This is a genomic window from Pantoea rodasii, from assembly GCF_002095465.1.
GTDB classification, from domain to species: Bacteria; Pseudomonadota; Gammaproteobacteria; order Enterobacterales; family Enterobacteriaceae; genus Pantoea; species Pantoea rodasii.
The window spans coordinates 1-230,686 of sequence record NZ_MLFP01000004.1 but is presented as its reverse complement, the minus strand read 5'-3'; the positions used below and the strand labels follow the sequence as shown (position 1 = coordinate 230,686).

General features: G+C 54.9%; 176 protein-coding genes, 1 tRNA gene, 26 pseudogenes and 1 riboswitch (1 of these 204 cut by a window edge). Of the genes and pseudogenes, 83 read left to right on the top strand and 120 right to left on the bottom strand.

The features are described 5' to 3' along the window. A protein-coding gene (locus HA45_RS07530) for a sulfite reductase subunit alpha (protein WP_100704397.1) crosses the window boundary here: on the top strand, positions 1–575 show its 3' portion. The gene continues 1,180 nt to the left of window position 1, outside the view; only the last 575 of its 1,755 coding nucleotides appear in the window; its start codon lies beyond the left edge, outside the window; the stop codon is at positions 573–575. Between the two features lie 54 nt (positions 576–629). Here the strand turns inward: HA45_RS07530 and sspB are convergent, their stop codons facing one another. The 5 genes and pseudogenes from sspB to zapE form a co-directional block, all read right to left on the bottom strand. Next, positions 630–1,112: a ClpXP protease specificity-enhancing factor gene (gene sspB, locus HA45_RS07525; RefSeq protein WP_100704396.1), complete on the bottom strand. Its 483-nt coding sequence runs from the start codon at positions 1,110–1,112 to the stop codon at positions 630–632. Between the two features lie 3 nt (positions 1,113–1,115). Continuing rightward, the gene (gene sspA / locus HA45_RS07520) at positions 1,116–1,757 is read right to left on the bottom strand and encodes a stringent starvation protein SspA (RefSeq protein WP_100704395.1); all 642 of its coding nucleotides are present in this window, start codon (positions 1,755–1,757) and stop codon (positions 1,116–1,118) included. Between the two features lie 326 nt (positions 1,758–2,083). Next, the gene (gene rpsI, locus HA45_RS07515; RefSeq protein ID WP_034826648.1) at positions 2,084–2,476 is read right to left on the bottom strand and encodes a 30S ribosomal protein S9; all 393 of its coding nucleotides are present in this window, start codon (positions 2,474–2,476) and stop codon (positions 2,084–2,086) included. A 15-nt stretch (positions 2,477–2,491) separates the two neighbouring features. Further along, entirely contained in the window at positions 2,492–2,920 is a 429-nt protein-coding gene (gene rplM, locus HA45_RS07510; protein WP_034826650.1) for a 50S ribosomal protein L13, read from the bottom strand. Between the two features lie 240 nt (positions 2,921–3,160). Then, positions 3,161–4,287: pseudogene (gene zapE, locus HA45_RS07505) on the bottom strand (cell division protein ZapE). Between the two features lie 184 nt (positions 4,288–4,471). Here zapE and zapG point away from each other — a divergent pair. The 3 genes from zapG to degS all read left to right on the top strand — a co-directional run bounded on the left by zapG (position 4,472) and on the right by degS (position 7,528). After that, on the top strand, positions 4,472–4,876 hold the full coding sequence (zapG, locus tag HA45_RS07500) for a Z-ring associated protein ZapG (RefSeq protein ID WP_034826655.1): 405 nt from the start codon (positions 4,472–4,474) through the stop codon (positions 4,874–4,876). A gap of 112 nt (positions 4,877–4,988) precedes the next feature. Then, positions 4,989–6,359, top strand: coding sequence for a serine endoprotease DegQ (gene degQ / locus HA45_RS07495; RefSeq protein ID WP_100704393.1), 1,371 nt, complete (start codon positions 4,989–4,991; stop codon positions 6,357–6,359). An 86-nt stretch (positions 6,360–6,445) separates the two neighbouring features. Beyond that, positions 6,446–7,528 (top strand): outer membrane-stress sensor serine endopeptidase DegS, encoded by a 1,083-nt coding sequence (gene degS, locus HA45_RS07490; protein ID WP_100704392.1) that lies wholly within the window; start codon positions 6,446–6,448, stop codon positions 7,526–7,528. Between the two features lie 61 nt (positions 7,529–7,589). Here the strand turns inward: degS and epmA are convergent, their stop codons facing one another. From epmA to efp, 3 genes are all read right to left on the bottom strand, one after another. Further along, positions 7,590–8,567, bottom strand: a complete 978-nt coding sequence (gene epmA, locus HA45_RS07485) for an elongation factor P--(R)-beta-lysine ligase (protein WP_100704391.1) — start codon at positions 8,565–8,567, stop codon at positions 7,590–7,592. Positions 8,568–8,725: 158 nt separating this feature from the next. Then, positions 8,726–8,860, bottom strand: coding sequence for an entericidin A/B family lipoprotein (locus HA45_RS07480; protein ID WP_038649531.1), 135 nt, complete (start codon positions 8,858–8,860; stop codon positions 8,726–8,728). Between the two features lie 131 nt (positions 8,861–8,991). Continuing rightward, the gene (gene efp / locus HA45_RS07475; RefSeq protein WP_008104410.1) at positions 8,992–9,558 is read right to left on the bottom strand and encodes an elongation factor P; all 567 of its coding nucleotides are present in this window, start codon (positions 9,556–9,558) and stop codon (positions 8,992–8,994) included. 41 nt (positions 9,559–9,599) lie between these two features. Here efp and epmB point away from each other — a divergent pair, with 41 nt between their 5' ends. After that, entirely contained in the window at positions 9,600–10,628 is a 1,029-nt protein-coding gene (gene epmB / locus HA45_RS07470; protein ID WP_100704390.1) for an EF-P beta-lysylation protein EpmB, read from the top strand. Between the two features lie 43 nt (positions 10,629–10,671). Here epmB and HA45_RS07465 read toward each other — a convergent pair whose 3' ends face one another. From HA45_RS07465 to HA45_RS07450, 4 genes and pseudogenes are all read right to left on the bottom strand, one after another. After that, positions 10,672–11,019 carry a DUF4156 domain-containing protein gene (locus tag HA45_RS07465; RefSeq protein ID WP_100704389.1) on the bottom strand — a complete coding sequence of 116 codons (348 nt, stop codon included), beginning with the start codon at positions 11,017–11,019 and terminating at the stop codon, positions 10,672–10,674. Between the two features lie 323 nt (positions 11,020–11,342). Further along, positions 11,343–12,995 (bottom strand): chaperonin GroEL, encoded by a 1,653-nt coding sequence (gene groL, locus HA45_RS07460; protein WP_100704388.1) that lies wholly within the window; start codon positions 12,993–12,995, stop codon positions 11,343–11,345. Between the two features lie 45 nt (positions 12,996–13,040). Continuing rightward, positions 13,041–13,333: pseudogene (locus tag HA45_RS07455) on the bottom strand (co-chaperone GroES). A 194-nt stretch (positions 13,334–13,527) separates the two neighbouring features. After that, positions 13,528–13,979 (bottom strand): annotated as a pseudogene (locus HA45_RS07450) (FxsA family protein). 375 nt (positions 13,980–14,354) lie between these two features. Here HA45_RS07450 and aspA point away from each other — a divergent pair. The 9 genes and pseudogenes from aspA to HA45_RS07400 all read left to right on the top strand — a co-directional run bounded on the left by aspA (position 14,355) and on the right by HA45_RS07400 (position 24,632). Beyond that, positions 14,355–15,790 (top strand): annotated as a pseudogene (gene aspA / locus HA45_RS07445) (aspartate ammonia-lyase). Positions 15,791–15,907: 117 nt separating this feature from the next. After that, entirely contained in the window at positions 15,908–17,209 is a 1,302-nt protein-coding gene (locus HA45_RS07440) for an anaerobic C4-dicarboxylate transporter (RefSeq protein ID WP_100704384.1), read from the top strand. Between the two features lie 83 nt (positions 17,210–17,292). After that, a pseudogene (locus tag HA45_RS07435) lies at positions 17,293–18,991 on the top strand (protein-disulfide reductase DsbD). 66 nt (positions 18,992–19,057) lie between these two features. Beyond that, on the top strand, positions 19,058–19,636 hold the full coding sequence (gene dicD / locus HA45_RS07430; RefSeq protein WP_100704382.1) for a division control transcriptional repressor DicD: 579 nt from the start codon (positions 19,058–19,060) through the stop codon (positions 19,634–19,636). A gap of 280 nt (positions 19,637–19,916) precedes the next feature. Next, a tRNA-Phe gene (locus HA45_RS07425) sits at positions 19,917–19,992 on the top strand. A 256-nt stretch (positions 19,993–20,248) separates the two neighbouring features. Then, positions 20,249–20,578 (top strand): helix-turn-helix domain-containing protein, encoded by a 330-nt coding sequence (locus HA45_RS07420; protein ID WP_100704381.1) that lies wholly within the window; start codon positions 20,249–20,251, stop codon positions 20,576–20,578. Beyond that, positions 20,572–21,888 (top strand): type II toxin-antitoxin system HipA family toxin, encoded by a 1,317-nt coding sequence (locus HA45_RS07415; protein WP_100704380.1) that lies wholly within the window; start codon positions 20,572–20,574, stop codon positions 21,886–21,888. Before HA45_RS07420 ends, HA45_RS07415 begins: the two co-directional genes overlap by 7 nt. Positions 21,889–22,411: 523 nt before the next feature. Then, positions 22,412–23,923: a sialate:H+ symport family MFS transporter gene (locus HA45_RS07405; RefSeq protein ID WP_100704379.1), complete on the top strand. Its 1,512-nt coding sequence runs from the start codon at positions 22,412–22,414 to the stop codon at positions 23,921–23,923. 13 nt (positions 23,924–23,936) lie between these two features. Beyond that, a complete protein-coding gene (locus HA45_RS07400; protein ID WP_100704378.1) occupies positions 23,937–24,632 on the top strand; it encodes an RraA family protein in 696 nt (231 codons plus the stop codon). A gap of 35 nt (positions 24,633–24,667) precedes the next feature. Here the strand turns inward: HA45_RS07400 and HA45_RS07395 are convergent, their stop codons facing one another. After that, positions 24,668–25,588 (bottom strand): DMT family transporter, encoded by a 921-nt coding sequence (locus HA45_RS07395; protein ID WP_100704377.1) that lies wholly within the window; start codon positions 25,586–25,588, stop codon positions 24,668–24,670. 259 nt (positions 25,589–25,847) lie between these two features. Here HA45_RS07395 and HA45_RS07390 point away from each other — a divergent pair. The 4 genes and pseudogenes from HA45_RS07390 to HA45_RS07375 all read left to right on the top strand — a co-directional run bounded on the left by HA45_RS07390 (position 25,848) and on the right by HA45_RS07375 (position 29,172). Further along, positions 25,848–26,686: pseudogene (locus HA45_RS07390) on the top strand (transporter substrate-binding domain-containing protein). A gap of 9 nt (positions 26,687–26,695) precedes the next feature. Next, the gene (gene pxpB, locus HA45_RS07385; RefSeq protein ID WP_100704375.1) at positions 26,696–27,397 is read left to right on the top strand and encodes a 5-oxoprolinase subunit PxpB; all 702 of its coding nucleotides are present in this window, start codon (positions 26,696–26,698) and stop codon (positions 27,395–27,397) included. Further along, positions 27,394–28,380 carry a 5-oxoprolinase subunit C family protein gene (locus HA45_RS07380; protein WP_100704374.1) on the top strand — a complete coding sequence of 329 codons (987 nt, stop codon included), beginning with the start codon at positions 27,394–27,396 and terminating at the stop codon, positions 28,378–28,380. The genes pxpB and HA45_RS07380 overlap by 4 nt, the downstream gene beginning before the upstream one ends. 21 nt (positions 28,381–28,401) lie before the next feature. Further along, on the top strand, positions 28,402–29,172 hold the full coding sequence (locus tag HA45_RS07375) for a 5-oxoprolinase subunit PxpA (protein WP_100704373.1): 771 nt from the start codon (positions 28,402–28,404) through the stop codon (positions 29,170–29,172). Positions 29,173–29,235: 63 nt separating this feature from the next. On the opposite strand, the gene HA45_RS07370 is transcribed toward HA45_RS07375, so the two are convergent. Further along, positions 29,236–30,438, bottom strand: a complete 1,203-nt coding sequence (locus tag HA45_RS07370; protein WP_100704372.1) for a pyridoxal phosphate-dependent aminotransferase — start codon at positions 30,436–30,438, stop codon at positions 29,236–29,238. Between the two features lie 455 nt (positions 30,439–30,893). On the opposite strand from HA45_RS07370, the gene nac reads away from it, so the two are divergent. The 6 genes and pseudogenes from nac to HA45_RS07340 all read left to right on the top strand — a co-directional run bounded on the left by nac (position 30,894) and on the right by HA45_RS07340 (position 35,450). Then, the gene (gene nac, locus HA45_RS07365; protein ID WP_034826712.1) at positions 30,894–31,817 is read left to right on the top strand and encodes a nitrogen assimilation transcriptional regulator NAC; all 924 of its coding nucleotides are present in this window, start codon (positions 30,894–30,896) and stop codon (positions 31,815–31,817) included. A 164-nt stretch (positions 31,818–31,981) separates the two neighbouring features. Continuing rightward, positions 31,982–32,341, top strand: a complete 360-nt coding sequence (locus HA45_RS07360) for an acetyl-CoA carboxylase biotin carboxyl carrier protein (RefSeq protein ID WP_128598908.1) — start codon at positions 31,982–31,984, stop codon at positions 32,339–32,341. Positions 32,342–32,472: 131 nt separating this feature from the next. Further along, positions 32,473–33,225 (top strand): SDR family oxidoreductase, encoded by a 753-nt coding sequence (locus HA45_RS07355; protein ID WP_100704370.1) that lies wholly within the window; start codon positions 32,473–32,475, stop codon positions 33,223–33,225. Positions 33,226–33,247: 22 nt separating this feature from the next. Next, positions 33,248–33,942 (top strand): annotated as a pseudogene (locus tag HA45_RS07350) (amino acid ABC transporter permease). Positions 33,943–33,947: 5 nt separating this feature from the next. Further along, entirely contained in the window at positions 33,948–34,703 is a 756-nt protein-coding gene (locus HA45_RS07345; RefSeq protein ID WP_100704368.1) for an amino acid ABC transporter permease, read from the top strand. Between the two features lie 9 nt (positions 34,704–34,712). After that, the gene (locus HA45_RS07340; RefSeq protein ID WP_100704367.1) at positions 34,713–35,450 is read left to right on the top strand and encodes an amino acid ABC transporter ATP-binding protein; all 738 of its coding nucleotides are present in this window, start codon (positions 34,713–34,715) and stop codon (positions 35,448–35,450) included. Between the two features lie 49 nt (positions 35,451–35,499). Here HA45_RS07340 and HA45_RS07335 read toward each other — a convergent pair whose 3' ends face one another. From HA45_RS07335 to HA45_RS07325, 3 genes are all read right to left on the bottom strand, one after another. Beyond that, complete coding sequence (locus tag HA45_RS07335) at positions 35,500–36,669, bottom strand: Gfo/Idh/MocA family protein (protein WP_100704366.1); 1,170 nt, start codon at positions 36,667–36,669, stop codon at positions 35,500–35,502. A 10-nt stretch (positions 36,670–36,679) separates the two neighbouring features. Next, complete coding sequence (locus HA45_RS07330; RefSeq protein ID WP_100704365.1) at positions 36,680–37,603, bottom strand: TIM barrel protein; 924 nt, start codon at positions 37,601–37,603, stop codon at positions 36,680–36,682. Between the two features lie 261 nt (positions 37,604–37,864). Further along, positions 37,865–38,890, bottom strand: a complete 1,026-nt coding sequence (locus HA45_RS07325) for a LacI family DNA-binding transcriptional regulator (protein ID WP_100704364.1) — start codon at positions 38,888–38,890, stop codon at positions 37,865–37,867. Between the two features lie 332 nt (positions 38,891–39,222). Between HA45_RS07325 and HA45_RS07320 the strand changes: the two genes are divergently transcribed. Together HA45_RS07320 and HA45_RS07315 are read left to right on the top strand one after the other, a co-directional pair. Next, positions 39,223–40,260, top strand: coding sequence for a Gfo/Idh/MocA family protein (locus tag HA45_RS07320; RefSeq protein ID WP_100704363.1), 1,038 nt, complete (start codon positions 39,223–39,225; stop codon positions 40,258–40,260). Positions 40,261–40,276: 16 nt separating this feature from the next. Further along, entirely contained in the window at positions 40,277–41,158 is an 882-nt protein-coding gene (locus tag HA45_RS07315; protein ID WP_100704681.1) for a sugar phosphate isomerase/epimerase family protein, read from the top strand. Between the two features lie 34 nt (positions 41,159–41,192). On the opposite strand, the gene HA45_RS07310 is transcribed toward HA45_RS07315, so the two are convergent. Continuing rightward, a complete protein-coding gene (locus HA45_RS07310; protein ID WP_100704362.1) occupies positions 41,193–42,203 on the bottom strand; it encodes a Gfo/Idh/MocA family oxidoreductase in 1,011 nt (336 codons plus the stop codon). Between the two features lie 100 nt (positions 42,204–42,303). Between HA45_RS07310 and HA45_RS07305 the strand changes: the two are divergent. From HA45_RS07305 to HA45_RS07295, 3 genes and pseudogenes are all read left to right on the top strand, one after another. Beyond that, positions 42,304–43,322, top strand: a pseudogene (locus HA45_RS07305) (LacI family DNA-binding transcriptional regulator). Between the two features lie 101 nt (positions 43,323–43,423). Then, positions 43,424–44,305, top strand: a complete 882-nt coding sequence (yghU, locus tag HA45_RS07300) for a glutathione-dependent disulfide-bond oxidoreductase (RefSeq protein WP_100704360.1) — start codon at positions 43,424–43,426, stop codon at positions 44,303–44,305. Further along, a complete protein-coding gene (locus tag HA45_RS07295; protein ID WP_045831881.1) occupies positions 44,305–44,595 on the top strand; it encodes a DUF1330 domain-containing protein in 291 nt (96 codons plus the stop codon). Before yghU ends, HA45_RS07295 begins: the two co-directional genes overlap by 1 nt. Before the next feature lie 71 nt (positions 44,596–44,666). On the opposite strand, the gene HA45_RS07290 is transcribed toward HA45_RS07295, so the two are convergent. After that, positions 44,667–46,118, bottom strand: a complete 1,452-nt coding sequence (locus tag HA45_RS07290) for a methyl-accepting chemotaxis protein (RefSeq protein ID WP_100704359.1) — start codon at positions 46,116–46,118, stop codon at positions 44,667–44,669. Between the two features lie 306 nt (positions 46,119–46,424). Between HA45_RS07290 and HA45_RS28040 the strand changes: the two genes are divergently transcribed. Together HA45_RS28040 and HA45_RS28035 are read left to right on the top strand one after the other, a co-directional pair. After that, entirely contained in the window at positions 46,425–46,826 is a 402-nt protein-coding gene (locus tag HA45_RS28040; protein ID WP_244563419.1) for a glycosyltransferase family 2 protein, read from the top strand. Beyond that, positions 46,781–47,350 carry a hypothetical protein gene (locus HA45_RS28035; protein WP_244563418.1) on the top strand — a complete coding sequence of 190 codons (570 nt, stop codon included), beginning with the start codon at positions 46,781–46,783 and terminating at the stop codon, positions 47,348–47,350. Before HA45_RS28040 ends, HA45_RS28035 begins: the two co-directional genes overlap by 46 nt. 14 nt (positions 47,351–47,364) lie before the next feature. Here HA45_RS28035 and HA45_RS07280 read toward each other — a convergent pair whose 3' ends face one another. From HA45_RS07280 to HA45_RS07265, 4 genes are all read right to left on the bottom strand, one after another. Then, entirely contained in the window at positions 47,365–48,600 is a 1,236-nt protein-coding gene (locus HA45_RS07280; RefSeq protein WP_157811660.1) for an O-antigen ligase family protein, read from the bottom strand. Positions 48,601–48,988: 388 nt separating this feature from the next. After that, positions 48,989–49,903, bottom strand: coding sequence for a substrate-binding domain-containing protein (locus HA45_RS07275; protein ID WP_100704356.1), 915 nt, complete (start codon positions 49,901–49,903; stop codon positions 48,989–48,991). Between the two features lie 73 nt (positions 49,904–49,976). Continuing rightward, positions 49,977–50,756, bottom strand: a complete 780-nt coding sequence (locus HA45_RS07270; protein WP_100704355.1) for a TIM barrel protein — start codon at positions 50,754–50,756, stop codon at positions 49,977–49,979. Further along, positions 50,756–51,775, bottom strand: a complete 1,020-nt coding sequence (locus HA45_RS07265) for a Gfo/Idh/MocA family oxidoreductase (protein WP_100704354.1) — start codon at positions 51,773–51,775, stop codon at positions 50,756–50,758. Before HA45_RS07265 ends, HA45_RS07270 begins: the two co-directional genes overlap by 1 nt. Before the next feature lie 195 nt (positions 51,776–51,970). Between HA45_RS07265 and HA45_RS07260 the strand changes: the two genes are divergently transcribed. Then, a complete protein-coding gene (locus HA45_RS07260) occupies positions 51,971–53,929 on the top strand; it encodes a sigma-54-dependent Fis family transcriptional regulator (protein WP_100704353.1) in 1,959 nt (652 codons plus the stop codon). A gap of 192 nt (positions 53,930–54,121) precedes the next feature. Here the strand turns inward: HA45_RS07260 and HA45_RS07255 are convergent, their stop codons facing one another. The 4 genes from HA45_RS07255 to HA45_RS07240 form a co-directional block, all read right to left on the bottom strand. Then, positions 54,122–54,799: an SDR family NAD(P)-dependent oxidoreductase gene (locus HA45_RS07255; protein WP_100704352.1), complete on the bottom strand. Its 678-nt coding sequence runs from the start codon at positions 54,797–54,799 to the stop codon at positions 54,122–54,124. A gap of 2 nt (positions 54,800–54,801) precedes the next feature. Next, positions 54,802–55,983: a sialidase family protein gene (locus HA45_RS07250; RefSeq protein WP_100704351.1), complete on the bottom strand. Its 1,182-nt coding sequence runs from the start codon at positions 55,981–55,983 to the stop codon at positions 54,802–54,804. A 1-nt stretch (position 55,984) separates the two neighbouring features. Beyond that, entirely contained in the window at positions 55,985–57,406 is a 1,422-nt protein-coding gene (locus HA45_RS07245) for a sodium:solute symporter family protein (protein ID WP_100704350.1), read from the bottom strand. A gap of 252 nt (positions 57,407–57,658) precedes the next feature. Further along, positions 57,659–58,564, bottom strand: coding sequence for a LysR family transcriptional regulator (locus HA45_RS07240; protein ID WP_100704349.1), 906 nt, complete (start codon positions 58,562–58,564; stop codon positions 57,659–57,661). Between the two features lie 84 nt (positions 58,565–58,648). Here HA45_RS07240 and HA45_RS07235 point away from each other — a divergent pair, with 84 nt between their 5' ends. Continuing rightward, complete coding sequence (locus tag HA45_RS07235) at positions 58,649–59,719, top strand: tartrate dehydrogenase (RefSeq protein WP_100704348.1); 1,071 nt, start codon at positions 58,649–58,651, stop codon at positions 59,717–59,719. 89 nt (positions 59,720–59,808) lie between these two features. On the opposite strand, the gene HA45_RS07230 is transcribed toward HA45_RS07235, so the two are convergent. The 3 genes and pseudogenes from HA45_RS07230 to HA45_RS07220 all read right to left on the bottom strand — a co-directional run bounded on the left by HA45_RS07230 (position 59,809) and on the right by HA45_RS07220 (position 62,894). Then, entirely contained in the window at positions 59,809–60,624 is an 816-nt protein-coding gene (locus HA45_RS07230; protein WP_100704347.1) for a carbohydrate ABC transporter permease, read from the bottom strand. Positions 60,625–60,712: 88 nt separating this feature from the next. Further along, a pseudogene (locus HA45_RS29315) lies at positions 60,713–61,153 on the bottom strand (carbohydrate ABC transporter permease); the annotation flags it as partial. Positions 61,154–61,553: 400 nt separating this feature from the next. Then, complete coding sequence (locus tag HA45_RS07220) at positions 61,554–62,894, bottom strand: extracellular solute-binding protein (protein WP_100704680.1); 1,341 nt, start codon at positions 62,892–62,894, stop codon at positions 61,554–61,556. A gap of 531 nt (positions 62,895–63,425) precedes the next feature. Here HA45_RS07220 and HA45_RS07215 point away from each other — a divergent pair. Beyond that, on the top strand, positions 63,426–64,025 hold the full coding sequence (locus tag HA45_RS07215; protein ID WP_100704345.1) for a GNAT family N-acetyltransferase: 600 nt from the start codon (positions 63,426–63,428) through the stop codon (positions 64,023–64,025). 13 nt (positions 64,026–64,038) lie between these two features. Further along, the gene (locus HA45_RS07210) at positions 64,039–65,124 is read left to right on the top strand and encodes an ABC transporter ATP-binding protein (RefSeq protein ID WP_100704344.1); all 1,086 of its coding nucleotides are present in this window, start codon (positions 64,039–64,041) and stop codon (positions 65,122–65,124) included. Positions 65,125–65,189: 65 nt separating this feature from the next. Here HA45_RS07210 and HA45_RS07205 read toward each other — a convergent pair. Next, positions 65,190–66,309, bottom strand: a pseudogene (locus HA45_RS07205) (ROK family protein). A gap of 28 nt (positions 66,310–66,337) precedes the next feature. Further along, positions 66,338–67,212, bottom strand: a pseudogene (locus HA45_RS07200) (glucosamine kinase nucleotide-binding domain-containing protein). A gap of 267 nt (positions 67,213–67,479) precedes the next feature. Between HA45_RS07200 and HA45_RS07195 the strand changes: the two are divergent. Then, the gene (locus HA45_RS07195; RefSeq protein WP_100704341.1) at positions 67,480–68,640 is read left to right on the top strand and encodes a Gfo/Idh/MocA family protein; all 1,161 of its coding nucleotides are present in this window, start codon (positions 67,480–67,482) and stop codon (positions 68,638–68,640) included. Between the two features lie 214 nt (positions 68,641–68,854). Here the strand turns inward: HA45_RS07195 and HA45_RS07190 are convergent. Next, positions 68,855–70,092, bottom strand: a pseudogene (locus HA45_RS07190) (MFS transporter). Between the two features lie 419 nt (positions 70,093–70,511). Between HA45_RS07190 and HA45_RS07185 the strand changes: the two are divergent. Both HA45_RS07185 and HA45_RS07180 read left to right on the top strand, forming a co-directional pair. Further along, on the top strand, positions 70,512–71,111 hold the full coding sequence (locus HA45_RS07185; protein ID WP_100704339.1) for a hypothetical protein: 600 nt from the start codon (positions 70,512–70,514) through the stop codon (positions 71,109–71,111). Positions 71,112–71,394: 283 nt separating this feature from the next. After that, complete coding sequence (locus tag HA45_RS07180; protein WP_100704679.1) at positions 71,395–73,785, top strand: glucose/quinate/shikimate family membrane-bound PQQ-dependent dehydrogenase; 2,391 nt, start codon at positions 71,395–71,397, stop codon at positions 73,783–73,785. Between the two features lie 129 nt (positions 73,786–73,914). On the opposite strand, the gene HA45_RS07175 is transcribed toward HA45_RS07180, so the two are convergent. The 3 genes from HA45_RS07175 to HA45_RS07165 form a co-directional block, all read right to left on the bottom strand. Further along, positions 73,915–75,126, bottom strand: a complete 1,212-nt coding sequence (locus HA45_RS07175; RefSeq protein WP_100704338.1) for an MFS transporter — start codon at positions 75,124–75,126, stop codon at positions 73,915–73,917. A 110-nt stretch (positions 75,127–75,236) separates the two neighbouring features. After that, positions 75,237–76,127 carry a LysR family transcriptional regulator gene (locus HA45_RS07170; RefSeq protein ID WP_100704337.1) on the bottom strand — a complete coding sequence of 297 codons (891 nt, stop codon included), beginning with the start codon at positions 76,125–76,127 and terminating at the stop codon, positions 75,237–75,239. Between the two features lie 180 nt (positions 76,128–76,307). Beyond that, positions 76,308–76,676, bottom strand: a complete 369-nt coding sequence (locus HA45_RS07165; protein ID WP_034826803.1) for a helix-turn-helix domain-containing protein — start codon at positions 76,674–76,676, stop codon at positions 76,308–76,310. A gap of 165 nt (positions 76,677–76,841) precedes the next feature. Between HA45_RS07165 and HA45_RS07160 the strand changes: the two genes are divergently transcribed. The 3 genes and pseudogenes from HA45_RS07160 (at position 76,842) to HA45_RS07150 (ending at position 80,247) form a co-directional block, all read left to right on the top strand. After that, positions 76,842–77,501 (top strand): response regulator, encoded by a 660-nt coding sequence (locus HA45_RS07160; RefSeq protein ID WP_100704336.1) that lies wholly within the window; start codon positions 76,842–76,844, stop codon positions 77,499–77,501. Continuing rightward, positions 77,498–78,855, top strand: a pseudogene (locus HA45_RS07155) (sensor histidine kinase). Before HA45_RS07160 ends, HA45_RS07155 begins: the two are co-directional and overlap by 4 nt. Before the next feature lie 525 nt (positions 78,856–79,380). Next, a complete protein-coding gene (locus tag HA45_RS07150; RefSeq protein ID WP_100704334.1) occupies positions 79,381–80,247 on the top strand; it encodes a nucleoside-specific channel-forming protein Tsx in 867 nt (288 codons plus the stop codon). A gap of 103 nt (positions 80,248–80,350) precedes the next feature. Here HA45_RS07150 and yjdN read toward each other — a convergent pair whose 3' ends face one another. Together yjdN and HA45_RS07140 are read right to left on the bottom strand one after the other, a co-directional pair. Then, a complete protein-coding gene (gene yjdN, locus HA45_RS07145; protein WP_100704333.1) occupies positions 80,351–80,782 on the bottom strand; it encodes a VOC family metalloprotein YjdN in 432 nt (143 codons plus the stop codon). 108 nt (positions 80,783–80,890) lie between these two features. After that, the gene (locus tag HA45_RS07140; protein ID WP_038643576.1) at positions 80,891–81,793 is read right to left on the bottom strand and encodes a LysR family transcriptional regulator; all 903 of its coding nucleotides are present in this window, start codon (positions 81,791–81,793) and stop codon (positions 80,891–80,893) included. Positions 81,794–81,907: 114 nt separating this feature from the next. Between HA45_RS07140 and HA45_RS07135 the strand changes: the two genes are divergently transcribed. The 4 genes from HA45_RS07135 (at position 81,908) to HA45_RS07120 (ending at position 88,066) form a co-directional block, all read left to right on the top strand. Further along, positions 81,908–83,221, top strand: a complete 1,314-nt coding sequence (locus HA45_RS07135) for a M20 family metallo-hydrolase (RefSeq protein WP_100704332.1) — start codon at positions 81,908–81,910, stop codon at positions 83,219–83,221. Next, positions 83,218–84,657, top strand: a complete 1,440-nt coding sequence (locus tag HA45_RS07130; protein ID WP_100704331.1) for a M20 family metallopeptidase — start codon at positions 83,218–83,220, stop codon at positions 84,655–84,657. Before HA45_RS07135 ends, HA45_RS07130 begins: the two co-directional genes overlap by 4 nt. Before the next feature lie 289 nt (positions 84,658–84,946). After that, positions 84,947–86,467 carry a p-aminobenzoyl-glutamate transporter gene (abgT, locus tag HA45_RS07125; RefSeq protein ID WP_100704330.1) on the top strand — a complete coding sequence of 507 codons (1,521 nt, stop codon included), beginning with the start codon at positions 84,947–84,949 and terminating at the stop codon, positions 86,465–86,467. Between the two features lie 189 nt (positions 86,468–86,656). Further along, positions 86,657–88,066, top strand: coding sequence for an MFS transporter (locus tag HA45_RS07120; protein ID WP_100704329.1), 1,410 nt, complete (start codon positions 86,657–86,659; stop codon positions 88,064–88,066). A gap of 37 nt (positions 88,067–88,103) precedes the next feature. Here the strand turns inward: HA45_RS07120 and HA45_RS07115 are convergent, their stop codons facing one another. The 5 genes from HA45_RS07115 to HA45_RS07095 all read right to left on the bottom strand — a co-directional run bounded on the left by HA45_RS07115 (position 88,104) and on the right by HA45_RS07095 (position 93,825). Beyond that, positions 88,104–88,589 (bottom strand): PIN domain-containing protein, encoded by a 486-nt coding sequence (locus HA45_RS07115; RefSeq protein ID WP_100704328.1) that lies wholly within the window; start codon positions 88,587–88,589, stop codon positions 88,104–88,106. Beyond that, entirely contained in the window at positions 88,570–89,637 is a 1,068-nt protein-coding gene (locus HA45_RS07110; RefSeq protein WP_100704327.1) for an XRE family transcriptional regulator, read from the bottom strand. Before HA45_RS07110 ends, HA45_RS07115 begins: the two co-directional genes overlap by 20 nt. Positions 89,638–89,972: 335 nt before the next feature. Further along, positions 89,973–91,292 (bottom strand): c-type cytochrome, encoded by a 1,320-nt coding sequence (locus HA45_RS07105; protein ID WP_100704326.1) that lies wholly within the window; start codon positions 91,290–91,292, stop codon positions 89,973–89,975. Between the two features lie 11 nt (positions 91,293–91,303). Further along, entirely contained in the window at positions 91,304–93,088 is a 1,785-nt protein-coding gene (locus tag HA45_RS07100) for a GMC family oxidoreductase (RefSeq protein ID WP_100704325.1), read from the bottom strand. Between the two features lie 2 nt (positions 93,089–93,090). After that, positions 93,091–93,825: a gluconate 2-dehydrogenase subunit 3 family protein gene (locus HA45_RS07095; protein ID WP_100704324.1), complete on the bottom strand. Its 735-nt coding sequence runs from the start codon at positions 93,823–93,825 to the stop codon at positions 93,091–93,093. Between the two features lie 295 nt (positions 93,826–94,120). On the opposite strand from HA45_RS07095, the gene sbmA reads away from it, so the two are divergent. Further along, positions 94,121–95,356 (top strand): peptide antibiotic transporter SbmA, encoded by a 1,236-nt coding sequence (gene sbmA / locus HA45_RS07090; RefSeq protein ID WP_100704323.1) that lies wholly within the window; start codon positions 94,121–94,123, stop codon positions 95,354–95,356. 103 nt (positions 95,357–95,459) lie between these two features. On the opposite strand, the gene HA45_RS07085 is transcribed toward sbmA, so the two are convergent. From HA45_RS07085 to HA45_RS07065, 4 genes and pseudogenes are all read right to left on the bottom strand, one after another. After that, on the bottom strand, positions 95,460–97,100 hold the full coding sequence (locus HA45_RS07085) for a dihydroxyacetone kinase subunit DhaK (protein WP_100704322.1): 1,641 nt from the start codon (positions 97,098–97,100) through the stop codon (positions 95,460–95,462). Between the two features lie 122 nt (positions 97,101–97,222). Further along, on the bottom strand, positions 97,223–98,272 hold the full coding sequence (yncE, locus tag HA45_RS07080) for a 7-bladed beta-propeller protein YncE (protein WP_100704321.1): 1,050 nt from the start codon (positions 98,270–98,272) through the stop codon (positions 97,223–97,225). A gap of 215 nt (positions 98,273–98,487) precedes the next feature. Continuing rightward, positions 98,488–98,697, bottom strand: coding sequence for a YdgH/BhsA/McbA family protein (locus HA45_RS07075; protein ID WP_097118972.1), 210 nt, complete (start codon positions 98,695–98,697; stop codon positions 98,488–98,490). A 525-nt stretch (positions 98,698–99,222) separates the two neighbouring features. Then, positions 99,223–100,337, bottom strand: a pseudogene (locus HA45_RS07065) (MFS transporter). A gap of 175 nt (positions 100,338–100,512) precedes the next feature. Between HA45_RS07065 and HA45_RS07060 the strand changes: the two are divergent. Further along, on the top strand, positions 100,513–101,463 hold the full coding sequence (locus tag HA45_RS07060; RefSeq protein WP_100704319.1) for an AraC family transcriptional regulator: 951 nt from the start codon (positions 100,513–100,515) through the stop codon (positions 101,461–101,463). On the opposite strand, the gene HA45_RS07055 is transcribed toward HA45_RS07060, so the two are convergent. From HA45_RS07055 to gltP, 6 genes and pseudogenes are all read right to left on the bottom strand, one after another. Continuing rightward, the gene (locus tag HA45_RS07055) at positions 101,460–103,004 is read right to left on the bottom strand and encodes a methyl-accepting chemotaxis protein (protein ID WP_100704318.1); all 1,545 of its coding nucleotides are present in this window, start codon (positions 103,002–103,004) and stop codon (positions 101,460–101,462) included. The genes HA45_RS07060 and HA45_RS07055 overlap by 4 nt on opposite strands. Positions 103,005–103,202: 198 nt before the next feature. Then, positions 103,203–103,751 carry an autotransporter outer membrane beta-barrel domain-containing protein gene (locus tag HA45_RS28025; protein WP_244563417.1) on the bottom strand — a complete coding sequence of 183 codons (549 nt, stop codon included), beginning with the start codon at positions 103,749–103,751 and terminating at the stop codon, positions 103,203–103,205. Beyond that, the gene (locus HA45_RS07050) at positions 103,685–109,285 is read right to left on the bottom strand and encodes an autotransporter outer membrane beta-barrel domain-containing protein (RefSeq protein ID WP_244563416.1); all 5,601 of its coding nucleotides are present in this window, start codon (positions 109,283–109,285) and stop codon (positions 103,685–103,687) included. The genes HA45_RS28025 and HA45_RS07050 overlap by 67 nt, the downstream gene beginning before the upstream one ends. A 525-nt stretch (positions 109,286–109,810) precedes the next feature. Then, the gene (gene murP / locus HA45_RS07045; protein WP_100704316.1) at positions 109,811–111,250 is read right to left on the bottom strand and encodes a PTS N-acetylmuramic acid transporter subunit IIBC; all 1,440 of its coding nucleotides are present in this window, start codon (positions 111,248–111,250) and stop codon (positions 109,811–109,813) included. Beyond that, positions 111,250–112,160, bottom strand: a pseudogene (gene murQ, locus HA45_RS07040) (N-acetylmuramic acid 6-phosphate etherase). Before murQ ends, murP begins: the two are co-directional and overlap by 1 nt. Positions 112,161–112,343: 183 nt before the next feature. Next, on the bottom strand, positions 112,344–113,645 hold the full coding sequence (gene gltP / locus HA45_RS07035) for a glutamate/aspartate:proton symporter GltP (protein WP_100704314.1): 1,302 nt from the start codon (positions 113,643–113,645) through the stop codon (positions 112,344–112,346). A 581-nt stretch (positions 113,646–114,226) separates the two neighbouring features. Between gltP and acs the strand changes: the two genes are divergently transcribed. The 3 genes from acs to HA45_RS07020 all read left to right on the top strand — a co-directional run bounded on the left by acs (position 114,227) and on the right by HA45_RS07020 (position 118,458). Then, complete coding sequence (acs, locus tag HA45_RS07030; RefSeq protein WP_100704313.1) at positions 114,227–116,182, top strand: acetate--CoA ligase; 1,956 nt, start codon at positions 114,227–114,229, stop codon at positions 116,180–116,182. A gap of 297 nt (positions 116,183–116,479) precedes the next feature. Next, entirely contained in the window at positions 116,480–116,809 is a 330-nt protein-coding gene (locus HA45_RS07025; protein ID WP_100704312.1) for a DUF485 domain-containing protein, read from the top strand. Beyond that, positions 116,806–118,458 (top strand): cation acetate symporter, encoded by a 1,653-nt coding sequence (locus tag HA45_RS07020; RefSeq protein WP_100704311.1) that lies wholly within the window; start codon positions 116,806–116,808, stop codon positions 118,456–118,458. Before HA45_RS07025 ends, HA45_RS07020 begins: the two co-directional genes overlap by 4 nt. Before the next feature lie 82 nt (positions 118,459–118,540). Here the strand turns inward: HA45_RS07020 and HA45_RS07015 are convergent, their stop codons facing one another. From HA45_RS07015 to HA45_RS07005, 3 genes are all read right to left on the bottom strand, one after another. Further along, positions 118,541–119,086, bottom strand: a complete 546-nt coding sequence (locus HA45_RS07015; RefSeq protein WP_100704310.1) for a YfaZ family outer membrane protein — start codon at positions 119,084–119,086, stop codon at positions 118,541–118,543. 119 nt (positions 119,087–119,205) lie between these two features. Further along, entirely contained in the window at positions 119,206–119,901 is a 696-nt protein-coding gene (locus HA45_RS07010; RefSeq protein WP_100704309.1) for an LrgB family protein, read from the bottom strand. Further along, positions 119,894–120,319 (bottom strand): CidA/LrgA family protein, encoded by a 426-nt coding sequence (locus HA45_RS07005; RefSeq protein WP_100704308.1) that lies wholly within the window; start codon positions 120,317–120,319, stop codon positions 119,894–119,896. The genes HA45_RS07010 and HA45_RS07005 overlap by 8 nt, the downstream gene beginning before the upstream one ends. A gap of 105 nt (positions 120,320–120,424) precedes the next feature. Here HA45_RS07005 and HA45_RS07000 point away from each other — a divergent pair, with 105 nt between their 5' ends. Further along, the gene (locus HA45_RS07000) at positions 120,425–121,327 is read left to right on the top strand and encodes a LysR family transcriptional regulator (protein WP_100704307.1); all 903 of its coding nucleotides are present in this window, start codon (positions 120,425–120,427) and stop codon (positions 121,325–121,327) included. Between the two features lie 289 nt (positions 121,328–121,616). Here HA45_RS07000 and HA45_RS06995 read toward each other — a convergent pair whose 3' ends face one another. From HA45_RS06995 to soxR, 4 genes are all read right to left on the bottom strand, one after another. Then, entirely contained in the window at positions 121,617–123,266 is a 1,650-nt protein-coding gene (locus HA45_RS06995; RefSeq protein WP_100704305.1) for a Na+/H+ antiporter, read from the bottom strand. 139 nt (positions 123,267–123,405) lie between these two features. Next, complete coding sequence (locus HA45_RS06990) at positions 123,406–124,755, bottom strand: NCS2 family permease (RefSeq protein ID WP_100704304.1); 1,350 nt, start codon at positions 124,753–124,755, stop codon at positions 123,406–123,408. 545 nt (positions 124,756–125,300) lie between these two features. After that, entirely contained in the window at positions 125,301–125,963 is a 663-nt protein-coding gene (locus tag HA45_RS06985; protein ID WP_100704303.1) for a glutathione S-transferase family protein, read from the bottom strand. Positions 125,964–126,007: 44 nt separating this feature from the next. Next, positions 126,008–126,484 carry a redox-sensitive transcriptional activator SoxR gene (gene soxR / locus HA45_RS06980; protein ID WP_034826898.1) on the bottom strand — a complete coding sequence of 159 codons (477 nt, stop codon included), beginning with the start codon at positions 126,482–126,484 and terminating at the stop codon, positions 126,008–126,010. A 97-nt stretch (positions 126,485–126,581) separates the two neighbouring features. On the opposite strand from soxR, the gene soxS reads away from it, so the two are divergent. Together soxS and HA45_RS06970 are read left to right on the top strand one after the other, a co-directional pair. Further along, on the top strand, positions 126,582–127,010 hold the full coding sequence (gene soxS, locus HA45_RS06975) for a superoxide response transcriptional regulator SoxS (protein WP_100704302.1): 429 nt from the start codon (positions 126,582–126,584) through the stop codon (positions 127,008–127,010). A 251-nt stretch (positions 127,011–127,261) separates the two neighbouring features. After that, entirely contained in the window at positions 127,262–127,543 is a 282-nt protein-coding gene (locus HA45_RS06970; protein WP_100704301.1) for a YjcB family protein, read from the top strand. A gap of 55 nt (positions 127,544–127,598) precedes the next feature. On the opposite strand, the gene HA45_RS06965 is transcribed toward HA45_RS06970, so the two are convergent. Both HA45_RS06965 and HA45_RS06960 read right to left on the bottom strand, forming a co-directional pair. Then, the gene (locus HA45_RS06965) at positions 127,599–128,549 is read right to left on the bottom strand and encodes an ATP-grasp fold amidoligase family protein (protein WP_100704300.1); all 951 of its coding nucleotides are present in this window, start codon (positions 128,547–128,549) and stop codon (positions 127,599–127,601) included. An 8-nt stretch (positions 128,550–128,557) separates the two neighbouring features. After that, positions 128,558–129,814: an oligosaccharide flippase family protein gene (locus tag HA45_RS06960; protein ID WP_100704299.1), complete on the bottom strand. Its 1,257-nt coding sequence runs from the start codon at positions 129,812–129,814 to the stop codon at positions 128,558–128,560. A gap of 527 nt (positions 129,815–130,341) precedes the next feature. On the opposite strand from HA45_RS06960, the gene HA45_RS06955 reads away from it, so the two are divergent. Continuing rightward, a complete protein-coding gene (locus tag HA45_RS06955; RefSeq protein ID WP_100704298.1) occupies positions 130,342–130,737 on the top strand; it encodes a transposase in 396 nt (131 codons plus the stop codon). 899 nt (positions 130,738–131,636) lie between these two features. Here the strand turns inward: HA45_RS06955 and HA45_RS06950 are convergent. Both HA45_RS06950 and HA45_RS06945 read right to left on the bottom strand, forming a co-directional pair. Further along, a complete protein-coding gene (locus HA45_RS06950) occupies positions 131,637–132,590 on the bottom strand; it encodes a DMT family transporter (RefSeq protein WP_100704297.1) in 954 nt (317 codons plus the stop codon). Between the two features lie 72 nt (positions 132,591–132,662). Then, positions 132,663–133,493: an AraC family transcriptional regulator gene (locus tag HA45_RS06945; RefSeq protein ID WP_100704296.1), complete on the bottom strand. Its 831-nt coding sequence runs from the start codon at positions 133,491–133,493 to the stop codon at positions 132,663–132,665. Between the two features lie 125 nt (positions 133,494–133,618). On the opposite strand from HA45_RS06945, the gene HA45_RS06940 reads away from it, so the two are divergent. Continuing rightward, the gene (locus tag HA45_RS06940) at positions 133,619–134,146 is read left to right on the top strand and encodes an isochorismatase family protein (protein ID WP_100704295.1); all 528 of its coding nucleotides are present in this window, start codon (positions 133,619–133,621) and stop codon (positions 134,144–134,146) included. 53 nt (positions 134,147–134,199) lie between these two features. Here HA45_RS06940 and HA45_RS06935 read toward each other — a convergent pair. From HA45_RS06935 to ssb1, 3 genes and pseudogenes are all read right to left on the bottom strand, one after another. Beyond that, a pseudogene (locus HA45_RS06935) lies at positions 134,200–135,426 on the bottom strand (DNA-processing protein DprA). Further along, positions 135,426–137,522 carry a RecQ family ATP-dependent DNA helicase gene (locus tag HA45_RS06930; RefSeq protein ID WP_100704293.1) on the bottom strand — a complete coding sequence of 699 codons (2,097 nt, stop codon included), beginning with the start codon at positions 137,520–137,522 and terminating at the stop codon, positions 135,426–135,428. The pseudogene HA45_RS06935 and the gene HA45_RS06930 overlap by 1 nt, the downstream one beginning before the upstream one ends. A gap of 113 nt (positions 137,523–137,635) precedes the next feature. Then, the gene (gene ssb1, locus HA45_RS06925; RefSeq protein ID WP_100704292.1) at positions 137,636–138,193 is read right to left on the bottom strand and encodes a single-stranded DNA-binding protein SSB1; all 558 of its coding nucleotides are present in this window, start codon (positions 138,191–138,193) and stop codon (positions 137,636–137,638) included. 221 nt (positions 138,194–138,414) lie between these two features. Between ssb1 and uvrA the strand changes: the two are divergent. Together uvrA and HA45_RS06915 are read left to right on the top strand one after the other, a co-directional pair. Further along, positions 138,415–141,244, top strand: a pseudogene (uvrA, locus tag HA45_RS06920) (excinuclease ABC subunit UvrA). Between the two features lie 288 nt (positions 141,245–141,532). Next, positions 141,533–142,597: an NAD(P)-dependent alcohol dehydrogenase gene (locus HA45_RS06915; protein ID WP_100704290.1), complete on the top strand. Its 1,065-nt coding sequence runs from the start codon at positions 141,533–141,535 to the stop codon at positions 142,595–142,597. Here the strand turns inward: HA45_RS06915 and HA45_RS06910 are convergent, their stop codons facing one another. The 5 genes and pseudogenes from HA45_RS06910 to dnaB all read right to left on the bottom strand — a co-directional run bounded on the left by HA45_RS06910 (position 142,598) and on the right by dnaB (position 147,257). After that, entirely contained in the window at positions 142,598–142,954 is a 357-nt protein-coding gene (locus HA45_RS06910) for an MmcQ/YjbR family DNA-binding protein (protein ID WP_100704289.1), read from the bottom strand. It lies immediately after the preceding gene. Between the two features lie 191 nt (positions 142,955–143,145). Then, positions 143,146–144,339, bottom strand: coding sequence for an amino acid aminotransferase (locus HA45_RS06905; RefSeq protein ID WP_100704678.1), 1,194 nt, complete (start codon positions 144,337–144,339; stop codon positions 143,146–143,148). Between the two features lie 48 nt (positions 144,340–144,387). After that, positions 144,388–145,001: pseudogene (locus tag HA45_RS06900) on the bottom strand (YitT family protein). Between the two features lie 229 nt (positions 145,002–145,230). Further along, positions 145,231–145,722: an Lrp/AsnC family transcriptional regulator gene (locus tag HA45_RS06895; RefSeq protein WP_100704287.1), complete on the bottom strand. Its 492-nt coding sequence runs from the start codon at positions 145,720–145,722 to the stop codon at positions 145,231–145,233. Positions 145,723–145,850: 128 nt separating this feature from the next. Beyond that, entirely contained in the window at positions 145,851–147,257 is a 1,407-nt protein-coding gene (gene dnaB, locus HA45_RS06890; RefSeq protein WP_100704286.1) for a replicative DNA helicase, read from the bottom strand. 73 nt (positions 147,258–147,330) lie between these two features. Between dnaB and HA45_RS06885 the strand changes: the two genes are divergently transcribed. After that, positions 147,331–148,314: a quinone oxidoreductase gene (locus tag HA45_RS06885; RefSeq protein ID WP_100704285.1), complete on the top strand. Its 984-nt coding sequence runs from the start codon at positions 147,331–147,333 to the stop codon at positions 148,312–148,314. Between the two features lie 183 nt (positions 148,315–148,497). Here the strand turns inward: HA45_RS06885 and pspG are convergent, their stop codons facing one another. The 3 genes from pspG to HA45_RS06870 all read right to left on the bottom strand — a co-directional run bounded on the left by pspG (position 148,498) and on the right by HA45_RS06870 (position 151,433). Further along, positions 148,498–148,764: an envelope stress response protein PspG gene (gene pspG, locus HA45_RS06880; protein WP_100704284.1), complete on the bottom strand. Its 267-nt coding sequence runs from the start codon at positions 148,762–148,764 to the stop codon at positions 148,498–148,500. 327 nt (positions 148,765–149,091) lie between these two features. Next, positions 149,092–150,087, bottom strand: coding sequence for a tRNA dihydrouridine(20/20a) synthase DusA (gene dusA, locus HA45_RS06875; protein WP_100704677.1), 996 nt, complete (start codon positions 150,085–150,087; stop codon positions 149,092–149,094). Between the two features lie 95 nt (positions 150,088–150,182). Continuing rightward, positions 150,183–151,433: a conjugal transfer protein TraF gene (locus HA45_RS06870; RefSeq protein WP_100704283.1), complete on the bottom strand. Its 1,251-nt coding sequence runs from the start codon at positions 151,431–151,433 to the stop codon at positions 150,183–150,185. A 452-nt stretch (positions 151,434–151,885) separates the two neighbouring features. Here HA45_RS06870 and zur point away from each other — a divergent pair. Beyond that, positions 151,886–152,406 (top strand): annotated as a pseudogene (gene zur / locus HA45_RS06865) (zinc uptake transcriptional repressor Zur). A 67-nt stretch (positions 152,407–152,473) separates the two neighbouring features. Here the strand turns inward: zur and HA45_RS06860 are convergent. From HA45_RS06860 to HA45_RS06845, 4 genes are all read right to left on the bottom strand, one after another. Beyond that, complete coding sequence (locus HA45_RS06860; protein ID WP_100704281.1) at positions 152,474–152,686, bottom strand: CsbD family protein; 213 nt, start codon at positions 152,684–152,686, stop codon at positions 152,474–152,476. 163 nt (positions 152,687–152,849) lie between these two features. Continuing rightward, a complete protein-coding gene (gene dinF, locus HA45_RS06855; RefSeq protein ID WP_100704280.1) occupies positions 152,850–154,172 on the bottom strand; it encodes an MATE family efflux transporter DinF in 1,323 nt (440 codons plus the stop codon). 129 nt (positions 154,173–154,301) lie between these two features. After that, the gene (gene lexA, locus HA45_RS06850) at positions 154,302–154,916 is read right to left on the bottom strand and encodes a transcriptional repressor LexA (RefSeq protein WP_100704279.1); all 615 of its coding nucleotides are present in this window, start codon (positions 154,914–154,916) and stop codon (positions 154,302–154,304) included. 105 nt (positions 154,917–155,021) lie between these two features. Continuing rightward, complete coding sequence (locus HA45_RS06845; RefSeq protein ID WP_100704278.1) at positions 155,022–155,390, bottom strand: diacylglycerol kinase; 369 nt, start codon at positions 155,388–155,390, stop codon at positions 155,022–155,024. 127 nt (positions 155,391–155,517) lie between these two features. Between HA45_RS06845 and plsB the strand changes: the two are divergent. Further along, positions 155,518–157,940 (top strand): annotated as a pseudogene (plsB, locus tag HA45_RS06840) (glycerol-3-phosphate 1-O-acyltransferase PlsB). A gap of 65 nt (positions 157,941–158,005) precedes the next feature. On the opposite strand, the gene ubiA reads toward plsB, so the two are convergent. The 4 genes from ubiA to HA45_RS06820 form a co-directional block, all read right to left on the bottom strand. Next, positions 158,006–158,872 (bottom strand): 4-hydroxybenzoate octaprenyltransferase, encoded by an 867-nt coding sequence (gene ubiA, locus HA45_RS06835; protein ID WP_205960992.1) that lies wholly within the window; start codon positions 158,870–158,872, stop codon positions 158,006–158,008. Positions 158,873–158,896: 24 nt separating this feature from the next. Next, entirely contained in the window at positions 158,897–159,415 is a 519-nt protein-coding gene (gene ubiC / locus HA45_RS06830) for a chorismate lyase (RefSeq protein ID WP_100704275.1), read from the bottom strand. Between the two features lie 88 nt (positions 159,416–159,503). After that, positions 159,504–159,914 (bottom strand): phosphate-starvation-inducible protein PsiE, encoded by a 411-nt coding sequence (gene psiE, locus HA45_RS06825; protein ID WP_100704274.1) that lies wholly within the window; start codon positions 159,912–159,914, stop codon positions 159,504–159,506. 69 nt (positions 159,915–159,983) lie between these two features. After that, positions 159,984–160,682, bottom strand: a complete 699-nt coding sequence (locus HA45_RS06820) for a UTRA domain-containing protein (RefSeq protein WP_100704273.1) — start codon at positions 160,680–160,682, stop codon at positions 159,984–159,986. Between the two features lie 224 nt (positions 160,683–160,906). Between HA45_RS06820 and HA45_RS06815 the strand changes: the two genes are divergently transcribed. The 6 genes from HA45_RS06815 to HA45_RS06790 all read left to right on the top strand — a co-directional run bounded on the left by HA45_RS06815 (position 160,907) and on the right by HA45_RS06790 (position 167,340). After that, the gene (locus HA45_RS06815; protein ID WP_100704272.1) at positions 160,907–161,968 is read left to right on the top strand and encodes an ABC transporter substrate-binding protein; all 1,062 of its coding nucleotides are present in this window, start codon (positions 160,907–160,909) and stop codon (positions 161,966–161,968) included. A gap of 124 nt (positions 161,969–162,092) precedes the next feature. Continuing rightward, complete coding sequence (locus tag HA45_RS06810; RefSeq protein ID WP_100704271.1) at positions 162,093–162,902, top strand: alkaline phosphatase family protein; 810 nt, start codon at positions 162,093–162,095, stop codon at positions 162,900–162,902. Then, positions 162,902–163,750 carry an ABC transporter permease gene (locus tag HA45_RS06805; protein WP_100704270.1) on the top strand — a complete coding sequence of 283 codons (849 nt, stop codon included), beginning with the start codon at positions 162,902–162,904 and terminating at the stop codon, positions 163,748–163,750. Before HA45_RS06810 ends, HA45_RS06805 begins: the two co-directional genes overlap by 1 nt. A 3-nt stretch (positions 163,751–163,753) precedes the next feature. Next, positions 163,754–164,539, top strand: coding sequence for an ABC transporter permease (locus HA45_RS06800; protein WP_100704269.1), 786 nt, complete (start codon positions 163,754–163,756; stop codon positions 164,537–164,539). Positions 164,540–164,541: 2 nt separating this feature from the next. Next, complete coding sequence (locus HA45_RS06795; protein ID WP_100704268.1) at positions 164,542–165,534, top strand: ABC transporter ATP-binding protein; 993 nt, start codon at positions 164,542–164,544, stop codon at positions 165,532–165,534. A gap of 180 nt (positions 165,535–165,714) precedes the next feature. Continuing rightward, the gene (locus HA45_RS06790) at positions 165,715–167,340 is read left to right on the top strand and encodes a Na/Pi cotransporter family protein (protein WP_100704267.1); all 1,626 of its coding nucleotides are present in this window, start codon (positions 165,715–165,717) and stop codon (positions 167,338–167,340) included. Between the two features lie 61 nt (positions 167,341–167,401). Here HA45_RS06790 and gntU read toward each other — a convergent pair whose 3' ends face one another. The 4 genes from gntU to HA45_RS06770 all read right to left on the bottom strand — a co-directional run bounded on the left by gntU (position 167,402) and on the right by HA45_RS06770 (position 171,259). Continuing rightward, complete coding sequence (gene gntU, locus HA45_RS06785) at positions 167,402–168,742, bottom strand: gluconate transporter (protein WP_100704266.1); 1,341 nt, start codon at positions 168,740–168,742, stop codon at positions 167,402–167,404. A 2-nt stretch (positions 168,743–168,744) separates the two neighbouring features. Continuing rightward, positions 168,745–169,281: a gluconokinase gene (gene gntK / locus HA45_RS06780; protein ID WP_100704265.1), complete on the bottom strand. Its 537-nt coding sequence runs from the start codon at positions 169,279–169,281 to the stop codon at positions 168,745–168,747. Between the two features lie 140 nt (positions 169,282–169,421). Further along, positions 169,422–170,417, bottom strand: coding sequence for a gluconate operon transcriptional repressor GntR (gntR, locus tag HA45_RS06775; protein ID WP_100704264.1), 996 nt, complete (start codon positions 170,415–170,417; stop codon positions 169,422–169,424). 146 nt (positions 170,418–170,563) lie between these two features. After that, on the bottom strand, positions 170,564–171,259 hold the full coding sequence (locus HA45_RS06770) for a pirin family protein (protein ID WP_100704263.1): 696 nt from the start codon (positions 171,257–171,259) through the stop codon (positions 170,564–170,566). A gap of 363 nt (positions 171,260–171,622) precedes the next feature. On the opposite strand from HA45_RS06770, the gene HA45_RS06765 reads away from it, so the two are divergent. Further along, on the top strand, positions 171,623–172,114 hold the full coding sequence (locus tag HA45_RS06765; protein ID WP_100704262.1) for a GNAT family N-acetyltransferase: 492 nt from the start codon (positions 171,623–171,625) through the stop codon (positions 172,112–172,114). 298 nt (positions 172,115–172,412) lie between these two features. Here HA45_RS06765 and ggt read toward each other — a convergent pair whose 3' ends face one another. Then, complete coding sequence (gene ggt, locus HA45_RS06755) at positions 172,413–174,164, bottom strand: gamma-glutamyltransferase (protein WP_100704261.1); 1,752 nt, start codon at positions 174,162–174,164, stop codon at positions 172,413–172,415. A 202-nt stretch (positions 174,165–174,366) separates the two neighbouring features. Here ggt and HA45_RS06750 point away from each other — a divergent pair, with 202 nt between their 5' ends. Beyond that, positions 174,367–174,642, top strand: coding sequence for a DUF2756 domain-containing protein (locus tag HA45_RS06750; protein WP_100704260.1), 276 nt, complete (start codon positions 174,367–174,369; stop codon positions 174,640–174,642). Here HA45_RS06750 and ugpQ read toward each other — a convergent pair. The 10 genes and pseudogenes from ugpQ to HA45_RS06700 all read right to left on the bottom strand — a co-directional run bounded on the left by ugpQ (position 174,639) and on the right by HA45_RS06700 (position 184,906). Next, positions 174,639–175,382: a glycerophosphodiester phosphodiesterase gene (gene ugpQ / locus HA45_RS06745; RefSeq protein ID WP_100704259.1), complete on the bottom strand. Its 744-nt coding sequence runs from the start codon at positions 175,380–175,382 to the stop codon at positions 174,639–174,641. The two genes, HA45_RS06750 and ugpQ, sit on opposite strands and share 4 nt — an antisense overlap. Then, the gene (locus HA45_RS06740; protein WP_100704258.1) at positions 175,379–176,452 is read right to left on the bottom strand and encodes a sn-glycerol-3-phosphate import ATP-binding protein UgpC; all 1,074 of its coding nucleotides are present in this window, start codon (positions 176,450–176,452) and stop codon (positions 175,379–175,381) included. The genes ugpQ and HA45_RS06740 overlap by 4 nt, the downstream gene beginning before the upstream one ends. Next, complete coding sequence (gene ugpE, locus HA45_RS06735) at positions 176,453–177,298, bottom strand: sn-glycerol-3-phosphate ABC transporter permease UgpE (RefSeq protein WP_100704257.1); 846 nt, start codon at positions 177,296–177,298, stop codon at positions 176,453–176,455. Continuing rightward, positions 177,295–178,182: a sn-glycerol-3-phosphate ABC transporter permease UgpA gene (ugpA, locus tag HA45_RS06730; RefSeq protein ID WP_100704256.1), complete on the bottom strand. Its 888-nt coding sequence runs from the start codon at positions 178,180–178,182 to the stop codon at positions 177,295–177,297. The genes ugpE and ugpA overlap by 4 nt, the downstream gene beginning before the upstream one ends. A 61-nt stretch (positions 178,183–178,243) precedes the next feature. Continuing rightward, on the bottom strand, positions 178,244–179,560 hold the full coding sequence (ugpB, locus tag HA45_RS06725) for a sn-glycerol-3-phosphate ABC transporter substrate-binding protein UgpB (protein WP_100704255.1): 1,317 nt from the start codon (positions 179,558–179,560) through the stop codon (positions 178,244–178,246). 422 nt (positions 179,561–179,982) lie between these two features. Then, positions 179,983–180,696: a high-affinity branched-chain amino acid ABC transporter ATP-binding protein LivF gene (gene livF, locus HA45_RS06720; protein ID WP_100704253.1), complete on the bottom strand. Its 714-nt coding sequence runs from the start codon at positions 180,694–180,696 to the stop codon at positions 179,983–179,985. Between the two features lies 1 nt (position 180,697). Continuing rightward, positions 180,698–181,465 (bottom strand): high-affinity branched-chain amino acid ABC transporter ATP-binding protein LivG, encoded by a 768-nt coding sequence (gene livG / locus HA45_RS06715; protein ID WP_038643684.1) that lies wholly within the window; start codon positions 181,463–181,465, stop codon positions 180,698–180,700. Further along, positions 181,462–182,732, bottom strand: a pseudogene (locus HA45_RS06710) (high-affinity branched-chain amino acid ABC transporter permease LivM). The gene livG and the pseudogene HA45_RS06710 overlap by 4 nt, the downstream one beginning before the upstream one ends. Further along, positions 182,729–183,655 carry a high-affinity branched-chain amino acid ABC transporter permease LivH gene (livH, locus tag HA45_RS06705; protein ID WP_100704251.1) on the bottom strand — a complete coding sequence of 309 codons (927 nt, stop codon included), beginning with the start codon at positions 183,653–183,655 and terminating at the stop codon, positions 182,729–182,731. Before livH ends, HA45_RS06710 begins: the two are co-directional and overlap by 4 nt. Before the next feature lie 123 nt (positions 183,656–183,778). Then, entirely contained in the window at positions 183,779–184,906 is a 1,128-nt protein-coding gene (locus HA45_RS06700; RefSeq protein WP_100704250.1) for a branched-chain amino acid ABC transporter substrate-binding protein, read from the bottom strand. 404 nt (positions 184,907–185,310) lie between these two features. On the opposite strand from HA45_RS06700, the pseudogene panM reads away from it, so the two are divergent. Continuing rightward, positions 185,311–185,738, top strand: a pseudogene (panM, locus tag HA45_RS06695) (aspartate 1-decarboxylase autocleavage activator PanM). 154 nt (positions 185,739–185,892) lie between these two features. Here the strand turns inward: panM and rpoH are convergent. From rpoH to ftsY, 4 genes are all read right to left on the bottom strand, one after another. After that, a complete protein-coding gene (gene rpoH / locus HA45_RS06685) occupies positions 185,893–186,750 on the bottom strand; it encodes an RNA polymerase sigma factor RpoH (protein WP_100704248.1) in 858 nt (285 codons plus the stop codon). A 240-nt stretch (positions 186,751–186,990) separates the two neighbouring features. After that, positions 186,991–187,977, bottom strand: coding sequence for a permease-like cell division protein FtsX (ftsX, locus tag HA45_RS06680; RefSeq protein WP_100704247.1), 987 nt, complete (start codon positions 187,975–187,977; stop codon positions 186,991–186,993). After that, the gene (gene ftsE, locus HA45_RS06675) at positions 187,967–188,635 is read right to left on the bottom strand and encodes a cell division ATP-binding protein FtsE (RefSeq protein ID WP_100704246.1); all 669 of its coding nucleotides are present in this window, start codon (positions 188,633–188,635) and stop codon (positions 187,967–187,969) included. Before ftsE ends, ftsX begins: the two co-directional genes overlap by 11 nt. Before the next feature lie 5 nt (positions 188,636–188,640). Continuing rightward, positions 188,641–190,344 carry a signal recognition particle-docking protein FtsY gene (ftsY, locus tag HA45_RS06670; protein ID WP_100704245.1) on the bottom strand — a complete coding sequence of 568 codons (1,704 nt, stop codon included), beginning with the start codon at positions 190,342–190,344 and terminating at the stop codon, positions 188,641–188,643. Positions 190,345–190,574: 230 nt separating this feature from the next. Here ftsY and rsmD point away from each other — a divergent pair, with 230 nt between their 5' ends. Further along, the gene (rsmD, locus tag HA45_RS06665) at positions 190,575–191,174 is read left to right on the top strand and encodes a 16S rRNA (guanine(966)-N(2))-methyltransferase (RefSeq protein ID WP_100704244.1); all 600 of its coding nucleotides are present in this window, start codon (positions 190,575–190,577) and stop codon (positions 191,172–191,174) included. Continuing rightward, entirely contained in the window at positions 191,164–191,433 is a 270-nt protein-coding gene (locus HA45_RS06660) for a DUF1145 family protein (protein ID WP_100704243.1), read from the top strand. Before rsmD ends, HA45_RS06660 begins: the two co-directional genes overlap by 11 nt. Before the next feature lie 27 nt (positions 191,434–191,460). On the opposite strand, the gene HA45_RS06655 is transcribed toward HA45_RS06660, so the two are convergent. Beyond that, positions 191,461–191,817: a DUF2500 domain-containing protein gene (locus HA45_RS06655; RefSeq protein WP_100704242.1), complete on the bottom strand. Its 357-nt coding sequence runs from the start codon at positions 191,815–191,817 to the stop codon at positions 191,461–191,463. Positions 191,818–191,977: 160 nt separating this feature from the next. Between HA45_RS06655 and HA45_RS06650 the strand changes: the two genes are divergently transcribed. Together HA45_RS06650 and HA45_RS06645 are read left to right on the top strand one after the other, a co-directional pair. Further along, on the top strand, positions 191,978–192,607 hold the full coding sequence (locus HA45_RS06650; RefSeq protein ID WP_100704241.1) for a lysoplasmalogenase: 630 nt from the start codon (positions 191,978–191,980) through the stop codon (positions 192,605–192,607). Between the two features lie 93 nt (positions 192,608–192,700). Then, positions 192,701–194,976, top strand: a pseudogene (locus HA45_RS06645) (zinc/cadmium/mercury/lead-transporting ATPase). On the opposite strand, the gene tusA reads toward HA45_RS06645, so the two are convergent. After that, positions 194,939–195,220, bottom strand: a complete 282-nt coding sequence (gene tusA / locus HA45_RS06640; protein ID WP_128598907.1) for a sulfurtransferase TusA — start codon at positions 195,218–195,220, stop codon at positions 194,939–194,941. The pseudogene HA45_RS06645 and the gene tusA overlap by 38 nt on opposite strands. Positions 195,221–195,670: 450 nt before the next feature. On the opposite strand from tusA, the gene HA45_RS06635 reads away from it, so the two are divergent. Together HA45_RS06635 and HA45_RS06630 are read left to right on the top strand one after the other, a co-directional pair. Beyond that, a complete protein-coding gene (locus HA45_RS06635) occupies positions 195,671–196,336 on the top strand; it encodes a 7-cyano-7-deazaguanine/7-aminomethyl-7-deazaguanine transporter (protein WP_100704237.1) in 666 nt (221 codons plus the stop codon). A 125-nt stretch (positions 196,337–196,461) separates the two neighbouring features. Continuing rightward, positions 196,462–197,019 carry a DcrB family lipoprotein gene (locus HA45_RS06630; protein ID WP_100704236.1) on the top strand — a complete coding sequence of 186 codons (558 nt, stop codon included), beginning with the start codon at positions 196,462–196,464 and terminating at the stop codon, positions 197,017–197,019. Positions 197,020–197,405: 386 nt separating this feature from the next. On the opposite strand, the gene glgP is transcribed toward HA45_RS06630, so the two are convergent. From glgP to asd, 6 genes are all read right to left on the bottom strand, one after another. Next, positions 197,406–199,853 carry a glycogen phosphorylase gene (glgP, locus tag HA45_RS06625; protein ID WP_100704235.1) on the bottom strand — a complete coding sequence of 816 codons (2,448 nt, stop codon included), beginning with the start codon at positions 199,851–199,853 and terminating at the stop codon, positions 197,406–197,408. 21 nt (positions 199,854–199,874) lie between these two features. Further along, the gene (gene glgA / locus HA45_RS06620; RefSeq protein ID WP_100704234.1) at positions 199,875–201,308 is read right to left on the bottom strand and encodes a glycogen synthase GlgA; all 1,434 of its coding nucleotides are present in this window, start codon (positions 201,306–201,308) and stop codon (positions 199,875–199,877) included. A 73-nt stretch (positions 201,309–201,381) separates the two neighbouring features. Next, on the bottom strand, positions 201,382–202,665 hold the full coding sequence (gene glgC / locus HA45_RS06615) for a glucose-1-phosphate adenylyltransferase (RefSeq protein WP_100704233.1): 1,284 nt from the start codon (positions 202,663–202,665) through the stop codon (positions 201,382–201,384). A gap of 10 nt (positions 202,666–202,675) precedes the next feature. After that, positions 202,676–204,655 carry a glycogen debranching protein GlgX gene (glgX, locus tag HA45_RS06610; RefSeq protein ID WP_100704232.1) on the bottom strand — a complete coding sequence of 660 codons (1,980 nt, stop codon included), beginning with the start codon at positions 204,653–204,655 and terminating at the stop codon, positions 202,676–202,678. After that, on the bottom strand, positions 204,655–206,841 hold the full coding sequence (gene glgB / locus HA45_RS06605; RefSeq protein WP_100704231.1) for a 1,4-alpha-glucan branching enzyme: 2,187 nt from the start codon (positions 206,839–206,841) through the stop codon (positions 204,655–204,657). The genes glgX and glgB overlap by 1 nt, the downstream gene beginning before the upstream one ends. 359 nt (positions 206,842–207,200) lie before the next feature. After that, the gene (gene asd / locus HA45_RS06600; protein ID WP_100704230.1) at positions 207,201–208,310 is read right to left on the bottom strand and encodes an aspartate-semialdehyde dehydrogenase; all 1,110 of its coding nucleotides are present in this window, start codon (positions 208,308–208,310) and stop codon (positions 207,201–207,203) included. Positions 208,311–208,517: 207 nt separating this feature from the next. On the opposite strand from asd, the gene HA45_RS06595 reads away from it, so the two are divergent. Then, positions 208,518–209,111, top strand: coding sequence for a YhgN family NAAT transporter (locus HA45_RS06595; protein WP_100704229.1), 594 nt, complete (start codon positions 208,518–208,520; stop codon positions 209,109–209,111). 15 nt (positions 209,112–209,126) lie between these two features. Continuing rightward, entirely contained in the window at positions 209,127–209,450 is a 324-nt protein-coding gene (locus HA45_RS06590) for a DUF805 domain-containing protein (protein WP_100704228.1), read from the top strand. Between the two features lie 35 nt (positions 209,451–209,485). On the opposite strand, the gene panS is transcribed toward HA45_RS06590, so the two are convergent. From panS to HA45_RS28635, 4 genes are all read right to left on the bottom strand, one after another. After that, positions 209,486–210,409, bottom strand: coding sequence for a ketopantoate/pantoate/pantothenate transporter PanS (gene panS, locus HA45_RS06585; protein ID WP_100704227.1), 924 nt, complete (start codon positions 210,407–210,409; stop codon positions 209,486–209,488). Positions 210,410–210,590: 181 nt separating this feature from the next. Next, positions 210,591–211,283 carry an aquaporin Z gene (aqpZ, locus tag HA45_RS06580; RefSeq protein ID WP_100704226.1) on the bottom strand — a complete coding sequence of 231 codons (693 nt, stop codon included), beginning with the start codon at positions 211,281–211,283 and terminating at the stop codon, positions 210,591–210,593. A 266-nt stretch (positions 211,284–211,549) separates the two neighbouring features. Next, complete coding sequence (gene lysC / locus HA45_RS06575) at positions 211,550–212,905, bottom strand: lysine-sensitive aspartokinase 3 (protein ID WP_100704225.1); 1,356 nt, start codon at positions 212,903–212,905, stop codon at positions 211,550–211,552. Positions 212,906–213,015: 110 nt separating this feature from the next. Next, a riboswitch (Lysine riboswitch) is annotated at positions 213,016–213,210 on the bottom strand. A gap of 122 nt (positions 213,211–213,332) precedes the next feature. Further along, a complete protein-coding gene (locus HA45_RS28635) occupies positions 213,333–213,461 on the bottom strand; it encodes a hypothetical protein (RefSeq protein ID WP_280174503.1) in 129 nt (42 codons plus the stop codon). A gap of 144 nt (positions 213,462–213,605) precedes the next feature. Here HA45_RS28635 and pgi point away from each other — a divergent pair. The 5 genes and pseudogenes from pgi to HA45_RS06550 all read left to right on the top strand — a co-directional run bounded on the left by pgi (position 213,606) and on the right by HA45_RS06550 (position 219,561). Then, positions 213,606–215,251, top strand: a pseudogene (gene pgi / locus HA45_RS06570) (glucose-6-phosphate isomerase). A 521-nt stretch (positions 215,252–215,772) separates the two neighbouring features. After that, the gene (gene yjbE, locus HA45_RS06565) at positions 215,773–216,021 is read left to right on the top strand and encodes an exopolysaccharide production protein YjbE (RefSeq protein WP_034827112.1); all 249 of its coding nucleotides are present in this window, start codon (positions 215,773–215,775) and stop codon (positions 216,019–216,021) included. A 77-nt stretch (positions 216,022–216,098) separates the two neighbouring features. Further along, complete coding sequence (locus HA45_RS06560; protein ID WP_100704223.1) at positions 216,099–216,746, top strand: YjbF family lipoprotein; 648 nt, start codon at positions 216,099–216,101, stop codon at positions 216,744–216,746. After that, positions 216,743–217,471, top strand: a complete 729-nt coding sequence (locus HA45_RS06555; RefSeq protein WP_100704222.1) for a capsule biosynthesis GfcC family protein — start codon at positions 216,743–216,745, stop codon at positions 217,469–217,471. Before HA45_RS06560 ends, HA45_RS06555 begins: the two co-directional genes overlap by 4 nt. Continuing rightward, complete coding sequence (locus HA45_RS06550; protein WP_100704221.1) at positions 217,471–219,561, top strand: YjbH domain-containing protein; 2,091 nt, start codon at positions 217,471–217,473, stop codon at positions 219,559–219,561. The genes HA45_RS06555 and HA45_RS06550 overlap by 1 nt, the downstream gene beginning before the upstream one ends. Before the next feature lie 80 nt (positions 219,562–219,641). Here the strand turns inward: HA45_RS06550 and metH are convergent. After that, positions 219,642–223,306: pseudogene (metH, locus tag HA45_RS06545) on the bottom strand (methionine synthase). Between the two features lie 216 nt (positions 223,307–223,522). Between metH and iclR the strand changes: the two are divergent. Next, complete coding sequence (gene iclR, locus HA45_RS06540; protein WP_100704220.1) at positions 223,523–224,353, top strand: glyoxylate bypass operon transcriptional repressor IclR; 831 nt, start codon at positions 223,523–223,525, stop codon at positions 224,351–224,353. On the opposite strand, the pseudogene HA45_RS28960 reads toward iclR, so the two are convergent. The 5 genes and pseudogenes from HA45_RS28960 to metA all read right to left on the bottom strand — a co-directional run bounded on the left by HA45_RS28960 (position 224,350) and on the right by metA (position 230,335). Further along, positions 224,350–225,116: pseudogene (locus tag HA45_RS28960) on the bottom strand (isocitrate dehydrogenase kinase/phosphatase-domain containing protein). The gene iclR and the pseudogene HA45_RS28960 sit on opposite strands and share 4 nt — an antisense overlap. Positions 225,117–225,118: 2 nt before the next feature. Further along, entirely contained in the window at positions 225,119–226,081 is a 963-nt protein-coding gene (locus tag HA45_RS28955; protein WP_366557325.1) for an isocitrate dehydrogenase kinase/phosphatase AceK regulatory subunit, read from the bottom strand. A gap of 134 nt (positions 226,082–226,215) precedes the next feature. Beyond that, positions 226,216–227,517, bottom strand: coding sequence for an isocitrate lyase (gene aceA / locus HA45_RS06530; RefSeq protein ID WP_100704218.1), 1,302 nt, complete (start codon positions 227,515–227,517; stop codon positions 226,216–226,218). Positions 227,518–227,533: 16 nt separating this feature from the next. Then, complete coding sequence (aceB, locus tag HA45_RS06525) at positions 227,534–229,132, bottom strand: malate synthase A (protein ID WP_100704217.1); 1,599 nt, start codon at positions 229,130–229,132, stop codon at positions 227,534–227,536. Positions 229,133–229,405: 273 nt separating this feature from the next. Continuing rightward, entirely contained in the window at positions 229,406–230,335 is a 930-nt protein-coding gene (gene metA, locus HA45_RS06520) for a homoserine O-acetyltransferase MetA (protein ID WP_100704216.1), read from the bottom strand. Positions 230,336–230,686 lie beyond the last annotated feature (351 nt).

Here is a 230,686-nt window from a genome sequence, read left to right as displayed (position 1 = left end):
GCTACCACAGCGGTGGCCGTGAGCGTAAAGGCGTGTGTTCAACCTATCTGGCCGAACGCGTGCGTCGCGGCGAGAAACCAGCGATCTTTATTTCGCCGAACAAAGCGTTCCGCGTGCCCGCTAACAACAACGCGCCACTGATCATGGTCGGCCCTGGCACGGGTATTGCCCCGTTCCGCGCCTTCCTGCAGGAGCGCCAGTCAGCCGGTGCTGAAGGTAAAAACTGGTTGTTCTTTGGTGACCAACATCAGGAACACGACTACATCTACGAAGATGAGTTAAACGGCTGGCAGCAAAGCGGTTTACTGACGCAACTCGATCTGGCGTTCTCACGCGATCAGGAAGAGAAAATCTACGTGCAAAATCGCATGCTGGAGAAAGGCGCTGAGCTGTACGCCTGGCTGCAGGACGGCGCGTACTTCTACGTGTGTGGTGATGCTTCGCGCATGGCGAAAGATGTGGATGCCGCGTTGTATGAAGTGGTGCGTCAGTTTGGCGGCCTCTCCAGCGAACGTGCGGCGGCTTACATCGACCAGCTGAAGAAAGATAAACGCTACCTGCGTGACGTCTACTAAGCATTGCAGACATAAAAAAACGGGCCAATTGGCCCGTTTTTTATTTCACGCGATTTACTTCACTACGCGCAATGAAGGACGTCCACCACGCGGTGGCGGTTCATCATCAGGCGAATGATCGTTATCAGCCGCATCGTCGGGACGATCGCCATCAATCACAGACATCATCGTCTCTTCCTGGCCTTCCTGCTCGTTAGTCTCCAGCTCGTAAGCCGGTTCCGGTTCGAACATCGTGCCTGCGCCATTTTCACGTGCGTAGATGGCGAGAACAGCGGCCATTGGCACAGAAACCTGGCGTGGAACACCACCGAAGCGTGCATTGAAGCTCACTTCGTCATTGGCGAGGTCGAGGTTACCCACGGCGCGTGGCGCGATGTTCAAAACGATCTGGCCATCACGCGCATACTCCAGCGGCACCTGCACACCAGGCAGATTGATGTCGACCACCAGATGCGGCGTCAGCTGGTTGTCGAGCAACCAGTCATAAAACGCACGCAGCAGATACGGACGACGAGCCGTTAGTTGCGACATTTCCATACATTAGCCCCGGGCTTGCAGGCGCATTTCACGTTCCGCTTCCGTTAATGAAGCAAGGAATGAGTCACGTTCAAATACGCGTGTCATGTAGCCTTTCAGCTCTTTAGAACCCGCGCCAAGCAATTCCACGCCCATCTGCGGCAGACGCCACAGCAGCGGTGCCAGATAGCAATCTACCAGGCTGAACTCTTCGCTCATAAAGAACGGCGTACGTGCGAACAGTGGCGCAATCGCCAGCAGCTCTTCACGCAGTTGTTTGCGCGCGGCATCAGCTTCAGCGTTAGTACCGTTTTCGATAGCGCGCATCAAGGTGTACCAATCCTGCTCGATGCGATGCATCATCAGGCGGCTTTCACCACGGGCAACCGGGTAAACAGGCATCAGCGGTGGATGCGGGAAACGCTCATCAAGGTATTCCATGATGATGCGGGATTCATACAACGTCAGTTCACGGTCGACCAGCGTTGGTACAGTGCGATACGGGTTGAGGTCAATCAGATCCTGCGGCAGGTTATCCGTTTCAACCTGCTCGATCTCCACGCTGACGCCTTTTTCAGCCAGCACGATACGTACCTGATGGCTAAAGATGTCAGTCGGACCGGAAAACAGCGTCATTACCGAACGTTTGTTGGCAGCGACAGCCATGAAAACCTCCAAGTTTGTTCACAAAAAGATACTGCGAATAGCCAACCACGCGGCGACTCACCTGCTCATCAGATTCGCACACAGCCAGCATTAGCGCGGCGATCCCGTCGTCCCGACAGGAATAACGCGCACAACGCTCCGGCTTGCGGGCGCAAAGTGTCAGTGAGTTTACCAGATTTTAAGCAGCTTGTGGGGCGGGGATGATGATTTGCGGGCAAAATGCGGGTAAAGCTCGCGTTTTTAGCGTTAAAAATCGTGAATGCCGGCAATAAAAAACCCGCCGAAGCGGGTTTTTGAGCAAATTGTGTCTGCCGAAGCAGCAACAATTAACGCTTAGAGAACTGCGGACGACGACGTGCTTTACGCAGGCCGACTTTCTTACGTTCAACTTCACGCGCATCACGGGTAACGAAGCCCGCTTTACGCAGTTCAGGACGCAGAGACTCGTCGTATTCCATCAGAGCGCGTGTGATACCGTGACGGATCGCACCAGCCTGACCAGAAATACCACCACCTTTAACGGTGATGTACAGGTCAAATTTACCAACCATATCAACCAGCTCCAGCGGCTGACGCACGACCATGCGTGCAGTCTCGCGACCGAAGTATTGCTCCAGTGAGCGCTGGTTAATTACGATGTTACCGCTGCCCGGCTTGATGAAGACGCGAGCGGCAGAGCTTTTGCGGCGACCAGTGCCGTAGTTTTGAGTTTCAGCCATTGCCTATAATCCCGATTAAATGTCAAGAACTTGCGGTTGCTGCGCCGCGTGAGTGTGCTCGTTGCCTGCGTAAACCTTCAGTTTACGGTACATAGCACGACCCAGTGGGCCTTTCGGCAGCATGCCTTTAACCGCGATTTCAATCACACGCTCAGGACGGCGCTCGATCATCTCTGCAAAGGTCGCTTGCTTGATACCACCGATGTGGCCAGTGTGGTGATAATAAATCTTGTCAGTACGCTTGTTGCCGGTTACAGCAACTTTCTCTGCGTTCAGAACGATGATGTAATCACCGGTATCAACGTGCGGAGTGTATTCCGCTTTGTGCTTACCACGCAGACGGCGCGCCAGTTCAGTCGCGAGGCGACCCAAAGTTTTGCCAGTTGCGTCAACAACATACCAGTCACGTTGTACGGTTTCTGGTTTAGCTGTAAAAGTTTTCATTGAAAAGCTTACCCAAAATAAAAAGTTACACGTTGGTGAAATCCCAAACGCTAAGTAAACGATTGAGGCTCACACGACCATTTTGCCCAGCAAGCCACCCCTTCAAGTGAGTTACCGGATCACATCGAGTTCTTGGGAAAGAAAACCGATGCTGTAACGTGGGGTCGCAAGATTATAGAGAAGTCGAACTCAAAGATCGAACCTTTTTGCATCGAAATCCTGCGTTTTTTGCCCACGCCATCAGGGCAGATGCGGCAAACGCAAATACTCTTCGCTTTGCATTTCCTGCAAACGCGACAAGCAACGCTGATACTCGAACTTCAGGCGCGTGCCCTGATAAATTTCAAACAGTGACGTTTCTGCCGCGACCACCAGTTTAACGTGACGTTCGTAGAACTCATCCACCAACGCCAGGAAACGGCGCGCCTGGTCTTCGGTCTTATAAATCATCACCGGCACATCGTACAGCAACACGCTGTGAAAGCGGCGCGATAATTCAATATAGTCATGCTGCTGCGCCCTGTCCCGCACAGCGCGAGGAAATCAATCGCTAACACCCCTTCGTTCACGCCCAGCGTTGGCATCTGACGATGGTTAATCTCCAGCACTGGCGCATCCTCACGCGGCTTACCCGATAAAGCGCGGAACATCCGCTCCATCTCAGCATGCGTGGCATCGTTAAGCGGGAAATTCCACAGATGCGCGGAGGTCAACGTACGCAGGCGATAATCAATGCCCGCATCCACGTTCATCACATCACAATGGCGCTTAATCTGCTCAATGGCGGGCAGGAAACGCGGGCGCTGCAGGCCATTGCGATACAGATCGTCAGGCGGAATGTTCGATGTCGCGACCAATGCAATTCCGCGATCAAACAGGGCTTCCATTAACGTGCCCAACAGCATGGCATCGGTAATATCGGAAACAAAAAATTCGTCGAAACAGAGAATGTCGGTTTCTGCCTTAAAGCGATCGGCCACAATCAGCAGCGGATCGCTCTGCCCTTGCAACTGTGTCAGCTCTTCGTGAACCCGCAGCATAAAACGGTGGAAATGCAGACGAAGTTTGCGGTCGCCAGGAATAGACTGAAAAAACAAATCCATTACCCAGGTTTTTCCACGCCCTACACCGCCCCACATATAGAGGCCACGTACCGGCGCTTCGCTGCTGCTTTTCTCTTTAGACATCAGCTTAGATAAGCGGCCAAAGAGCCCTTTAGCGGCGGGCTCTGATGAGGGCTTACGGGCGATCAATCCCTGCTGGATAGCATCTAAACGGGTAATGGCTTCGCGTTGTACATCATCCGGGCGAAACTCGCCCTGCGACAGCGCCTGCTCATAGCGGGCAAGCGGAGATGAGGTTTGCATGGTTCTCTCTGAATCCCTGAAAAAGTCCGATTCACGGGTCGGTTGGCGAAAATTAGGCCGCTCTACAGTAAGCGATGCAGCCCGAGAGTTCCACTTCCATAAGATTATTGGGTATAGTGGCTGCTAATGAAGTTGAAATAGAAGCAATGCCCTACGAAGCAACGGAAATTACACGGGAGTCATTATGACCTGGGAATACGGGCTGATTGGTTTAGTGATTGGCATTATTGTCGGCGCAGTCGTCATGCGTTTTGGCAACAAGAAGCTGCGTGAGCAGCGTAGCATGCAGTATGAGCTGGAAAAATCGAAGGCTGAGCTGGCAGATTATCGCGAAGAGCTCACCAACCACTTTGCGCGCAGCGCAGAATTGCTGGACAACATGGCGCATGATTATCGCCAGCTGTATCAGCATATGGCAAAAGGGTCGAATGACCTGCTGCCAAATCTGCCTGGCGAAAAGAATCCGTTTGCTTATCAACTGACGGAAGCCGAAGCGGATAACGATCAGGCACCGGTGCAAATGCCGCGTGATTACTCTGATGGCGCATCCGGTTTGCTGCGTGGCAGCGATCGCACACCGCGTAAATAATCCTTTTGGGGCACAGCTAAGCTGTGCCCTTTTTGTTTTCCGAACACTTACGTCAAACGGCTGTCACACTTTTTATCCCCCTCCTTTTTTTCGCAGCGAGAGCGTTGTAGCAATGAAAAAACAAGCACGAGTGTTAAGCGCATTAGCCTTGAGCATTGGGATGAGTCTGGCGGCAACGCCTGCCGCTATGGCGACTCTGCCCGCACAGGTTCAGGGACAAGCATTGCCGAGCCTGGCACCGATGCTGGAAAAAGTACTGCCCGCGGTGGTCAGCGTGCATGTTGAAGGCACTGACAGCGGTCAACAGGCGCAGGAAATTCCTGAGCCGCTGAAACGCTTCTTCGGTCAGGCGCCGGGGCAATCCCAGCCGCAGCCTTTTGAGGGGCTCGGTTCCGGTGTAATCATTGACGCCGCGAAAGGCTATATCCTCACTAACAATCACGTGGTCAACGGCGCGGATAAAATCAGCGTCCAGCTCAGCGATGGCAATGAATATGACGCCAAGCTGATTGGTCACGATGAGCAAACCGATATCGCGCTGATTCAGGTTGAAGGTGCTAAAAATCTGACGCAGGTGAAAATCGCCGATTCTGACTCACTTAAAGTGGGTGATTTTGCCGTGGCTATCGGTAACCCCTTTGGTTTGGGGCAAACCGCCACCTCCGGCATTATTTCGGCGCTGGGTCGCAGTGGTTTGAACCTTGAAGGGCTGGAAAACTTCATTCAGACCGATGCCGCGATTAACCGCGGTAACTCCGGCGGTGCGCTGGTGAATCTGAATGGCGAACTGATTGGTATCAACACCGCAATTCTGGCCTCCAGCGGCGGCAACATCGGTATCGGCTTTGCCATCCCCAGCAATATGGCGATGAACCTCGCTCAGCAATTGATTCAGTCCGGTGAAGTGAAACGCGGTCAGTTGGGTATCAAAGGCACAGAGATGACACCTGACATCGCCAAAGCCTTTAACGTAGATGCGCAGCGCGGCGCCTTTGTTTCTGAGGTCTTACCAAATTCCGCTGCACAAAAAGCCGGCATCAAAGCGGGCGATATCATCACCACCATTAATGACAAAGCCATTACCAGCTTTGCAGAACTGCGCGTGAAAGTGGGTACCACACCGCCAGGACAGCAGGTGAAGATTGGTCTGCTGCGTGAAGGCAAACCGGTGAACGTGACCGTAACGCTGGAACAGAGCGCACAAAGCACCGCCAGCGCCCAACTGATGTCACCGGCGTTACAAGGTGCCACCTTAAGCGATGGCGCCACCAAAACCGGTGATAAAGGCGTGAAGGTCGATGCCATCGATAAAGGCACGCCGGCTGAGCAGGCAGGCTTGCAGAAAGATGATGTGATTGTCGGTGTAAACCGCGATCGCGTCAGTTCACTGGCGGAAATGCGTAAAGCGCTGGAAGGTAAACCACCGATCCTGGCGCTCAACGTGGTGCGCGGTGAAGAGAGCATTTATCTGCTAATGAGATAATCCTCGCAACAGGCGGACAAGCAGGTGTTTGTCCGCCTTACTCATGTTATTCTGCCCTGCGATCCCACCTTTCCTGAAATAACACCATGTTTCTTAAACTTTTGCGTTCTATGGTGATGGGCCTGATCGTCGCGGGCTTACTGCTTGTTGCGATACCTGCGCTGCGTATGGGCAGCAACGTCACCTTTGATCATGATAACAGCGATGATGAATCACCCGTGAGCTTCAATCAGGGTGTGCGTCGTGCTGTGCCTGCGGTGGTCAATGTTTATAACCGCAGCGCGCACGGCAACAACAATCGCGGCATCACCACGCTGGGCTCCGGCGTGATCATGAACGTGAAAGGCTACATCCTCACCAATAAGCATGTCATCAATAACGCCGATCAGATCATTGTGGCGTTGCAGGATGGCCGCTTCTTTGAAGCCAACTTAGTGGGCTCGGATGCGATGACGGACCTGGCGGTACTGAAGATCAGCGCCACTAACCTGCCAGTGATTCCGATTAACGCTAAGCGCATCGCCCATATTGGCGATGTGGTGATGGCGATTGGCAATCCTTATAACCTTGGTCAGACCGTGACGCAGGGCATCATCAGCGCCACCGGACGCGTCGGTTTAAGCTCATCCGGACGCCAAAACTTCCTGCAGACCGACGCCTCGATCAACCAGGGCAACTCGGGCGGTGCGCTAATTAACTCGCTGGGCGAACTGATGGGCATCAATACCCTGACGTTTGACAAAAGCAATGATGGCGAAACGCCGGAAGGCATTGGTTTTGCAATTCCCACCGCGTTGGCAACCAAAATCATGGATAAGCTAATTCGTGATGGTCGGGTGATTCGCGGCTATATCGGCATCACCGGACGCGAACTGCCGCCGCTGCACGGCCAGGGCAGCAGTCTGGATCGCGCACAGGGCATTATCGTCAGTGAAGTGACGCCCGGCGGGCCAGCCGATCGCGCCGGCATTCAGGCCAATGATGTGCTACTGCAGGTGAACGGCAAAACAGCGCTTTCCGCGCAGGAAACCATGGATCAGGTGGCGGAGATTCGCCCAGGATCGGTGATTCAGGTGCAGGTGCTGCGTAACGAACAGAAGATGATGCTGCCGGTGACCATCCAGGAGTTTCCAGAAGCCCCCGCCGCTCCGACCACCACACAACCCTAATCGCTGAATGAGTCACGGAGCGATAAATCACGCCGTGACTGTTGGATATCGACGGCAGGAATTAGCTGCGATCGACCGGGAAGGCAATCACTTCGCTTAATGCATTGGCTTTCAACGCCAGCATAATCAAACGATCCACACCCAGCGCCACGCCTGAAGAAGCAGGCATGCCATGCGCCAGTGCGTCCAGCAGGTTGGTATCAATCGGATGCTGCGGCAAACCACGCGCGGCACGGCGGCGGTTATCCTGCTCAAAGCGCTGGCGCTGCTCGCGGCTATCGGTTAATTCACGGAAGCCATTCGCCAGTTCCACACCTTTGTAATACACCTCGAAGCGCTCCGCGACACGATGATCTTCAGTGCTGATCTCGGCTAATGACGCCTGGCTGGCCGGGAAGTGATAAACAAAGCACGGCTTGTCATTACCAATTTTCGGCTCAACGCCCAGCATGAACAGCAGCTGAAGGAGCGTATCGCGGTCGTCTTCACGATTCGCCAGTTCACCCTCGCCCAGTTTGGTTGCGGCTTCACGCAGCTGCGTTTTATCCGCAGACAGAGGATCGAGTTCCAGATGGCGAATAAATGCCTGCTGATACGACAGGGATTCGGCGTTATCGCACTCCAGCACCTGCTGCATCAAGTCATCGACCTCGTTCATCAGGCGATACATATCGTAGTGCGGGCGATACCACTCCAGCATGGTGAACTCTGGATTGTGATGACGACCGGCTTCCTCATTGCGGAAGCAACGCCCCATCTGATAGATCGGGCCACTGCCTGCCGCCAGCAGACGCTTCATGTGGTATTCGGGGCTGGTCATCAGCCACAGGTCACGCCCTTCAGCGGCACCGGGGCCGACAAAGCGCGTCTGGAACGGCACCAGATGGATGTCTGTGATGGTCGCCTGGCTCATCGCCGGGGTATCCACCTCCAGCACGCCGCGATCGGCAAAGAAACGACGTATTTCCGCTAAAATAGCGGCGCGTTTCAACAAATTGGCAATGGGTGCGCTCGGCTGCCAGCTTGCCGTTTCGCTCATGTTGGTGACTCCGTATACAGATAAGGGGGAGAAGTCTACCCGTATTGGCTACGGCAAACAACGGCGTTACGGGATCGAGACTCGACCAGGAGAAATGCAGGGAAGGAAATGGAGGCAGAAAAAATCCGGTACGAAACGCCGTTTCGCACCGGCTTTCATTACTGTGCGCTGCGCTGAATTGCTTTACCGCCCGCCTGAACATCTTCGCCTACCCCACGCGTGGTGTTACAGGCTGTCAGAACGGAAGAAAGCACCAGTACCGATAAAATCGCGACAATACTTTTCTTTAACATAGCCATATCCTTGTTGGTTGCAGTAAAACTACAGCCCTTAAAGCATAGACCTGTTACGCAACGCTGGCGGCTAAGCCGAAGATAAAAGACGAGAAAAAAAGGCGCATCGATTGATGCGCCTGATTTGGCAATTATTTTACGCGAGAAACGTATTCGCCAGAGCGGGTGTCAACTTTTACCACTTCGCCAATCTGCACGAACAGTGGAACTTTGATCACTGCACCAGTAGACAGCGTCGCTGGCTTGCCGCCGGTACCGGCAGTATCACCTTTCAGGCCTGGGTCAGTTTCGATGACTTCGGCTTCGATGAAGTTCGGTGGCTGAACCGCGATTGCTTTATCGTTCCACAGGGTCACGATACAATCCGCATTGTCCTGCAGCCATTTGGTCACATCGTCCAGCACTTTAGATTCGATCTGATACTGCTCGAAAGACTCTGGGTGCATGAAGTAGAAGAAGTCGCCATCGTTGTAAGAGTACTGCAGCGTCATATCACGAACGTCTGCGCCTTCGGCAGAGTCGGTAGATTTGAAGGTCTTCTCAACGCGAGAACCCGTCAGCAGACGACGCATTTTTACGCGCGCAAACGCCTGGCCTTTACCCGGCTTGACGAACTCACTGGCTTCGATGGCATATGGCTCGCCTTCGAACATGATTTTAAGACCGGGACGGAAATCGTTGCTAAGATAAGTCGCCATAAAGGCCCTCTGTAAATATTGAACTGGTAATAGCCAAAAAAATGGCAAACATTGTAACCCTAAATCCCCCCATCAGAGAAGATTGGTTGCAGCAACTTGCTGATGTTGTCACCGATCCTACTGAATTACTGCAACTTTTAGCTCTTGAACAGCATGCGGATCTGACCGCAGGCAACGATGCGCGCAAGCTTTTTGCCCTGCGCGTGCCGCGTGCCTTCATTCAGCGCATGGTAATGGGTGATGCAAAGGACCCACTTTTGCTGCAAGTGTTAACCAGCCGTCAGGAGTTTGTTGATGCGCCAGGTTACAGCACCGACCCGCTGGATGAACAAAGCAGTGTGGTGCCCGGTTTACTGCACAAGTATAGAAACCGCGCGCTGCTGTTGGTGAAAGGCGGCTGTGCCGTCAACTGCCGCTACTGCTTCCGTCGCCATTTTCCCTATCAGGATAATCAGGGCAACAAGCGTAACTGGCAGGCCGCGATCGATTACATCGCTGAGCACCCGGAGCTGGATGAGATCATCTTCTCGGGTGGCGATCCGCTGATGGCCAAAGACCATGAGCTGGCGTGGCTGGTGAGCGCGCTGGAGAAAATCCCGCATCTGAAGCGTCTGCGTATTCATAGCCGTTTGCCGGTGGTGATACCCGCACGCATTACGGAAGGACTCTGCCAGATTCTGGCCGAAACGCGCCTGCAAGTGCTGATGGTAAGCCATATCAACCATGCGCAAGAGATCGACGACGAACTGCGCTACGGCATGCAGATGCTGAAACGTGCAGGCGTCACTTTACTCAATCAGAGCGTGCTACTGCGCGGCGTGAACGATGACGCCAGGGTTTTGGCTAGCCTGAGTAATACGCTGTTCGATGCCGGCATTTTGCCTTACTACCTGCACGTGCTGGATAAAGTGCAGGGTGCCGCGCATTTCTATGTTTCTGACAGTGAAGCGCGTGCGCTGATGCGCCAATTGCTGGCCATGGTTTCGGGTTATATGGTACCGAAACTGGCGCGTGAAATCGGGGGTGAGCCCAGTAAAACACCGCTGGATTTGCAGCTACGTCAGGAATAAAAAAAGCCGCATCAGCGGCTTTTTTTACAACTCTTTTTTGCCATTACGGGCACTTATACACCTGACCAGACATTTTGCTGTCCAGCGGGGCGAAAGCAGACAACAGGTTCTGCGTTGGGCTGGTTGCACCGTAAATCACGTTGCCGCCCATTTCAGCAGCACGGTTACGCAGGTCATTCGCTGCACCACGCAGTGAGCTACCTTCACCGCCTGATCCGCTCAACCAGTTGCTTTGTGAGCCGGTGACATTGCCCAGCAGCTGACATTGGCTGCCTGGCTGTTGGTCAACGAAAGTGACACGTTGTCCGCCGGAACTCAGTTGATTGGAGCTGCTGCAGCCCGCCAGCAGTACAGTCCCTACCGCCAGTCCGAGCAAGAGGTTAATCCGCATTGTAATCCCCATTTATTATCATCAGTGTCGGGTGGCAGCGTAGCAGAAAAGCGCACATTTTTTCTGAACGTTCATTGCCTTATACCCTAAATAGTTCAAGGTGCAGAAAAGCGGCAAGGGCATGAATCCCCGGGAGCTTACTCCAGTGAGTGACTGGGGTGAATGCACGCAGCCAACGCATCTGCAATTTGAAATATGACGGGTATAAACCCGCAGAGCCGAAGTATTGCGCTCATACTTATACCTTGTTCGCCGCCAAAAGAAAAACCCTCGACCGTTCCCGATCGAGGGTTTTTCAGATGACTAAAGCAGTCAGGGGCAAATTACATCATGCCGCCCATTCCGCCCATTCCACCCATACCGCCAGCGCCGCCTAAATCAGGAGCGTCGCCTTTTGGCAGGTCAGTCACCATCGCTTCGGTGGTGATCATCAGACCCGCAACAGAAGAGGCGTACTGCAGCGCAGAACGGGTCACTTTAGTTGGGTCGAGGATACCGAAGTCGATCATGTTGCCGTATTCTTCAGTCTGCGCGTTGTAACCGTAGTTACCGTCGCCTGCTTTCACGTTGTTGGTCACAACAGAAGGCTCTTCACCGGCGTTAGCTACGATCTGACGCAGTGGCGCTTCCATTGCACGCAGTGCAACTTTGATACCCACGTTCTGGTCTTCGTTCTGACCTTTCAGGCCTGAAGCAGCGATTTTGGCCGCTACGCGAACCAGCGCCACACCACCACCTGCAACCACGCCTTCTTCAACTGCAGCACGGGTCGCGTGCAGAGCATCTTCAACGCGGGCTTTCTTCTCTTTCATTTCAACTTCAGTTGCTGCGCCCACTTTCAGAACGGCAACGCCGCCTGCCAGTTTCGCTACGCGCTCCTGCAGTTTTTCTTTGTCGTAATCAGAGGTCGCTTCTTCGATCTGCTGACGGATCTGCGTTACGCGGCCCTGGATTGCGCCCTGATCGCCCACGCCATCGATGATGGTAGAGGTATCTTTGTTGATCACAACGCGCTTAGCCTGACCCAGATCTTCCAGGGTGGCTTTTTCCAGGTCCAGACCGATCTCTTCAGAGATAACGGTACCGCCGGTCAGGATAGCGATATCCTGCAGCATGGCTTTACGACGGTCGCCGAAGCCAGGTGCTTTAACAGCAGCGACTTTCACGATGCCGCGCATGGTGTTAACCACCAGAGTCGCCAGCGCTTCGCCTTCAACATCTTCAGCGATGATCAGCAGTGGTTTACCGGCTTTAGCAACCGCTTCCAGTACTGGCAGCAGTTCGCGGATGTTAGAGATTTTCTTATCGGCTAACAGGATGAACGGTGCATCCAGTTCGATAGCGCCAGTCTCTGGCTTGTTGATGAAGTACGGGGACAGGTAGCCACGGTCAAACTGCATACCTTCAACCACGTCCAGCTCGTCTTGCAGGCCGGTGCCTTCTTCAACGGTGATAACGCCTTCTTTGCCTACTTTCTCCATCGCGTCAGCGATCAGAGCACCCACGGTTTCGTCGGAGTTAGCAGAGATGGTACCTACCTGAGCAATCGCTTTGGTATCCTGGCACGGAACAGACAGCGTTTTCAGCTCTTCAACTGCAGCGATAACCGCTTTGTCGATGCCGCGCTTCAGATCCATCGGGTTCATACCCGCCGCCACAGCTTTCAAACCTTCAGTGATGATAGCTTGAGCCAGAACGGTTGCAGTGGTGGTGCCGTCGCCTGCAGCGTCGTTCGCTTTAGAGGCCACTTCTTTCACCATCTGTGCGCCCATGTTTTCGAACTTATCTTCCAGCTCGATTTCACGCGCAACAGAAACGCCATCTTTAGTGATGGTCGGTGCACCAAAAGATTTATCCAGCACCACGTTACGGCCTTTCGGGCCCAGGGTAACTTTTACTGCATCTGCCAGGATGTTAACGCCACGCAGCATTTTTACGCGTGCGTCATTACCGAATTTTACGTCTTTAGCTGCCATTTCAAATATCCCTTAAATTCGTTTCGTTCAGTGAAATACGCGTAATTACGCTTCGACAACCGCCAGGATGTCGCTTTCAGAGATGATCAGCACTTCTTCGTTATCGATTTTTCAGTTTTGGCACCGTAGCCTTCGCTGAAGATAACCAGATCGCCAACTTTCACGTCCAGTGGCTTAACATCGCCGTTTTCCAGGATGCGGCCTTTGCCAACAGCCAGAACTTCACCGCGGGTTGATTTGCCAGCTGCAGAGCCGGTCAGAACGATACCGCCAGCAGATTTAGCTTCAACTTCTTTACGCTTGACGATAACGCGATCGTGCAACGGACGAATTTTCATTTGGTAGCTCTCCTTTGAGAAGTCCAATCATTCAGTTTTTTGGGTTGAACCGGACTGCATGGCTTCCGGCCTCGTGGAGAGAGAGATAGGGTCAATAAATGGGCTTTCAAGGGGCAGAAAATAAAAAATTTTCGTTTGTGTAACAGTTGGCGAAAAAGACAGCAAAAAGGGCGACTATTGCCGCCCTTCTCTGATTAACGATCTTTATCGTGGCCGATTTTATCCTGATCTTTACGCTCGTATTCGCCATCCATCGTAAAGCCGCTATCAGGACCGGCACCCGGCCCGCGCCACACGCGCAAGTGGGGCATCAGTTTCAATGTCAAATGCTTCTGCACCGGGGGCAGCAGCAGCAATAAGCCGAGGAAATCGGTAAAGAAGCCAGGCAACAGCAGTAAGAAGCCCGAAATGATCAGCGATACGCTTTTGGTCATCTCAGCGGCTGGGCTTTCATTACGCGCCAGCTTTTCCTGCATCAAGCGGAAATTCTTCATACCCTGGTTCTTCACCAGCGACACACCAATGCAGGAGGTGAAGATCACCAGCAGCATGGTCAGCAGCACGCCGAGCGCGTGTGCCACCTGAATGAAAATTGAGATCTCAATCCAGGCCAGAACAAAAAAATCACCAACGGTATCCAGCGCACCGATATCTCCTGTGAGTAGGGCTGCCTCGCTTCTTGCCAGGCAGCAGAAAGGGATGGTCTGCAAGACCGTATTGATAGAGATGGGCATCTCAACCCGCGATTTCAACCGATCCTGCCAAATTTTTCCCACTGACTTAAAATTGCGAACTACATCACATATCGTTATTACCGCTGGGCCAGTAAATGCCCGTAAAGTGATCTGTGCACAAACAATTCTGTAACAACAGAATATGATCGTGCCCGCCAGCCCGAAGATGGATAATATGTCGGTGCGGGTATTCCACGACAACATAATCGCTTCACCTGCACAGTGATTGCCGCCCGACCATCCCGGTCGCCCGGCACTAACACCGCAGAAATAATAAGAAGGTAATCATGGCGAACAACATTCGTATCGAAGAAGACCTGTTAGGCATGCGCGAAGTTCCGGCAGACGCTTACTACGGTGTTCATACTCTGCGTGCGATTGAAAACTTCTACATTAGTAACAATAAAATCAGTGACATACCGGAATTCGTTCGCGGTATGGTGATGGTGAAAAAGCAGCCGCGCTCGCGAATAAAGAGCTGCAAACAATCCCTCGCAACATCGCAAACACCATTATTCAGGCCTGTGATGAAGTGCTGAATAACGGTAAATGCATGGATCAGTTCCCGGTTGACGTCTATCAGGGCGGCGCGGGCACCTCGGTCAACATGAACACCAATGAAGTGCTGGCGAACATCGGTCTTGAGCTGATGGGCCACCAGAAAGGGGAATATCAGTTCCTCAACCCCAACGATCATGTGAATAAGTGTCAGTCTACCAACGATGCTTATCCCACCGGTTTCCGTATCGCCGTTTACGCGTCCATCCTGAAACTGCTCGACGGCATTAGCCAACTGAGCGAAGGCTTCCAGCGTAAAGCGGTCGAGTTCGAAAACATTCTGAAGATGGGCCGCACCCAGCTGCAGGATGCGGTACCGATGACGCTGGGCCAGGAGTTCCATGCATTTAACGTATTGCTGAATGAAGAAACCCGCAGCATTCTGCGTACCGCAGAGTTACTGCTGGAAGTAAACCTCGGCGCCACGGCCATCGGGACTCGCCTCAACACGCCAGATGGCTATCAGCAGCTGGCGGTTCAGCGTCTGGCGGAAGTCAGTAATCTGCCAGTGGTACCGGCTGAAGACCTGATTGAAGCGACCTCGGACTGCGGTGCATACGTCATGGTGCACTCCGCGCTGAAGCGTCTGGCGGTCAAGCTGTCGAAGATCTGTAACGACCTGCGCCTGCTCTCTTCAGGTCCGCGTTCGGGCCTGAACGAAATCAACCTGCCAGAACTGCAGGCGGGCTCATCGATCATGCCAGCCAAAGTGAACCCGGTGGTGCCAGAAGTGGTGAACCAGGTGTGCTTCAAGGTTATCGGCAACGACATCACCGTGACCATGGCGTCAGAAGCGGGCCAGCTGCAGCTCAACGTGATGGAACCGGTGATTGGCCAGGCGCTGTTCGAATCGATCAGCATCCTGACCAACGCCTGTTTCAACCTGCTGGAAAAATGCGTTAACGGCATCACGGCTAATAAAGCGGTGTGCGAAGCTTACGTGTTCAACTCCATCGGTATCGTCACTTATCTGAACCCGTACATCGGCCACCATAATGGCGATATCGTCGGCAAGATTTGTGCGGAAACCGGCAAGAGCGTCCGTGAAGTGGTGCTGGAGCGCGGTCTGCTAACCGAAGCGGAACTGGATGACATCTTCTCCATCCAGAACCTGATGCATCCGACCTACAAAGCCAAACGCTACACCGACGAAAACGAACAGTAATCCGTTCCGGATCAAGTCGCAAAAAAGCACGCTTGTATACAATACGGCGTGCTTTTTTCTTATTGGCGGCTACAACTTTAAGGGTCTGGATTTCCTCCCGGCTCAGGAGCGGAACGAATGGTAGTAGTGGAATTATTGATTGTCCTGCTGGCAATCTGGCTGGGTGCACGTTTAGGCGGCATCGGCATTGGATTTGCCGGCGGTTTAGGTGTGCTGGTGTTGACGCTGTTCTGCGGCATGAAACCGGGCGCGATTCCCTTCGATGTGATCGAAATTATCATGGCAGTGATTGCCGCGATTGCCGCGATGCAGATTGCAGGCGGACTCGATTACATGGTGGGACTGGCCGAGCGTCTGCTGCGCCGTCATCCGCGCTACGTCACCTTTCTCGCTCCTTTAGTCACCTATGTCATGACGCTGCTGGCGGGTACCGGCCATACGGCCTTTTCTACCTTGCCGGTCATCGCTGAAGTCGCCAAAGAACAAGGCGTGCGCCCTTCACGTCCGCTATCCATCGCGGTGGTGGCCTCCCAAATTGCCATTACCGCGTCGCCACTTTCAGCCGCCGTGGTGTTCTTTGCCTCGATCCTGGAGCCACGCGGCGTCAGTTATCTGGCCCTGCTCGCGGTCTCGATCCCTGCGACGATGGCCGCCATCTTCTGTGCTGCCATTTTTACCAGCTTCCTCGGCAAAGAACTTAAAGATGATGAGGTATACCAGGCTCGCCTGGCCAAAGGCGAAGTCACGCTGCGTGGGGAACATGTCTATGAGATTAAACCCGGCGCCAAACGCGCGGTCGGGCTATTCCTGATCGGTATAGCCGCCGTGGTGCTGTATGCCACCGCGATCAGCGATAGCGTTGGGCTGATTAGCAATCCGGTCCTGCCGCGCAACGAAGCGATTGTGGTGTTTATGCTCACCGTCGCCACCTTGATTTGTTTGACCTGCAAAGTCGATACCGGCGAAATCCTCAGCGCCAGCACCTTCAAATCTGGCATGAGTGCCTGCATCTGCGTGATGGGTGTGGCATGGCTGGGCGATACTTTTGTCAAAGCCCATTTGTCGGACATCCAGACCGTGGCGGGGGGAATGTTGCAGAGTTACCCGTGGATGCTGGCCTTGGTGTTGTTCTTCGCCGCCACCCTGCTCTACTCACAGGCCGCGACCACTAAAGCGTTAATGCCCGCCGCGCTGATGCTGGGCGTGTCGCCGCTGGCGGCGGTAGCTTCGTTTGCCGCGGTGTCAGCTCTGTTTGTACTGCCGACCTATCCCACCTTATTAGCCGCAGTCGAAATGGATGACACCGGTTCGACCCGAATCGGCAAGTTTGTGTTTAATCACTCCTTTATCATTCCCGGCGTGTTGGCGATTGCCTTCTCCGTGGCGTTTGGCTTCCTGTTTGGCAGCCTGATTCTGTAGCGCCGTTACATCCTGAAAACCTCGTGGCGAGGCGGCCGTGCTATCATCGCGGCTCATTCGCCACCGGAGCTGATTACATCCTCATGGCTGCACGACTTTCTCGCCTGATGGGCCTTTGCCTGGCGCTGCTGTTTTGCGTTTCAGCGCACGCTAATATCTTCTCACCGAACAACAACAGCCGCTTTGTGCCGGTGGATCAGGCGTTTGGCTTTGATTTCAACCAGCAGGGCAACCAACTCACACTGAGCTGGAAGGTGAAAGACGGCTACTACCTGTATCGTCAGCAGATTCATGTGACGCCGCAGAAAGCGCAGATGGCACCCCTGGCCCTGCCGCCAGGACAGCCGCATGAGGATGAGTTCTACGGCAAGAGCGAAATATATCCCCAAGATTTACAGGTGCCGATCACTCTGCATCAAGCTGAGTCAGGTGCCACGCTCACCGTGACCTATCAAGCTGTGCCGCCGCTGGATTCTGCTATCCGCCCGAGACCCGTTCGGTGCCGCTCAACCCGGTTGCCGCCAATCACGATGCTCCCGCCGTTAATGCGCAGCCTGCGCAACAGCGCACGCCACTGCCGTTTTCACCGCTGTGGGCGCTGCTGATTGGCATCGGCGTTGCCTTCACGCCGTGCGTATTGCCGATGTATCCGCTGATCTCCAGCATCATTCTCGGTGGTCAGCGCCGCTACTCTGCTGGTCGCCTGTTCGCGCTGGCGATGGTGTATGTGCAAGGGATGGCACTGACTTACACCGTGCTCGGCATGGTGGTGGCCGCCGCGGGCTTGCGCTTCCAGGCGGCGCTGCAACATCCTTACGTATTGATTGGCCTGTCAGCGCTGTTCATCGCGCTGGCGCTATCGATGTTTGGACTGTTCTCACTGCAACTGCCTACCAGCCTGCAAACGCGCCTAACGCTGTGGAGTAATCGCCAGCAAGGTGGTTCGCTGCCGGGTGTATTTATGATGGGCGCACTGGCGGGATTGATCTGCTCGCCCTGCACCACCGCGCCGCTCAGTGCCATCCTGCTGTATATCGCGCAAAGCGGTAACCTGTGGGCTGGTGCAGGCACGCTGTGGCTCTATGCCTTCGGGATGGGCCTGCCGCTGATTGCCGTGACGATGTTTGGTAATAAGCTGCTGCCAAAAAGCGGACCGTGGATGCAGAGCGTTAAAGAAGGCTTCGGCTTTGTGATTCTGGCACTACCGGTGTTCTTACTGGAACGAGTACTCGGCGATGTCTGGGGCTTGCGCCTGTGGAGCCTGCTCGGCGTCGCGTTCTTTGCCTGGGCATTCAGCCTCAGCTTGCGCGCTAATGGCAAGTGGCGCATTTTACAAATCATCATGCTCGCAGCAGCGCTGGTGGCCGCTCGTCCGCTGCAGGATTGGGCCTTTGGCAGCAGCGCTAGCGTACAATCTGTGGCACATCTGCCGTTCAAAACGGTGGCCAGCAGCGAGCAGTTGGATAGCGCACTTCAGCAGGCACAAGGTCGCATCACCATGGTCGATCTTTACGCCGACTGGTGCGTCGCCTGCAAAGAGTTCGAGAAGTACACCTTCAGCGATGAAGGCGTACGTGCCGATTTAAGCCAGATCCAGTTACTGCAAGCTAACGTCACCGCAAATAATGCACAGGACAACGCTTTGTTGCAGCATTTGCAGGTGTTGGGATTACCCACCATTCTGTTTTTGATGCGCAGGGAAAAGAAATCCCCGGCTCACGCGTCACCGGCTTCCTGAATGCCGCCGACTTCCGCACGCATTTGCACAATCTGTCGCGTTAAACGACACTGGTTCCAGGACACTGCCCGTTCGTGCGCGAGCGGGCCCGCACTCCAGAGGAGAGTCACTTGCAACGTGAACAGATTCTTGAGCATGCGCTGAATGTGCTTGAGCAAAGCGGCCTGGCCGCCACCACATCACTGCATCAATTGGCCGGAGAGACCGGACTTGATGCAGAACATTTAGAGCGTTTTTGGCCCGACCGTGACGCGTTGTTGTATGACGCGCTGCGCTACCACGGTCAGCAGATTGACAGCTGGCGCCGCCAGATACAGCTCAATGAACATCTCACTGCCCAACAAAAATTGCTGGCGCGCTATGACGTGTTATCCGAACACGTGAGCAAAGGCCGTTTTCCCGGCTGCCTGTTTATCGCCGCCTGCAGCTTCTATCCACAGCCGGATCAACCGGTGCATCAGATAGCTGAGCAACAAAAACGCAGCTCATGGCAGTTCACCCATGAGATTCTGGTGGATTTGGCCCTGGATAATCCGACGATGGTGGCCGACCAGATGGAGCTGATTCTTGAAGGTTGTCTGAGTAAGTTGCTGGTGAAGCGTAACGTGCAGGATGTCGCCACCGCCCGCCGTCTGGCAGAAGATGTGTTGAGTATTGCGCTGTGCCGGCAGAATGGGGCACTGGCCTAAACTGTCGCGGGCGACCCTTAGGCCCGCGCATCACGCAGGTCATGCAGGTCATGCAGGTCATGCAGGTCATGCAGGTCATGCAGGTCATGCAGGTCATGCAGGTCATGCAGGTCATGCAGGTCATGCAGGTCACTCAATACTGAATACCGCTTAACCGCCAGCGTGCATGTTGAGATTTTGCACGGCCTGCCTGAAAAGCAAGCAATCAGTCACGATTGCTACGCTTTTTTGACGAAAGCCGTTGACGGCTGAAAGCCATTAAGGTTTAATGCGCCCCGTTGCCCGGATAGCTCAGTCGGTAGAGCAGGGGATTGAAAATCCCCGTGTCCGTGGTTCGATTCCGCGTCCGGGCACCAACATTCTGAAAACCCAGCTTATGGCTGGGTTTTTGCTTTTCTGCGTTTGTCGTTTCCTGCCTTGCTACCTAATTAACACCTCTTCTCCTTTTATGTCCCACATTGAGGACTTAAATTGCCTTTAAGCGGTATAAAGTCCAATAAATGGGACACTATAAGGCATCCGTTTTTTATGGCATTAACTCTATAAAGTCCTATAATTTGAACATTAAACGCTTACCTGGCGATAAAGTGCCTTAATCAGGACCTTAAACAGATGACTATTCGTTCCGCATCGGCTTTGGCAGAAGAAATCGGCCTGCGACTTAAGCAAGCCCGTCTTAACCGTGACTTAACGCAGACGGAGGTTGCTGAGCGTGCAGGTGTTGCACGTAAGTCTGTGCTCAATGCTGAAAAAGGAAAAGTGCCGTTCGATGTCTTTATCGCCATCATGGTAGCGTTGGATCTCACCGAAAAGCTGGAGCTGTTTCTGCCGCGTCAGGAAATATCCCCGATTCAACTAGCAAAGTTGCAGGGTAAACAAAGGCGTAGAGCTTCAGGGCAACGTAAGGACAAACCGCTCATGGAGGAGAAATCAGAATGGTAATGGAAGTTATCAATGTTACCTATGCACAACAAGAAGTGGGTGCGGTGAGTTTTGATTCAGAAAAAGGATCGGGGGCGTTTGAATATGCACCCAACTTTATTAAACAAGGAATAGAACTTTCCCCACTCAAAATGCCGCTGGCAACACAAATCTACAGTTTCCCTGAACTTGCGTTTACAACCTTTAAAGGGCTACCCGGTTTAATTGCCGACTCGTTGCCCGATGATTTTGGTAACGCAGTACTCAATGCCTGGGTCGCGGGCCAGGGTAAACTTCCTGCCGACATTACGCCATTGCAACGACTGCAATACACAGGCAAGCGCGGTATGGGTGCGTTGGAATACACGCCGGCGACAAAACTTCGCAGTCTCAATGCCTCAAACCCGATTGAAATAGCATCCCTTGTCGTCATTGCACAGGAAATCCTTGATGCCCGAGGAGCCTTCTCAACAACACTTCATCGAGACGGAGATGAAGATCGTGAAGCCATGCTTTCGCTGCTATCAGTAGGCATGAGTGCGGGTGGAGCAAGACCTAAGGCGGTTCTCGCATTTAATGAAGATTTCACCCAAGTGCGCTCTGGCCAGGCCACAATTCCGGATGATTACACACACTATCTGATGAAATTTGATGGCGTGAGTGAACATAATCGCAACCAGGAAACCTTTGGTGATCCATTGGGATTCGGGGCCATGGAGTACGTTTATTATCAAATGGCAACAGCCTGTGGTATCGAGATGATGCCTTCGCAATTATTGTCGGAAGGTCATCGCCGCCATTTCATTACTCAGCGCTTTGACCGTATTGGAAATCAGAAGATCCATGTACAGACCCTGAATGGACTGGCGCATGTCGATTATAAAAAGCCTGGCTCATTTTCTTATGCAGAGCTGTTCAGCGTAGCGCGAGAACTCAAGCTTCGCGTGCGTGATGCAGAACAGCTAATAAAAAGGATGGTCTTCAATATTGTGGCACGCAACCATGACGATCATGCCAAGAACTTTGCTTTCATGCTGAAGGACAACAAATGGCAATTGGCTCCAGCTTACGATCTGGCCTACAGCTATAAACCCGGAAGTAAGTGGGTTAACAGCCATTGGATGACATTGAATGGTAAACGCGAGGATTTCACCCGCAATGACTTCTACGCTTTAGAGAAAATAAGCCCACTATTCAGCAAGCGTAATCTGGATCGGATCATTGAAGAAACAGTCGAAGCGGTGGCGCAGTGGTCACTTCTCGCTCGTGATCAGGAAGTGCCCAATTCATTGATTGCCGAGGTCAGTAACAACCTACGTTTATCACTCTGAGTCCTGGCTATTTCAGCTTAATTGTCTAATAGCATTGTCCCGGGTTTGATAACACATGAGCAGTACTCATGAGCTCATGCCAATTGCCCCTACAGCCATCAATGGCCTTCCCCGTTATGCTTGCCGCATCAGTCATTCCTCAAGGCGGAAAGTACAATGAAAGAGATTATGGTGGTTATTGGCGCGGGTGCGATTGGACAAGCCATCGCGCGTCGCGTGAGTCAGGGCAAAACCGTACTTCACTTTCCCTGAAGGTGGATAAAATCCTGTTGGAATTAAAAAACAACTCTCCAGTCATATTATAAATATATGCCACCATAACAAAACCCAATAAAATTAATTATCAGTGAGTTAAAAACCCGCCTAATAATATTTCGTGATCCTCACTTCGTTAGCCGTAACACAAACTCCGTAACACGTTTATTTCCCGTATTCTTGCTCAAACAGAACAATAACCTCTGATCACAGACTGTATTTTTCAGTCTGGATCCCCCTACGCTGTAAATAGCATCCGGAGTTTGTCATGGCTGAAGAGACAATGGCTTTGCCCTGGTATAAGCGGCTTAATCGCCAGCAATGGAAAGCCTTTTGGGCCGCCTGGATGGGCTATATGCTGGACGGATTTGACTTTGTTATTATCACATTAGTGCTTACCGAAATAATGGCGGAATTTAAGGTCAGCACCGCTGAAGCAGCCGCATTAATTTCGGCAGCCTTTATCCTCCGTTGGTTTGGCGGTTTAGCACTCGGCGCCATGGGCGATAAATACGGACGTAAAAGCGCCATGATCACCAGCATTATATTATTTGCCGGTGGGACCTTTGCCTGTGGCATCGCACCGAATTATACGTGGATGTTTATGGCGCGTATTTTGGTCGGAATTGGCATGGCGGGTGAATATGGCACCAGCTCGGCTTATGCTATCGAAACCTGGCCAAAAGACATGCGTAATAAAGCCAGTGCTTTCCTTAACTCGGGCTTTTCCTCAGGCGCCATTTTATCGGTGTTAGCTTATAGCTGGATCGTGCCGCTGTGGGGCTGGCGTGCGCTGTTTTATCTCGGCATCATCCCGGTGTTCTTTGCGTTGTGGCTGCGCCGCGCGATTCCAGAAGCGGAAGAGTGGGCTGCCGCAAAAGCCAGAGCCACAAAACCCACCGTCACCATGGTGGATACCCTATTTCGAGGCCCCAATCGTCTACGCAACACGCTAAACATTTTGCTGGGATTGCTGGCAGCAGCGGCGCTTTACTTCTGCTTCGATCATCAAAGCTCGGGCCTCGTTACTGCCGTATTAGCCGTGATGACCGCCGGCATATTTATCAGTTTTCTGGTGCAAAGCGGGGGCGATCGTTGGCCGACTAGCCTGATGCTAACCGTGACCATCGTGTGCGTATTTTTGTATGGCTGGCCAATCCACGCCCTGCTACCTACCTACTTAAAAACCGATCTGCACTACTCGCCCGAAGTGGTCGCACTGGTGTTTTCTTTCAGCCGCTTTGGCATGGGGCTCGGATGTTGCGTGGCGGGTATTGCTGCCGACCGCATCGGCACACGCAAAACCTATGTCCTCAGCCTGCTGGTCGCCCAGGTGCTGATCATCCCGGTATTTATGCTCAACGGATCGAACGTCTGGCTACTGTGCCTGCTGATCTTCCTGCAACAGCTGTTTAGCCAGGGCGTTGGTGGCCTGCTGGCGAAAATGATCAGTGGTTATTTCGATACCGAGCAGCGCGCTGCCAACCTCAGTTTTATCTACAACATCGGTTCACTCGGCGGTGCGTTGGCTCCGGTATTAGGCGCGCTGATTGCTCAGCACGCCTCACTGGGCGGCGCGTTGGGCGGGCTCTCTTTTGGTCTGACGTTCGTGGTGATGCTGCTGATTGGCTTTGATATGCCTTCACGCGTGCAGCGCTGGCTAAAACCGCAGGCGTTGCGCCATTACGACACCGTGGATGGCACGCCCCTTTCCGGTGCCTTCACTCGGGAAGAACGCGAGAACCCCTCTCTTACCCCTATAAACCCAGGTAAATCCTGACAGGAGAAATAAAATGACCGCAGGAAATCGTATTTATCTACGTCGCCCATCCGATGCCGAGCCATTGCTGGAAGCGTTCCGCCGTTTACCCGCAGCGGTAGTGGCGGACTGCATGAGCCGTTTACCGGCGCTGTCAGCGGAAATCAGCCTGAAAACCGCGCCTAAAGCCCCCATCATGTGCGGCCTGGCGGTCACCGTGAAGGCACGATCCGGCGATAATCTGATGCTGCACAAAGCGTTGGATATGGCCGGGCCCAACGATGTCATCATCCTGTCGAACGAGGGCGATCGCAGCCAGTCACTGATGGGCGAAGTGATGGCAACTTACGCTAAACAGCGCGGTATGGAAGGCATTGTGCTGGATGGCCCGGTGCGGGACATCGATGGCTTATCACGCATGGATTTCCCGATTTATGCCGCCGGACACACGCCAGGCGGCCCGTTCAAAGATGGCCCTGGCGAAATCAACGTGCCGATTGCCTGTGGCAAAATCCACGTCTCACCGGGCGATATCGTGCTGGGCGATGCCGATGGCGTAATTGTGATTCCGCGCCAGGATGCCGCGCGGATTCTCGAAGCTGCGCAGGCCTATTTAATTGTGGATGAGCATAATTTCGAGCTGGCAAAAACCGGTTCACTGGAGCGCGGATGGCTGGCAGAAACGCTGCGCAATAAGCAGGTCGAAATCATCGATGACGTTTACCGTTAATGTGATGCCGTAAGGTGTGGCCTTTATGCCGCACCTTACGGCGTGCTGCTCGCCATCGCTAATTTGCGCTGGCGATTCTCTCGCCACACCGCAAATATCCCGGCCAGTGCCACAATCGATGCGCCAAATAGCGTTGTCGATCCCGGCAAGCTATGCAGGAACAGATAGCCAATCAGCATTGACCATACCAGCGTGGTGTAATCAAAGGGGGCGAGCAACGAAGCATCGGCATAACGCAGGCTCAGCGTGACCAAAATTTGCGCCAAACCGCCAAATAATCCACATCCCACCAGCAGCAGCCATTGCAGTCCGTCCGGCTTTACCCAGCCAAACAGGGCGCTGGCCAGGCCAATTAGCGTGGTCATCACCGAAAAATAGAACACAATCGCGCCCGGCTTTTCGATGCCGTTGAGGAAGCGGATCTGCACATTCGAGGTCGCCGTACAGAGTGCGGCAGCCAAGGCAAAGGCCACGCCCAGACTGGCCGTGGCACTGCCGGCACCTCCTGCGAGCACACCGCCGCTGGCCGCGAGACTGGAAGAGAGCATAATCAAAATACCCGACAGCCCAACAACAACCGCTACCCAGCGCGATACGCGAACGCGTTCCTTAAGCAGCATCGCTGCCATAATCACGGTGAACAACGGTGCGGCATAACTGAGTGCGGTCGCATCTGCCAGCGAGATATATACCAGAGCCAGATAGTTAAAATACATGCCACCGGTGCCGGAAAATCCGCGGATGAAATGACCAAACAGATTACGTGTCTTGAGGTTTTCCAGTATGTTGCCCTGGATTTTCAGCCAGATTAACAGCGGAAACAGCGCGATAAAGCTGCGGAAAAAAATCACTTCACCCGTGGGGATGGCACCGTTAAGGCCTTTGACACAGGCCAGCATCAGCGTGGCGCACAGTGCGGCCATTATCTTCAGTAATACGCCTAATCGGGGATTCATGCTTTGACTCTTCTCTCTCTACCACGTGCAATCGGCAGGATTGCCGAGAGGACAACGCGTTTCACACTAGGGAGAAAAATGTGCGCTGGATAACACTTTTTCGCTCTGCCTGAATAGAAATAACTTATTGCCGGGGGTCATATCATTTCGCTATCGCATAACACGCTTTCCCTCTTTTTCGACGTAAAACAAAGCCGATATAGTCCAGAAAAGCGATATTTTGCGCTCTGAGGCAGTATCCACCACTGAGGGAATGCACATGACCATGAAAAGACTTACCACCATTGGGTTGGCACTGCTGCCGTTGCTGGCTGTTTCAGCGGCGCAGGCAGACATGATGGCGAACATCAAATCCAGCGGTGAGCTGAAGTGCGCAGTCTATTCTGACGTGCCGCCCTTCTCTTCGCCGGATCCAAAGACGCGTCAGTTGGTGGGCATGGATATTGATCTGTGCACCTCACTGGCGAAGCAGATGAACGTCAAACTCACGCTGGTCCCGACCTCTGTAGAAGCCCGTATTGCGGTGATTGCCACCGGTCGCGCCGATGTGCTGATCGCTAACCTCGCCTACACCAAACGCGCGGCAACCAGATCCAGTTCAGCGATCCATACTACGTGGCGAAAGAGATGCTGGTGGTCAAAGCCCCGCTGGCGGATAAGTCACTGGACTTCTTCAAAGGCAAACGCATCAGCGCCACCAAGGGCACCACCTCTGAGCAATCGATCCACATCAAAGGTGGCAAAGCGGTGACCTTCCAGGATACGGCATCCGCCTTCCTGGCACTGGAGCAGAACAAATCTGTGGGCTTCGTGACCAACACCATGACCGGTATTAAAACCATCGCGCAGGCGAAAAAAGACGGCATTGAGCTGGCGATGGTGAAAGAGCCGATGGCGCTGGAGCCGATTGGTATTGGCATGAAGAAAGATGAGCCGGCACTGCTGGCCAGCGTTAACAGTGGCCTGAAAGCGATGGACGATGACGGCACTATCGACAAAATCTGGGATACCTGGATTGGGCCGAAAACTGAATACAAAATGGTGCGTGAAGAGCGCGTACAACCGCTCTCCAGCCTGAAATTTGAACCACTGGAATAGTGATCGGTGATGTCGCATTCTGATATCCAGCCCGCCAGCGCACCCGCGCTGGCTTGTTCCTCCACGATTACCCTTTCCACCATCGGTGCTCGCGCATGGCTGGTGGAAGCGCCGGGTGGATTCGATCTTTCTGCTCAGCGCCGCATCTGGTCCCTGGCGCGTCTGCTGCAGGCAGATGAAGCGGTAGAAGCGCTGATCCCTGGCGTCACCAATTTGCTGGTGCTGTTTCGCCATATCCCGCGTGATGACACGGCGGTGCGCGCCAGCCTGCACGCAGCCTGGGATCAGGCGCAGTCGATCAGCCCACAAGGCAAACTGATTGAGATCCCAGTGCATTACGGAGGTGAACACGCGACCGATCTGGATGCGGTATGCCGCCATACCGGATTCAGTGCGCGCGATGTAGTGCGCCGCCATCATCAGAATGAATACACGGTATTTGCACTGGGCAGCGCGCCAGGCTTCGGCTATCTGCACGGACTGGATCCGCAGCTGGCGACACCGCGCAAAAAAGTCCCGTCTCTCAGCATGTTGAAAGGCACCGTCACCATTGGTGGGGCACAAGCCGGTGTTTCAGCGCTGACCGGCCCCAACGGCTGGAACGCCATCGGTTTTGCCGAGCTGGAAGTGTTTGATCCTCTGGCGGAATCGCCTGCACTGATGGCTCCTGGCGATCGTATTCGTTTTCTGCCGCAGAGGATTGAACTGTGATCGAAATTGAACAGAGCGGTGCCCTAAATACGGTTCAGGATCTGGGGCGTTTCAACTTCCGCCATATGGGCGTCTCGGTGAGTGGTGTAATGGATCCGCTGGCACTGCGCGCCGGAAATCTGCTGCTCGGCAATGAAGAAAATGCCGCCGCCATTGAAGTGCAGCTGTTCCCGTTTCGCGTACGATTTTTGCAGGACAGCAGCATCGCCGTAACAGGCGCTGACTGCCGTGCCACCCTAGACGGTGCGCCGTTACCGCCCTGGTGGGGCTGCGGCGTGCGTGCCGGACAGGTGCTGGAATTGCGTTACCCGCGCAGCGGTGCTCGTGGCTACCTGTGTATCGCCGGCGGTGTTGATGTGCCGCTGGTGCTGGGTTCGCGCAGCACGGCGCTGCGCGGCGGTTTTGGTGGTCTGGAAGGCCGTCCGCTGCAGCGTGGCGACCGCCTGGCGCTGGGTGAAACGCACGCTTCACCGCTGCCCACCAGCGGTATCGGCATTGAGCCGCCCGACAGCGCCCTGCGCGCCCATTTTCCGCGCAACAGTGCGGGCGAAATCCAGCTGCGCGCCATTCCATCGGGCGAATATCCCTTGTTCGCTGCCGATGCCGGTCGCTTCTGGCAGCAGTCATGGCAGGTGTCCAATCAAAGCAATCGCACCGGCTATCGACTGGCGGGCGATCCGATTTTCCCGTCACAAACCATTGAGATGCGATCTTACGGACTGATCCCTGGCATTGTGCAAGTGCCACCCGGCGGCGAGCCGATCATTCAGCTCAGTGATGCCAACACTGCTGGCGGTTATCCCAAGATCGCTGGCGTGATCGAGCAGGATCTGTGGCGTTTAGGACAAGTGTTACCGGGCCAATCGATCCAGCTGATCCAGAGTGATACGCGTGAGGCCATTGCCATCGAGCAAGAGGTCGCAGGCTGGCTGAGCCGCTTACGGGTGAGCTGCCCACCGCTGCGTAAAGCATTAACCGCATAATTTTCCAAAGGAACCCAAACCATGAAGATTGATGTGAACTCCGATATGGGCGAAGGCTTTGGCGTTTATCAGCTGTGTGATGACGCCGCGCTGATGAAAGTGGTCTCCTCAGCCAATATCGCCTGCGGATTCCACGCCGGCGATCCCGCGATCATGACCAACATGGTGCGGCTGGCGAAAGAGAATGGTGTCGGCATTGGTGCGCATCCGGGCTTGCCCGATCGTCAGGGCTTTGGTCGTCGCGAGCTGCCGTTCAGTGCCGAGGAGATTTGCCAGCAGGTCGCTTATCAACTCGGGGCGCTGACAGCGATTGCTCAGGCAGAAGGCACGAAAGTGTCTCACTTCAGTTTCCACGCCGCGATGGGCAATATTGTTAATCGCGACGAGGCATTAGCGCAGCAGGTCATGGCGTTGGTGGCCCGTATCAATGCGGATCTGATTGTGTTCGCACAACCCGATACCCTCATTGAGCGAGCGGCACAGGCAGCGGGCCTGAAAACTCTGACGCTGTTCCTCGCCGACCGCGCCTACGATGCGCAGGGCCGTTTAGTCCCGCGCGGCATTGCTGGTTCAGTGATCAAAGAGGAAGCAGCGTTGCGGGCGCGCGTACGACAGTTTCTGCAGCATGGCACTGTCACCACCTTTGAAGGGGAAGTGATAGCCGTGCGCGCGCGTTCGATTCTGGTGCACAGCGACACGCCGGGTTCACTGGCGCTCGCCAGCATCGTACGCAGTGAAATCGAAGCCAGCGGCCATCAGGTGGCATCGGCGGCAGAAGTGCTTGCTCAGTAACGTTTTTAAATCGCCCAAATAAAAATGGCTGCCCATCGGCAGCCATTTTTTTTCGCCTTCCGTTTAACGACAGCCAGCGCAGAATGCCGCGATACGATCGCAGCCGGTCTGCAAGCGTTCCATGCTGGTGGCGTAAGACAAGCGGAAGTAAGGGCTCATGCCATACGCAGCGCCCTGCACTGTTACCACATGCTGCTCTTCAATCAATGCCAGCACAAAGTCAGCATCGTTGCTGATGAAGCGGCCACCGGCGCTGGTTTTGCCAATCAGCCCTTCAATATTCACGAACAGATAAAACGCGCCCTCTGGCTTATGGCAGCGTAGGCCATCAATCGAAGTCAGGCGCTCCAGCACGTAATCACGGCGTTCACGGTAAATGCGCGCGCGCTCTTGCAACAAATCCTGTGGGCCTTCCAGCACCGCCACCGCTGCCGCCTGCGTCAAGGTACACACACCACCGCTGTTCTGCGTGTTCACATTGCTCATGGCTTTAATTAATGGCGCAGGACCCCCGCAAAAGCCCAGACGCCAGCCTGTCATCGAATAGGCTTTCGACACGCCGTTCACCGTCAGCACGCGGTCATACAAGCGTGGCTCAACCTGCGCCAGCGTATAAAAACGCACATCGTCATAGATCAGATGTTCATAGATATCATCCGTCATGATCCACACCTGCGGATGGCGCAGCAGCACGTCGCCCAACGCCTGCAGCTCGGCTTTGCTGGCAACCGAACCAGTTGGGTTGCTCGGATAGTTCAGCAGCAACCACTTAGTCTTATCGGTGAACGCCGCATCCAGATCCGCTGGCAGCGGTTTAAAGCCGTTCTCTTGCGCACACGGCAGCGGCACGGGCACCCCGCCTGCGAATTTCACGATATCGGCATAGCTGATCCACGATGGCGTAGGGATCACCACTTCGTCGCCCGGATTGATGGTCGCCATGATGGCATTAAAGATGATCTGTTTCGCGCCGCCCGCCGTGAGAATCTGGCTGACGTCATAATCCAGCTGGTTATCGCGTTTAAATTTCAGCTGAATAGCTTTGCGCAGGGCAGGCGTACCGTCGGTGGGTGGATAGCGCGTGTCGCCCTCACGTGCAGCGGCATATGCGGCTTCAATCGCATGTTGCGGCGTAGGGAAATCCGGTTCGCCGGTAGAAAGTGCTACCACATCAACGCCCTGGGCCGCGAGATCGCGTGCTTTTTGGGTCATGGCAACGGAGGCGGAAACGGTCACATTCTTTAATCGATCGGCTATCTCGGGCATGGTCAATCCTGGGTTCGGGGGAGTCAGTTTCCCCTGAGCATAGGATTAGGGCCGAAGCCACGGATAATAGTGCTTTGTTGTGGTGATATAACACAAAGCGATGACTGGACCGACTGCACACTTTTGCCATAAAGGCGGGAAATTGGCACGGAATTGCGCGACAGGTCACGCCCGCACGCCTGACGAAATGTTAATAAAGTGTTACCTTCTTTCCCGAGTTATATCCCGAACCCACGATTTTCCTTGCCCGTCATTGGCAATGCTGATGGGTCAACTGCACTCATTCGGTGCAGCGCTGCAATTTTCAACACCCGCCAAGCCGGCGGCTCACTAGCTCAGCACCTGCCTCAGGAGGCCCGGTAGCCGTACCCTCCTGTCTGAGTTCAATAACGAAAGCTTATCCTGGCATCAACTTTGCTTGAGGAGGATATGCGTTCTGTTTGAGGGAAGTGTCCATGAATCTTCGTCGCCTGAAGTACTTTGTTAAAATTGTTGACGTCGGTAGCCTGACGCAAGCTGCCGATATCCTGCATATCGCCCAACCCGCACTGAGCCAACAGCTGGCCACGCTGGAAGGTGAAGTGAATCAACAGCTGTTGATTCGCACCAAACGCGGCGTCACGCCCACCGAAGCCGGGAAAACACTCTATTCCCATGCACAGTCCATTTTGCGCCAGTGCGAACAGGCGCAAAGTGCGATTGATCTGGTTGGCGCAGCGCTAAGCGGTAGCGTCTCTGTCGGGCTGGCTCCCGGCACAGCAGCGCAAAACCTGGCGCTCCCGCTGATGATGGAAGTGCAGCAGCAGCATCCTGGCATCGTGCTCTATTTCAACGAGAACTTCGGCACCACGCTGAGCGAGCTGATCATGAACGGGCGTATGGACATGGCGGTGATCTACGATCATCGCACCATCCATGGCCTGCGCTTCATGCCGCTGATGAAAGAAGATCTGTGCTTCGTTTGCCCGTTCAGCCTGGCCAAACCGGTCAAAGAGATCCCGCTGTCGCAGGTTGCGCAATATGATCTGTTCCTGCCCCGCATCTACAACATCATGCGTAAAGTGCTGGATGACGCCTTCGTGCAGAACAATCTGCAGTACCGTGTGAAGTGCGAGATCGAATCACAAACCACCCTGAACGCGGCACTGAGTGCCGGTCTGGGCACCACCATCATGCCGGAATCCGCCGCACGCGCGATGCTGAAAAATGGGGATACCTGGATGGCGAAGATCATCGAGCCGGATGTGCAGGCCTCGCTGTCATTCTGCATGTCGGATCATCTGCCGCTGTCCCAGCCTGCCGAAGCGGTGAAATCCATTCTCTTGTCCCTGATGTCGCGTCGCAACGTGGAGAACCATCCGCTGACTCTGGTGGGATAAGACCCGCTTATCACCGCAAAGCGAAACCCTCTTACTGCCCGTCTCACGAACGCGCTAGATTAATCTGGTCTGTTGCCCGCTCCGGCGGGCGTGCTTCGCTTTGACGGGAATCCCATGGAAAAACCGCGATACCGCTGCCGACGCTGCGCGCGTTGGCGCGCAAAATGCAACGTTCTGGTCTCAAAAGCCTGGCGTTAGAGGGCAAACAGTGGTCGGTTCGTCTGACGTTTGCGCCTGTGCCCGCTTTACCCGTCATGCCGACGGAGGAAACCCCGCCCATCACACAGGTTATCGGCGCGCCGCTGCCCGGTACGCTGCTACGCCGTCATCCGCACAGCCAACAGGATTTTGTTCAGCCCGGCCAGCAGGTCGCACCTCAGGATCTGCTGGCATTGGTGCAGGTTGGTCCGCTGTATGTACCGGTGCTCAGTCCCATCAAAGGTCGCGTACAGCAACTGCGTGTTGAGGCAGACTCAGCGGTTGAATACGACGAAGAAATCCTGACTATTCAGATGGATAAATAATTAGCAATCCGGTTATAAGGGGCTCTTATCGCCTCACAGTTTTTATGTCTTATGCCCTTGCGGCATAACTGCATAAAGTCAAAAAAGACCCATTACGCCGGGGACACACCTGGCGAGACGAGGAAACACAAATGCCATTTTCAGATTACAAAACCGCGCTGGTGACCGGCGCATCGGCTGGCATGGGCGAAGCGATTGTTGAGCGCCTGTGCAAAGAAGGGATCACCGTGCACGCGGTGGCGCGCCGTAAAGAGCAATTGGCGGCGCTGGCCGACCGCACTGGCTGTATTCCGCACGCGGTCGATGTCAGTGATGTCGCGGCACTCACTGCGCTGTGCAAAGACCTGGAAATCGACATTCTGATTAACAACGCGGGCGTTTCACATCCTGGTTCGATTCTTGATGCCGACGAAAACGTGGTGGAAACCCAGGTCGATGTCAATCTGCGTGCCGTGCTCCACCTGTGCCGCTTGCTGGTGCCGGGCATGATGGCGCGCGATCGTGGCCACGTGTTCAACATCACCTCAATTGCCGCCATTTACAACTTCAATGGCAACTCGGTGTATCACGCCACCAAAGCCGGTGTGCACGCCCTGTCGCGCCAACTGCGCGTGGACTGCTATGGCAAACGTGTGCGCATCACCGAAATCTGCCCAGGCCGCGTCGCCACCGACATCTTCGGTAACGTTTCAGGCGATCACGATGATGCGCGTCGCCGCTTTATCGATGGCTTCGAACTGCCAGAGGCCAAAGATATTGCCGACTGCGTGGCTTTCGCGCTGTCTGCCCCGGTCGCCGTCAACATCGGCAACATCGAAATTACCCCGACGCTGCAAGTGCCGGGCGGTCTTTCCACAATGCGACCGGGCGACCGCACCGCGTAATACCGTACGATGAGGTAACTGTATGGCACTTGATTTCAGCAGTGTGATAACCGGCCACTACGGCCAGATGATCGTTGACGGAACGGTGGTCACCCTTGAACTGGCGTTGGGTGCCTGGCTGCTGGCGATGGTTCTCGCCCTGCTATTGGTGGTGGTCCGCCTGACGGAGAATCGTATTGCCGTTGGGCTGGTTAAGGCGTATGTCTCCTATCACCGCAATGTGCCAACGTTGATTCAGTTGATGATGTGGTATTTCGCCATTCCCACGCTGCTGCCGGAATCGGTGCAGATGATGATCGTTGATTACAACGCCGAGTTTTATTCTCTCTTATCGCCCTTGGGCTGTGCCAGGCCGCCTATTTCTCTGAAGATATCCGCAGCGGCCTGCGCGCCATTCCGGATGGACAGAATGAGGCCGCCCGCGCGCTCGGCATGAGTTATGTGCGCGCCATGCGCTCGGTGATTTTGCCGCAGGGCGTGCGTAACGCGCTGCCGTCGGTGGTCAATCACACCGTGCTGCTGTTTAAAAACACCAGCCTGGCGATGGTCATCGGCGTGGCGGACCTCACCTATGTGACACGTGATATCGAAAACCAAACCTTCCGCACCTTCGAATCCTACTTAGTGGCCACCGTGGGTTACCTGTTCTTCTCCCTGCTGCTGATGGGCTTGGGCGCGCTGCTGGCCCGCCGCTTCCAGCGCGTTTACGCGAGGTAATGGCGATGTTTGAGATCTTCACCATTTTGCATGACAACGGCATGCTGCTGTTAATGGGCCAGTACCCCAACGGGCCGCTGGGTGGCGTACTCTGTACGTTAATGATTTCCGTATTAGCGGTGGTGCTGGCCTTCCCCATCGGGGTGATGCTGGGACTGGCGCGCCTGTCACCGTGGCGCTGGCTGAGCTGGCCCGCCACCTGCTGGGTTTATCTGCTGCGCGGCATTCCACTGATGATGGTGGTGTTCTGGACCTATTTCTGCGTCCCGCTGCTGATTGGCCACAACATCAGCGGCTTTGCCACCATGCTGTGTACGCTGGTGATTTACGAAAGCGCCTATATTGCCGAAATCGTGCGTGGCGGCATTCAGGCACTGCCCCACGGCCAGTATGAAGCGTCTCGTGCGTTAGGCATGAGCCACATGAAAACCCTGCGTGTCGTGATTCTGCCGCAGGCGCTGTTCAACACCCTGCCAAGCCTGGTGAGCCAGCTGGTATCGATCATTAAAGACAGTACGCTCGGCTACGTGATTAACGTGCCGGAGCTGACCTTTGCCGCCAATCAGGTGAGCAACCAGCTGTTGACCAAACCGTTTCAGGTGTTCGCCATTGTGGCGATGAGCTACTACATCATCTGCTTCAGCCTCACCTGGCTCGCTAACAAACTTGAAGCGCACATTGCGCAGAAACGTCGCCAACCGCCGCAGGCTAATCCCAGCGTAGCGCCCGCGGTGATGCTGACTAAAACCTCTTCGCAATAAGGAACCACTATGAGCCCGATGATCATGTTTAACCAGGTCAACAAATGGTACGGCGCGTATCAGGCGCTGACCGACCTGAGCGCCGAAATCAATACCGGCGAAGTGGTGGTGGTGTGCGGTCCTTCTGGATCGGGAAAATCCACGCTGATTCGTACCGTCAACCGTCTGGAACCGATTGATAACGGCCAGATCGTGTTTGATGGCACCGATATTCACGGCAGCAGCACGCGGCTCAATCAACTACGTACCCGCATTGGATTTGTGTTCCAGAGCTTCAACCTGTTCCCGCACGTGTCGGTAGCAGAAAACATCATGATGTCACCGATGAAAGTGCTGGGTGTTAAACGATCTGAGGCGCGCAAACAAGCGGGTGAACTGCTGGAACGCGTTGGCTTGTCGCATAAAGCCGATGCCTATCCGGCACAGCTGTCAGGCGGCCAGCAACAGCGCGTGGCGATTGCTCGTGCGCTGGCGATGAAGCCGCCGGTGATGCTGTTTGATGAACCGACGTCCGCGCTCGATCCCGAAATGGTCGGTGAAGTATTGTCGGTGATGCGCAGCCTGGCGCAGGAGGGCATGACCATGATGTGCGTGACGCACGAAATGAATTTTGCTCGCGAAGTGGCGGATACCATCTGGTTTATGGATCAGGGACAGATTCTCGAAAAATCCACCCCAGAGAAGTTCTTCACTCAGCCCCAGCACCCACGTGCCCAGCGCTTCCTGAGTGATTTGCGCTCGCATTAATGCATCCCGGTCGGCAGTGCTGCCGACCGGGATATTCACTTCATATTAATCAGCAATCCACCCACACCGCACCGGCATCCGCTGACTGCACGCACTGCTCAACCCAGCGCACGCCCATTAAACCGGCATGTACATCCGGATACCAGAAGTCAGCCAGGAACGCTTCATCACCGCGGTCGGTGGCATCCATTGCCAGCGCAAAACGGCGATAGAGATTCGACCAGGCTTCAAACAGCCCTTCCGGATGACCACCACCGATGCGGTCGTCGGCCAGGGCGTTTTTATGCAGATAGCCCATACCACGATCCAGAATCTGCAGCGGCTCGCCCTGCACTTCATAACGTAACTGGTTCGGCTGCTCGTCCCACCACTCCAGACTTGCTTTCTCACCAATCACGCGCACTTTCTGGCCGTGCATCGAGCCACAGTTCACCGCCGAGGCCCACATGGTGCCGACCGCACCGTTGTCGTACTCCATCATCACAAAGGCGTTATCTTCCAGTGGCGCACGGGTTTTCACGAAGCTCTGCCGGCTACACAGCAGACGTTTCACCTGCAGTTTCGGCACCATAGTTTCGGCGATAAACAGCGGATGAGTCGCCAGATCCCCCAGCACATAGCTGGGGCCGACAAAGCGTGGATCGACGCGCCACTTGGTGCTCTCGTTCTGCAACTCAACTGCTTCGTTATGGAAGCCGTGCGCGAACTGCATATTGATAATGCGGATCTCGCCGAGCAGCCCTTCCGCAATCATCTCGCGCGCCTGATGGATCAGCTGGTGTCCGGCATAACCGTAGGTCACGCCAATGATCTTCTTCTTCTCGGCGCAGAGTTTTTCCAGTTCGTCCGCTTCTTCCGTGGTGAAGCACAGTGGCTTTTCACACACCACATGCAGACCGGCATTGAGCGCCGCACGGCAGATGGTGAAATGGGTATTGTTCGGCGTGGCGATGGAAACGGCTTCGATGCCGTCTGCACGCGCCGCTTCCGCCGCAAACATCGTTTCGTAATCGGGATAGCAGCGATCCGCGTCGACGCCCAGCGATACGCCAAACGCACGGCCGCGTTCGGCGTTAAGATCAAATGCACCCGCCTGCAACACGAAATTGCCATCCCGCAGTGCCGATGAACGATGGATATAGCCAATCTGGCTGGTGCCACCGCCGCCGACCATACCCCAGCGCAGTGAACGATCCAGAGCTTTGATGCCGTTAATCATGATGTTCTCCTTAGAATCCGACTGATTGCAGGTAGTGAAGGCTGGCGGTGACGTCGCGCAGGCTGGTGTCGGCATGACGCGGATCGCGCTCCTGCTCGATAGTGATCCAGCCCTGATAGTTTCGCTCCGCGAGGAACGCCCGCACCGCCGGATAATCAATCGCTCCTTTGCCAATCGGGCACATCACCCCTTCGGCGCAGGCGGCAAAGAAATCGACGCCGCGCGCAATCACATCGCGCCAGACCGCATCATTCACATCTTTAAAGTGCAGATAATCGATGCGATTCCAGTAACGGCTCAGGTAAGGGATCGGATCCATGCCGGAGTAATAGAGATGCCCGGTGTCGAGGCACAAACCGGCCACCTCGTGCGGAATGTCCTGCACCAGCTGCTCCAGCTCGTCGGCGAACTCAATGCAGCCGCCCGCATGCGGATGGATCACCGCACGCACGCCATATTCATCGCGAGCAATCTGGCTCAGGGTGATGATGTGCTGCATCATGCGCTGCCACTCTTCGCCGGACAAACGCGGCGCTTTGTCTGACTGACCGGCAAATTTCGCACGCTCAGGATTACCGAAATCAATAATCACCAGGTAAGGCGCGGGCAGATTTTCCGCGTGGGTTTTCTCTGCGGTAGGGACCTGCGACAGGTTGCGACAGATGTTGTGTGCCAGCTCAACCATCGCCGGGAAATTGGCTTCGCTGACCAGATCGTCAAAGATCGTGCCTGCCACCAGCGAAAGCTGATGGGCTTCCAGCTGGTGACGCAGTTCAGCGGCATCGGTCGGCAGATAGGTCCATGGGCCCAGCTCAATACTTTGGTATCCGGCCTCAGCGGCTTCGCGGAGGACTTTTTGCCACGGTGGCAGGAAGGGATTTTTCGGATCGTCCACGCCCCAGCTACAGGGTGCGTTAGCAATATGAATTGTCATGATCGTTCCTTGCGGTAAGAGATAGCGCAAGTATCAAATAAATATTTCACCTTCAGCAATCATGAAACTTTCATTTTTTGATAGCGATCATATTATTTATCATCACAAAAATGATAGATTAACTATCAAATTCATAGCTGGCGCGACTTCCAGACGAAGGAGGCTGGCCACCACGGCACAACACATTGTTCCTCCCTCAGCTCATTGGCATTCCCATTTGCGTGGATTGTTGCGCTGCTGGCGATGAGTCTTGTTTAGAGGCTAAAGATTCTCACGCGTGATGATCTCAAACGGCAGCGTAACCTGGGAAAAATGCGTTCCCGGCTCGACATGCTGCTGAACGGTGCGGACGAGCTGCCGTGCCATATCCTCAATTTCATGGCGAATCATCACGGTAATCGTGCCGTCAATCAGTGCCAGCTCGCCCTCTTTCACCGGACCGTGACAGATTAACGCCACCTTGCGCTGCGGCTGCTGGCGCAACGCCTGAATAACGCCTTCAACACCGCCGCAGGGCGCATAGATCAACGCCAGATCGGCATGTTCTTCCAGCAACTGACGGGTAGCGTGATAGCCGCCATCGATCGACTCATGTGTTTTTAACGGTTCCAGCACGCGTCGGCTACTGTCCTGTTCGCGCAGGTAGGAGCGGAAGCTGATTTCGCAGCTCTCCTGACAGGTAAAACGATGGTCGCCCACCAGCACGCCCACCGATCCCGGCTGATGCAGCAGATGCGAGGCCACCCAACCGGCCGTGCGCCCGGCCTTTTGATTATCCAGCCCGAAATAGCCTGCATGTCCACAGGGCGAGAAGTTGGAGAACAGTGTATACACCCGAACGCCCTGGCGCGAGATGTTCTCAATCGCGTGGCGGATTAACGGATGATCCAGCGCGACTAAGCCAATCACATCCACCTGTTCTGCAAGGGTATACAGCGAGGCGACTACGGCCTCGACATCATCAATATCATGCCAGTAAAACTGCGGCTCAGTGCCTGAAGGATGTAACGGCTGCGTCTGCTGGCGCAGCGCATCAGTCAGCGCATGATAGAACGAGTAAGATTGGGAGAGCAGCACAAACCCCATGCGCAGCGTGACGCGTGCGGACTGGATTGAACCGTTGATCGGCGCTACCGGCCCGAGCTGATATCCTAAACGTTGGGCGGCTTCCAGCACCTTCTGTTCGGTGGCAGCACGCACCGGTGCGCGACGGTTTAGCACACGGTCCACCGTCGCAACGCCCACGCCTGCGGCGCGAGCGATGGCATTGAGGGTGATTTTGCTCATCATCACATTCCATTTTGATAGTTAGTTATCAAAAATAATGCCTTATTTTGCTGACCAGTGCGAATGTGACGTGACTCCAATCTGCATTTCCTCTCATGATTTGATAGTTAACCTTTCAGACTTATGATCGTCCTCGCAAAAATGAAATGGATCATTTCATTTAGATTCCATACCGAATAAATGTTTGATATCTAATTGCCTGACCCTGGCAAATTGAGCTGATGGATTTCCATCAGCAAAGAGGTAGAGGGTGTAGGTGCGCCTTTCTATAGTGAAAGCGATCTGCCTTATCGGCTCCCAGCGATGTTGTACCCCATAAAAACGGAGATGATATGTTCCCTACATCCTTACCAGCACCTCGCCGTCACCCTGAAAATCAAATTCCCGCGCTGCGCTGGGGCATTGTTGGCCCCGGCTGGATCGCCGACCATTTTGCCAACGCGCTGCGTCACCATACTCAGCAGCAACTGGTGGCCGTGTCGTCACGCAGCCTCGAAAAAGCGCAGGCCTTTGCCAGCAAATGGGATATTCCGCACGCCGTCGAAGGCATTGACGCACTGCTGAGCCGGAATGACATCGATGTGGTGTATATCGCCACGCCACACAATCACCACTTCCCGGATGGTCTGCGCGCGCTGCAAGCCGGCAAACATGTGCTGATTGAGAAGCCGCTAGCGCTTAATGCACTACAGGCGTTGCAGTTACAGCAGGAAGCACACAAACAACAACGCTTGTGCGTAGAGGCAATGTGGTGCGATTTCGCGCCGAAATACGATGTGATCCGCCAGTTGCTGGCTGATGGTGCGCTGGGCGATATTCACACCTTGATCGCCGATCATGGAGAACACTTCACACAGGATCACCGCATTTTCAATCTCGATCTGGCGGGCGGACCAATGCTGGATCTCGGCAGCTATTTGATCGGCTTTAGCGTGCTGGTCGGCGGCGCACCCGACAGCATTGTGGCGAAAGGCCAGCCTGCACCGGGCGGCGTCAATGGCCAAACGTCGATGTTGCTGACCCATGGCAATGGCATGCACTCGGTGCTCAACACCACGCTGTTCAGCAACACACCCGGCACCGCCGTGATTGCCGGTCGCGATGCCACGATCTACATCGACGGCCAGTTCTATGCGCCAGGCAATTTCCGCCTCACCTCCAGCGATGGCCGCCACACGCTGCGCTGGGAAGAACCGAAAAATCGCTATATTCAGCTCTGTCATGAAATCGAACATACCGCCTGGTGTATCCATCAGGGGCTGCTTGATTCGCCTGTCCGTCCGCTGGCCACCTCACTGGCCACGCTGCACGCCATGGATGAAGTCAGGAAGCAGATCGGTGTGGTGTTTAATGAAGAGCGCACCGCTTAACGATCAGGAGAACAACATGAAAATCGCTTTTGATGTGGATGTCATCAGAGAGATGGGCATCACGCGCATGGTGCATCAGGTGGCCGAATGGGGTTACAAGTACATCGAACAGTCGCCCCATCCGCAGATCAATCCATTCTATAAACATCCAAAAGCCAGTCGCGAAATCATGCGCGAGTATAAAAACGCGCTAAATGCGACTGGCGTGGAAATCTCGTCGTTTATCACCGTTTATCGCTGGTCTGGCCCGGACGAATTGCGTCGTCAGGCGGCGGTGAAAAACTGGAAACGCATGATTGAAATCGCCGTTGAGATGGGTGTGCAGGTGATCAACACCGAGCTATCCGGCAACCCGAACGAGCCGGAAATCTGCGAAGAGATGTTCTATCGCTCGATGGAAGAGTTATTGCCGATTTTCGAACGAGAAGGCATCCGCGTCGAAATTCAGGCACATCCATGGGATTTCTGCGAACAAAGCAACGAAACGGCGGATATCGTGAAATCGTTCCGCAGCGACAACGTTAAATACATCTACAGCGCGCCACACACCTTCTACTACGACAAAGGCGTGGGCGATGTGAAAAACATGCTGCATTACGCGGGCGACGATCTGTCGCATATGCTGATTGCCGATACCATGAACCACACTAAGCACTGCCGCTATATCGTTAACCCACCGGGCGTTGATGCGACCATTCATCAGCACGTGGCAGTGGGTGAAGGCGAGGTGAACTTTGATGCGCTGTTTGAAGCGCTGCGCGAAATGGATTTCGCCAACCGCACCTACAAAGTTGGCGGTGAGTCGATTATCTCGGCGGCGCTGTTTGGTTATCCGGAAAAGATGAAGTATCAGGCGGTAGAAACGCGGGAATTGATAGAGCGTGAACTACTGAAGTAAAGCTGAGGCGCGGCCAGTGTGCCGCGCCCTGTTATTAAATTGCCACCCACTCCACTTCCACAAATTCACCGCGTGTCAGTGATTGCTGTGCCGCCTCGGCAATCGCCTGCGCGCGCAGACCGTCGATCAATCCTGGCAGCCCATCGATTTTCTCTCCGCCGATATGACGCACAAACGCATCCAGATGGGTGTAGTAAGTCTCTTTCACCCGGCTAAACCAGTCGGCATACAAACCGGGTTGGGTAATACCGTTGCCCTGATACAGCGTGGCGCCGCGCGCTGACTGGCTCTCTGAAGCCAGCATCCCTTTACTGCCCATCACGCTGATGCGTTCGTCGTAGCCGTAAGCCGTGCGGCGAGTGTTATCCAGTTGTGCCAGTGCGCCTTGCTGCATGCGCATGATCAGCACCGAAGTATCGACATCAAAATCACGGATCTCCGGCATTGCCAGCGCCGCGCCCAGCGCACCGACAGTGCTGACTTCATCTTCTGTCAGCCAGCGCAGCAAATCGAAAAAGTGGATCGCCTGATCGCGCATCTGACCGCCAGAAGCTTGCAGATAGCTGATTGGCGGCAGTTCTGACGCGCGGCACACCATCTGAATCAGTTCAGTGCGGCCAATCAGCCCTTGTTGCAGCTGTGATTTAAGTTGCTGATGGCTCTGGTCAAAACGGCGGTTGAAGCCAACGGTAACGGGAACCTGCACCGGGGAAATCTTCTCCACCACCTCACGCGCACGCTGCAACGACAGATCAATCGGTTTCTCGCAGTACACCGCTTTGCCCGCCAGCACCGCTTGCTCCAGCAGTTCAGCGTGGGTTGGCGTGGCGCTGGCGATCAGCACCGCGTCGATGGCATCACTGTTCAATGCCTGCTGCACGCTGGCTGCCCGCGCGCCATAGCGCTGCGCTACCGCTTCGGCACGTGACGCATCAATGTCGCACACCAGCGCCAGATCCACGCCAGGATGCGCCGCCAGGTTCGCGGCGTGCACCTGGCCGATAAATCCACTACCAATCAAGGCAAAACGTTGCGGGGTCCGCATTTTAACGCTCCTTTTGTTCACATTTTGGAAGAGCCAATGTTGTCAAAATAGCGCTTTCTGGCAGGCTAGCTGAACGCGGTTTTTGATGGAATTACCTCAGATGAAAGCACTGACGCTAGCGGAGCTGGCTAAGCAAGTCGGGGTCGGCGTGGCCACGGTCGATCGGGTATTAAACGATCGCGGTGGTGTGTCCCCGGCAATGACCAAAAAATCCTGCAGGCGGCGCGGGATGCGGGTTTAAAGCGCATCCTGCCAGAAGAACATCGCCACAGCTGGCAGATTGAAGTGCTGCTCAGCGGCAACGGTTCGTTCTTCTTCCAGCAGCTGGCACAGGATTTTGCCCGTCTTGCTGATGAACTGGGCTATCGCCGTCTGCGCCTGCATCGCACGCTGATCCCGGAAAACGCACCCGAGAAGCTGGCCGCGCACATTGCCACCAGCAGTAAAAAGATGGATGCGCTGATCGTTTTCGCCCACGAAAATCCGCTGATTTATGATGCTTTAGCAGCGTGTCAGGCGCGCGGCGTGCCGGTGATCACCATGGTCACCGATCTGCCCGATGCGGCGCGCTTGTGCCATGTTGGCATTGATCAGTATAAAGCTGGACGCACCGCCGGGTTGATGCTCGGCAGCATGATCAATGCACCGGGCGATGTGGTGCTGGTGAGTGGCCGCGCCGACTATTCGGCCCATCGTCAGCGTATTGACGGTTTTCAGGCGGTGCTGGCGGAGCGTTTTCCGCAGCTAAGGTTGCGGGAAATTCTTGCCGGGCAGGATGAACGCGATCGTATCAGTCGTCTGCTGGAGAAGACTCTGGCCGGATCGCAAAATATCGTCGGACTCTACAACACCGGCCTCGGCAATACGCAAATCCACGAAGCGCTGGCGCGCCATCGACTCGGCGGCAAAGTGGTGTATATGACGCATGAACTCTATGCCACCACGCGCCAGCTTTTTGAGAAGCGCGTGCTGACGTTAACACTCGATCAAAATACCCTGCGTCACGCCCAGCTGGCGCTGACGCTGCTGCTAAAACACCTCGAAGACGGTGAACAACCCGATACCTATCAGTCCGGCAAAGTGGACTTTATGCTGTTTACGCAAGAAAACTTCACATAATCACGCTTTGCATCTCACCGCCAGCGCGGTTAAATCGCCTTCATCTGTCGCTGCTACACTCAGTAGCAGCAAAAACGCAATCACAACAAGGCGAAATCACTATGTCGGAAAATCAGTATCAGCCCGCGAAAGTCTGGACCTGGGACCCGGAAGCCAAAGGTAACGGCGCGAAAACCAACCGTCCGTTCGCCGGGCCGACGCATGATAAAACCCTGCCGGTCGGCAAACACCCGCTGCAGCTCTATTCGCTCGGCACCCCGAACGGCCAGAAGGTCACCATCCTGTTGGAAGAATTGCTGGCGGTTGGCGCTAAAGAGGCCGAATACGATGCCTGGCTGATTCGCATCGGTGATGGCGATCAGTTCTCCAGCGGCTTCGTTGACGTGAACCCGAACTCTAAAATCCCTGCACTCAGCGATCACTCGGTCACACCACCGCTGCGCGTGTTCGAATCAGGCAACATCCTGCTGTATCTGGCTGAGAAGTTTGGTCACTTCATTCCTGCCGATGTGGCCGGTCGTACTGAAACCCTGAACTGGCTGTTCTGGCTGCAGGGTTCTGCGCCTTATCTGGGCGGCGGCTACGGTCACTTCTATTTCTACGCGCCAGAAAAAATCGAATACGCCGTCAACCGCTTCACGCTGGAAGCCAAGCGTCAGCTGGATGTGCTGGATCGTCAGCTCGCGAATAACCGTTTCCTCGCCGGTGAGGAATACACCATCGCCGATATCGCCACCTGGCCGTGGTACGGCAACCTGGTGCTGAACAATATTTACGGCGGCGGCGAGTTCCTTGATGTGCAGTCCTATAAGAACGTGGTGCGCTGGGCCAAAGAAATCGCTGAACGTCCAGCGGTGATCCGGGGTCGCAAAGTGAATAAGGCGTTTGGTGCCGAGCCGCAGGATCAACTGCTGGAGCGCCACGATGCTTCTGATTTCGATACCAACACTGAAGACAAACGTCAGGCGCGAGGAGAACAGTAATGGCCGCTTATGTGGTGATGATTAAAGACGAAACGCTGGATAAAGATGAACTGGCGACTTACGCGCAGAAAGCCGGTGAGGCACGCGGCGATCATCAGATCACGCCGCTGGCGTTTTATGGCGATCTTGAAGTACTGGAAGGCCGCGATGCGGAAGGCGTAGTGGTGCTGGAGTTTGCGGATATTGATGCAGCAAAAGCCTGGTATCACAGCCCGGCGTATCAGGAAGCAAAAGCCCATCGGGTCAAAGGCGCGAACTATCGCGTGCTGCTGGTCAAGGGTGTGGCTTAACCTGCCAAAGGGGCGCACTTCGGTGCGCCCTATCAGTCAAAGCAGTGGTGATTTGCGCGTCTCACCAAGTTTCAATCCAATCTGAATAATGCAATCGCCTGCTGCAACTGGTTCGCCTGTTGTTGCTGCTGATGCGCCACCTGCAAGGTTTCGGCCACGTGCTGAACGTTGTGATGCACGCTGTGATCGATGCTGTTGATGCTCTGCTGAATCTGCTCGATGCTCAAATTCTGCTGCTCACTCATTTCAGACAGCTCGGTGACCAGCTGTGACAACCCGCTGATGCTGCTATGAATCGCACGCATGGTCTGTGCCGCATCCTCAATCTGCACCGTACCCTGCTCGGTACTCAAGGTGCTGGCATCCATCAGTTGGCGAATTTCGCGGGCGGCATTCTCGCAGCGCATCGCCAGATTGCGCACTTCGCTCGCCACCACGGCAAAACCGCGCCCCTGACTTCCGGCACGTGCCGCTTCTACCGAAGCGTTCAGTGACAAAATATTGGTCTGGAAAGCGATACCGTCGATCAATTCTAAAATCACTTTCACCCGCTGTGACTCTTCGCTGATTTTGGACATTGAGCCAATCGCCGACTGGATATTTTCCTCTCCGCGCGTGGCCACCGCCCGCGTATCCCGCGCTAACTCGCTTGCGCTCTGCGCTTTGTCACGCGTTAAGCTGGCGGCGATGCTGATTTCCGTCATCGCACTGGCCGCCACTTCCAGCGCCTGCGCCTGTTCATCGGTGCGGGTCGACAGTGCGGCGTTGCGTTGCAAAATACTTTCTGACTCCGTCAGCAAGGCGCTCACGCCGAGGCTCACCTGATGGAGCGTGCCATGCATGGTGCCTAATGTGGTGCTGAAAGTGCGTGCGAACGGCGTTTCACTCTGCTGCGTATCTGCGTTCAGCGTCAGATATCCGGCCTGTTGGTTGATTTGTGATGCCAGCTCCGCCACTTCACTCGCGGAACGAGCATCGGCGGCCATCTGACGCGCAATCACCAGCAAGATAGCGGTTTGCGCCACCACAAATAGGGCATGAAACAGCACCATATCCCAGCCCGGATGATGGAATACCACCACACCCAACAGGTCGTTTTCTTGCAGATAATTAAACAAGACGTGATGCGTGGCCGCTGCTACCGCGCCCATAAGCAGCGGGCGGATGTCGCGCCACGCCAGCAGCACCGACATCAGCACAAACACTGAGAAGTGGTATTCGGTTTCACCGCCGCCGAGTTGAATCAGTAATCCCGCCCAGCCAATCAACAGCGCAGAGAGCACTAGCCTTGAAGTCAGGGTGCCGCGCATCATCGTGCCAAAGAAGGTCGACAGCAGCGCCAACGCCAGGCCGGCAATCAGCGCCACTGGCGTGCAGTCATTCATCCACCCCACGCCGAGCGCAATCAGCCATAAGCCCCAGTTGAGCATGACGGCAAGGCTATCTGCGCGCTGAGCGATACGTCGCAGCGAAACCATCTCTACCGGCACAGCGTCCGGGCCTGACAAGGGCGTTGCGATCATGAAATTTTCCACACAGAGGTTGATCAAAGCGCCCCATCACTGCAGGGCAAAGCGCACGGACTGAATGGATAATTTATCGACAGCAGCTGGAGAAAATTTAGTTTTGTTAATAGGTTAAGTCAGTAAATGTGATCGATTTCGCTTTCGATACAAAAAAATCCTGCCGTTGGGCTTAATGAGAGGTCATCGTTCGTATTATTCTGACTTTCTGCAATATTTGAGCTGCTACGCGAATTCTCTCACTCCTTATAGTGGACCTATAGTAATATTAAACGTGATGTCTCTTATAAAAGATCGCGGATAATTATGGCTTCTCCTTACGTTATTAGTGTCTTGCTCACAGCGTATAATTGTGAAAAATTTCTTCCAGACACGTTAGGGAGCTTAAAGAATGCCTGCATCGGGGTGCAGGATTCAGTTGAGATCATTCTTGTCAATGATGCGTCCTCTGATAAAACCAGTGAAATCCTTCACGACTTTGCCAGCAAACACCCACATGCACGTGCATTTGATGTGTCCTTGAGAAATATTGGCAAGGTTAGAAATTTTGCAGTGAGTCAGTGCCGCGGACAGTATGTCACTATGCTAGATGGTGATGATCTTCTGTTAAAAAATTCGTTATCAGATATTGTTGACTGCCTAAAAAAGAGCAGCCAGATGCCTTGCTCGCTGCACTCAATGAAGTTTATGAGAATAAAAAACATATAAATAAATGGCATGGTCTGACGACTACGTCATTAACTCAGCATCAAACCATTGAGAAGTTTCTTATTCACCGTGATTTGCAGGCTCATTTTATCGGGCAATTTATTAAGAGAGAAATTCTGGAACATAATCATTTTCCAGATTTTTCTTGCTATGAAGATGCTTACCTCTTCCCCTCCGTCCTGAATGCAAGCCATCACATTCTCTACGCGAGTCAGAGCCCGTATCTTTATTTTAAGAGAGCGCAAAGCTTATCGAGCGATTTGGATGCCGAAAAAGTATCCATGCTTATCTTTGCAACACAAAGAATGGATGAGATTTTTCAGGATCAATATCGAAATCTTCTTTCCTGTCATTGGATCAATATCGTGCACAAATATTATCCAATCATTAAAAATGAAAATGAAAAAGAGATAGTTAAAACCGCAATTAGTAAGATACCGGTTATCTCTTTTCTTGCTGATTCCAAGGTCAGAACCAGCATTAAGAGAAAATATTTTAAAATGAAACTGAAAGGAACTATATAGTAGGCACGATACTCTTATCGCTTCTGGTCTTTACTGTACGATTCGTCACTCTCGATCAATGAAAGTAAAACCACTAAAACACTAAACATTGCAATGAATTCAACGGACGTGAGCAATACATCTGTCATACCGTATAGTAGAATTGCAATACTGGCTATTGCTAGCGGAGTCAGCTTACGACCATTTTTAATTTCTAAAATAATAAATGTATAAAAGAAATACAGTAATACAAACACACCCATTACACCGAAGATTGACGCAAATTGAATAAACTCATTATGCAAATGAACATTAATATAAATTAATGCCCATGAATCAGATTGGTGATGCTCATTGAGATACGTAGTGATGAATTTATTTCTTTGATCCTGCGTCTGACCAAACGGCGAATGTTCAAAGGCTAAAATTCCTGTTTTCCACATGGTAAAGCGTGAGCCGAGCGATGTTTTATCATTGCCATGCTGATAATCATTATATTCATTAACCGTTGATTCAACACGGACTTCAACCACCTTGTAGCTAAATCCAATGGCCACTAACAATAATACTGCTATGCAACCGATGAATCTGACATTACGTGTCACCGCAAAAAGCCTGAAGGTCATAATGGCCAAAAATAACGTATGAATAACCATGGCAGATCGTGTTTGCGTCAACATAATAACGTACAATGAAACGATTGACACAATTAAAAAACAAAATTTCTTTAGTTTAGTCTCTGGAAGATTTAAAATTAAATAGATCAATGAAAGAACCACTGCGGAATAAGCATAGGCTGTCATCGTGGCCCGATTGATGCCTAATACAATCCGTTCATTCGATGTAAATGACTGAAATGTTGCGAAACAACTTGCTGTTAAAAACGTCAGGGATAGAGAAACAAGAGCACATTTCACCATCTGTTTTTTATCAATATAACCTGCATGTGAAATATGCATAATGTAAACAGCTATAATATAACCCAGTGCAAATCGCTTTGCAGCAGTATAATACAACCCATCATGTGTATGGTCGTAATACTGAAAAAATAGAGACCAACCGACATAGACCAACCCTAGCGAAAGTATTGCTAAGGCTTTACGGTCTGTGAGTATTATCGGTCTTCTTTTACATAACTCAATCACCACGCCGGTCAATGAAAAATAAGCGCAATAATAAAATAACACTCGACCGCCCTTTTCGAAAAGAAAGGCAATCGGAAGAATGCAAATAAGAGTAGAGAATGCCAACCAGGGCAATAACAAACTCACATTTTTCCTATCCATCATTGACATTAATATACGCAAAATTTATTCAGCCTCAATAACCTGATACATAACCACTTAATTTAAGTAAAATCCTAGAGTAATACTGATTTTACTTTATGTTATCCACCTTAACGGTTTGATATCTTTGTTATGAAGATGACACAGTAATGCTGCTTCATCATCCTTTACCTAACGGGATATCATCAATTGACGCTGATAATGCCGCACTCATTGATAAACGTCCAGTAGGCGCAATCAATAGCGCTGATGACTTTGGCTGGATAGGCTATTCAGATAACATATATCGTGGGGAAGGAAGATCGAGGGTAACTGACTGAATTGATGATTCTGAAACGCCTCCTCTTACATCCTTGTAAAGAGGAAGCAGAACTTATTTCGCAGCAAACTGCGCGTAGTTATCCGGTGTAATGGTCTGATACGGCACCCAGTTGTACTCCTGCACTTTCTGCTTATCCAGCAGCGCTTTCGTCACCTGCACCGCACCGATTGCCTGACCTTTGGCATCCTGGAAAATGGTCAAAACCATCTTGCCGTTTTTCACAAACTGCTGGCCGTCGGGCGTACCATCAATTCCCGCCACCAGGATTTTGTCATTTTTAGCCTGACTGAGTGCCATGATGGCCCCAATCGCCATTTCGTCGTTATTGGCGGCAATCGCATCGATCGGGCGCTGATTCAGCAGCCAGCTCGATACCACATCCACCGCTTCATTACGCTGCCATTTGGCGGTCTGCTTCTCTACCACCTTCATACCTTTGTATTTGGCGATCACCGCTTCTACCGCACGGGTGCGCTCGCGCGCTTCCTCATTCGACAGTGCGCCCATCAGAATCGCCACATTGCCTTTGTAATTCATTTTCTTCGCTAACGCTTCCATCTGCATTTCACCGCCTAATGCCGAATCGGAACCGACATAGGCCATGTCAGCCGGCAGTTTCACTTCGGGCTTACGATTGACGAAAATCAGCGGAATATTGGCCTTTTTCGCAGCGGTAATCATCGGCAAGACACCTTGTGTATCGACCGGATTGAGGATGATGGCGTCAACGCCCTGATTGATAAAATCATCGACCTGCTGCACCTGCAATGCCACATCCCCTTTAGCATCAACAAACTGGCTGTTGAGTTGATTGGCCTTTAACTCCTCCTGCATCTGCGTGCGCAGAATCGAGACAAAGTTAAGGTCGAAGTTGGCCAGCGCGACGCCAACGGTGAAGGTTTTGGCGCTGACACTCAGACTCAGCAGCAGTGAGCACAGACAAAGCATGATGTTTCGGATAGTCATGAGGTGATTCCTGTAGGTTGAGGTTTTATTGTTATGACGCCGGGCAACAGGCAAATACCCGGCGGTAAAACGCTTAAATCGTGAAGTGATCGCGGAACTGTTGCAGCGCGGCCGTGCTGTCACCGCTGGCCCAGCCCTCCATCGCCACCGTGCCGCTGTAACCCACTTCCTGCAGTGCACGCGCGATTGCGCGATAGTTGATCTCGCCGGTGCCCGGCTGCTGGCGGCCCGGCACATCCGCGACCTGAACTTCACCGATGGCAGTCCCGCTGCGGCGAATCAGCTCGATCAAATTGCCTTCGCCAATCTGCGCATGATAAAGGTCGAGGTTCATCTTCAGCGCCGGACTGTTGACCGCTTCCACCAGCGCCAGCGTATCGGCAGCCAGCGCAAAAGGGGTTCCGGGATGATCGACCGGTAAATTGAGGTTTTCGAGGGTGAACACGCGTCCGGCGCGCTCGCCGAGTTGCGCCACTTTGCGCAAGGTATCGACCGCTTTCAGCCACATCGCGCCGGTCACCACTTCAACGGGTTTGACCGGCAAGCCTCTGTCATCCAGCCCGGTGCCATGCAGATTCAGCCCCGGGCAGTTAAGCCGTTCAGCCACCGCCAGCGAGGCTTCAGCACTCTGCAGCAGTTGCTGGATCTCGTCATCATCGGTGAGATTGCCGGTGAGATAACCCGTCATGGAGGTAAATCGCGCGCCCGTGGCCACCAGCGCATCAATGTCTTTATTGGCCCATCCCCAGATTTCTACGCCAAAACCCAACGCGTGAATGCGTTTAACGCGTTCGACGAAAGGCAGATCGAGAAACACCATTTCGGCACAGACCGAGAGTTGATAAGCAGCCATTAGCGCGCTCCTAATTTGACAGGCAGGTTATGTTTAACCGATTCAATACAGGCCAGCGCAATCTCCAGCGCATTGCGCGCGTCTTCGCCGGTGGCACGTGGCGTTTCGCCGGTGCGGATGCAGCGGGCAAACTCGGTCATCTCCGCCACGTAGGCTTCGCGTAGCAGATCGGAATCCATACGTGAGGTCTCCATGCTGATGCCACTGGCGCTGTAGCGTACGCAGTTAGAAGAGGTGATATGGCCCGCCTGCAGCATCCCCTTGCTGCCAAATACCTCACCGCGTACGTCGTAGCCATACACCGCCTGGAAGTTGGCTTCCGCAATGGCTATCGCTCCGTTATCAAAGCGAATCGTCACGACTGAGGTGTCCAGCAGCCCGTGATCTTTAAAGTCCGGGCGCACCAGCGCATCAGCAATGGCGTAGACTTCCACCGGCTTCGCGCCAGGGTTGAAATGCAGCAGCGTATCGAAATCGTGGATCAGCGTTTCGAGGTAAATGGTCCACTGCGGGATGCGCGACGGATCGTGCAGTGCCGGATCGCGCGTCAGCGATCGGCTCAGTTGGGTTGTCCCGTTCTCGCCCGCCTTCACCGCCGCAATTGCCGCCGCAAAGCCCGCATCAAAGCGGCGGTTAAAACCGACCTGCAACACCACGCCCGCACGTTTGGCGGCGGCAATGGCGCGATCGGCTTCCTCCAGCGTGATGGCCATTGGCTTTTCGCAGAACACATGCTTGCCCGCGTTCGCCGCTGCAATCACCCATTCCGCATGAGTACGTGCCGGGGCCGCAATCGCGATGGCATCGATCTCCGGATCCAGCAGTAGCGCATGCAAATCGCTGTAGGCTTTTGCCACGCCCAGTTTGCTGGCGAGCTTTTCCGCTGCACCCGGCTGCGGATCCGCCACCGCCGCCAGCATGGCACCCGGCACGCGATACGCCAGGTTTTCAGCGTGGAAGCTGCCCATGCGCCCTGCGCCAATCAGACCAACGCGTACCGGTTGAAGATGAAATGTCATAAATCATTCCTTACTGTTTGGATGTGTCCGTTCGGGACAGGAGAGATAGCCATTTCATTGCAATCCGGATGCCAACCAAAAACGCCTATTTATGTGAGACACAACACAGCGTTGCGCGGCAAACTGGCCATAAACTTTACATGTCAACTTCACATGTTCATAAAATGGACACTCCAACTTTTTGAGGAATGCCTGATGCGTGCCATCGAGCGTTTGCCGTTTAAAGATGAAAGCGATCCGATTTTCAGCCTGCCGGACGCGGCTGAAGTGGGTGAATGGAATACGCTGCTGTGGCAGGGCTGGCACAGCTTTGAACGGGGTGAACAGCCGGGCTGGATGCGGCGCAGCATATTGCAGTCATGGCAGCGATCGCAGCAGCGCGCCATTGATCCTCATACCTTTGTCTACACCTCGCCGCCCACCGATGAGCTGGCCGCCATTCTTGCGCACAATGCCGAGCTGATTGTGGTGGCGCGCAACGTGATGGAGAACCTGCTGGCCTATAACCCGGACGGCCACATCAACCTTACGGATGCACAGGGCGTGACGCTGCATTATTGCGGCGCGGATTTGACGCCGGTTGGTAGCATCCTGCGTGAAGAGGTGCTCGGCACCAACTGCACCGCGCGTTGCCTGATCGAGCAGCGGCTGGTGTATGTGCTGAACGGTGAAAACTGGAAGATCGCGCTGCGTAAGCGCCACTTTCAATGTGCTGCAGCCCCGATCCGCGATGCCAGTGGCCAATTGCTGGGCGTGCTGACGCTCACCGCTACGCCCGATAACTTTAACGCGCACACGCTGGGCACGGTGCAGGCCGCGGCGGAAGCGGTGGGACAACAGCTGATGCTGCGCAGCTTGCTGGCGGAACAGCAGTCGATCCTCGAAACGCTGAATGAGGGCGTGATCGTCTGCGATCGTCACGGACAGATCAAAACGCTGAATCGCTATGCGCGACAGATCTTCACGGGGCTTGATCCGCAGGCCGGTCCGATCGATGTGCTGCTCCAGCCACAGGGCGGATCGCTGCTGACCATGCCGTTCTGCAACGACCGCGAGCTGCAGTTTATGCCGGATGGCGTGCATCCCCTCTCCTGCCTGATCTCCCTGATGCCGGCACCGGACGGCGGCCGCGTGCTGTCACTGCGTGAGAACCAGCGCATTCGGGCCATCACGCGGCGAGTGATGGGTGTCAGCGCCAGCTATACCTTTGAAATGATCCGCGGCCACGCACCGCGGGTACAGCAGGCGATCCAAAAGGCGCGGGCCAGTAGCCGTACCGACAGCACGGTTCTGCTGAGTGGCGAAAGCGGCACAGGCAAAGAGCTGTTTGCCCAGGCGATACATAACGCCAGCCCGCGCCATCAGGAACCGTTCATCGCCCTCAACTGCGGCGCACTGCCGCGCGACCTGGTGCAAAGCGAGCTGTTTGGCTATGTCGACGGGGCGTTTACCGGTTCGCGTCGGGGCGGGTCCGCTGGGAAATTCGAGCTGGCGGATGGCGGCACGCTGTTCCTGGATGAAATTGCTGAGATGCCGCTGGAAGCACAAACCAGTTTGTTGCGCGTATTGCAGGAGAGCGAGGTGGTGCGCATCGGCGCGGCTCATCCACTTAAGGTGAATGTACGCATTATCGCGGCAACCCACTGCAATCTGCTGGATGCGGTGGAGAAAGGCGCTTTTCGCCGCGATCTCTTCTATCGGCTTAACGTTATTTCATTAGAAATTCCGCCGCTGCGCGCGCGTCAGGAGGATATTCCGGGGTTAGTGAATACCTTTATTCAGGCGCTCTGTACCCGATTAAAACGCATCGCGCCGCAGGTATCGTCAGAAGCGATGAGCTGTTTGCAGGCATGGCATTGGCCCGGCAACGTACGTGAGCTGGAGAATCTGGTCGAACGTATGGTGAATTTGTGTGAAGGGCTGGAGATTGGCACCCTGGATTTGCCAGAGGAAATGACGCAGCGGGCGCTTCCGTCTGAATCCAGCACCTTAACCTCGCTGCAAGAGAATGAGCGCCAGCATGTGTTGCAGGTGGTGAGCGAGCAGAAAGGCAACCTGCGCCAGTCGGCACAGCTGCTCGGGATCTCGCGCACTGCGTTGTATAACAAACTGAAAATCTGGCAGGTGGATGTCACCGCAATGCGCGGGAAATAGGTTAAAGCGGGAAGATCTCTCCTCCCGCCCAGCCTCGTGCGCAGGCTTTCCCTGAATCCTGAGCTGGATTCAGGGAAGACCACAGAGTGGGCAGAGCACTTTCCCCACTCTCTACCACGACGCTCCACCGCAAATCACTAGCTCCTGACCCAATATCACATCAGCTACGGGTGACAGCACATCCCACACTCTCTACAACGACGCCCCACCGCACATCACCAGCTCCTGCCCGGTTATCGCATCGGCAGCCGGTGACAGCACAAAACCGGCCAGCGCCGCCACTTCCTCCGGCTTGATGTAACGCCCAATCGGCGGCAGCTTCGGCGGTGAACTGGCGCGACCCGGTTGCAGCAGCATGGGCGTTTCAGTGGCACCGGGCGCAATCACATTTACGGTGATCCCCTGAGGCGCTAATTCAGCTGCCCAGCTGCGCGCCATGCCCACCATCGCCGCTTTGGTACTGACATACTGGCTGCGATGAGCGGCACCGCGCGATGTACGACTGCCGATCAGCAAAATACGATCGCCCTGCGTCATCTGTGGCTGCAACGCGTTCGCCATAATCTGTGCCACCTGTACATGCAAGTACCACAAGCGTGCGCTTTGCTCCTCATCCAGATCGCCAAGCGGTGCGGCGGCCATCATACCCGCCGCATGCACCAGCGCATTTACCTTTGGCAACGTAGCCAGCGCCTGCTTCAGCAAACTGGCATCAAACAGATCCACGCTCACCGAGGTAAAGGCTGGATGATCTTTCTTCACCCGCGTGCGGCTAAAACCCGTCACCTGCCAGCCTTGCGCCAGCAGTTGATCGGCAATGGCCGCGCCGATGCCGGAACTGGCACCGGTAACCAGCGCGTGTTTAATCATGCTTATCCCCTGGCCCACGTTTCGTCTACGCGCACGTATTTGATCGCCTGACGAAAGTAGGTATAGGCGATATGCAGTGCACCATCTTCGCTCTGCTTAATGCTCGGATAAGAGAACTCGCGGTTGAGCTTCTGCTGTGAGTTATTGGTCATACAGTAGCCGTCACCTTCATCGAGGTTGCGTTGCCACGGCCAGCTTTTGCCACCATCCGGGGAAATGGCGAGCGTCATCGGCGCGCGCGGTGCGCCCCAGAACGCGGTGCGCCCGGTATGCACCACCGGCTCAGCGGCCACCGCCACATCATCATCCTCGTCTTCGATTTCGTCATACAGTGACAGGCGACGCTCGCTGGCATCTTTGGCACTCATGGCATTAAACACCAGCGCCAGATGTCCGTTGTTCAGCGTGGTGACCTGAATCGAGGAGTTGTTGTTGGGCAGCTCAGTTGCCTCAGGTGCGCTCCAGCTTTCGCCACCGTCGACAGAACGGCTTTGGTAGATAAAATCCGCCCAACGGCTGCGATACAACGCCAACAAGCTGCCATCCTGCAACAAGGTGATGTTCATGTGCACGCAGCCCAGGCTGTCAGGCACCGCCACATCGCGCCAGCTTTTGCCCTGATCGCTGGAGATTTTTACCGCGCTGATATCGTCATTGCCGACCCATTTCACGCCTGGCTGGGTGCGGCAATAGAACACCGGCAGCAGCCAGTTGCCATTCGGCAGCACCACAATCGGCTGGCGAATAAAGGTGCCGGGTTGATCGAGTAAGGTCGCGATCTCACTCCAGCTGCGGCCCAAATCGCATGACTGGCGATAGCGCACTATCGCCGTGTCCTGATTGCCGGACTTCTGCGCGGTCCACAGCAGCCACAGCACCTGTTGAGGATCGAGGAACAGCACCGGGTTCTGCTCAGATCGCGTCGCATCATCCGAGAGTTTTTGTGCTGCACTCCACTGCGTGCTGCCCGCCTCCAGCCGTGAACTCCAGACAGAAATATCAGCGATACCTTCCTGGGTGCCGCCAAACCAAGCGCACAGCAGATCGCCGTTTGGCAGCGGCAGCAAATTGGCAGCATGGTTCTGCGGACAGACCGAAGGCAGCATCGCCGTGAGCTGCTGCGCATCCTGCGCGTGCGGATGAAGGTTACCGTTACGTTCGACGGTAATCGTTAAATCGGTCATATCAGGCTCCACTGTTTTGCATTGAAGATTTTGGTGCTTTTTTCTCGTGCGTTTGTGCCGAGGGGATCAGGCGATCAATCACCATGATCACCGCGGGCGTAATCAGCGCCACATACATGTTATTGATGCCGAACGGATCGCCGAGCAGATACCAGACGGTGGTCATCACACAAGCCCCGATCAGACCTGCATTCGCACCGCGCGTACTTTTGTAGAATGGCAGGTAGAAGGCAATAATCGCCACGACAGAAATCGACAGGCGAATGGCGCGGGTGAAGAAGGACAGCTTCAGCACCTCTGGCACGAACAGCACCAGGATTAACGGCAGGAAACCAATCAGCAACGATAGCCAACGCGTCATGCGGAATTCACGTTCTGGCGTAGGATTGCAGTACGGCACGTAGAAATCTTTCACCACCAGCGAGGCAATCGCCAACGCCACGGTGCTGACACTGACAAAAATCGATGCCACCAGCGAAGTGGTGACAATCCCGGCCAGCCACGGGCTCATGTCCTGCAAGAACACCGGCAGCGCATACAGACTCTTGATGTCGGGATGCAGGTATTTCGCCGCCACACCGATTAACGCAATGGCAATCGCGATCGGCATACAGAAGAAGAAGGCAACCCAGGTTGCACGCTTCGCTGACTCAGCGCTTTTAGTAGAAGCAATAGCCTGAATCACAAACTGGGTGCAGAAAATGGAACCGATGGTGCCAATCATCCAGGCAAAAATCGTACTGGCACCGATGTTGCCGTCCCACGTCCAGTAGAAGTGCGGCATCTCTTTGATCATTGGGCTGACACCGCCGGTCATATGCAGCGCCACACCCAGAATGATCAGGATACCGATGTATTTCAGGCCGCTGTGCAGCAGCGTCACCCACGCAATGCCCTTCATGCCGCCAAACATAAAATAGAAGGTGCTGACAATCGCGGTGATCACGGCCGCAGTGGTGAGATTGAGATTCAGCACCGTGGAGATCGCCGCCGCGCCGCTAACGTAGTTACCCACGTTCACCAGCAGCAGCGCGTAGATCATGATAATGGAAATGATGTTCTTGGTAGAGTTGCCGTAACGCTCGGCAATCGCACCCGAAATAGTGATTTTTCCGGTGTTATAAATGCGTTTGACCAGCAGAAATCCGAACAGCGGGAAGCCTATCGCGGCGCCAATCACTGACCAGGAAGCGGCAAAGCCCCCTTCAAACGCCGCCTGAGCCGTGCCGACGGTGGATTTTGCGCCGATGTACTCGGACATCAGCATCACGCCCACGACAAAGGCTGGCATCACATTAGAGCCCGCCATAAAGTCACCGCTGTTTTTACTGCGCAGGCGCCAGGTCAGCCATGTGGTGAACAGGATGTACGCAATGACGATCCCAACAATCACCATCATCCCTTCTGCAGAGAACTGTTTCATTTTAGCCTCATTGATAACGTAGGGTCGTGGCGTGCGCTGGGCTAACGCACGCCGTTAATGAGGTCGCCAATCTTGTTATTTTAGTGTCTGAGCACGTTGGCAACCCTGTTTATGCTTATTGATTCATTTCACTCAATTAAGAATGAATTCACGCATAAGCAGGGCAATTTATAGGCTAAACAAGCAATAATTTGTTTGATCATGCTCACAAACAGTCAATTATGATTGCAAATAATCATAAATGCATCACCATTAGAGGGTGCTCTGTAAAAAATCCACAAAGGCGCTAATGCGTGCCGGCAGTTGGCGCTGGGGTTGCCACACCGCAAAGATATCGCCATCCACCGTGCTCCACTCCGGCAATACGTGCAGCAATTCACCACGTTCAATCATGTGCTGCGCATCCCACCATGAACGCAGCAGAATGCCGTGTCCATCCATCGCTAGCTGCATCGCCACTTCGCCATCGTTGGTGATCAGGCTGCCTTGCACCTTTTGCGTAATTTGCTGTGCACTGTTGCTTAATCGCCACAAGGCAAAATCGCTTTCGTATTGGCGCAGCAAAATGCAGTTGTGCTGCGCCAGAGCCGCAATACTGGTGGGCAAACCGCAACGTTCGGCATAGGCGGGTGCGCAGCAGAGCACGCGCGGATTGGTGCGTAACTTGCGCGCGATGAGCCGTGCATCGGGCGGCTCGCCGATACGAATATCAATGTCGATGTGTGAATCGAGGAAATTCAGTGGCTGGCTGCTGAGCTGCAATGACAGCGAAACCTCCGGATGCAATGCCGCAAAACGCGACACGCAGGCCGCAACATGCCGGCGACCAAAACCGAAGGAGGCGTTAATGTTCAGCGTGCCACGCAACACCGCCGCCTGGCTGCTGACCGACTCTTCCAGCTCCGCCAGTTGATCGAGTAGCGGGCGTGCCCCTTCCAGATAGCGTTTACCTTCGGCGGTGAGTTCCAGCCGTCGCGTGGTGCGTTTAAGCAGTTGCACGCCCAGACGCTGTTCAAGATGGCTGAGGCGTTTACTCACTGCCGGCAGCGATAAACCCAGTTCACGCGCCGCAGCGGTTAAACTCTCCAGCGCCGCCACACGCACAAAGAACGCCAGGTCATCGGTTGAAGTGCGCGATTCTCTACTTTTATTCAACATTGGCTTGCCGCTCAGGCTAATTATTTCCCGGTGATGCATGGTTATACTGCGTTCAGAACATCAACAGCAACCTGCGAGAACCCTATGAGCGGCAAAACCTACAAAATCGCCGTCATCCCTGGCGATGGCATTGGCAAAGAAGTGATGCCAGAAGGCATCCGTGTAATGGATGCAGCGGCAAAGAAATTCGATATTTCACTGGAATGGCAATGGTTTGACTTCGCCAGTGCCGAATACTGGCAAGAGCACGGCAAGATGTTGCCAGATGATTGGTTCGCCACCTTGAGCCAGTTTGATGCCATTTATTTTGGCGCGGTGGGCTGGCCGGAAGTGGTGCCGGATCACGTGTCGTTGTGGGGATCGCTGCTGCAGTTCCGCCGCGAGTTTGATCAGTACGTCAACCTGCGTCCGGTACGCCTGATGCCAGGTGTTAAAGCACCGCTGGCGAATCGTCAGCCGGGCGATATCGATTTCTACGTGGTGCGCGAAAACACCGAGGGCGAGTACTCCTCGGTCGGCGGCACCATGTTCCCTGGCACTGACCGCGAAGTGGTGATTCAGGAGACAGTGATGACGCGCATCGGCGTCGATCGCATCCTGAAATTTGCCTATGAGTTAGCGCAGAAGCGTCCGAAGAAACACCTGACGTCTGCCACCAAATCCAACGGCATTGCTATCACCATGCCGTATTGGGACAGTCGCGTCGAAGCCATGGCACCGAGCTATCCGGAAGTAAAAGTCGATAAGTATCATATTGATATTCTGACTGCGAACTTCGTGCTGCATCCGGACTGGTTCGATGTGGTGGTGGCCAGCAACCTGTTTGGTGACATCCTGTCAGATCTCGGCCCGGCCTGTACCGGTACCATCGGCATTGCGCCTTCCGCCAACATCAACCCGGAAGGGAAATTCCCGAGCCTGTTTGAGCCGGTGCACGGTTCTGCGCCTGATATCGCGGGCAAAGGCGTGGCCAATCCGATTGGACAGATCTGGTGCGGCGCGATGATGCTGGAGCACCTTGGTTACGCCGAAGCGGGTGCCGCCGTGCTGGACGCGATTGAGCGCACGCTAGCCGCCGGCAACAGCCTGACGCGCGACCTCGGCGGCAGCGCCTCAACCGAAGAACTGGGTGTCGCGATCGCGGCAGCGTTGTAAACCGATTTTACGGGCACGCCCGCGAATAGCGCGGGCGATCCGATGGCCGCGACCTGCAATGTTCGCAGTTGCAGGTGCTCTGGCGCGCCCTACTTCACCGCCCCTTCCGTCACGCCACTGATAAACTTGCGCTGGAACACCAGGAACACCGCCACCAGCGGCATAATCACGATCATCGCACCGGCCATCAGCACCGGAATATCGATGGTGTTTTTGTTCTGGAAGAACATCATGCCAATCGGCAAGGTACGCAGTTCATCTTTGTTCACCAGAATCAGCGGAATCAGGAACTCGTTCCACGTCCAGATAAACAACAACAGTGCCAGCGTGGAGAGCGTGGGCCATATGGCGGGCACCAGAATGCCCCACAGAATCTTGCGACGAGATGCACCATCCATCACCGAAGCTTCCACCAGTTCGCGCGGCACCTGTTGCAGCGCGGTGGCGATCATTAACGTGGTGAACGGCAGCGATAGCGCAATCTGAGGCAGGATCAGCGCCAGATAGGTGTTCGTTAGCCCCATCCAGCGCAGTTCGTGATAGAGCGGAATAATAAACGCTTCAGTCGGCAGCACCATGCCAAGCCCTAACATTGCCGCCACCACTTTCTTGCCGGGAATCTTCAACCAGGCAAAGCCAAATCCCGCCAAAATGCCTAACAGAATGCTGCTGATCACCACTGGGATCACCACCAGCACCGAGTTCATAAAGTAAACGTTGAAATGTCCCTGCTGCCAGGCGGTGACGTAGTTTTTGAAGTTCAGTGACGAAGGCAGCGTGAATACGCCCTGGAACAGCTCCATCTGGGTTTTGAACGAGGTCATCAGCGCCATTAAAAACGGCAGGATAGTCATCAGCGCGACCATCCAGATCAGCGCGCGTGAGACAATGGGCGTTCCGCGCATCAGTGTCGCTCCCGAATGGCAAATGAATGATGGCGTTGATCATCAACACAATCAGCATACTGAAGACCGCCACTGCCGAGGCATAGCCAAAGTAGTGCAGGTCAAAACCCTGCTTATACATAAAGATATTGGTCACCATGGTTGAGGTGCCCGGACCGCCCTGCGTCATCACGTAGACCAGGTCGAAGGCTTTGAGGCTGGCGATCACCGTCAGCAGCAGCGCAATACGCAGTTCCGGACGCAGCGAAGGCAGCGTGATGCGCATAAACTTCTGCCGGCGCGAGGAACCGTCTAAATCGGCGGCCTCCAGCAATGACGGATCCATGCGCTGCAAACCCGCCATAAACAGCACCAGGCAGAATCCAAAGAAATACCAGGTGGCAACAAACCCCACCGCCGGGAGCGCCCAGGTAAAATCCCCCAACCAGGAAAGTGCCAGCTGTGGCAAACCGATGGCGCGCAGGAACTGGTCGATGGGGCCAAACGCCGGGTTATACAGCCAGCGCCACACCACGCCCAGTACCGCCATCGGCATGATATAGGGCAGGAAAAACAGAATACGTAACACGCTGCGCTCCCTGCCATTGCGCGTGTCATACAGGAAGCTGCACAGCAGTAAACCCACGCCAATCGGCAACAGGGTATAGAACAGCATCAGCAGCGCGTTGTTACCCAGCGCCACCCAAAACACCGGATCCTGGAACATGCGCAGATAGTTGCTCAGGCCAGTGAAAATCGGCAGGGAGGTGCCGTCCCACTCGGTAAAACTGATGCCGAGCGAAGCCAGCAGCGGCAGAAGTAAAAACACCGCGTACACCAGCACCGCGGGCAAAAGATAGAGCGCATTGCGCCAGGCAGATTTGTTCAGCATAACCTTACTCGCTTGCAGGCCTGTTCGCGGCCCGGCAATGCTGCCGGGCCGGACGTCATCAGTGCTTCAGGGTTTTCAGGTAACGTTGATAGTTGTTGTCGAAGTTAGTCACCATCTGATCCGGCGTTTGCCGTCCCGCCAGCAACAGCTGCACGTTCTGGTTCAGCTCGGCGTTCATGGTCGGCGTGGCCCAATCCAGATAATGGCCCAGTCCGTCGTGTTCGTTGAGCGTGACCCACACCTGATACGCTTCTGCCAGCAGCGGGTTATCCGCTGGGATTTGTGCATTCTTGCTGGTGCCCGCCGGCAGGAAGCCGACCTTCAACCAGCGGTTAGCCATCTCATCGGAAACGATATAGTCGATAAATTTGGCAGCGGCATCCTGCTGTTCTTTGCTTTTCGCGGTGTTGGTGATCGAGAACGCCAGATCGGTGCCGCCCACCATCAGCGCATGTTGCACGCCCTCACCCATTGGCATCGCTGCAAAGTGCAGGTCTTTGTTGTCTTTGAACTGGCCGAGATACCAGGTGCCGCTCACCAGGAACGCGGCCTGACCATTCTGGAACAGCGTGGCCGCATCATCATGGCCGATACCTTCAAAGCCTGGGAAGAAGTAGCCTTTGTCTTTCCAGCCCTTCATCATCGTTGCAGCTTTCACCAGTTTGTCGTCTTTAAAAGTGCCGCCGACGTCGTAGATCAGATCGTCAAGCGCCTTGCGATCTTTGCTCTCAATCTGTGCTTCCCACACTGTGCTGAGAAGCTGCTGGCCCATGTTGCCGTCCAGCAAGCCGAGCATCATCGGTGGCGTACCGGCGGCTTTCAGTTTTTCCATTGCCGCTTCCAGCTCTGCCAGGGTTTTCGGCACGGCCACACCGGCTTTATCCAGTAGCGCTTTGTTGTAATACAGCCCCACCATTTCACCCAAACTGGCCACGCCATACAGTTTGCCACTGCCGAAATCCTGCTTATCTGACCAACGGTTACGCTTGAGGATGGAATCCGGGAAGCGCGTGGTCCAGCCGTAGGTTTTGGCGTAATCGTCCAGCGGCCACAGCAGTTTGTCTTTCACCAGCGAACCCATATCACCGCCGCCCTGATTGACCTGAGCGATTTGCGGGCCATCACCGGCGGTCAACGCCAGCTTGAGTGGAATACGCGTGTCTTCGAACGAGTGCACCGAGCGCTGAATGGTGATGCCCGGATTCTTTTGCTGGAAGGCTTTGACCGCCTCATCCACCGCTTCTGTCTGTTGCGGATAGTTATAAATATCCCACTCGTTCAGCGTCACTGCCTGCGCAGCGGCCATGGTTGCACCGAGCAATATCCCGGCTGAAACCATACGCGACACGCCGCGCAGTGAGCTTTTCATACGGGACGAACGCGGAGTTGAATCACACATCATGCTCGGTTTCTCCAACAGATGACTGGCATCCCTTCATCTCGACACCTGCATGTCCTGGCAGGCTGATTCAGCAGCAATAAAAGCGTTAATTCATACTTACTTTATGCATAAAAGAAAGTCAAACACCCACGCTGTGGAATTTTTGCTCTGTGATACAGTGCAAATAGTGAGAAGAAAAGCGGTCTAAACAGCAGGGAATCCTGCTGAAATGCACAGTAAGCATACACAGATAGCCGAGTCACGCCTTGCGCCAGCATAAACCTCTCGCTGCAGTATCCGGCATTAACTCACTGACAGACCATATGAAAATTCTATAGATAGGAAAGCTGCCGTGACGATGAGTGAGCGGGAATGGCGTCCAGCACCCGCCGCTGTGGGGTTCAGCCGCTGCAGTTGACGCATAACGTGATAACCTGGAAGGGAAGTTCACCTCCGCTTTGTGCGCTAGCGCAATTATTACACCTTGAAAACTAAGTCGGCTTTCTTTACCGTGAAATCTGTTCATCTCATGACCACAGAGGCACTCCCATGACGGCCCAAGGTGTTATTCGCCGCGCCAGTGAGGCGGATTATCCCGCCCTGTCGCGCATCTGCTTACAAACCGCCAATGCCGGCACCGACGCTACCGCGCTCTACTCCGATCCGGCGCTGCCTGGCCTGCGCTTTGTTATCCCTTATGCACGCTTTGCGCCTGAATTTGCTTATGTGCTTGAAATGGAGGGTGAAGTGATGGGTTACGCGGTGGCCGCACCCGATACCCGCGCCTTTGAAGCGGCAGTGAATGCGCAGTGGTGGCCGCGCCTGCAGCAGCAATACGGTGATTACACACCACGCGCACCGCTCGACAGCAAAGTGCTGGATGCCATTCGGCAACCCGATGCCGCTGCCGAGCAGTTGGTGACGCAGTGGCCTGCGCATCTGCATATCAATCTCCTGCCGCCCGCGCAACAAGGTGGCTGGGGACGCAAACTGATTGAGCAACTGCTGCAAAACTTGCGCGCCGCCGGCGTGCCGGGCGTGTATTTGGGCGTCAGCCTGCAAAACGAGCAGGTATGTGGGTTTTATCAGCGCCTCGGCTTTACACCGATTATGCGCAGCAACGCTATCTACATGGGCCAACTACTCTGATTGAGGCATCGCAATGACCAGCCTGCATCTGCAAAACGTTAAGAAGTCCTATGACCAGGTGAACGTAATTCACGGCATCGACCTCACTATCAACAGCGGCGAATTCGTGGTGTTTGTGGGTCCTTCCGGCTGTGGCAAATCGACGCTGCTCCGCATGATTGCGGGCCTTGAAGAGATCAGCGATGGCAAGTTGTTGATTGAAGGCGCAGATATGACGCATCAGCCCGCGACCGAACGCGGTATTGCCATGGTGTTTCAGTCGTATGCGCTCTATCCCAATATGACCGTGCGCGGCAATCTGGCGTATCCGCTGGAGGTGATGAAGAAATCCAAAGCTGAGATTGAGAAAGCGATTAATCAAACGGCTGCGCGTCTGCATCTGACGGAGCTGCTGGATCGCCTGCCCCGTGCGCTCTCCGGCGGCCAGCGTCAGCGAGTGGCCATTGGTCGCGCCATCATCCGCCATCCACGCATTTTCCTGTTTGATGAACCGCTGTCGAACCTGGATGCTGAGCTGCGTTTACAGATGCGCATTGAGATTGCGCGTCTGCATGCGTCACTCGGTAACACCATGATTTACGTCACGCACGATCAGCTGGAAGCGATGACACTGGCCGACCGCATTGTGGTGCTGCGTCAGGGCCGCATTGAACAGGTTGGCGCGCCGATGGCGCTGTATCACGATCCCGATAACCTGTTTGTTGCAGGTTTTATCGGCTCGCCAAAAATGAATTTACTCCACGCGGAAGTGGCGGCGGTGGCGCCCGGCGCAGTGCAGTTGCGAGTGCCGTCGCTGGGCATTCATAACCTGGCCATGAAGATCGATGCAGCGTGCCGCGAAGGTCAAAAGGTCACTTTCGGTATTCGTCCTGAGCATTTTTCCCCTGCCGGAGCCGATGCGCTCAGTTTCAGTGCCGATTTGTCCTTCAGTGAAATGCTGGGGCACACCAATTATCTCTATCTGGATATTGGTGAAGAGAAATTGCTGGTGATTGAGGAGCGCAACGCAACAGATCATGAGATTGGCGACCGCGTCAGTTATCAGATCAATGCCGAACGCGGGCTGTTGTTTGATGAGCAGGGATTGCGGTTGCGTTAAACAGACCCGGTGCGCAGCAATGCGCACCGCCAAACTCGTGCTGGGTGGCTCTTTATGGCCACCGATTATGACACGGTTTCTTCATCTGCCTGCGCGGCCAGAAGATCCAATAACTTATTCACGGCAAAGCCAGCCGCACCTTGCGCCCACATGCGATTCGACTCGGTAAGGAACTGCAGCGGCGTCATGTGCGGCGTGATCTTCAGACGGTAGTTCTGGAAACTCTGCGTGATGTGGTCGAGCAGAATGCGCGACGCCATCTGCGGCTCCATCGCCAGATATACCACGTCAGGATCGTAGGCTACCGACAGATTGGCCAGCGACATACCCAGATGCTGTCCGGCTTCCGCCAGCGCACTTAACACCTCAGGAGTGGGCTGCTTGTCGAGGTCACGCAATGTCTGCGGCACCGCCTCTTTCAGCGAGACCGCCACGCGCTGCAAAATGGCCTGCGATGAGGCCACATCTTCCAGCAGTCGCTCAGAGCCATCACCGAGCAGCGACACGCCAATCTCACCGGCTTTACCGTGACGACCGCGATAAAGCTGGCGATCCAGCAAGATTCCGGCGCCAATACCTTTGCCGAAGGTGGCAATCACCGCCGATTGCGCATGGCCGAGTTGACCAAAGACCAGCGCCGCCATGGCTAATGCATTGGCGTCATTTTCGATAAATACCGGCAATGAAAAACGCTCTTCCAGCAGGCGTGCAATCGGTACGTTGTTCCAGCCCAGCGCGCGTGACAGTACGCAGACGCCGTTGCTGGCATCGACCAGTCCAGAAAGCGCCAGACCGATCGCACCCACCTTCTTACCTTCCACGCTACGCAGAAACTTCGCCAGCGCATCGCCAAGCTGTTTCGGCGTCATCGCGCCTGAGGGGATTTGCTGCTCGCCGATAATATTGCCGCTGAGATCGGTTAAAACGATCAGATTACGCTCAGCATTGAGCTGAATGCCGACCACGCTGGCGTGATCCGGGTTAAGACCGAGCAGCGTTTTTGGGCGCCCCATCGAGACGCGACGCAACCCCAGCTCCTGCACAATCCCGCCGGACAGCAAGCGGTTAGTGGCCTGCGAAACCGTTGACATGCTCAGGCCGCTGCGGACTTTGAGGTCGGACTGGCTGATAGGCGCATTTCGACAATCAGCCGCAAATGCGTGCAGTTACGTTGGGAGCGCTCATGGATCTCTTTATGTGAAGTTGGAAGCGGTTAAGCCGGTTGCTGGCTAAACTGGCTGGCGAGGCGTATTGCCCCACTCAGTGCATCACCTTGCGGCTTCACCAGCTGTGCAGCGATCTCTGCGGGCAGCCAGTTCTGAATCGGCTCCGCGAGTCCGCCCATCAACGCCAGCTTGCCATGGCTTCGTGCCAGTAACGGCTGCACCATCTGCACAATATCGGCAGCGGCCTGCTGTACCAGAGCAGTACCATGATGATCGCCCTGCTGCGCGGCAGCAAACACCTCGGGCACCACGTTGCCCCAATCAGCGGGCGATGCCTGCTGTGACCAGAGCAACATCTGTTCAGGCTGTTTTGATGACGCGCCATAATGCCTTTAGTTAGCGCCGAGGCAGGCACAATACCTTCGTGCGCCAGCAGCGCTAAGCGTCGTGCACGGCGGCCGAGAATGGCGCCCGAACCCGCATCGGACAAGGCAAAACCCCAGCCGCCCAGCAAAGTGAACTGTGTTCCGTCCCAGGCTGCCCCCTGGCTTCCCGTCCCGACAATAAACACCGTGCCAGGCGCACCGTCATGGGCACCCGCGCACGCGATCTCGACGTCGGTAAACAGATAACGCGCCTGACAGCGAGGCTGCCAGCTTTGCAGCCGGGTGTGTACCGAGGCGACGTTTGCGCCGGCCAATCCCGCTACCAGGGTGGTGCGATCGCGTGCGTCGGTCTCTAATCCTGCCTGTTGAAACAGCTGATCAATGACCTCTTCGACGGCCAGGATAGCGGCATCAAACTGTGACCAGACATTGGCTGGCCCGCCTGTGGCTTGCGCCAGCACGCGCCCGTCACTGTCAGTGAGGCGTCCGCGACAATGCGTACCACCGCCATCAATTCCCAGCAAAAGTGATTGCACGCGCTTCCTCCTGCCTGCCACCCATGGCATGACGCTTATAGATGTGCGAAAGATAGGGGAAAAAAACTTAAATCGCAATCACAAATAAATACGCATTCCGTATAGCTAATTAATATTGTTTAAAAACATATAAATAACAGAATTTAACCGTTTGCGATCGGGGTTATAGATTGACATTAGTTTTTCTGTCGTAATAAGTTAACGGTCAGATTATCGGCAGCCTGATGGTTCGGGCGGCTAACAGGCAACGGGCTTCAGGGGTACAACATGAAAGTGGGCATTATTGGTCTGGGCTTTCGTCTTTCCCACGTGGTGAAAGAGTTCAACAAAGCCGACACAGAGTTCTCCGTGGTGGGTTACGTCGATCCAGCGCCCGCTGGTTTGCCGAACCTACACACCTTTGGCATTGATGCGGGAACAGCGTTTGATAGCGTAGACGCTCTGTTGCAGCACGGCGGCTTTGACCTGCTGCTGGTGGGTTCACCGAACTTTATGCATCTGGAACATATTCGCCAGGGTCTGGCCGCCGGTTTCACTGTGTTCACCGAGAAACCCGTGGTGATCAATGAAGAACAGACCATGGCGATGGCGCAACTCGTACAGCAATATGGGCATGAACGCATTCTGGTAGGGCTGGTGTTGCGCTACTCCCCGCTGTATCACGATCTGTTGCGCGCGCGTGATGAAAATCGTTTGGGTGAGATCACCTCGATTGAAGCCACCGAGCATATCAAGCCCTATCATGGCGCCTTCTTCCAGCGTGACTGGCGTCGCCTTGAGAAATACGCCGGTCCGTACATTCTGGAAAAGTGCTGCCACGATATCGATCTCTATCAGGGATTGGTGGGCGAGCGCGCGGTGCGCGTTGCCAGCTTTGGCGGCCGTAAAAACTTCACGCCGCAGCATGCCCCTAAAGGCGCAGTCAACCCGCAATCTGAGGTGTATCACGTCAAACCTAGCGGCTGGTCGAGCACCGATGCGGTGTTTGATGGCGATGCCGATATCGTCGATTACCAGACGGCATTGATCGAGTACGCCAATGGCGCGACGCTGGCCTTCCACGCCAACCTCAACGTGCCAGATGAGTTTCGTCGATTCTGCGTGATGGGCACCGATGGCATGGCCGAGGGCGACTTTGTGCGTAACTACTTCCGCGTGCACAACGCGCGCACTGGCGAGCGCGAAGTCGATACCACTTACAGCGGCAATGCGTACGATGGCCACTACGGCGCCGATGCGTTGATGGCTGAAGAGATTGTGAAACACATTAAACAGGGAACGCCACTGAAAGTGTCAGTGGTGGATGCACTGGAAGCGGGTCTGACTGCGATTAAAATCGATGAAGCGCGAAAATCGAAAATCGTGGTGGACATGACAGATAGCTGGAAACAATTTGACGCCAGCCTGGGGAAAACCGCGACCGTTTAAGGCCAGTAACGGCCAGATAACCGTTGCGGCGCAATTTATCGCGCATCGTTTTGCATCATCATCGCAGAACGTTTGCGCTATAAATTGCGCATTAATTAACGACATCATCGCTTTACGACCAATCCGTAGCGGCGCGATTCATCGCGCGTCGTTTCGCGACATCATCGCTTTACGTTTACGCAATGAATCGCGCCGCTACGGTTTTACGCAGAGACTAAACGACGGTTTCATTCTCCAGCTTCTGGCGTTTACGCAGATGCGGGAAAATCGTCATCCACACCGCCACCACCACCAGCGTACCAATCCCACCTAGCGCGGCAGCCGGCACGGCCCCCATCCACGCCGCCAGTAAGCCCGACTCAAATTCGCCCAGCTGATTAGAGGTATTGATAAAGATGGCGTTGACCGCGTTGACACGACCGCGCATATCATCCGGCGTATCCAGCTGCACCAGCGCCCCGCGAATCACCATGCTCACCATATCGAAGCCACCCAGCGCCGCTAAAGCCAGCATCGATAGCCACAGTTGCGTAGAGAGGGCAAACACCAGCGTGGCCACGCCAAAACCGGCCACTGAGCCAAACATGATCATCCCGACATGTTTTTCCAGCTTGTGGCGACTCAGCCACACACCCACCAGCAAGGCGCCTACCGAAGGCGCACCGCGCAGCATGCCTAATCCCCATGGACCGGTGTGCAAAATATCCTGAGCGAAGATCGGCAACAGCGCGGTGGCACCACCCAGCAATACGGCAAACAGGTCGAGCGAAATCACCCCAAGCACATCTTTGCGTTCACGAATAAAACGTACGCCGGCAAACATGTTGGTGAGGTTCATCGGCATGCGCGGCTGCGGTAGGCGTTCATAGCGCAACCGGCTCACCAGAATGATCGAGAACAAGTAGAACAGTGCCGAGACGCCGTACACCACCTCTGGACCCGCCACGTAAAGCAGCCCGCCGAGTGTAGGTCCGACAATCACCGCCGCCTGACCGCCCACTGAACTCGCCGCCATGGCACGCGCCAAAATCGGTGGTGGCACCAGCGCGGGCAGCATTGAGGTAATAGAAGGCCACTCAAGTGCTTTGGCAACGGAGATCAGGAACACCAATCCCCAAATCTCGATTTGTCAGCCCAGTGCAGCAGCGTCAGTGCCACCAATCCCAGCAGGGCCAGCCATTCAATCACTTGTCCAATTAATACGATGCGGCGACGATCGAACTGGTCCGCCATATGGCCTGCTGGCAGTGCCAGCAATACCGAAGGCAAGAACTGCATCAGTCCAATCATGCCGAGCGCCATAGCGCTGTGGGTGATAGCGTAGATTTGCCAGCTAACCGCGACCGAAAACATCTGAAAACCAAACGATGAACAGGTGCGCGCCAGCCAGAAGGCAACAAACGACCTGTGCCGCAGCAGCGAATCTTCTGCTGCGGATACCTGTGAACCCATAGTTTTATCCCATCCTAAATCAACATTTTGGTTGGCGTCATTGCACCAACCTGGTGAAAAGCCGTTTTCCGGCTCTCTTTATCTTTTTCCGGCCACAGAGTGCGGCATCTTAGGCGTGCAGGCAATGGCTAGCCGTGCGCTTTAAAAACAGTTGCTTATCCATAATTTAACTAAGCATAGAGTTCTGAATATTAGCAGGCTGATTGTTTTATCCTGAAAATATCCGAATCATTCCAGAAGTTCCAATAACAATTTAATTAATGCCTTTCTGATTGCTGATATCTCTCTATCAGAAACAGCTAAAAAAGGTGATTTTTACAAACAAATCGGTCTATATTGGAAGCGTAAAGATCACAGCCACCTTGCCGTCCTTATAATAATTAAGACGTTCCAGTTAATTAATTTATTCGCAGAGATAAATGGAAAACAGTTCATACAATCCTTATGTTACTGAGCGTATCCGTCGCTTCGACGGTGCACTGACCGGTGTCTGTTATTCAGCACCCTTTATGCATTGTGAACAGGAAAGCACAGCATTACTTAACGGAAGCAACATAATTTCACTGCACAATCAGTTGCCCGATACGCCTGAATTAATAATTATCCCTTTAGCGGGAAATAGTCTGATGCGCTTTTTACAGGCACCGGAAAATTATTCCAGCCTGCAAATGGAGAATGTGCGTTTAGCCATCAATTACGCCAGTTTAGTTAAGGGAGATAAGGCGTTAAGAGAGGCCGCACAGCATTTCTCGTTCTGGCTTTATGATTTAGCGCCGCCGGGAACCTGCTGGCAGAATATTGCGTCATTTCCCTTTAGCGGGATTGTGTTGACTGACGAATTCTTCAACGACAATTATCTCAAGTTCAGCTTTCCATTCCTGCTGGGATCTTGTCGGGAAAGAGAAGCGGAGGTGATATTACGCACACAACAGTTGTCCCTTCCCGTTGCAGCGTACAGCGAACTTCAACTCTCTGGCTGGCAGGAGCTGCGCACCAGCAGTACCCTGTTTGAAGTGTAAACGTTTACACAAAATTCCACGCCTCGGCGTTATGGCCCGATCTCTTCGGGCTTTATACGTTAATCTCCTCATAAAATGTCGCACTACTACCATTCCACAAGTGCAAAGCACTAAAAAAATCAAACCCGTTAACGTTTTTAAGATAAAATTTAACGCAAAGGGATCATCTGGCGTAACGGAAGCGCTCTGATCGAACATGTTAAGTCACTTCGTACTCTATGTCGGGAAACAACCCAATGCGTTGTTTCCTTTTAAGTTTATGGCAAAGAAAGAGGTTAATATTATGGGGAAAGCTTCCTCATCTTTTGGCGTGATTCGCTTTTTGACGGTGCTGTTCACACTGCTCACGGGCGCGTTTATGCTGGTAGGCGGTGTATGGCTAGCCGCAATTGGTGGTTCCTGGTACTACGTTATTGGCGGTGTGATTATGTTGATCACCGCTGTTCTGCTGTGGCGCCGTAGCGGCGCAGCAATCATGCTGTATGCACTGCTGTTGTTGGCAACGCTGGTGTGGGGCGTGTGGGAAGTCGGTTTCGACTTCTGGGCGCTGGCACCACGTACCGATGTGCTGGTGATCTTCGGCATCTGGCTGATTCTGCCGTTTGTGTATCGCGGTTTGAACCACGCAGGTAAAGGCGCGTTAGGTCTGATGGCCGTGGCGCTGATTGCTAGCGTACTGGTGCTGGCGTGGGCAGTGTTCCACGATCCGCAGGAGCTGAATGGTGAGATTCCAGCGGCGGCAGATAATGCACCGCAAGCGCAGCCTCTGAGCAACATCAAGGACGCTGACTGGCCTGCATATGCACGTGACCAACAGGGTACTCGCTTCTCTCCACTGAAGCAGATCAACAGCGGTAACGTGAAAGAGTTGCAGGTTGCCTGGCAGTTCCAGACTGGCGATCTGAAAACCCCGAACGACCCAGGTGAAATCACCGACGAAGTGACGCCGATTAAAATCCGCGACACCTTGTATCTTTGCTCACCGCACCAAATTCTGTTTGCGCTGGATGCGAAAACCGGTAAGCAGAAGTGGAAGTTTGATCCGGGCCTGAAGCCGAATCCAACCTTCCAGCATGTGACCTGTCGTGGTGTTTCTTACCATGAAGTTCCTGCTGCAGCTGATGCCTCTAACACCCAACCTGCGCTGTGCTCACGCCGCATTTACCTGCCGGTAAATGATGGCCGTCTGTTCGCGCTGGATGCGGAAACCGGTGAGCGTTGTGCCGCATTCGGCAACAACGGTGAACTGGATCTGCAGCACAAACAGCCGGTGCTGACCCCAGGTCAGTATGAGCCGACTTCACCACCGATCATCACGGACACCACTATCGTGATTGCCGGTGCGGTTACCGACAACTACTCCACCCGTGAGCCGTCAGGCGCCATCCGTGGCTTCGACGTTAACACCGGTAAACTGCTGTGGGTGTTCGATCCGGGCGCGAAAGATCCAAACGCGATTCCAGATGATGAACACACCTTCACCATGAACTCGCCTAACTCCTGGGCACCGGCGGTGTACGATCCGAAACTGGATACCGTATTCCTGCCGATGGGCGTCACCACTCCCGATATCTGGGGCGGTAACCGCACGCCTGATCAGGAACGTTTCGCGAGCAGCGTACTGGCACTGAACGCCACCACCGGCAAGCTGGTGTGGTCATATCAGACCGTGCATCACGATCTGTGGGATATGGACCTGCCGTCACAACCGACGCTGGCCGATATCACTGACAAAGATGGCAACACCGTTCCGGTGATTTATGCCCCGGCCAAAACCGGTAACATCTTTGTACTGGATCGTCGTACCGGCAAGCCAGTGGTTCCAGCACCGGAAACCCCTGTGCCACAGGGCGCCGCGAAAGGTGACCACGTCTCTCCGACTCAGCCGTACTCCGAACTGACCTTCCGTCCGAAGAATAATCTGACGGACAAGGACATGTGGGGCGCGACCATGTTCGACCAGTTGGTGTGCCGCGTGATCTTCAAGCGTCTGCGCTACGAAGGTCCGTTCACGCCGCCGTCTGAGCAGGGGACGCTGGTGTTCCCAGGTAACCTCGGTATGTTCGAATGGGGCGGTATCGCGGTGGATCCTCATCGCCAGATCGCGATTGCTAACCCAATGGCGTTGCCGTTTGTCTCTAAACTGGTGCCACGCGGTCCGGGTAACCCGATCGAGCCACCAGCCGATGACAAAGGCGGTTCAGGCACGGAAACCGGTATCCAGCCACAGTACGGTGTGCCGTACGGTGTGGAACTGAATCCGTTCCTGTCTCCGTTGGGTCTGCCATGTAAACAACCGGCGTGGGGCTATGTCTCTGCGGTTGACCTGAAAACCAACGAAACCGTGTGGAAAAAACGTATCGGTACCGTTCGCGACAGCGCACCGGTTCCGGTTCCGTTCAAAATGGGTATGCCAATGCTGGGCGGCCCAATTACCACGGCCGGTAACGTGTTCTTCATCGGTGCAACCGCGGATAACTATCTGCGTGGATTTGACACCAACACCGGTGAACTGCTGTGGCAGGCACGTCTGCCAGCGGGCGGTCAGGCAACACCGATGACCTATGAAGTGGATGGCAAGCAGTACGTTGTCATTGCTGCGGGTGGTCACGGTTCGTTTGGCACCAAGCTGGGCGATTATGTGATTGCCTACGCACTGCCAGATGCTAAATAAGTTTCTGGTTTGATGTGACAAAGGCGGGCTGCGAAGCCCGCCTTTTTTATTGTCTCAGTGCCTGCGCTCCGGCGTATCGCGTCGTTATGACGACGCTAATGGCTGTTCGAAGCACCATGCATTGCGCTACTACGGTTTCTTTAACACTCGCGCATTTAACAGCGCGCATAGCGCCATAATCACACAGGTGGCAAGAAATACCGGCTGCATGCCGAAGGCGCCGCCGACAAAACCACCGAACAGTGGGCCGGAAACCTGGCCAACGTATTGTGCCGAAGTCGAATAGCCCAGCATTTTCCCCACCTGCCCCTGCGGCACATTGTGGCGAATCAGCGCCGTGACGCACGGCATCAAACCGCCCAGCGCCATGCCCATCAGGAATCGCAGCACCACTAATTGCCAGGCTTGAGTAATAAACGCCTGCGGAATGAGCAACACCGCACAGGCCACCAGGCCATACACCAATACGCGAGCATGCCCCACCCGATCGGCCAAACGCCCCAGCCGGGGTGCTGAGAGAATACTGCCCAGCGCGGCAGCCGCCATCACTACGCCGGCCGTTACCGTAATCGCATGATCGCCCTGCACGAACTGGCCGATATATAACGTGATAATCGGTTCAATCGACATATTGGCGAAGATCAGCAGCATGCCAGACAACCACATCAGCCGTACCACGGGTAAATTCACTGATTGTTCGCCTGCCACCGGGCTTGAGGCTGCCTTTTTACCCGGCTGACGCGGTGCTTCTTTCAACAAAAAGGTGGTGGCAAGGAAGGCGAGGAAAATCACCGCACCGGTCAGCCAGAAGGTATGACGAATGCCAATCAGCGGTGGCAATACCCCGCCGAGCAGTGGCCCTACCACGTTGCCCGCCATAATGCCGGATGACAGCATGCCCAGCGCCCAGCCGGTCTGCTCTTTCGGGGTTTGCGCCGCCACCAAAATGGTGGAGCCGGATGCATAACCGCCCAGCAATCCTGCCAGCAAACGCAGCGCCACCAGCTGCCACGGCGCGGTCGCCATGCCAATCAGCGACATAGCAATTGCCATGCCGAGGCTGGCACGGATCAACATCAGTTTGCGGCCATAGCGATCCGCCAGCTTGCCCCACAGCGGCGCGGTTAACGCAGCACTGAGGAAAGTCGCGCCATACGCAGCACCCGACCAGCGCGCAATCGCGGCCGGCTCCTGCACGCCAAGCTGCTGCACATAAAGCGGCAGAAACGGCAGCAGTAACGTCATCGCCACGATGGTGCTGAACGATCCCAGCACGCAGACAAACAAATTACGCTTCCAGTGTTGCTGCTCAGGCGCTAACACGGTTGAAGATTGCGACATAGTGATTCCCTGTTTTTGCTTTTTTAGCAGGCTAACAGTGGTGAAGCGCAGAAAACAGGGTAAGAAGGATATTTGCCAGCCAGCGCCGTATTGTTGCCAGTAAACAACAATCAGTTGCCGCTGAGCGCCGTGATCAATGCATCACACAGTAACGTCACGGGTGATGAAGGTTGCGGTTGTTCCTTGAGAAGCAGATAGCTGTGCAGGCGGTCCATCTGCCATTCCGCAAGCACCTGCTGGATCTCGCCGCGTCCCAGCGCCTCTTGCGTCATATAGGCTGGGAGATAAGCGATGCCGGTGCCCGCCAGAGCTGCATTCAGCAGCGCCATGCTGTTGTTGGCGCGAAAACGGCTGTGCACGTCCAGCGCCAGCCGCTGTTTGTCGCGCCGAAACGGCAGTGCCGCGGTGTGCGCAGGCCCGTGGAACAGCAATAAATCATGCCGCGTCAGGCGTTCAGGATGGTCAATAGTGGGATGCGATGCCAGATAATCAGGCGTGGCGTATAAGCCCCATTCAATGGTGCTCAGCTCACGGTAATTGGCCACTTCCGGCGGCCGCGCACGGATGACTATCGCCACGTCTGCGCTGGGTTGTGGATCGTCACTGGTGGTCAATTCGAGATCGACGTTGATATGAATATGACGGCGGATAAAGTCATTCAGAGTGGGAACAACGCACTGGCAGCCATAGGTAATCGGTGCCTGCAAGCGCACGTTGCCTGCAGGCAGTTGATGAACCTGCTGCACAAAAGCGTCAGCCCGGTGCATCTCTTCCAGCATCCGCGTACAGAATGGATAGTACGCCTGACCCAGCTCGGTTAACGCCACTTTGCGCGTGGTGCGCTGCAACAACTTGATGCCAAGCCGCACTTCCAGCCGGGCAATTTCACGGCTGACATGCGATTTGGAAACACCAAGGGTTCGCGCGGCTTCGCTGAAGCTTTGTCGTTCAACCACACGCGCAAACAGCATCATGGCGGTGAGATTATCGCTGTTGTCCATGTTCTCTGGCGGGATAAAGAAGTGAGAACAGCAGCTTAAAAGTAAAAGCAGCAATAAGCACCGAATTTAATCAGCGCACATTGCGGAGCGGCGTAATTTATCGCGCAATCCCTTCGCGATTCACTGCGCAATAAATTGCGCCGCTACGTCTCCTGCACGGATCACTCTCAGCGTCATCGATCAACTGGCCACCGCCAGCGGGAACAGCAAACGCTCTTGCTCAACGCGGCGTTGACGACGCAGTTGACCCGGCGTGACGCTAAAATAGTTTTTGAAGGTGCGGGTATACGCCTGTTGGGTATCAAAGCCGTAGCTCATTGCCACCTGCAAAATCGCCTCATCGCTGTTGATCAGCGTGAGCGCGGACTCGGTCAATCGACGCTGGCGAATATACTCTGCCAGAGAAAAGCCGGTGTGCTGACGGAACAGACGTTGCAGATGCCAGCGGGAGTATCCCGAACGGCGAGCTACTTCATCCAGATGCAAATCGTGACCTAAGTTGTCTTCAATCCAGTCCAGCAAACTACGGATAAACTCGCGCTGATTCATGGGAACCTCCTGCTTCGACAATATGTCCAGTGCCGTCACTGTAGCGCGTTAAATTTATCCCTTAATTAGCAGAAAATTAGCGCAGAATTAGCAAGAGGGAAAACGGGTGTAATTCTAGGCTAATTATCTGACGCTACACTGCGTTCAGTTACGTTGGAGGACACTATGCGTGTGCTGCTGGTAGAAGATGATGAAATGATTGGCGCCAACTTGCAGCAGGCGTTGGAAGCGGCAGGCTGGTCAGTGGACTGGGTGCGCGATGGCGTGTATGCCTCGAATGCCTGGGCCGATGGTGGCTACACTTGTGTCCTGCTCGATCTGGGTTTACCGCGTGAAGACGGCATTCATGTCCTGAAGCGAGCGCGCACACGCGGCGATATGACGCCGGTGCTGGTGCTCACCGCACGTGATACGGTGCAACAGCGCATTCAGGGCCTCGACAGCGGTGCCGATGACTATTTGCTTAAACCCTTTGATTTACAAGAGGTACTGGCGCGGATGCGTGCAATCACCCGACGTCGTCATGGAGCGGCGGATTCCCTGTTAGGCAGTGGCGATGTGCAGCTGGATATGATGACGCGTGAAGTGCTGTATAAAGGCCAACGTGAACAGCTGACCGCACGCGAATATGCCCTGCTCTACGCTCTGCTGGAGCGGCCGGGCGCCATTCTGTCGCGCGAACAATTAGAAAATCGCATCTACGGCTGGGGTGAGGAAGTCACCAGTAACGCCGTTGATGTGCTGATCCACGGTATGCGCCGCAAGCTCGGTAACGAAGCGATTCGCAACGTGCGCGGCCTGGGGTGGCGAGTACCGGCAATATGAAACCTTTCACCTTTATGCGCTCCCTGCGTAACAAACTGCTCGCCACGCTGGTGATCCTTCACCTGGCGATGATTGGCGGCGTCACCTGGTATTTTTATCACTGCTACGGCGACATGATGGGCACCATGAAGGACGATCAGCTCGCGAAGATCGCCGATGCGTGGTCCTCCAGCCAGCGCATGCCCGCGCTGATGCCGATGGTGATGCAGCAAGAGAAATTGAAAAGTACTTACATCGTGCAGCTGTGGGACACCAATAATCAGCTACGTGCCAGCTCATGGCCGGCGCTGCGTGCCCCGCTACAGGCGAAAAAGGCTGGTCCGATTTAAAAGTCGGCGACTGTGGCGATGACTGTGACTGGCGCGTGTATACCCGTCCCGGCGAACTGGGCAGTGAAATCGGCAATATACAGGTGCTGCACAACATCGGCTATATGAAGAGTCTGATGGTGAAACGGGTGTTGTCCGCCATTATTCCGCTGATGCTGATGATGCCGCTGTCACTGCTGGTGATCTGGTTGGTGGTACGTGCCATTACGCGGGATTTACGTGTCGCTTCGCGGCAAATCGCCGCACAAGAGACCATGCACCCGCACGCGGTTTCGCCAAATGGCCTGCCGGATGAAGTACTGCCACTGGTCGATGCGTATAACTCGCTGCTGGATAAGCTGCGTGCCGCCTGGTCGTCGCAACGCCAGTTCCTCGAAGACGCGGCGCATGAGCTACGCACGCCGGTGACCGCCGTGACTTTACAGCTGGAGAACCTGCGCCAGCATATCCAGCCAGGCGAAGCCAGTCGCCAGTTTGATCAGTTAGAAGCGGGCGTCACCCGGACCCGCCACCTGGTCACTCAGTTGCTGAACATTTCACGCCAGGAAGATCAGTCGGTGGTGGCTACCGTTGAAACCATCGAACTCGACGACGTGCTGAAAGAGAGCATTGAGCAGTTGATGGTGGTCGCAGACAAACGCGGCATTGATATTGGCTTTAACGGCACGGCTCACTACCGTCTGCATGCCAGTCGATCCGATTTACGCAGCCTGTTCGATAACCTGATCGGCAACGCCATGTTACACACTCCGGAAGGCAGCCTGGTGGATGTGTTACTGCACCGTGTGGGTAATCGCACCGTGGTGGATATCGTCGATAACGGGCCGGGCATGCCAGAATCCTTTATCGAACGCGCCTTTGATCGCTTTACCCGCTCGCCGGATGTACAGGCGCAAGGCAGCGGTTTGGGCCTGTCGATTGTGCGCAGCGTGGCGCAGAAGCATCAAATGCAGGTCGCGCTGTCGAACTGTCATAACCTGCAGGGCGAGATCTCTGGCCTGCAGGTGCGCGTCACCCTGCCATAATCACTGTGTCGCTACCGTGTTGAATAGCACGCGCGGTAGCGGCGCAACGTAATGAGTCTTTGCTCTTCAAACTCGCACTACCCGATATACTACATATTTTTCCGCTACAAATTCCTAAGGCGAGATGCACCGAGCACATCTCCGCCATCAAATGCCAAAGGCGCGCTGAACCCCGCATTTTCCGCCATCAAATTCTAAAGGCGCACGATGAATCGTGCCGCTACGTTCTTTTTCTTCATCTGAGATCTTTGCGGTTGTACGCGACAACGTAAACGGTTGCGGGGTTCCGTTCGCTACACGGCAATTATGTGATCGTAGTCACATATTTAGTGAATCAAAATGCAACACTTTTTGACAAACGTGATCAAAATCTATTTCCTATCGCTGTGTTACAGGCACATTACGCACACTTGAAAATTCGGCGATTTAGACCGGTTAAAAACAACTCACGGCCCATCCCCTGGGATCGCTTTCACTCGATCGCGACGCATCTGCGGCGATCACTAGCATGTGGTTAATAAAATAATGAAATTCAAAGCATTGATAGCAGGGGCCTTACTGGCCAGCAGCTGGACCGGCGCGGCACAAGCGGCAGACAGCGATCCGCAGTATCTTTCAGATTGGTGGCACCAGAGCGTTAACGTGGTTGGCAGCACCCACACGCGCTTCGGACCGCAGTTCAACAATGACGTGTATCTCGAATACGAAGCCTTTGCCAAAAAAGACTGGTTCGATTTCTACGGCTATGCGGATTTGACCAACTTCTTTGGTGCAGGTAACAGCAACGCCAACGGCATTTTCGACCACGGTTCGCCGCTGTTCATGGAAATTGAGCCGCGCTTCTCTATCGATAAACTGACGGGCACCAGCCTGGCATTCGGTCCGTTTAAAGAGTGGTACTTCGCCAACAACTATATCTATGACATGGGTCGTAACGCTTCACAGCGTCAGAACACCTGGTACATGGGTCTGGGTACCGACATCGATACGCACAGCGATATCGGCTTGTCACTGAACGTGTATGCCAAATATCAGTGGCAGAACTACGGTGCAGCGAACGAAAACAGCTGGGATGGTTATCGCTTCAAAGTGAAATACTTTGTGCCGATTACCGATCTGTGGGGTGGCAAGCTGAGCTATATCGGCTTCACCAACTTCGATTGGGGTTCAGACCTGCGCGATGAGACCGGCCCTTCACGCACCAGCAACTCGATCGCGTCCAGCCACATTCTGTCGCTGAACTACGATCACTGGCACGTTTCTACCGTGGCACGTTATTTCCATAACGGCGGGCAGTGGGCGGATGGGCAGGAGCTGAACTTCGGCAACGGTCCGTTTGAAGTGAAATCAACCGGTTGGGGTTACTACCTGGTCGTGGGTTACAACTTCTGATTTGCTGACACTATAGCGGCGCAATTTTTCGTGCGTTTCTGAAGCTTTAATATCGTTTCAGAAATGCATTAAATTGCGCCGCTACGCATTTTGACCCTGTATATTAACTCTGCGGCATGTCCGCACTCACCATCCAGGGCACGCCAAACTTATCGGTGAACATGCCGAAACCGTGCGCCCAGAATGTCGGCTCCCACGCTTTCGTCACCTCTCCGCCTGCGGATAAAGCATCAAACCAACGTTTTCCTTGCGCTTCATCGAGTGTCGATAAACTCACGGAAAAGCCGGCGTAGTTTGCCTGCTGTGCGCCATCGCTCATCATCAATTCACCCTGACCGATGCGCAGCTGGGCATGCATGATTTGTTCTGGCGAGAAGGTCACGCCAGAGGGGCAGCCCTCATCCTCAACAGGGGTTTCATCCGGCATGTCACCGAAGGTCATTTTAAACAGTAGTTCGCCGTCAGTGGCCGCAAGATAAAAGGCGATCGCCTCTTCACAGCGGCCGTTGTAAAACAAATAAGGGGTAATTTGCATGGTCGGTTCTCCTTAACGTAAACGTACGGAGCAAGTGTAATGCGCAATTTTTAAAAAGCTGCGAGCCAAACCGCACTCTTAACTTTGCTGACAATCCAGGACACACTCTTACCTTTGTTGACAATAGCGGCGGAACAGCTGGGCCATGTAAGCGCTCATTGGGGTCAGCGCGGTGTCTTTTCGCTGGATCAAATAGAAGGTGGCTTTCGGCAACGGATCGTCAAGATCAAGGGCAATGAGTTGCCCTCCGTGCGTCGGATCCTCAATGACATCGCGCGAGATGATGCTGACAAAATCACTCTTTGCCACCAGGCTGGTGCAGGCCATAAAAGTCTCGCAGGTCACTACGATCTTCGGCGCCATACCGCGCTCGCCAAACAGATCGTGCAGCAGGCGATAATAGCTGCCCTGCGGCGTGGGCATGGTCCAGTCACAGTGCTGCAATTCGGCTAACGAACGCGCATGCGCCATCGGGTGCCCTTTACGCATTACCACCTGATAATCACGCTGCATCAGCCGCTCAAAAATCAGCTCCTGATCCAAATGATGCTGATCGTAAGTATTGATGGTGAAATCCAGCGCGCCCTGACGCAGCTCATGCACCATCGACACCAGTTGCCCCTCAACAATACGCACCTTCACCAACGGGTATTCGCGATGAAATTGAGTGATGACCTGCGGCATGATAGTGCGCGCAATACTGCCGCCCACGCCGATATTCACCCGCCCTCCTGCCAATCCCAATCTCTGCTGAATATCTTCCTGCGCCACGCGTAACTCTTCCAGCACCAGACTGGCATGCCGGAAAAAGTTATCACCGATATCCGTTAGCGTGACGCCTTGCTGACGCCGTTCAAACAAGCGTGCGCCAAGCGCCAGCTCCAGTTCCTGTATCGCTTTAGTCAGCGCAGGTTGTGATAGCCCCGATAAGCGGCTGGCAGCACGGATACTGCCCTGACGAGCGACATCGACAAAGGCGCGCAGCTGATGAAGTTTGAGGTTGGCAGGCATGATTTTTGTGATAACCGTTGTTTATCAGTGACAAGATATTCGCATCTTATGCGCACCAATACCATTGTGTAGATTCGGGTGAATGCATAAAAAACCAACACAAAGGACATGCCGATGAAAACCCTCTCTGACCTCGTCAACACGCGGATACCGCAGATGCAAAAGTGGCGGCGCGACCTGCATCATTTTGCCGAATCTGGCTGGCTGGAGTTCCGTACTGCCACTTTAGTGGCAGAAGAACTGCATCGTCTGGGTTATCAACTCAAGCTGGGCCGTGAAGTGATCGATGCCGATGCGCGCATGGGTTTGCCTTCTGATGAAGTGCTGGCACAGCAGGAAGCCCGCGCACTGGAACAAGGCGCATTGCCACAGTGGATCTCGCATTTTTCCGGCGGCTTCTGCGGCGTGGTCGCCACACTGGAGACCGGTCGTCCTGGCCCGGTGATGGGCTTCCGTGTCGATATGGATGCGCTGGACCAGAACGAAAGCCGCGATGCCGACCACATCCCTACTCGCGAAGGTTTCGCCTCCTGCAACCCCGGCATGATGCACGCCTGTGGTCACGACGGCCACACCACCATTGGTCTGGCGCTGGCGGGCGTGTTGATGGAGATGAAAGATCAGCTCAGCGGCACAATTAAAATCATCTTCCAGCCCGCCGAAGAGGGCGTGCGCGGCGCGAAAGCCATGGTGGCGGCAGGCGTGGTGGATGATGTGGATCTGTTTACCGCCATCCATCTCGGCACCGGCGTGCCTGTTGGCGAAATCGTTTGCGGCAGCGACAGCTTCCTTGCCACCACCAAGCTGGATGTCAATTTCACCGGCGTGGGTGCGCATGCAGGTGGCAAACCCGAAGAGGGTCGTAATGCACTGCTGGCGGCGGCGCAGGCCACACTGGCGCTGCACAATCTGCCGCAACACAGCGGCGGCGTGGCGCGCGTCAACGTCGGCGTGTTGCAGGCCGGTTCGGGACGCAATGTGGTGCCGGATTATGCCCTGATGAAAGTGGAAACCCGGGGTGCCAGCAACGAGGTCAACGATGACATTTATCAGCAAGCCCTGCGCGTAATTGCAGGTGCCGCGTCGATGTACGGCGTGGAGTACGACATCAAGCTGATGGGCGGCGCGCGCAGCTGTACGCCAAGCCAGCCGTGGGTCGATTTTATTCATCAGCAGGCCGATGCTCTGGGGATTTTCAGCTCGGTGGTGGATACCAAAAAACAGGCGGCAGGTTCAGAGGATGCCACCTACATGCTGGAACGCGTGCAGCAGCGCGGCGGCCAGTCATCCTATGTGATCTTCGGCTGCGATTTGGCAGCAGGCCACCACAACGCGAAGTTCGACTTTGACGAAGCGATCATGGCCACCGCGGTACAAACGCTCGCGACGCTGGCGCTGAATCAGGCGCAGTTTGGAGGTCAGCGATGAGCCATCACAATTTTATCGATCGCTATATCAACGAAAACCAGCCGCGCTTCACCGCCCTTAGCGACGCCATCTGGGACGTGCCGGAAACCCGCTTTGAGGAGACACAGTCTTCCGCCATTCTGGCCGATGCGCTGGAGCAGGAAGGCTTTGCCGTTGAGCGTAGCGTCGGCAACATCGACACCGCCTTTATCGCCAGTATCGGCAGTGGAAAACCGGTGATTGCCATCCTCGGCGAGTTTGATGCGCTGGCCGGATTGAGCCAGCAGTCCGGCTGTGCCTCGCCGCAACCGCTGGTGGAAAACGGCAACGGACACGGCTGTGGCCACAATCTGCTGGGCACAGCGGGACTGGCGGCTGCCTTCGCCATCAAAGCCTGGTGGGCCGAGAACGGCCAGCGTGGCACGCTGCGTTTTTATGGCTGTCCGGGCGAAGAAGGCGGTTCCGGCAAAACCTTTATGGTGCGTGAAGGGCTGTTTGATGATGTGGATGCCGCTGTGACCTGGCATCCTGAAGGCTTCAGCGGCATGTTCAACCTCAGCACCCTCGCCAACATCCAGGCCGCGTTTCACTTCAAAGGCATTGCCGCGCACGCCGCCAACTCACCGCATCTGGGCCGCAGCGCACTGGATGCCGTGACGCTGATGAATACCGGCGCCAATTTCCTGCGCGAGCACATCGTGCAGGAAGCGCGCGTGCACTACGCCGTGACCAATAGCGGCGGCGTTTCCCCCAATGTGGTGCAAGCCGATGCCGAAGTGCTGTATCTGATCCGCGCGCCTGAACTCGATCAGGCGCAGGATATTTATCAGCGGGTGATTAACATTGCCAAAGGCGCGGCCCTGATGACCGACACCACCATGACGGTACGCTTCGATAAAGCCTGCTCCAACTATGTGCCAAATCGCGCGCTGGAAGCGGTTATGGAGCGTAACTTGCATCAGTTTGGTTTGCCTGAGTACAGCGCGGAGGAACGGCAGTTCGCCGCAGAGATTCGGGCCACGCTGACCAAAGACGATCTGCGCAATGCGCGCCTGAACGCGGCACGCACCGGCGGTGAAGAAGGCATAGCCTGGACCGAAGCGTTGGGCGACAAGATTTTGATGGATGAGGTTGCGCCCTATGCCGTGACGCGTGAGCTGTTGTATGGCTCAACCGACGTCGGCGATGTGAGTTGGGTGACGCCAACCGCGCAGTGCTTTGCGCCTTGCTTCGCCTTCGGTACGCCGTTACACACCTGGCAACTGGTGGCGCAGGGCCGCACCTCGCTGGGCCACAAAGGTATGTGCCTCGCCGCCAAAGTAATGGCCGCCACCGCGCTGACCTTGTTGCAGGATGAAGAAGCGCTGGCGCGCTGCCGCGAAGAGTTCCAGCGCGTGCGCAGCGAACAGCCTTACAGTTGCCCGATTCCGGCGGATGTGACGCCATCAAAATTATAAAAGCCGTAGCGGCATAAAAGATTTAAATCCGACGCAAACCCGGATGCAGTAACCAAAAATAAAAACTAAAGCCCCAAATAATTCGAGTCGCAGGACAAAAGCGATGACTCGCTTTTGAACAGCGCTTGCGCTGGCCCGCAGGGTGAGGCCGTAGGCCGAATCACGCGGCAAGTGCGTGCACCCCAGTCACTGACATCAGTCAGTGACTGGGGTGCACGCACGCGGCCAACGCATCTGCGGCTTGAAGTATGACGGGCGCAAATACAACAGACATGACGAGGAAATACCGATGGAAGTCACCACGGAGAACCGCAGCCCAGGGAAGCTGTTTAGCTTGATTGAGCGGGTCGGCAATAAAGTGCCCAACCCGTTCTTACTGTTTGTCTATTTGATTGTCATCCTGATGGTGGCCACCGCCATAATCAGCGGTCTCGATTTGGCGGTTAAAAACCCCACCAACGGCGAACTGGTACGGGTCAACAACCTGCTGAGCGTGGCCGGGATTCAGTGGATTCTGCCAAATATCATTAAAAACTTCAGCGGCTTTACGCCACTGGGCTCAATTCTGGCGCTGGTGATTGGTGCCGGACTGGCGGAAAAAGTCGGCCTGCTGCAATCGTTGATGGTGAAGATGGCGTCACGCGTTAGCCGGCGCTACGCCAGCTACATGGTGCTGTTTATCGCCTTCTTCAGCCATATCTCATCAGATGCTGCATTAGTCGTGATGCCGCCGCTCGGCGCACTGATCTTCCTGGCCGTGGGCCGTCATCCGGTAGCAGGATTGCTGGCCGCCATCGCAGGTGTCGCTTCCGGCTTTACCGCCAATCTGCTGATTGTCACCACCGACGTGCTGCTTTCGGGCATCAGCACTGAAGCCGCGAAAGCAGTGAGCGATACCGTGCATGTTAGCGTGATCGACAACTGGTTCTTTATGGCCAGTTCGGTGATTGTGCTGACCATCGTCGGGGCCATCCTCACCGATAAGTTCGTCGAGCCGCGTCTTCCGGTGTGGAACGGCGGCAATCACGATCGCCTGCCACCGCTGACCGCGCTGGAAAATAAGGGCTTACGTGCAGCGGGCTTCGCGGCCCTGGTGTTTATCGCGCTGATAGCATTGCTGGTGGTGCCAGAGCATGCGCCGTTGCGCGATCCCAAATCTGGCGGCATCATCCCCTCGCCGTTTATTCAGGGCATTGTGCCGATCATCATCCTGTTCTTCTTTGTGGTGGCGATTGCTTACGGCGCCGTCACCAAACAGATTCGCCGCCCGGATGACATCCCTCAACTGCTGGTCGATCCGATGAAGAGCATGGCGGGCTTTATTGTGATGGTGTTCCCGCTGTCGCAGTTTGTCGCCTTCTTTAACTGGAGCAACATGGGCAAATTCATGGCGATCGGTTTGACCGATATGCTGGAAAGTGCCGGCATCAGCGGCGCGCCTGCGTTCCTCGGTTTGATGTTCCTGTCGGCATTCTTGTGCATGTTTATTGCCAGCGGCTCGGCCATCTGGTCGATTCTGGCACCGGTGTTTGTACCAATGTTCATGCTGCTTGGCTTCCATCCGGCCTTTGCGCAGATGATTTTCCGCATCGCGGACTCAGCCGTGCTGCCACTGGCACCGATGTCGCCGTTCCTGCCGCTGTTCCTTGGATTCCTGCAGCGATACCAAAAAGATGCGCAACTTGGCACCTATTATGTGCTGATCTTCCCGTATCCGGTGGTGTTCTTTATCAGCTGGATCATCCTGCTGCTGGTGTGGTACGCCCTGGGCTTACCGATTGGTCCAGGCGTTTACCCCAGCCTGCATTAATCGCATCGCCAGGGACGGCGATCACACTTCTGTGAACTGCAACGTAGATTGCGAAAATGTCACCGTTGCCCCTCTCGGCAACCCGCGATGAATTGATTATCCTGCTATTCCTTCGCTTGCTAACGGTTAATTATTTTTAAAACCAATTACAACCGTGCGAGTTCTGCAAACACCGAGGTTTATCCAATAATGACAACAATCACTTCGACAGGGATGGCGAACGATCACATCGCAGCGGATCGCCGCACCTTAGCCGGGCGCATCGATGCACTGCCCTCTTCCGCAGGCCTGTGGCGTTTTATCACGCTGCTGGCATTGGGCGGTTTTTTTGAGCTCTATGATCTGTTTGAAACCGGTTATATCAGCTCTGGCCTGATGGCTGCCGGGGTGTTTCATACCGGCTCTGAAGGCGTGCTGGGATTTTCTGACCAGGCCGCCTTCGCCTCTGCCACCTTCCTTGGGCTGTTTTTCGGTGCCAGCCTGCTCGCACCTTACGCTGACCGCTTTGGTCGGCGTTTGACCTTTATGTGTGCGCTGATGTGGTACGGCGTGTTCTCACTGTTGATGGCCTTCCAGCAGAGTGCTGAGATGATCATCCTGTTCCGCTTCCTGGTCGGTATCGGCCTCGGTGTTGAGCTGGTGACCATTGATACTTATCTGTCCGAATGGGTGCCTGCTCATCTGCGCAGCCGCGCCTTTGCCTACTCTTTCTTTATCCAGTTCCTGTCGGTTCCGGCGGTAGCACTGATGTCATGGTGGCTGGTGCCGCAAACTATTCTTAGCCTTGAAGGCTGGCGCTGGGTTGTTATTGCCGGCGCGGTCTGTTCGCTGGTGATCTGGCTGATTCGTAAAAACCTGCCGGAATCGGCGCGCTGGCTGGCGCAGCAGGGCCGTCATCAGGAAGCACATAAGGTGCTGAGCGAGATGGAAAAACGCTGCGGGATTGCGCCGGGCGAAGACTTCTCCAACAGCGATGCTGCTGCACAGCTGCCGAAAAAAGGGCGCTTCAGCGAGATCTGGAGCCCGACTTACCGCAAGCGTACGCTGATGCTGGTAGTGATGAACTTCTTCCAGGCGATAGGTTTCTTCGGCTTCGGCAACTGGCTGCCTGCGCTGTTATCCGGCAAAGGTGCGACCGTGACGCACAGCCTGCTGTATGCGTTTTTCATCACGCTGGCCTATCCGCTGGGCTCACTGATTTGCAGCCGCTATGCCGATAAGATCGAGAACAAATGGCAGATCGTGCTCTCTTCCCTGATGACCGTGGTGTTCGGCACGCTGTTCGCGTTAGTAACCAATCCGGTGATGATGGTCATCTGTGGCTTCCTGATCACCTACAGCAACGCATGGCTGACCTTCAGTTATCACGCTTATCAGACAGAGATTTTCCCGACGCACATCCGTGCTCGCGCAGTCGGCTTCTGCTACTCCTTTAGCCGCCTGTCCACGGTGTTCAGCAGTATTCTGATCGGTATTATTTTGCAGTACGCCGGCAGCGAAGGCGTGATCGCCTTTATCGTGCTGAGCATGCTGATGGTGATGCTGTCAGTGGGGATTTACGGTCCGAAAACACGTGGGTTGGATTTGGAGAATATCTGAGTAATCGGTCGACCGTGGGCGGAAATATAGCCGCCCACTATTTCGCGAATTTGTCTAACTGCGCGAAGGCAATATCCCATGGCAAGCGCCTGCCACTGTCTCGCATTTGGCAATAAGCCCGGCGCGCGCCATCCACTGTAATGATCTGATGCTCAATCATTGCTTCCACAACCCAAAGCGTTCCACGAACATCTATACCCTCTTCTCTGGCAACTCGATTGAGCGCTCTGTCACCGGTTAATAGCGGACAGATTTCCTGTTTAGCCAGGGCTAATGCAAAACAATCATTGCGGCTGGGCCCACGCACACGCTCAATGAGTTTTATAGCGTACATCATTGTGTTTGAACTCAATTCTCCAATGACCAATCCTTTATCAAGCAAATCGGCATGGTGGGTTTCAAGCTCATCAAAATAGAGTAAATCTGGCACGGTAAATTGGTAGGGCAATTCGAAGAGCGCATCTAACAAATCGCCCTCTTCCATATCAATTAAAATGTTGGCATCACTGATGAGAATGATCATCCGACCACCCCAACTGTCGCTCGCGGTGGAAGGTGACTAACGAGATGCCCATTAGCTCAGCCGCTTTACCTTCAGTGATAATCCCTTCGCCTAACGCGCGATAAATTAACTGGGGAAAAAGCAGAGTGCTCTCACGCGTAACCTGCTCACCAGGCTCCTGTTTACGCCATTTTCGCGCAGAGAACATCATGATCAGATCTTTGCGTTTTCCCTCTGTTATCACAGCCAGATCGGCAGCGCGATACACACAGGCCATCATGCTCAACCCATAATCCATTTTCTGTAAATAGAGCTCTTGCTCCTCAATACGAGCACGGCGGTGGCCAAAATGCTGAAACACAGCATTAGCTGGGAAAAGCAAAGCCCCCGCAAAGCGATTGCACGCTTTCTCCTCATCCAGAGAAGATGCAAGACGACCATGTAAAATCAAATGGCCAAGCTCATGCGCTAAGGTAAAACGCTGGCGATCGCCCGGCCATTTTGCGGAGATAACGATGACGGGTATAGCGTCAATCATCGTCTGACAGCCATCAAACTTGTCAGAATGATCGACATCCGTGACGATCACCAGAATCCCATGGCTTTCCAGCACATCTATCAAATGCGTGATGGGTTGCTGACCGAGCCCCCACTGTAGCCGGACGTCATCCGCAATCGTTTCAAGCTGCGGATAGTTTTCAACAAGCTCAGCGGGAAGATGAGGTTGAGCAAAAGTGGCAACGGGAAAATTAGGCCACAAATTGGCAAGCTCAAGCCACCGCTCTGCCTGATCAATCACATCAGCATGGATCTGCGCCAACATTTTGGCTGATAGCGTCTGGCGTTTGCGGTATTCAATATTTTTAAGTTCTACCGTAGTAGGACGGAAAAAATATTCGTTACGCACGCCTAACGCGCGCGACATTTTCACCAGCACTGCAGACCCCGGCATACTTTCGTTATGCTCGTATTTCTTGATCATATTGGCGCTGACGCCGGCCTTTTCAGCCAGCTGCTTCATGGATAAGCCCGCAGCGGAGCGCGCGCGCAATAAACGTTCTCCAAACACACTGACCTCCGTTGGTTTATAAAATAAGTAATTTTTATAATTTCATAAACCGGAATTATGTGCGCTTAACGATGGCCTTGCAATGAGAGGGATGAAAAATGAGACAATGCTTGTAGGGATTTAATTTTGAGGAGGTGTAGAACACAATTATTGCAACGGTAAGTATGAATGCTTCATGGGGTCAGTGAGTTCGGTGAAACGATGCAGATGAATGCGCACCCTACTCATTGGAATGGGGTCCAACTTTCGGGGGTTCACTTCATAAATTGCGCCGCTACCCGATCAGTGCGATCTGTAGCGGCGCGCTTTATCGTGCTTTAAAACGCCATATTGGCTTACTGCCCTTCCAGCACCTTAATGTCCGCGCTGCCTTGCTTCGACTCGACTGCCTCGTCTTTGCGCAGCTTCGCCACATCTTTCGCCGTCACCGTCGACTTCACGCCATTACCCCAGCTGCCGCGAATGAAGTTCACCACATCCGCCACCTGGTTGTCGTTCATGCGCCAGCCGAAAGCCGGCATGGTAATCGCCGTTGGTGCGCCCTGCACGCCAGGCAAGGTGCCGCCCACCAGCACGATGTGGATCAGTGAAGTTGGGTCTTCAGCCATCACCACCGGGTTGCCACGCAGTGCCGGGTAGAAGCGCTGATAACCGCTGCCGTCGGTTTTATGACAGGCCGCACAGCTATCGACATACACCGATGCGCCTGGCTGGCTGTCATCGCCCTTCCACAACGCTTTCGCGACCGTATCGTCCTGCGTGAACACCGTCTGGCTGGCATCCTTCGCGCCCAGCGACTTCAGATATTTGGCAATCGCACTGATATCTTCGTCGTTGAGGTACTGCAGGCTGTGCTGCACCACATCGGTCATGCCACCAAATACGGCGGTGTGATCGTTGCGGCCAAAGCGCAGGAACTGCTTCAGATCGTCCTCGCTCCAGCGGCCTAAGCCATCACGGTTATCGCCACGCAGATTGCTGGCGGTCCAGCCATCAATCGGTGCGCTGCTGCCAGACAGGTAATCATTGCCTTCGCCGTTAGTGAGTGCTTTTTCCTGCATGGTGATGCTACGCGGCGTATGGCAGGCACCGCAGTGACCCAGACCTTCCACCAGATAACGACCCCGTGCTAACGCCGGATCTTCCTGCGCCGCTGGCTGGAACGCTTTCACGTCTGGCGCGAAGATGCCACGCCAGATGGAGAGCGGCCAGCGCATCGACAGCGGCCATGGAATATCGCTGTCTTTGTTGGCCTGCGCCACCGGTTGTACACCGTGCATGAAGTAGGCATATAACGCCTGCATATCGTCGTCACTGACCACCGCGTAGGACGGATAAGGCATCGCCGGATAGAGCGTCTCGCCATTTTTCGCCACGCCGTGACGCACCGCTTTCTGGAAGTCGTCGTAGCTGTAATCACCGATACCGTTCGCTTTATCTGGCGTGATATTGGTGGAGTAAATGGTGCCAATCGGCGTCGCCATCGGTAAACCACCGGCAAACGGCTGGCCGCCTGCAATGCTGTGACAGGCCACGCAGTCACCCGCGCGTGCCAGGTACTCGCCGCGCTTCACCAGTGCGTCCGAAACTGCTTCGTCCGCCACTGCGGCGAACGTCATCGTGCCCAGAAACAGGGCTAAAATGCTTTTGAGCATCGCCGTGTTCCTTATGCCTGAACCAGTGGGCCGGGGCTCTTGAGATACTGTTCACGAATGGCTTTGGCTGACCAATAGGTCAACGCCGCCACCATGCCGGTTGGGTTGTAGCCGAGGCCCTGCGGGAATGCAGAAGCGCCTGGCACAAACACATTGGACACATCCCAGCTCTGCAGATAACGGTTCACTGCACTGGTCTTCGGATCTTCACCCATGATTGCGCCGCCGCTCATGTGCGTGGTTTGATACACGGTCGTATCGAAGTGCGTACCTGCGGCTTTAGCGCCGCCGATGATCATTTTCGGGTTCATCGCTTCGGTGATTTTGCGCATCTTGCCGACCATAAACTGCGCCATCTTGATGTCGTTTTCCTGCCAGTCAAAGGTCATGCGCAGCAGCGGCTGGCCATAGACATCTTTGTAGTTCGGATCGAGATCAAGGTAGTTGGCGCGATACGACTGGTGCGCGCCGTGCGCATCCATCGAAATGTGATGGTTATAAGTATCAGCAACAGCCGCTTTCCACTGGCTGCCCCAGTTCGGCGTACCTTTTGGCGTAGGCAGACCCGAAATCGGCTTAGTACCCGCCTGGTTAACCCAGAACGGTGAACCGCCGACGAAGCCATACGGCCCATGGTCGAAGTTATCCGCGTTGAAGTCATCCACCGCTACGCCCGCACCGCCTGCTCCGATAAACGGATTGGTGGTGGTGTTCTTGTCGAACAGCGCTTTCAGCGTGGAGATGTTCTGGTAGGCAAAGTTACGGCCGACCACACCTTCATTGCTGATCGGGTTATACGGCTTGCCAATGCCTGACAGCAGCATCAGATGCACGTTGTGGAACTGGAACGCCGCGAGGATCACCAGATCCGCCGGCTGCACCACTTCGCGTCCCTGACCATCCTGATAGGTCACGCCCGTTGCGCGCTTCTTGTCATCGGTGAGATTGACGCGCAGCACGTAGGCGTTATTACGCAGTTCGAACTTCGGCTCCTGACGCAGTGCGGGCAGGATGTTCACGTTCGGCGAAGCTTTGGAGTACATGTAGCAGGCATAACCGCTGCAGTAACCGCAGAAGTTACACGGCCCCATTTGCGCACCGTAGGTGTTGGTGTACGGGCCAGAGGTATTGGCAGACGGCATATCGTACGGATGATAACCGACTGATTCAGCGGCCTGAGCGAACAACTGTGACGAATAGGTGCGCTTCTGTGCAGGCAGTGGGAAAGCGCTGGAACGATCCGGCGCGTACGGGTTACCGCCCTGCTCTTTGCCCTGCAGCTTACCTTTGATCGACCAGGCGCTGCCGGAGGTGCCAAATACTTTCTCGGCCTGATCAAAGAACGGCTCCAGCTCATCATAGCTGACGCCGAAATCCTGAATGGTCATGCCTTCCGGGATGAAGTTTTTACCGTAACGCTGCTCGTAATGGCTGCGCAGATTCAGCTCAACCGGATCGACACGGAAATGCACGCCTGACCAGTGCAGACCTGCACCGCCGGTGCCGGTGCCCGGTAAAAAGGCCGCCAGCTGACGATACGGCACGGCGGTTTGCGAAGCATCGTGACGAATGGTGACGGTGCTTTTCGACAGATCCTGGAACAGCTTTTTACGGATGTTATAGGTCAGCTCATCAATCGACTGCGGATAGGATCCATCAGGATAGGTATCACGATGTGGGCCGCGCTCCAGCGCCACCACGTTCAAACCCGCTTCGGTCAGCTCTTTCGCCATGATCGCGCCGGCCCAGCCGAAACCAACGATCACCGCGTCTACTTTTTTCAATTCATTTGCCACAGTTACGCCCTCTCCCCGCGAATATCCACTGACGGGAACGGATAACGTTCACCGCGCTCAACCCAATCCATAAAGTCGGCACGTGCGCCAGGGAAGCCAATCAGCTTCCAGCCCACCATGCCCTGATTTCCACCGTGGATCGGATCGCTGAAGTAACCCTCGCGGGTGTTCTGCAGCAGGAAGGAGAAGAAGGTTTTGCTATTGAGCTGCGGGAACATTGCCTGGCCGCTCTCGAAGGCGGTGAGCAAGGCATCCTGCTGTTCGCCTGTCAGCTCAGCGAATACTTTGCCGTGCTGCTTTTTGCTCCAGCCATCGGCATCGGCCAGGCCGAGGCGATAAATCTGCTGCGGCACCAGCGGAGACTGATAACCCAGCTCTTTAGGCAGATCGGGATTGAACGGACCTTGCATGTACCAGTTGCTGCCGGTGGCGTACGGCGTGTTCATTTGACGATCGATAAACTCCGGCACACCGGCTTCCAGTGCGCCAGGACCGCGTTCATCATTGGGGATCAGGCGTGCCACCGCGGCAGTGAGAAAAGCGAACTCTTCTGCGGTGAACCACACCGGCTGATAAGCGCGTGCCTGTTGAGGTGCGACGGGTTGCTCTGCTGCTCCTGCGGCCATCGGCACCACTAACGCGCCCATCGCCGAACCGCCAACGGCCATTGCTGGCGCCAGGGTGATGGTTCTCAGCAGAAAATCCCTGCGACTGTGACCATTTTTTTGTTCTGACATGACATTGCCTCATTACCACATGAATGCGGTATGAAAGTTAACTCGTTGCGTTGTATTGTTTTTTTAGTTGTGTCTTAAGGGATACAGCGTCACTGTTACCGGTAACAGTGCGCATAGTGTAACACTACAAACTGTATTAATTTAGTTTCTCGAAACAAATGCGCACAAAATACTTAACAACTCACGGCGTCGCTTTACATCACTGCGGCGATGCTGTCATCGTCAGATACAACCCACAACAGACAAAGCACTGTCTGACGCGGTATAAAAGAGTACACACAACAGCGGAGTGCCTATGTTTAAGTCCTATTTTCCGCGGCCAGCGCTGTTTTTCAGCTCGGCCGCGATTTGGAGTTTGATTGCGATTTTTGCCTGGTTCGGCTTTGCCAATGAACTGCCTGCACTGTGGCCTTCGCTGCATGCGGCGATGCAACAGCCGCTGCCCACCAACGCCAGCCGTTTCATCCATCCAAGCCAATTATGGTTCTATGCCTATTACTGGATCGTTGCGGCGATTTTCGCTCTTGCCTGGAAGGTGATCGATAACCATCCGTGGCAGCGCTGGTCAGTGTGGGGCGCCGCCCTGATCATCTTCGTCACCTGGTTTGGTGTGCAGGTTGGCGTGGCGGTCAACGCCTGGTATGGCCCCTTCTATGATTTGATTCAAAAGGCCTTAACCAAAGCCGGATCGGTGCAGATTGCTGAATTTTACCAGCAGGTTCTCGCCTTTTTAGGCATCGCACTGATTGCGGTGGTGATTGGCGTGATGAACTCGTTCTTCATCAGCCACTGGGTGTTCCGCTGGCGTACCGCGATGAACAACTACTACATGCATAACTGGCAGCGCCTGCGCCATGTGGAAGGTGCCGCGCAGCGTGTGCAGGAAGACACCATGCGTTTTGCCAGCACGCTGGAAGATTGGGGCGTGAGCTTTATTCAGGCAATTATGACGCTGGTAGCGTTCCTGCCGGTGCTGATCACGCTGTCACATCACGTGAAAGACATCCCGCTGCTGGGTAATATTCCGTATGCGTTGGTGATTGCGGCAGTGCTGTGGTCGGTGTTTGGTACCGGGCTGCTGGCGATTGTCGGGATTAAATTACCGGGGCTGGAGTTCCGCAATCAGCGTGTTGAAGCGGCCTATCGTAAAGAGCTGGTGTATGGCGAAGACAATGCCGATCGTGCGTCACCGCCGACGGTCAATGAGCTGTTCAGCCGCGTGCGCTTTAACTATTTCCGTCTCTATTTCCACTATCTCTATTTCAACATCACCCGCATTCTCTATCTGCAGGTCGATAACGTATTCGGGCTGTTCCTGCTGTTCCCGTCGATTGTCGCCGGGACCATCACGCTCGGTTTGCTCAACCAGATTACCAACGTGTTTGATCAGGTGCGATCGTCGTTCCAGTATCTGATCTCGTCGTGGTCAACGCTGGTCGAGCTGATGTCGATCTACAAACGTCTGCGCAGTTTCGAGCAGATTCTGTCGGATATCCCGCATCAAGAGATGATGCGCGAGTCGGCGGACTAAGGTTGTTGTAGCGGCGTAATGTATGACGCACCTGTCAGCGGTGATATCGCTTCAGGTGCGCACGATAAATCGCGCCGCGACCCTTCTCATCAATCAGTTGCCATCAACCGGCTAACACCGCAAACACCTTCTCAACCGCATACGCACCCGGATCTTTCACCCCATCCAGACTTTTTTGGTTCAGATAAGCCGAACGGCCCGCTTTGGCACTCTGCATTTGTGCCGTGGCATCCGCACCTTGCTGAGCAGCTTTCGCGGCAGAAGCCAGCGACTCACCGGCTACTAACACTTCCAGCGCCGGTTGCAGCGCATCCACTAACGTACGATGTCCCGGCTGTGCGCCACCGTAATGTTTCATCCGTTCCAGACCGTGCATTAAGGCCTGCGGCAATGCGCTACCCTCTTCCAGTTTTTGCCCGGCGCTGGTGAACAGAATCGACATCAACACACCGCTTGAGCCGCCCATCACCGTCGCCAGTTGCTCACCGATCAGCGCCATCAGAGTTGGTAGCTCATCCAGCGGCAGTTGCTTGTCGCGCAGGCCGCGCTGAATCTTCTTCGCACCTGCCGCAAAGGTTGAGCCGGTATCGCCGTCGCCGACTTTGGCATCCAGCGCGTTAAGTTCGCTTTCCAGATCGATTAAGGTTTGCGTCACGCGCTCAACATGTTTTGCCACTTCAGCGTTGTCGGACGGGTCGAAATCCAGCACGCTGCCGACTTTTTCCGCGCTCTGCAAACTGATCGGGGCGAAATCATAGACCGGCACCCAGCCCAGCACCTGCACTGGCGCATTCAGTGCCTCAAGGAACGGTTCCTCCAGCGCCAGCAACGACAGCGAGAAGCCCTTCATATCCAGGGCGCTGACCAGGGTTGCCGGGCCAATAAGATGAGTGACTCGCGCGGCAAGTGGTGATTGCAACACTTCACGCGTCAACACCGCCAGCTCCAGCTGGGAAAAGCCACCGAGGTTATTGATCAGCAATAGCGCCTGTTTGCCGTCTGGCAGCGCCTGCGCCAGCTTATCGGTCATGATGCTGCTGATTTTTCGACTGTTCTGGGTATCCAGTGTCACCACGCCCGGCTCGCCGTGAATGCCCATACCCAGCTCGCTATGGCCCGCTTCAACGCGTTCATCGCGCTTTTCGCCAGGAATATGGCAGGTGGCAAACGCCAGCCCAATCGATGAGGTGGCATCAATGGCGCGTTGCGCAAGCGCTTTGACTTCATCCAGCGACTGCCCCTGCTCGGCGGCAAAACCGGCGATCTTATGCACCAGCACGGTTCCCGCGATGCCGCGTGGCTGAGGATTTTCGGGCAGCGCAATATCGTCCTGCACCATCACCAACTCGACGTTGTAGCCGAGATTTTTCGCTTTCTCTGCCGCCAGTCCGAAGTTCAACCGGTCGCCGGTGTAGTTCTTCACAATCAGCAGGCAACCTGCATCGCCCGTGACATTGATGATGGCGTTCAGCACCGCGTCCACGCTCGGGGAAGCAAAGATATCGCCGCACACCGCCGCCGTGAGCATGCCTTTGCCGACAAAACCGGCATGTGCCGGTTCATGGCCCGATCCGCCGCCGGAGATCAGCGCCACTTTGCTCTTATCCCAATCTGTGCGCACCACCACGCGGATCTCATCACCGAGATCTAGGCGGCTCAGGTTGTGCCATGGCGTGCTCAGCAAAACCCCTTCGATGGCTTCGTTCACCAGATCGTTTTTCTCATGCATAAAAAACTGGCTCATTGCTTCCTCTCCATTGGTGTTGTCGAGGTAAAGGTAGCGTATATCGCGGGGGGATCGGGGAAGGAAAGTGCGGAAATGCAAAGGGCGGCACACGCCGCCCTTGAGTTTCAGATAACTGCCGCTTACAGCGCGATGCGCAGGACGCTATCCGGATTTTTTGGTGGCTCTTTACGGCTGCCCGGCTGCTTAATGCTGACAAACAGCGCTTTACCGTCTGCTGACAGCGCCAGGCTGTTCGGCAGGCCCGGTGCTTTCACCGTGCGCTTCACTTTGTAAGTGCTGGCATCAATGATGCTGATCTCACCCGCTTTGCGATGGGTCACGTACAGCTCGTTGCGATCGGCATTGAACAGCACCGCCAGAGATTCTGGCACATCAATCTTGTGAATCACCTGCTGAGTGCGGGAATCCAGCACCAGCACCTGAGGCTGTTTAGAGTCGCTCAGGAAGATGCGATGTCCTTGAGTATCCAGCGCAATGTTCAGGAAGAAGTGATCTTTGTCGCCATCAATTTTCTGACGTTTTTCAATCGCGTTCAGGCGAGTATTGATGGTTACCAGTTCGCCGTCTGCGTTGGTCACGTACAGTTTCTGCGCCGCAGAATCGATCGCCAGGCCGGTGCCCATTTTACCGGTGTTTGGCACGGTGCTAACCAGCTTCAGGGTTTTGCCATCCACAACCCACACCACGCTCTGCTCACCGAGGCCGGTGACATACACGCGATCGGTTGCCGCATCCGCTGCCACTTCACGCGGCTGCAGTGGACGCACGCTTTCGCTGCGCTGACGCGCATCCAGCACCAGCGTGTTCAGCACTTTACCGCTGCTGGCATCGACCGAGGTCAGCGCCGCATCACGGGTATTGCCGAAGAACAGCGTGTTGGTTTTCTGGTTGATCGCAGCGCCAAAGGTCGGCAGATCGGTGTTGATAGTCTGCTTCACCGACAGATCCTGCGGATCGAGACGATAAACGGTGCCGCCTTTGGTGCTGGCATTTTGCGCCGTGGCGAGGAACAGCGCGTTATCGCTGTTGCTGAACGCCAGTTCGTAAGCACCTTTGGAAATCACCTGGTTCAGCGGCTGAGACTCCGCTGCCAGTACCGCAGAGGAAGATAACAGCGCCGTTGCCAGCAGCAATGGACGCAACGCCCATGTTGTTTTAATCGCTTTCATAACTTCTCCATAGCAAATCCACCGCCTCATGGCAGTGAAGTGAAAGCCCGACAATGCAACCAATTTCAGAATGACAGCCCGAGGCGAGCCGACGAAGGATGTTAGTTTTTGAGAATAGTAATCATTTAGGTAGGAAAGTAACAGAATTTTATGCAGTTACAAACGCCGCCAGGGCGCCCTAAGGCACCCTGTCAGCACAGATCGTTAACGCAGACTTATTTAGTCAACTCGGCAGTCATGTGCACGCCGTTGTTGAAGTTGGCTTCAGTCACTTTATAGGAAGCACCAGCTTTGTGCGCCTGAGCAGCGATTTGCGCTTCTGCACCATCCAGCGTTGAAGCACATGCGGTGACGCTTTGCGCAAAGCTTGCGAATGGCAGAGCAGAGAGAGCGATAACAGCAGCAAAAGTTTTGATAGATTTCATGGTCAATTCCTCAATGATTTTTTATCGGATAAGGCGTCATCGCCTTGTTGAGATAAATAATAGGCGTGAAATCGATCACAAAAAGCAGAGAGATTTGCCGTAGTTGTTCGATTAATTTGAACATAAAGAGCACATTTGGATTAACCTGTGTGCAAAGGGTTAAAAAACTGGGTTTTGATTGTGGTGCAGGATTTATGTCTGGAACATCTGCTTTTCAATCTGTCGCCGTTCATGGCTTGATCCAGGCATTTCAAACGGATTGATAACAATACGCACAAATGTTCAGGAGCGGGCTGGGGCCGCTTTGGGACGGGCAATCCGCAGCGCCGAACAGAATGAGTCTGCCAGGATAGCCCGCAGGATGCGGGCGAAAGGCGGGGCGGCACAGGGATTGTGCCATCCCCCGCCGTTCCGTCAGGCAGACGAATGACGTGAGGGCACCGCGGAGCGGCGTGAGGACGCCAGTCCCAAAGCGGCCCCAGCCGGCGTGATCACGTGTTACTTCACACCGCCGCTGCAGGTAAATTATCCGTGATGCCGAACGCGGGTGAAAATAGTAATGGCCGCCAGCAGCATCAGCACGCCGCTGGCGAGGAACACGCCGCCCGCGCCGTTGAGATCAAACATCCAGCCACCTGCCGCCGCACCCGCAGTGATCGCCAGCTGAATGGTCGCCACCAGCAAACCGCCGCCGGATTCGGCATCATCCGGTACCGCACGGGAGATCCACGTTGACCAGCCGGTCGGCATTGAGCCGAACGCCAGGCCCCACATGGCGACGCCCGCACCCACCACCCACGGCAGATTGCCAAAACTCACCAACACCACCGCCGTCACGCTCATCACCAACGCCATACCGGTCAGCGTCAGAGACACGCTGCGCGTCACCAGGAATCCTGCCAGCGAGGTACCGAAGAAGTTCGCCACGCCAAACGCCAGCAGCACCAGCGACAGCTGACTGATATTGAGCTGCGCGCTGCTTTCCAGGAACGGACGCAGATAGGTAAAGAAGGCAAAGTGTCCGGTGAACATCATGATCACCGCCAGCATGCCCCAGCGCATCAGGCCGTTACGCAGCAGATCCAACACGCCGCCGTTGCGAGCTTTATTCTCTGGCGGCATCGCAGGCAAGGTGAAGAACTGCCAGAAAAGCGCCAGCACGCCCAATACACCGGTCAGCAGGAAGATGTTACGCCAGCCAATGATGTCGCCGAGATAACTGCCCAGCGGTGCGGCAATAATGGTCGCCAGTGAAATGCCGCTGAACACAATCGACAGTGCCTTCGGCACCTGATCGCTGGGCACCAGCCGCATGGTAATCGCCGTGGAGAGCGTCCAGAATCCGCCAATCGCCATGCCAAGCAGCACGCGCGCCAGCAGGATCATCGGCAGGTTTCTGCAAACGCCACCAGCAGCGCCGAGGCAATCAGCAACAGCGTGAAGGCCAGCATCACCATGCGACGATCGAGACGACGCGTAAGGTTACCGACCACCAGACTGGTCAGCAGCGCCACCAGCGCAGTCACGGTCACCGTTTGGCCCGCTTGCCCTTCACTCACCTGCAGCGAGTCGGCAATCGGTGTCAGCAAGCTCACCGGCAGAAATTCGGCGGTAATCAGGCCGAACACGCCAAACGCCATGGCAAACACCGCGCCCCATGCGGGTTTATCCACCGCTATACTTGTTTCGACTACTTCAGTATCCAGACTCATCTGTGATCCCCATCACAAAAATTCAGGTTGTAAGCATAGTGAGACAATGCAAGACGATCTATGATACAAAAACTTTGTTTTTTGATTATTCGTCTGGATTCGTATGAGCCGCTATGAAGATCTGACCAGTGAACTGCTGATGGGCATGCGCCTGTATGGCGTGAAATATCAGCGTATCGCCTTACATACCCCTTTTGGTTTGCAATACGATGACGCGCCAGGCAGAGCACAGTTGCACTTTGTCGGCCGCGGATCGCTGCTGATCCGCTCCGCTTCCGGGGTGATCTACCCACTGCAAGCGGGCGATGCGCTATTGATCCCGCACGGGAAAGCACACGCGCTGATCTCCAGCGAAGATGCTATCTGCGAACCGATCGGCACCTTCAACAGCAAGCCAATCTGCGGCAGCGTCTGCGCCATTGGTGACAGCAACGAAGATTGCCCGGACGACAGCGATGTGATCCTATTCAGCGCCTGCATGGCCTTCGAACTCGGCGGCATGCAACCGCTGGTGCACACCATGCCGGACGTGATGCTGGTGAGCACCCTGCTGGCACAATACCCGGAAATCCAACCGATTCTCGATGCGATGGAGCGCGAAACCCGCGACCGCAAAGCCGGTTTCGCCGGGATTCTCTCCCGACTGGCGGATGTGGTGGCGGCGCAGATTGTGCGCGGCTGGGTGGAGAACGGCTGCGGCAAAGGCAGTGGGTTGGTGCAGGCGCTGCGCGATCCACGCCTTAGCCAGGCGATGGCGGCGATGCATCGTGCCCCGGGAGAAAACTGGACGGTAGAACGTCTGGCACGCGAATCAGGCAGTTCACGATCGGTGTTTGCCGCCCGTTTTCAAACGGCCACCGGCATGACGCCGCTGCGCTACCTCACCGAATTGCGCATGCGACTGGCGGTAGAACGTATCGTCAATGAGGGTGAAGCAGTAGAAAGCGTCGCCTTCCACCTTGGTTACGGTTCGCTGGCCGCCTTTAGCCGGGCGTTTAAACGGATTGTCGGCACGCCGCCCGGCGCGTTGCGGGCGGCACGAGAAATCCTCTAACGGAATACGCTGATCGCTTCCACCAGGCGATTGGCCTGATGCGCCATGCGCCCTGAAGCTTCGGCGCTTTCCGCCACGCGGGCAGCATTGCGATGGGTAATATCGTCGAGGTCTTCAACTGCGGTGCTGACCTCGCTCAGCGCGATGGATTGCTCGGCGGTGGCAGAACTGATCTGGGCAATTAATGCCGTGACGTTTTGCACCTGATCAACTATCTCCTGCATGGTACGTCCGGCGGCATCGGCGTGATCGCTGCCCGACTGCACGCGGCTGGCGCTGGTTTCCACTAGGTTTTTGATTTCACTGGCCGCTTTGGCACTGCGCTGTGCCAGGCTGCGCACCTCACCGGCTACCACGGCAAACCCTTTGCCCTGTTCTCCGGCGCGCGCGGCTTCCACCGCTGCGTTCAGTGCCAGAATGTTGGTCTGGAAGGCGATGCCATCAATCACGCTGGTGATATTGGCGATGCGCTTCGAACTGTCGGCGATCTCCGCCATCATGCCCACCATCTCCTGCATCACTTCACCGCCTTTCAGGGCCGCATGACTGGTGTTCTCCGACAGCTTGTTCACCTCATGAGCGGTATCGGTATTGCTTTTCACCGTCGCGGTCATTTCATTCATGGTGGCGGCGGTTTGCTGCACGTTGGCCGCGGCCTGCTCGGTGCGGCGGCTCAGCTCATCGTTGCTGCGCGCAATGGCACCGCTGGCGCTGAGTACATTGATTGCCTGGCCGCTGACGTCATCCACCAGCCAGCGGAACATCAGGCCAAGTTGCCCGATGGCGCGCAGGGTAATGCCGATCTCATCCACGCGATCCAACTGCTCCACCTTATGGCTGGCACCGGTGGCGACGCTCAATGCCTGACGGCAGATACGCTCCATCGGACGTGAGATTTGCTGTTCCAGCCACAGACTCGCCAGCAGCAACAAACCTGCCATGCCTGCGGCAAATCCGCCCAGCGCCATCGGTGCCATCCCCAGCAGCCAGACGCCGACAACGGAGAGCGGCAGCACGGTCAGTAAAGTAGAGCGAATACGCCAGCGCAGCGGCATGATTTTTAACAGTGATCCGAGACGACGCCAGCCGGTGCCGACCAGCAGCCCTTTATGAAAACGGCGGCCTTTGGCCCGCCCTTCGCGGAAATCTCGATACAGCGCTTCAGTCTGGCGGATTTCTTCGGTGGAAGGCTTGGTGCGTACCGACATGTAACCCTGCACCTTGCCTTCACGCACCACCGGAATCGCATTGGCCCGCACCCAATAGTGATCACCATTCTTACGACGGTTTTTTACTAGCGCAGTCCAGGGTTCGCCCTGTTTCAGCGTGGCCCACATGTCGGCAAAAGCTTCCGGCGGCATATCCGGGTGACGCACCATGTTATGCGGTTGACCGTTAACCTCCTCCGGCTCAAAGCCGCTGACCTCGATAAAAGCGTCGTTGGCATAGGTGATGTGGCTGTTGAGATCGGTGGTCGACATCAGCGTGGCGTCATCGTCAAAGATGAACTCACGTTGAGTAATAGGCTGGTTGTTCCGCATGTGTGTTGTCCTTGCAAGATGCAGGCTAAAGGAAAAAATCAATTACACTTTTTTACCTTTTCGGCAGCAGAGCAGGCAGGCTTTAGCACTAAGAATTAATTTTTATCCTGAATTAAAGCCATGGTGAACAATACCCCTGTTTTTTATGGCAGAAATTGATCGATAAAATTTTATTTAGAGTATATGAAATACCCTCATTTAAAACTGCCACCTGACGCCAACGTTATAGCGCCAGCCTTTAGCGCCGTTGCTGCCGATCTCTCTGCGGTAATCGGCCTCTGCATACAGTGAGACATCCTTTTGCAGCGTGGCGGTGCCGCCTGCGCCCACTTCCCACATTTGCCCAAAGTGCCCGCTGGTGAAGGTGGCGCTCAGTGCAGGATTTTCCACCGAAGAGATGTTAGTGTCCGCCGTGCCGCCCCAGCCTTTGTAGTAGTTGGCGCGCAGGTAAGGGGTATATTGGCGATTGCTGTCATCCGTCCAGGTGCGATCAAGACGTGCGCCCAAACGTCCAATGGTCTGGTTGTAATCGCCGTAACGCACCTTGTTACCGTCTTCATCGGTGAAGTCGTTCATGTTCAGCTTCATGTACATCAGCTGCGCCTGCGGCTCCAGCTTATAACCATCGCCGAGATCAAACGGATAGCCGCTCTCCAGCGAGGCGGTCCAGCCGTGACCTTTCAGCCTGGCCTCCTGCTTTTGCCGTGCAATGTCGGTTTCACCGCGATGCCAGTCGAACGACAGCACACCATCCAGATAGAATCCGTTCTGCCGCTGCCAGGTGCCGTAAAGGCCAGGCTATCGCTGTCGAAGGTGGTGCTGCTGTAACCATCGGCGGCATCCGGACGGATGCGCGTGTTACCACGCGTGTAAGCTAAGCCACCGCGCAGGCTGTCTTTGTCCCCGTCCAGACGCAGAACGTTGCCGCCCACCTGCACCGCGCTGTAATCCAGATCAAAGTCGTAACCGTAATCGCGGAAGCTCTGGTCGCTTTTGTATTTCAGGTTGGAACCGATGTAGCGCAGGAACATCTCGCCGCCCTCGCCTTCCGGCCGGGTTTGCTCATGGCGCAGTTCACCGAGACGCTTATGCAGATCGTCGATAATCGCCGAGGTGTAATAGGCAAGGCCAACCGGTGCGGAGATATAGGAAGGCACCTGCGGCACCACGGCGGGACGCGCATCGTAGCTTCTCCCGCTGCCAAACGCATCGGTGATAAAGGTCGATGGGCAGCTGGCGCCATCTTCACAAACGTAATAATTCGCCAGCCGGTAATCCCAGTAATTGTTGCCACTGCCACTGACCAAACGCTGGCCAGGATCGGTACTGCCCGGTGCGAAGGAGTAGAGCCGGTATTGCCAGGGCCCTGCGCCGAGATAGCCGTCTTTAAGGGCAAAGCTGTTGGGACCGGCGTTGCCCGCGACCTGTACCAGCGAAATCCCCTCGTTGCCCTCGATGCCGCCGTTGCGGTTGAGGTCGGTTAACGCGCCGGTGCTGCTGTCGGTCAGTTTGACGTTCACCAGCGTGGTGCCCGTGGCATTGCCGGTGACGTTGAGATGGTCGGTGAACTGATTGTTCAGCGCGCCGCCTTCGTTAAGGTCGGTGATCAGATTGAGTTGGCCGCCGCTGGAGGCCAGCGAACCATCGATATTTAACGTGTTGCCCGGCGAGCCCGCGCCGTTGGTCAGATCGAGAAGACCGGCGTTGTTCACCGTCAGTGAATCCGCCGTGCCGCCTGCTAACGTCGGATGCACATTGTTGCCCGCGTATAACGTGGAATCCGCATCCACATTAATGGTGCTGTGCGCCAGTTTGAGGTTGTCGGTCAACGTCCATTGCGTATCGGCAAAGTTGATGGTGCTCCAGCCGCTGCCGAGGTTAACCCCTTTGTTAAGGTCATCTGCGCTCAAGCTCCCGCCACGCGAATCGATCTGGTTAAAGGTTAGGGTGTTACCGGTTCCGCTGCCGCTGGTGAGGTGATAGGTGGTGCCGAGATCCACATTGCTGACCTCCGCGCTGTTGTTAGCGTCATTGCCCATCGTCAGGCTGCCGTTAAGCGTACCGCCCGTCCAGCGGAACACATCCGCCCCGCCGCCGGGATTGATATCGCCGCGTACATCGCCTTCGGTCAGCAGGATTTCATCATTGGCATTGCTGCCTGCCACCGCCACGGTTTGCGGATTGGCGGTGATGATGTTGCCGAGGTTTTCGAAGATGGTTTTACCCCCACGCAAATCCACCACCGGCGCGATCAGGCTGTTCGAGGTGAACGTTCCGGTGTTGACGATGGTGCCCGCCGTGCTGGAGATCAGGGCCGATCCACCTGCCGGATTGTCGATCGTGACATCTGCGGCGGTGGTGACATTGCCGGTGGTGTTGGCGCGAATACCGCTGCCGCCCGCGCCGGTGACATTGAATTGATAGCCCGAGCCCAGCGTTAAATCGCCGCTGGTGGTCGATCCATCTTCATTGGCGATGTTCAGGCCGGTGCCGCTGCCGGTCACATGGGTTGTTACCGTTGAGGCGGGATCAAACGGCACCGCAGTGCGGATCCCGTTGCCATTCGCCACGTTGATCGTGAGATTGTTCAGGCTCACATTGCTGAGTTCGGCGCGGTTTTCGATGCCGTTGCCGCTGCCCAGCACATTCACCGTGGCATCGCTGGCGCTGAGCGCACTCGCGCCGTTATCGACCAGGATGCCGTGCGCCGTGCCGCGCGTGGTGATCACCGTATCGCTGCCGGTCAGTGCCAGCTGTGCGCCATTACTGATACGCACGCCTGCCACGCCGTTATCCACATTGATAGCGCCGCCTCTTGCCAGCGTGCTGCCGCTGCCGGACACATCCAGCCCGGTGCCGTTCGCCACATTCACCGTGCCGTTGTTGGTCAGCGTACTGCCTGCGCGTGAGCGAATGCCGATCGTGTTGCTGCCGGTGAGATCCACCGCTCCGTTGTTAACCAGCGTGGCGCCGTTGGTGACATCAAAGCCGATGGCGTTTGTGCCTGCGCCGCTGAGGTTGGCATTGCTGGTGACGATAGTCGCTGCTGACGTGCCATCCAGCGCATTGCTGAGATCGCTGCGCAGATTATTGACCAGCACGCCGATAGCGCTATTGCCGCTCACATTAATGCTGCTGCCGCTATCAAGCGTGGTCACCGCGCCGCCTTCGGTACGAATCGCCGTGCTGCCCTGACCGCTGGCGGTGAAGCTGGCGTTAGCCGTGTTCAGCGTGCTGCCGTTGCCAGAGACAATAACGCCGGTGCTGTTGATGCCGCTGGTGGTCAGCGCCGTCGGGTTGCTGAAGCTCAGTGCGGCGCCATCATCGATGCGGTATCCGGTTGAATTGAGTGTATTCACGTCCAGCGCGTTGGCGGCCGAGATGATGCGTGAGCCGCTGCCTGCCGCGTGATAAGCAATCTGATCGCTGTTATTAAATATCGGCGTGGAGCCGGTGGCGATATTCACCCGTGCGCCGTTGATTGCCTCTGCGCCAATTGCGCCAGTGCCGTTAAGATTCAAGGTTCCGCTGTTGAGGTTGGCGATTGCCCGACTGCCGCTGGCGCTGACTCCCCGGCTGCGGCGGGTGGTACTGCCGCCATTGACATTGATATTGCCACTGTTGTTGGCCGTGGTGTTGGCTGTGCTGCCGCTGCTGTTCACCGCAATCCCAGTGCCACCATCGTTGATATTAATGTTGCCGCTGTTGGTTCCGGTCGCACCACTCTCCACGCGAATGCCGGTGGCGTTCGCGCCGCTGAAAGTAATATCGCCGGTGTTATTGAGCTGTGCGCGATTACGCGCCAGATAGCCAATCAGCCCGCTTTGCGACGAGTTGAGCGTCGCCGCCGAACTCAGCGTGGTGCTGATCACCGGTGCGCCGCTGTTGCTGCCCGCCAGCGTATGTTTCTGCCCATCGACAATCGCGCCAATGGCGTTGTTGCCGGTGAGGTTGATGGTGGTGTCGTTGTCGATGCTGCCCGTTGCGCCGCCTTCAATATTCACCCCCGTCGCGCCCGCGCCACTGACGTTGAGCGTGGCGTTGCGGGTATTCACTTCGGTGCCGCCAGTGCCGCTGCCGTTCACCGCCACAGAACCTGCGCCCGATGCGGTGAGCGAAAGATCGGTGCCATCAAAATCCGCACCCTGTTCAACGCGGAACAGTGTCGAGTTGGTGGTGGTGACATTGAAGGGATTGTTCCCGGCCACGTTAATCCGCGCATTGGGGCCGTAGGCGAAGAAGGCGATCTGATTGCTGCCGTTGCTGAAGGTCGGTATCGCGTTGGCCGCCACCTCCACCGTGGCATTGCCGCGCGCGTGTACACCTATCGCACCCGTGCCGCTCAGATTCACCGGACCATTAACGTCTGCGCTCGCCTGACCATTTCCCTGGCCTTCCACCCACACGCCGAAGTTACGCGTGCCGCTGGCCGGATCGGCGCCGCCAGCAACGTTGATGGTGCCCGTTGAGCTGGCGGAAGCGGTATTACCATTAGTCGCCACCACCTTCACACCCGTACCGTTGACGCCGTTAAGATTAATGGTACCGCTGTTGTCGATGGTGCCGCTGCTGTTGGTCACCAACATCCCGACGTTTTCACGCGGCACGCTGGCGGCAGCGCCATTGACATCAATGGTGCCGTTATTGAGCATCGTGACGCCGCTGGCGCCCGTTGCTGACATGCCCGCCGCATTCTGCACCTTAGTGCCGATCACGATATTACCGTTGTTAGTCGCAGAGCCGTTGGCCACCAGCGCAATCCCGCTGGTGAGGCCGCTCTGATTCATCGCGGTATCCGCCACACTGTCGGTCAGGCTGTTTTGCGGACCGCGACCAATATAAATCTGCCCATCGGCATTATTGGTAAAGGTGGAAGTCGGTGCTGTCAGCAGTACACCAGAGGCGGTGCCGCGCGCGCTTGAACCATTGACGCCGACGTTGATGTTGCCGCTGTTGCTGGACATAGCGTCATCTTCCAGTCGAATCCCCGCCACGCCATACTGCGAGTTACTGCCGATAGTCGCCAGATTGACAATGCCGTTGTTATTGAACGCACTGCCGCTCTGCACCAGCACGCCGTTTGCACCATAGCCGGTAGAGCCGATGCCGGTGCCATCCTGGCGATTAAGGAACCCGCCGTTGATAACGCCGGTGCTGCTGGTGCTGCCACTGCTGTTATCGGAGAGCACCAGCGCAGTGCCGTTGTTGGCGACAGAACCGCGGCTCGCAAGCTTACCATCAATCACCGCCTGCGCGCCGTTGGAAGCTTTAATTGCCCCGCCCGTCGATCCCACCACTTCCAGCGTTTTGCCCGCAGCCAGATTGACACGAGCGTTAGGGCCATCGGCATTGACCACGATGCGGTTACCAATCGACTCTGTGACTTCATCCGGCGGTGTGGCGCTGACGTCATACACGATATTGCCATTGGTGACGGTGACCGCTTTATTGAACTCGGTGAGGTAATTGGCTTTGTCCAGATTGCCCGCTTGCAGCTGGCTAATCAGCCAGTTGTTGTAGGTCTGCAGTTCGCTGGCGCTGGTCACGCTGAAGGTATGAGAGACGCCATCCAGCGTTTGCACATTTACGCTGCCGCTGTAGGTGGCGAGATTTTGTACCTGAAAGGTTTGCGTGGCGCCTGCACCATCCGGTGTGGCGGCAGTGCCAAAGAAGCTGATGCGATTGTTGGAATTCCAGTCCAGCGTGCTGCCGCTGCCTACCTGGAACAGCGTGGTCTGCTTGGCTGCCATACTCCAGCTGTTGGTGCTGGCGCTACTGGCGGCGTTCGCTTGCCCAATATTCACATCGAGCGTGCCACCATTCGAGACATCGGCGATGCGCACATTGATGTATTGATCGCCATTCACATTGACCACATCCGGCACCGCGGTGTCAGACGTCACCGGCGTTTGCGCCACCAGGCTGGCAGAGTTATACACCTGGAACGTGGTGTTGCCGCCGGTAGTGGGATCCGGCACGGCAATGGCAAAATTTTGCGGACCGGGATCGAGTCGCGTTTGATTCAGAAACTGCGCACCCGAAGTGATATTCACCTGGCCCAGGCTCGAACTCACCGATCCATCCGTTCCCGGTGCGAAATCAGGATTGCCCGTTAGCGCTTCATTGCTGCCGTTGACGTTAATACTCTGCTCGCCAAAGAGGTTGTCATTAACCAGCGGTGAATAACTTCCCAATGTAATGGCTTGCGCACTTATTGCCGGATAGAACAGCGCTTGCGCAGCTAATATTCCGAACGCAATCGGATTTAATGTGAACTTCATACTTCCTCCCGTGGGCGAGCAGCGTCCACGCTGTTATTGCAACAACGTTAAATTCATCGCGAGGGGATACAGCGGCAGGAATAACACCAACCCCGATAAGCAATTAATTTCTGAGAACCACTGTGTGAAGAAAATAGGGTGTAGCGAATAGGGAGAGTAGAAACTGTTTTTATAGATTAATTGGCTTTAGGTATAGACTTTTTTGCCATTGGAAGCAAAAGACAATTATGTTTAACCCTTTGTCATATTGAAGAAATAATTGCCGAGGCGGGCAAGATTATCAGGAAAGATTAAGACCAGCCTTTCCCAATAATTAGCATGCTAAGGTGCTAATAATTTCTTTATTTTTCCTTATCGTTTTATTTACGAATGGTACCGCGTTGAGGGAAGCGTTAGCACCAGGCTAAGCGATACGGTTAAACGCTAAAATGTGACTCGCATCACAAATTAAACCCTTGGGTACGCGACTGAAAAGGCGGCCTATTGGCCGCCCTTGGGCAAATCACCGTGCGCTCTCAGCCTTCACTAACTCAAATCCACGCCTTTGGTTCCGCCCCACCAGGTGAAAGCGAAACCGCCGATCCACGCAACAATTAATCCTGCGAGGTACACCGCCATACCGGCAAAAATGCCTTGTGATGATGTCATCAACGGGAGCGTGACCAGTCCCGACGGGCCAAACACGGTATTCATCCCCACCGGCAATCCCAGCCAGGCTACCAAACCAATGAAAAACCCGCCCAGCGCACCGCCAAAACAGGCGGTAATAAACGGCTTGAGACGCGGCAAGGTCACGCCATAAATCAGCGGTTCGCCTACGCCTAACAGACCCGGCACAATGGCCCCTTTGATCTGGCTACGCAGCAGCGAGTGTTTATCGGCCTTGCACCACAGCGCCAATGACGCGCCCACCTGACCGGCTCCCGCCATCGCCAGAATCGGGAATAGCGAATTGAAGCCCTGGGTTTCCATCAGCGCAAAATAGACCGGAATAAAGCCCTGATGAATGCCGAACATCACCGCAATCAAAAACAGCCCGGCCAGAATGGCGCAGCCAAACGGATTGTTATTGAGATGAATAAACAACCACGACATGCCTTTAAATAACTCACCGCCAATTGGCATAATCACGATAAAGGTGACCGCACCGGTGATTAATAACGTGAGTAATGATGTCAAAATCATGTCGAGATTATCGGGGATGATTTTGCGCAGTTGTTTCTCGATCCACGCACCGAATATCGCCGCCAATAATACGCCGATGATATTGCCGCGCGGATCAATCGCCATGCCAAAGAAATCTGACATCCCGCTGTAATAGCCCACCGTGGCTTTTGGCATATAACCGAGCACAAACAGTGAGGCGATAATGGCACCATTCACGCCGGTGCCGCCAAAGGCTTTTTGCGCGTTGTAACCAATGAGAATACTGAGGAAGGTGAACAGCCCTTTGCCGAACACTTTCATGTAGGCCACGGTATCCAGCAACCACTGCGCATGCTCGCCGGGCTGGTTGAGGTGGAAAATCTGCTCAATCAGCGTGGCGAATCCCAGCAGTAAGCCTGCACCGATAAAACCGGGGATCAGTGGCGTGAAGATGGTGGCGAAGCAGGAAAGGAAGCGGTGCAGCGCGCTGGTCTGTTTGGCTTTCATCTGCTGCTTTTGTGCCGAGGCAATACTGCTCAAATCCTGCGGCGTGTCCGTTTCATCGCTATCCAGTAACGCCTGCATTTTCTCTGCCGCGGTTTGCGCTTTGCCGGGGCCGAGGACAATTTGTAGCTGCGCATCGCTATCAATTACCCCCAGCACACCGGGCAACGCTTTCAACCTGGCGTGATCCACCTGGGCCGCATCCGCCAGCGTCAGGCGCAGACGCGTCATGCAGTTGCCGCACTGCACGATATTGCGCGCGCCACCTACCGCTTGCAGGATATCGCGCAGTAATCCTTCGGTAATGGCGGCCATTATTGTGCTCCTGCATCACGCAACGCGTTGCGGATAAAGCCGCTGTTTTGCTTCAGCAGCGTTTTGGCCTCGGTGGCATCCAGTCCTGCTAACACCATTACAATCGCGGTTTTGCAGTGGCCCTGACAGGCGTTTAGCGCCTGCTGCGCGGTATCGTCATCGCAGTCGGTGGCTTGTTTCACGATATTGATTTGGCGCTGCACCAGCTTTTGGTTGGTGGCTTCGACATCCACCATCAGATTGCCGTACACCTTGCCACTGCGGATCATCGCGCCGGTGGTGAGCATATTGAGCACCAGCTTTTGTGCCGTGCCCGCTTTCATGCGCGAGGAACCGGTAACCACTTCTGGCCCCACCACTGGCGTGAGCGCCACATCGGCGGCCTGCGACATCGGGCTGTTGGGATTGCAGGTGAGCGCCGCGCTGAACGCGCCCAGCTGTTTCGCATAGGCTAATGCGCCCAACACATAGGGCGTACGACCGCTGGCGGCAATGCCCACCAGCACGTCATTGGCGTTGAAATCGATGTCCTTTAAATCCTGTGCGCCCTGCTCGACGTTGTCTTCCGCATTCTCCACCGCCTGCAAATCGCGGTGTGGCCGCCAGCAATTAATCCCACCACCTGCGAGCGCGGCGTGCCGAAGGTCGGCGGGCACTCGCTGGCATCAAGAATACCGAGACGGCCTGACGTGCCCGCCCCACAATAGATGAGGCGTCCGCCTTTGCTGAAGGCTGCGGTAATCGCATCCACCACCTGTGCGATCTGCGGCACGATAGCTTCCACCGCCAGTGCCACTTTTTTGTCTTCATCATTAATGACGCGCAGCATCGCTTCGGTGGATAGCTCATCAATATTTTGGCTCGCCGGGTTACGGCCTTCGGTGATCATCTGGCTGAGGTCGATCTGCATCACGCACTCCTGTGTAAGAATAAATTATTCAAAAACTATATACCATTTTGAATTGTTAATTCCTGTTCGGTCATCATGTTTTTGTACTTTTTGCAGAGGCAGGCATAAAAAAACCCGCCGGATGGCGGGTTTAGTTAAATACGCATTAATGTGCATTACACCATTGAGGTGCGGCCCTTGGTATTAACTGGCACTTTGTGTGCGCAGTTGCAGCTCGTAGGCTTCGGCTTGTTTAGTGTCGAACTGGTTTTCCCAGCGTGCAATCACCAGCACCGCCAGCGCATTACCGATCACGTTCAATGCGGTACGCGCCATGTCCATGATGCGGTCCACACCGGCGATAAACGCCAGGCCTTCCAGTGGAATGCCCACGCTACCGAGTGTCGCCAGCAGCACCACGAAGGACACGCCCGGCACGCCAGCGATACCTTTTGAGGTCACCATCAGCGTCAGTACCAGAATGATTTCATCGGTCAGCGACAGATCGATGCCGTACAGCTGCGCGATAAAGATCGCCGCGATGCTCTGGTACAGCGTTGAACCATCAAGGTTAAACGAGTAACCGGTTGGCACCACGAAGCTGGTGATGGCTTTTGGCGCACCGTAGGCTTCCATCTTCTGCATGATGCGTGGCAGCACGGTTTCTGAACTGGAGGTGGAATACGCCAGAATCAGCTCATCTTTCAGAATGCGCATCAGTGTGGTGATGCGCAATTTACAGATGCGTGCGACCGTTCCCAGCACCACGAAAGCAAAGAACAGAATCGCCACGTACACCAGCAGCACCAGCTTGGCCAGCGGATAGAGTGAGGCAAAACCAAAGTTAGCGATAGTGACCGCAATCAGCGCAAACACGCCAATCGGCGCATAACGCATGATCATGTGCGTCACTTTAAACATGGTTTCAGAAATCGAACGGAACACCGTCACCAACGGATCGCGATGTTCTGAAGGCAAGGCAGACAGCCCCATACCAAACAGCACCGAGAAGAAGATGATTGGCAGCATATCGCCCTTCACCAACGAGGCGAAAATGTTCTGCGGAATCAACGACAGAATGGTGGTGACCAGGCCGTGAGGGGCACCTTGAACCGCTTCCGTTGTCGCTTCGTACTTAGAGATGTCCACCGTTACCAGCGTTGACATATCAATGCCGCTACCGGGTTGGAATACGTTGGCCAGCGTGATGCCGACCACAATGGCAATGGTGGTGATCACTTCAAAATAGACGATGGTTTTGACACCAATACGTCCGAGCTTTTTCGCATCGCCGACGCCAGCAATCCCGACAATCAGAGATGAAATCACAATCGGCACCACAATCATCTTGATCAGATGAATAAAGATGTCGCCTGCAGGCGTGAGAAGGTTAGTGATTAACCATTCACGATCGTCTGGCTGATTATGCAGCACGGTTCCGACGATGACGCCGAGAATCAAGGCAATCAAAATTTGCCAGGCAAGGGTGAGTTTAAAACCTTTCATAACGCGTTACTTTCCTCAGTAAAAACCCCTTTGCTCCTCTGCGAAGGTGCAGAAGACATGACGCACAGGGAAGTGAGCAAAAGCCCGATAAAATAGAGGGTTATATAGGACTGCAACAAACACTACTGCATGAGCATTTTGCGCTTGCGCGATGATGCAGCCTGAGTGGATACCTGCTGAACAGGGCCGAGATAAGTACCATTTTCACTACGGTAATTGCAACCCCTGGGGACTTAGCTTAAATCCTGCGCAGGTGAGTAGCATAAAATGCTGACATTTACTTTTAGTCATAACTCGCTGTTATGAAAAGTGTTAATTCGATAATTTTCCGCATAGCTATTCACTATCGCGCAAAAAACCTCCCGGCGCGTTTGCTGATTATTTAACCAGCGACAACGTCTGATTTCGCGAAAAGCAACAGACGGGGTCTCATTTGTTTCAGAGATGAACAGTATGAATTCGGGTGCTTTTCAGGCATACAAAAGGTCGTGATCCAGACAGCAAAATAGAAACAAAGCTTTGTCGAGCTCTTCAATTAACCTTTGATTGACATATGATTAACATCTTCAAGGAGGTCAGCCATGAGCCAAATACATAAGCATCCTGTACCCGCTGCCGTCGCAGCGAATGCCCTGATTAATGCCGACCAGTATGCGGCGCTGTATCAACAATCGGTTGACGATCCCGATGCCTTTTGGGGTGAGCAAGGTAAAATCCTCGACTGGATCAAGCCCTACAGCAAGGTGAAAAACACCTCCTTTGCTCCCGGCAATATTTCGATTCGCTGGTATGAAGACGGTGCGCTGAATCTCGCCGCCAACTGCCTTGACCGCCATTTGCAAACGCGTGGCGATCACCCGGCGATTATCTGGGAAGGCGATGACGCCAGCGAAAGCAAAACCATTACGTTCCGTGAATTGCACGGCGACGTGTGCCGCTTTGCCAATGTGCTGCTGAGCCTCGGCGTGAAGAAAGGCGATGTGGTCGCCATCTATATGCCGATGGTGCCGGAAGCGGCCGTGGCGATGCTGGCCTGTGCGCGTATCGGTGCGGTGCACTCGGTGATCTTCGGCGGCTTCTCACCGGAAGCGGTGGCCGGTCGCGTGGTGGATTCCAACGCCAAACTGGTGATCACCGCAGACGAAGGCGTGCGCGCTGGACGCAGCATCCCGCTGAAGAAAAACGTCGATGACGCACTGAATAACCCGAGCGTCACCAGCGTCAAAAACGTGGTGGTGTTCAAGCGCACCGGTAAAGACACCGGCTGGCGCGAAGGTCGCGATCTGTGGTGGAACGAACTGGTAGCCAAGGCCAGCGATCAGCATGAACCGGTGGCGGTTGAAGCTGAGCACCCGCTGTTTATCCTTTATACCTCCGGTTCCACCGGCAAACCTAAAGGCGTGCTGCACACCACCGGCGGTTATCTGGTGTATGCCGCCAGCACCTTCAAATATGTGTTTGATTACCATCCAGATGATGTTTACTGGTGCACCGCCGATGTGGGCTGGATCACCGGCCACAGCTACCTGATTTACGGTCCGCTGGCCTGTGGCGCAACCACCCTGATGTTTGAAGGCGTGCCGAACTGGCCGAAGCCGAGCCGCATGGCCGAAGTGGTGGATAAACACAAGGTGACGCTGCTGTACACCGCGCCGACCGCGATTCGTGCCTTGATGGCCGAAGGCGATAAAGCGATTGAAGGCACCAGCCGCAGCAGCCTGCGCATCATGGGTTCCGTCGGCGAGCCGATCAACCCGGAAGCCTGGGAGTGGTATTACAAGAAGATCGGCGACAGCCGCTGTCCGATTGTTGATACCTGGTGGCAGACCGAAACCGGTGGCTTCATGATTACCCCGCTGCCAGGCGCAATCGAGCTGAAAGCCGGTTCGGCCACCAAGCCGTTCTTTGGCGTGCAGCCTGCACTGGTGGATAACGAAGGCAACGCGCTGGAAGGCGCAACCGAAGGCAATCTGGTGATCAACGATTCGTGGCCAGGCCAGGCGCGCACGCTGTATGGCGATCACGACCGCTTCGAACAAACCTACTTCTCCACCTTCAAAAACCGCTATTTCAGCGGTGACGGCGCACGTCGTGATGAAGATGGTTATTACTGGATCACTGGCCGCGTCGATGACGTACTGAACGTCTCCGGTCACCGTCTCGGCACCGCAGAGATTGAATCGGCGCTGGTGTCGCATCCGAAGATTGCGGAAGCGGCGGTTGTGGGCATTCCTCACAGCATTAAAGGCCAGGCGATCTATGCTTATATCACGCTGAACCACGGCGAAGAGCCATCGCCAGAGCTGTATACCGAAGTGCGTAACTGGGTACGTAAAGAGATCGGCCCCATTGCCACACCGGATGTACTGCACTGGACCGACTCGCTGCCGAAAACCCGCTCCGGCAAGATTATGCGCCGCATTCTGCGCAAAATCGCGGCGGGCGATACCAGTAATCTCGGCGATACCTCTACCCTGGCCGATCCGGGCGTGGTAGAGAAATTGCTGGAGGAGAAGCAGTCCATCACCATGCCGTAATCGGCATCGACGCGACGGAGAGTGTCAGCCTGTCCACGGCAGGCTACTCTCCGTCATCCCCACCTTACGCCGTACGCTTTTCACCATCGCACAACCTATACCCAAAATAATTCGAGTTGCAGGAAGGCGGCAAGAATGAGAATTCCAGCAGCTTACTGAAGTCAGTGACTGGGATGAGCATACGCTGCCAACGCACCTGAAACTTGAAGTATGAAGGGTATATATAACTAGAATATTCAGCAGTTTAAATCATTTAACCGTGAGATATCTGCCTGCCTTTCCTCTGGAGAAACTGTGATGAACGAAACCCTAAATCAACAGGAAGCAGTCTGGCAACAAATCGAGAGTAACCCGCGTTTTCAGGAGTTGGTGCACAAGCGCCAGTCCTTTGCGCTGTTGCTCAGTATCATCATGCTGGTGTTGTACGTCGGCTTTATTTTGCTGATCGCCTTCGCCCCTGGTTGGCTCGGTACGCCGCTGCATGCAGGCACCAATGTCACACGCGGAATACCGATCGGCGTTGGCTTAATTGTGGTGTCGTTCCTGCTCACCGGCATTTATGTGTGGCGCGCTAACGGCGAGTTTGATCGCCTGACCAAGCAGATCCTGAGCGAGGTGAAATCATGAAGCGCCTGTTCTCAGCTTTGTTAGCCATTGTGCCCGCCAGCGTGTTTGCCGCCGACGCCATTACCGGCGCGGTGCAAAAACAGGCCACCAACTACGAAGCCATCATCATGTTCGTGGTGTTTGTGGCAGCGACACTCGGCATCACCTATTGGGCCTCCAAACGCACCCGTTCACGTAACGATTACTACACGGCGGGCGGCAACATTACCGGCTTCCAGAACGGTCTGGCGATGGCCGGTGACTTTATGTCTGCGGCCTCGTTCCTCGGGATATCGGCGCTGGTTTATACCTCGGGCTACGACGGACTGATCTACTCGCTCGGCTTCCTGGTCGGCTGGCCAATGATTCTGTTCTTGATTGCCGAGCGCTTGCGTAACCTCGGGCGCTACACCTTTGCCGATGTGGCCTCTTATCGCCTGCAGCAGAAACCGATTCGTACGCTGTCGGCCTGTGGCTCGCTGGTGGTGGTGGCGCTGTATCTGATCGCGCAGATGGTTGGCGCGGGCAAACTTATCCAGCTGCTGTTTGGTCTCGATTACCATATCGCCGTGGTGTTGGTGGGTATTTTGATGGTGATGTATGTGCTGTTTGGCGGCATGCTGGCCACCACCTGGGTACAGATCATCAAAGCCGTGCTGCTGCTGTTCGGTGCCAGCTTTATGGCGATTATGGTGATGAAAACCACCGGCTTTAGCTTCAATACGCTGTTTACCGAAGCGATGGCAGTCCATCCAAAAGGCGCGGCGATTATGCAACCGGGCGGGCTGGTGAAAGATCCGATATCGGCGCTGTCGCTCGGCTTAGGACTGATGTTCGGTACCGCTGGTTTACCGCACATCCTGATGCGCTTCTTTACCGTGGCGGATGCACGTGAAGCGCGTAAGAGCGTGTTCTGGGCCACTGGCTTTATGGGCTACTTCTACTTCCTCACCTTTATCATCGGCTTTGGTGCCATCTTGCTGGTCGGTGCGAATCCGGCCTTTAAAGATGCTTCGGGGGTGCTGATTGGCGGCACCAACATGGCGGCGGTGCATCTGGCGAATGCGGTCGGTGGTAGTTTGTTCCTCGGCTTTATCTCGGCGGTCGCTTTCGCCACCATTCTGGCGGTGGTTGCCGGATTGACGCTGGCCGGGGCTTCTGCGGTATCGCATGACCTGTATGCCAGCGTGATCCGCAAAGGCCAGGCGACTGAGCGTGATGAGCTGCGCGTGTCGAAGATTACCGTGCTGATCCTCGGCGTGGTGGCGATTGTGCTGGGCATTGCGTTTGAGAAACAGAACATCGCCTTTATGGTCGGTCTGGCATTCTCGATAGCGGCCAGCTGTAACTTCCCGATTATTTTGCTCTCGATGTACTGGTCAAAACTGACCACGCGCGGCGCGATGATAGGCGGTTGGCTGGGGCTGATTACGGCGGTGGTGCTGATGATTCTCGGGCCGACCATTTGGGTGCAGGTTTTGGGGCACGCCAAACCGGTTTATCCGTATGAGTATCCGGCACTGTTCTCAATGGCGGCGGCGTTTATCGGCACCTGGCTGTTCTCGATTACCGATCACTCCAGACAGGGTGCTGAAGAGCGGGCTAAATTCCGCGGTCAGTTTATTCGTTCACAAACTGGCGTGGGGATTTCGCAGGGCAAATCGCATTAAACAAAAATGCCGCCCAAATGGGCGGCATTTCGTTTAGGCGATGATGAATCCGACGCGCCATCAGATGCATCGGGTGCCATCATTAGAAACGCAGTGACGCGCCCACGTACGGGCCATCGACCAGCACGTTGTCTTTGCGGTCGCCTTTGTTGTTCAGCTCGATGTACTGGTAACCCACACGCAGGTTCAGCAGTGAAATCGGGGTGAAGCTCAGACCACCAGACGCTTCGGTATAGCTATCCAGACGATCGGAGAACGCTTCTGGCGCATAGTAGTACTCGCCGTACAGGCCCCACATGCTGTTGAAGTTGTACTGTGCACCGGCACCTACAGCAACGGTGAAGCCATCACGACCATCTTCCGGATGGGTGAACAGTGCTTTAGCGGTAGGAGCAATGCGGAAATCACCCAGGTCGATGTTGTAACCCGCGCCCAGACCGTAGGTGCTGCCATCGTGATCGCTGCGCAGCCAGTTGCCTTTCAGGAACAGGCCAGGAGAAGTTGTGCCGAGGCCAAGGTTCAGGTTGGTGCTATGCTCACCCACGTCAACACTGCCCTCAATCGCCTGTGCGCCGCTGCTCAGCAGTGCCAGACCCAATACGCTTCCAGTAACAAGTTGCTTAAACATATGATTCCACTCCATGAAGGACAAATAAGTCGGCGCAAAGGGTAACAGCCTGAGAGCAGGAGACAACTTTATTTGGAAAGCTTTACGTAAAAATCGATGACAGTGCGCAAAGCGGCTGATTAAGCCGCCCACAGCAGGTGGCCCAACAGCGGAGCCAGAATCACCGTCACCACGCCCGACAGCATCATCACCAGGCTCGATACCACGCCCTCTTGCTGACCTAATTGATAAGCGCGTGCGGTGCCCGCACCGTGTGACGCGGCACCAAAACCAGCACCTTTCGCCACGCCCTGTTTGATGGCGATACGCAGAAACAGCACATCGCCCACCGCCATGCCAAACACCCCGGTGATCACCACAAACAGCGCCACCAAATCCGGCTGGCCGCCAATTGGTAATGCGGCCGCCAGTGCAAACGGCGTGGTAATCGAGCGCACCGCGAGGCTGCGCTGGATGGTTTCAGGCAGCATTAACAGCCGCGCCAGCCAGACGGAACTGCACACTGCCACCAGCGTTGCCGTTAATACGCCGACACTCAGCGATAACCAGTGACGCTTAATGATCTCCAGGTTCTCATACACCGGCACGGCAAACGCCAGCGTTGCCGGGCCCAGCAGCCAGATCAGCCAGTGGCTTTCTGCGATGTAATCTTTCCAGCTGACGTGTGTCAGCAGGAGCAGCGCCACCAGCACCACTGGCGTCAACACCAGCGGCATCAGCAGTAATGTCTGTTTGCGGCGATAGAGCCGTTTATTGAAGAAATACACCAGCAGCGTCAGCGCCAGACACAGCAGGCTAATGATGAAATCAGCCATGATGCGCCTGCTTACGGGCGGCACGTGCCAGTTCAAAACGATACAGGCGATCCACCACCAGCGAGGTCGCCGCCAGCACTAACAAAGTACTGACCGCAATCACCACGCAGATGCGCCAGCCCTCACTGCGCAGCAAATCGCTGTAGTTGACCACCGCCACCACCGCAGGAATAAAGAACAGCAGCATTTCCGCCAGCAGCCAGTTGGCACCGGCTTTAACCCAACGCAGCGGTACTACGCGCGTCATGATCAGCAACAGCAGCAGCACCATCCCAACCACATTGGCGGGCAATGGCAGATGCAGCCAGCTCACCAGTTTATCGCTGGCGATAAATAGGCCGATATACAGCACCAGCTGTAACGGCACGAACACACGTTGCAGGATATCCGTTCTACGCGGACTTAATGCCAACGCCATTTTCCTCTCTCCCCGGTATTGAATGTGGGCTTCAGTATAAATCCCGAGCAAACCGTGAAAGAAATGAATTAAAATCATTCAAACTATGCCAAAAAGGAATGCTTTATGGATGTCCGCGCCCTGCGCTATTTCACCGAAGTGGTGCGCCAGCAAAGCTTCACCCGCGCCGCCGAGAAGCTGTACGTCACGCAACCGACCATCAGTAAAATGCTGCGTCAGCTGGAGGAGGAACTTGGCTGTACGTTGCTGTTGCGCGAGGGACGAAAACTGCATCTTACCGATAGCGGCCAGGCGGTGTATCAGCGCGGACTGGCGATTCTTCAGGAGTTTCATCAGCTGGAAGCGCAGATCGGCGATATCAATGAATTAAAAACCGGTGAACTGCGGCTGGGCATTCCTCCGATGGTCGGGATGCAGATCGCCGGTTCGATCTCGGCGTTTCGCCGCCGTTATCCGGGCGTGCAGTTGAAGATTGTCGAATCCGGCGGCTTAACGGTGCAGCAGGCGGTGCTGAGCGGCGGACTGGATATCGCCCTCACCGCGCTGCCGGTCGATGCCGATTTGCCGCTTAACACGCTGGAACTGATGCGCCATCCGTTGTGCGTGCTGCTGCCACGCAACGCGCAATGGCTGAATCGCAGCAGCCTCGGTTTGAAGGAGCTGGCGGCTCATCCGTTGCTGATTCTTAATGAAGAGTTCTCACTCAATAGACAGTTAATGAAGGCATTTCAGCGTCAGGGGCTTACGCCGGAAATTGCCGTGCGCAGCGCGCAGTGGGATTTCCTGGCGGCGATGGTGCAGGCTGAAATGGGGCTGGCGATTTTACCCGAGCCGATTTGCCAGCGGCTGGATAAGCAGTCGCTGCTGTGGCTGCCGCTGGAATCGGAGTTGCAGTGGAGTTTGGGATTGATCTGGCGCGAGGGGAGCTATTTGTCGCGCAGTGCGCAGGCATGGATCGATTGCTGCCGCGAGCATTGGCCGGACGCGCCGCCACGGTTGTCGGTGTAGCGATGAGCTAATTTTGCCAGGCGCGCATCAGTGCGGGTTGTTAAAAAGGGCACGATAGTGGAGGCCAGAGCGCCTCTGCTGCTGCAAGGGCTATCCGCAGCGCTGAGGCTTTTACGTTGGGCCAGGAGCCAGGCGCAGGGATGCGACTGGCAGTTCGGGTTGGCCAGGACGGCCTTACCCGAACGATCCGTAGGCACGACGTGGAAGCCGAAGGCACCGCGTCAGCGGCGCGAGGACGGACCGGCAGCTGCAGAGGTGCTCTGGCCCGCGCTCAAGTAGGCCGTCTGGTTTATTCCTCTTTCTCTATCAGCAGTGCTTCCAGCAGATCGAGGTCGCGCAGCAGCTTTTGCATCGTCTCGTTGGAGATCTCCTGCGTCGCGCGCAGATGGTAAACCTCGGCGCGCTCAGCACGCAGCGCATTCAGGCGGAAACGACGCTCCAGGTTTTCGGCAAATAACGCCTGATCCACCTCGTCTTTGCCCACCACACGGCGACGCAGGTTGCCAATCACCCGCAAGCTGACCTCTTTCAGCAATTCCGGATCGATGTTCTCTTCAGTATCGCTTTCCAGTCGCTGCTCCATCTTATGCAGGCTCTCAATGGCGACATTGGCCATTGCCGCACGCGCATGCTGGATTTCACGACGGTGTCCCGACTTATCGGTGCTTTCCATGCCGCGCAGCAGCATCGGCAGCAGGATTACGCCAACAAACAGCGAAAACAGAATCACGCCGGTGGCGATAAACACCAGCTCATAGCGCGCCGGGAACGGCTCGCCATTGCTGAGGAACAGCGGAATCGACAGCACACCGGCCAGCGTAATCGCACCACGCACACCGGCAAAGGAGGCGATGAGCAACTCACGGAATGAGTAGTTAGAGAACTCCAGCGGCTTCTTCTTGAGAAAACGTAAGCTGGCGCGTTGCATGATCCACAGCCAGCCGAAACGCACGATCATCAATGCGCCATACACCAGCGCGACATCGGTAAACAGCATCCACAGCTCAACGTTAGGATCGGCGTTAGCCTGTGTTACCGAGGTTTCCAGGATGTCCGGCAACTGCAGGCCGAGCATCAGGAACACCATGCCGTTAAACACGAACTCCAGCATCTGCCAGACGCTATTGGCGCGCAGACGCATCGCCAACGGAGCCTGACGGATGATGCCAGAACGGGTAATCGTCATCCCGGCTGCCACTGCCGCAAGGATGCCCGACACGCCAAGGTGTTCAGCAATCAGGTAAGAGGCAAACGGCAACAGCAACAGCAGCACGGTTTGCGTGGCCGGGTCATCACCGCTCCAGCGGCTGAGCAGACGCAATGAACGACCATACAGCCAGCACACCGCGACACCGGCGATCAAACCGCCGATCGCCACTTTGAGGAACTCAACGCTGGCGCCGCCCCAGGTAAACACCATGGTGCCCATCGCGACCGCAACCGCAAACTTCAGGGACACCAGGCCGGATGCGTCGTTCATCAGGGCTTCACCCTGCACGATCGACATAATTTTTTTCGGGATGCGGCCTTCACCGACAATGCCGGATAGCGCCACGGCATCGGTGGGTGACAGCACCGCCGCCAGCGCGAAGGCAGGGATCAACGGAATGCCCGGCACCAGCCAGTAAATCAGATAACCGATGCCGACCACGGTAATTAATACCAGCACCAGCGCCAGACCGATGATTTCGCGTCCGTGGTGCAGGAATTCGTTGATCGGCGTTTTCCAGCCATCGGCAAACAGCAGCGGCGGGATGAACAGCACGAGGAACAGTTCAGGATCGAAATCCACATGCAGGCCAAAGCTCGGCACGGCTAACAAGGCACCGGCGGCAATTTGCACCAACGGCAGGGGAATTTGGAACGGCAAAATGCGCGCCGCCACACCGGAGAGGGACACCACCAGCGTCATGATGAGAATAGTAAAGAAGATTTCCATGCTTTCCTTAGGCGAATCAATTTCATTAAAGCGATGTTGTTGCGCTGGAAAGTGTAAAACAAAACGCCGCACAAAGGGGCAACCCTGCGTGCGGCGTGGACCAGAAAGAGAGTTATCTGGAAATAAGCGCGTTCAGAAGTTAGATGGCCCAGCCACCGGCGTAGAAGGCCACCAGCGCAACAGCAATCACCACCGTGCCAACGTTCAGCTTGCGCCATTCACCCGCAAACACGCGGCCAATCACCAGTGAGCCGAAACCCAGCATAATGCCGGTGACAATGTTGCAGGTCAGCACGATAAACACGGCGGTGACCAAACCCGACATCGCATCGACAAAATCATTGAAATCGATCTTCGCCACGTTGCTCAACATCAGCAAGCCAACGTACATCAATGCCGGCGCAGTTGCGTAGGCCGGCACCAGATAAGCCAGCGGAGACATAAACAGAATCAGCAGGAACAGCAGGCCGACAACAATCGCTGTCAAACCGGTTTTACCGCCCGCCGCCGTTCCGGCGGCAGATTCGATATACACCGCCGCAGGCGAAGCACCCACCAGCCCGGCAAACAGGCTGCTGACAGAATCGGTGGTCAACGCGCGGCCACCGTTAATGATCTGACCGTCTTTATCCAGCAGATTCGCCTGGCCCGCCACTGCACGAATGGTGCCGGTGGCATCAAATACCGCGGTCATCACCAGCGCCAATACGCTGGGCAGCACCACCGGTTGCAGCGCGCCCATGATATCGAGGCTAAACATCGCCGACTGACCATTTGCATCCTTCAGGCTCGGCATAGCAAACAGCCCCTGATAAGTCACCGCCGGGTCAAAAATCAGTCCCAATACTGAAATCGCCACGATGGTCAGCAAAATGCCGCCTGGCACACGACGTTTTTCCAGACCAAAAATCGCCGCCAGACCTATCAGCGCCATGATCACCGGGAACGACATGAAGTGACCCAGAGCCACCGGCAAGCCCGGTGCTGGGTTCTTCACCACCAAACCGATACCGTCCGCAGCAATCAGCAGCAGGAACAGGCCAATACCGACACCTGTGCCATGTGCTACGCCCATCGGTAGATTACGCAGAATCCACGCACGGATGCCGGTGACGGAAATCAGGGTGAACAGCAGCCCCATCAGGAAGACCGCGCCAAGGGCGACAGGTACGCTGATGTGTTGGCCAAGCACCAGGCTAAACGCAGTGAAGGCCGTGAGCGAGATTGCACAGCCAATCGCCATCGGCAGGTTGGCCCACAAGCCCATGATGATCGAACCAAAACTGGCGACCAGGCAGGTGGCAACAAACACAGCAGTCGGCGAGAAGCCGGCTTTACCGAGCATGCCAGGTACCACGATGACGGAGTACACCATCGCTAAAAAGGTAGTCAGACCCGCCAGCACTTCCTGACGCACGCTGCTGCCGCGCGCTGAAATGTTGAACCAGGCATCCAGTTTTCCACTGGCCGGGCGTAATTCGCCAGACATAGTCAATCCTCTGCGTTTTTAAAATGATCGAAGCCGCACGGCCCGGGTTTGCGCATCATCCTGGTGAGGGCTTCTCAAAGAGAAAAGAGGCAAACGTTTACGTGGCCGCGTATTCCAGGTCGTAAATGGGGGACACGGAAAAAGGCAAACGATTATCTGGCGTTTGCTATGGGGTTTTCAACTACTAATCGATCATCAGGCAGGATAAAGCGCAGACTGGCGCGGGTTAACCATGTGGTTACACTGTCAGGCGCAAATTTTTGGAAGGCGGAACTGGCTGGAAAATATCGATATTTTTATTTATCACCTATTTTTCCCTGACCAACTGCACCAAAGGTATGAGGTTGCTACGACTTGAAGCGATGACCAACTTGAGGCCCAACAAAGGCCCGCCCGAAGAGCAAAGCGTCCGCGCCATGGAAGGCGCGGCCGATCTGCATGGATGCGTTATTCCTTTGCGATCGGGCGGGCCTTTGTTGGGCATGGCACCCAACTCACAGCGACTAGCCCACCGCGACCAACCCACAGCACCGAACCCTAAGCGACTAACTAAACGTTATCGCCCCGCCCTGCTCAATCGCGCGTTGCCAGGCGGCGCGCTGCTGCATGGTTTCTAACCAGCGGGCAGTGGCCGGCATCTCTTTCAGCGATCCCCGCCCTTGCAACGCCAGCAGCGGGAAGCTCATCTGTACATCGGCGATGCTAAAACGCGAACCGGCAAAAAAACGATGCTGGCTAAGATGCTGCTCAATCACGCCACCATGCAGCTTCAACTGCTTGTTCAGCCAGGCCTTCTGAATCCCTTTGCTCAATGCCACGCCTGCCGGACGTAAAATCCATGGCACCGGCTTTTTCCCGAGCTGCCCAAACACCAGCTTCATCACCAACAGCGGCATCAGCGATCCTTCGGCGTAATGCAGCCAGTAGCGCGCCTGAATCTGCTCATCCTCATCCGTGATAGCCAACAAATGCTCGCTGTCATATTTATGCTGCAGGTATTCCAGAATCGCGCCGGACTCAGCGATCACCCGATTGCCATCAGTGATCACCGGCGACTTACCCAGCGGATGAACCTTCTTTAAGGCATCTGGTGCCAGCAGCGTGTTCTCGCGCTGATAACGCTTGATTTGATAAGGCACCGACAGCTCTTCCAGCAGCCATAACACACGGTGCGAACGGGAATTTTCCAGATGGTGAACGGTAATCATGCGGTTTTCCTTGCCGGTCAAAGTTTCCCGCCAAGTATAGCGGATTAACCTTTGTGCTCGTCTTGCTCTGGATCGAGTAACACCGCACCGGACCCTTGCTGCGCCAAACGGTCTCCCGGGTTGCGCAGCGGGCAATCGCGCATCGACAAGCAACCGCAGCCGATACATCCGTCCAGGTCATTGCGCAAGCGCGTCAGCGTTTCAATGCGTTTATCCAGCTCTTCGCGCCAGTGCTGCGTCAGCGCATCCCACTCCTGCGTCGACATGCGTTTGTTGGCCGGAACATGCATCAAACTGTCGCTCACCGTGGCCAGCGGAATGCCGATTCGCTGCGCAATTTTAATAATCGCCACGCGTCGCAGCACATCACGACTGTAACGCCGCTGGTTTCCGCCATTGCGTGAGCTGAAGATTAATCCTTTGGTTTCATAGAAGTGCAGCGCGGAGACGGCTACCCCGCTACGTTTGGCCACTTCACCGGGGGTCAGCACCGGCTTTGGGTAATTGCGTTCTTTTTTCATTTAGGGCCTTTACCTCAAGTTAACTTGAGGAATTATACTCGCACCCAAACAAAACTTCGAATTCAAACCCGATAAAAACCTTCAGAAGGATGACGCTATGATGCAACAGGAAATCATTCATTCGCTGACTCACTGGATCGATGAAAATCTGGATAAGGCCCTGTCGATCGATGAAGTGGCGGCAAAATCAGGTTACTCAAAATGGCACCTGCAGCGTATGTTCCGTACCGTGACGAAACAAACGCTGGGTGGCTATATCCGTGAGCGCCGCTTGACCCTCGCAGCCGAAGCGCTATGCCAGACGCAGCGCCCGGTATTTGATATCGCGATGCAATATGGCTACGACTCGCAGCAAACCTTCTCGCGCGTGTTCCGTCGTCAGTTTTCACAAACGCCGACCGCCTATCGCCACACCATGCGCCGTCAGGCAATGATTCAGCGCCCGCGCCTGCTGAATTTTGATTGCAGTGAAAACATCAACAGTTTTGCCCAGCGCACCACCGGCGAGTGCTGCCCGGTTCAGTAACTTTCTGCGCGCCCTTCGCGGGCGCACCTCCTCCTGACATCTGCATGACCTCCCCTCTTCGATAAAAATCTTTCTACCATACCAGGTATAAATTTTGTTCAAACTTTCAAATCGAGTGATATAATGTGACCCAAGTCACAGATTTACCCTCGTGTAAGACGGCCAGAAGGGCCTCCCTGACTCTTCATCGTTGCCGCCAGTGATGTCCAATGAATGTCAGGGATATTACTGATTTGAAGAGGTTTTTGCAGATGGCTACGTTAACCACCAGTTTGATCGTCATGCGTTGGGAACTGCTCAGCGCCGTAATGATGTTCTTCGCCAGCACCATGAAAATTAAACTGCGTCAGAACAGTCATCACGTGATGGCGCTGATGTTCGGTGGCATTGGGGTTGGCATGTCCTGCTGGTTCGTTACTGGCCTGCTGGGGATTACCCTGAGCATGGAAAATCTGCACAACTTCATGGAAATCTCGAAAAACGCCTTTATTGAAGTGATGAGCCAGACGCCTGCTGATTGGCCAATGCCTTAATCGCTGCCAATAAAAAACCCCGCTTAGCGGGGTTTTTTATTTTGCTGTGTGATTCTCAAATTTTCTTCAGTACGGCGGGAAGTGCGACTTCCGGCACCGTGACGCCCGGTCTCTGCGTACCGCGGCGATCTTGAATCCACATATCACCCATCATCTGGTTTAATCCACGATCCAATCCAGTGACCAATCCGGCACCCGGCGTAAACGTCAACTCACCGAAGTAAATCCGCTCGCCATCGATGTACCAGTCAACGCGCACGTAATCGAAATCACTTGCCAGCGTTTTACTCAGCGCTAATGCGTGCTGCAGTTGCGCCATAATGGGCGACACATCCAGCCCGGTATCGCGGATCTTGTGATACGCCTCATTGAGGTTGTTTACATAGAAATTCATCGACAGTAAGGGGTTACATCGGTTGTAGATCACCTGCAGCACATATTCAAAGCTGCCGTCGCGCTTGTTGAACATATGAAACTTGTAATCGATCGGAGCCGTTTTGCCATCACCAATGTACTGCTCAACCAAAATGCGCGGCTTAATGTAGCGATAGTGAATCTCGCGCGCTTCATTGGCGAAGTCCGTTTTCAACCAGCGATGGCAGTCGCTGATGATTTTCTGCTTTCTCAGCGCATCCGGCTCTTCCAGCAGAATCTCCACCATGTTGGAAGCGTGATTCGGCTTGATCACCGTGTTCTTCCAGCTCGGCAACGTGTGCAGCGAGTGTGGATCGCTGGTTTCGTACACCAATGGGATCAGGTATTCACTGCCCACTTTCTCGGCGATGTATTCACGCACCGAGTATTTATCCGACAGACGCCCATAAATCTGGTAGTCGCCAAACACGAATTTGCGGTACAGCACTTTCTCATTGAACACTTTCGGCTGACGCAGATTCGGCAGCTTACGAAACTTGTGAAAGTAATAGATACGGTCCTGGTAAGCCCAGGGCATCTTCTTGATGAAGTACTGGACACTTCTTCTGAGTTCATCTTTCAACTTGAGCATATCGGACCTCATTTGTAGGTTTTGTAGTTGAGTGAGGAAACTTGAATCTTCTGAATGACGCCGTTATTGAAGAAGTAATTCATTACGGTGAGGGACAGGAGTTCAGAGATGAAGACGCTCCAGGCGGCACCCATGATGCCGTAGCCCTGGATCAGCCACCACGACAGCGGCAAGCTGATGACCATCAGGCAAATGATCTTCTTCAGCAGATAGTTAAATCCGCCCTCTTTCACCATGTAGCGATACGCTACGGTCCCCATTGCCGAAAAGCAGGTTGCTAACGACAGTAACGTAATGAGACTTCCTGACTGTGTGTACTCGTGACCATACAAAGCGATGATGATTTGCTCGCCATACAGCGCGATCACCGCTAACAACAACAATGAAACACCCATAACATAGCCATTCAGCCGCGCAGTGAGCTTAATGGCGGCTGCTCCGCGCTCCCGAAAGATTTCCGAAAAGCAGGAAGTGATAATGGCAACCGGGATAAATATCCAGGAGGCCGAAATGGTATTGGCGGCAGCAAACAGGCCAAGGTCACGTGCTGAGGCAATCCCCGCCAGGAACATCTGAGCCGCTTTGACTTGCACCGAAATAAAAATGCTGGAGATAGCCAACGGCAAACCGGCATACATCAGATAGCGCAGATAGGTATTGCGCTTCTCCTGCGGCGGCGCGATGTCCTGATTTTCGCGGTAAAAATTAAAACGTTTGATGATGTACGGCACCAGCGTGACCGCCACAATCGACAGCGTGAGCCACAGCGGATTGAGGTGCAGCCAGGCGATGAGAAAACTCAGGGTAAAGCCCAGCAGCAGGCCGACCGAGTTAGCCACGGTATTCAGCCGGGACGCCAGGCGTGCGTTGTTGTACACGCTGAACGTGTCCTGAGTGACAAACACTGAGGAAATAAACGAGGCCAGGGCAAACGCGAGGAAGTTTTCCTGCATGTTGTACCACACCCATATCAACACCGGGATGGAGGTAAGCAGCAACAGGACCAATCGCATCGTGCGGGCCACCGTCATCAGCCGCAGCCCTTTCGGTGCGCTCTTGCTGATGCGTTTGAACAGGATGGTTTCGGTGCCGAAAATCGCAACGGTTTGCACCATCGAAAACAACGAGGTTGAAAACGCCATTTGGCCGAATATGGTCGGGCCAAACGACTTAGCCACGTAGGAGGTCACAAATATGACGCCGAACACCGAGACGATCTTCTCAGACATCATCCAGGCGGCATTAGACATTACGCTCAATTTCATTGACTGATCCTTAGTATTACTTACAGCAACTGCCTTTCGGTACAACGTCCTTGAAATGAATTAACAAGCGCTCAGTGGGCCTGACTTAAATTAATAACTTCAAACCAAACTGGTCCGAAAAAAGAGACTAGCGTCAGGATTATTTAAATGAATTCAGGATAATTCCGATTAAACCTGGCGCGAAACTCTGCGGATGTAAACGATTTCAGCTTAAATTCTAAGCAAACGTTTACTGGCACACCCTGTGATTTTCACAAACAGGTTATGCCGTATTTCCAATGATTGTAGTATTTTTCTGCATTTGGGATGGAGTGAATCTATATCAAAAACCCAATACCAGGAAGGCGTTCAATGGCATTCAGAATAAAATAAGATTTATCCCATGATGATATTTATTCTAAATAACTTAATTTAACCCTCGCAATTCTAATCGCGCACTTTAATACTGCATTAATACTCTTTTTGCAGTACCAGATATTAATACAGTAATTCTCATCCACTAATTGATAAGAAAGGTAAGAGCATTTATGAGAAAGTCACGATATAGCGAAGAGCAAATCACAAATGCCATTAAAGCTTCTGAAACAGGAGTGAAGGTCAGGGAGATTTGTGAGGAGCTTGGCATTTCTGAAGCCACCTTCTATAGCTGGAAGAAAAAGTTTTCTGGGCTATCTTCCGAAGAAGGACGTAAAATCAAAGACCTGGAGGATCAACTACTCAACCTTACGCGCGAACTGCAGTCATTGAGTTCCGATAAAGAGATGCTGCAAAGCGTACTGAAAAACTTCTTTACCACGAATGAGAAGCGTCAGGCCGTTAACTTCCTGCAAACCACCTTCGACATTGGAACGCGTCGCAGCTGCCGCTTGCTGGATATTAGTCGCAGCGTTTACCACTATCCTTCAGGTTCTGATAATCACTAACACCATTAAGACCGTTGTTATTTGACTTAATGCTGAGATTTGTTCTTACCAGAAGAGATGAAGATCACTTAATTCGGCTTTCGTAACATAACAATTCGAACCATTTTTTCCTGATGAATATCATCGCGGAATTGCTTCCTTTTTTGCGGTAAAATTGATTCGCATCAGCAAAAGTCTCGCTATTCAAGCCTTTTAGACGGAGTCCAATCTCATTACGGTGAGATTGGTGCTTCGTTTATTACTTTACCAATATTAATACTCAGCCCTGAATGCAGATAAATCTGTTAAGCATTCATGAACAACGCGATGTAACCGCTCACACACCTACTCTGTTTTTAATTGGACCTATCACTTAGGGTAACGATCGGGGTGCGCCATTTTGCTAGCCCTATATCCTGACAACAGCACCAGGATTCGTCCGGATCGAATACGTTATCATAGCTAAACAATAACAGTAAAAAATGGCAACTAAAGGGAAATATACCCCGGCAATTCATCTCTGTGTTTAATCATTTTTTACCGTCGTTTCAACGGATGTTTCTTAACGGCGGAGCGGCACCTTGAGAAAAACGTGGCCTGTGACAGGTTTTTTCAGTGCCAAATCGCAATAAAAATGCAGATAGAAAACAGTTTTAAGGCGTGAAAAGTGTACGTTTCACAGGCTACTGAGGCTTTTTATCCCTTCTGCTGGCAATTCAGTGTGCAGAATCGTGACCTGAATGCGGTGCGGGTTATGACAAAGTGGGCTAAAAACAGGCAGGTTAAAGAGAGGTAAAGTTATATCGCATCGGTGATTGAGGGTAAAAGCAGCAGCAGGTCGGGCAAAAGGGATGGGGCAAATTCTTAAAAACACTAGAGAAAGGGCTGCGGAGCATCTTACTCAGCAGCCTCGTAAAATGTTAAAGGGCACTCACCTGCGGCTGCGGTTTGATGCGCATGGCATAGATTACCCCCACGATCAGGCAGCCTATGCCGATGCCAGTCAACATCGGCGGCCAGCTATGTCGCCAGAGGAAAGTCCAAAGCAAACCGGCCAGCGTTTCGAACACAATCAGCGGTCCCATGATCACGGTAGGCACGCGCTGGCTGGCCGCATTCCAGCACAGCGTGCCGAGCCATGAGCAAATCAGGCCGATCCCTAACATTAACATCAGAAAACGCGTGGGCTGCGGCCCCAACGGCAGTGCGAAGGCAGGCTGTTGCCAATAAAGTTGGCCACACACTAAAAGATAGAACACCAACGCCAGCGGCAAGGTCACCAATCCCTGCGCCGTTGCCCAGCTCCCGGCTTTATGCTGCGGATGGGCACGCAGCCAGATACCATTGCGCAACGGATACCATGTCCAGCATGCCACGGCCAATACCGCCAGCACCAAACCCGTGAGATAGCGCGACCAGTCAAACGCGGGGCCCTGCATCTGCAACTCGGCAGCATTTACGCACGCCAGTCCGGCGACAATAATCAGTAACGCCGGGCAAAGTTTCCGCCAGGATAAGCGCCCTTCAAGATGACCGTAACAAAGGTTGGCCGTCACGGTGATCACCACCGGTAGCGTGCCGATAATCATGGTGGAAATCGGTGCGCCGGTCCGCTGGATCGCACTGGCGAGGAAGGCGTAGTACAGCAGATTGCCCACCAGCGACAGTTTCAGCGCCTCCAGCCAATCTTTACGCGCCAGCTGCTTGAGACGGCGGCGATCCAGCCATGCCACCGGCAACACCACCAGCCCAAAAGCCACATAACGTCCGGCCGATTGTAGGGTGCCCGGATAGTCCGGAATCAACAATGGACCCACAAAAATCAGTCCCCACATCAGTCCTGCGGCAAGTGCAAACACAATTCCAGCAAACATATTCTTATCCTTTATGTCCTTTACGCCGCAGTGTGGCGTAACCGGATAATAAAGGCTTGTAGCAGATTGCGGTTAACGTGAGGGGAAAACTTGCTTTTGATAGCGCCCTGGCGTGATGCCATAGCGATGGGCAAACGCCCGCGTAAGGTGTGCCTGATCGGTCAATCCAACGGCAGCCGCTACCGAAGCCGCGCTTTCTCCCATCCCTAAACGTTGCTTGGCTTCGAACAGGCGAAAGGCCATCAGCATCTGATGTGGCGTGGCATGGAAGTGCTGTTTGAAACTGCGGAGAAAATGCCACGGCGACAAAGACGCCAGGGCGGCCAGCTCATCGAGGCGAACCGGCTCCGCCAGGTTTTCACGCAGATAGGCTTTAACCGCATCGAAACGGTGGGCACCCTCTTCTGGTCGGGATTTTCCCTGATGCGCCAGCGGGCGTAACTGTTCCAACATTTCCAGCAGCAGCCCCTCGCGTTCAAGCGCGCTGGTGGCCTGCCACATCTGTGCCAGTCGCAGGGAAAAGGGCTGTGCCAGACGGACATCTGTGCGCAACGCCTCACTAAACCACCAGTGACGATCGCCGGTCAGGCGCTCCATCTCATGCGGATCAATATAGATCATGCGATAACGCCAGCCCTCATCACAGGCCGATTCCCCGGTGTGCAATTCATCAGGATTCATCATCACCAGAGAATGCTGTGGTGCCGTGTAGTGCGTGCCGCGATAACGAAAGCGCTGTGCACCCGATTCAATGGTGCCGATGCCGAAGGCTTCATGAGTATGCGGTTCAAAGGCATAACGCGAGATGTGCGCCTGATAAAGCTCGATACCGGGCAGTTCAGCGAAATGCTGAAACTGCGCTTGATCGCACTTATCAGGAAAGATTTCCGGAACCACCTTCACGTCACACCTCCGTTAAAACAGGTTAATCAGCATGCGCGGCGACAAGCGGAATTGCAAAGCAGATTTGCTTTACCTGCGCGACGCTTCACCGCAATACTGTCCATCTGCCTATAAAGGAGGACATGATGGCAAATCGGGTTGTGGTGATAGTAGATATGCAAAATGGCGTACTGGCGACGCCACGTTTCGATCGTGACGGGCGTTGTGCGCGCATCAATCAACTCACGGCAGCGGCCGATCAGGTGATTTTTGTCCAGCACGTTGGACCAGGCCTTGAAGTGAATAGCGAAGGCTGGCAAATCGTGCCGGAATTAGATCAGCCTGCCAACGCGATCTACGTTAATAAGACCGCCTGTGACAGCTTCTGGCAAACCGACCTGGCGGCTCAGCTTGATCAGCATGGCATTGAAAAATTTGTAATTTGCGGCTGCGCGACCGATTACTGCGTGGATACCACCATCAAGGTTGGCGCCAGCCTGGGTTATCACATCACTGTTGCCGCCGATGCGCATACCACGGCCGATAGGACTTACGTCTCCGTACAACAGCAAATCAATCAGCACAATGAAATCTGGGCTGATTTGATCATGCCGGGTAATCCGGTGTTCGTGCGTGATACTGAGGTCGTGCTGCGGGAATGGCGACCGCATTAAGGTGACTCAGCCGGAGAGATTTTTCCGGCTTCAATCATTGGTGCGTTCAGCACCTAAATTTTACGCTTCCATTGATAGCGGTTTGTCCCTGCCAGCTGCTCAATTTGCCCCTCATCCACCGCGCGCTGTAACCATTCTGTCAGCTGAATCTGATGCAGACCGGTTCGCGAGCCCAGATCTTCAATCGTGATGGGATAGCGGCCAGAGTCGGCAATTGCGCCTGAAAAATCAGGTAAAAATCGGCCGGATGCCAGATTCCCTCTGGTTCCTGAGCCACGTTAGCCACCGCGGCCTTTTCAGGCATTGTGTGCCCTGCAGCGCTCAATAGATCATCCTGCTGATAGGGCTGTTCGCAGGGAGCGGTCATCCATTGCGCAACATCAATGTCATCAGGGTCAGCAACGCACCATTGCCCCCCCTGTTTAACCAGCTCAGCGTTGCTCGCCTGAATATCGTCGGTCGGCTTAACCCACAACGGCACCCATTTTTGCGTAGATTCTCTTCCGCACCGGCTAACGTACCGCCCTTGTGACCCGCGTGTACCACTAACGCACTCCTCGCCAGACAATAAATATACCGATTGCGCGCCATGGCGTTACCCACCGTAAAGCTCGCTTCAGGATAGAAAGGCGAAAGCAGCAGTAGTTTTCCTGCCATGAGACCTTTACGCCATTTGGCGCTGGTTGCAGCGGTCAGCAAACTGTCACTGAGAACACCCACGACGGCTCCGTCGTGCTGCAACGCGCCCAGCATGGCGGCTTCATCAATACCTCGTGCCCCCCCGAAATCAGGTTTAGCCCTGTAGAGGCGACTTTTGCCGCAACCTGTCGGCTGAACGTTAAATCCAGCTCGCTGGCATTCCTCGACCCTACCACCGCAAGGCCTGGCTGATTAAATAAAGTGATGTCACCACAGCCGAACAGTACCGGTGGCGCGTCGGTGCGCAGTTGTTGCTTTAGCAGTCTTGGGTATTCAGCATCAGAACGCGTCAACACCCAGAGCCCCGCGCGCTGCCAACGTTCAACCGCTAACGCCAGGCTATGTCCACGGCTCAGCAGCGTTTCTATTCGCTCACGCGTGATATGGGAATCAACCCAATCAGCTAACATGACATCAGCACCAGCGTTGAGTAGATCGGCGGGTGTAGCGGATTGTTGTTTCAACCACAGGGCGAATCGTCCCCATTCAGCATTACTGAGTGGCTTCACCTCATTCTCGCTCTGGCGCGAGAAGTCGCTGGTTAACAAAAGCGTTGCCTGTGCAACAGGAGATAAATTCATCACTCTTTCACCGTTGAGGTTGCCAGTGCCACTGGATAGACAATGCCGCTTCCCGCTTGCTGAAGCACGGCTGCCGTCACTGCCATCGTCCAGCCTGAATCGATAATATCGTCAACCAGTAATACGGCCGTGGCGGGCAGATCCGCGCTGGAGGAAAACGCGCCATCCAGATTACGACATTGATGGAAGCGATTATTCTGCAGACGTTGCCGAGGGTTATCTTTCACTTTTTGCAGGGCATCTATAAAGGGTAAACCAAGTCGCAGTGCCAATCGGCGGGCAAAGTCGGCCACCAGCTGAGGCTGGCGTAGCGAAGGTACGCAGCAAACCCACTGTGGCGCAGGCACGGGCTGCCAGCGCTGTTCAACCATTTCCGCTATGGCGGTAACAAGTTCATCGCTGAAATGACCGGCTGCTTTCTCGGCCACCACCCGAGATCCCCATCCAGCATCTCCCCAGCGCGAAAGCACCCGTCCTTCCTGCGCACGCAGAGTGGCAGGTAAATTGCCGCGAAAACCGTATTCTTCAAACGCCTGAGCAGCAACCTGAATTTTGGGCGAAATTACCGTTTCGGCGCGCTGTAGAAAAGTCGCTGCCTGATGTGCCAGTGTCGCATCCACCTGCGGGTCAATCAAAGGCCGACCGAGGCAATATGCACATTTACCACAGGATACGGGGTCTGTGTCATCCAGTGATAATCGCAGAAACGTCATCAGGCAACCGCGCTGTGAAATATAACGCTGCACTTCCTGCCACTCTTGTTCACGCTGCTGCGTCAGGTGCACGATACGTTCGCGATCCAGCTGATAAGGAACAGGTGTTCTCCGCCATTGGCTTTTGACCTTAATCACCGGCGCAGGATTTTCAACGCTGAGCAATTTCAGCACTTTTTCAATTTGCCCCTGGCGCAGATTGGTTTGCTGTTCAATATCACGAATCGATAACCCATCACTCTCCTCCAGCACCTGCAAAATATCATATACCTGAGTTTCTGCCGGAAACGCAGACTGCCGGAAGAATTGGTGAATATCGCGATCTTCACCGCCTGACATTAACACCCCAACCGCATGATCGATGCCACGCCCCGCACGCCCTACCTGTTGGTAGTAAGCAACAATGGAAGCGGGTGCCTGATAATGCAGCACGAAACTCAAATCAGGTTTGTCATATCCCATTCCCAATGCGGTGGTCGCCACCAAAACTTTCAATTGGTTGGTCAGCAGCAAGGTCTCAAGATGTTGACGATAGTCGTTGCTGCTGTCGAAACCCGCGGCCTCAACGCTGCCATGATAGGCTCGCGCATCAATTTGCTGCTTGCGTAACCAGGCCGCGACCTGCTCGGCATCACGCACGGTGAGCGTGTAGACGATACCGGTTCCTGGCAGGGATGGGATAATTTGCGCCAGCCAGGCAAGACGTGAAGCCTGATTCGGCAAAATGAGCGTTTGTAGCGCCAAACTCTTGCGGATCAGTTCACCGCGCTGAATCACAATGTCACCCATCTGTTGCTGTATATCCGCCACCACGCGGTTATTAGCGGTCGCGGTGGTGCCAAGTACCGGCGTATTAGCCGGTAATTGCCGCAAGATGCTGACGATACGGCGATAATCGGGGCGAAAATCATGCCCCCAATCGGAGATACAGTGTGCTTCGTCAATCACCATGAGCGCGATACGGTTGGCAATCGGCTGCAGTACGGTTTCGATGAACTGATCATTGGCGAGACGTTCTGGAGAGATGAGTAAACAATCGACCTGATTATCCAGCACGCGCTGTGTCACCGAGTGCCAGTCGCTGCTATTCGAAGAGTTAAGGGTTTCAGCAACAATACCCAATCGACGAGCCGACTCGATTTGGTTACGCATCAGTGCCAGCAGCGGTGAAACGATAATGGTTGGACCCATACCACGATCGCGAAAAATTTTGGCGCTGATGAAATAAACGGAGCTTTTACCCCAGCCAGTCCGCTGCACCACCAATAATTTCTGTTGCTGATTCACCAGTGCATCTATCGCTTCCCACTGTCCTCGATGAAACTGGGCATGGTCATTTGCCAGCGCGATTTTTAATAATGCTTCTGCCTGTTGCTGTTTCATTATCACTCCTTGATGGGAACGCATCCCTTACATTGATTGAGAAACCTGAGAGTCAGATACAAAAAAGCCCCGTAAAACGAGGCCTTAGCGAGTAGTTGTGGGTGCGCGTTGACTTAAAACGGGATGTCGTCGTCAAAGTCCATTGGCGGTTCGTTGTTCGCCGGTGCGCTCTGCTGCTGCGGACGCTGTTGTGCGCCGCCGCTGAACTGGTTGCCGCCGCCCTGTGGCTGCTGCTGAGGTTGCTGAGGCTGGCCCCAACCGTTGTTATTGCCGCCACTGCTCTGGCCGCCCATTGGTGCACCGCCTGCGTTCGCGCCTTGCTGACGTCCACCCAGCATCTGCATGGTGCCACCAACGTTAACAACCACTTCGGTGGTGTATTTTTCCTGGCCGCCCTGATCCTGCCATTTACGGGTGCGCAGCTGGCCTTCGATGTAAACCTGAGAGCCTTTACGCAGGTATTCGCCCGCCACTTCAGCCAGTTTGCCGAACAGCACAACGCGGTGCCATTCAGTAATCTCTTTATTTTCACCGGTTTGCTTGTCGCGCCAGCTTTCCGACGTGGCCAGCGTAATGTTGGCTACCGCGCCACCATTTGGCATGTAGCGCACTTCCGGATCCTGACCCAGATTCCCGACTAGAATCACTTTATTTACGCCACGACTGGCCATGTTGCTGTCTCCCGATGAGTTGATGCTAAAAGTCTAAGCCAAAAATTGTATCACGTCACACTGACGGTGCCCACTTCAGAGCGGGCTCCCAATTTTTTGCGGCAGCCAGAATAGCAAAAACACTGGATATTTATTCAGTTTATTTTTTGTGCCATACTAACGCGTTTCTGCTGGTCGTGCTGGCAAGGCATGGCGAGTGTTGTTCAATTCGGGAAAGGTGAATGGATAAGATCGAAGTCCGCGGTGCTCGCACCCATAATTTGAAGAATATCAACCTGATCATCCCTCGCGATAAGCTGATTGTGGTCACCGGTCTGTCGGGTTCCGGTAAGTCTTCGCTGGCGTTTGACACGCTGTATGCGGAAGGTCAGCGTCGCTATGTTGAATCGCTCTCGGCCTATGCGCGCCAGTTTCTTTCCTTAATGGAGAAACCGGACGTGGACCACATTGAAGGTCTCTCGCCCGCCATCTCTATTGAGCAGAAATCCACATCGCATAACCCGCGCTCTACGGTCGGCACTATTACCGAAATCCACGACTACCTGCGTCTGCTGTTTGCCCGTGTGGGTGAGCCGCGCTGCCCCGATCACGATGTCCCGCTGGCGGCACAGACCGTGAGCCAGATGGTGGATCAGGTGATGGCGCAGGAAGAAGGCCGGCGCTTGATGTTACTGGCGCCAGTGGTGAAAGATCGCAAAGGCGAACACACCAAAACGCTGGAAAATCTTGCAGCGCAAGGTTACATCCGCGCCCGTATCGATGGCGAAGTCTGTGACCTGTCAGATCCACCGAAGCTTGAACTGCAGAAAAAGCACACCATTGAAGTCGTGGTGGACCGCTTCCGCGTGCGCGACGATCTGGCGACACGTTTGGCCGAATCGTTCGAAACCACGCTGGCGCTGAGTGGTGGTACCGCCATCGTTGCGGATATGGATGACAGCGCGGCTGAAGAGCTGCTGTTCTCAGCTAACTTTGCCTGCCCGATTTGCGGCTATAGCATGAGCGAACTGGAACCGCGCCTGTTCTCATTTAACAATCCGGCCGCGCGTGCCCAACCTGTGATGGTCTGGGCGTGCAGCAATATTTCGATCCCGATCGCGTGGTGCAGAACCCCGAACTGTCACTGGCTGGCGGTGCCATTCGTGGCTGGGATCGTCGTAACTTCTATTACTTCCAGATGCTGCGCTCGCTGGCAGAGCATCTGGAATTCGATGTCGAAGCGCCGTTTAACAGCCTGAGCGACAAAGCACGCGAAGTGATTCTGTACGGTTCCGGCAAAGAGAATATCGAATTTAAATACATCAACGATCGCGGTGACACCTCGGTACGCCGTCATCCGTTTGAAGGTGTGCTGCACAACATGGAACGCCGTTATAAAGAGACGGAATCCAATGCGGTGCGCGAAGAGCTGGCGAAGTTTATCAGCAACCGCTCTTGCACCAGCTGCGAAGGTACGCGCCTGCGCCGTGAAGCGCGCCATGTGTTCGTAGAAAATACCAACCTGCCGACCATCTCAGAAATGAGCATCGGCCATGCCACCGACTTCTTCCGCAATCTCAAACTCAGCGGACAGCGTGCGCAGATCGCCGAAAAATCCTGAAAGAGATCGGCGATCGTCTGAGCTTCCTGGTCAACGTCGGTTTGAATTATCTGTCGATGTCGCGTTCAGCGGAGACTCTATCGGGCGGTGAAGCACAGCGTATTCGTCTGGCGAGTCAGATTGGTGCAGGTTTGGTCGGCGTGATGTATGTGCTGGATGAACCTTCGATTGGTCTGCATCAGCGCGATAACGAACGTCTGCTCGGTACGTTGATTCATCTGCGCGATCTCGGTAACACCGTGATTGTGGTCGAGCACGATGAAGATGCGATCCGTGCCGCTGACCACGTGATTGATATCGGTCCTGGCGCGGGCGTACACGGCGGCCAGGTGGTGGCCGAAGGTGATGTGCATGCCATTATGGCCAACGAAGCCTCGCTGACCGGGCAATACCTGAGCGGCAAACGTGAAATCGCTATTCCACAGCAGCGTGTGAAAGGCGATCCGGCGAAGGTGCTGAAACTCACCGGCGCGCGCGGCAATAACCTGAAAGACGTGACGCTGACGGTTCCGGTTGGCCTGTTTACCTGCATCACCGGGGTTTCCGGCTCAGGTAAATCTACGCTGATTAACGATACGCTGTTCCCGATTGCGCAGCGCCAGCTGAACGGCGCGACCACCACCGAAGTAGCGCCTTATCGCGAAATCGCGGGGCTGGAGCATTTCGATAAAGTCATCGATATCGACCAGAGCCCCATCGGCCGTACGCCGCGCTCCAACCCGGCCACTTACACCGGTATTTTCACGCCGGTACGCGAGTTGTTCGCGGGTGTGCCAGAGTCGCGTTCCCGTGGGTACAATCCAGGTCGCTTCAGCTTTAACGTGCGTGGCGGACGCTGCGAAGCCTGTCAGGGCGATGGCGTGATCAAAGTCGAAATGCACTTCTTACCAGATGTGTATGTGCCGTGCGATCAGTGCAAAGGCAAACGCTATAACCGTGAAACGCTGGAGATTAAATACAAAGGCAAAGGCATTCACGAAGTGCTGGATATGACTATCGAAGAAGCGCGTGAGTTCTTTGATGCCGTGCCTGCGCTGGCGCGTAAGTTACAAACGCTGATTGATGTGGGCCTATCCTATATTCGCCTCGGTCAATCTGCGACCACGTTGTCAGGCGGTGAAGCACAGCGCGTTAAGCTGGCACGTGAACTGTCAAAACGTGGCACCGGCCAGACGCTCTACATTCTCGATGAGCCGACCACCGGCCTGCACTTTGCGGATATCCAGCAGTTGCTTGAGGTGCTGCATCAGTTGCGCGACCAGGGTAATACCATCGTGGTGATTGAGCACAACCTCGACGTGATCAAAACCGCAGACTGGATTGTCGATTTGGGTCCGGAAGGCGGCAGCGGCGGTGGCGAAATCCTGGTTTCAGGCACGCCAGAAACCGTGGCGGAGTGTGAAAAATCCCACACTGCACGCTTCCTCAAGCCCATGCTGAAGAAGAAGTAAAATTGAAGGCCCGCAGTGCGGGCCTTCTCGTTTTTGGAGTGCATAGCGCCGCACGCTACAGTTTAGCGGCCTAATATTGCAGTCAGTCAAGCCGGATACTTCGCTGCCAGATTCCGCAGCAAAATGCAGAAACAGGCAAGAATCAGACAACTTCAGGCATATACGCATCTCCTTCCGCTGACTATTCTTACACAGTTCCTTTTTGGCGTAGCTCAATGCGCCTTTGTCCCTTCAGCTTACTGAACGGGATCCCGCAAAACACTCACGACACACCCGATTGGAGACACCATGAATATTACGCATGCCTATGCCGCACAGGACGCGAAAACTAAACTCGCCCCGTTCGACTATAAGCCGCGCGAGCTGCGCGCTCATGATGTGCAGATTGAAGTGTTGTACTGTGGCGTTTGCCACTCCGACCTGCACCAGGCGCGCAACGAATGGAAAAACACCATTTTCCCAGTGGTACCAGGCCATGAAATCGTTGGTCGCGTCACCGCTGTTGGCGCTCACACCCATAAATACGCAGTGGGCGATTTAGTGGGCGTGGGTTGCATGGTTGATTCTTGCCGCAGCTGTCCGAGCTGCCAGGAAGGACTGGAGCAGTATTGCGAGAATGGCTTCGTGGGCACCTATAACGGTGAAGATCGCGAAACCGGCGCCATCACCTATGGCGGCTACTCCACTAACATGGTCGTTGATGAAAGCTTCGTGCTGCGTGTTCCAGAGAACCTTGAACTGGCCGGCGTTGCCCCGCTGCTGTGTGCCGGTATCACCACTTATTCACCACTGCGCCATTGGAACGTCGGCCCAGGTAAAAAAGTGGGCATCGTTGGTTTGGGCGGACTCGGTCATATGGGCGTGAAAATCGCTCATGCGATGGGTGCGCATGTGGTGTTGTTTACCACTTCGCCTTCAAAGATTGAAGACGGCAAGCGTCTGGGTGCGGATGAAGTGGTGATTTCAAAAGATGCGGATCAGATGGCTCAGCACGCCAACAGCTTCGATTTCATCCTCAACACCGTTGCGGCACAGCACGACCTCAATCCGTTTATTGTCCTGCTGAAACGCGATGGCAATATGACGTTAGTGGGCGCGCCAGAGCACGATCACCCGGCTCCACAGGTGTTTAACTTGATCTTCAAACGTCGCAGCATTGCCGGTTCACTGATCGGTGGCATCGCTGAGACGCAGGAGATGCTGGATTTCTGTGGCAAGCACGGTATCACTTCCGATATCGAATTGATCGCCATAAACCAGATTAACGAAGCCTACGAACGTATGCTGAAAAGCGACGTGAAATACCGCTTCGTGATTGATATCAATACCCTGCGAGAAGAGTCAGCGGCTTAACTAGCGCGCATCTTCATCATGGCTGACGCCCGCCGCGCGCGTGGCGTCAGCCTGTTGCCAGGACGCCTCTACCAGATAATAGATTTGCGAATCCTTCAGCGATCCATCCAGCCACAGCGTACTCCAGTGCGACTTGTTCAAGTGCTCGCTGGGAAACACATCGCTGTGCTCTTCACGTAGCAGTTCCGCCAGTGCGGGCGAGGTTTTTAAAGACAGCGCCGGACGCCCTTCCACATCGTGCACCATAGCGAACAGTACGCCTTCGCTTTTAACCTGCGTTGCATCCCATTCATTTTTATAGCTTTGCTCCGCACCTGATTTACTCATGCAGTAGGTGAGGAGATCCGAAATATTCATGCTGTGTTCCTCTTGATTGATGGGCAGTTGAATCAGCGCGAGTACGCCAGTCCGTTGCCTTAATCCTTAAGTCATGACACCGTTTAAGTGTGCAGCATGTCGCCAAAAGGTAAAGGAAATGCCAGCAGATTGCGGATATAAAAAAACCGCCGGCCCGAAGGCCTGGCGGTTTTCTCGTGCTGCGAAATACGTTACATCACGGCAGCAAAGGCTTCAGCAACCTGATTCACGTTACGGCTGTTGAGGCCCGCCACGCACATACGGCCGCTGGCGATCAGATATACACCGAACTCATCACGCAGGCGATCAACCTGCTGCGCGCTCAAACCGGTGTAGCTAAACATACCGCGCTGTTTCAGCAGGTAATCGAAGTTCTTGCCTGGCAGCTTGGTGCTCAATACGTTGACCAGCGATTGGCGCATTTCGATGATGCGCAGACGCATCGCTTCCACTTCGGCCAGCCAGTTGTTTAACAGCGCTTCATCGTTCAGTACGCAAGAAACCACCTGCGCACCAAAGTTTGGCGGGCTGGAGTAGTTGCGACGTACGGTGGCTTTCAGCTGACCCAGCACGCGTGCAGATTCTTCTGCGCTCTCGCACACGATGGACAGGCCACCAACGCGCTCGCCATACAGCGAGAAGATTTTCGAGAACGAGTTGCTGACCAGAGCCGGCAGGCCAGCGGCGGCAATGGCGCGAATCGCGTAAGCATCCTGCTCCATGCCCGCACCAAAGCCCTGATAAGCGATATCGAGGAACGGAATCAGCTCCTGCGCTTTCAGTACTTCGGTGGTTTCATCCCACTGTGCGTTCGTCAGATCCGCGCCCGTTGGGTTGTGGCAGCACGGATGCAGCAGCACGATAGATTGCTTTGGCAACGTTTTCAGCTTGGCAATAAACGCATCAAACTTCACGCCGTTAGTTTCTTCGTCGTACCACGGATAAGTCTGTGCGTCGAAACCGGCACCGTTGAAAATCGCGATGTGGTTTTCCCAGGTCGGATCGCTCACCCAGACGTTGGAATGCGGGAAGTAACGCTTGAGGAAATCCGCACCCACTTTCAGTGCACCGGATCCACCCAGTGTCTGAATGGAAGCGATACGACCGGCTTTCAGCATTGGGTGTTCTTTACCAAACAGCAGTGGCGCAATCGCGTTACGGTATGGGCCCAGGCCTTCCATCGGCAGATAGAGCGACGCCTGATGCGGTTGCGCCTGCAGGCGTTCTTCTGCGGCAGCCACCGCTTGCAACTGAGGAATAATGCCCGCCTCGTTGTAATAGAGGCCGATGCTCAGATTCACTTTATTGTCACGTGGGTCCTGTTTGAAGGTTTCCATCAGCGACAGAATTGGATCGCCAGCATAAGCATCAACGTTTTGAAACACGGTGCAGATCTCCATGATTGATCATAAGTAGTCGGTAAAGAGGCGTCATCAAACCATATAGCGGCCAGGACGGTGATTCATCGCGATGATGAGATTGAGGATCACCGCGCCCGCGATTGAGGCCAAAAGTATCGGCAGCGACACCACGAACAGCGATGCCAATACCACACAGGTATCCACCGCCATTTGCAGCTTGCCGGCACGCAGACCCATGCGGTCTTGCATCCAAAGCGCCAGAATGTTGATACCGCCGAGGCTGGCTTTGTGACGGAATAACACTATAAACCCAATCCCCATCACCACGTTACCGAACAATGTCGCATAAAAAGGATTTAGCGCAGAAAAATGGATGAACATCGGATGCAGATGGGTAAACAGTGAGACTAAACCCACCGCACAGAAGGTTTAATGGTGAATTCCCAACCCATACGGCGGACCGCCAGCCAGTAAAACGGCAGGTTGATCAGGAAGAAAGCGCTACCAAAGGAGAGGTGCGTCAAATAACTGATTAAGAACGCAATACCCGCGGTACTGCCGGTCAGTGCGCCCGCTTGTTTGAGCATCATCACGCCGAATGAGACCATTAAGGTGCCGAGCACAATCGCCAGCGCATCTTCAATGCGGGAATGAGGAATTTTGGTAGGTTGAACGACGTTATCCATGGAGTTATCTCGCTGCAAATGATGCGCTTCAAATGCAAAAAACGCACCACATTGGCAACGTCTTGTCGCCACCAATGGGGTGCCAGCGATTATCCAATTGATATCTAAGGCGCTTTTATTGCTGGTTTTTGTGCATCAACCCAATGCTTCACAGTTGATTCATGCACAAATCTATTATCTGGTGCGCGTTTTTGCATTAACAGGGCGTTAATTGCACCAGATTAGCACATCATGCACTTTTTTGGCGCGTTTTGTGCTCAGGGATAATCATTAAACCGTTCTCTTTCAAACGGCTTAATACCACAGAGGTTTTCACATGGGCCACGCTTTGATGGCCCGCCACTAACTGGCTAATTAAGGCGCTCAGCGAGGCTAAATCAGACACCGCCACTTTCAGAAGATAATCGGCATCTCCGGTGGTTTTAAAGGCATCAACAATCGCGTCTTGTTCTGCCACCATGCGATGGAAACTCTCTTCATAATCTGGCGTGTGATTCTTTAAACGCACTTCAATCAAGCCCACCATCCCGAGACCGACCGCATCCGGCGAGAGCCGTGCGTGATAGCCAAGAATGAGGTTTGCCTGTTCAAGATTGATGCGGCGGCGTGAACATTGAGACGCCGAAAGACCGACTAAATCACTGAGTTCCTGATTGGTAAGGCGGCCGTTAGATTGTAATAGTGTCAATATCTTAAGGTCGTAATCGTCTACCTGAGTCATTCCGTTTCCACAGCGTTATAGGGTGCGCTTTGCTACAGATAACCTGATTAAAGCCGGGGTTGTCCAACACTATTTTCTGATGACGTGAAATGCATGCACAAATCGTGCATGCATCTGCAAGGAAGGGATTATTCGTCGTCGTAAGACGGGCCAGCGTAGTTATCGAAGCGCGACCATTGGCCGTTAAAGGTTAAACGTACGGTGCCGATTGGGCCGTTACGCTGCTTACCGAGAATGATCTCGGCGATCCCTTTGAGATCGCTGTTTTCGTGGTAGACCTCGTCGCGATAGATGAACATGATCAAGTCAGCATCCTGCTCGATCGAGCCCGATTCACGCAGATCCGAGTTCACCGGACGTTTATCGGCACGCTGCTCCAAAGAGCGGTTGAGCTGCGACAGCGCCACCACCGGTACATTAAGCTCTTTCGCCAGCGCCTTAAGCGAGCGCGAGATCTCTGCGATCTCCAGCGTACGGTTGTCCGACAGCGCCGGCACGCGCATCAATTGCAGATAGTCGATCATGATCATGCTTAAGCCGCCATTTTCACGAAACACGCGGCGTGCGCGGGAACGTACTTCCGTTGGCGTCAGTCCGGAAGAGTCATCGATGAACATGTTCTTCTTCTCAAGCAAGATGCCCATGGTGGCAGAAATGCGCGCCCAGTCTTCATCTTCCAACTGACCGGTACGAATGCGCGTCTGGTCCACGCGGGACAATGACGCCAGCATACGCATCATCAGCTGTTCGCTGGGCATCTCCAGACTGAAAATCAGCACCGGTTTTTCTTGCAGCATCGCGGCGTTTTCGCACAAGTTCATGGCGAAAGTGGTTTTACCCATCGACGGACGCGCCGCCACGATGATCAAATCCGAACCCTGCAACCCAGCGGTCTTTTTGTTGAGATCCTGATAGCCGGTATCGACACCGGTAACGCCATCGTGCGGAGTGGATACCAATGCCTCAATGCGCGAGACCGTGGCTTCCAGAATTTGCTCAATATTCTGTGGGCCTTCTGCTTTATTGGCGCGCTGTTCAGCAATTTTGAATACGTTGGATTCCGCGAAATCGAGCAAGTCTTCGCTGCTGCGGCCTTGCGGGTCATAACCGGCGTCGGCGATTTGGTTCGCCACCGAGATCATTTGGCGCACCACGGCACGTTCACGCACGATATCCGCATAAGCACCGATATTCGCCGCACTTGGCGTGTTTTTCGCCAATTCGGCCAGATACGCAAAGCCCCCCGCCATTTCCAGCTCGCCCAGTGTTTCCAGCGATTCGGACAGCGTAATCAGGTCTATTGGCTGGCCCTGTTCCAGCAAACGCTGCATTTCCGAGAAGATCATGCGGTGCGAACGGTTGAAGAAATCATCCGCCACCACGCGCTCGGAGACGTTATCCCAGCGTTCGTTATCCAGCATCAACCCACCGAGCACCGACTGCTCCGCTTCAATAGAATGCGGCGGCATTTTTATGCCTTCCAGCTGCCGATCGCGGGGTTCGTTGGATTTGTTGGTGGGTTTATTTCCTGCCATAGTGAATGCATTACCGATCGTGAAGGGGACGCGCAAGTATACCGTCCCAGGATGAACAATCACAGGAGTCAGAATGGCAAAGCGAATTCAGTTCAACCAACACGGTGGCCCGGAGGTTCTGCAATGGGCCGATTTTGAGCCCGCCGATCCTGCCGAACATGAAGTGCAGGTCGAGAACAAGGCGATTGGCATTAACTATATCGATACCTACGTGCGTAGCGGGCTCTATCCGGTTGCCGCTTTCCCGTCCGGACTTGGCACAGAAGCGGCCGGCGTGGTGAAGCGCGTTGGCTCAGGCGTAAGCCAATTTAAGCCAGGCGACCGGGTGGTCTATGGTCAGGCCGCGTTGGGCGCCTACAGCGAAGTGCACAATGTGCCAGAAGATCGGCTGGTGATTTTGCCGGAAAGCATCAGCTTTGAACAAGGTGCAGCCTCGTTCCTGAAAGGCTTAACCGTGCAGTACCTGCTGCGCCAGACCTATAAAGTGAAAGCAGACGAGATTTTCCTGTTCCATGCCGCGGCGGGCGGCGTAGGGTTGATTGCCTGCCAGTGGGCTAAAGCGTTGGGCGCGCATCTGATTGGAACTGTGGGTTCCGCGGAAAAAGGGCAAATCGCGAAAGATGCTGGGGCATGGGCGACGATTAACTATCGTGAAGAGAATATCGCCCAACGCGTAAGTGAATTGACTAACGGCGAGAAAGTCGCCGTGGTATATGACTCGGTGGGCAAAGATACCTGGGAGCCATCACTGGATAGCCTGCGTCGTCATGGCTTAATGGTGAGTTTTGGTAATGCGTCAGGGCCCGTGACCGGCGTCGACCTCAGCATTTTAAACAAGAAAGGCTCGCTGTTTGTCACACGCCCTTCTCTGTTTGGCTATATCACCAATCGCGAAGAACTTGATAGCGCCAGCAACGAGTTGTTCTCACTGATTGCCAGCCGTGCGATTCAATTGAAAGTGCCGGAGGCGCAGAAGTTTGCGCTGAGCGATGCGGTTCGAGCGCACCAGGTATTGGAGAGTCGTGCCACTCAGGGTTCCAGTTTACTGATTCCCTAAATAGTAAGGGCTTCCCGAAGGAAGCCCTTTTTCTTTCTTTTTTATAGTTCGCGCTGGTGTAGGGTCAGCGGCGATGAATTCGTTTGAATTACTTTACGCATCCTGACAGAAAACATAAGTAAAAAATATGTTTAATTGCAGATTAGTACTAAGCAATTATTCACTCTGTGATCGCCTCCGCATTTACCGCCAGCCGCGCTTCTCTAACTTACTGATTTTTCTTTTCAGTCTGTTCAATTTCGCTTCACCGCTCGGGGTGGAAAATGCACGATACAACCATACCGCAACCACCGCCAACACCAACCACGGCAACAATTTAATAACAATTGCGAGCAGACCGCCAAGGAACATCAATACGGTGGCAACAATCAATGCCGCGATGACCCCCAGCAAGGAAACACCGGTCAGTAGCAGCATGAGAAAAAAGCCGAGAACAAATAAAATTTCCACGAGGGCTCTCCTGTGTAAGTAACACAGAGTGCATTACAAGATGCGTGCCAATCTGGATTAATGGCTAATATGTTGAAAATTAACCAATTGTTTAAGAGGATGCATTTCAGTGGTGATGAAATTCACTAATAGTTGGCGCGTTTTAAACCGCATTAACGATCTTCTCAAAAAGGCAGAAATGGTCAGCCCGATTAGCAAAGCGTCCGCGCTGGGCGCGTCAGATCGGCATGGATATGTTTTTCATTTGCGACCGGGCTGGCCCTTTCTGGCCGAGCCCCTTGCCATCCAGCGATGAAACTAACAACCCGTATCAACCTAAAGGAGAAATTACGCTTCCTGAGGAATCTTATCCGCCACCAGTGCCAGCGCGGCTTCCAGCACACGTACATCGGCTCCCGGCTTATGGGCATTTTCACTCAAATAGCGACGCCACTGGCGCGCACCGGGGATTCCCTGGAACAGGCCCAGCATATGACGCGTAACGTGACCGAGATAAGTGCCTTTGCTCAGCTCCGCTTCAATATAAGGATACATCGCACGCACCACCGCGACCGGATCGACTAACGGCGTATCACGGCCAAACAACTCACGATCCACCTGCGCCAGAATGCCAGGGTTTTGATAGGCTTCGCGGCCCATCATCACGCCATCCATATGCTGCAAATGCACTTTCGCTTCTTCCAGCGTCTTGATGCCACCGTTGATGGCCATGTTTAGCGCAGGGAAATCACGCTTCAACTGGTAAACGCGGGGATAATCAAGCGGCGGAATTTCGCGATTCTCTTTCGGGCTTAAACCGGAAAGCCAGGCCTTGCGCGCATGGATAATAAAGGTGTCGCAGTTGCCCTTATCCGCCACGGTGCCAAGAAAATCACACAGAAAAGCGTAGCTGTCCTGCTCGTCAATGCCGATACGGGTTTTCACCGTCACCGGAATGCTCACCACATCGCGCATCGCTTTAATACAATCGGCTACCAGCGCCGCGTCAGCCATCAGACAGGCGCCAAAGCGACCGTTCTGCACGCGATCGGATGGGCAACCCACGTTGAGGTTGATCTCATCATAACCGCGCTCTTCTGCCAGTTTTGCACACTGCGCCAGCGCTGCAGGATCGCTGCCACCTAACTGCAGTGCCAGCGGATGCTCCGCCTCGCTGTAGGCCAGGTAATCACCTTTGCCGTGAATAATGGCACCCGTGGTCACCATTTCGGTGTACAGCAGCGTATCGCCGCTTAATTTACGGTGAAAATAGCGACAGTGGCGGTCGGTCCAATCCAGCATCGGGGCGATGGAGAAACGTTGCGAAGAGAAATTATCGGTCATGAAGCGCAGTGAATCCGGAGTTAGTTGAGTGACGAGAAACTGCGCAATCATATCACAGCAACAACGGGCGACACAGCCGCCCGTTGTGGTGAGTTTTAGAAGTTAAATCCGAGCTGCAGCATGCCGCCCACGGTATTGTCATCACCCACTGAGCCGGCAAGATCCAAATGCACCGTGTTGTTAAACGGTGAAACGCCCAGACCCGCCGTGAAGACGTTGGTATCGTTGGATTTCATATCAGCACGATAACCGGCGCGCAGCGCTAACCAATCCAGCACACGATACTCCGCACCCACGCCTGCATACTGGCTGCTCTCTTCTGATTTGAAGCGCTTGGTTTGCGTCAAATCAACATCGCCAGCCACCGTGAACGGACCGTAGTTCCACGCCAAACCTGAAGTCACCAGCGGACGGATTTGATAAGTATCGCGATAGCCTTCCACCGTTTTGGTATCAAGGTCGCGCGAAATCAGGTTTTGCCCGGTCACACCCAGGGTCCAGTGCTCGCCGAAGTCAGTGGCAACGCCCGCATCGATGTTAAAGCCAGTATCGGAACTACGATATTGGCTGTTGTTGATATTACTTTTATCGAAGTTATAAATGCTGGCGGTGTAGTTATAGAGCCAGGTTTTCTGCAGTTTAGGCGTGACGCCGACAGAGACCGCGTGACCCGCCACGTCAAACTCATGCGCGAATGCCACACCATAGTCAGTGACTAACGCCGCCAGACCATGGCCACTCGAACTCAATTTGTCCTGGTCGCCTGGCAGGGGGATTACAGTGCCGTTCGCCACACCGCGCAGATAGGTAATGTCGCTGTCCACGACATTAGCCTGCACACTGGCCGTGCCGTAGGCTTTGGTAATAAAGGCAAAAGGCAGCGTTTCATTGGGAACCGTCACAGCAAAAGCGACACCCGCCGTGCCGTGCGCCTTATCACCCTTCAGGTCATCCAGCTGATTGGCCATATCGCCCGCAGCAGACTTTAACTCCGGGTAGCCTCTTAGATAATCAGCGAATGTCAGATTATCGATCACCTCTTTGTAGCGATCGACACTGTCAGTGATGTCATCAACCTTGTTAATTAATTTGTCTTTATCCGTAACCTGAACACCTGCTGAAGGGAAAATGATGCTGACGCCATCTTCAGGTTTGGCTTTGGTCATCAGTGCTGGGTTGGCCAGCACGGCAGAACTCCAGGTTGAGGAGGCAACACCCGTGCCACCCATCGCATCGTTACGCGCGTCGTACCATGTACCTGCTGCCAGAGCTGAAGAAGAAAGAAATACTGCATTCAAACCAACAAGATAAGCTACTTTTTTGTGCCTGAATAATGTCTTCACCATGAGCCTGCCATCACCTTTGAAATGTCGCTGAATTACTCAGAAACGAAACAGTTTAGTTAGCCGCTATTCTGAACCCTGGCTAACGCATCATTGCTGTGAATTAAAAGGAAATAGCGCTGCTATTCACAGAATTGGATGCACATGCACCATTCTGCTGTTTAGTTATGCAGAAAAATGAACAATGCCTAAATTGATGCCAGAAATTACTTAAGACCTTTTGAACCTTAGCCGCTAACCCGGTGAGTTGCAAAGCAAAAAAAGAGTGATAATTACGCTATATAACTGATCTAAAGAGAGGTCTGAATCGCGAGGAGGAAACGTGCCACTACGAAGAGTTAAGTTAATTTATTGATTAACGAGATTTTCCTGAACATTATCCGGGTAAAAAGCAATCACAGCAGGGTAAAAGTTTGTGTGATAAAATAACATCGCCTGCAACCTGGAGATTACCTATGTCAAACCTCACGCCCGAACAGCTGCTCACTCAGGCAGAATCACTTTGCCTTGACCGCGGCGTGCGCCTGACCACTCAACGCGCCGAAGTGCTGCGTCTGATGGCCGAGCAGAATGGTTCGATTAGCGCTTACGATCTGCTGGATCAATTGCGCGTGAGTGAGCCGCAGGCAAAACCGCCCACCATTTATCGCGCGCTGGATTTTCTGCTGGAACAGGGTTTTATTCATCGTGTTGAATCGAACAACAGTTACGTGGTTTGCCACCATTTCGATGAGCCCGCGCACACGTCAGTGATGCTGGTGTGTGACGGTTGTGCGGCAGTGAGTGAGAAACACGCTCATGGTGTGGAAAAATCATTGCGGGATTAGCCGATCAGGCAGGGTTTTCACTGCGTCACACGGTGATTGAAGCGCATGGCTTATGTGTGAACTGTACTGAGGTAGCGGCATGTAATCAGCATGATAACTGCGATCACGATCATGAAGTTGAGACAAAAAAGAGGGTGCGAAAAGGTTGAGTGGCACTTCCTTGTGCCGTGCCGACGGGTGATCGGCGGGTAGGAGCATCTTCCGTAATAGGGTTACTTACCAGCGGTGATCGGTATTGTGGCTTTCCCAATCTTTTACTTCGCTTTCGGCCTGATCTTTCGCGTAGCCGTAACGTTCCTGGATTTTACCGACAAGCTGATCGCGTTTACCTTCGATAACGGTCATGTCGTCATCCGTCAGCTTGCCCCACTTCTCTTTCATTTTCCCTTTGAACTGCTTCCAGTTACCGCTCGCTTCGTCTTTGTTCATAATAATCCTCCACGTCATCCTGAGTGAGATGTGATGTTTACCTACAAAAAGCCGGAAACACCCACACAACGCGCTACTCATTTGCGCCGTTTGAGATAATTATAGTAGTGGATTGGCATAGCGCAAAAAATACAGATTAATCTGTAGGTTACGCTTCGCTTATTCAGGCGTTGAACCAGCTGTCGTTGCGCCAGTGGCGACGCCATACCCACCACAGCGTCACTCCGCGCAAGCCGAGGAACACGGTAACTGCCAGCCATAAGCCATGATTGCCGAGCCATGGCAGAGCAAGTAGCGCCAGGCCATAACCCACTGCCGCCATCACCATGCTGTTACGCATCTCCCGGCCACGCGTAGCGCCAATAAACATGCCGTCCAGCAGATAACACCAGACGCCTACCAACGGAAGAATCGCTTGCCATATTAAGTAGCGATCGGCCATGTCTCGCAGTGGCTCCAGCGACGTCAGTAACGCAACGATCTGCGGTCCGGTGAAGGTATAGATCACCGCAAACATCAGCGCAACGATACCCGCTTGCCGACAGGCAGCGTGCCAAATCAGCAATAAGCGACTGCGATCTTTCGCACCCACCGCTTCTCCTGAACAGGCTTCGACAGCATAGGCAAAGCCATCCAGCGCGTAAGCCGTAAAGGTGAGGAACATCTGCAGCACCGCGTTAACCGCCACCACATCCGGTCCCAGACGTGCCCCGATAATGGTGAGTGACGCAAAGCAAATTTGCACCATTAATGAACGCAGCATAATGTCGCGATTCAGGCGAAACAGTCGTGCCGCATCACCACGCCAGCTCTGCTTTAGCAGGTTAAAAGAGATACCGCGCATCTTAAGCACGCGTACCACCATCCACAAACCCACGCCCAGCGTGACGTACTCCGCCAATGCCGTCGCCGCTGCGGCACCCGCCACACCCCAGTGCCATTTCAGTACGAACAGCAGATCGAGCAGAATGTTCACCAGGTTACCAACAATCAGCAGCACCATCGGTGCACGTGCGTACTGCACGCCGAGCAACCAGCCGAGAATCACTAAATTCGCTAACGTTGCCGGTGCGCTCAGCCAGCGGATGTTGATAAATATCTGCGCCTGCTGCTGCACTTCAGGGCTGCCGCCCATCAACGTTGCCGCCACATGGCTCACCGGCGTGCGCAGCAGGACGAATAGCACGCCCGCCACCAGCGCAATCAGCAAAGGTTGTGTCAATGCGCGCGCCAATGCGGTTTTATCATTCGCGCCAAAGGCCTGAGCGGTTAATCCGGTGGTACTCATGCGCAGAAATAGCAGCAGCATAAAGATGAAGCTGGTCGCGGTGGTGCCGACGGCAACCCCACCAAGATAAATAGGGCTATCAAGATGGCCAATCACCGCCGTATCGACGACACCGAGTAAAGGGACGGTAATATTAGAGAGGATCATCGGCAGCGCCAGCCGCCACAATGCTTTATCTGAAGAGGAAAACAGCCGCATCCGCCCGTTCCGTTGTTGCGAAGATCTGCCTGATAACACGTACAGGCAGAATGAAGCCCGATGCGCGCATCATAACATCAGACTGCGGCCAGCCAGAGGCCAACCGCAGCGGGGGAATTCACAGGGAAATCAGAGCCACTCGCCGTTGCGCACGATGCCAACAGCCAAACCTTCGACGGTCAGTGACTGCTCACGGGTATCGACCACAATCGGCTGAAACTCGGTGTTTTCTGGCAGCAGATGCACAATAGCGCCCTGCTTTTTCCAGCGTTTTACGGTCACTTCATCGTCGATGCGCGCCACAACCACCTGGCCATTACGCACTTCCTGAGTTTTATGCACAGCAAGCAAATCGCCATCCATAATCCCGATGTCTTTCATCGACATACCGCTTACGCGCAGCAGGAAATCAGCTGTAGGTTTGAACAGGTTCGCATCAACCTGATAGTGCGCTTCAATATGTTCTTGGGCCAGCAACGGTTCGCCCGCGGCCACGCGGCCAATCAGTGGCAGACCTTCTGATACTTCTTCTTCCATCAGCAGGCGAATACCACGTGATGCACCTGAGACGATCTCAATGACGCCTTTGCGCGCCAGGGCTTTCAGATGCTCTTCCGCAGCATTGGGCGAGCGAAAACCCAGCTGTGCAGCAATTTCCGCACGCGTTGGCGGCATGCCGGTCTGGTTAATGTGGTCGCGAATCAGATCATAGACCTGCTGCTGCCTTGCTGTTAACGCTTTCATCCCGCCCCCTGGTTGTTTATACAGTCGCTGTGAGTATATACAGGTATTGGCGAAATGAAAACCAAAACAGAGGGAAAAATCAGCGGTTTGACGAATGTGGAATGGCTATCGCAAATGCGACCAGAGCAGCGCGATCCAGACAAACAGCGCCAGTAAGATAGCCAGCAGCACCGCCGCTGAACCCATATCTTTAGCGCGTCCGGCCAGGGGATGGCGCTCTTGCCCGATGCGATCAACCACCGCTTCGATAGCACTGTTGAGGATTTCGATGATTACCACCAACACCACCGAGCCAATCATCAATACGCGAGAAACGGTATCCACATCCAGCCAGCAGGCCACCACAATTGCGATGAGCGCCGCTATCGCTTCCTGACGAAATGCAGCTTCATGTTGCCAGGCGGCGCGCAGGCCCTGCCAGGAATAACCGGCTGCATTCACTATTCTTTGAATACCGGTGACGTTATTTGCCATGCTAGTGGAACCCTTGGTGTGTTTTGACGTCAATGTGTGGGCAGTCTGAGGTGGAGTCGCCACAGATCTTCGTTGCGCTTTCTGGTATGCTTGCCGCGCTTTGCTAACAAGAGGCTTTAAGTTGTCTATGTCAGGTTGGCGTAAACTTTATTACAAACTATTGAATTTACCACTCTCTTTTTTGGTAAATAGTAAGGTCATTCCGACCGATCCTATCTCTGAACACGGGATCGATCCGACCCGTCCGGTGATGTACGTTTTGCCCTATGATTCAAAGGCTGACCTGCTCACATTACGGGCGCAATGTCTGAAACTTGATCTGCCCGATCCGCTGGCCCCGCTAGAGATCGATGGCACCCTATTGCCGCGCCACGTGTTTATCCACGATGGTCCGCGCGTTATCCCCTATTTCGTTGCCAATCCGGAGTCCGTGAAGCTGTTTCACGATTACCTCGATTTGCACCGCAGTAACCCTCAACTCGACGTTCAAATGCTGCCGGTATCGGTGATGTTTGGTCGAGCACCCGGACGTGAAGTTCAGGGTGAAGCGACGCCGCACCTGCGTATCCTGAATGGTATCGAGAAATTCTTCGCCATTCTGTGGCACGGTCGCGACAGCTTTGTGCGCTTCTCGCCTACCGTTTCCCTGCGCCAGATGGCCACGGAGCACGGTACCGATAAGACGATTGCACAGAAGCTGGCGCGTGTGGCGCGCATGCACTTTGCCCGTCAGCGTCTGGCAGCGATCGGTCCGCGTCTGCCTGCCCGACAGGATCTGTTCAACAAGCTACTGCAATCTAAAGCGATTGAAAAAGCGGTTGAAGACGAAGCGCGGAGCAAAAGATTTCTCATGAGAAAGCGCAACAGAACGCCATTGAAATGATGGAAGAGGTCGCGGCTAACTTCTCTTATGAGGCCATCCGCGTGACTGACCGCGTGATGGGCTGGCTGTGGAGCCGACTTTATCAGGGCATCAACGTCAACGGCGGCGAGCGCGTCCGTCAGTTAGCGCAAGATGGCCATGAGATTGTGTACGTGCCTTGCCACCGCAGTCACATGGACTATTTGCTGCTTTCCTACGTGCTTTATCACCAGGGCCTGGTGCCACCGCATATCGCGGCGGGCATTAACCTGAACTTCTGGCCAGCCGGCCCGATTTTCCGCCGCCTGGGTGCCTTCTTTATTCGTCGAACCTTCAAGGGCAATAAACTCTACGCCACGGTGTTCCGCGAATATCTGGGTGAATTATTCAGCCGCGGTTACTCGGTGGAATATTTTGTTGAAGGTGGACGCTCGCGTACTGGCCGGTTGCTTGATCCTAAAACCGGCACGCTGTCGATGACACTTCAGGCCATGCTGCGCGGCGGCAGTCGCCCGATTACTTTCGTCCCGATTTACATCGGTTACGAACACGTGATGGAAGTGGGCACTTACGCCAAAGAGTTACGTGGCGCGGCGAAAGAGAAAGAGAGTTTCCTGCAGATGGTGCGCGGATTGCGCAAGCTGCGCAATCTTGGCCAGGGCTACGTCAACTTTGGCGAGCCTCTGCCGTTGATGAACTATCTCAACAAGAATGTCCCGGAATGGCGTGATGCGATAGACCCTATCGAGCCACAGCGTCCTGCCTGGATGACGCCCGCCGTGAATGATATCGCGGCACGTTTGATGGTGCGCATCAATGAAGCGGGTGCTGCCAACGCCATGAACTTATGCGTAACAGCGCTCCTGGCATCACGTCAGCGTTCGCTCACTCGCGAGCAGCTGATCGAGCAGCTCGAATGCTACACCCAGCTGCTGCGTAACGTACCTTACTCGCCAGAAGCGACCGTTCCAGACATGAGCGCTGAAGCGCTGCTTGATCACGCCATGGGCATGAACAAGTTCGAATCTGAAAAAGACAGCATTGGCGACATCATCATTCTGCCGCGCGAGCAGGCAGTACTGATGACTTACTACCGCAACAACATTCACCACATGCTGGTGATGCCATCATTGATTGCTGCGATTGTGCAGCAGCATCGTGAAATCAGTGAGGCGGAGTTACTGCGTCAGGTCAGCCTGGTGTATCCAATGCTGAAGAGTGAGCTTTTCCTGCGCTGGGATAACTCAGATCTGCCTGGTCTGTTGAATGCACTCTGTGCAGAGATGGCGCGGCAAGGTCTGATTACGGAGCAGGAAGGTCAATTACGCATGAACCCCGTGCGTCACCGCTCGTTGCAATTGCTGGCTGCTGGTATCCGGGAAACGCTGCAGCGTTTTGCTATCACCTTTGCGATTCTCAGTGCCAAGCCGACGATTAACCGCGGTACGCTGGAGAAGGAAAGCCGCACGTTGGCGCAGCGTCTGTCGGTGTTGCACGGCATTAACGCGCCGGAGTTCTTCGATAAAGCGGTGTTCACCACGCTGGTGCTGTCGCTGCGTGATGAAGGCTACATCAGTGATTCGGGTGATGCCGATGCGGAACGCACCAACATCATGTGGCAATTGCTGGCGGAGCTGGTCACCAGTGATGTGCGTCTGACCATCGAAAGCGCGGTTACGCACGAGTAACAAAGCCTGTAAATGCAAAAGGGCGACCCTTGTTGAAGGGTCGCCCTTTTCATTGGTGCAGATAATCAGAACACATCAATAAACGGCTGCGTGTTAAGCAGCACGCCCACAAACAACACCAAACCCACATAGTTATTGTTCAGGAACGCCTGGAAACAAGGGTCACGCTCACGATGAGCAATCAGCTTTTGCTGATACACAAAGAAACCGCCCGCCACCAGCAGTGACCAATAGAACGCACCGTTCAGATTTAGCATCATGCCCACCAGGGCCATCAAACCGAGCGTTGCCAACTGCAGCAGGCCGATAATCAGCTTGTCGAAACGACCAAACAAAATCGCCGTGGATTTCACGCCAATCTTCAAATCATCGTCACGATCGACCATCGCATACTGCGTGTCGTACGCCACCGTCCAGCAAATGTTGGCGAAGAATACCAGCCAGCAAACCAAAGGTAAGGACTCACTAACTGCCGCCCAGCCCATCGGGATTGCCCAGCCAAAGGCTGCGCCCAAGACCACCTGTGGCAGATGGGTATAGCGCTTCATAAAGGGATAAACCCACGCCAGCGCCAGGCCGCCAAACGACAGCAGAATGGTCATGCGATTCATGGTCAGTACCAGCGCGAATGCCAGCAGGCCCAGCACCACAAACAGCACTTTGGCCTCTTTTTCGCTGACGATACCGCTGGCCAGCGGGCGTGAAGCCGTGCGTTTGACGTGTCCATCGACTTTCCGATCGGCATAGTCATTAATTACGCAGCCTGCGGCGCGCATCACGATGACGCCGAGCACAAACACCACCAGCACAGACAAAGGCGGCACGGCCATGCCCGATAGCCACAGCGCCCACATTGTTGGCCACAGCAGCAACAGGGTGCCGATAGGTTTATCGATACGCATCAGGCGGCGATAGGCCTGCCATTTGGTCATGGTTAAGGTTTTTTCCACGGTGCGTTATCCTTGCGCCAGCGTGCGGTAAAGCGGCGACGCCGGTAAAAACAGTTCAGTTAACATCAGCGGTTTGCCTGACAAACGCAGGCGCGAACGGCGTCCCCATAAATCATCCACCTGGCCGGGATCGATAAAGTCGCGGCTCAGCGTAGAGGAGGCAAACAGGTATCTTCCCAGCGGACGCGTGCCGAGGTTTTGCAACATCTGCTCCGGGCCATTTAACGTGCTTTCTGGCACCACGGTACGCCCAATGAGCCAGGGTTCACCATCGCCGCACAACACAATTTCACGCAGCCAAAATTGCTCATCGGCAGGCAGAAACTCAGCCTCTGACGCTATCTCATCGGCGTGGATAAAGCTCTCGCGAATCAGTTCCACCGTGACCTGCTGGCAATGCTGCTCAAAACGGCGCGTCATGGAATCTTCTTCCAGCAACCAGTCAAGTAACGGGGGAGAGAGCATGGGGGAAGTGGCTGGCAGCCAATGCAATGCGAGTAACTGGCGCAGCGCGTGATGCGACATCAGGACATCTCCGGAGAAAAAGTTGCCCTAGTTTAGCGCAGAGAGACGAGCGTGGCACTGCGGTTGTGCCACGCCAGAAGAGGATGTGCTATTCGCGCTTTAAGCGATTGCTGTTCGCCAGCCACAGCGTGACGACCAGGATCAGGATCGCCGCCGAATAATAAAGCGTATCGAACGGATTTTTATGGTCGACGATAATCAAACGAATAATCGCGGTGATACCGATATAGATGAAATAACGCAGTGGGAAGTGATACCCCGACTGGAAGTACTTCACGATCAGCGCGATAAATTCGAAATAAAGGAAGTAGATGACGATGCCTTCAATTAATAGATAAGAAGACGCCTGCTCACCGGTGCTGAACAGCACATTGGCGAGATGAATCGTCTCTTTCCCTAAAAACACCACCAGGATAACGGCCAGTGTCACCAGGCCAATATTCAGAACCCACTGCAATACCGAAGCAATAATTTGCCCCGGTGCTGATTTTGTTGTCATTTTTATGCGCCTCGAAGTACAAAACTCTCTGGGGCTATCATGCTGTAGTGTGATCAAAATCACAATATGCTACACGACAACATCCACACAGAGCGCGTCATAGCGCCAGTATTCGCAGTCGCAGTCGATGACGCGTTTATATTGGTCACGGTTGATGCGGGTGATGAGCAATCCTGGTGTTCCGCTGGCGACATTGAGTGCCGGTGCCGCGCGTGCCGGTAACGGGCCCGGCAGAATGGTAAAGCGCGCACCGCCATAGCGGATGCCGTAACGCTGATCGTAAAGGTCGGTCAGCGAGCGGGTGAGATCTTCGTCAAGCAGGCCGGGGAAAAACGCTGGATTGAGGTAATGCTCGACGTACAAAACTGCACGGCCATCAATGCGCCGTAAGCGACGAATGCGGTATACCCCATCCCCTTCCAGCAGATTTAAGTGGCGCGCAATGGCCAGCTGCGCCGGAACCTGCCGCGCCTCAATCACTTCGGTGCTGGCAATACGCCCTTGCTCCGCCGCCATGGCATGAAAATGGCTGTGATGCGATGGGTTATACACCAGACGCGGCGGCGCGAGGAACCAGCCACGACGCAGTTCGCGATAGATAATGCCCTGCGCTTCCAGCAAGCCCAACGCTTCACGCAACGTAATGCGCGTGGTGGAATAGCATTCACTCAGGCTGCGCTCTGCCGGCAAGCGTCCGCTGGAAAATTCACCGTTTTCAATGCGTTCACTCAGCGCTGCAGCAATCACATCCACCGTTTTCGACAACATCTTCTCAGCCTCATTTTGGGGCAAACCTGCACTATGACAGTTCGATGACTACAATATGACAGGCATATCCCACGCTTTAGCGCGAAGTATCCGCATGTGGAGCAGCGCGTCACGCCACATTTCACCACCACGGTCATAAAACCTTCATCTGATCGGGCTACATTGGCTCGGTTCTTGCTGGACTAGACCAAGATGTCCCACAACTTACACCCGGAGCAACCGAGATGAAAGCGTTTATCTCCTCTGTAGTAGCCAGTGCCGTACTGCTTGCGCTGCACGCCGCGCACGCCGCCGATAACGACCTCGCCGCGCTGGAAAAAGCCGCACGCGCTGAGGGCCAGGTCAACAGCGTCGGTATGCCAGACAGCTGGGCGAACTGGAAAGACACATGGAATGACATCAACAGCAAATATGGCCTGAAGCACAGCGATACCGATATGTCATCGGCGCAGGAGCTGGCTAAATTTGATGCAGAGAAAGAGAACGCCAGCGCCGATATCGGTGATGTGGGCGCCGCGTTCGGTCCGGTTGCTGTGACCAAAGGTCTGGCACAACCGTACAAACCCACGCATTGGGATCAGATCCCGAGCTGGGCCAAAGACAGTGAAGGCAATTGGATGCTGGCTTACACCGGCACCATCGCGTTCCTGATCGACAAGCAGCAGGTTAAAGATGCGCCGCACAGCTGGGCCGACCTGAAGAAAGGTAAGTATGTGGTCACTATCGGTGACGTCGGCGTGGCTGCTCAGGCGGCTAACGGCGTACTGGCAGCTAACTACGCGCTGGGCGGTGATGAGAAGAACCTGAAACCCGCCTTGAGCTTCTTCGGTGACCTGGCAAAAGAAGGCCGTCTGGGCGTGACCGATCCGGTGATTGCCAATATTGAAAAAGGCGAAATTCAGGTTGCCGTGGTATGGGACTTTAACGGTCTGAACTACCGCGATCAGATCGACAAAAACCGCTACGAAGTGGTGATCCCGTCAGATGGTTCCGTGATTTCAGGTTACACCACCATCATCAACAAATATGCCAAACATCCGAACGCCGCCAAACTGGCGCGTGAGTACATCTTCTCTGATGCCGGCCAGATTAACCTGGCGAAAGGCTACGCGCGTCCGATTCGTGCTGAGCATTTGACCCTGCCAGCCGACGTGCAGGCCAAACTGCTGCCGCAGTCTGAGTATAAAAATGCCCGTCCGATCAAAGATCAGGCAGCATGGGATAAGACGTCAAAAATGCTGCCGCGTCTGTGGCAAGAGAACGTGATCATCAATATGAAGCAGTAATTTGCACATAACGTGGCGGCGTGATTTATCACGCCAACGTAAAGCGATGATTCTGCTGATAAGTGCACCATAAATTGCGCCGCTACGCACAGTGCTTGTATTTTGAATGATGTAAGGAACGGGAATGAAAACAATCCTGGTGGTACTGGATGGCCTGAGTAATCAGGTGGCACAGCATGCGATGGGCTATCTGTTTGCCGAATGCAAACAGGGCAACGGCCAATATTACACGCTAACCTGCGAACTGCCTTCGCTGTCGCGCCCGCTGTATGAGTGCATTTTGACCGGCATCCCGCCGGTACAGAGCGGCATTATCCACAACGGCGTCAATCGCCTGAGCAATCAGCGCAGCGTCTTCCACTATGCCCGCGCCGCCGGTTTAACCACGGCCGCTGCCGCCTATCATTGGGTCAGCGAATTGTATAACCGCTCTCCGTTCAACGCCGCGCGCGATCGTCATACCGTGGCACCCGAGCTTCCGATTCAGTACGGCCATTTTTACTGGGACGACGGCTATCCGGATTCCCATCTGTTCGAAGATGCCGAGAGCCTGCGTCTGAACCACGATCCCGACTTCTTACTGATCCACCCAATGAACATTGACGATGCCGGGCACAAACATAGCCTGTCATCACCGCAATACCGCAACCGCGCGCGTATGGCCGATGGCTATCTGTCGCAGTGGATGCCCGGCTGGTTGGCTGCGGGCTATCAGGTGATTGTCACCGCCGATCACGGTATGAACGATGATCGCTCGCACGGCGGCATTTTGCCGGAAGAGACGCAGGTGCCGCTGTTCGTGTTTGGCGCAGGCTTCTCACGTCAGCCCGATCTCCAACCACAACAGACCGAACTGTGCGGCATCGTCTGTACGCTGCTGGGCGTTGAGCATGATAAACCGGTGTGCCACGGTTTGCTGGCGGAGCCGCGTTAATGAAGGGCAAAACCCTCGCCACGCTGTTACTGCTGCCGTTCGCCTTTTTCTGGGTGGCCTTCCAGCTGGCGCCGCTGCTGTGGATTGCCATCAACAGCTTCTGGAGCGACATGAACGAGCGTTGGGGTATCGATAACTACACCGATATCCTCACTTCGCCGTTTTATCTGCAGGCCTTTCGTCTGTCGCTGGATATCTCTATCTGGTCGAGCATTTATGGCCTGCTGATTTCATTGTTCGCGGGTTATTCGCTGCACCAACTGGGCAGCGGCCGCTTTCAGCGCTTCCTGATGTCGTTCACCAACATGACCAGCAACTTTGCCGGCGTGCCGCTGGCATTCGCCTTCGTGATTCTGCTGGGGATGAACGGCTGTCTGACGCTGCTGCTGCGCCACTTCGGCATGCTGGAAGGGTTTAAGCTCTTTTCGCGTGACGGCATGGTGCTGGTTTACACCTGGTTCCAGATCCCACTCGGCATTTTGCTGCTTTACCCGGCGTTTGATGGGTTGCGCAAAGATTGGGAAGAGTCTGCCGCTCTGCTCGGGGCCAGCCGCTGGCGCTACTGGTGGCACATTGGTTTGCCGATCCTGTTCCCGGCGCTGCTCGGCACCTTTGTCATTCTGCTGGCCAATGCGCTGGGCGCTTACGCCACCATTTATGCGCTGACCACCGGAAACTTTAACGTGGTGCCGGTGCGTATTGCCGCGCTGGTGTCGGGCGATATCTCGCTCGATCCAAATACCGGCGGAGCGCTGGCGATGTTGCTGGTGCTGATCATGGCGTTGATTACCGTGGTGCAGCAGTATCTGGTGCGCCGCAGCTATCTCAACGCGAAATCACAGGAGTAGAACGTGTCTCGCGCGGAAAAAATTTATCATCGCCTGGTCATTTGGCTGCTGCTGATCATTCTCGCCGCCCCGCTGCTGGCGACGCTGCTGTATGGCATCTCCACCGACTGGAGCGACACTATTCTGCCGCAGGGCTTTACCCTGAAGTGGCTGATCGAACTGTGGAGCGATCCGCGTTTCCTGACGGCGCTGGGGCATTCTCTGCTGATTTGCTTTGGCGCGCTGCTGTTCTCGCTAGTACTGGTGCTGCCTGCGATGTTTGTAATCGCTTACTACTATCCGAAACTGGATGCGGTAATGAACGTGCTGATTCTGATGCCGTTTGCCGTGCCGCCGGTGGTGTCATCCGTTGGCCTGCTGCAGCTTTATTCGTCGTCACCGCTAATGATTACCGGCACGCCGTGGATTCTGATTGGCTGTTACTTCACCATCGCGCTGCCGTTTATTTACCGTGCTATCGCCAACAATATGCAGGCGATCAACCTGAAAGAGTTGATTGATGCGTCTCATCTGCTGGGCGCCAGCACCTGGCAGGCGGCACTGTTTGTGATGCTGCCCAACCTGCGCAAAGGGGTGTTCATCGCGGTCTTGCTCTCCTTCTCATTCCTGATCGGTGAGTTTGTGTTCGCTAACCTGCTTGTCGGCACGCGCTACGAAACCTTGCAGGTGTATCTCTACAATATGCGTAACGGCAGCGGCCACTTCACCAGTGCGCTGGTGATCTCTTATTTTGCTGTCGTCCTGCTGGTCACCTGGCTGGCGAATGCCCTCAATCCTGAACGAGGCTGATCATGAGTTATTTGAACGTCACCCAGCTGAACAAAAGCTACGGCCCGACCAGCATCTTTGAAAATATCGATTTCACCGCCGATGAGGGTGAGTTTGTTACCCTGCTCGGCCCGAGCGGCTGTGGCAAATCAACGCTGCTGCGCTGCATTGCCGGTTTGACCGATGTCGACAGCGGCAAAATTCTGCTGCAGGGCCAGGATATCGTGCCGCTGCCACCGCAGAAGCGCACCATCGGCATGGTATTTCAGAGCTACGCGCTGTTCCCCAACATGACGGTGGAAAAGAACGTGGCGTTTGGCCTGAAAATGCAGAAACTGCCGGGCGGCGATATTCAGAAACGGGTGATGGAGGCGCTGGCGCTGGTTGAACTGACCGATTTCGCCCGCCGCTATCCGCACCAGCTTTCCGGCGGCCAGTGTCAGCGCGTCGCCCTGGCGCGTTCACTGGTGACGCGCCCCCGTTTGCTGCTGCTGGATGAGCCGTTATCCGCACTGGATGCGCGTATCCGTCGCCATCTGCGCGAGCAGATTCGCAATATTCAACAAGAGCTGAAACTCACCACCATTTTCGTCACCCACGATCAGGAAGAAGCGCTGACGCTGTCAGACCGCATCGTGTTGATGAACCGTGGCAAAATCGTGCAAAACGGCAATGCCGAGGCGCTCTACACTCAGCCCGTTGACCTGTTTGCCGCCGGGTTTATTGGCAACTACAACTTGCTCAGTGCCGAACAGGCCACGCAACTCACCGGCCAAACCTTCAGTGGCCAGGTGGCGATTCGCCCGGAATCGATCCGCTTGAGTGCAGTGCAGGATGGCATTCCGGCCACCATTCTCAGCCACAGTCTGCTGGGTAACGTGATTCGCTATCGCGTGCTGGCTAACAGCGTGGAGCTTTCGGTGGATGTGCTGAACCGTAGCGTGGCGGATTTGCACCCTGCTGGCATGCAAATTGGTCTACAGTTAGAGATGTCGACGTTGCGCCAGGTCGCTTAAATTTAACGAAAAATTGGCAACGCAACGCGGCAGCATTCAGCGTTAATGCAGCCTGTTCATCGTTGTCGCGGCGGCCTTTAGGCTGCCCGTGGTCGCACTCCGGTGCGCCTGCCACTTCGGTACTCACCCACGGGCTTGCAGTTGGTGCAATGAAAGTCTGAGGATAAGGAACCGCCCGACGTGTTAACCCTGCTCAATCTATTATCTGCCGTGGCCCTGCTGGTGTGGGGCACGCACATTGTACGCACTGGCATCATGCGCGTGTACGGCGCCGACCTGCGGCGCGTGCTCAGCCGCAGCGTGGAAAGAAAGCCGATGGCGTTTCTCGCCGGGATTGGCGTCACCGCGCTGGTGCAGAGCAGCAACGCCACCACCTTGCTCGTGACCTCGTTTGTCGCACAAAATCTGGTGAGCCTGACGCCTGCGCTGGTGGTGGTGCTGGGTGCCGATGTGGGTACCGCCATCATGGCGCGTATTCTGACCTTCGATCTCTCCTGGCTATCGCCGCTGTTTATCTTCTTTGGCGTGGTGTTTTTCCTCAGTCGCAAGCAGACGCGTGCCGGACAAATGGGCCGCGCCGCCATTGGCCTCGGATTGATTCTGCTGGCGCTGCAGCTGATTGTGGCCGCCGCTAAACCGATTACTCAGGCCGCCGGCGTGCAGGTGCTGTTCTCCACGCTGACCGGTGACATCATGCTCGATGCGCTGATTGGCGCCGTGTTCGCCATCATCAGCTATTCCAGCCTGGCGGCGGTGCTGATCACCGCGACCCTGACCGCCGCTGGGGTGATCTCATTCAAAGTCGCGCTGTGTTTAGTGATTGGCGCCAACCTCGGCAGCGGCTTACTGGCGATGATTAACGCCAGCGGCTCTAATGCTGCGGGTAAACGGGTGGCGCTCGGTAGTCTGTTGTTTAAGCTGATTGGCAGCCTGGCGATTCTGCCGCTGGTGAATTATGTCGCGGATATTCTGGAGAAATTATCGGTCAACGATGAAGAACTGGTGATCTTCTTCCACGTGTTTTACAACCTGATCCGCTGTCTGATCATGGTGCCCTTTGCCGAACCGATGGCGCGGTTGTGCCAACGAATGATTGCCGACGAGCCGGAAAACACCACCCATTTAAAACCGAAACATCTCGACAGCAGCGCGCTGGATACTCCGGCCCTGGCGCTGGCTAACGCCTCGCGGGAAACGCTGCGTATTGGCGATGTGGTTGAACAGATGCTGGAGTCATTCAATAAAGTGGTGCACGGCGAACTGCGTGAAGAGCGCGCCGTACGCCGACTGGATGATGATGTTGATGTGCTGTATACCGCCATCAAACTCTATCTGGCGCGCATGCCGAAAGAAGATTTGGCGGAGGAAGATTCGCGGCGTTGGGCGGAGATCATCGAGATGGCGCTCAATCTGGAGCAGGCGGGTGACATTATTGAGCGCATGTGCGCGGACGTGGCGGATAAAGCACTGCAGGCGCGGCGGGCTTTCTCAACGGAAGGTTTGGAAGAGCTGAACACGCTGCAGGAGCAGGTACTGAATAATCTGCGTCTGAGTTTGTCGGTGTTTCTGTCGAAAGATATTACCAGCGCCAAGCGTCTGCGCCGTTCCAAGCACCGTTTCCGTATTTTGATTCGCCGCTTTTCGCACGCGCACGTTGAACGCTTGCATCAGCAGAACGTGCAGAGTATCGAGACCAGCTCACTGCATTTAGGGTTGCTGGGCGATATGAAGCGCCTCAATTCACTGTTCTGTGCGGTGGCGTACACGGTGCTGGATCAGCCAGATGATGAGCGGGATGAGGATTAATCAGGTCAGAGTCGCGTGATACATCACGCCGCTGCGTAGCGGCGTGATGTATTGCGTATTTTTACGACAGCAAACTAAACGCGATCATCCCGACAATGGCACCGGTGGTGCCCAGAATGGTTTCCATCAGCGTCCAGGTCTTCAAGGTTTCACCTTCAGTAGCGCCGGTGAAGCGCCCAAACAGCCAGAAACCGGCATCGTTAACGTGGCTGATAATGATGGAGCCACCGCCGATACAAATCGACAGCGCCGCCAGCTGCGCGCCGCTGTAGTGCAGCGGTTCAATCACCGGCATCACCAGCCCAACCGTGGTTAAACAGGCGACAGTCGCCGAGCCCTGAATCACGCGGATCGCACCGGAAAGGATGAAGCACGCCAGCGCAATCGGCATGCCGGCCCCGGTAAGCGCATGGCCGAGTACCGGACCGACGCCAGAATCCACCAGCACCTGCTTGAACACGCCGCCTGCACCGATCACCAGCAGAATAATCCCCGCCGGTTGCAGCGCACTGCCACACACCTGCATCACCTTCTCTTTATCCATGCCCTGACGATATGCCAGTCCATAAATGGCCACCAGGCAAGCGAGCAGAATTGCGGTAAACGGATGGCCGATAAATTCCAGCCACTCATACAACTGAGTGCCCGGCGTGGTGAAGCGCGCCCCGATGGTTTTCAGACCCACCAGCAGCAACGGGAACAGGATCAGCGCCAGGCTGAAGCCAAACGACGGCAGCTTACCCTCTTCCACTTCAGGCTGATGATCTTCCGGCGGCGCACTGAAGCTAACGTGACGAGCAATAAAGTTGCCGAACAGCGGACCGGCAATCAACATGCCGGGAATCGCGGCGCACAGACCCAGCAGAATCATCCAGCCAAAGTCCGCGTGCATCTGGGAAGCCAGCAGCATTGGCGCCGGTCCCGGCAGCAGAAACGCCGCCGAGGCAGCGACACCGGCAAACAGCGGAATCACCAACTTCACTAAGTTGCCGTTGGTGCGACGCGCCACGGCAAAGGCAATACTGATCAGCAATACCACGGCCACTTCGAAGAACAGCGGCAGCGCGCAAATCAGACCCGCGATACCCATCGCATAGTGCGCCCGGCTCTCGCCAAATGCCTTGAGCATGCGGATAGCAATCTGATCGACCGCGCCGGTTTCATGCAGGATTTTGCCGAACATCGCGCCCAATGCCACCACAATGGCGAGAAATCCGAGCGTGCCGCCCATGCCTTTTTGCATGGTATCGGCAATTTTATCCAGCGGCATACCGGAGAACAGACCGGCACCAATCGAGACTAACATCAGGGCGACAAAGGCGTGCATACGCGCTTTCATCACCAAAAACAGCAGCAGCAGGACGGAGCCTGCTGCCGTTAACACCAGCGTTGCGGTACTCATTACTAACCCTTGTTGGTTGCTTCCTTTATGGTCGCAACCGTGGCCGCAACGACTTCATCCAGTGAATGATTAATATCAACCACCAGTACATCGGGCTCGTCGGCCCCAGGTTCTTGCAAGGTCTCAAACTGCGTCACCAGCATCTGCGGCTTAAAGAAGTGACCTTTACGCGCTTTCAGACGCGATTCGATGGTGTCGAAATCGCCCTTCAGATAGATGAACTTCAGGTTCTGATTGCCCTGACGCAGGATGTCGCGGTAGGACTTTTTCAGCGCCGAGCAGACGATAATCGAAATGGCCTGCGTGCGCTGCATGGCAAACGCCGCATCATTCAGCGCCTGTAACCACGGCTGACGATCGTTGTCGTCCAGCGGATGACCGTCGGCCATTTTCATGATGTTGCTGCGCGGATGGAGGAAATCGCCATCCAGAAATGCGGTGCTCAACTGATGAGAAACCTGATTAGCGACGGCAGATTTTCCGCTGCCAGAAACGCCCATCAGGATAAAGACGTGGTGCGATGGAGATGGCGTGGTCATGGTTTTGCGCTCCGGCAGCTTGCCTGCCAATGTTACCGATAACAAATTTGATTATCATTGTCGGAGCCCACTGCAGGACTGGCAACCCTTGTTAGGCGGAAAAGCACGAAAGTGTGAACTGACTCAAATAATCGCCAAAATCAGATGCTGCCACCTTCTGCAATTTCAAACCCCACATCCAGCGGCTGTTGCACGCTGCGATCGCCGCCAATGCGCGCCAGCAGCATCGCAGCCGATTCCCGTCCCATGCGCTCACGCGGCGTGAGCACGGTGGCCAAGCGCGGCGTCACCACTTGCGTAATGTCGTGGCCGTGGAATCCGGCGATCGCCATCTGTGACGGCACATTTAAGCCCTGACGCTGACACTCAAACATCGCGCCGACCGCCAGGTCATCGTTGGTACAAAACAGGCTGTCGGTTTCGGGATAGCGTTTCTGCGCCTCACACAGCAATTGCGCACCGGCGCTGAAAGAGGAAGCATCTTCCATCATCACGCTGTGCGGAATCAGCCCGGCTTCACGCATCGCCTTTTCGTAGCCCTGCTGTTTTTGCAAGGTACGTTCATCGAGACGCGCGCCGAGGTAAACGGTGTGGCGGTGACCTTTTTTCAGAATAGCATGCGTCATCTGACGTGCTGCTTCGACGTTATCGAACCCCACCGCCATATCGAGGCACGGCGTCACCGAATCCATCATTTCAATCACCGGAATGCCCGCCACTTCGAGCATGCGTAAAGTGCCCGGCGTGTGAGTGCGTTCGGTGAGGATCACCCCGTCAATGTTCCAGCCGAGCAGCGAACGCAGCTGTAACTCTTCTTTGTCCGCGTTGTAGCCAAAGTGCGCCACCAGCGTTTGATAACCGGCCTCATCGGTGACGGTTTCAATGCCGCGTAACACATCGGCGAACACCTGGTTGGTGAGCGAAGGCAGCAGCACGCCGATAGCGCGACTGGTGGCATTGGAGAGCATATCGGGGGCACGATTGGGGATATAACCGAGTTCATCCAGTGCTACGGCAATCTTATCGCGTAACGCCACGGAGACCTGATCGGGATTGCGCAGGTAGCGACTGACGGTCATTTTTGTGATGCCGACGCGATCGGCAACGTCCTGTAGTACCGGCCTTTTCTTCTTCATCGTATGCGCCTGAGGTCAGAGATACGATGAGTCTATCATTTTTTGTCATTTTCAGACTGTGCAGCGGCGATGGCCAAAAGCGCGCGATGAATCGCGCCGCTACATACCGCATGGTATCGGTAGCGACGCAATTTATTGCGTAAGTTTTACACCGGCGGCAAATCGAACAGCAGAATCTCTGCATCGCTGTCGGCTGTAAGGGTTAACGCGCTTTCATCCCAGATAGCCAGCGCATCGCTGGTGCCGACCTGTTCGCCATTGACGGTCACCAGGCCTTTTACCACCTGAATCCACACACGACGACCCGTTTCAACAGTCACCGCATCGGTTTCGCCTTCGGCCAACACCCAGCGCGACAAGGTCATGTCCTGGAACACTTTCAGCGATCCCTCACGCTCATCCGGTGACAGGACAAACTGGCGGCCTTTCACATCCTCAAAACGACGCTGCGCGTAACGTGGCTCAATGCCTTTGCGCTCTGGAATGATCCAGATCTGATACAGATGCAGCGGATCTTTCTCGCTGGCGTTGTATTCCGAGTGACGCACACCCGAGCCAGCGCTCATGATCTGGAACTCACCCGCTGGGATCTGCTCCTTGTTGCCCATGCTGTCCTGATGCTCCACGGTGCCAGACAGCACATAGGTCAGGATCTCCATGTCTTTATGCGGATGAGTGCCAAAACCCTGGCCGCCATCGATCACATCTTCATTGATAACGCGCAACGCCGAGAAGCCCATAAAATTGGCGTCGTAGTAATCGGCGAAGGAAAACGTGTGCCAGCTATCGAGCCAACCGTGATTGGCGTGACCGCGTTCTTCTGCTTTGCGTACGTAGATCATGTTCAATTCTCCTCAATGTTTTTACAGTGTGTGCCTGAGGGAGATCGATTGATAGCTGAAAAACTTCACGCCTCTGTTCAAAAAAGCTGAACGTTTTGGCGCAGATTGGACAAGTTGCATGAAGGAGGTAAATCGCAGGCAAAAAAAAGCCAGCACCCGAGCTGGCTAAGTAATTCTGGAAGCAATGTGAGCAATGTCGTGCTTACCCGTTCTGTCAGGAGACGTTCCCGAGTCCGCATGGCAATAATAATCATTATCATTCGCGTCTGTAAACCCCTTTTGAGAATTATTTTCAATTGACGGGTCCTGAGAATTCCTTGATGTTAAAAGGGATTTTATTCACTTTGCACAAGGAGTCGCTCTATGAGTCAGGTCACTGTTCGTCATGCAACGCCGGAAGATGCCGCAGCCTTAACCCATCTTTATAGCCAGCAAGAGACTCAGGCCGGCACGCTGCATCTACCCTATCAATCACCAGCGCTGTGGCAGGAACGTCTTAAAGAGATGCGCCCCGGTCAGTACCGTTTGGTGGCGTGCATTGATGAACAGGTTGTGGGTCAGCTATCGCTGGATGGCATTACGGTGGCACGTCGCCGCCATGCCGCATCGATTGGCATGGGCGTCGATCCCGCCTTTCATCGTCGCGGCGTAGGCTCGGCGCTGATGGCCGCGATGATTGACCTTTGCGACAACTGGCTGCAGGTAACACGAATCGAGTTAACCGTGTTCGCCGATAATCATAAAGCGATTGGTTTGTATCAGAAGTTTGGCTTTGAAATTGAAGGCACAGCGAAGCGTTTTGCCATGCGTGATGGCGAGATGATAGATACGCATTATATGGCGCGATTGAAATAATCTTTAAGGACATCACTGCCTACTTAGCACCAGCATCATGCCCTGTTAAACAACGCACCGAAGCTTATGAGCAGGCTGGTGCCGCTCAGGGGCAGGCAATCCGCAGCGCTGAACAAAATGAATCTGCCAGGAGAGCCCGCAGAACGCGGGCGAAAGGCGGGCCGGCACACGATGTGCCATCCCGCCGGTCCGTCAGGCAGATGAATGACGTGAAGGCACCGCGTCAGCAGCGCGAGGACAGCCAGCCCCTGAGTGGCACCAGACTGCGTTATCATCTGTACAAGCATTACGTCGACAGTTAATACCCGGCACTCAAATCATCCACCGAACGCGGATCGGAAGCACCATAACGCATACCATCCGGCCCAATCATAATGCTCTGGGTGCTGCCCATCGCTGGCATCACTTTCACATGCTGACCTTTGGCTTCCAGTAAGCGCAGCGTGTCCGGGCTAAAGCCTTTCTCCACGCGCAGCTGATCCGGCAACCACTGATGGTGGAAACGCGGTGCGTTGGTGGCTTCCGCCACGTTCATCCCAAAATCGATGCTGTTCACCACCATTTGCAGCACAGTGGTGATAATTCGGCTGCCGCCTGGACTGCCTGTAACCAGCCAGGTTTTGCCGTCTTTGGCGATGATGGTCGGTGACATGGACGACAATGGACGCTTAGCCGGCTGCACCGCATTCGCTTCGCCGCCCACCAAACCATACACGTTCGGCGTACCCGGTTTGGCGGAGAAATCATCCATCTCGTTGTTCATCAGGATACCGCTCTGCCCGGCAACAATGCCGCTTCCAAAGTAGGTATTCAGGGTGTAAGTCACCGCCACCGCGTTGCCGTCTTTATCCACCACCGAGAAGTGCGTGGTCTGGTTACTTTCATACGGCTCAAGCTTGCCCGGTTTAATTTCGCTGGAAGGACGCGCTTTGTTGACATCAATCTGCTGCGCCAGGGTTTTAGCGTAAGCTTTGCTGGTCAACGCCTGCTGGGGCACTTTGACGAAATCAGGATCGCCAAGGTATTCCGAACGGTCGGCATAAGCGTATTTCTCCGCTTCGGCCATCACCTGCATCGCATCGGCGCTGCCAAAGCCCCACTTCGCCAAATCGAAGTTTTCGAGGATATTGAGGATCTGCACGATGTGAATCCCGCCCGATGACGGAGGTGGCATTGAGAACACCTCATAACCGCGATAGGTGCCGCTCACCGGTTTGCGCTCCACTGCGCGATAGGCTGCCAAATCCGGTTTACCGATTAAACCGCCGTGCTGCGCCATTTCTCCGGCAATCTCATCAGCAATTTTGCCTTTGTAGAACGCATCAGGCCCTTGTTGGGCAATCAGCTGCAGGCTGTGCGCAAGGTTTTTCTGCACCAGACGCTCGCCTTTTTGATACGGCTTGCCGTCGGCTTTATAGAAAATCGCCCGGCTGTTGTCGTGATTGATCAGCGTCTCTTTGCCGTAGGTCGCCAAATCGTCCGCCAGCGCATCGTTAACGATGATGCCTTCACGCGCCAGCTTAATCGCCGGTGCCAGCAGTTTGCTCAGCGGCAGCGTGCCGTATTCTTGTGCCGCCAGCGCAAAACCCGCCACGGTGCCCGGCGTGCCAGAGGCTAAATGAGAAGTCAGCGACAGCTTCGCATCGGCATTGCCTTGCTTATCGAGGAACATATCGCGGGAGGCTCGCGCCGGTGCCATTTCGCGGAAATCAATCGCCGTGGTGCGACCTGAAGCGGTGCGCAGCATCATAAAGCCGCCGCCGCCGAGATTGCCGGCCTGCGGATGGGTCACTGCCAGCGCAAAGCCGACCGCGACAGCGGCATCCACCGCGTTACCGCCCTGCTTCAAAATATCAACGCCCACTTCGGTGGCTATCGCATCCACTGATGCCACCATACCGTGCTGCGCTTTCACCGGATGGAAGGTATCGCTATCCACCCCGTATGACACCGGTGGCGCACTGGCCGGCGCGGCGAACGCGCCTTGCACCACGGTGAAACTCATCAATAATGCCCAGCCAACCTGGCGCACGCTGCCCTTTAGTCTCATTTGCTATCTTCCTTTGCGGTTATTTACATTTGTTATTTTTTGATGCAAGTGTTTGCAAACACGATAAAAAGCGTAGCAGTAAGCCAAATTCGGCGCACTCCTGGTACAGGACTTTGTGACATCGCATAAACTTATGACAGCAGCCTTTGTTGCCATACTGATGGTGACAACACACAGCAGGCTGCATTAATGGAGGAAGACCATGAAAAAATGGCTAATCGTTATCGCTGCGTTGCTGCCGTTGAGCAGCATGGCAAATATGCTGAACAGCACCAATGATCCGAACAAACCTGGCTATAACCCGAGCCAGCAGCGTATGCAGTCGCAAATGCAGACCCAGCAGCAACAACAGCAGTTGAAGCTGAAACAGGATCAGCAGCAGCAGAATCAGGAGTTACAGCGGAAAATGCAGGAACGGCGGGATAGCGCCCAGCAGCGCGTGATTCAATCGCAGCCGGGCCAGCAGAAGCTGAACTAACGGAAGTCGGGGCCGATAATGTCGATGCGGTCGGTACAAATAGCATCGACGCCCCAATTCAGCAGCTCGCGCGCCCGCGCGGGCTGATTCACTGTGTACACCAGAATATGCAACCCGGCGGCTTTCAGCTGCGCGGTGCGTTCGGCATCCAGCAGTTTATGATTGAGATGAATGGAGACGCAGCCCAGCGACGAAGTGAGCGCTAACCAATCATCGTGCCACGTATCCAGCAACAGTCCGCGTGGCAGTTCAGGCACCGCCTGCATCGCCGCTTCCAAAGCTTCATACGAGAAGGAAGACAACAGCGGCGCAGTCTGGCCTTGCCACAGTTCACGCGCGGCGATGGCGACATCGCGTCCGGTTTCCTGCTCTTTGCCGGTGGTCGGTTTGATCTCGATATTCGCCATCATCTGATGCTGACGACAGCGTTCAGCCACGTCACGCAGCAGCGCCAGCGGCTCGCCTTCGTATTCGCGGCTGTACCAGCTTCCGGCATCCAGCTGTGACAACTTACTCCATGACAGATCGCCCGCCACACCCCAGCCGTTGCTGGTGCGATCCAGCGTATCGTCATGCAGCAGGAACACCTGCTTATCATCCGACAGCTTGGCATCAAACTCGATCATGCTATGACCGTACTGCGCGCCGACATCAATCGCCGCCAGGGTATTTTCCGGGGCCAGTTTACCGCCGCCGCGATGGGCGACGATCTGCGGATATGGCCAATTTTCTACACTCATTCCAGACGCTTTCCATGGGTTGAATCGAAGAAGTGTAACGCATTCGGCGGCAGTTGCAGCCATAAGGTGCTGCCCGATGACGGGCGCTCGCTGTGCGGCAAACGCACCACCAGGCGGGTATTGCCGATGCGGCCGTGCGCGAGGTTATCCGCACCCAGCATCTCTAAGGTGTCCACCACCAGCGGAATGCCACCCGCCGCCTGGGTGCTGAGCACCAGATGCTCAGGACGGATGCCCAACGTGAGGGGACGATTCGCCCACTTCGCTTTGCTCTCACCTAAAGGCAGGCTATTGAGGGCATCGAGCGTAAAGCGCGTGCCGTCGCTGTTGATCTGGCCTGGCAGCAGGTTCATCGCTGGCGCACCGATAAACGAGGCGACAAACTGGCTGGCGGGACGCTCATACACTTCCACTGGCGTACCGACTTGTTCCACCACGCCTTTGTTCATCACCATCACACGCTGTGCCAGCGTCATGGCTTCCACCTGATCGTGGGTCACGTACAGGCTGGTGGTTTTCAGGCGACGATGCAGCTGTTGCAATTCAAGACGCATCTGCACGCGCAGACGCGCATCAAGGTTCGACAGCGGCTCATCAAACAGGAACACCGCCGGTTCACGGACAATCGCGCGGCCCATCGCCACACGTTGACGTTGACCGCCGGATAACTCACGCGGACGACGAGCCAGCAGATGATCCAGTTCGAGGCTGCGCGCGGCTTCCATTACGCGCTGTTCGATCTGCGCTTTGCCCATGCCGCGAATTTTCAGGCCATAGGCCATGTTTTCGCCAACCGTCATGTGCGGATAAAGTGCGTAGTTCTGGAACACCATGGCGATGCCGCGATCTTTCGGTTCCATATTGGTCACGCGTTTGTCGTCGATATAAATATCGCCGGAAGTCACGCGCTCAAGGCCCGCCACCATACGCAGCAAAGTCGATTTACCACAGCCGGAAGGGCCGACCATCACCATAAATTCGCCATCGTTGATGGTGATATTCAGTGGCTCAATGATCTGATTTTTGCCGTCATACGATTTGGTGACGGTCTGAAGGGTTACGCCTGCCATTTATTTATCACTCTCCACCAGGCCACGCACAAACGCACGTTGCATAACTAATACCACCACCACCGGTGGGATCAGGGTTAATAACATTGCCGCCATCACTTCGTTCCACTGCGTCGGCCCGCCGCTGGTGTTGATCATACTTTTCACCCCGGCCACTGCGGTGCTGAGGCCCGGGTCGTTGATGATCAGTAACGGCCACAAGTACTGGTTCCAGCCGTAGATAAAGGTGATCACAAACAGCGCGGCGAGGTTGGTTTTGGACAGCGGTAACACGATGTCCCAGAAGAAACGCATCGGGCTGGCACCATCAATACGCGCCGCTTCAATCAGCTCATCGGGCAGTGACATAAAGAATTGACGGAACAGGAAAGTCGCGGTGGCCGAGGCCATCAACGGCAGCGTTAAACCACTGTAGCTGTCCATCATATTCAGGGTCGAAATCACTTCCACCGTGGGGAAAATACGCACTTCCACTGGCAGCATCAGGGTGATGAAGATCAGCCAGAAGAACAGCGAGCGTAACGGGAAACGGAACCACACCAGCGCGAAGGCAGAAAGCATCGAGACGGTGATTTTGCCCACGGTGATGCCAAGCGCCATGATCAGGCTGTTGAGCATCATCATGCCAAATGCCGGACCGCTGCCATTGACGCCCTGCGTCCAGATGCGCGAAATGTTGTCCCACAGGTGCGTGCCGGGCACTAAGGTCATCGGCACCTGATACACCGCTTCGTTATCCAGCGTGGCGGCGACAATCGCCACGTACAGCGGGAACAGAATGGTCAGCACGCCAAGCACCAGCAGGGTATGGCTGAAGATGTCCAGCCCGCGTCGATTCTCAATCATTGGTATTGCACCTTACGCTCGACAAAGCGGAATTGCAGGATCGTCAGACCAATCACCAGCAGCATCAGCACCACCGACTGCGCGGCGGAGGAGGAAAGATCCAGACCGGTAAAACCTTCGCGATAAATTTTGTAGATCAGCGTGGTGGTGGCTTGAACCGGACCACCGCCGGTGGCGGCATCGATCACTGGGAAGGTATCAAAGAACGCATACACCAGATTGACCACCAGCAGGAAGAAGCTCACCGGGGTGATCAGCGGCAGTGACAGATTGAAGAAGCGACGCACCGGACCGGCACCGTCAATCGCCGCCGCTTCCACCAGCGATTTGGGAATCGACTGCAGCGCCGCAAAGAAGAACAGGAAGTTATAGCTCATCTGCTGCCAGATGGACGCCAGCACAATCAGGAACATCGCCTGGCCGCTGTTTTGCGCGTAGTTCCAGTTGTAGCCGATCTGATTCAGCAGATGGCTGAACAGGCCGAGACCCGGGTTAAACAGGAACATCCACAGTACTGCCGCGACAACCGGCGCCACGGCGTAAGGCAGCAGCAGCAAGGTTTGATAGAGTTTTTTCAGCCGTATGACGTAATCGACCAGCGCCGCCAGCAGCAGCGAGAAGGTCATGCCACACACGGTGACCAGTGCGCTGAACTCAATGGTGGTCCAGAACGACGCGAGGTAATACTCATCGTTGAACAGGCGCTTGAAATTATCCAGGCCAACAAAGGTGCTGGAAATACCGAAGGGATCGATGCTTTGCAACGAATACCACAGCGCTTCACCGGCGGGCCACAGGAAGAAAATGGCGGTAATCACCAGCTGTGGTGCCACCAGCAAATAAGGCAAAAATCGGGAGCGAAAAACGGGGCGTGATGAGGACATAGCAGACTCGCCAAAAGAGAAATCGGGGCTGACGCCATGCGCCAGCCCCGAGACAACGGAATTACTTCACTTGCTGTTCAAAACGACGCAGCAGTTCGTTTCCGCGCTTCACAGCGTTATCCAGTGCAGCCTGAGGAGCCTGTTTGCCCGTCCACACGCCTTCCAGCTCTTCGTCCACGATGGTACGAATCTGTGGCATGTTGCCCAGACGCATGCCTTTGGTGAACGGCAGTGGATCTTTGTTCAGCATCTGACGCGTGGCGATGTCTGCGCCTGGGTTCTTGTCATAGAAGCCCTGTTGCTTAGTCAGCTCATACGCCGCAGTGGTGATGGGCAGGTAACCGGTCTTCTGGTGCCATTCCGCCGCGATTTCTGGCTGAGCCAGGAACTTCATGAACTCCGCTACACCCTTGTAGGTGTCGGCATCTTTGCCTTTCATCACCCACAGGCTCGCGCCGCCGATAATGGCGTTCTGCGGTGCGTTTGGCACAGTAGAGTCGTATGGCATCATGCCCACGCCGAAGTTGAACTTCGAGTAGTGCTTGATATCTGCCAGTGAACCGGAAGAGGCAGTCGTGATGCCGCAATCGCCGTTGTAGAACTTGGCGGTGGATTCATCTTTACGACCGAAGTAGGTGAAATCACCCTTCTTGTTCATGTCTTCGAGCATCTGGATATGACGCACCTGCACTGGCTTGTTGAACTCCAGTACCGCGTCAGTGCCGTCGAAGCCGTTGTTCTTGGTGGCGACCGGCAGTGCATGCCAGGCGCTAAAGTTCTCGATTTGAATCCAACCCTGCCAGCCGCTGGCGTAACCACAGGTCATGCCCGCTTTACGCAGCGCATCGGCGTCTTTCGCCAGTTCCTGCCAGGTTTTTGGCGGCTGATCTGGGTTCAGACCGGCTTTTTTGAATGCATCTTTGTTGTAATACAGCACCGGCGTCGAGCTGTTGAACGGCTGAGAAATCAGCTGGCCGTTGCTGTCGCTGTAGTAACCCGCCACCGCTGGCACGAACTGTTTTGGATCCATCTGCACGCCCGCGTCTTTAAACACGTCATGCACCGGCACGATGGCTTTCGAAGCCATCATGGTCGCCGTACCTACTTCGTAAACCTGCAGAATAGCCGGCGCTTTACCGGTACGCACCGCAGCGATACCCGCTGCCAGGCTCTGCTCGTAGTTACCTTTGTACGTCGGTACGATTTTATATTCTGGGTGAGCCTGGTTAAAACGTTGTGCCAGAGAATCGACTTCTTTGCCTAACTCGCCTTCCATTGAGTGCCAGAAAGGAATGTCAGTTGCAGCCAGCGCATTACCGCTGAGCGCCAGACCAAGCAAAACACTCATCAGGCGGGGACGAAGCGTAAAAGCGGACATAAGTTTTTTCCTGTGCTGTTAGGTACGCGCGATATCACGCATTTTTTGTTCGCGAAGTAACATGACACGGGGAAATGACGGATTAATAACAGGTTTATGACGGGAATGTGACAGGGATTGCGCGTATTAGAAAGTTTAAAGTGGCACGAGTTATCTCAAACTCGTGCCGATTGCTCAGGCTGTTAGCGCTGCCGTAAGACCGCACCTTCTAACAGACCGTCGGCGGCGCAGCCAGATTGCGGGCGGACAGCGCACAGCCACTGGAGCGTACTCTTAGTTCGTGAGGATGGCGAGCACTGCCCAACCGCAAGCTGACAAGTAAGCCAGGTCAGGCACCGAGACAGCACACAGCCACCGGAGCGTACTCTTAGTACGTGAGGATGGCGAGCACTGCCCAACCGCAAGCTGGCGAGTAAGCCAGGTCAGGCACCGAGATAAGCGCTGCGTACCGCTTCGTTTGACAGCAAAGCTTCCCCGCTGTCTTCCAGCACCACGTGACCGTTCTCCAGCACGTAGCCGCGATCGGCCAGCTTCAGCGCCTGGTTGGCGTTTTGCTCCACCAGGAAGATGGTCATCCCCTCTTTACGCAGTTGCTCGATAGTGTCGAAAATTTGCTGAATGATAATCGGCGCGAGACCCAGTGAAGGCTCGTCCAACAGCAGCAACCGTGGCTGACTCATCAGCGCACGGCCAATCGCCAGCATCTGCTGTTCGCCACCAGACATGGTGCCCGCACGCTGCAGTTTACGTTCTGCCAGTCTTGGGAAAAGCTGATAAACCCGCTCAATGCGCTGCTGATACTCCTGACGCGTGGCAAAAAAACCGCCCATCGCCAGGTTCTCTTCCACCGTCATGCGCGAAAACACGCGGCGGCCTTCCGGCACAATCGCAATCGCTTCACGCATGATTTTTGCCGTTTGCCAGTCGGTGATCTCTTTACCGTCAAAGACAATGGTGCCACTGGTGGCGCGCGGTTCGCCGCACAGGGTGCCGAGCAGCGTGGTTTTACCCGCGCCGTTAGCGCCGATCAGCGTGACGATTTCACCCTGGCTGATGTGCAGATTAATGTTGTGCAGTGCCTGAATCGGGCCGTAATGGGCACTCACCCCTTGCAAGGTTAAAATCGGGTTTGCCATATTACGCCTCACCTAAATAAGCACGGATTACATCCGGATTGTTACGCACTTCTTCCGGCGTACCGTTAGCCAGCGGCGTTCCCTGGTTCACCACATAAATGCGGTCAGAAATGCCCATCACCAGCTTCATATCGTGTTCAATCAACAGCACCGAGACCTTGTGCTCACCGCGCAGTTCGGCAATCAGTTCGTCCAGCTCATGAGTTTCACGCGGGTTAAGTCCAGCGGCGGGCTCATCGAGCATCAGGATTTCCGGACGCGTTACCATACAGCGCGCAATCTCCAGACGGCGTTGCTGGCCATAAGCCAGATTACCCGCCTGACGGTTAGCCAGCTCCAGTAAGCCGATGCGCTCCAGCCAGGTGGCGGCACGATCCAGCGCTTCACTCTCACCGCGACGGAACGCCGGGGTTTTAAACAGGCCGGAGAACACCCCGCTTTTCAGGTGCTGATGCTGCGCCACTAGCAGGTTTTCAATCACCGTCATCTCACGGAACAGACGCACGTGCTGGAAAGTACGCACGATGCCCATGCGCGCAATCTTCTGGCCTGGCTGGCCCTGCAACTCCTGATCGCGCAGCTTGATGGTGCCGCCGGTCGGCTTGTAAAAGCCGGTGAGGCAGTTAAACACCGTGGTTTTACCGGCACCGTTTGGACCAATCAGTGACACGATTTCCTGAGGATGCAGTTCCAGCGCCACATTATTGACGGCCAACAGACCGCCAAAGCGCATCATCAAGCCTTCAACGGCTAATAAAGGCTGGCTCATGCCTGCTCTCCTTGTTTACTGCTTTTCAACTTCAGGTGTGGACGCTTCATCGGCAGCAGCCCCTGCGGACGCCAGATCATCATCAGCACCATCAAACCACCCAGCACCAGCATGCTGTACTCATTGAGATCGCGCATCAGCTCACGTGAGACCACCAGCAGCACTGCCGCGAGAATCACCGCCAGCTGTGAACCCATGCCGCCCAGCACCACAATCGCCAGCACAAAGGCCGATTCGACGAAGGTAAAGGATTCCGGACTGACAAAGCCCTGGCGCGCCGCAAACAGCGTACCGGCAAAACCGGCGAACACGGCGCTGATGGTGAAAGCGGTCAATTTGATACGCGTCGGGCTGAGGCCCAGCGAGCGACAGGCAATTTCATCCTCGCGCAGCGCTTCCCACGCGCGGCCCAACGGCATGCGCAGCAAACGGTTGATGACGAACAACGTCAGCACCACCAGCAGCAGCGCCACCAGATAGAGGAAAATCACGCGATGGTTAGGATCGTATTGCAGACCCGTTAGCTCATGGAAGTAGTCCAGCCACCTTCACTGACGCGACGTCCAAACTCAATGCCGAACAGGCTCGGTTTCGGAATCTGCGCGATACCGTTCGGACCGCCGGTGATCGAAGTGCTGTTGAGCAGCAGAATACGCACGATTTCACCGAAGCCGAGCGTCACAATCGCCAGATAGTCACCGCGCAAACGCAGCACCGGGAAGCCGAGCAGCAAGCCAAATGCGCCCGCAACAAGCCCCGCCAGCGGCAGACTTTCCCAGAAACCAAAGCCGTAATAGTGATTGAGCAGCGCAAAGGTGTAAGCGCCGATGGCATAGAAACCGCCATAGCCCAGCACCAGCAGGCCAGAAAGACCGACCACTACATTAAGGCCGAGACCCAACATCACGTAGATCAGCGTTAAGGTGGCGATATCCACGCTGCCGCGCGACACCAGGAACGGCCACAGCACCGCAGCGGCAATCACCAGCGCCATCACCAGCTTTTGCTTCGGCGTTGAGCCATCAAAGCCAGGCAATACCAGAGGCTTACCGCTGCGCTTGAATTTGCCGTGGAACAGCGGGCGTAACAGCTGGAAGACAAACACCACCGCACAGCCGATGAAAATCCAGTTCCAGCGCGCCGCACCAGCGTTGGCGACCACTAATTTGGTGCCATCCAGATCGAGACGGACGCCCATAAAGAAGGTGGCGAGAATCAGTAACATCACCGTAGAGATAACGGCGTTGACCAGACCGAGGCGTTTCATACTTTCTCTACCTCCGGACGGCCCAGAATCCCGGTAGGCATCACCAGCAGCACTACAATCAACAGCGCGAACGACACCACATCTTTGTATTCAGTCGACAGATAAGCCGAGGTCAGCGCTTCTGCAATACCCAGCACCAGACCACCAATCATCGCGCCCGGAATACTGCCGATACCGCCCAATACCGCAGCAGTAAACGCCTTCATCCCAGCCATAAAGCCGATGAACGGGTTAATCGAGCCGTAGAATTGGCCCAGCAACACGCCCGCCACCGCTGCCATCGCGGCACCAATGATAAAGGTCAGTGAAATCACGCGGTCAGTGTTAATACCCAGCAGGCTGGCCATTTTCAGGTCTTCCGCACAGGCGCGACACGCACGGCCCATACGCGAATAGCGAATGAACAGCGTCAGCGCCAGCATCGACAGGAAAGTCACTACCCAAATCACCAGCTGCATGGTGGAGAGCGTGGCGGCAAAACCGTTGCTCTCGCCCAGCGTCCACTGGCCGGTGACCAGGCTTGGCAGGGCCAGATCGCGCGAACCTTGCGTCAGGCTGACGTAGTTCTGCAGGAAGATCGACATCCCGATAGCCGAGATCAGCGCGATCAAGCGCTTGGAGGAGCGCACGGGTCGATACGCCACGCGCTCGATGCTCCAGCCGTAGGCGCTGGAGATAATTACCGCCATCACGAAACCGGCGGCGATCATCAGCCACGTGGTATCGATACCCATCATCATCAGGGCGGCAATCACAATAAAGGAGACATAACTGCCGATCATATACACCTCGCCGTGGGCGAAGTTGATCATGCCGATGATGCCGTAAACCATGGTGTAACCGATGGCGATCAGCGCGTAGGTGCTTCCGAGGGTGACCCCGTTAAACATCTGCTGAATGAAATAGAGAAACTGCTCGGACATAACAAGTACCTTAAAAACACGTCCGTGATCGGTTAGCGCAAAATGCGTTAAATAAACCGGATTTGATAAAGGGCGGCCACAAGGCCGCCCCTACATGCTTACTGCGTGATGCATTGGGCGGAATTACTTCACTGCGGTAGAAGAACCGTCTTTATGCCATTTGAAGACACCAAATTCGAAGCCCTTCAAGTCGCCTTTCTGATCCCAGTTCAGGTTGCCCATCACCGTTGGCACCGCTGCGCCTTCTTTCAGATTCTTGGCAATCGCATCGGGTTCGTCGCTTTTGCTGCGTTCAATACCCGCAACCAGTGACTGAATCGCAGCGTAGGTGGTCCATACGAACGGACCGGTTGGATCTTTACGGTTAGAGGCCGTATTGGTTTTGATCGCTTCAACAATCGCCTTGTTCTCTGGCAATTGGTCATAACGCTTCGGCAAGGTCACAAACAGACCTTCTGAGGCGTCACCTGCGATGTTAGACAGTGAGGCGTTGCCCACACCTTCTGGACCCATGAAGCCTGATTTCAGGCCCGCTGATTTTGCCTGACGCAGAATCTGGCCCAGCTCCGGGTAGTAACCACCGTAGTAAACGAAATCAACGTTCTCTTTCTTCAGACGCGCAATCAGCGTAGAGAAATCTTTGTCGCCCGCCGTGATACCTTCGAACAGCACCACGTTGCCGCCTTTGGCTTTCAGGGTTTTCTGCACCGATTCTGCCAGGCCCTGACCGTATTGCTGCTTGTCATGCACGATAGCGATACGTTTTGGTTTGATCTGGTCGAGGATATAGGTCGCCGCTGTTGGGCCCTGATCGGAATCCAGACCGGTAGTACGCATCACATCAGCATAACCACGTGCCGTCAGTTCCGGAGCGGTCGCTGCTGGGGTGATCATCAGAATGCCTTCATCATTGTAGATATCAGATGCTGGCTGAGTAGAAGAAGAGCAGAGATGGCCGATAACGTATTTGATGCCGTCGTTAACCACTTTGTTGGCCACTGCAACCGCTTGTTTCGGGTCACAGGCGTCGTCATATTCCACGCCAACCAGTTTGTCACCGTTCACGCCACCTTTGGCGTTAATGTCCTTAATCGCCTGCGCAGCACCGGTAAACTGCATATCACCGTACTGTGCAACCGGGCCTGTTGCCGCACCAACGATGGCAATTTTGATGTCTTTTGCCAGTGCCGCGTGGCTCAGGGCCAGCGCGACGCAACCCGCCAATAACGCGCGTCCTTTACTCATTTTCATGCGTACTTCCCCATCTGTTGTGTCGTGTTTGTTGTGAGTTGGCTTATTTTCTGCCAGTCAAAGAGGAAAACTGATTTTAGAATAATGAGTTAACGCACTTTTCTGGCATTTATAGGTAATAAGGCTTTATTTTTCAGGTTATTAAACAGGAAGTTTCTTCTGTAAATCAACTGACATATTCAGTATTAGTCGCGTTGAACAGCAGAATCGTCTGGTTGTTATGGCCGTAATTTCGCCAACTTGCCAGCGCATTATGCTGCCTTTTTCAGCAATCATTGATGGCTTACGCCATAATCCTGGCAAACTGTATGGCGTTTGACCTATTTTTATTGCAAAACAGTGACAGCACGCTGACTGTCTAAATTCGCTACACTATGGCCTTTCAGCCAGTACAGGTAAGGGTAATGAAGCTCACTATTCAGCGCATCACAGCGCTGACGCCGCAGGACCGATTAGATTTAGCTAAAGTCTGGCCGCAGATCGATATTTCGCAACTTGAGGCAGGATTGAGCGAGACGCACCGGGTCTACGCGGCTCGCTTTAACGACCGGCTGCTGGCTGCGTTACAGCTGGAGATTCGTGGCACGCTGGGGAAGATTTATCATCTCAATGTGCGTGAAGTGACGCGTCGTCGTGGCGTCGGGCAATATCTGCTGGAAGACACCATGGTGCAAAACAGCGCACTGGCGGATTGGTGGATGGCTGATGACGGTGAAGACGATCAGAACGTACGCGCGGCGTTATGCAGGCCTGCGGATTTCGCGCGCAGGCAGATGGCTGGGTGCGCAGCGGCGCGATTTATCGCGCTGGCCTGCAGCGGCGGTGTTGCTGACCGATGGCTGATTCCGGACACGTAGCGGCGGTGTTGCTGACCGATGTGCAATAAATGGCGCCGCCACGGTTTCGAGCAAATAAAAAGGGCGACTATAAAAGTCGCCCCGTTTTTCACCTGAAGCAAATCAGGTTTCAATTTCATCTGACACGAATCAGGCTTCGATCGCCATACGCAATTTCTTCATGGCGTTCTTTTCCAGCTGACGTACACGTTCTGCAGAGACGCCATACTTATCGGCCAACTCCTGCAGCGTGGTTTTGTTCTCATCATCCAGCCAACGGGCGCGGATAATGTGCTGGCTGCGCTCATCGAGGCTCAGCATCGCATCGCTCAGCTTATCAGCAGCGTGTGCATCCCAGTTGTCCTCTTCGATGCCGTCGGCAAAGTCAGAGGTTTTATCCTGCAGATACAGCACGGGTGCCATTGGCTTACCGTCACCGGCTTCGTCATCAGCAGACATATCGAACGTCATGTCCTGAGCGGCCATGCGCGATTCCATTTCCAGCACGTCTTTGCTGCTCACGCCTAACTCGCGCGCAACCATTTCCACTTCGTCCTGGTTGAACCAACCGAGACGCTGCTTGCTTTTACGCAGGTTAAAGAACAGCTTACGCTGTGCTTTAGTGGTCGCGACCTTCACGATACGCCAGTTACGCAGCACGTATTCGTGAATTTCTGCTTTGATCCAGTGCACGGCAAATGACACCAGACGCACGCCGACTTCAGGGTTGAAGCGACGCACCGCCTTCATCAGGCCGATGTTACCTTCCTGAATCAGGTCCGCCTGTGGCAGGCCGTAACCGGAGTAGTTACGAGCAATATGAACAACAAAGCGCAGGTGAGACAGGATCAGCGTCTTAGCTGCATCCAGATCGCCCTGGTAATGCAGTTTCTCCGCTAATGCCTTCTCTTGTTCTGCCGTCAATACCGGCCAGTTGTTAGCAGCCCGGACGTAAGATTCCAGGTTACCCAGAGGCGCAATCGCTAAAGTTTGCATTTCTTTGGTCATTCAAACCCTCACACATTCAATGGACTTGCTGCACAGTTCCTTGCGCAGACGTTACATTATGACAACGTCGCTAAAAAACCAAAAGCAATCTGTGCTACTTGGACGACAAAGTTATCCACAAGTTCAATTATAGCAGTTGATATTTTACACACAGATGACGGCGGGGGGAAATAGGAAGATTCCTCTGCTCCCAGATCGTCGGCAGCAGAGGAAGAGTATATCAAAAAACGTTGCTGTTGGTTACTGCGGCGTAAATCGGCGTAAATGTTGTACAGTCGCTAACCACGCGGCGATCCAGCCAATAATGGCGGCAATCAACAGCAGCAACAGCCCTTCGTCCCAGGAAAAACCTTCCAGAACAAAGGTGGTGCCAAACACCGTCGCCACCTGCGCCACCACCGATTGCAGGCGCAACACCAGCACTTCGGAAAGCAGCAGCGAAAGCACTGCGCCACTGAAACCTAACAGCGCGCCGCCATACAGGAACGGACGCAGGATAAAGCCATCGGTAGCACCGATCAGCTTTTGCACGTTAATGGTATCGCGACGGGCAAAAATGCTCAGGCGCACGCTGTTGCCGATCACCAGGAACACCGCCACCACCATCAGCAGGCCAATCATCGATGCGATTTGCCCCACCAGTCCGGTCAACGCGGCTAAACGGGCAAACCAGCTATCATCCATACGCACTTCATCTACGCCCTGCACTTTCGCCACGCGATCGCGCAGATTGGCCATGGTGTCCGAATTCTGGAAATTCAGCTTTGGCGTGATAATCGCCACGGCAGGCAGTGGATTTTGTTCCAGCATATCCATCGAGCCGCCGAAACCAGACCAGTTACGGAATTCATTCAGGGCTTCTTCGCGCGTCAGATAGTTGACGTTATCCACGCCATCCAGTTTCTTCAGCTCCGCCGTCACGTTCTCGGCCGCGCTGTCATCCAGCGCCTTATCCAGATACACCGTCAGCTGCGGTGCCGGATACCACTGCGTGGCTGCCTGGCTGACGTTTTTCCACACCATGTAGCACACGCTCGGCAACGTCAGCGAGATGGCAATCACCATCACGGTAAGCAACGTCGCCAGCGGCTGACGCCACATATCCGACAGCGTGCCACGCAGCGCGTAACGCCACTGCTCCTGCCAGCCGCCTTTCAGCGCCTTGCTTTTCGAAGGCTGCTTCGTGGCTTTCGGCGCTGCCGGGCGCTTATTGCGTTTATTGACCATCATGGCCTCCGTGCAGGCGTCCTTGATTCAGCGTCATCAAGCGATAATTGCGGCGTGCAATCAGCCCGGTGTCGTGCGTCGCCATGAGTACGGTCACGCCGACGCGGTTGAACTCTTCAAACAGGCGCAGGATATCTTCTGAAAGCGCGTCATCCAGGTTACCGGTGGGTTCATCCGCCAGTAGCACCGCAGGCTTGTTCACTACCGCGCGGGCAATGCCAACACGCTGCTGTTCACCGCCAGAGAGCTGGATCGGGTAACTCTTCGCTTTGTCGAGCAGGCCGACTTTATCCAGCGCCGCCGACACGCGACGACGGATGTCTTCACCGCTGGCCCCGGAAATAATCAGCGGGATCGCCACGTTGTCATAGACCGAACGATCCATTAACAGGTGGTGATCCTGAAAAATCATCCCGATCTGACGTCGCAGGAAAGGCACTTCACTGTGACGCAAACGCGAAATATCGTGACCGCTAAACCAGATTTGCCCGGCGCTCGGGCGCTCAATGCCACAAATCAGCTTCAGTAAGGTGCTTTTACCTGCACCAGAATGGCCGGTCAGGAATGCCATTTCGCCAGGGCGCAGATGGAAATCCACCCCCTGCAGCGCCTGACGTCCTCCCAGGTATGCTTTACTGACCTCTTCAAAGCGAATCATCCCAATCATTCCTCTCGGGCAAACAGTGCCTCAATAAAGTCTGCGGCCTTAAACGGCCGTAAATCCTCGATGCCTTCCCCGACACCGATATAGCGAATCGGAATGCCAAACTGATCGGCAACCGAGAAGATCACACCACCTTTAGCGGTGCCGTCGAGCTTGGTCAGCGTGATGCCGGTCAGGCCCACCGCTTCATGAAACAGTTTGGCCTGGCTGACGGCGTTTTGCCCGGTGCTGGCGTCAAGGGTCAGCATCACTTCGTGCGGCGCATCGCCATCGAGCTTTTTCATCACGCGGGTGATTTTTTTCAGCTCTTCCATCAGGTGTGCTTTGTTCTGCAGGCGACCGGCGGTATCGGCAATCAATACATCCACATTGCGCGATTTCGCGGCCTGAATAGCATCAAAGATCACCGAGGCCGAATCAGCACCAGTGTGTTGAGCCACCACCGGAATGTTATTGCGCTGGCCCCACACCTGCAGCTGTTCAACCGCTGCGGCACGGAAAGTATCGCCCGCCGCCAACATCACCGATTTGCCTTGCGCCTGATATTGACGCGCCAGCTTACCGATCGTGGTGGTTTTACCCACACCGTTGACGCCGACCATCAGGATAACAAACGGCGCTTTGCCGCCCACATCCAGCGGTTGATCCACCTTATCCAGAATACCGGCCATTTCGGCTTTCAACAGACCGTACAGCGCTTCCGCATCGCGTAACTGCTTGCGGTTGGCCTGCTGGGTCAGATTGGTGATGATGCGACGCGTCGTTTCCACGCCAACGTCAGCGATCAGCAGCTGCTCTTCCAGCTCTTCAAACAGGTCATCATCAATTTTCTTGCCACGGAACAGGCTGATAAAGCCAGAACCGAGGTTTTCACGTGTTTTGACCAGGCTGCGCTTCAGACGCGCAAAGAAGCCCTCTTTGGTTGGGCGCTCCTGCTCTTGCGTCACAATGGGCGCAGCGGCCAGCGGTAAATCGCTGACGGTATCTTGCGCTTCGGCTTCGGCGTCTTCCGCGTAGGTCTCGGCTAACGCCAGCGCTTCCAGTTCCTCGTCGCTTAACGCGTCATCTTCAAGCTCAACCGTCGCGTCTTCGATGATTGGCTCATGCGGCACAGTCACAGGCTCAGCAGGCGTAACCTCGATAACTGGCGCTTGCGGCACAACCACGGGCTCAGCAGGCGCAACCTCGATAACTGGCGCTTGCGGCACAACCAGGGGCTCAGCAGGCGCAACCTCGATAACTGGCTCATGCGGCACAGCCACCGGCTCAGCAGGCGCAACCTCGATAGATGGCGCTTGTGGCACAACCACAGGCTCAGCAGGCGTAACCTCGATAACTGGCGCTTGCGGCACAACCACGGGCTCAGCAGGCACGTCGATGATCAGTTCTTCAGCCTGAGGCTCTTCTTCGATAGGCGCCACATCCGGATGGATTTCTTCTTCCGGCAGCACTTCTTCTTCAATGGTGGTGATCGGCTTGGCCACCACGGCTTCCGGCGGAGCCAACTGTTCTTCAGCCACGTGCTCCGTGACGGCAACCGTCTCTTCCGCCTGCGCTTCGGCGCTTGCTAATGCGCTCTCTTCAGCGATCGGCTGTTGTGCCGCGTCGGTCGGTTGCTGCTGCTCTTCCGCAGGCTGCTGGGTCTCTTCTTCTTTGCCAAAGCCTAGCCAGGAAAAAAAGCCACGTTTTTTCTCTTTTGCCATTGTGTAACTACACTCCTCGATGGCTTATTCCCGGTTGCACGCTGTTCCCAGGGGATAAAAAATTCAATTTTTTGTTCGTGAGCGGCGTAAAAATCAGGTAATTACGCGCACCATATCAACTCAGTAGTCTAACACTTTCCAGCCAGCGCACCACAGCACCCTTTTTTACGTTTCTTCTGCCTGCCACGCCCGTTAAACTACGCAACAAATTATGACGAGTTGTGAGCGAAATGAGTAAATCCCCCCGCGGCAGCAGCGCTGCTGGCCAAATTCGTATCATTGGCGGACAGTGGCGTGGCCGTAAATTACCGGTACCGGATAGCGCAGGTCTGCGTCCTACCACCGATCGCGTGCGTGAAACCCTGTTTAACTGGTTAGCGCCGGACATTCAGGAAGCGCGCTGCCTCGATTGCTTTGCCGGCAGCGGCGCACTCGGGTTAGAGGCGCTGTCACGCTATGCGGCTTCTGCTACGCTGCTTGAGATGGAACGCGCCGTTGCCCAGCAGTTGTCGCAAAATCTGCAAACGCTGCGTGCGACGCAAGGCAAAGTCGTGCAGACCAATACCCTGCAGTGGCTGAGCCAACCCGGCGAGCCGTTCGACGTGGTGTTTGTTGATCCGCCGTTCCGTAAAGGATTGTTGCTGGAAACGCTGACGCTGCTGGAAAGCAACGGTTGGCTGGCGGAGAACGCGCTGATTTACGTTGAAAGCGAAGTCGAGCATGGCACGCCAGTGGCGCCTGCCAATTGGGATCTCTATCGCGAGAAGATTGCCGGTCAGGTGGCTTATCGCCTTTATCAACGCCAACAGGAGACGCACGATGTGGCTTAATCTGGGACGTTTACTGATGCTGTGCGTCTGGGCATTTCTGCTGTTGAATCTGGTGCATCCTTTCCCGACACCGCTGCGCTACTTTGTGCATGTGGCGCTGTTCTTCATGGTGATCATGCACGGCTTGCAGCTGGTATTGCTGCGCGCCACCCAGCCGAAAGACGCGCCAAAACTCAGTGGCGCGACCCAGGCGAAGATTTTCTTTTTTGGTGTGTTTGAACTGCTGGCGTGGCAGAAGAAGCATTATCCGAAAATGTAACGATCGGGGCCGCCGCAGCGGCCCTTTTTACTGCACTGGCGTGAAGCTGACAAAGCGGCTGCCCTGCATTTTCAACTCGCCCTTCGCGCCCTTATCAATATGATGATAATCATTGGCGCTCACCACCACTTTGATATCCCCCGCACCATTTAGCGGATGGAACCAGGCTTCATACTTCATATCCTCGGCCACAATCTCTTCGCGTTGGCGCGAACGGCGATTGGGCGACGGAAACTCACGTTTGGTTTTCACTTCGACGCTCAGTGAGCGCACCGGTGAGGCATCATTCACCGCGGTTTCACGGCGTTGTTTAATAAACTGACGGGTCGCCAAAACGGCAATAATCGCCAGAACGATGAAAAAGATTAGCGGTGGTTTGCTCATGTTTTCTCTCGCGCTTTGCGTTAGTGTCGGGAAAGTAAAGACGACAAAGCATACAACCAGAGTTGACCGATTGTCACATTCGCCGCCAGTAACTTACACTGAGATCGCGATTTTGGGAAAATTCAATACTCTGGCACTGCGCTCAGAAAAGGGAGAAAACATGCTTTGGTCTTTCCTTGCCGTACTTTTTTCCGGTTGGCTTTACGTTGATGCTTCATACCGCGGCCCGCAGTGGCAGCGCTGGCTGTTCAAACCCGTTACCTTGCTGTTGCTGGTTGCCTGGGCCTGGCAAGCGCCCACGCTCAACACCACCGATTACCTGATTCTGGCAGGTCTGGTTGCCACTCTGGTAGGCGATGCGCTGACGTTACTGCCTCGCCAGCAAATGCTCTATGCACTCGGTGCATTCTTCCTCTCTCATCTGCTCTACACCATTAGCTTTGCGGCGCACATGACCATGAGTTTCTTCTGGCCGATCCCGGTGACATTGCTGGTGATTGGGGCAGTGGTGATTGGCGTGATCTGGTCGAAGCTGGAGGATTTACGCTGGCCGATCTGTACCTTGATTGGCATGACGCTGGTGATGAACTGGATGGCGGCAGAGAATTACTTCTTCCGTCCGACGGATTACAGCTTCTCACTGTTGGTGGGTGCGGGATTACTGCTGTTAGGCAATATTGTTTGGTTTATCACGCATTATCGCCGTCGTTTCAGCGCCGATAGCGCCATTGTGGCTGCCTGCTACTTCGCCGGTCACTTTATGATTGTGCGTTCACTGTGGCTGTATTGAAGAAAAGCTGACCTTCTGCTTGACTCTGGAGTCGACTCCAGAGTGTAGCATTCAACGTGCGGGCATTGGCCCGCACTGAATCCTGGAGGTCACATGCACCCACATTCTCATTCCTGCCGCTGTGGAAAATCCCACAGCAAACCCCAGCCGCTGTGCGCCATTCGTAGCGTTTCACCGACGACGCTAAAAATTTCTGCCGCCCTGCCCGCGACACCCGAAAGCGGTTGCGGCTGTTGTGACAACGACAGTAGCAGTCCCGGTGGCGAGAGCGACGCCGAAAGCGACAGGCCCGCGCTAACCTCACATCAATATCGCTGGCAGATTGCTGGCATGGATTGCCCCAGCTGCGCGCGCAAAATTGAAAATGCCGTACAACAACTGCCGCAGGTGCGGGAAGCGCGCGTCATTTTTGCCAGTGAAAAACTGGTGGTAGACGCCGATCACGACATTCGGTCCGCAGTAGAACTGGCGGTGAAGAAGGTCGGCTTTACGCTGACTTCAAACGCGTCACCCGCACCAACTGATGCGCCGAACCGCTGGCAGGAAAATGCCGGTTTACTGCTTCTGGCAATGCTGATGCTCGCCAGTTGGCTGCTAAGCCAGGTTTCTCCTCTTTGGGGCGATCGCCTGTTTGTAGCTACCACGCTGATCGGCTTAGCGCCGATAGCTTACAGCGCATGGAAACTGCTGCGCAGCGGTTCTCCGTTCAGCATTGAAACGTTGATGACCCTCGCCGCCGCCGGTGCGTTAGTGATTGGCGCGCATGCCGAAGCCGCCATGGTGCTGCTGCTGTTCCAACTGGGTGAACGTCTGGAGTCCTACGCGGCTTCACGTGCTCGTCGCGGTGTGACGGCGTTAATGGCGCTGCGTCCCGATACCGCTACGCGTTTGAACGGCACTCAGCGTGAGCAGGTGATGCTGGCTGAGTTACGTCCCGGCGATATCATTGAAGTCGCGGCTGGCGGACGCTTACCCGCCGATGGTGAGCTGCTTATCCTCAGCGCCAGCTTTGATGAAAGCGCACTAACCGGCGAGTCCGTGCCGGTTGCGCGTCAGCCGGGTGAAGCGGTGATGGCGGGTGCCACCAGCGTGGATCGTTTGGTCACGTTAAAGGTCATCTCTCAGCCCGGCCAGAGCGCCATCGATCGCATCTTGCAACTGATTGAAGAAGCCGAAAGCCACCGTGCGCCGGTTGAACGTTTTATCGACCGCTTCAGCCGCATCTATACGCCTGCCATTATGCTGCTGGCGATGTTGGTGATGGTGCTACCCCCCTGTTAGCGGGTGCTGCATGGCTGCCGTGGATCTATAAAGGCCTGACGCTGCTGCTGATTGGTTGCCCCTGTGCACTGGTGATTTCAACCCCCGCAGCGATCACCTCTGGTTTAGCGGCCGCCGCGCGTCAGGGTGCTCTGATCAAAGGTGGCGCCGCGCTGGAACGTCTTAGCCGTATCCAGACCATGGCATTCGATAAAACCGGCACTCTCACCCTCGGCAAACCGCAGGTCACTGAGGTCGATTGCTTCAGTGCGCTGGATGAACAGGAGATGCTGCGTATTGCAGCGGCCGTCGAGCAAGGTTCCAGCCATCCCCTGGCGATCGCCATGGTGCGTGAGGCTGAACAGCGCCAGCTCACACTGCCCCATGCCCAGCAGCAGCAAGCTCTGGCCGGCAGCGGTATTCGTGCACAGATTGATGGCGTGGCCTACCAACTGCTGGCACCGCGCGATGTCACTACGCTCACGGCCGATCAGCAGCAGGCGATAGCGCAACGGGAAGCACAGGGTAAAACCGTGGTGGTGCTGTTGCAGGATGAGACGGTGCTCGGCACCTTAGCGTTGCAGGATCAGCTGCGGGCGGAAGCCGTCACCGCACTGGCACAGCTGAAAGCGCTGGGCATCAATAGCCTGATGCTGACCGGTGATAACCCGCGTGCAGCGGCGTCGATGGCGGCAAAACTGAGCATTGATTATCGCGCCGGGCTGTTGCCTGCCGATAAAGTCGAGGCGGTGCGTCAACTGGGTGAGCAGCAGTCACTGGCGATGGTCGGCGATGGCATTAACGATGCCCCGGCGATGAAAGCTGCCACGATTGGCATTGCCATGGGCAGCGGAACCGATGTGGCGCTGGAAGCTGCCGATGCCGCGCTGACGCAAAATCAGCTGACGATTCTGCCGCGCACCGTGGCGCTGGCACGCCGCACGCGCGCGATTATCCGTCAGAACATTGCGATTGCGCTGGGGCTGAAGGGGATTTTCCTCGTCACCACCCTGCTCGGCTTCACCGGTTTGTGGCTGGCGGTGCTGGCAGATTCCGGTGCCACCGCGCTGGTCACCGCCAATGCCTTGCGATTGCTGCGCCAGCGTTAAGCCGTGCCTTTTTGCAGCAAAACTGGTACGGCAGCGAGTCGGTCTGCTGTGCCAGCAGCTGATGTTCCATAAAGCGGCAAAAGCCGGGAATATCACGCGTGGTGGCCGGATCGTCGGCAATAATTAACAATGTTTCGCCCGCCTGCATAGTGCGCATCGTTTTGCGCACCATCATTACCGGCTCCGGGCAGCGCAGGCCAAGTGCATCAAGCGTGTGGTCCGGCGCAGAAAAGGGATCGCTCATGATTCTCTGTCTTCATTCAAGGTGGGCGCTCATTCTAGCGCGCTAAATGCGCAGCGCAAGGCGATAACGATTGCGTTAAAATTAACCATTGCATTAATTGCGCAACGCGCTAAGATCGCCGCCGTTTTTTACCAAATTGCTTAATCCTCGCAATAATTCGCGCTGTAGCAAGGCGGCAAGAGCGTATATCCCCAGGTGCCTTCTCAAGTAAGTGGCCGGGGTACATGAACGCAGCCAACGCAGCTACAACGTGAAGTATGACGATGTTGATTTACTATATTGCTCAATCCTCGAAATAATTCGTGTTGTAGCAAGGCGGCAAGAGCGCGTATCCCCAAGAGCTTACATAAGTAAGTGACTGGGGTACGTGAACGCAGCCAACGCAGCTACAACGCGAAGTATGAAGAGGATTGTTGGGTTCCCTCACCCCATTACTCAAAAAGGTCAGACATGATTGATTTCTCTGCACGCCAGCGCATGCATGCGCTGTTTTGGCTATCGCTATTCCATCTGCTGGTGATCACTTCCAGTAACTATCTGGTGCAGCTGCCGGTTTCGATTTTCGGTTTCCACACCACCTGGGGTGCGTTCAGTTTTCCGTTTATCTTCCTCGCTACCGATCTCACCGTGCGCATTTTTGGCGCGCCGTTAGCCCGTCGCATTATTCTGGCGGTGATGATCCCGGCACTGTTTATCTCTTACGTGGTGTCCTGCGTGTTCTATCAGGGCGAATGGCAAGGATGGGCATCGCTGGAGCAGGTGAATCTGTTTGTCGCACGTATCGCCAGCGCCAGCTTCATGGCTTATGCGCTCGGTCAGATTCTGGATATCCACGTTTTTAACCGTTTGCGTCGTTTACCGCAGTGGTGGATCGCCCCGGCATCCGCCATGTTCCTCGGTAATATCAGCGATACCATGGCCTTCTTTTTCATCGCCTTTTACAAGAGTCCAGACCCGTTTATGGCCGCGCATTGGGTGGAGATCGCCCTGGTGGATTACAGCTTCAAAGTACTGATCTGCATGATTTTCTTCCTGCCCGCTTACGGTGTATTGCTGAACAGCCTGCTGAAACGGTTGGCTGAGCGCTCAGGTCAACGCCAGGTCAATTTCGGCTAATTGCACATAGACGCCACGCCGCAGCACGCTAAGATTTCCTGACAGAACGGCGGTTGCTTTTGACCGCCGATTCCGTTTTTATAACGGGTGGAAAGCACCTGACTGGAATCATTAAAGGGAAAAGAATGCGTAATTTAGTGAAATATGCGGGTATTGGTTTGTTGGTGCTAGGTCTTGCGGCCTGTGACCAGAAGAAAGACGATGCGGCTGCCGGTGACAACGGTGCCAGCGCCAGCCAGTCCGCTCAGACGGTCAACCTGATGGACGGTAAACTGAGCTTCAACCTGCCTGCGGGCATGTCTGATAAGAGCGGTAAACTCGGCTCTGAATCCACCAATATGCACGTGTACGCGGATGAGAGCGGCCAACGCGCCATCATCGTGATTGCCGGTGACCCGACGAATGAAGCGCTCGATGCGCTGGCACAGCGTCTGGAACAGCAGCAGCGCGGTCGCGATCCGCAGTTGCAGGTCGTTTCTAACAAAGCAGTGACGTTGAAAGATCAGCCCGCTCAGCAGTTGGATACCGTGATTTCAGCCAACAACCAGACGTCATGGTCTTCCGTGATCCTGGCAAAAGTGGATGGCAAACTGCTGACCCTGCAAATTACTCTGCCAGCGGATAACCAGCAGCAGGCGCAGAGCGATGCAGATGCAATTGTGAAAAGCATCACATTAAAATAATTTCCTTCATCCTTCGAACGGCAGATGCGTTGGCTGCGTTCTCTCACCCCGGTCACTTACGTAAGTAAGCTCTCGGGGATTCGTTAACTTGCCGCCTTCCTGCCATTCAAATGATTTTGGGGATCATAGCCCTTCTAACAGCACGCACATAAGGAAGCAGGCTGGGGTCGCTTTGGAGCAGGCAATCCGCAGCGCTGAACAGAATGAGTCTGTCAGGATAGCCCGCAGGACGCGGGCGAAAGGCGGGGCGTCACATGAATGTGCCATTCCCCCGCCGTTCCGTCAGGCTGACGAATGAAGTGAAGGAACCGCGTCAGCGGCGCGAGGACGCCAGCCCCAAAGCGACCCCAGACGGCGTTAGTTCCCACGCTTTCAGGTAGTCTGCCTTACAATCTCACCGGCGAAATGTGCCAGATCTCATCCGCGTATTCCTGAATCGTTCTGTCCGCCGAGAAATAGCCCATATTGGCGATATTTAACGCCGCACGTCGCTGCCACTCGTCTGGCTGGCGATAAAGTTTGTCCACTTTATCCTGGGTATCCACATAGCTGCGGTAATCCGCTAACAGCTGGTAGTGGTCGCCGAAATTCACCAGCGCATCAAACAGATTGCGGTAACGTCCCGGCTCCTGGGGACTAAACACGCCGCTGGCAATCTGCGTCAGCGCCAGGTGGAGATCCGGGTCTTCCTCGTAATATTTACGCGGGTTGTAGCCCTCTTTACGCAGTTGCTCGACCTGCGGCGTGGTGTTGCCGAAGATAAAGATGTTTTCTGCGCCTACATGCTCAAGCATCTCCACATTGGCACCGTCCAGCGTACCAATGGTCAACGCGCCATTCAGGGCAAACTTCATGTTACTGGTACCGGAAGCCTCGGTGCCCGCCGTTGAAATCTGCTCAGAAAGATCCGCTGCCGGAATAATGATCTGCGCCAGACTGACGCTGTAGTTGGGAATAAACACCACCTTCAGCTTGTTCTTCACCTGTGGATCGTTGTTGATCACGTTGGCGACATCGTTGATCAGGTGAATGATGTGCTTGGCCACGTAATAGGCCGAGGCCGCTTTACCGGCGAAGATGTTCACGCGTGGCACCCATTCAGCCGTCGGATCGGCTTTGATGCGGTTATAACGGGTGATTACGTGCAGCACGTTGAGCAGCTGACGTTTATATTCGTGGATACGTTTAATCTGCACATCGAACAGCGCATGGGGATCCACCACGATATCGAGGTTTTTCGCCACCCACTCTGCCAGCCGTTTTTTATTGGCGAATTTGGCATCCGCCACCTGCTCGATAAATGCCGGGTAATCAATGTGCGGCGTGATATCGCTTAACTGACTGAGATCGGTACGCCAGGTGCGGCCGATGGTTTCATCCAACACCTCAGAAAGCGCCGGATTGGCCAATGCCAGCCAGCGTCGCGGGGTAACGCCGTTGGTTTTGTTGCAGAAACGACCGGGGAACAGGCGCGCAAAATCAGCAAACAGCGACTGCACCATCAGGTTGGAGTGCAGCTCGGACACGCCATTGACCTTGTGGCTAACCACAACCGCCAGCCAGGCCATGCGAATGCGGCGACCGTCATTCTCATCAATGATCGAGATGCGCGACATCAAATCCCAGTCATCCGGATAGTAGTCCTGAATGGTTTTCAGGAAGTAATCGTTGATTTCAAACACGATACTGAGATGGCGTGGCAGGATCTTGCCAAACATATCCACTGGCCAGGTTTCCAGTGCCTCCGTCATCAGGGTGTGGTTGGTGTAGGAGAACACCTGACAGGTGACTTCGAAGGCATCGTCCCAGCTGAACTTATGCTCGTCGATTAACAAACGCATCAGTTCCGGGATGGCCAACACCGGATGGGTGTCATTAAGGTGGATAGCAATTTTATCCGCCAGATTGTCCCAGGTTTCGTGCATCTGCCAATGGCGATTGAGAATATCCTGCACCGTCGACGACACGAGGAAATACTCCTGACGCAGGCGCAGTTCACGACCGGAATAGGTTGAGTCATCCGGGTAGAGCACGCGTGACACGTTCTCCGAGTGGTTTTTATCCTCCACTGCCGCAAAGTAATCGCCCTGATTAAACTTACCCAGGTTAATTTCATTGCTGGCCTGCGCGCTCCACAAGCGCAGCGTGTTGGTGGCATCCGTGTCGAAGCCGGGGATAATCTGATCGTAAGCGGCCGCAATGATCTCTTCGGTTTCTACCCAGCGGATGCGCGCACCTTCATGCTGCAAGCGACCGCCAAAGCGCACTTTATAGCGGGTATTGAAGCGCTGAAACTCCCAGGGATTGCCGTATTCCAGCCAGTAATCCGGGGATTCGCGCTGCTGGCCGTCAACGATGTTCTGTTTAAACATGCCGTAGTCATAGCGGATACCGTAGCCGCGCCCTGGCAAACCGAGCGTGGCGAGCGAATCGAGGAAACACGCGGCCAGTCGCCCCAGGCCACCGTTGCCGAGCCCCGGATCGTTCTCTTCATCCATTAGATCGCTGAGATCGAGGCCCATCTCATCCAGCGCCTGATTGAGATCGTCGTAGATGCCCATCGCCAGCAGCGCATTACCAAGCGTGCGGCCCATCAAAAACTCCATCGACAGGTAATACACCTGGCGCACATCCTGAGACAGCTGGGCACGGCTGGATCGCAGCCAACGTTCCACCATGCGATCGCGCACGGCCAGCAGTGAGGCATTAAGCCACTCGTGCTTATTGGCGATCGAGGGGTCTTTACCAATCGTAAACATCAGCTTATAGGCGATGGAGTGCTTCAGCGCATCTACCGTCAGCGTGGGCGAGGCATAGGTGAAAGGTGCATTCATATCCAGTATCCCAATCTCTGATTACAGCAAACGTTGATAAAGATCGCGGTAGGCTTGTGCTGCCACCTGCCAACTAAAATCCATCCCCATCGCCTGGCGCTGAACATAACGCCAGAGTGAAGGACAGGACCACAGAACAAAAGCGCGCCGTATCGCCCGCAGCAGCGACCAGGCATTACTGTCTTCAAAACTGAAGCCACTGGCAACGCCATCGGCGAGGTTCTCCAGTGAACTATCCTGCACGGTATCCGCCAGCCCACCGGTGCGGCGCACCAGCGGCAGCGTGCCATATTTCAGGCCGTACAGCTGCGTCAAGCCGCACGGCTCAAAACGGCTCGGCACCATAATCACATCCGCGCCGCCGACAATGCGATGCGAGAAGGCTTCGTGGTAGCCGATCTGTACGCCGACACTGCCCGGATGTTCGGCAGCCGCGGCGAGAAAACCTTGTTGCAGTTCAGCATCGCCCTGGCCCAGCAGCACTAGCTGGCCGCCTTGCGCCAGTAAACCCGGTAACGCTTCCAGCACCAGATCCAACCCTTTCTGTTTGGTCAGGCGGCTGATAACGCAAAACACCGGCACTTTGTCATCGACCTTCAGGCCCATGGCGATCTGTAGCTGGCGTTTGTTTTCCGCTTTGCTTTCCAACGTTTCGCGGTCGTAACGCGCGGTCAGCAGCAGGTCATGCGCCGGATCCCAAATGCCCGGATCGACCCCGTTCAGAATACCGCTCAGCCGGCCCTCTTTAAGCCGCTGTTCTAACAGTGACTCCATGCCATAGCCAAACTCCGGACGGGTGATCTCCAGAGCATACGTCGGGCTAACGGCGGAAATATGATCGGCATAAAACAATCCCGCCTTGAGGTACGAAATTTGTCCGAAGAACTCCAGACCGTGCATATCGAAAAAGGCGCGCGGAATCTGAATCTCATCCAGATGGCGCGCATTGAACAAGCCCTGATAGGCCAGGTTATGCACGGTAAACACCGTTTTCGCTGGCCGCCCGCGCGCAGCGATATAGGCACAGGTCAATCCTGCGTGCCAGTCATGGGCATGCACCACATCCGGCTGCCATTGGATATCCAACCCGCTGGCCAGCTCGGCGCCCATCCAGCCCAGCAGCGCAAAACGCAGATAATTATCCACATACGCAAACTGCGACGTATCGTGATAAGGACTGCCGGGACGCTCATACAATCCCGGCGCATCAATTAAATAAATGCTAACACCGTTGAAATGTCCAAGTAATAAACGGACCGGTCCGGCAAAAGTGCTTAATTCCGCCACGATCTCGGTGTCAGGAATCCCTTTACGCAGGTCCGGATAGGCGGGAAGCAACACCCGCGTATCCATACCTTCAGCAATCTGAGCCTGAGGCAATGCGCCGACGACATCAGCCAACCCGCCGGTTTTAAGCAGCGGGAAAAGTTCTGAACAGACATGTAAAACCTGCATCCTGGACCCCTATTGTGTTATCGCGCGCGTTCCCCGCGGCGATTGCCTGTGTGCTTGCTCGTTGCTTTCGTGGTCAGCCGGCCAATTTGGCCAGCATGGCGCGCGTCACCAAAACGATGCCTTCTTCTGAACGGTAAAAACGGCGGCTGTCTTCATCGGGGTTTTCACCAATCACCATGCCTTCCGGAATCACGCAGGCGCGATCGATCACGCAACGGCGCAGACGACAAGAACGATTGATGACGACGTCGGGCAACAGCACCGAAGAGTCGATATTGCAAAATGAGTTGATGCGTACGCGCGGAAACAGCACCGAATTCACCACCACCGATCCGGAGATAATGCAGCCGCCAGACACCAGCGAGTTCATCGTCATGCCGTGACTGCCCGAGCGGTCCTGGACAAACTTGGCGGGCGGCAACGGTTCCATGTGGGTGCGAATCGGCCATTCGTGGTCGTACATATCCAGCTCAGGCGTGACAGAGGCCAGATCGAGATTGGCCCGCCAGTAAGCTTCCAGCGTCCCGACATCGCGCCAATACGGCTCGGCGTTTTCATCGTTCTGCACGCACGACAGCGTAAAGGAGTGCGCATAGGCATCACCGCTGGCGACAATTTTTGGCAGTAAATCCTTACCGAAATCGTGGCTCGATTCAGGGATCAGCAGGTCTTCTTCCAGCAGTTGATACAGGTAATCTGCGTTAAACACGTAGATGCCCATGCTGGCTAAAGCTTTGCTGTCGTCACCGGGCATTGAAGGCGGCTGTGGGGGCTTTTCCACAAAATCGATGACGTTGTTGTCCACATCCACCGCCATCACGCCAAATGCCGTGGCTTCTGCCAGCGGCACCGGCAAGCAGGCGATGGTGCATTTCGCACCACGCTCGGCGTGGTCCAGCAACATGCGCGAATAGTCCATTTTGTAGATGTGATCCCCGGCGAGAATCACAATGTACTGCGCGTTGTAGCGACGAATAATGTCGAGGTTCTGCGAGACCGCATCCGCCGTGCCGCGATACCAATGTTCGGTCGCGGCACGCTGCTGCGCCGGCAGTAAATCGACAAACTCGTTCATTTCTTCGTTGAACAGGGACCAGCCACGCTGAATATGCTGCGTCAACGTATGCGACTGATATTGAGTGATGACGCCGATGCGCCGGATACCCGAGTTGATGCAGTTGGACAGCGCAAAGTCGATGATGCGGAACTTACCACCGAAGTGCACTGCAGGTTTGGCGCGTTTGGCAGTGAGATCTTTCAGACGCGTACCGCGCCCGCCAGCAAGGATCAACGCCACCGTTTGTGTAGGGAGCTGGCGCGCCAGCATCAGGGGATCTGTTCTATCTAATTTCACCATGTCTGACTCCTTATGATTGCTTTAGGAACGCACACACGCCGTGTGCGGGCCCGTGCCAGACAGTTGTAAGGATGGGGTTTTCTTCCCCGGCGAAAGGAGGAATGGCACGCCACTCTCCGTCTGGTAAGACAAGGTCACTCACCGATTCCGTGGCGTTTATTGTTATTAACCAGCGGCTGGAGAGCAGGATCTGCATTCTATGCGCCCCCTGTTCCCACTCCTCATTTCCCAGTGGTTTTCCGCTGGCATTGAACCACTGCACGTTGCCATCGCCCTCCTGCCACCAGCGGTCTGCCGTCAGCGCGGGAATGCGCTGACGCAGCCGAATTAAGGCGGCAGTGAAGTCGACCAGTCCAAAATCATCCTGATGCCAGTTCAACCAGGTCAGCGGATTGTCCTGACAGTAAGCATTATTGTTGCCGTGCTGGCTGTGGCCGCGTTCGTCGCCGGACAACAGCATCGGCGTACCTTGTGCCAGCAGCAGCGTGGTGAGTAAGGCGTGCACGCTGCGCCGCCGCCGTTCGACAATATCGAAATTGACCTGCAGCCCTTCTTTGCCATGGTTATGGCTGAAGTTACTGCTGCTGCCGTCACGATTGTCTTCACCGTTGGCCTGATTGTGTTTTTGGTTAAAGCTCACCACGTCACGCAGCGTGAAGCCGTCGTGTGCGGTGATCAGATTGACGCTGGCGTGCGGCAGCCGCCCATCACGCTGAAACACATCGCTGGAGGCGGCAAAACGCCGGGCAAAATCGCCATTGCTGAGCTGGCCGTGCAGCCAGTAGCGGCGCGTGGCATCGCGGAAATGGTCGTTCCATTCGGCGAATCCCACGGGAAAATTGCCTACCTGATAACCGCCGGGCCCGATATCCCACGGCTCTGCAATCAGCTTGACCTGCGACAGCAACGGACAGGCTTTGATGGCGGCAAACAGTGGCGCATCCTGACGATAGTCGGGGGTGCGACCCAGCACGCTGGCGAGATCGAAACGGAAGCCATCGATATGGCAGTCACGCACCCAATAGCGCAGCGCTGCTAATGCCCATTCCATTACCTGCGGATCGCTGAGATTGAGCGTGTTGCCGCAGCCGGTCCAGTTTTGGTATTCACCCTTCGCGTCAAGCCAGTAGTAGCTGGCGTTATCCACACCGCGCAGCGAAATGTTGGGGCCGATCTCTTCCAGTTCAGCGGTATGGTTGAACACCACATCGAGGATCACTTCGATGCCCGCCGCATGCAGCGCTTTGACCGCCTGCTGAAACTCCTGCAAGGGGGTAAAGCCGTGCTCACCCGAGGCATAGCGCGGATCCACCGCCCACAGCGCAAAGGGGTTATAGCCCCAGTAATTGCTGAGACCGAGGCGCTGCAGACGTGGCTCCGTCGCAAAATGCGCAATCGGTAGCAGCTCCAGCGCAGTGATGCCGAGATGACGTAAGTATTTCACCATAGCAGGATGGCCCAGTGCCGCATAAGTCCCGCGCAGCCTTTCCGGAATTTCCGGATGTTGCCGGGTCAGGCCGCGCACGTGCGCCTCATAAATCACCGTATTGCCCCATGGCGTGCGCAGCGGTTTTTCATCATCCCAGTCAAAATCTTCGGCGATCACCAGCGATTTCGGCGCAATGGCGGCGTTATCCTGAGGATCCCGCTCCTGTTGACCGCCGAGAAAACGTGGATCGTCCGGAATATCGCCCTCCACCGCTTTGGCACAGGGATCGACCAGCACTTTAGCCGGATTAAAGCGATGCCCTTGCTGCGGCGCCCACGGACCGTGCACGCGATAGCCGTAACGCTGGCCGGGCTTTAACGCTGGAAAATAGCCGTGCCAGATATCCCCACTGCGCGCGGGCAGCGGAAAGCGGCGCTCAACGCCGTGCACGTCAAACAGGCACAGTTCCACCTGCTCGGCGTGGCGAGAAAACAGCGTGAAGTTAACGCCGCGCCCATCATAATGGGCGCCCAACGGCGTTGGCTGCCCGGTTTCCAGCATCAATCACCCTCCCGCACCAGCCAAATCGTGGCCAGCGGCGGCAAGGTCAGGCTGAGCGATTGTGCCCGGCCATGGCTTTCAATGTCATCGGTATGGGTGATGCCGTGATTGCGCACGTCACTGCCGTGATAATCGCGCTGGTCCGTGTTCATCACTTCCCGCCAGCCACCTTGCTGATTCACGCCAAAGCGGTAAGCCGGACGCGCCACCGGCGTAAAATTGCTGACAACAATAATTTCATTGCCCTCGCGATCGCGGCGCGCAAACACGAACACCGAGTTTTCATGATCGTCGACCACCAGCCACTCAAAACCCTGCGCATCGAAATCCAGCTGGTGTAACGGTGTGAAGTGTTTGTAGCTGTGATTGAGATCGCGCACCAGGCGCTGCACGCCGTTGTGCCAGTTGTCCTCGCCCTCCAGCAAATGCCAGTCGAGACTGCTGTCATGATCCCATTCACGGCCCTGAGCAAACTCGTTGCCCATAAACTGCAGCTTTTTGCCTGGGAAGCCCCACATCCAACCGTAATAGGCGCGCAGATTGGCGAACTTCTGCCAGGCATCGCCGGGCATACGATCGAGAATCGAGCGTTTGCCGTGCACCACTTCGTCATGCGACAGCGGCAACACAAAGTTTTCGGTGTAGTTGTAGAGCATGCCGAAGGTCATCAGATTGTGATGATATTGGCGATGCACCGGGTCGAGTTTCATGTAGTCCAGCGTGTCGTGCATCCAGCCGAGGTTCCATTTAAACCAGAAGCCGAGGCCGCCATCTTCTGAAGGGCGCGTCACGCCAGGATAGTCGGTGGATTCTTCTGCCACGCTGATGGTGCCGGGCGCAGCGCGGCCCAGCGTGCGGTTGGTATGGCGCAGGAACGAGATAGCTTCGAGGTTCTCGCGGCCGCCGAAGTGGTTGGGCACCCATTCGCCCTCTTTGCGGCTGTAATCGCGATAAATCATCGAGGCCACAGCATCAACGCGCAGGCCATCAATGCCAAAGCGCTCCATCCAATACAGCGCATTGCCAGAGAGATAATTGCTGACTTCGCGACGACCAAAGTTGTAGATCAGCGTATTCCAGTCCTGATGGAAGCCTTCACGGGGATCGCTGTGTTCATACAGTTCGGTGCCATCAAATTTTGCCAATCCGAAGTCATCACTTGGGAAGTGGCCCGGCACCCAATCGAGTAACACGTTGAGGCCGGCATCGTGCGCTGCGGCGATAAAGTGGCGGAACTCATCGCGGGTACCAAAGCGGCGCGTGGGGGCATACATGCCAAGAGGCTGATAACCCCAGCTGCCATCAAACGGATGTTCATTGATTGGCAGCAGTTCGATGTGGGTGAAGCCCATCTCTTTGACGTAAGGCACCAACTGCTCGGCTAACTCTTTGTAGCTCAGCCAGAAATTGTTGTCAGTATGGCGGCGCCACGAACCCAGATGCACTTCGTAAATCGAGATAGGTTGGTCAAAAGCGTTAGCGGCTTTACGCTGCGGCTGCATCTCCACTTTCGGCGGCAGACCACAGATCATGGAGGCAGTTTGCGGGCGCATCTGCGCTTCAAAGGCAAAGGGATCGGCTTTGATACGCATCTGCCCTGTCGCATCAATGATTTCATATTTGTAGAGCTGACCATTGACCGCACCCGGCACAAACAGCTCCCAGACGCCGAGTTCACGGCGAAAACGCATCGGGTGACGGCGGCCATCCCAGAAATTGAACTCGCCCACCACCGACACGCGGCGCGCATTGGGTGCCCACACCGAGAAGCGGGTGCCGCTGACGCCATCAATCGTGGCGCTGTGCGCGCCCAGGGTTTCATAAGGTCGCAGATGAGTGCCTTCACCTAACAGCCAGGCATCCATCTCCGCCAGCAGCGGGCCGAAGCGATAAGCATCGTCGATCAGGTTTTGCTGGCCATGCCACGTGACCGCTAATTGATAACGAAACAGGTTTTTTCGGCGAGGGATCACGCCGCTAAAGAAGCCGCGTGAATCAAGACATTTAAGCTGTGCGCATTTGCGTCCGGTGTTGGTTTCAATCACCCACACTTCGGAGGCATCGGGCAGCAGTGCGCGCACTTCAAGGCCTTCGACAGTTTGGTGCATCCCCAGGAAAGAGAAGGGATCGGCATAATTCCCGGCAAAAAGGGCATTGATCGCCAGGCGATCGGGAAGCTCTGACATGACTTTCTTCCTATGATTTTGCGCAGGCGACCGGAGTGGACAAAAAAGTCGCCTCTGGTGCGCTGCTTTTCATTGAGCCATACGTACAACAGCAAGAGAGGACACCGTCCATGGGGGAAGATTTTTTTGCCGTGTACAACAACCATTCAGTTCGGAAAGCAAAAACAGTTAACAACCGGCACATCACTGTTAAATCATAGCTTGGGGCTGGCAGAAGCCAGGGGGGAAAGCAAAATAATCTTGTCGGGCAAGCAAAAAGGGGAAGCGGATCACTTGTCAGGCGCAATTTGCGTTAAGTTTTGCAACCTGAACGATAAAAAAGGCCGGGAAATCCCGGCCTGTCTGGTTTGTCGCTGCGCTTAGTCGATCAGCAAACGCAACATGCGGCGCAACGGTTCAGCCGCGCCCCACAATAGCTGGTCACCCACGGTGAAGGCGGAAAGATATTCCGGCCCCATGTTCAGTTTACGCAGACGGCCCACTGGCGTGGTCAGCGTACCGGTGACCGCCGCAGGTGTCAGTTCACGCATGGTGATTTCGCGATCGTTGGGCACCACTTTCACCCACTCGTTGTGCGAAGCCAGCAGCTGTTCGATTTCGTTCAGCGGGATATCTTTCTTCAGCTTCAGGGTGAACGCCTGGCTGTGGCAGCGCAGTGCACCGACGCGCACGCACAGACCATCGACCGGAATCACGTTGCTGGTGCGCAGAATCTTGTTGGTTTCTGCCTGGCCTTTCCACTCTTCGCGACTCTGGCCGTTATCCAGCTGCTTGTCGATCCAGGGAATCAGGCTGCCCGCCAGCGGAACACCGAAGTTATCGGTCGGCAAGGTGCCGGAACGGGTGAAATCAGTCACGCTGCGTTCGATCTCCAGAATCGCCGAAGCAGGATCCTGCAGGGATTTCGCGACGTGGTCGTGCAGCATGCCCATTTGAGTCAGCAGCTCACGCATGTGGCGCGCGCCGCCGCCGGATGCGGCCTGATAAGTGGCGACTGAGGCCCACTCCACCAGATCGTTAGCGAACAGACCGCCGAGTGACATCAGCATTAGGCTGACGGTGCAGTTACCGCCGACGAAGGTTTTAACGCCGTTGTCGAGGCCCTGACGAATCACATTGTGGTTAACCGGATCGAGAATGATGATGGCGTCATCTTTCATGCGCAGCGTGGAGGCTGCATCAATCCAGTAACCCTGCCAGCCGCTTTCACGCAGCTTAGGATAGACTTCACTGGTGTAGTCACCGCCCTGACAGGTGATAATAATATCCAGCGCCTTCAGCGCCTCGATATCAAAAGCATCCTGCAGCGCACCGGTCGACTTACCGCCGAACGTCGGTGCCGCCTGGCCCAGCTGTGACGTGGAGAAGAAGACCGGATTGATCACATCAAAATCACGTTCTTCACTCATGCGTGACATCAGCACAGAGCCGACCATGCCACGCCAACCAATAAAGCCTACATTCTTCATTTTCTGTCCGTCCGGGGCGTTTTTCACTGTGCCCTTCGTGGTGCAAGGAAAGACCAAGCGGAATATCCAGTTGATCTGCGTAATAATCAGGTTTACCTGCGACCTCCAACTCTACAAAATGCAGGCTTTCTGGCAAGTGAATTAATTCGATTGCGCCAACTTTTTCAGCAGTACAACTAATAACAACGAAGGGAAGGCTTCTCTGCCATGACTGAAATGATATCTGCAACCATCTTACTGTTGTTGATTATGGACCCGCTGGGCAACCTGCCGATTTTTATGTCGGTGCTCAAGCATCTGGAACCTAAGCGCCGACGTGCGGTGTTGATACGTGAAATGCTGATTGCACTGATTATCATGCTGCTGTTCCTGTTCACCGGTGAACGCATTCTGGCGTTCCTCAATTTGCGCACTGAAACCGTCTCGATCTCCGGCGGCATTATTCTGTTCCTGATTGCCATCCGCATGATTTTCCCTTCTGGCGAAACCAGCACCAGCGGATTACCTGCCGGAGAAGAACCGTTTCTGGTGCCGCTGGCGATTCCGCTGGTCGCAGGCCCTTCGCTATTAGCCACGCTGATGCTGCTGTCACATCAATATCCCCATCAGATGTCACATTTGGTGGGCGCATTGCTGATTGCCTGGGGCGTCACCGTGGTGATTCTGCTGATGTCAGGACTGTTTTTACGCCTGCTCGGCGACAAAGGCGTGAATGCGCTGGAGCGCTTGATGGGACTGATTTTGATTATGCTGGCAACGCAGATGTTCCTGGATGGGATTCGCGCTTATCTGAAGCTGTAGCCACAAGGAGGGAAGATGCTGATAACCCGATTTTTCAAGATTATTAAAGATGGCTTTCTTAAGACGTTTAATTTTAGTGGATTAGAAAGGCGTGCAGGTTACGTGGTGTTCATCGTGTTTCAGGTGGGCTGGTTTTGCCTTTACCTGCAGCTGTTTGCCATGAAGAGTGGCGAAATTGCTTTCGTGCCACTGCTGCTGTTTGTCTTGCCGCTGCTGGCCTGTGGCAGTCGAAGAATTAACGATGCGGGTTATTCGCGGGGTGTTTTTCTTCTTTTGCTGATCGCGCCTTATTTGCTGTTCCCTTTCCTGGCATTTCCTGCCTCGGTAGCGCGTAAATAGACAGCGGGCGGCTCATTGGCCGCCCGCTCGCAGGATTACTTCTGCTTCTTCTCAATCGGTTTGCCCGACCAGTAACCGGCCAGCAGCGAACCTGACAAGTTGTGCCACACCGAGAACAGCGCGCCCGGCAAGGCTGCCAGCGGCGAGAAGTAGAGTTTGCCCAGCGTTGCCGCCAGACCCGAGTTCTGCATGCCCACTTCCAGCGCCAGCGTGCGGCAAGTGGATTCGTCAAAGCCAAACAGCTTGCCGCCCCAGTAACCGCCCAGCAGGCCAATGGCGTTATGCAGGATCACCGCCGCAATCACCACCAAGCCCACGGAACCGATAAAGCCCTGGCTGCCGGCAACCACTGCGCTGATGATCAGCAGAATGCACAGCATGGAGAACGCCGGCAGATACGGCTCAACGCGGCGCACCACGCTGTTCATTGAGTGGTGAATAATCAGGCCCAAACCAATCGGGATCACGACGATTTTAATGATGCTCAGCAGCATGCCGACCACATCGACCTGAATGTGGGTATCCACGTAGAAGCGTGTCAGCAGCGGCGTGGCGAAGACGCCCACCAGCGCAGAAACCGAAGAGATGGTCACGGACAAAGCCACATCGCCCTTCGCCAGATAGATCATCACGTTAGAGGCGGTTCCGCTGGCCACGCTGCCCACCAGAATCATCCCGGCGGAAAGGTCCGGCGGCATGTGGAATAGCTTAGCCAGGCCCCAGGCGGCCAGTGGCATCACCAGGTAATGCAAAAAGGTCCCGGCGAAAACCGGTGCCGGACGCGTCAGCACACGTTTGAAATCATCAATATTCAGGGTGACGCCCATGCCGAACATGATCAGCATCAGCAGATAAGTCACCCACGGCCCAATGCCGAGGAACGTTGAGGGAGAATAATACGCCGCGACCGAAAGCAGCACGGCCCAGAGCGGAAACAGGCGGGTAAGTTTGGCGAGCATGGAGAGACTTCCTTAGATATTTTTTAATTTATTTCATATGCCACAGATGAAGTGCCGCGCGGGGAACGACCACAACGACGGACGCGGGATCATAACATTTCATTATCGTGACGTAAGGCGGGAAGTCGCTGGCAGGATAAAATGCGGATCGTCTGCGGTCGATCCGCGGTAATTAGACAAATTACTCTGCTTTTTCCAGTAAAACACGGTAGATCACACCACCGATTGCCGCACCGATGATCGGCATCAGCCAGAACATCCAGAGTTGCTGCAATGCCCAACCGCCCTGGAAGATCGCCACGCCGGTGCTGCGCGCTGGATTGACGGAGGTGTTGGTCACCGGAATACTCACCAGATGGATCAGCGTCAGCGCCAGACCAATGGCAATCGGCGCGAAACCGGCTGGCGCGCGTTTATCGGTTGCGCCCATGATCACCACCAGAAAAATCGCCGTCATTACGGTTTCGCAAATCATACCGGCATACAGACTGAACCCACCGGGCGAATGCTCACCATAGCCGTTCGAGGCAAACCCACTGGCAGCGGCATCAAAACCGGGTTTACCGCTGGCAATCAGGTACAGCACGCCCCCTGCCGCCACGGCACCCACTAACTGCACAATGATGTAAGGGATCACCTGAGCTGCCGGAAAACGTCCTCCTACCGTCAATCCTATGGTGACGGCGGGATTAAAGTGCCCGCCTGAGATGTGCCCCACTGCGAACGCCATCACCAGAACCGTCAAGCCAAACGCCAGCGCCACGCCGGCAAAACCAATCCCCACTTGTGGGAACGTTGCGGCTAATACCGCACTGCCACAACCGCCCAATACCAAAACAAATGTGCCTACCCCTTCAGCAACCAATCTTTGCATGGCCATTCCCTCAAAAAATGAAATATTTTCTCGTTGGAACAATCGATAAGGGCGACTAAAACGCAATCGCTGATTAGGAGCGTAGTGGGATATGGAGACAATTCCAGTGGAGAAATCGAAGGATATTGCTATGAATCATGGGGTTATAAAGAAATCGCTGGCGCGAAAAATCAGCTGCCGCTTGGCTTAATCCCTTGTTTAACGAAATGTATAAAATAAAAAAGCCGGACCAGGTCCGGCTTGATGGATTGCGCTAAAAATTTGCCTTAAGAACCAAAAAGATTCTTATGCAGAGCGCGCACCACTTCTTCCGCGTCTGGCGTCGGGACCAGGAAGCACAGGTTATAGCTGCTGGCACCGTAGCAAATCATCCGCAGATTAAACGGCTCCAGCGCACCAAACACCTCTTTGCCGACACCACAGGCTCTCGACAGGTTGTTGCCGATAATCGCCACCAGCGCCAGGTTCTCTTCCACTTCCACACGGCACAGTGAAGAGAGTTCAGTCAGCAGCGCCTGGGTTAGCAGGCTGTCACCGGTGGTTGACGACCCGGTGGTGTCCAGCGTCAACGCCACGTTCACTTCTGAAGTGGTCACCAGATCAACCGAGATATTGTGGCGGGCCAGAATCGCAAACACTTCCGCCAGGAAGCCGTGTGCGTGCAGCATGTTCAGGCTGTGCAACGTCATCAGCGTTTGCTTACGACGCAGGGCGATCGCACGGAACAGCGGTGGATTCTGGGTTTCATTGCAGACGCGTGTGCCGCCTGCCGCCGGGTCTTTGCTCGAACCGACGAACACCGGAATATCACTGCGCACCGCAGGCAGCAAAGTGGCAGGATGCAGCACTTTTGCACCGAAGATAGCCATTTCAGCCGCTTCTTCGAAGGTGATCTCTTCGATGCGTTTCGCCGTTGGTACTACGCGAGGATCGGTGGTGTAGATGCCGGCAACGTCAGTCCAGATATCCACGCGCGCCGCCTGCAACGCTTCACCCAACAGCGCCGCGGTGTAGTCACTGCCGCCACGGCCCAGCGTGGTGGTGCGGCCTTTGCTTTCGCTGCCGATAAAGCCCTGGGTAACCACCAGCGCTTCCGCAATGCGCGGAGCCAGTTGGACGGTGGTCAACTCTTTCAGCGTGGCGACTTCAGGTTCTGCACGGCCAAAGCGATCGCTGGTGCGCATCACTTTACGCACGTCAAACCACTCGGCGTTCACCTGGCGCTGGCGCAGGACTTCCACGAACAGCAACGTCGACATCAGCTCACCGTGGCTCACCAGCTCATCGGTCAGCGCATGTGAAGTGGCCAGCGCCGTGGCTTCCGCCAGCATTAGGATGTTTTCCAGCATGCGATCAATTTCCTGACGAATCACGTCAGGCGACTGCAAACGATCGATGATGGCGTATTGGATGCTGCGGATTTCATCCAGCAGATAAGCGCGCTGCTCCATTTCCTTGCCTTCCGCTAATGAGACCAACAGATTGGTCACGCCAGCAGACGCAGAGAGCACCACTAAACGGGTGTCAGTATTGGACAGCACGACATCGGCACTGCGGTTCATGGCGTCAAAATCAGCAACGCTGGTGCCGCCAAATTTTGCCACGATCAGAGTTTGAGACATGTTACGAACCTCGTGTCAGATTAGCTTTCCTCCGTTGATTTAACGGAAGAGGTGGTATCAGCCTTGGCACAAGAGAAGAGCGGAATTGGACAGACAAGATCAGGAGATGAGTCACCAAAAGCACTTCACCTTGCGAAACGTCCGACTGTGGACGATTCTGGTGACAACCCAGAGGATTCAGCCCCTGCAGCCGACAGTGCAACACTCCGCGTGTTGTTCCATCTCGGCGTCGCACCCCATGATGTGTTTTCGTTGGATACGGATCCTCAAACACACTGCCTGGGCGACGCGCCTCTTCTGGCTTGCACCCAAAGGTGCAAGTCGCGGGCACAAAATACTGATTAATTCTTCCGCTGTCCAGCCTTGCAACGCGTTGATAATTCATTTTTAGAATTACGCCAGCGCATCGCAGAACAAACGCGAGCGCTCACTCCCGCCTAAAGTAGTCAACGGCGCCAAAAAACGCGGCCTTTTGCTGATGCGGCACAGGGAAATTTTTTGCTGCAACATCGACAATCGCCGCCGGATTAACCTGAAACCGTGCGGCCACGGTCACAAATTTTTTTCCCTTCGATTGCAACTGTGGTCATACTGAAACCCGTTCGCGGTAGCGTATCAGCCACAAGAAATGCTTAGCACGCCGGGCCAGCAGGACGCGCCCGGATGGAATGACGGTTCTTATTTCAACAAGAGTGTTGCCATGAAAAATATCAATCCGAAACAAACCGCAGCCTGGAAAGCGCTGCAGCAGCATTTTGATCAGATGAAATCGGTGCAAATCGCCGACCTGTTTAAAGATGATGCCGATCGTTTTGCGAAATTCTCTGCCACCTTCGACGACCAGATGCTGGTGGATTTCTCAAAAACCGCATCACCCAAGACACCCTCGACAAATTGCAGGCGCTGGCGAAAGAGACCGATCTGGCGGGCGCCATCAAATCGATGTTCTCTGGCGAGAAGATCAACCGCACCGAAGAGCGTGCCGTGCTGCACGTTGCTTTGCGTAATCGCAGCAACACGCCAATCATCGTTGATGGCAAAGATGTGATGCCAGAAGTGAATGCGGTGCTGGCGAAGATGAAAGGCTTCTCTGAGCGCATCATCAGCGGTGAGTGGAAAGGTTATACCGGCAAAGCGATCACCGACGTGGTGAACATCGGTATCGGCGGTTCGGATCTCGGTCCATTCATGGTGACTGAGGCGCTGCGCCCGTATAAAAACCACCTGAACATGCACTTTGTTTCTAACGTTGATGGCACCCACATTGCCGAGACGCTGAAGGATCTCAGCCCGGAAACCACCCTGTTCCTCGTGGCGTCTAAAACCTTCACCACGCAGGAAACCATGACCAACGCCCACAGCGCGCGCGACTGGTTCCTGAAAACCGCGGGCGACCAGCAGCATGTAGCCAAACACTTTGCTGCGCTGTCGACCAACGGTAAAGCGGTGGGCGAGTTCGGTATCGATACCGACAACATGTTTGAGTTCTGGGATTGGGTCGGCGGTCGCTATTCACTGTGGTCAGCGATTGGTCTGTCGATCATCCTCTCCATCGGCTTCGACAACTTCGAACAGCTGCTGAGCGGCGCGCATGCGATGGACAACCACTTCGCTAACACGCCAGCCGAGCAGAACCTGCCGGTGCTGCTGGCGTTGATCGGGATTTGGTACAACAACTTCTTTGGTGCCGAAACCGAAGCTATCCTGCCTTACGATCAGTACATGCATCGCTTTGCAGCGTATTTCCAGCAGGGCAACATGGAGTCCAACGGTAAATACGTGGATCGTGAAGGCAATCCAGTGGATTACCAGACCGGCCCGATTATCTGGGGCGAGCCAGGCACCAACGGCCAGCATGCGTTCTACCAGCTGATTCATCAGGGCACCAAACTGATTCCTTGCGACTTTATCGCACCGGCCCTGAGCCACAACGTGCTGACCGATCACCATCCGAAGCTGCTGTCGAACTTCTTCGCACAGACGGAAGCGCTGGCGTTTGGTAAATCCCGCGATGTGGTGGAGAAAGAGTTTACCGATGCCGGTAAATCCGCTGACTCTGTTGCCCACATCGTGCCGTTCAAGGTGTTTGAAGGCAATCGCCCAACCAACTCCATCCTGCTGCGTGAAATCACGCCGTTTAGCCTCGGTTCTTTGATTGCGCTGTATGAGCACAAGATATTTACCCAGGGCGCGATTCTCAACATCTTCACCTTTGACCAATGGGGTGTTGAACTGGGCAAGCAGCTGGCAAACCGTATTCTGCCAGAGCTGGAAAATGATGCGCAGATTAGCAGCCATGACAGCTCCACCAATGGCTTAATTAATCGCTATAAATCCTGGCGTTAATTTTCTTGCCAATCTGAATAAGGCGGCGCTCTTGCCGCCTTATTTCTATCAAACCTGCAATAACCCTCTCAATTTTGTTATTTAGCGCTCCCACCACGGTTAGATAATTCTTAAAATGACCTAAGGAAAATCGGAACTTGCTGGGTCCATTTCGTTTACCACTCAATAAAAAATGGATCTAATACTGCAAAATAAATAACTATCTATTTGATTAACATGTTATTTATATTTACGCGCGATCAGGAAAATCTGATTATTCCTATTCCGTGCCATTATTTAATGCAAAAGTGAAAAATCCTGCCCCACTCCTCTCAACCAAACAATAATCCCAGCCAGTGAAAAAAGTTCATTTAAAAAAAGCAGCTATCCCCAATTCGCCGCATTTACCACCAGAATAACCCTCCATTTTCACCCTCTTTTACTGCCGGTAAACTCTGGTAATTTGTTGCCCTATACTGAACGCGCCCGAAATTAGGTACATCCTTCATTCATATTTTCTAAAAAATGCAGGAAACGTTGTTATGAAAAAACTGATGGTTGCCGGTGCAGCCTTACTTTACGTTGCCGTTTCTTCCGCTGCGATTGCCGCACCGGAAGAAGCTGGTGCTGCAGCAGGTGCGCAGGCGGGAGCAATCTCGACCGGTGCCACCACCGCTGTAGGTATCGGTGCACTTGGCGCGTTAGTAGGACTCGGCATCGCTGCTGCTGGCGGCGGTGACGGAGCAAATACCGGCACAACAACCACCACCACAACGAGCACCACGCGTTGATGTAGCACCTTTAAACATAACCACACAGTCGTGTGGTTATTTTTTGCCTGGTTTTATTTTTGACAGGGATATACACAGTGCGCCGACTCTCTTTGCTACTTCTTTGCCTGCTGCTGCAGGCCTGCACACAAACGCAAAAAGGCCTGGAACAGACCGTGATGCTCGCCGTCAACGGTCCGGACGATGTGACGGTCACCGATCAACAGGTCGCCGATCTGCCTTATGCCAGCCTGTATGCGCGTATTAATGATGGCCCCCGCATCTTCGTGGTACTCGGCTACGACGAGCAGGGTCAGCAGAAATGGATCACCCAGGATAAAGCCATGCTGGTGATGCAGCATGGCCGGTTGGTCAAAACGTTGGGACTGGTCAACAACCTCGATGACATCAGCAATCTGGCGCAAGACCCGCTCGCCGATACGTTACATCTGCAAAACGGCGCTAGCTGGACGCGCGTGGTGCAGTGGCGTGAGAAAGAGAAGGTGCGCGCCGCGACCGCCCTCTCAACGTTCCAGCGTGGCGACGACGCCGTGCTGAGTATTGCCGGTGAACGCGTGCCGTGCCGCGTGTGGATCGAGACGGTCCATATCGACAGTCTGGGCGCGGAGTGGCAGAACACCTTCTGGATCGACAACCGTGATGGCACGGTGTTACAGGCGAACCAGATGCTGGCAGCAGACGCCTTCCCTGTTAACATTACCCTTCTGAAGCCGGCGAAATCATGAAAATAATCATTCCATTGCTTTCCGCCATGGCGCTGCTGGCTGCGGGCAACGCCCTGGCTGACAGTCAGGTCACGGTACACGGTCAAACGCCTCTCCAGATCGATCATGCGCAGAATCTGGCGCAGCTGGTCACGAATCCGGCGCTGCACACCTGGTGGCCCGCGACGGTGATCGCCGAGCGCGGTGCCAGCGCTGTGGCGCAGCAACAGCAGCAACAGCTGCTGGCGGATTTACGTCAATGGCAGGCCGAGAGCGGTGACACGCTGGCGGCGACCATCGCGACGGTCATCCACCAGCTGAGCGCAATACAGGTCACTGGCCGCCAGTTCACCACGCTCGATCCAGATTGGGTGCGTCTGCGCCCGGAAGCTAATCGCACGCTGCAAGGCAGTTATGATCTTTACACGCTAGCGCAGCCTACCCAGGTGCTGGTGCTGGGTGCGTTAAGCCATCCGGGTAAAGAGAGCTGGCAGCCCGGCCGTACCGTGCGCGACTATCTTGCTGCGCACGAGAGTCTGTCCGGCGCCGAGCGCAGTTTCGCCACGGTCATTGCGCCGTCTGGACAGGCGCAACAGGTGCCCATCGCTTACTGGAATCAACGTCACGTGGAAGTCGAACCCGGCAGCATCATCTGGCTGGGCTTTAGCTCATGGAGCCTGCCGTGGGGCAAGGCTGATTTGAATGCGCGCATGCTTTCTGTTCTGACTCACCGGATTCCAGACTGATGAAAAAACAACTCCTTCTCAGCCTGTTGGCTGTTTCTGTCTCTGCGGCATACCAGGTGCACGCGGAAACCTGGCCGGAACCGATCGGGCCATCACAATCTGATTTCGGCGGCGTGGGTTTGATGCAGACACCCACGGCGCGCATGGCGAAAGAGGGCGAATTTAGCCTGAACTTCCGCGATAACGACCAATATCGCTACTATTCAGCTTCGCTGCAGCTGTTCCCATGGCTGGAAACCACCGTGCGCTACACTGATGTGCGCACCCGTCGCTATAGCGCAGTGGAAGGATTCAGTGGTAACCAAAGCTATAAAGACAAAGCGTTCGATGTGAAGCTGCGCTTGTGGCAGGAGAGCTATTGGTTGCCGGAAGTGGCGGTAGGATCGCGCGACCTGGGCGGCACCGGCCTGTTCGACAGTGAATATCTGGTGGCGACCAAAGCCTGGGGCCCGTTTGATTTCACCATGGGGATGGGCTGGGGCTACCTCGGTAATAGCGGCAGCATCAAAAACCCGTTCTGCTCCTACAGCGACAGCTTCTGTAGCCGCACCGGAGGCGGGACGGCGGGCTCTATCAATGGTTCCCAGATGTTCCACGGTCCGGCAGCCCTGTTTGGCGGCGTGGAATACCAAACGCCCTGGCAGCCGCTGCGTTTAAAACTAGAATATGAAGGCAACGATTATCAGGATGACTTTGCCGGGCGTCTGGAGCAGCGCAGTAAGGTCAACGTCGGCGCTATCTATCGCCTGACCGACTGGGCGGATATCAATGCCAGCTACGAGCGCGGCAACACCTTTATGTTTGGCGTCACCGTACGCACTAACTTCAACGATCTGCGCCAGTCGCACATTGATAGCGCCAAACCGGCTTATAACCCGCAGCCGCAGGGCGATCTGTTGCAGTCCACGGTGGTGGCAAACCAGCTTACCGATCTGAAATACAATGCCGGCCTGAACGGTCCGCACATTCAGACCAAAGGCAGTACGCTGTACGTTTCAGGCGAGCAGACCAAATATCGCGATACGCGTGAAGGCGTTGATCGTGCCAATCGCATTATCATGAACAACCTGCCAAGCGGTATCGATACCATTGAGGTAACCGAGTCGCGTCTCAACATGCCGCAGGTCACCACCCGCACTGACGTTGCCAGCCTGCACAACGAGCTGAGCGGTTATCCGCTCGGCCATGAACAGCCGCTGCAGCAAACGCGCGAGAATCCAGTCGATCCTGGTACCACTGAGCAAGGCTTCTTTATTCGTAAAGACCGCCTGCATTACAGCTTGTCGCCGGTGCTCAACCAGTCAGTTGGCGGACCTGAAAGCTTCTATATGTACCAGCTTGGCGCGATGGCTAGCGTTGATTATGCGCTTACCGATCATCTGCTGGTCAGCGGCAGCGTGTTTGGCAACCTCGCCAACAACTACGACAAATTTAACTACAACGGCGCGCCAGCCGACTCCACGCTGCCGCGCGTGCGTACCCATATTCGTGACTACGTCGAGAACAATGTCTACGTTAACGACCTGCAGGCGAACTACATGGGCCACCTCGGCAATGGCTTTTACGGCCAGGTGTACGGCGGCTATCTCGAAACCATGTACGGCGGCGTCGGCGGTGAAGTGCTGTATCGTCCCATAGACAGTAACTGGGCCTTTGGTGTTGATGCCAACTACGTGAAGCAGCGTGACTGGGACAACATGATGCAGTTCACCGACTACAAAGCGCCGACCGGACACTTCACCGCGTACTGGCGTCCGTGGTTTATGCAGGATGTGTTGGTGAAAGCCAGCGTCGGTGAATATCTGGCGAAGGATAAAGGCGTGACGGTCGATGTGTCGAAGCGCTTCGACAGCGGCGTGATGGTGGGCTTCTATGCCACCAAAACCAACGTATCCGCCGAGGCTTATGGTGAAGGTGACTTTACTAAAGGCTTCTACATTTCGATTCCAATGGATCTGTTTACCGTGACGCCAACCCGTGGCCGTGCGCAGGTAAACTGGGTGCCGTTAACGCGTGATGGCGGGCAGATGCTGGGTCGTAAGTATCAGCTGTATGACATGACGTCGGATCGTGATGCGCGATTTAATTAGTGTGAACCAACCCGCGTGAAGAATAACGCCCGACGAAACGTACAGTACGTTTGTCGCGGCGTGCATTAGTGCGCGCTGTCTTAATCCGCGTCGTAGCCCAAATTGGGAGCCAGCCAGCGTTCTACTTCGCTCACGCTCATGCCTTTACGCAACGCGTAATCTTGCACCTGATCGCGCTGAATCTGCGCCACGGCGAAATATTTGCTGTCGGGATGGCTAAAATACCAGCCTGAAACTGCCGCACCCGGCCACATGGCGAAGGATTCGGTGAGCTTCATGCCGGTGTGCGCTTCAACGTCCAGCAATTGCCAGATCTGCGCTTTCTCGGTGTGTTCCGGACAAGCCGGATAGCCCGGTGCCGGGCGAATGCCCTGATAATTTTCACGAATCAGCTCTTCGTTACTCAGGTTCTCATGGGCGGCGAAGCCCCAGATCACTTTACGCACGCGCTCATGCAGATACTCGGCAAAAGCTTCGGCCAAACGGTCCGCCAGCGCCTTGATCATGATTTTGTTGTAGTCATCATGCTGCTGTTCATAGGCTTCGGCCAACATATCCTCTTCCAGTCCGCCGGTGACGGCAAACGCGCCCAGGTAATCGGCTTTGCCACTGGATTTTGGCGCCACAAAGTCGGCCAGGCAGTAGTTGGCGAAGTCGGTTTTCTCCGTCTGCTGACGTAAGTGATGACCTACGCACAGGACGTGATCGCGACTTTCGTCGCGGTAGACCTCAACATCATCTCCCACGCGGTTGGCCGGGAAAATTCCCACCACACCACGCGGATTTAAGGTGCCGGTACTGCTGAGCATATCCAGCATATCGTTGGCATCGGCAAACAGGCGCCTGGCCTCTTCGCCCACCACGTCGTCTTCAAGGATGCGCGGATACTTGCCCGCCAGCGACCAGGTCATAAAGAACGGCGTCCAGTCGATATAGTGACGCAGCGTTTCGATGCTGGCTTCGACCGCGCTGACCCCAAGACGATGCGCCACCGGCGGCGTGTAGCTTTCCCAGTCAATGGAATAATCGTTGTCGCGTGCGGTTTGCAGGCTCACCGGCGGGGTGCGCGGCTTTTTACGCGCATGCTGGATACGCACCGTGTCGTACTCTTTGCGCGTACGTACTACAAAATCTTCTTTCAACGTATCGGATAACAGCGATGACACCACGCCAACGGTACGCGAGGCGTTTTGCACATACACCGTTGGGCCACTGTAGTTTTGTTCGATCTTCACCGCCGTGTGCGCTTTCGAGGTGGTGGCACCGCCAATCAGCAGCGGAATGGTGAAGCCCTGCCGCTCCATCTCTTTTGCCACGTTGACCATCTCATCCAGCGACGGCGTGATCAGTCCAGAAAGCCCAATGATATCGGCATTTTCCGCGATGGCGGTTTTGAGAATTTTGTCACTCGGCACCATCACGCCAAGATCGATAATTTCGTAGTTATTACACTGCAACACCACACCGACGATGTTTTGCCGATGTCATGGACATCGCCCTTCACCGTGGCCAGCACGATTTTGCCGTTGCTGCGGCCCGCTTCTTTGCTGGCTTCAATGTAGGGTTCGAGATAGGCCACCGCCTGCTTCATCACGCGCGCGGATTTCACCACCTGCGGCAGGAACATTTTGCCCTCGCCAAACAGATCGCCAACCACGTTCATGCCGGACATCAGCGGCCCTTCGATCACCTGAATCGGGCGTTCGAAGCCCTGACGCGCCTCTTCGGTATCCTGCTCGATAAACTCGGTAATGCCTTTTACCAGCGAGTATTCCAGACGTTTCACCACGTCCCAGCTGCGCCATTCGGCCTGCTGTTTCTCCTGCTCGCCGTCGCCTTTACTACCACGGTATTTCTCCGCCAGCTCCAGCAAACGCTCGGTGCCATCGTCACGACGGTTCAGCACCACATCTTCCACCGCATCACGCAGTTCTGCGGGCAAATCGTCATAGATCGCCAGCTGGCCGGCATTAACAATGCCCATGTCCATGCCGTTGCGAATCGCATAATAAAGGAATACCGCGTGAATCGCTTCGCGCACCGGGTCGTTGCCACGGAATGAGAACGACACGTTGGAGACGCCGCCGGAAATCATCGCATGCGGCAGTTCGCGTTTGATGTCTTCACAAGCGCCGATGAAGTCCATCGCGTAGTTGTTGTGCTCTTCAATGCCGGTGGCAACCGCGAAGATGTTGGGGTCAAAAATGATGTCTTCTGGCGGGAAACCCACCTCTTCGGTCAGAATCTTGTAGGCTCGACGACAGATTTCGATTTTACGGGCGCGGGTATCCGCCTGGCCGACTTCATCAAACGCCATCACTACCATGGCGGCACCATAGCGCCTGACTTTGCGCGCGTGCTCGATAAACGGCTCAATACCCTCTTTCATCGAAATCGAGTTAACAATGCCTTTGCCCTGAATGCACTGCAGGCCTTTCTCGATCACTTCCCACTTGGAGGAGTCGATCATGATCGGTACACGCGCAATATCCGGTTCACCGGCAATCAGGTTGAGGAAACGCACCATCGCGGCTTCCGCATCCAGCATGCCTTCGTCCATGTTGATATCGATAATCTGCGCGCCGCTTTCCACCTGCTGACGCGCGACGTCCAGCGCTTCGTTGTATTTTTCTTCTTTAATCAGTCGTTTGAATTTGGCCGAGCCGGTGACGTTGGTACGTTCACCCACGTTAACAAACAGGGAATCGGCGTGAATATTCAACGGCTCGAGGCCGGCCAAACGACAGGCAACCGGGATCTCGGGCAGCTGGCGTGGCGCAACGCCCTCCACCGCGGCAACCATCGCCGCAATGTGTTCTGGTGTGGTGCCGCAGCAGCCGCCGATAATATTCAGGAAACCTGCCCGCGCCCATTCACCGATTTGTTCGGCCATGGTCGCAGCATCTAAATCGTATTCCCCAAACGCATTCGGCAATCCGGCGTTGGGGTGCGCAGTCACATAGCTTTCCGCAATGCGGGATAACTCCTGCACATATTGGCGCAGTTCGTCCGGGCCAAGCGCACAGTTAAGTCCGAACGACAGCGGCTCGGCGTGGCGCAGTGAGTTGTAGAAACCTTCGGTGGTTTGACCGGAGAGCGTACGGCCAGAAGCATCCGTGATGGTGCCGGAGATCATCACCGGCAGTTTTACGCCCATCGCTTCCATTTCGACTTGCACGGCGTAAATCGCCGCCTTGGCGTTCAGCGTATCAAACACCGTTTCAATCATGATCAGGTCGGAACCACCGGCAATCAGCGCGTGGGTCGATTCACGGTAGGCTGCCACCAGCTGATTAAACGTGACGTTTCGGAAGGCGGGATCGTTCACATCCGGCGAAATGGAGCAAGTGCGGTTGGTGGGGCCGAGCACGCCCGCAACATAGCGCGGTCGGTCAGGTGTTTTGGCCGTCCACGCATCGGCACTGGCACGCGCCAGTTTCGCCGCTTCGAAGTTTATCTCCGCCGAGAGCGCTTCCATCGCGTAGTCAGCCATCGCAATGGTGGTGGAGTTAAAGGTGTTGGTTTCCAGAATGTCCGCGCCAGCGGCCAGGTAAGCATCATGGATTTCGCAGATCACTTCCGGTTTGGTTAGCACCAACAGGTCGTTGTTGCCCTTCAAATCTGAGGGCCAATCGGCAAAACGGCTGCCACGGAAATCGGCTTCGCTGAGTTTATAACTCTGGATCATGGTGCCCATGCCACCGTCCAGAATCATGATGCGCTGTGCCAGCTGCTGCTGCAGCATTGCTGTTTTGTTGCTCACTCTTGCCCCGTCCACGTCATTGCATTGGCCAACATGCCAGCCAAACATACTGGCACAACTTTCCGGCCAGCAAAAGTCACGACAGATGAGACATTTTCAGCCGGAAACCATCACAGATCCGACCAGTAAAGCAGGGTTTGCATTCACGCGGCTAAAAACGAAAATGGTTTCCAGCATTGATGCGATTGTGGAGACGATATGGCAACCCCAGTTCCCGCGAAGCGTGGTAAAAAACCCCGTGCCGCCACAGCCACCAGCGCACCCGCCGGTGGGCAGGTCCAATCCCTGACGCGCGGTTTGCGTTTACTTGAGTTGATTGCCGAATCTCACGGCAGTGTTGCACTGACCGAACTGGCACAACAGGCGGGTTTACCTAACTCCACCACCCATCGCTTACTCTCCACCATGCAGCAGCAAGGTTTTGTGCATCAGGTCGGCGATTTGGGCTTCTGGACCATTGGTTCGCACGCGTTTGTGGTCGGCAGCAGCTTCCTGCAAAGCCGTAATCTGCTGGCGATTGTGCATCCGGTGTTGCGGAAGCTGATGGAAGATGCCGGTGAAACGGTGAATCTGGCGGTGCTGGATCTCAGTGATTATCAGGCGGTGATTATCGATCAGGTACAGTGTACCCAGTTGATGCGCATGTCAGCACCGATCGGCGGTAAGCTGCCGATGCACGCCTCCGGCGCGGGCAAGGCGTTCCTCGCCCACCTCAGCGATGAGCAAGTGACTGCGCTACTGCATCAGAAAGGCTTGCACCATTACACGCCGAAAACGCTGATGTCACCGCACAGCCTGAAAGAGAATCTGGCGCTGATTCGTAAGATGGGCTTTTCACACGATGATGAAGAGCATGCGCTGGGCCTGCGCTGCGTGGCGGCACCGATTTATGACGAGCACGGTGAGCCTTTTGCCGCCATCTCGATTTCCGGCCCGATGGCACGCATGACCGACGACCGCGTGACCGAACTGGGTGCGCTGGTGATCCGCGCCGCCAAACAGGTGACGCAGACGTATTCTGGCCGTTAAGCGGCCACCGATGCATAGCGCGCGCTGAATCGTTGCCCGGCGCGCCAGGCGATCACCTCTTCGATGTGCCCTTCCCGAATACGCGTTTGCAGCGCACGCCACCAGCTCGGATCAAATAATTGTGGATGCAGCGCTTGCAGCAACTTACCGGTGCCTGGCTCGCTGCACAGCGCATAACGGAAGGTTTCCGGGAACACATCATCCGGTCCGACGCTGTACCAGGGTTCGGCTTGTAACTCATCCTCTTCGTATCGCGCTTGCGGCACATCACGGAACACCAGTTCGGTCATCGGACGGATTTCATCGTAATCGTAAAACACCACACGTCCGTGGCGCGTCATACCAAAGTTTTGAACAGCATGTCGCCGGGGAAAATGTTTGCTGCCGCCAACTGACGAATCGCATCGCCGTATTCACCAATCGCGTGCTGGCGCTGTTCCGGCGTGGCTTGCCCCAGCCATAAATTGAGTGGATCCATGCGGCGTTCCAGCCATAAATGGCGAATGATCAGCACGTCTTCACGTAGTTCAATCTTCTCAGGAATATCCCGCGCGAACTCCGCCATTAATTCAGCTGGGATACGTGCAAGCGGGATCGCAAAGTACTCAAATTCCTGCGTATCGGCCATGCGCCCCACGCGGTCGTGCTCTTTGACCATGCGATAACAGTCACGCACCTGCGCATCGGTGACCTCTTTCTGCGGCGCGAAGCGGTCCTTAATCACTTTAAATACGCGATCAAAACCCGGCAGCGTAAACACCATCATCACCATGCCGCGGATGCCCGGCGCGATGATGAAGTCTTCCTGCTATGCGCCAGATAATTCAGGTACTCGCGATAACATTCGGTTTTACCGTGCTTCTGACAGCCAATCGCCATATAGCGCTCTGCAACGGTTTTGCCGGGCAGAATCGGTTGCAGCCAGGCGACCAATGCAGCAGGCACCGGTGCGTACACCATAAAGTAGGCGCGGGCGAAGCCAAATACGATGCTGGCGTCGTCGCTGTCGGTTAAACAGGTATCGATCCATAAACGTCCCGCTTCATCGCGTTGGATCGGCAGCAGACAGGGCACCACGCCATCGCTCAGCTGTAAGCGCGCCACGATCCATGCGGTTTTATTGCGATAGAACAGTTCACCGGCAACATCCAGCGTGGCGGTGGCCAGTTGAGCGGGGCTGAACTGCTCATGCAAGTGACGGACAATCCAGCCAATATCGCGGGTGAGATCCTGCCACGCTAAACGCAGAGGAATATCATTGAGCACTTGCCGCAGCGCCTCATGCCAGCTGTTCTGCGGGCGATACAACCGTGACAGTGGGCGCTGGGCCAGCGGCGTCGGGGCATAAGGCTGCGACGGGAAGATAAACAGGCGTTCGGGATCCAGATGGCTATGGCCTTGCAGACGGCAATAGACGGAATTAAAGAAGCTTTCGGCGATTTCATGGCGTGGATAACCGGGCAGCAGCGTCTCATAGTGGCTTTTCACCCGCAGCCAGAAAGCTTCATCCCAGTTCGACACATCATTGAGGACACGCAGCTGGTTGGCGACTAATCCAACATGATGATCGTAAAGATGGATACGCGCTTTCATCGCCTGCTGAACGCCATGCCACTCGGCTTGTTCAAAGCGTTGTTGGGCGCCTGCGGTGATATCCAGAAAGCGGCCATACTGCGCGTCGAAACCTTGCAGGATGGTATGGGCGATCAGAGATTCTCTCGGTGTCATCGGCAACGCTCCGGCAAAGGGAGCCCATCCGTGGGCCAGGCGTGATGAAGGTCCGCAATGCGGTTTTTGGTCGCTATCAATGGCGACCCTACGAATGTGTCGTGCGATTTTCGTAGGGTGCGCATGCAGATTTATCAGAACTGCGCGGCTTCCGTCGAACCGGTCAGTGCAGTCACGGAAGATTGGCCGCCCTGAATCACGTTGGTGACGCGATCAAAATAGCCGGTGCCCACTTCCTGCTGATGCGAGGAGAAGGTGTAGCCTTTGTCACGCGCCGCAAATTCCGGCTGTTGCACTTTTTCGACGTAATGACGCATGCCTTCGCCCTGCGCATACGCGTGCGCCAGATCGAACATGTTGAACCACATGCTGTGAATGCCCGCCAGCGTAATGAACTGGAAGCGGTAGCCCATATCGCTTAACGCCTGCTGGAAACGGGCGATGGTGCGATCGTCGAGATTCTTCTTCCAGTTGAATGACGGCGAGCAGTTATAGGCCAGCAACTTGCCCGGATACTGCGCGTGGATCGCATCGGCAAAACGCTGCGCCAGTTCGAGATCCGGCGTCGAGGTTTCGCACCACAGCACATCCGCATAGGGCGCGTAGGACAGGCCACGGCTGATCGCCTGCTCAATCCCGGCGCGGGTACGGAAGAATCCTTCCGCCGTGCGTTGCCCGGTGATAAACGGTGCATCGCGCTCATCGCAGTCAGAGGTAATCAAATCAGCGGCATCGGCATCAGTGCGCGCCAGCAGTATGGTGGGCACGCCCATTACATCCGCTGCCAATCGCGCAGCCACCAGTTTCTGAATCGCTTCCTGGGTAGGCACCAACACTTTGCCGCCCATATGACCGCACTTCTTCACTGCTGCCAGCTGATCTTCAAAATGCACCGCGCCTGCACCGGCCTGAATCATCGATTTCATCAGTTCGAAGGCATTGAGCACGCCACCAAATCCGGCTTCCGCATCGGCCACTATTGGCAGGAAGTAATCGATAAAGCCTTCATCTTCAGGCGACACACCGTTGGCCCACTGAATCTGGTCAGCACGCTGGAAGCTCTGATTAATGCGTTCCACCACGTTCGGCACCGAGTTCACCGGATACAGCGACTGATCGGGATACATCTGTCCGGCCATGTTGGCATCCGCCGCCACCTGCCAGCCGGAAAGGTAGATCGCCTCAATGCCCGCTTTGGCCTGCTGTATCGCCTGCCCGCCGGTTAACGCGCCGAGGCTGTTGATATAGCCTTTGGTGGATTCACCGTTGAGCAGCGACCACAGTTTATGGGCACCGCGCTCCGCCAGCGTACAGGCCGGATTCACCGAACCGCGCAGGTTGATAACATCCTCGGCGCTATACGGACGGGTAATGCCCTGCCAGCGCGCGTCGTTCCAGCTCGATTCCAGTTGTTTGATCTGTTGGTTACGATTCATAGCGTTATCTCCAGGTTCATGGCAGCAGGCGGTAGCCCGGCAGAGTGAGGAAAGAAACCAGTTCGTTATCGGTGGTGATTTGCGCCATCAGCGCGGCGGCATCGGCAAAGCGTCCACTACGGAAGCGTGCCTCACCCAGCGTTTGCTGCAGCGCTTGCATCTCTTCATCCAGCAGTCGCTCAAACAGTTCGGCGGTCACCAGTTGGCCATCGCTGAGGATCTGTTTGTGGTGAATCCACTGCCAGATGGAGGTGCGGGCGATTTCCGCCGTGGCTGCATCTTCCATCAATCCGTCGATGGGCACGCAGCCGTTACCCCCGATCCAGGATTCGAGATACTGCAGCGCCACGCGAATGTTGGCGCGCATGCCGGCTTCGGTGCGCTGTCCACGGCACGGACGCAGCAGACGCTCTGCGGTAATTGGGCCATCCTGATCGCGACTGATATGCAGCTGATTCGGTTGTTCACCCAGCTGGCGGTCAAATTCAGTCATCGCGATATCGGCCAGACCCGGATGCGCCACCCAGGTGCCGTCATGACCGTTGCGAGCTTCGCGCGCTTTGTCTTCCTGTACTTTGTGCATCACCCACGCGTTGCGTTCGGCATCTTTGCTCGGGATGAGCGCGGACATGCCGCCCATCGCCAGTGCGCCACGGCGATGACAGGTTTTGATCAGCAGACGCGAATAGGCATCAAGGAACGGTTGATCCATGCTGATTTGCTGACGGTCTGGCAGGATACGATCGCCGTGCTGCGCCAGGGTTTTGATGTAGCTGAAGATGTAATCCCAGCGGCCGCAGTTTAGCCCAACCACGTGATCGCGCAGTTCCCACAGGATCTCATCCATCTGAAATACCGCTGGCAGCGTTTCGATCAGCACCGTGGCTTTGATGGTGCCGCGCGGCAGATCAAAACGATCTTCGCTGAAACGGAAGATCTCACGCCACCACGCCACTTCGGACGCATGCTCGGTTTTTGGCAAATAGAACCAGGGTGCGTGGCCCTTTTCCAGCAGCGCATCAACGTTGTGGAACAGGTAAAGCGCGAAATCAAACAGTCCACCGGGGATGGCACGATCGCGCCACTCGACGTGCTTTTCATTCAGATGCAAACCGCGTACGCGACACATCAGCAGTGCGGGATCCGACTTCAGCTGGTAGATCTTGCCCGCCTCACTGGTGAAACTCAGCGTGCCGTCGACGGCATCACGCAGGGTTAGCTGGCCATCCATCAACTTCTGCCAGGTGGGTGCCAGCGAGTCCTCAAAATCGGCCATGAACACGTTAACGTTGGCGTTGAGGGCATTGATCACCATTTTGCGATCGGGCGGGCCGGTGATCTCAACGCGACGGTCGCGCAGCAACTGTGGGATCGGGCGCACCTGCCAATCGCTTTCGCGAATGGAAGTAGTTTCCAAATTGAAATCTGGCAGTTCACCTTGATCGTATCGTTGCTGCCGTACTTGCCGTGCTTTCAGCAAGCGATCGCGTTCCGGTGCAAAGCGCGCGACCAGCGTGTGCAAAAAGTCGATGGCTTCTGGGGTAAGCAGCTGCTTTTCCGCGTGGGTAAAGGGCTGGCTGAAGGTTAGCGTGTGGCTGATAACCGAGTCTGTCATGCGGGCTGCCTCCGGGTTTGATCCATCGTCATGTGATTGGATCCGGGTGTAGGGTGTTTTTTAACCTGCAAGATCAGAGCATAATGATTTTTATTGTATTTTCAAAAACTATTTCCATTTTTAAGTTTAAACATGATTATTGCATTGATAATCATATAATTTAATCTCTCAAAATAAAGGCAATTGATTCCACTCATTTACGACAGGCAAAAAAAAGCCGCGACAACTTCACGCTGTCACGGCAGGTTAAAACGAGGAGTCTGTAGTTATCGTCTATTCGAGTGTTGGATTCATGCGGCGCAGATCGAATGGCGTAATCTGGTAAACGTAGTAGTTTAACCAGTTAGAAAACAGCAGATTGCCATGGCTGCGCCAGGTCGCACGCGGTGGCAGTTCCGGATTGTCTTGTGGGAAGTAATTGAACGGTACTTCAGGCAGCAGCCCAGCATCATAATCACGGTGGTATTCACCGGAGAGCGTCAGCGCATCGTACTCGGGATGGCCCGTGACAAATGCCAGACGCTTGTCTTTGCTCGCCATCAGATATGCCCCGGTAGCTTCAGATTCTGCAAACAACTCGAGATCGGTATAGTCACGAATTAACTGGCTTGGGAAGTCGGCATAACGTGAATGCGGTGCGAGGAAATTGTCGTCAAATCCACGGGTTAGCAAGGCATGTGGATGTAATATCTGATGTTCATACACGCCTGAAAGTTTGTTCTGACGCGTCTGCTTCGGTATTCCGTAAAGGATGTTCAAAGCCGCTTGTACCGCCCAACAAACAAACAGTGTGGATGTCACATGCTCTTTTGCCCAGTGCAGCACGCGCTGGATCTGCGGCCAGTAAGCCACATCATTGAAATCAACTAACCCCAGCGGCGCGCCCGTGACAATCAGGCCATCAAAGTTATCGTGTTCGATATCTTCAAAGTTGCAGTAGAAATTATTGAGGTGCTCGCTCGGCGTATTACGCGATTCACGGCTATCGATACGCAGCAGCTGCACATCGATTTGTAATGGCGAATTGGAAAGCAGACGTAGAAACTGATTTTCCGTTTCGATTTTCTTCGGCATCAGATTAAGAATCAGTACTTTAAGCGGACGAATCTCCTGAACACTGGCGCGCGATGAGGCCATGACAAATACATTCTCATTGCGCAAAAAATTCACTGCCGGTAATTCGTCGGGGATCCTGATTGGCATAGCTGACTGACCTCTTACTGATAACCGTATAAACGTTTAGACATCCAGATGCCCGAGGTTAGCCTGGCATCAGCTTAATGTCGAGTCTTCATGCGGATTATGAAAATGTTTCAGCTTAAAGCAGGATTTGGAGGTCTGATTCGGCTATTTATGCCGCATCTTTGCGCGAGTCATGTGGTTTTCTATGCGTTTTTTGCATATAGATAAGGTGTATTGACAGCGTCTGAGAGTAAAAATGGGCAGTTTTACGTATAAATTCGATCTTTTTTCGCAGAGAATTTAGCGGTGTTTTGGCGATCTTGGTGGCTTTTAGCGTGGATTTCACCGATCGGCAGACGTAAAAAGTCCTGA

Coding starts and splice junctions, on each gene's coding strand:
- HA45_RS07085 (WP_100704322.1), bottom strand. CDS start 97,100: ATGAGCCAGTTTTTTATGCATGAGAAAAACGATCTGGTGAACGAAGCC.
- yjdN (WP_100704333.1), bottom strand. CDS start 80,782: ATGCAAATTACCCCTTATTTGTTTTACAACGGCCGCTGTGAAGAGGCG.
- HA45_RS06795 (WP_100704268.1), top strand. CDS start 164,542: ATGAGTTATTTGAACGTCACCCAGCTGAACAAAAGCTACGGCCCGACC.
- HA45_RS06655 (WP_100704242.1), bottom strand. CDS start 191,817: ATGAGCAAACCACCGCTAATCTTTTTCATCGTTCTGGCGATTATTGCC.
- abgT (WP_100704330.1), top strand. CDS start 84,947: ATGGAAGTCACCACGGAGAACCGCAGCCCAGGGAAGCTGTTTAGCTTG.
- HA45_RS07150 (WP_100704334.1), top strand. CDS start 79,381: ATGAAATTCAAAGCATTGATAGCAGGGGCCTTACTGGCCAGCAGCTGG.
- soxR (WP_034826898.1), bottom strand. CDS start 126,484: ATGAAAAAAGAACGCAATTACCCAAAGCCGGTGCTGACCCCCGGTGAA.
- HA45_RS07375 (WP_100704373.1), top strand. CDS start 28,402: ATGAAGATTGATGTGAACTCCGATATGGGCGAAGGCTTTGGCGTTTAT.
- gltP (WP_100704314.1), bottom strand. CDS start 113,645: ATGAAAGGTTTTAAACTCACCCTTGCCTGGCAAATTTTGATTGCCTTG.
- ubiC (WP_100704275.1), bottom strand. CDS start 159,415: ATGTCGCATCACGCGCTGCGCCAGTTACTCGCATTGCATTGGCTGCCA.
- HA45_RS07020 (WP_100704311.1), top strand. CDS start 116,806: ATGAAGCGCCTGTTCTCAGCTTTGTTAGCCATTGTGCCCGCCAGCGTG.
- HA45_RS06990 (WP_100704304.1), bottom strand. CDS start 124,755: ATGTCTGGCGAATTACGCCCGGCCAGTGGAAAACTGGATGCCTGGTTC.
- HA45_RS07325 (WP_100704364.1), bottom strand. CDS start 38,890: ATGAGCAAAATCACCCTCAATGCCATCGCTCGCGCCGCAGGCGTGGGC.
- HA45_RS07250 (WP_100704351.1), bottom strand. CDS start 55,983: ATGACCGATTTAACGATTACCGTCGAACGTAACGGTAACCTTCATCCG.
- HA45_RS07215 (WP_100704345.1), top strand. CDS start 63,426: ATGACGGCCCAAGGTGTTATTCGCCGCGCCAGTGAGGCGGATTATCCC.
- HA45_RS06885 (WP_100704285.1), top strand. CDS start 147,331: ATGGCAAAGCGAATTCAGTTCAACCAACACGGTGGCCCGGAGGTTCTG.
- degQ (WP_100704393.1), top strand. CDS start 4,989: ATGAAAAAACAAGCACGAGTGTTAAGCGCATTAGCCTTGAGCATTGGG.
- ugpQ (WP_100704259.1), bottom strand. CDS start 175,382: ATGAGTGTAGAAAATTGGCCATATCCGCAGATCGTCGCCCATCGCGGC.
- gntU (WP_100704266.1), bottom strand. CDS start 168,742: ATGAGTACCGCAACGCTGGTGTTAACGGCAGCAGGCTCCGTCCTGCTG.
- HA45_RS06860 (WP_100704281.1), bottom strand. CDS start 152,686: ATGAACAAAGACGAAGCGAGCGGTAACTGGAAGCAGTTCAAAGGGAAA.
- yncE (WP_100704321.1), bottom strand. CDS start 98,272: ATGAAAGCGATTAAAACAACATGGGCGTTGCGTCCATTGCTGCTGGCA.
- HA45_RS07340 (WP_100704367.1), top strand. CDS start 34,713: ATGAGCCCGATGATCATGTTTAACCAGGTCAACAAATGGTACGGCGCG.
- HA45_RS06660 (WP_100704243.1), top strand. CDS start 191,164: ATGTGGCTTAATCTGGGACGTTTACTGATGCTGTGCGTCTGGGCATTT.
- HA45_RS07180 (WP_100704679.1), top strand. CDS start 71,395: ATGGGGAAAGCTTCCTCATCTTTTGGCGTGATTCGCTTTTTGACGGTG.
- rsmD (WP_100704244.1), top strand. CDS start 190,575: ATGAGTAAATCCCCCCGCGGCAGCAGCGCTGCTGGCCAAATTCGTATC.
- HA45_RS07075 (WP_097118972.1), bottom strand. CDS start 98,697: ATGAAATCTATCAAAACTTTTGCTGCTGTTATCGCTCTCTCTGCTCTG.
- HA45_RS07115 (WP_100704328.1), bottom strand. CDS start 88,589: ATGATCATTCTCATCAGTGATGCCAACATTTTAATTGATATGGAAGAG.
- ftsY (WP_100704245.1), bottom strand. CDS start 190,344: ATGGCAAAAGAGAAAAAACGTGGCTTTTTTTCCTGGCTAGGCTTTGGC.
- HA45_RS06965 (WP_100704300.1), bottom strand. CDS start 128,549: ATGCTCAAGTTGAAAGATGAACTCAGAAGAAGTGTCCAGTACTTCATC.
- HA45_RS07420 (WP_100704381.1), top strand. CDS start 20,249: ATGACTATTCGTTCCGCATCGGCTTTGGCAGAAGAAATCGGCCTGCGA.
- HA45_RS07025 (WP_100704312.1), top strand. CDS start 116,480: ATGAACGAAACCCTAAATCAACAGGAAGCAGTCTGGCAACAAATCGAG.
- HA45_RS07395 (WP_100704377.1), bottom strand. CDS start 25,588: ATGAATCCCCGATTAGGCGTATTACTGAAGATAATGGCCGCACTGTGC.
- murP (WP_100704316.1), bottom strand. CDS start 111,250: ATGGCCGCCATTACCGAAGGATTACTGCGCGATATCCTGCAAGCGGTA.
- HA45_RS07245 (WP_100704350.1), bottom strand. CDS start 57,406: ATGAAACAGTTCTCTGCAGAAGGGATGATGGTGATTGTTGGGATCGTC.
- HA45_RS07170 (WP_100704337.1), bottom strand. CDS start 76,127: ATGGACAACAGCGATAATCTCACCGCCATGATGCTGTTTGCGCGTGTG.
- HA45_RS06970 (WP_100704301.1), top strand. CDS start 127,262: ATGGCTACGTTAACCACCAGTTTGATCGTCATGCGTTGGGAACTGCTC.
- soxS (WP_100704302.1), top strand. CDS start 126,582: ATGATGCAACAGGAAATCATTCATTCGCTGACTCACTGGATCGATGAA.
- HA45_RS07465 (WP_100704389.1), bottom strand. CDS start 11,019: ATGCGGATTAACCTCTTGCTCGGACTGGCGGTAGGGACTGTACTGCTG.
- ggt (WP_100704261.1), bottom strand. CDS start 174,164: ATGAGACTAAAGGGCAGCGTGCGCCAGGTTGGCTGGGCATTATTGATG.
- HA45_RS06740 (WP_100704258.1), bottom strand. CDS start 176,452: ATGGCAGGCGTAACCCTTCAGACCGTCACCAAATCGTATGACGGCAAA.
- HA45_RS07230 (WP_100704347.1), bottom strand. CDS start 60,624: ATGCGCGGAACGCCCATTGTCTCACGCGCGCTGATCTGGATGGTCGCG.
- HA45_RS06770 (WP_100704263.1), bottom strand. CDS start 171,259: ATGATCTACGTACGCAAAGCAGAAGAACGCGGTCACGCCAATCACGGT.
- ftsE (WP_100704246.1), bottom strand. CDS start 188,635: ATGATTCGCTTTGAAGAGGTCAGTAAAGCATACCTGGGAGGACGTCAG.
- HA45_RS06750 (WP_100704260.1), top strand. CDS start 174,367: ATGAAAAAATGGCTAATCGTTATCGCTGCGTTGCTGCCGTTGAGCAGC.
- sbmA (WP_100704323.1), top strand. CDS start 94,121: ATGTTTAAGTCCTATTTTCCGCGGCCAGCGCTGTTTTTCAGCTCGGCC.
- HA45_RS28040 (WP_244563419.1), top strand. CDS start 46,425: ATGGCTTCTCCTTACGTTATTAGTGTCTTGCTCACAGCGTATAATTGT.
- glgC (WP_100704233.1), bottom strand. CDS start 202,665: ATGGTGAAATTAGATAGAACAGATCCCCTGATGCTGGCGCGCCAGCTC.
- HA45_RS06845 (WP_100704278.1), bottom strand. CDS start 155,390: ATGGCAAATAACGTCACCGGTATTCAAAGAATAGTGAATGCAGCCGGT.
- HA45_RS07105 (WP_100704326.1), bottom strand. CDS start 91,292: ATGCTCAAAAGCATTTTAGCCCTGTTTCTGGGCACGATGACGTTCGCC.
- HA45_RS07000 (WP_100704307.1), top strand. CDS start 120,425: ATGGATGTCCGCGCCCTGCGCTATTTCACCGAAGTGGTGCGCCAGCAA.
- sspB (WP_100704396.1), bottom strand. CDS start 1,112: ATGGAAATGTCGCAACTAACGGCTCGTCGTCCGTATCTGCTGCGTGCG.
- iclR (WP_100704220.1), top strand. CDS start 223,523: ATGGCAACCCCAGTTCCCGCGAAGCGTGGTAAAAAACCCCGTGCCGCC.
- HA45_RS07240 (WP_100704349.1), bottom strand. CDS start 58,564: ATGTTGAATAAAAGTAGAGAATCGCGCACTTCAACCGATGACCTGGCG.
- lexA (WP_100704279.1), bottom strand. CDS start 154,916: ATGAAAGCGTTAACAGCAAGGCAGCAGCAGGTCTATGATCTGATTCGC.
- efp (WP_008104410.1), bottom strand. CDS start 9,558: ATGGCGACTTATCTTAGCAACGATTTCCGTCCCGGTCTTAAAATCATG.
- HA45_RS07270 (WP_100704355.1), bottom strand. CDS start 50,756: ATGGCTGCTTATCAACTCTCGGTCTGTGCCGAAATGGTGTTTCTCGAT.
- HA45_RS06650 (WP_100704241.1), top strand. CDS start 191,978: ATGCTTTGGTCTTTCCTTGCCGTACTTTTTTCCGGTTGGCTTTACGTT.
- HA45_RS07015 (WP_100704310.1), bottom strand. CDS start 119,086: ATGTTTAAGCAACTTGTTACTGGAAGCGTATTGGGTCTGGCACTGCTG.
- HA45_RS07160 (WP_100704336.1), top strand. CDS start 76,842: ATGCGTGTGCTGCTGGTAGAAGATGATGAAATGATTGGCGCCAACTTG.
- HA45_RS06810 (WP_100704271.1), top strand. CDS start 162,093: ATGAAAACAATCCTGGTGGTACTGGATGGCCTGAGTAATCAGGTGGCA.
- HA45_RS07370 (WP_100704372.1), bottom strand. CDS start 30,438: ATGCCCGAGATAGCCGATCGATTAAAGAATGTGACCGTTTCCGCCTCC.
- HA45_RS07405 (WP_100704379.1), top strand. CDS start 22,412: ATGGCTGAAGAGACAATGGCTTTGCCCTGGTATAAGCGGCTTAATCGC.
- HA45_RS06815 (WP_100704272.1), top strand. CDS start 160,907: ATGAAAGCGTTTATCTCCTCTGTAGTAGCCAGTGCCGTACTGCTTGCG.
- HA45_RS06555 (WP_100704222.1), top strand. CDS start 216,743: ATGAAAATAATCATTCCATTGCTTTCCGCCATGGCGCTGCTGGCTGCG.
- HA45_RS07415 (WP_100704380.1), top strand. CDS start 20,572: ATGGTAATGGAAGTTATCAATGTTACCTATGCACAACAAGAAGTGGGT.
- HA45_RS06870 (WP_100704283.1), bottom strand. CDS start 151,433: ATGGTGAAGACATTATTCAGGCACAAAAAAGTAGCTTATCTTGTTGGT.
- HA45_RS07135 (WP_100704332.1), top strand. CDS start 81,908: ATGAAAACCCTCTCTGACCTCGTCAACACGCGGATACCGCAGATGCAA.
- rpoH (WP_100704248.1), bottom strand. CDS start 186,750: ATGACCAAAGAAATGCAAACTTTAGCGATTGCGCCTCTGGGTAACCTG.
- HA45_RS06995 (WP_100704305.1), bottom strand. CDS start 123,266: ATGGAAATCTTCTTTACTATTCTCATCATGACGCTGGTGGTGTCCCTC.
- metA (WP_100704216.1), bottom strand. CDS start 230,335: ATGCCAATCAGGATCCCCGACGAATTACCGGCAGTGAATTTTTTGCGC.
- HA45_RS07310 (WP_100704362.1), bottom strand. CDS start 42,203: ATGCGGACCCCGCAACGTTTTGCCTTGATTGGTAGTGGATTTATCGGC.
- HA45_RS06635 (WP_100704237.1), top strand. CDS start 195,671: ATGATTGATTTCTCTGCACGCCAGCGCATGCATGCGCTGTTTTGGCTA.
- ubiA (WP_205960992.1), bottom strand. CDS start 158,872: ATGACCAAATGGCAGGCCTATCGCCGCCTGATGCGTATCGATAAACCT.
- livG (WP_038643684.1), bottom strand. CDS start 181,465: ATGAGCCAGCCTTTATTAGCCGTTGAAGGCTTGATGATGCGCTTTGGC.
- HA45_RS07360 (WP_128598908.1), top strand. CDS start 31,982: ATGCAACGTTCTGGTCTCAAAAGCCTGGCGTTAGAGGGCAAACAGTGG.
- HA45_RS07130 (WP_100704331.1), top strand. CDS start 83,218: ATGAGCCATCACAATTTTATCGATCGCTATATCAACGAAAACCAGCCG.
- HA45_RS07295 (WP_045831881.1), top strand. CDS start 44,305: ATGGCCGCTTATGTGGTGATGATTAAAGACGAAACGCTGGATAAAGAT.
- epmA (WP_100704391.1), bottom strand. CDS start 8,567: ATGAGCGAAACGGCAAGCTGGCAGCCGAGCGCACCCATTGCCAATTTG.
- HA45_RS07440 (WP_100704384.1), top strand. CDS start 15,908: ATGGTAGTAGTGGAATTATTGATTGTCCTGCTGGCAATCTGGCTGGGT.
- HA45_RS07345 (WP_100704368.1), top strand. CDS start 33,948: ATGTTTGAGATCTTCACCATTTTGCATGACAACGGCATGCTGCTGTTA.
- HA45_RS07355 (WP_100704370.1), top strand. CDS start 32,473: ATGCCATTTTCAGATTACAAAACCGCGCTGGTGACCGGCGCATCGGCT.
- HA45_RS07330 (WP_100704365.1), bottom strand. CDS start 37,603: ATGACAATTCATATTGCTAACGCACCCTGTAGCTGGGGCGTGGACGAT.
- HA45_RS06700 (WP_100704250.1), bottom strand. CDS start 184,906: ATGAAAATGAGTAAAGGACGCGCGTTATTGGCGGGTTGCGTCGCGCTG.
- HA45_RS07210 (WP_100704344.1), top strand. CDS start 64,039: ATGACCAGCCTGCATCTGCAAAACGTTAAGAAGTCCTATGACCAGGTG.
- dinF (WP_100704280.1), bottom strand. CDS start 154,172: ATGCGGCTGTTTTCCTCTTCAGATAAAGCATTGTGGCGGCTGGCGCTG.
- HA45_RS07265 (WP_100704354.1), bottom strand. CDS start 51,775: ATGACATTTCATCTTCAACCGGTACGCGTTGGTCTGATTGGCGCAGGG.
- ssb1 (WP_100704292.1), bottom strand. CDS start 138,193: ATGGCCAGTCGTGGCGTAAATAAAGTGATTCTAGTCGGGAATCTGGGT.
- HA45_RS06950 (WP_100704297.1), bottom strand. CDS start 132,590: ATGTTTGCTGGAATTGTGTTTGCACTTGCCGCAGGACTGATGTGGGGA.
- HA45_RS07480 (WP_038649531.1), bottom strand. CDS start 8,860: ATGTTAAAGAAAAGTATTGTCGCGATTTTATCGGTACTGGTGCTTTCT.
- asd (WP_100704230.1), bottom strand. CDS start 208,310: ATGAAGAATGTAGGCTTTATTGGTTGGCGTGGCATGGTCGGCTCTGTG.
- HA45_RS06895 (WP_100704287.1), bottom strand. CDS start 145,722: ATGACTCAGGTAGACGATTACGACCTTAAGATATTGACACTATTACAA.
- HA45_RS28955 (WP_366557325.1), bottom strand. CDS start 226,081: ATGACACCGAGAGAATCTCTGATCGCCCATACCATCCTGCAAGGTTTC.
- yghU (WP_100704360.1), top strand. CDS start 43,424: ATGTCGGAAAATCAGTATCAGCCCGCGAAAGTCTGGACCTGGGACCCG.
- HA45_RS06985 (WP_100704303.1), bottom strand. CDS start 125,963: ATGATTACCGTTCACCATCTGGAAAATTCCCGTTCGCACCGTGTGTTA.
- HA45_RS07175 (WP_100704338.1), bottom strand. CDS start 75,126: ATGTCGCAATCTTCAACCGTGTTAGCGCCTGAGCAGCAACACTGGAAG.
- HA45_RS07255 (WP_100704352.1), bottom strand. CDS start 54,799: ATGATTAAACACGCGCTGGTTACCGGTGCCAGTTCCGGCATCGGCGCG.
- HA45_RS07050 (WP_244563416.1), bottom strand. CDS start 109,285: ATGAAGTTCACATTAAATCCGATTGCGTTCGGAATATTAGCTGCGCAA.
- HA45_RS07140 (WP_038643576.1), bottom strand. CDS start 81,793: ATGCCTGCCAACCTCAAACTTCATCAGCTGCGCGCCTTTGTCGATGTC.
- HA45_RS06955 (WP_100704298.1), top strand. CDS start 130,342: ATGAGAAAGTCACGATATAGCGAAGAGCAAATCACAAATGCCATTAAA.
- HA45_RS07290 (WP_100704359.1), bottom strand. CDS start 46,118: ATGATCGCAACGCCCTTGTCAGGCCCGGACGCTGTGCCGGTAGAGATG.
- livF (WP_100704253.1), bottom strand. CDS start 180,696: ATGGCAAACCCGATTTTAACCTTGCAAGGGGTGAGTGCCCATTACGGC.
- HA45_RS06915 (WP_100704290.1), top strand. CDS start 141,533: ATGAATATTACGCATGCCTATGCCGCACAGGACGCGAAAACTAAACTC.
- psiE (WP_100704274.1), bottom strand. CDS start 159,914: ATGACAACAAAATCAGCACCGGGGCAAATTATTGCTTCGGTATTGCAG.
- HA45_RS07005 (WP_100704308.1), bottom strand. CDS start 120,319: ATGGCGTTGGCATTAAGTCCGCGTAGAACGGATATCCTGCAACGTGTG.
- HA45_RS07220 (WP_100704680.1), bottom strand. CDS start 62,894: ATGTGTGATTCAACTCCGCGTTCGTCCCGTATGAAAAGCTCACTGCGC.
- HA45_RS07120 (WP_100704329.1), top strand. CDS start 86,657: ATGACAACAATCACTTCGACAGGGATGGCGAACGATCACATCGCAGCG.
- HA45_RS06765 (WP_100704262.1), top strand. CDS start 171,623: ATGAGTCAGGTCACTGTTCGTCATGCAACGCCGGAAGATGCCGCAGCC.
- ugpB (WP_100704255.1), bottom strand. CDS start 179,560: ATGTCCGCTTTTACGCTTCGTCCCCGCCTGATGAGTGTTTTGCTTGGT.
- yjbE (WP_034827112.1), top strand. CDS start 215,773: ATGAAAAAACTGATGGTTGCCGGTGCAGCCTTACTTTACGTTGCCGTT.
- gntR (WP_100704264.1), bottom strand. CDS start 170,417: ATGAAGAAGAAAAGGCCGGTACTACAGGACGTTGCCGATCGCGTCGGC.
- glgA (WP_100704234.1), bottom strand. CDS start 201,308: ATGCAGGTTTTACATGTCTGTTCAGAACTTTTCCCGCTGCTTAAAACC.
- HA45_RS06805 (WP_100704270.1), top strand. CDS start 162,902: ATGAAGGGCAAAACCCTCGCCACGCTGTTACTGCTGCCGTTCGCCTTT.
- pxpB (WP_100704375.1), top strand. CDS start 26,696: ATGTCGCATTCTGATATCCAGCCCGCCAGCGCACCCGCGCTGGCTTGT.
- HA45_RS07400 (WP_100704378.1), top strand. CDS start 23,937: ATGACCGCAGGAAATCGTATTTATCTACGTCGCCCATCCGATGCCGAG.
- HA45_RS07165 (WP_034826803.1), bottom strand. CDS start 76,676: ATGAATCAGCGCGAGTTTATCCGTAGTTTGCTGGACTGGATTGAAGAC.
- panS (WP_100704227.1), bottom strand. CDS start 210,409: ATGCTCGCCAAACTTACCCGCCTGTTTCCGCTCTGGGCCGTGCTGCTT.
- degS (WP_100704392.1), top strand. CDS start 6,446: ATGTTTCTTAAACTTTTGCGTTCTATGGTGATGGGCCTGATCGTCGCG.
- HA45_RS07185 (WP_100704339.1), top strand. CDS start 70,512: ATGGAAAACAGTTCATACAATCCTTATGTTACTGAGCGTATCCGTCGC.
- HA45_RS07320 (WP_100704363.1), top strand. CDS start 39,223: ATGTTCCCTACATCCTTACCAGCACCTCGCCGTCACCCTGAAAATCAA.
- aceA (WP_100704218.1), bottom strand. CDS start 227,517: ATGAATCGTAACCAACAGATCAAACAACTGGAATCGAGCTGGAACGAC.
- HA45_RS06550 (WP_100704221.1), top strand. CDS start 217,471: ATGAAAAAACAACTCCTTCTCAGCCTGTTGGCTGTTTCTGTCTCTGCG.
- ugpE (WP_100704257.1), bottom strand. CDS start 177,298: ATGATTGAGAATCGACGCGGGCTGGACATCTTCAGCCATACCCTGCTG.
- ftsX (WP_100704247.1), bottom strand. CDS start 187,977: ATGGTCAATAAACGCAATAAGCGCCCGGCAGCGCCGAAAGCCACGAAG.
- aceB (WP_100704217.1), bottom strand. CDS start 229,132: ATGACAGACTCGGTTATCAGCCACACGCTAACCTTCAGCCAGCCCTTT.
- acs (WP_100704313.1), top strand. CDS start 114,227: ATGAGCCAAATACATAAGCATCCTGTACCCGCTGCCGTCGCAGCGAAT.
- dusA (WP_100704677.1), bottom strand. CDS start 150,087: ATGACCGATAATTTCTCTTCGCAACGTTTCTCCATCGCCCCGATGCTG.
- HA45_RS06960 (WP_100704299.1), bottom strand. CDS start 129,814: ATGAAATTGAGCGTAATGTCTAATGCCGCCTGGATGATGTCTGAGAAG.
- gntK (WP_100704265.1), bottom strand. CDS start 169,281: ATGACCACGCCATCTCCATCGCACCACGTCTTTATCCTGATGGGCGTT.
- tusA (WP_128598907.1), bottom strand. CDS start 195,220: ATGAGCGATCCCTTTTCTGCGCCGGACCACACGCTTGATGCACTTGGC.
- sspA (WP_100704395.1), bottom strand. CDS start 1,757: ATGGCTGTCGCTGCCAACAAACGTTCGGTAATGACGCTGTTTTCCGGT.
- HA45_RS06595 (WP_100704229.1), top strand. CDS start 208,518: ATGACTGAAATGATATCTGCAACCATCTTACTGTTGTTGATTATGGAC.
- epmB (WP_100704390.1), top strand. CDS start 9,600: ATGGCAAACATTGTAACCCTAAATCCCCCCATCAGAGAAGATTGGTTG.
- HA45_RS07195 (WP_100704341.1), top strand. CDS start 67,480: ATGAAAGTGGGCATTATTGGTCTGGGCTTTCGTCTTTCCCACGTGGTG.
- HA45_RS07055 (WP_100704318.1), bottom strand. CDS start 103,004: ATGCGGAACAACCAGCCTATTACTCAACGTGAGTTCATCTTTGACGAT.
- HA45_RS06940 (WP_100704295.1), top strand. CDS start 133,619: ATGGCAAATCGGGTTGTGGTGATAGTAGATATGCAAAATGGCGTACTG.
- glgB (WP_100704231.1), bottom strand. CDS start 206,841: ATGTCAGAGCTTCCCGATCGCCTGGCGATCAATGCCCTTTTTGCCGGG.
- HA45_RS07010 (WP_100704309.1), bottom strand. CDS start 119,901: ATGGCTGATTTCATCATTAGCCTGCTGTGTCTGGCGCTGACGCTGCTG.
- HA45_RS06820 (WP_100704273.1), bottom strand. CDS start 160,682: ATGTTGTCGAAAACGGTGGATGTGATTGCTGCAGCGCTGAGTGAACGC.
- groL (WP_100704388.1), bottom strand. CDS start 12,995: ATGGCAGCTAAAGACGTAAAATTCGGTAATGACGCACGCGTAAAAATG.
- HA45_RS07315 (WP_100704681.1), top strand. CDS start 40,277: ATGAAAATCGCTTTTGATGTGGATGTCATCAGAGAGATGGGCATCACG.
- zapG (WP_034826655.1), top strand. CDS start 4,472: ATGACCTGGGAATACGGGCTGATTGGTTTAGTGATTGGCATTATTGTC.
- dnaB (WP_100704286.1), bottom strand. CDS start 147,257: ATGGCAGGAAATAAACCCACCAACAAATCCAACGAACCCCGCGATCGG.
- aqpZ (WP_100704226.1), bottom strand. CDS start 211,283: ATGCAAAGATTGGTTGCTGAAGGGGTAGGCACATTTGTTTTGGTATTG.
- HA45_RS07335 (WP_100704366.1), bottom strand. CDS start 36,669: ATGATTAACGGCATCAAAGCTCTGGATCGTTCACTGCGCTGGGGTATG.
- HA45_RS07095 (WP_100704324.1), bottom strand. CDS start 93,825: ATGTCAGAACAAAAAAATGGTCACAGTCGCAGGGATTTTCTGCTGAGA.
- lysC (WP_100704225.1), bottom strand. CDS start 212,905: ATGTCTCAAACTCTGATCGTGGCAAAATTTGGCGGCACCAGCGTTGCT.
- glgX (WP_100704232.1), bottom strand. CDS start 204,655: ATGCTGGAAACCGGGCAGCCAACGCCGTTGGGCGCCCATTATGATGGG.
- HA45_RS07275 (WP_100704356.1), bottom strand. CDS start 49,903: ATGACTATCCGAAACATCATGCTTTGTCTGTGCTCACTGCTGCTGAGT.
- HA45_RS07260 (WP_100704353.1), top strand. CDS start 51,971: ATGCGTGCCATCGAGCGTTTGCCGTTTAAAGATGAAAGCGATCCGATT.
- HA45_RS07235 (WP_100704348.1), top strand. CDS start 58,649: ATGAGCGGCAAAACCTACAAAATCGCCGTCATCCCTGGCGATGGCATT.
- HA45_RS06630 (WP_100704236.1), top strand. CDS start 196,462: ATGCGTAATTTAGTGAAATATGCGGGTATTGGTTTGTTGGTGCTAGGT.
- HA45_RS06930 (WP_100704293.1), bottom strand. CDS start 137,522: ATGAAACAGCAACAGGCAGAAGCATTATTAAAAATCGCGCTGGCAAAT.
- rpsI (WP_034826648.1), bottom strand. CDS start 2,476: ATGGCTGAAACTCAAAACTACGGCACTGGTCGCCGCAAAAGCTCTGCC.
- livH (WP_100704251.1), bottom strand. CDS start 183,655: ATGTCCGAGCAGTTTCTCTATTTCATTCAGCAGATGTTTAACGGGGTC.
- ugpA (WP_100704256.1), bottom strand. CDS start 178,182: ATGTCCTCATCACGCCCCGTTTTTCGCTCCCGATTTTTGCCTTATTTG.
- HA45_RS06910 (WP_100704289.1), bottom strand. CDS start 142,954: ATGAATATTTCGGATCTCCTCACCTACTGCATGAGTAAATCAGGTGCG.
- HA45_RS06590 (WP_100704228.1), top strand. CDS start 209,127: ATGCTGATAACCCGATTTTTCAAGATTATTAAAGATGGCTTTCTTAAG.
- HA45_RS07060 (WP_100704319.1), top strand. CDS start 100,513: ATGAGCCGCTATGAAGATCTGACCAGTGAACTGCTGATGGGCATGCGC.
- rplM (WP_034826650.1), bottom strand. CDS start 2,920: ATGAAAACTTTTACAGCTAAACCAGAAACCGTACAACGTGACTGGTAT.
- glgP (WP_100704235.1), bottom strand. CDS start 199,853: ATGAATGCACCTTTCACCTATGCCTCGCCCACGCTGACGGTAGATGCG.
- nac (WP_034826712.1), top strand. CDS start 30,894: ATGAATCTTCGTCGCCTGAAGTACTTTGTTAAAATTGTTGACGTCGGT.